This window comes from Streptomyces sp. A01 (assembly GCF_059026195.1).
The window spans coordinates 112,867-343,552 of sequence record NZ_JBWLKN010000003.1 but is presented as its reverse complement, the minus strand read 5'-3'; the positions used below and the strand labels follow the sequence as shown (position 1 = coordinate 343,552).

General features: G+C 71.8%; 178 protein-coding genes, 1 tRNA gene and 2 pseudogenes (1 of these 181 cut by a window edge). 102 read left to right on the top strand and 79 right to left on the bottom strand.

The window, feature by feature from the left end:
• On the bottom strand, positions 1-98 hold the beginning of the coding sequence (locus AC5P1B_RS05835) for a helix-turn-helix domain-containing protein (RefSeq protein WP_493885286.1). Its footprint begins 532 nt before the window's first position; 98 of the gene's 630 nt are visible here — the first part of the coding sequence; it begins with the start codon at positions 96-98; its stop codon lies beyond the left edge, outside the window.
• 162 nt (positions 99-260) lie between these two features.
• Here AC5P1B_RS05835 and AC5P1B_RS05830 point away from each other — a divergent pair, with 162 nt between their 5' ends.
• Positions 261-701: a ribonuclease gene (locus AC5P1B_RS05830; protein ID WP_493885284.1), complete on the top strand. Its 441-nt coding sequence runs from the start codon at positions 261-263 to the stop codon at positions 699-701.
• 114 nt (positions 702-815) lie between these two features.
• Here the strand turns inward: AC5P1B_RS05830 and AC5P1B_RS05825 are convergent, their stop codons facing one another.
• The 4 genes from AC5P1B_RS05825 to AC5P1B_RS05810 are packed head-to-tail and all read right to left on the bottom strand — an operon-like array spanning position 816 to position 5,455.
• On the bottom strand, positions 816-2,165 hold the full coding sequence (locus tag AC5P1B_RS05825) for a GH1 family beta-glucosidase (protein WP_493885282.1): 1,350 nt from the start codon (positions 2,163-2,165) through the stop codon (positions 816-818).
• A 26-nt stretch (positions 2,166-2,191) separates the two neighbouring features.
• On the bottom strand, positions 2,192-3,130 hold the full coding sequence (locus AC5P1B_RS05820) for a carbohydrate ABC transporter permease (RefSeq protein WP_493885280.1): 939 nt from the start codon (positions 3,128-3,130) through the stop codon (positions 2,192-2,194).
• Positions 3,123-4,124, bottom strand: a complete 1,002-nt coding sequence (locus AC5P1B_RS05815; protein WP_493885278.1) for a carbohydrate ABC transporter permease — start codon at positions 4,122-4,124, stop codon at positions 3,123-3,125. Before AC5P1B_RS05815 ends, AC5P1B_RS05820 begins: the two co-directional genes overlap by 8 nt.
• A gap of 11 nt (positions 4,125-4,135) precedes the next feature.
• Positions 4,136-5,455 carry an ABC transporter substrate-binding protein gene (locus AC5P1B_RS05810; RefSeq protein WP_493885276.1) on the bottom strand — a complete coding sequence of 440 codons (1,320 nt, stop codon included), beginning with the start codon at positions 5,453-5,455 and terminating at the stop codon, positions 4,136-4,138.
• A 138-nt stretch (positions 5,456-5,593) separates the two neighbouring features.
• Between AC5P1B_RS05810 and AC5P1B_RS05805 the strand changes: the two are divergent.
• From AC5P1B_RS05805 to AC5P1B_RS05735, 15 genes and pseudogenes are all read left to right on the top strand, one after another.
• Positions 5,594-6,067, top strand: a pseudogene (locus AC5P1B_RS05805) (MarR family transcriptional regulator); the annotation flags it as partial.
• Between the two features lie 537 nt (positions 6,068-6,604).
• Positions 6,605-7,342 (top strand): annotated as a pseudogene (locus AC5P1B_RS05800) (ROK family protein); the annotation flags it as partial.
• 99 nt (positions 7,343-7,441) lie between these two features.
• A complete protein-coding gene (locus AC5P1B_RS05795) occupies positions 7,442-8,425 on the top strand; it encodes a sugar kinase (RefSeq protein ID WP_493885275.1) in 984 nt (327 codons plus the stop codon).
• 453 nt (positions 8,426-8,878) lie between these two features.
• Complete coding sequence (locus tag AC5P1B_RS05790; protein WP_493885273.1) at positions 8,879-9,526, top strand: bifunctional 4-hydroxy-2-oxoglutarate aldolase/2-dehydro-3-deoxy-phosphogluconate aldolase; 648 nt, start codon at positions 8,879-8,881, stop codon at positions 9,524-9,526.
• Between the two features lie 257 nt (positions 9,527-9,783).
• Positions 9,784-10,626 carry a transporter substrate-binding domain-containing protein gene (locus AC5P1B_RS05785; protein WP_493885271.1) on the top strand — a complete coding sequence of 281 codons (843 nt, stop codon included), beginning with the start codon at positions 9,784-9,786 and terminating at the stop codon, positions 10,624-10,626.
• A 258-nt stretch (positions 10,627-10,884) separates the two neighbouring features.
• On the top strand, positions 10,885-11,604 hold the full coding sequence (locus tag AC5P1B_RS05780) for a GntR family transcriptional regulator (RefSeq protein WP_493885450.1): 720 nt from the start codon (positions 10,885-10,887) through the stop codon (positions 11,602-11,604).
• Between the two features lie 297 nt (positions 11,605-11,901).
• Positions 11,902-12,873, top strand: a complete 972-nt coding sequence (locus AC5P1B_RS05775; RefSeq protein ID WP_493885269.1) for a sugar ABC transporter substrate-binding protein — start codon at positions 11,902-11,904, stop codon at positions 12,871-12,873.
• Between the two features lie 98 nt (positions 12,874-12,971).
• The gene (locus tag AC5P1B_RS05770; RefSeq protein ID WP_493885268.1) at positions 12,972-13,982 is read left to right on the top strand and encodes a sugar ABC transporter substrate-binding protein; all 1,011 of its coding nucleotides are present in this window, start codon (positions 12,972-12,974) and stop codon (positions 13,980-13,982) included.
• Positions 13,979-15,034, top strand: a complete 1,056-nt coding sequence (locus tag AC5P1B_RS05765; protein WP_493885266.1) for an ABC transporter permease — start codon at positions 13,979-13,981, stop codon at positions 15,032-15,034. The genes AC5P1B_RS05770 and AC5P1B_RS05765 overlap by 4 nt, the downstream gene beginning before the upstream one ends.
• A gap of 107 nt (positions 15,035-15,141) precedes the next feature.
• Positions 15,142-16,014, top strand: a complete 873-nt coding sequence (locus tag AC5P1B_RS05760; RefSeq protein ID WP_493885448.1) for an ATP-binding cassette domain-containing protein — start codon at positions 15,142-15,144, stop codon at positions 16,012-16,014.
• A 467-nt stretch (positions 16,015-16,481) separates the two neighbouring features.
• Entirely contained in the window at positions 16,482-17,603 is a 1,122-nt protein-coding gene (locus tag AC5P1B_RS05755; protein WP_493885264.1) for an ROK family glucokinase, read from the top strand.
• Complete coding sequence (locus tag AC5P1B_RS05750) at positions 17,600-18,139, top strand: hypothetical protein (protein ID WP_493885262.1); 540 nt, start codon at positions 17,600-17,602, stop codon at positions 18,137-18,139. Before AC5P1B_RS05755 ends, AC5P1B_RS05750 begins: the two co-directional genes overlap by 4 nt.
• Before the next feature lie 229 nt (positions 18,140-18,368).
• A complete protein-coding gene (pcaDC, locus tag AC5P1B_RS05745; protein WP_493885260.1) occupies positions 18,369-19,667 on the top strand; it encodes a bifunctional 3-oxoadipate enol-lactonase/4-carboxymuconolactone decarboxylase PcaDC in 1,299 nt (432 codons plus the stop codon).
• A 93-nt stretch (positions 19,668-19,760) separates the two neighbouring features.
• A complete protein-coding gene (locus tag AC5P1B_RS05740) occupies positions 19,761-20,411 on the top strand; it encodes an MBL fold metallo-hydrolase (protein WP_493885258.1) in 651 nt (216 codons plus the stop codon).
• A 47-nt stretch (positions 20,412-20,458) separates the two neighbouring features.
• Positions 20,459-21,238 (top strand): exodeoxyribonuclease III, encoded by a 780-nt coding sequence (locus AC5P1B_RS05735; protein WP_493885256.1) that lies wholly within the window; start codon positions 20,459-20,461, stop codon positions 21,236-21,238.
• A 224-nt stretch (positions 21,239-21,462) separates the two neighbouring features.
• Here AC5P1B_RS05735 and AC5P1B_RS05730 read toward each other — a convergent pair whose 3' ends face one another.
• Positions 21,463-23,412, bottom strand: a complete 1,950-nt coding sequence (locus tag AC5P1B_RS05730; protein WP_493885254.1) for an SGNH/GDSL hydrolase family protein — start codon at positions 23,410-23,412, stop codon at positions 21,463-21,465.
• Positions 23,413-23,561: 149 nt separating this feature from the next.
• On the opposite strand from AC5P1B_RS05730, the gene AC5P1B_RS05725 reads away from it, so the two are divergent.
• Together AC5P1B_RS05725 and AC5P1B_RS05720 are read left to right on the top strand one after the other, a co-directional pair.
• On the top strand, positions 23,562-23,999 hold the full coding sequence (locus tag AC5P1B_RS05725) for a DUF6278 family protein (RefSeq protein ID WP_493885252.1): 438 nt from the start codon (positions 23,562-23,564) through the stop codon (positions 23,997-23,999).
• 381 nt (positions 24,000-24,380) lie between these two features.
• The gene (locus AC5P1B_RS05720) at positions 24,381-24,902 is read left to right on the top strand and encodes a hypothetical protein (protein ID WP_493885250.1); all 522 of its coding nucleotides are present in this window, start codon (positions 24,381-24,383) and stop codon (positions 24,900-24,902) included.
• Between the two features lie 138 nt (positions 24,903-25,040).
• Here the strand turns inward: AC5P1B_RS05720 and AC5P1B_RS05715 are convergent, their stop codons facing one another.
• Positions 25,041-25,790 (bottom strand): GntR family transcriptional regulator, encoded by a 750-nt coding sequence (locus AC5P1B_RS05715; protein ID WP_493885248.1) that lies wholly within the window; start codon positions 25,788-25,790, stop codon positions 25,041-25,043.
• A gap of 204 nt (positions 25,791-25,994) precedes the next feature.
• On the opposite strand from AC5P1B_RS05715, the gene AC5P1B_RS05710 reads away from it, so the two are divergent.
• From AC5P1B_RS05710 to AC5P1B_RS05690, 5 genes are all read left to right on the top strand, one after another.
• Positions 25,995-26,738: an amino acid ABC transporter ATP-binding protein gene (locus AC5P1B_RS05710; RefSeq protein ID WP_493885246.1), complete on the top strand. Its 744-nt coding sequence runs from the start codon at positions 25,995-25,997 to the stop codon at positions 26,736-26,738.
• A gap of 17 nt (positions 26,739-26,755) precedes the next feature.
• Positions 26,756-27,742, top strand: a complete 987-nt coding sequence (locus AC5P1B_RS05705) for a glutamate ABC transporter substrate-binding protein (RefSeq protein WP_493885244.1) — start codon at positions 26,756-26,758, stop codon at positions 27,740-27,742.
• Between the two features lie 16 nt (positions 27,743-27,758).
• Entirely contained in the window at positions 27,759-28,403 is a 645-nt protein-coding gene (locus AC5P1B_RS05700) for an amino acid ABC transporter permease (RefSeq protein WP_493885242.1), read from the top strand.
• Positions 28,400-29,269, top strand: coding sequence for an amino acid ABC transporter permease (locus AC5P1B_RS05695; RefSeq protein ID WP_493885240.1), 870 nt, complete (start codon positions 28,400-28,402; stop codon positions 29,267-29,269). Before AC5P1B_RS05700 ends, AC5P1B_RS05695 begins: the two co-directional genes overlap by 4 nt.
• A gap of 269 nt (positions 29,270-29,538) precedes the next feature.
• Positions 29,539-30,519: an erythromycin esterase family protein gene (locus tag AC5P1B_RS05690; RefSeq protein WP_493885238.1), complete on the top strand. Its 981-nt coding sequence runs from the start codon at positions 29,539-29,541 to the stop codon at positions 30,517-30,519.
• A 122-nt stretch (positions 30,520-30,641) separates the two neighbouring features.
• On the opposite strand, the gene AC5P1B_RS05685 is transcribed toward AC5P1B_RS05690, so the two are convergent.
• Entirely contained in the window at positions 30,642-31,367 is a 726-nt protein-coding gene (locus tag AC5P1B_RS05685; protein WP_493885236.1) for an XRE family transcriptional regulator, read from the bottom strand.
• 184 nt (positions 31,368-31,551) lie between these two features.
• Here AC5P1B_RS05685 and AC5P1B_RS05680 point away from each other — a divergent pair, with 184 nt between their 5' ends.
• Both AC5P1B_RS05680 and AC5P1B_RS05675 read left to right on the top strand, forming a co-directional pair.
• Positions 31,552-31,860, top strand: a complete 309-nt coding sequence (locus AC5P1B_RS05680) for a hypothetical protein (RefSeq protein WP_493885234.1) — start codon at positions 31,552-31,554, stop codon at positions 31,858-31,860.
• On the top strand, positions 31,857-32,108 hold the full coding sequence (locus AC5P1B_RS05675) for a DUF7848 domain-containing protein (RefSeq protein WP_493885232.1): 252 nt from the start codon (positions 31,857-31,859) through the stop codon (positions 32,106-32,108). Before AC5P1B_RS05680 ends, AC5P1B_RS05675 begins: the two co-directional genes overlap by 4 nt.
• A 152-nt stretch (positions 32,109-32,260) precedes the next feature.
• Here the strand turns inward: AC5P1B_RS05675 and AC5P1B_RS05670 are convergent, their stop codons facing one another.
• Both AC5P1B_RS05670 and AC5P1B_RS05665 read right to left on the bottom strand, forming a co-directional pair.
• On the bottom strand, positions 32,261-33,901 hold the full coding sequence (locus tag AC5P1B_RS05670) for an alpha/beta fold hydrolase (protein ID WP_493885230.1): 1,641 nt from the start codon (positions 33,899-33,901) through the stop codon (positions 32,261-32,263).
• Between the two features lie 266 nt (positions 33,902-34,167).
• Positions 34,168-34,938 (bottom strand): hypothetical protein, encoded by a 771-nt coding sequence (locus AC5P1B_RS05665; protein WP_493885446.1) that lies wholly within the window; start codon positions 34,936-34,938, stop codon positions 34,168-34,170.
• A gap of 538 nt (positions 34,939-35,476) precedes the next feature.
• Between AC5P1B_RS05665 and ggt the strand changes: the two genes are divergently transcribed.
• The 7 genes from ggt to AC5P1B_RS05630 all read left to right on the top strand — a co-directional run bounded on the left by ggt (position 35,477) and on the right by AC5P1B_RS05630 (position 46,460).
• Entirely contained in the window at positions 35,477-37,420 is a 1,944-nt protein-coding gene (gene ggt / locus AC5P1B_RS05660; protein WP_493885228.1) for a gamma-glutamyltransferase, read from the top strand.
• 261 nt (positions 37,421-37,681) lie between these two features.
• On the top strand, positions 37,682-39,319 hold the full coding sequence (locus AC5P1B_RS05655) for a hypothetical protein (protein ID WP_493885226.1): 1,638 nt from the start codon (positions 37,682-37,684) through the stop codon (positions 39,317-39,319).
• Between the two features lie 181 nt (positions 39,320-39,500).
• The gene (locus tag AC5P1B_RS05650) at positions 39,501-40,343 is read left to right on the top strand and encodes a nitrilase-related carbon-nitrogen hydrolase (protein WP_493885224.1); all 843 of its coding nucleotides are present in this window, start codon (positions 39,501-39,503) and stop codon (positions 40,341-40,343) included.
• Between the two features lie 155 nt (positions 40,344-40,498).
• Positions 40,499-41,821: an aspartate aminotransferase family protein gene (locus AC5P1B_RS05645; RefSeq protein ID WP_493885444.1), complete on the top strand. Its 1,323-nt coding sequence runs from the start codon at positions 40,499-40,501 to the stop codon at positions 41,819-41,821.
• Positions 41,818-43,227 (top strand): dihydropyrimidinase, encoded by a 1,410-nt coding sequence (gene hydA, locus AC5P1B_RS05640; RefSeq protein WP_493885222.1) that lies wholly within the window; start codon positions 41,818-41,820, stop codon positions 43,225-43,227. Before AC5P1B_RS05645 ends, hydA begins: the two co-directional genes overlap by 4 nt.
• 127 nt (positions 43,228-43,354) lie before the next feature.
• Complete coding sequence (locus AC5P1B_RS05635; protein WP_493885220.1) at positions 43,355-44,371, top strand: TIGR03842 family LLM class F420-dependent oxidoreductase; 1,017 nt, start codon at positions 43,355-43,357, stop codon at positions 44,369-44,371.
• A 268-nt stretch (positions 44,372-44,639) separates the two neighbouring features.
• Entirely contained in the window at positions 44,640-46,460 is a 1,821-nt protein-coding gene (locus tag AC5P1B_RS05630; protein ID WP_493885218.1) for a gamma-glutamyltransferase family protein, read from the top strand.
• Positions 46,461-46,517: 57 nt separating this feature from the next.
• Here the strand turns inward: AC5P1B_RS05630 and AC5P1B_RS05625 are convergent, their stop codons facing one another.
• From AC5P1B_RS05625 to AC5P1B_RS05615, 3 genes are read right to left on the bottom strand one after another with little or no spacing between them, the layout of a single operon-like run.
• The gene (locus tag AC5P1B_RS05625; RefSeq protein WP_493885216.1) at positions 46,518-47,198 is read right to left on the bottom strand and encodes a hypothetical protein; all 681 of its coding nucleotides are present in this window, start codon (positions 47,196-47,198) and stop codon (positions 46,518-46,520) included.
• 16 nt (positions 47,199-47,214) lie between these two features.
• Positions 47,215-49,527: a DUF6571 family protein gene (locus AC5P1B_RS05620; protein ID WP_493885214.1), complete on the bottom strand. Its 2,313-nt coding sequence runs from the start codon at positions 49,525-49,527 to the stop codon at positions 47,215-47,217.
• Between the two features lie 10 nt (positions 49,528-49,537).
• Positions 49,538-50,014, bottom strand: a complete 477-nt coding sequence (locus AC5P1B_RS05615; protein ID WP_493885212.1) for a hypothetical protein — start codon at positions 50,012-50,014, stop codon at positions 49,538-49,540.
• A gap of 280 nt (positions 50,015-50,294) precedes the next feature.
• On the opposite strand from AC5P1B_RS05615, the gene AC5P1B_RS05610 reads away from it, so the two are divergent.
• Entirely contained in the window at positions 50,295-51,122 is an 828-nt protein-coding gene (locus tag AC5P1B_RS05610) for an inositol monophosphatase family protein (protein WP_493885210.1), read from the top strand.
• A gap of 50 nt (positions 51,123-51,172) precedes the next feature.
• The gene (locus tag AC5P1B_RS05605) at positions 51,173-52,576 is read left to right on the top strand and encodes a phytoene desaturase family protein (protein WP_493885442.1); all 1,404 of its coding nucleotides are present in this window, start codon (positions 51,173-51,175) and stop codon (positions 52,574-52,576) included.
• On the opposite strand, the gene AC5P1B_RS05600 is transcribed toward AC5P1B_RS05605, so the two are convergent.
• The 3 genes from AC5P1B_RS05600 to AC5P1B_RS05590 all read right to left on the bottom strand — a co-directional run bounded on the left by AC5P1B_RS05600 (position 52,565) and on the right by AC5P1B_RS05590 (position 60,120).
• A complete protein-coding gene (locus AC5P1B_RS05600; protein ID WP_493885208.1) occupies positions 52,565-56,836 on the bottom strand; it encodes an SAV_2336 N-terminal domain-related protein in 4,272 nt (1,423 codons plus the stop codon). The genes AC5P1B_RS05605 and AC5P1B_RS05600 overlap by 12 nt on opposite strands.
• A 3-nt stretch (positions 56,837-56,839) precedes the next feature.
• The gene (locus AC5P1B_RS05595; RefSeq protein ID WP_493885206.1) at positions 56,840-57,811 is read right to left on the bottom strand and encodes an AAA family ATPase; all 972 of its coding nucleotides are present in this window, start codon (positions 57,809-57,811) and stop codon (positions 56,840-56,842) included.
• Between the two features lie 80 nt (positions 57,812-57,891).
• The gene (locus tag AC5P1B_RS05590) at positions 57,892-60,120 is read right to left on the bottom strand and encodes a VMAP-C domain-containing protein (RefSeq protein ID WP_493885204.1); all 2,229 of its coding nucleotides are present in this window, start codon (positions 60,118-60,120) and stop codon (positions 57,892-57,894) included.
• Positions 60,121-60,532: 412 nt separating this feature from the next.
• Here AC5P1B_RS05590 and AC5P1B_RS05585 point away from each other — a divergent pair, with 412 nt between their 5' ends.
• The 3 genes from AC5P1B_RS05585 to AC5P1B_RS05575 all read left to right on the top strand — a co-directional run bounded on the left by AC5P1B_RS05585 (position 60,533) and on the right by AC5P1B_RS05575 (position 63,642).
• Positions 60,533-61,423 carry a D-alanyl-D-alanine carboxypeptidase family protein gene (locus AC5P1B_RS05585; protein ID WP_493885202.1) on the top strand — a complete coding sequence of 297 codons (891 nt, stop codon included), beginning with the start codon at positions 60,533-60,535 and terminating at the stop codon, positions 61,421-61,423.
• A 154-nt stretch (positions 61,424-61,577) separates the two neighbouring features.
• Positions 61,578-63,047, top strand: coding sequence for an AlkA N-terminal domain-containing protein (locus AC5P1B_RS05580; protein WP_493885201.1), 1,470 nt, complete (start codon positions 61,578-61,580; stop codon positions 63,045-63,047).
• Positions 63,048-63,093: 46 nt separating this feature from the next.
• Positions 63,094-63,642 (top strand): methylated-DNA--[protein]-cysteine S-methyltransferase, encoded by a 549-nt coding sequence (locus AC5P1B_RS05575; protein ID WP_493885199.1) that lies wholly within the window; start codon positions 63,094-63,096, stop codon positions 63,640-63,642.
• 97 nt (positions 63,643-63,739) lie between these two features.
• On the opposite strand, the gene AC5P1B_RS05570 is transcribed toward AC5P1B_RS05575, so the two are convergent.
• Positions 63,740-65,464, bottom strand: a complete 1,725-nt coding sequence (locus AC5P1B_RS05570) for a BCCT family transporter (RefSeq protein WP_493885197.1) — start codon at positions 65,462-65,464, stop codon at positions 63,740-63,742.
• A 316-nt stretch (positions 65,465-65,780) separates the two neighbouring features.
• Here AC5P1B_RS05570 and AC5P1B_RS05565 point away from each other — a divergent pair, with 316 nt between their 5' ends.
• On the top strand, positions 65,781-66,902 hold the full coding sequence (locus AC5P1B_RS05565; RefSeq protein WP_493885440.1) for a glycerate kinase: 1,122 nt from the start codon (positions 65,781-65,783) through the stop codon (positions 66,900-66,902).
• Between the two features lie 466 nt (positions 66,903-67,368).
• Here AC5P1B_RS05565 and pssA read toward each other — a convergent pair whose 3' ends face one another.
• The 9 genes from pssA to AC5P1B_RS05520 all read right to left on the bottom strand — a co-directional run bounded on the left by pssA (position 67,369) and on the right by AC5P1B_RS05520 (position 78,496).
• Positions 67,369-68,229 carry a CDP-diacylglycerol--serine O-phosphatidyltransferase gene (gene pssA, locus AC5P1B_RS05560; RefSeq protein ID WP_493885195.1) on the bottom strand — a complete coding sequence of 287 codons (861 nt, stop codon included), beginning with the start codon at positions 68,227-68,229 and terminating at the stop codon, positions 67,369-67,371.
• Positions 68,216-68,863 (bottom strand): phosphatidylserine decarboxylase, encoded by a 648-nt coding sequence (locus AC5P1B_RS05555; RefSeq protein ID WP_493885193.1) that lies wholly within the window; start codon positions 68,861-68,863, stop codon positions 68,216-68,218. Before AC5P1B_RS05555 ends, pssA begins: the two co-directional genes overlap by 14 nt.
• Before the next feature lie 170 nt (positions 68,864-69,033).
• The gene (locus AC5P1B_RS05550; protein WP_493885191.1) at positions 69,034-70,248 is read right to left on the bottom strand and encodes an acyl-CoA dehydrogenase family protein; all 1,215 of its coding nucleotides are present in this window, start codon (positions 70,246-70,248) and stop codon (positions 69,034-69,036) included.
• Position 70,249: 1 nt separating this feature from the next.
• Positions 70,250-70,774, bottom strand: a complete 525-nt coding sequence (locus AC5P1B_RS05545; RefSeq protein WP_493885190.1) for a MaoC family dehydratase — start codon at positions 70,772-70,774, stop codon at positions 70,250-70,252.
• A gap of 90 nt (positions 70,775-70,864) precedes the next feature.
• Positions 70,865-71,830, bottom strand: a complete 966-nt coding sequence (locus AC5P1B_RS05540) for an HpcH/HpaI aldolase/citrate lyase family protein (RefSeq protein WP_493885189.1) — start codon at positions 71,828-71,830, stop codon at positions 70,865-70,867.
• Positions 71,827-73,884 carry a methylmalonyl-CoA mutase family protein gene (locus AC5P1B_RS05535; RefSeq protein WP_493885187.1) on the bottom strand — a complete coding sequence of 686 codons (2,058 nt, stop codon included), beginning with the start codon at positions 73,882-73,884 and terminating at the stop codon, positions 71,827-71,829. The genes AC5P1B_RS05540 and AC5P1B_RS05535 overlap by 4 nt, the downstream gene beginning before the upstream one ends.
• Before the next feature lie 13 nt (positions 73,885-73,897).
• Entirely contained in the window at positions 73,898-75,271 is a 1,374-nt protein-coding gene (gene ccrA / locus AC5P1B_RS05530; RefSeq protein ID WP_493885185.1) for a crotonyl-CoA carboxylase/reductase, read from the bottom strand.
• A gap of 410 nt (positions 75,272-75,681) precedes the next feature.
• Complete coding sequence (locus AC5P1B_RS05525; protein ID WP_493885183.1) at positions 75,682-76,521, bottom strand: TetR family transcriptional regulator; 840 nt, start codon at positions 76,519-76,521, stop codon at positions 75,682-75,684.
• Positions 76,522-76,693: 172 nt separating this feature from the next.
• Positions 76,694-78,496, bottom strand: coding sequence for a 3-hydroxyacyl-CoA dehydrogenase family protein (locus AC5P1B_RS05520; protein ID WP_493885182.1), 1,803 nt, complete (start codon positions 78,494-78,496; stop codon positions 76,694-76,696).
• 462 nt (positions 78,497-78,958) lie between these two features.
• On the opposite strand from AC5P1B_RS05520, the gene AC5P1B_RS05515 reads away from it, so the two are divergent.
• Entirely contained in the window at positions 78,959-79,618 is a 660-nt protein-coding gene (locus tag AC5P1B_RS05515) for a HEAT repeat domain-containing protein (RefSeq protein WP_493885180.1), read from the top strand.
• A 76-nt stretch (positions 79,619-79,694) separates the two neighbouring features.
• Here AC5P1B_RS05515 and AC5P1B_RS05510 read toward each other — a convergent pair whose 3' ends face one another.
• Both AC5P1B_RS05510 and AC5P1B_RS05505 read right to left on the bottom strand, forming a co-directional pair.
• Positions 79,695-80,237: a GNAT family N-acetyltransferase gene (locus tag AC5P1B_RS05510; protein WP_493885178.1), complete on the bottom strand. Its 543-nt coding sequence runs from the start codon at positions 80,235-80,237 to the stop codon at positions 79,695-79,697.
• 101 nt (positions 80,238-80,338) lie between these two features.
• A complete protein-coding gene (locus AC5P1B_RS05505; RefSeq protein ID WP_493885438.1) occupies positions 80,339-81,418 on the bottom strand; it encodes a DUF3533 domain-containing protein in 1,080 nt (359 codons plus the stop codon).
• Positions 81,419-81,672: 254 nt separating this feature from the next.
• On the opposite strand from AC5P1B_RS05505, the gene AC5P1B_RS05500 reads away from it, so the two are divergent.
• Positions 81,673-85,494, top strand: coding sequence for a DNA polymerase III subunit alpha (locus tag AC5P1B_RS05500; protein ID WP_493885176.1), 3,822 nt, complete (start codon positions 81,673-81,675; stop codon positions 85,492-85,494).
• Positions 85,491-86,681, top strand: coding sequence for a DNA polymerase Y family protein (locus AC5P1B_RS05495; protein WP_493885174.1), 1,191 nt, complete (start codon positions 85,491-85,493; stop codon positions 86,679-86,681). Before AC5P1B_RS05500 ends, AC5P1B_RS05495 begins: the two co-directional genes overlap by 4 nt.
• A gap of 429 nt (positions 86,682-87,110) precedes the next feature.
• Here AC5P1B_RS05495 and AC5P1B_RS05490 read toward each other — a convergent pair whose 3' ends face one another.
• The 4 genes from AC5P1B_RS05490 to AC5P1B_RS05475 all read right to left on the bottom strand — a co-directional run bounded on the left by AC5P1B_RS05490 (position 87,111) and on the right by AC5P1B_RS05475 (position 90,377).
• A complete protein-coding gene (locus AC5P1B_RS05490; RefSeq protein ID WP_493885172.1) occupies positions 87,111-87,302 on the bottom strand; it encodes a hypothetical protein in 192 nt (63 codons plus the stop codon).
• Positions 87,303-87,792: 490 nt separating this feature from the next.
• Positions 87,793-87,954: a hypothetical protein gene (locus AC5P1B_RS05485; protein ID WP_493885170.1), complete on the bottom strand. Its 162-nt coding sequence runs from the start codon at positions 87,952-87,954 to the stop codon at positions 87,793-87,795.
• A 305-nt stretch (positions 87,955-88,259) separates the two neighbouring features.
• Positions 88,260-89,468 (bottom strand): helix-turn-helix domain-containing protein, encoded by a 1,209-nt coding sequence (locus AC5P1B_RS05480; RefSeq protein ID WP_493885168.1) that lies wholly within the window; start codon positions 89,466-89,468, stop codon positions 88,260-88,262.
• 276 nt (positions 89,469-89,744) lie between these two features.
• Entirely contained in the window at positions 89,745-90,377 is a 633-nt protein-coding gene (locus AC5P1B_RS05475) for a DsbA family oxidoreductase (protein WP_493885166.1), read from the bottom strand.
• Positions 90,378-90,617: 240 nt separating this feature from the next.
• Here AC5P1B_RS05475 and AC5P1B_RS05470 point away from each other — a divergent pair, with 240 nt between their 5' ends.
• The 7 genes from AC5P1B_RS05470 to AC5P1B_RS05440 all read left to right on the top strand — a co-directional run bounded on the left by AC5P1B_RS05470 (position 90,618) and on the right by AC5P1B_RS05440 (position 100,674).
• On the top strand, positions 90,618-92,312 hold the full coding sequence (locus tag AC5P1B_RS05470; RefSeq protein WP_493885164.1) for a carboxyl transferase domain-containing protein: 1,695 nt from the start codon (positions 90,618-90,620) through the stop codon (positions 92,310-92,312).
• Positions 92,313-92,790: 478 nt separating this feature from the next.
• The gene (locus tag AC5P1B_RS05465; protein ID WP_493885436.1) at positions 92,791-94,014 is read left to right on the top strand and encodes an ATP-grasp domain-containing protein; all 1,224 of its coding nucleotides are present in this window, start codon (positions 92,791-92,793) and stop codon (positions 94,012-94,014) included.
• Positions 94,011-95,909 (top strand): IucA/IucC family protein, encoded by a 1,899-nt coding sequence (locus AC5P1B_RS05460; RefSeq protein WP_493885162.1) that lies wholly within the window; start codon positions 94,011-94,013, stop codon positions 95,907-95,909. The genes AC5P1B_RS05465 and AC5P1B_RS05460 overlap by 4 nt, the downstream gene beginning before the upstream one ends.
• A complete protein-coding gene (locus AC5P1B_RS05455; protein WP_493885160.1) occupies positions 95,910-97,706 on the top strand; it encodes an IucA/IucC family protein in 1,797 nt (598 codons plus the stop codon). It abuts the gene before it with no gap.
• Entirely contained in the window at positions 97,703-99,118 is a 1,416-nt protein-coding gene (locus AC5P1B_RS05450; RefSeq protein WP_493885158.1) for a type III PLP-dependent enzyme, read from the top strand. Before AC5P1B_RS05455 ends, AC5P1B_RS05450 begins: the two co-directional genes overlap by 4 nt.
• A 119-nt stretch (positions 99,119-99,237) precedes the next feature.
• A complete protein-coding gene (locus AC5P1B_RS05445) occupies positions 99,238-99,975 on the top strand; it encodes a VOC family protein (protein WP_493885156.1) in 738 nt (245 codons plus the stop codon).
• A gap of 198 nt (positions 99,976-100,173) precedes the next feature.
• Complete coding sequence (locus AC5P1B_RS05440) at positions 100,174-100,674, top strand: ribonuclease FAU-1 family protein (RefSeq protein ID WP_493885154.1); 501 nt, start codon at positions 100,174-100,176, stop codon at positions 100,672-100,674.
• Between the two features lie 92 nt (positions 100,675-100,766).
• On the opposite strand, the gene AC5P1B_RS05435 is transcribed toward AC5P1B_RS05440, so the two are convergent.
• Positions 100,767-101,441 (bottom strand): response regulator, encoded by a 675-nt coding sequence (locus tag AC5P1B_RS05435; RefSeq protein WP_493885152.1) that lies wholly within the window; start codon positions 101,439-101,441, stop codon positions 100,767-100,769.
• Between the two features lie 495 nt (positions 101,442-101,936).
• The gene (locus tag AC5P1B_RS05430; protein ID WP_493885150.1) at positions 101,937-102,866 is read right to left on the bottom strand and encodes a GNAT family N-acetyltransferase; all 930 of its coding nucleotides are present in this window, start codon (positions 102,864-102,866) and stop codon (positions 101,937-101,939) included.
• 220 nt (positions 102,867-103,086) lie between these two features.
• Between AC5P1B_RS05430 and asnB the strand changes: the two genes are divergently transcribed.
• Entirely contained in the window at positions 103,087-104,940 is a 1,854-nt protein-coding gene (gene asnB / locus AC5P1B_RS05425; protein WP_493885148.1) for an asparagine synthase (glutamine-hydrolyzing), read from the top strand.
• Between the two features lie 154 nt (positions 104,941-105,094).
• Entirely contained in the window at positions 105,095-105,472 is a 378-nt protein-coding gene (locus tag AC5P1B_RS05420) for a GntR family transcriptional regulator (protein ID WP_493885147.1), read from the top strand.
• A 95-nt stretch (positions 105,473-105,567) separates the two neighbouring features.
• Here the strand turns inward: AC5P1B_RS05420 and AC5P1B_RS05415 are convergent, their stop codons facing one another.
• On the bottom strand, positions 105,568-106,845 hold the full coding sequence (locus AC5P1B_RS05415; protein WP_493885145.1) for a DUF5925 domain-containing protein: 1,278 nt from the start codon (positions 106,843-106,845) through the stop codon (positions 105,568-105,570).
• Positions 106,846-106,988: 143 nt separating this feature from the next.
• On the opposite strand from AC5P1B_RS05415, the gene AC5P1B_RS05410 reads away from it, so the two are divergent.
• Positions 106,989-108,449 (top strand): GH39 family glycosyl hydrolase, encoded by a 1,461-nt coding sequence (locus tag AC5P1B_RS05410; protein WP_493885143.1) that lies wholly within the window; start codon positions 106,989-106,991, stop codon positions 108,447-108,449.
• A 105-nt stretch (positions 108,450-108,554) separates the two neighbouring features.
• On the opposite strand, the gene AC5P1B_RS05405 is transcribed toward AC5P1B_RS05410, so the two are convergent.
• The 6 genes from AC5P1B_RS05405 to AC5P1B_RS05380 form a co-directional block, all read right to left on the bottom strand.
• Positions 108,555-112,484 carry a lipopolysaccharide biosynthesis protein gene (locus AC5P1B_RS05405; protein ID WP_493885141.1) on the bottom strand — a complete coding sequence of 1,310 codons (3,930 nt, stop codon included), beginning with the start codon at positions 112,482-112,484 and terminating at the stop codon, positions 108,555-108,557.
• Positions 112,477-113,346, bottom strand: coding sequence for a polysaccharide deacetylase family protein (locus AC5P1B_RS05400; protein ID WP_493885139.1), 870 nt, complete (start codon positions 113,344-113,346; stop codon positions 112,477-112,479). The genes AC5P1B_RS05405 and AC5P1B_RS05400 overlap by 8 nt, the downstream gene beginning before the upstream one ends.
• The gene (locus AC5P1B_RS05395; RefSeq protein WP_493885137.1) at positions 113,343-114,575 is read right to left on the bottom strand and encodes a glycosyltransferase family 2 protein; all 1,233 of its coding nucleotides are present in this window, start codon (positions 114,573-114,575) and stop codon (positions 113,343-113,345) included. The genes AC5P1B_RS05400 and AC5P1B_RS05395 overlap by 4 nt, the downstream gene beginning before the upstream one ends.
• Positions 114,572-115,417 carry a glycosyltransferase family 2 protein gene (locus AC5P1B_RS05390; protein ID WP_493885135.1) on the bottom strand — a complete coding sequence of 282 codons (846 nt, stop codon included), beginning with the start codon at positions 115,415-115,417 and terminating at the stop codon, positions 114,572-114,574. The genes AC5P1B_RS05395 and AC5P1B_RS05390 overlap by 4 nt, the downstream gene beginning before the upstream one ends.
• A 485-nt stretch (positions 115,418-115,902) precedes the next feature.
• A complete protein-coding gene (locus AC5P1B_RS05385; RefSeq protein ID WP_493885133.1) occupies positions 115,903-116,997 on the bottom strand; it encodes a GNAT family N-acetyltransferase in 1,095 nt (364 codons plus the stop codon).
• Between the two features lie 3 nt (positions 116,998-117,000).
• Complete coding sequence (locus AC5P1B_RS05380; protein WP_493885131.1) at positions 117,001-117,525, bottom strand: hypothetical protein; 525 nt, start codon at positions 117,523-117,525, stop codon at positions 117,001-117,003.
• Between the two features lie 444 nt (positions 117,526-117,969).
• Here AC5P1B_RS05380 and AC5P1B_RS05375 point away from each other — a divergent pair, with 444 nt between their 5' ends.
• Positions 117,970-118,797, top strand: coding sequence for an SGNH/GDSL hydrolase family protein (locus AC5P1B_RS05375; protein WP_493885130.1), 828 nt, complete (start codon positions 117,970-117,972; stop codon positions 118,795-118,797).
• Here the strand turns inward: AC5P1B_RS05375 and AC5P1B_RS05370 are convergent.
• Entirely contained in the window at positions 118,767-120,614 is a 1,848-nt protein-coding gene (locus tag AC5P1B_RS05370; RefSeq protein ID WP_493885434.1) for a serine/threonine-protein kinase, read from the bottom strand. The genes AC5P1B_RS05375 and AC5P1B_RS05370 overlap by 31 nt on opposite strands.
• A 544-nt stretch (positions 120,615-121,158) precedes the next feature.
• Here AC5P1B_RS05370 and AC5P1B_RS05365 point away from each other — a divergent pair.
• Positions 121,159-121,422, top strand: coding sequence for a hypothetical protein (locus AC5P1B_RS05365; protein ID WP_493885128.1), 264 nt, complete (start codon positions 121,159-121,161; stop codon positions 121,420-121,422).
• Positions 121,423-121,683: 261 nt separating this feature from the next.
• Here the strand turns inward: AC5P1B_RS05365 and AC5P1B_RS05360 are convergent, their stop codons facing one another.
• The 3 genes from AC5P1B_RS05360 to hmgA form a co-directional block, all read right to left on the bottom strand.
• A complete protein-coding gene (locus AC5P1B_RS05360) occupies positions 121,684-122,931 on the bottom strand; it encodes a type ISP restriction/modification enzyme (protein ID WP_493885432.1) in 1,248 nt (415 codons plus the stop codon).
• 218 nt (positions 122,932-123,149) lie between these two features.
• Complete coding sequence (locus AC5P1B_RS05355) at positions 123,150-123,899, bottom strand: GntR family transcriptional regulator (protein ID WP_493885126.1); 750 nt, start codon at positions 123,897-123,899, stop codon at positions 123,150-123,152.
• Positions 123,900-123,917: 18 nt separating this feature from the next.
• Entirely contained in the window at positions 123,918-125,261 is a 1,344-nt protein-coding gene (hmgA, locus tag AC5P1B_RS05350; RefSeq protein ID WP_493885124.1) for a homogentisate 1,2-dioxygenase, read from the bottom strand.
• A gap of 145 nt (positions 125,262-125,406) precedes the next feature.
• Here hmgA and AC5P1B_RS05345 point away from each other — a divergent pair, with 145 nt between their 5' ends.
• From AC5P1B_RS05345 to AC5P1B_RS05310, 8 genes are all read left to right on the top strand, one after another.
• A complete protein-coding gene (locus AC5P1B_RS05345) occupies positions 125,407-127,632 on the top strand; it encodes a molybdopterin oxidoreductase family protein (protein ID WP_493885122.1) in 2,226 nt (741 codons plus the stop codon).
• Positions 127,633-127,751: 119 nt separating this feature from the next.
• Positions 127,752-129,269 (top strand): CitMHS family transporter, encoded by a 1,518-nt coding sequence (locus AC5P1B_RS05340; protein ID WP_493885120.1) that lies wholly within the window; start codon positions 127,752-127,754, stop codon positions 129,267-129,269.
• Positions 129,270-129,321: 52 nt separating this feature from the next.
• Positions 129,322-130,683, top strand: coding sequence for an MFS transporter (locus AC5P1B_RS05335; protein ID WP_493885118.1), 1,362 nt, complete (start codon positions 129,322-129,324; stop codon positions 130,681-130,683).
• Positions 130,684-130,800: 117 nt separating this feature from the next.
• A complete protein-coding gene (locus AC5P1B_RS05330) occupies positions 130,801-131,490 on the top strand; it encodes a hypothetical protein (protein ID WP_493885116.1) in 690 nt (229 codons plus the stop codon).
• A 22-nt stretch (positions 131,491-131,512) separates the two neighbouring features.
• Positions 131,513-132,223 carry a class F sortase gene (locus AC5P1B_RS05325; protein ID WP_493885114.1) on the top strand — a complete coding sequence of 237 codons (711 nt, stop codon included), beginning with the start codon at positions 131,513-131,515 and terminating at the stop codon, positions 132,221-132,223.
• 107 nt (positions 132,224-132,330) lie between these two features.
• Complete coding sequence (locus tag AC5P1B_RS05320; protein WP_493885112.1) at positions 132,331-133,749, top strand: aldehyde dehydrogenase family protein; 1,419 nt, start codon at positions 132,331-132,333, stop codon at positions 133,747-133,749.
• 326 nt (positions 133,750-134,075) lie between these two features.
• Positions 134,076-135,158 (top strand): Zn-dependent alcohol dehydrogenase, encoded by a 1,083-nt coding sequence (locus AC5P1B_RS05315; protein WP_493885110.1) that lies wholly within the window; start codon positions 134,076-134,078, stop codon positions 135,156-135,158.
• A 181-nt stretch (positions 135,159-135,339) separates the two neighbouring features.
• Complete coding sequence (locus AC5P1B_RS05310; protein ID WP_493885108.1) at positions 135,340-136,920, top strand: alpha/beta hydrolase; 1,581 nt, start codon at positions 135,340-135,342, stop codon at positions 136,918-136,920.
• A 69-nt stretch (positions 136,921-136,989) separates the two neighbouring features.
• On the opposite strand, the gene AC5P1B_RS05305 is transcribed toward AC5P1B_RS05310, so the two are convergent.
• Entirely contained in the window at positions 136,990-137,667 is a 678-nt protein-coding gene (locus AC5P1B_RS05305) for a TetR/AcrR family transcriptional regulator (protein ID WP_493885107.1), read from the bottom strand.
• A 74-nt stretch (positions 137,668-137,741) separates the two neighbouring features.
• On the opposite strand from AC5P1B_RS05305, the gene AC5P1B_RS05300 reads away from it, so the two are divergent.
• Both AC5P1B_RS05300 and AC5P1B_RS05295 read left to right on the top strand, forming a co-directional pair.
• Positions 137,742-138,896 (top strand): acyl-CoA dehydrogenase family protein, encoded by a 1,155-nt coding sequence (locus AC5P1B_RS05300; RefSeq protein WP_493885105.1) that lies wholly within the window; start codon positions 137,742-137,744, stop codon positions 138,894-138,896.
• 144 nt (positions 138,897-139,040) lie between these two features.
• A complete protein-coding gene (locus AC5P1B_RS05295) occupies positions 139,041-139,679 on the top strand; it encodes a TetR/AcrR family transcriptional regulator (protein WP_493885103.1) in 639 nt (212 codons plus the stop codon).
• Positions 139,680-139,789: 110 nt separating this feature from the next.
• On the opposite strand, the gene AC5P1B_RS05290 is transcribed toward AC5P1B_RS05295, so the two are convergent.
• Complete coding sequence (locus tag AC5P1B_RS05290) at positions 139,790-140,251, bottom strand: MaoC family dehydratase (RefSeq protein ID WP_493885101.1); 462 nt, start codon at positions 140,249-140,251, stop codon at positions 139,790-139,792.
• Between the two features lie 117 nt (positions 140,252-140,368).
• Positions 140,369-140,965 (bottom strand): hypothetical protein, encoded by a 597-nt coding sequence (locus tag AC5P1B_RS05285; RefSeq protein ID WP_493885099.1) that lies wholly within the window; start codon positions 140,963-140,965, stop codon positions 140,369-140,371.
• A 131-nt stretch (positions 140,966-141,096) separates the two neighbouring features.
• Between AC5P1B_RS05285 and AC5P1B_RS05280 the strand changes: the two genes are divergently transcribed.
• Entirely contained in the window at positions 141,097-143,934 is a 2,838-nt protein-coding gene (locus tag AC5P1B_RS05280) for a penicillin acylase family protein (RefSeq protein ID WP_493885097.1), read from the top strand.
• Between the two features lie 44 nt (positions 143,935-143,978).
• On the opposite strand, the gene AC5P1B_RS05275 is transcribed toward AC5P1B_RS05280, so the two are convergent.
• Both AC5P1B_RS05275 and AC5P1B_RS05270 read right to left on the bottom strand, forming a co-directional pair.
• Positions 143,979-144,380 (bottom strand): hypothetical protein, encoded by a 402-nt coding sequence (locus AC5P1B_RS05275; protein WP_493885096.1) that lies wholly within the window; start codon positions 144,378-144,380, stop codon positions 143,979-143,981.
• A 24-nt stretch (positions 144,381-144,404) separates the two neighbouring features.
• Entirely contained in the window at positions 144,405-144,974 is a 570-nt protein-coding gene (locus AC5P1B_RS05270) for a hypothetical protein (protein ID WP_493885094.1), read from the bottom strand.
• A 483-nt stretch (positions 144,975-145,457) separates the two neighbouring features.
• Between AC5P1B_RS05270 and AC5P1B_RS05265 the strand changes: the two genes are divergently transcribed.
• The 3 genes from AC5P1B_RS05265 to AC5P1B_RS05255 all read left to right on the top strand — a co-directional run bounded on the left by AC5P1B_RS05265 (position 145,458) and on the right by AC5P1B_RS05255 (position 148,594).
• Positions 145,458-146,213 (top strand): SDR family oxidoreductase, encoded by a 756-nt coding sequence (locus tag AC5P1B_RS05265; RefSeq protein ID WP_493885430.1) that lies wholly within the window; start codon positions 145,458-145,460, stop codon positions 146,211-146,213.
• Positions 146,214-146,282: 69 nt separating this feature from the next.
• Positions 146,283-147,932: a class I adenylate-forming enzyme family protein gene (locus AC5P1B_RS05260; protein WP_493885092.1), complete on the top strand. Its 1,650-nt coding sequence runs from the start codon at positions 146,283-146,285 to the stop codon at positions 147,930-147,932.
• Between the two features lie 68 nt (positions 147,933-148,000).
• Positions 148,001-148,594: a TetR/AcrR family transcriptional regulator gene (locus AC5P1B_RS05255; RefSeq protein WP_493885090.1), complete on the top strand. Its 594-nt coding sequence runs from the start codon at positions 148,001-148,003 to the stop codon at positions 148,592-148,594.
• Between the two features lie 217 nt (positions 148,595-148,811).
• Here the strand turns inward: AC5P1B_RS05255 and AC5P1B_RS05250 are convergent, their stop codons facing one another.
• Both AC5P1B_RS05250 and AC5P1B_RS05245 read right to left on the bottom strand, forming a co-directional pair.
• Complete coding sequence (locus AC5P1B_RS05250) at positions 148,812-150,026, bottom strand: acyl-CoA dehydrogenase family protein (RefSeq protein WP_493885428.1); 1,215 nt, start codon at positions 150,024-150,026, stop codon at positions 148,812-148,814.
• Between the two features lie 7 nt (positions 150,027-150,033).
• Entirely contained in the window at positions 150,034-151,059 is a 1,026-nt protein-coding gene (locus tag AC5P1B_RS05245; protein WP_493885088.1) for a phosphotransferase family protein, read from the bottom strand.
• A 198-nt stretch (positions 151,060-151,257) separates the two neighbouring features.
• On the opposite strand from AC5P1B_RS05245, the gene AC5P1B_RS05240 reads away from it, so the two are divergent.
• Positions 151,258-152,658 (top strand): enolase C-terminal domain-like protein, encoded by a 1,401-nt coding sequence (locus tag AC5P1B_RS05240; RefSeq protein ID WP_493885086.1) that lies wholly within the window; start codon positions 151,258-151,260, stop codon positions 152,656-152,658.
• A 109-nt stretch (positions 152,659-152,767) separates the two neighbouring features.
• On the opposite strand, the gene AC5P1B_RS05235 is transcribed toward AC5P1B_RS05240, so the two are convergent.
• Together AC5P1B_RS05235 and AC5P1B_RS05230 are read right to left on the bottom strand one after the other, a co-directional pair.
• Positions 152,768-153,715, bottom strand: a complete 948-nt coding sequence (locus tag AC5P1B_RS05235) for an MBL fold metallo-hydrolase (RefSeq protein WP_493885084.1) — start codon at positions 153,713-153,715, stop codon at positions 152,768-152,770.
• 164 nt (positions 153,716-153,879) lie between these two features.
• Complete coding sequence (locus AC5P1B_RS05230; protein WP_493885426.1) at positions 153,880-154,236, bottom strand: winged helix-turn-helix transcriptional regulator; 357 nt, start codon at positions 154,234-154,236, stop codon at positions 153,880-153,882.
• A gap of 192 nt (positions 154,237-154,428) precedes the next feature.
• Here AC5P1B_RS05230 and AC5P1B_RS05225 point away from each other — a divergent pair, with 192 nt between their 5' ends.
• On the top strand, positions 154,429-155,088 hold the full coding sequence (locus tag AC5P1B_RS05225) for an NADPH-dependent F420 reductase (RefSeq protein ID WP_493885083.1): 660 nt from the start codon (positions 154,429-154,431) through the stop codon (positions 155,086-155,088).
• Between the two features lie 210 nt (positions 155,089-155,298).
• On the opposite strand, the gene AC5P1B_RS05220 is transcribed toward AC5P1B_RS05225, so the two are convergent.
• The 3 genes from AC5P1B_RS05220 to AC5P1B_RS05210 form a co-directional block, all read right to left on the bottom strand.
• Complete coding sequence (locus AC5P1B_RS05220; RefSeq protein ID WP_493885425.1) at positions 155,299-155,622, bottom strand: DUF202 domain-containing protein; 324 nt, start codon at positions 155,620-155,622, stop codon at positions 155,299-155,301.
• Positions 155,610-156,047 carry a YidH family protein gene (locus AC5P1B_RS05215; RefSeq protein WP_493885081.1) on the bottom strand — a complete coding sequence of 146 codons (438 nt, stop codon included), beginning with the start codon at positions 156,045-156,047 and terminating at the stop codon, positions 155,610-155,612. Before AC5P1B_RS05215 ends, AC5P1B_RS05220 begins: the two co-directional genes overlap by 13 nt.
• A 130-nt stretch (positions 156,048-156,177) precedes the next feature.
• A complete protein-coding gene (locus tag AC5P1B_RS05210; RefSeq protein ID WP_493885079.1) occupies positions 156,178-156,720 on the bottom strand; it encodes an NUDIX hydrolase in 543 nt (180 codons plus the stop codon).
• A 199-nt stretch (positions 156,721-156,919) separates the two neighbouring features.
• Between AC5P1B_RS05210 and AC5P1B_RS05205 the strand changes: the two genes are divergently transcribed.
• From AC5P1B_RS05205 to AC5P1B_RS05190, 4 genes are all read left to right on the top strand, one after another.
• Positions 156,920-158,593: an FAD-binding dehydrogenase gene (locus AC5P1B_RS05205; RefSeq protein ID WP_493885077.1), complete on the top strand. Its 1,674-nt coding sequence runs from the start codon at positions 156,920-156,922 to the stop codon at positions 158,591-158,593.
• A 385-nt stretch (positions 158,594-158,978) separates the two neighbouring features.
• The gene (locus AC5P1B_RS05200; protein WP_493885075.1) at positions 158,979-159,920 is read left to right on the top strand and encodes a hypothetical protein; all 942 of its coding nucleotides are present in this window, start codon (positions 158,979-158,981) and stop codon (positions 159,918-159,920) included.
• 87 nt (positions 159,921-160,007) lie between these two features.
• On the top strand, positions 160,008-161,555 hold the full coding sequence (locus AC5P1B_RS05195) for an APC family permease (RefSeq protein WP_493885073.1): 1,548 nt from the start codon (positions 160,008-160,010) through the stop codon (positions 161,553-161,555).
• A 149-nt stretch (positions 161,556-161,704) separates the two neighbouring features.
• The gene (locus AC5P1B_RS05190; RefSeq protein ID WP_493885071.1) at positions 161,705-163,633 is read left to right on the top strand and encodes a primary-amine oxidase; all 1,929 of its coding nucleotides are present in this window, start codon (positions 161,705-161,707) and stop codon (positions 163,631-163,633) included.
• Positions 163,634-163,678: 45 nt separating this feature from the next.
• Here AC5P1B_RS05190 and AC5P1B_RS05185 read toward each other — a convergent pair whose 3' ends face one another.
• Complete coding sequence (locus AC5P1B_RS05185; RefSeq protein ID WP_493885069.1) at positions 163,679-164,107, bottom strand: (2Fe-2S) ferredoxin domain-containing protein; 429 nt, start codon at positions 164,105-164,107, stop codon at positions 163,679-163,681.
• 258 nt (positions 164,108-164,365) lie between these two features.
• Between AC5P1B_RS05185 and AC5P1B_RS05180 the strand changes: the two genes are divergently transcribed.
• The gene (locus AC5P1B_RS05180) at positions 164,366-165,364 is read left to right on the top strand and encodes a glycoside hydrolase family 6 protein (RefSeq protein WP_493885067.1); all 999 of its coding nucleotides are present in this window, start codon (positions 164,366-164,368) and stop codon (positions 165,362-165,364) included.
• 6 nt (positions 165,365-165,370) lie between these two features.
• On the opposite strand, the gene glxA is transcribed toward AC5P1B_RS05180, so the two are convergent.
• From glxA to AC5P1B_RS05145, 7 genes are all read right to left on the bottom strand, one after another.
• Complete coding sequence (glxA, locus tag AC5P1B_RS05175; RefSeq protein WP_493885065.1) at positions 165,371-167,347, bottom strand: radical copper oxidase GlxA; 1,977 nt, start codon at positions 167,345-167,347, stop codon at positions 165,371-165,373.
• Positions 167,335-169,332, bottom strand: coding sequence for a glycosyltransferase family 2 protein (locus AC5P1B_RS05170; RefSeq protein ID WP_493885063.1), 1,998 nt, complete (start codon positions 169,330-169,332; stop codon positions 167,335-167,337). Before AC5P1B_RS05170 ends, glxA begins: the two co-directional genes overlap by 13 nt.
• A gap of 425 nt (positions 169,333-169,757) precedes the next feature.
• A complete protein-coding gene (locus tag AC5P1B_RS05165; RefSeq protein WP_493885061.1) occupies positions 169,758-171,848 on the bottom strand; it encodes a GTP-binding protein in 2,091 nt (696 codons plus the stop codon).
• 190 nt (positions 171,849-172,038) lie between these two features.
• The gene (locus tag AC5P1B_RS05160) at positions 172,039-173,955 is read right to left on the bottom strand and encodes a DUF8823 domain-containing protein (RefSeq protein WP_493885059.1); all 1,917 of its coding nucleotides are present in this window, start codon (positions 173,953-173,955) and stop codon (positions 172,039-172,041) included.
• 317 nt (positions 173,956-174,272) lie between these two features.
• Positions 174,273-175,673, bottom strand: coding sequence for an FAD-dependent oxidoreductase (locus AC5P1B_RS05155; RefSeq protein WP_493885057.1), 1,401 nt, complete (start codon positions 175,671-175,673; stop codon positions 174,273-174,275).
• Positions 175,674-176,109: 436 nt separating this feature from the next.
• Complete coding sequence (locus tag AC5P1B_RS05150; protein WP_493885056.1) at positions 176,110-177,489, bottom strand: NsdA family TPR-like regulatory protein; 1,380 nt, start codon at positions 177,487-177,489, stop codon at positions 176,110-176,112.
• A gap of 537 nt (positions 177,490-178,026) precedes the next feature.
• Positions 178,027-178,114: transfer RNA gene (locus AC5P1B_RS05145), tRNA-Leu, on the bottom strand.
• Positions 178,115-178,344: 230 nt separating this feature from the next.
• On the opposite strand from AC5P1B_RS05145, the gene AC5P1B_RS05140 reads away from it, so the two are divergent.
• From AC5P1B_RS05140 to AC5P1B_RS05130, 3 genes are all read left to right on the top strand, one after another.
• Entirely contained in the window at positions 178,345-179,682 is a 1,338-nt protein-coding gene (locus AC5P1B_RS05140; RefSeq protein ID WP_493885054.1) for a M20/M25/M40 family metallo-hydrolase, read from the top strand.
• 163 nt (positions 179,683-179,845) lie between these two features.
• A complete protein-coding gene (chpH, locus tag AC5P1B_RS05135; protein WP_493885052.1) occupies positions 179,846-180,079 on the top strand; it encodes a chaplin ChpH in 234 nt (77 codons plus the stop codon).
• A 146-nt stretch (positions 180,080-180,225) separates the two neighbouring features.
• Positions 180,226-182,316: a chaplin gene (locus tag AC5P1B_RS05130; RefSeq protein ID WP_493885050.1), complete on the top strand. Its 2,091-nt coding sequence runs from the start codon at positions 180,226-180,228 to the stop codon at positions 182,314-182,316.
• Positions 182,317-182,519: 203 nt separating this feature from the next.
• Here the strand turns inward: AC5P1B_RS05130 and AC5P1B_RS05125 are convergent, their stop codons facing one another.
• Positions 182,520-182,708: a DUF5703 family protein gene (locus tag AC5P1B_RS05125; protein ID WP_493885048.1), complete on the bottom strand. Its 189-nt coding sequence runs from the start codon at positions 182,706-182,708 to the stop codon at positions 182,520-182,522.
• Between the two features lie 47 nt (positions 182,709-182,755).
• On the opposite strand from AC5P1B_RS05125, the gene AC5P1B_RS05120 reads away from it, so the two are divergent.
• Positions 182,756-183,439 carry a hypothetical protein gene (locus tag AC5P1B_RS05120; protein WP_493885047.1) on the top strand — a complete coding sequence of 228 codons (684 nt, stop codon included), beginning with the start codon at positions 182,756-182,758 and terminating at the stop codon, positions 183,437-183,439.
• Positions 183,440-183,654: 215 nt separating this feature from the next.
• On the opposite strand, the gene AC5P1B_RS05115 is transcribed toward AC5P1B_RS05120, so the two are convergent.
• Both AC5P1B_RS05115 and AC5P1B_RS05110 read right to left on the bottom strand, forming a co-directional pair.
• Positions 183,655-186,162, bottom strand: coding sequence for a helix-hairpin-helix domain-containing protein (locus AC5P1B_RS05115; protein ID WP_493885423.1), 2,508 nt, complete (start codon positions 186,160-186,162; stop codon positions 183,655-183,657).
• 581 nt (positions 186,163-186,743) lie between these two features.
• Positions 186,744-187,727: an aldo/keto reductase gene (locus AC5P1B_RS05110; protein ID WP_493885045.1), complete on the bottom strand. Its 984-nt coding sequence runs from the start codon at positions 187,725-187,727 to the stop codon at positions 186,744-186,746.
• Positions 187,728-187,854: 127 nt separating this feature from the next.
• Here AC5P1B_RS05110 and AC5P1B_RS05105 point away from each other — a divergent pair, with 127 nt between their 5' ends.
• Both AC5P1B_RS05105 and AC5P1B_RS05100 read left to right on the top strand, forming a co-directional pair.
• Positions 187,855-188,904, top strand: a complete 1,050-nt coding sequence (locus AC5P1B_RS05105; protein WP_493885043.1) for an LLM class F420-dependent oxidoreductase — start codon at positions 187,855-187,857, stop codon at positions 188,902-188,904.
• 480 nt (positions 188,905-189,384) lie between these two features.
• Positions 189,385-190,173, top strand: coding sequence for a ferritin-like domain-containing protein (locus AC5P1B_RS05100; RefSeq protein ID WP_493885041.1), 789 nt, complete (start codon positions 189,385-189,387; stop codon positions 190,171-190,173).
• A gap of 36 nt (positions 190,174-190,209) precedes the next feature.
• Here the strand turns inward: AC5P1B_RS05100 and corA are convergent, their stop codons facing one another.
• On the bottom strand, positions 190,210-191,202 hold the full coding sequence (corA, locus tag AC5P1B_RS05095; protein WP_493885421.1) for a magnesium/cobalt transporter CorA: 993 nt from the start codon (positions 191,200-191,202) through the stop codon (positions 190,210-190,212).
• An 87-nt stretch (positions 191,203-191,289) separates the two neighbouring features.
• Here corA and AC5P1B_RS05090 point away from each other — a divergent pair, with 87 nt between their 5' ends.
• The 4 genes from AC5P1B_RS05090 to mshC all read left to right on the top strand — a co-directional run bounded on the left by AC5P1B_RS05090 (position 191,290) and on the right by mshC (position 194,914).
• The gene (locus AC5P1B_RS05090; RefSeq protein ID WP_493885039.1) at positions 191,290-191,991 is read left to right on the top strand and encodes a histidine phosphatase family protein; all 702 of its coding nucleotides are present in this window, start codon (positions 191,290-191,292) and stop codon (positions 191,989-191,991) included.
• 123 nt (positions 191,992-192,114) lie between these two features.
• On the top strand, positions 192,115-192,705 hold the full coding sequence (locus AC5P1B_RS05085; RefSeq protein ID WP_493885037.1) for a DUF3090 domain-containing protein: 591 nt from the start codon (positions 192,115-192,117) through the stop codon (positions 192,703-192,705).
• Positions 192,669-193,589 (top strand): SCO1664 family protein, encoded by a 921-nt coding sequence (locus AC5P1B_RS05080; RefSeq protein WP_493885035.1) that lies wholly within the window; start codon positions 192,669-192,671, stop codon positions 193,587-193,589. Before AC5P1B_RS05085 ends, AC5P1B_RS05080 begins: the two co-directional genes overlap by 37 nt.
• 95 nt (positions 193,590-193,684) lie before the next feature.
• Positions 193,685-194,914 (top strand): cysteine--1-D-myo-inosityl 2-amino-2-deoxy-alpha-D-glucopyranoside ligase, encoded by a 1,230-nt coding sequence (mshC, locus tag AC5P1B_RS05075; RefSeq protein ID WP_493885033.1) that lies wholly within the window; start codon positions 193,685-193,687, stop codon positions 194,912-194,914.
• Between the two features lie 103 nt (positions 194,915-195,017).
• On the opposite strand, the gene AC5P1B_RS05070 is transcribed toward mshC, so the two are convergent.
• From AC5P1B_RS05070 to AC5P1B_RS05045, 6 genes are all read right to left on the bottom strand, one after another.
• Positions 195,018-196,262: a PAC2 family protein gene (locus AC5P1B_RS05070; RefSeq protein ID WP_493885031.1), complete on the bottom strand. Its 1,245-nt coding sequence runs from the start codon at positions 196,260-196,262 to the stop codon at positions 195,018-195,020.
• A gap of 128 nt (positions 196,263-196,390) precedes the next feature.
• On the bottom strand, positions 196,391-197,062 hold the full coding sequence (locus AC5P1B_RS05065) for a FadR/GntR family transcriptional regulator (RefSeq protein WP_493885029.1): 672 nt from the start codon (positions 197,060-197,062) through the stop codon (positions 196,391-196,393).
• Between the two features lie 321 nt (positions 197,063-197,383).
• A complete protein-coding gene (locus tag AC5P1B_RS05060) occupies positions 197,384-198,985 on the bottom strand; it encodes a glycerol-3-phosphate dehydrogenase/oxidase (protein ID WP_493885027.1) in 1,602 nt (533 codons plus the stop codon).
• A 2-nt stretch (positions 198,986-198,987) separates the two neighbouring features.
• Positions 198,988-200,547, bottom strand: coding sequence for a glycerol kinase GlpK (glpK, locus tag AC5P1B_RS05055; RefSeq protein ID WP_493885026.1), 1,560 nt, complete (start codon positions 200,545-200,547; stop codon positions 198,988-198,990).
• Between the two features lie 33 nt (positions 200,548-200,580).
• On the bottom strand, positions 200,581-201,378 hold the full coding sequence (locus AC5P1B_RS05050; protein ID WP_493885025.1) for an MIP/aquaporin family protein: 798 nt from the start codon (positions 201,376-201,378) through the stop codon (positions 200,581-200,583).
• Positions 201,379-201,641: 263 nt separating this feature from the next.
• The gene (locus tag AC5P1B_RS05045; protein WP_493885023.1) at positions 201,642-202,406 is read right to left on the bottom strand and encodes an IclR family transcriptional regulator; all 765 of its coding nucleotides are present in this window, start codon (positions 202,404-202,406) and stop codon (positions 201,642-201,644) included.
• Positions 202,407-202,638: 232 nt separating this feature from the next.
• Between AC5P1B_RS05045 and metH the strand changes: the two genes are divergently transcribed.
• The 4 genes from metH (at position 202,639) to AC5P1B_RS05025 (ending at position 211,081) form a co-directional block, all read left to right on the top strand.
• A complete protein-coding gene (gene metH, locus AC5P1B_RS05040) occupies positions 202,639-206,145 on the top strand; it encodes a methionine synthase (RefSeq protein WP_493885021.1) in 3,507 nt (1,168 codons plus the stop codon).
• A gap of 422 nt (positions 206,146-206,567) precedes the next feature.
• Positions 206,568-207,293 (top strand): HAD family hydrolase, encoded by a 726-nt coding sequence (locus tag AC5P1B_RS05035; RefSeq protein WP_493885019.1) that lies wholly within the window; start codon positions 206,568-206,570, stop codon positions 207,291-207,293.
• A gap of 526 nt (positions 207,294-207,819) precedes the next feature.
• Complete coding sequence (locus AC5P1B_RS05030; protein WP_493885017.1) at positions 207,820-209,424, top strand: ABC transporter substrate-binding protein; 1,605 nt, start codon at positions 207,820-207,822, stop codon at positions 209,422-209,424.
• A gap of 67 nt (positions 209,425-209,491) precedes the next feature.
• On the top strand, positions 209,492-211,081 hold the full coding sequence (locus tag AC5P1B_RS05025; protein WP_493885015.1) for an ABC transporter substrate-binding protein: 1,590 nt from the start codon (positions 209,492-209,494) through the stop codon (positions 211,079-211,081).
• Positions 211,082-211,350: 269 nt separating this feature from the next.
• Here AC5P1B_RS05025 and AC5P1B_RS05020 read toward each other — a convergent pair whose 3' ends face one another.
• Positions 211,351-212,022, bottom strand: coding sequence for a response regulator (locus tag AC5P1B_RS05020; RefSeq protein ID WP_493885013.1), 672 nt, complete (start codon positions 212,020-212,022; stop codon positions 211,351-211,353).
• A gap of 13 nt (positions 212,023-212,035) precedes the next feature.
• Positions 212,036-212,917: a RecB family exonuclease gene (locus AC5P1B_RS05015; protein ID WP_493885011.1), complete on the bottom strand. Its 882-nt coding sequence runs from the start codon at positions 212,915-212,917 to the stop codon at positions 212,036-212,038.
• Between the two features lie 275 nt (positions 212,918-213,192).
• Here AC5P1B_RS05015 and AC5P1B_RS05010 point away from each other — a divergent pair, with 275 nt between their 5' ends.
• The 3 genes from AC5P1B_RS05010 (at position 213,193) to AC5P1B_RS05000 (ending at position 216,412) form a co-directional block, all read left to right on the top strand.
• Positions 213,193-214,428: a site-2 protease family protein gene (locus tag AC5P1B_RS05010; RefSeq protein WP_493885009.1), complete on the top strand. Its 1,236-nt coding sequence runs from the start codon at positions 213,193-213,195 to the stop codon at positions 214,426-214,428.
• A gap of 156 nt (positions 214,429-214,584) precedes the next feature.
• Positions 214,585-215,514 (top strand): tRNA (adenine-N1)-methyltransferase, encoded by a 930-nt coding sequence (locus tag AC5P1B_RS05005; RefSeq protein ID WP_493885007.1) that lies wholly within the window; start codon positions 214,585-214,587, stop codon positions 215,512-215,514.
• Positions 215,515-215,812: 298 nt separating this feature from the next.
• On the top strand, positions 215,813-216,412 hold the full coding sequence (locus AC5P1B_RS05000) for a hypothetical protein (protein WP_493885419.1): 600 nt from the start codon (positions 215,813-215,815) through the stop codon (positions 216,410-216,412).
• A gap of 167 nt (positions 216,413-216,579) precedes the next feature.
• On the opposite strand, the gene AC5P1B_RS04995 is transcribed toward AC5P1B_RS05000, so the two are convergent.
• A complete protein-coding gene (locus AC5P1B_RS04995) occupies positions 216,580-216,918 on the bottom strand; it encodes a ferredoxin (RefSeq protein ID WP_493885005.1) in 339 nt (112 codons plus the stop codon).
• A 240-nt stretch (positions 216,919-217,158) separates the two neighbouring features.
• On the opposite strand from AC5P1B_RS04995, the gene arc reads away from it, so the two are divergent.
• The 6 genes from arc to prcA all read left to right on the top strand — a co-directional run bounded on the left by arc (position 217,159) and on the right by prcA (position 223,479).
• Positions 217,159-218,925, top strand: coding sequence for a proteasome ATPase (gene arc / locus AC5P1B_RS04990; RefSeq protein WP_493885003.1), 1,767 nt, complete (start codon positions 217,159-217,161; stop codon positions 218,923-218,925).
• Between the two features lie 275 nt (positions 218,926-219,200).
• Entirely contained in the window at positions 219,201-220,712 is a 1,512-nt protein-coding gene (gene dop, locus AC5P1B_RS04985; protein WP_493885001.1) for a depupylase/deamidase Dop, read from the top strand.
• A gap of 130 nt (positions 220,713-220,842) precedes the next feature.
• Positions 220,843-221,061, top strand: a complete 219-nt coding sequence (locus tag AC5P1B_RS04980; RefSeq protein ID WP_493885417.1) for a ubiquitin-like protein Pup — start codon at positions 220,843-220,845, stop codon at positions 221,059-221,061.
• 84 nt (positions 221,062-221,145) lie between these two features.
• The gene (locus tag AC5P1B_RS04975; RefSeq protein WP_493884999.1) at positions 221,146-221,658 is read left to right on the top strand and encodes an endonuclease VII domain-containing protein; all 513 of its coding nucleotides are present in this window, start codon (positions 221,146-221,148) and stop codon (positions 221,656-221,658) included.
• Positions 221,610-222,455: a proteasome subunit beta gene (gene prcB / locus AC5P1B_RS04970; protein ID WP_493884997.1), complete on the top strand. Its 846-nt coding sequence runs from the start codon at positions 221,610-221,612 to the stop codon at positions 222,453-222,455. The genes AC5P1B_RS04975 and prcB overlap by 49 nt, the downstream gene beginning before the upstream one ends.
• 55 nt (positions 222,456-222,510) lie before the next feature.
• Entirely contained in the window at positions 222,511-223,479 is a 969-nt protein-coding gene (gene prcA / locus AC5P1B_RS04965) for a proteasome subunit alpha (protein ID WP_493884995.1), read from the top strand.
• Positions 223,480-223,950: 471 nt separating this feature from the next.
• Here the strand turns inward: prcA and AC5P1B_RS04960 are convergent, their stop codons facing one another.
• Positions 223,951-225,009, bottom strand: coding sequence for a LacI family DNA-binding transcriptional regulator (locus AC5P1B_RS04960; protein ID WP_493885415.1), 1,059 nt, complete (start codon positions 225,007-225,009; stop codon positions 223,951-223,953).
• 303 nt (positions 225,010-225,312) lie between these two features.
• On the opposite strand from AC5P1B_RS04960, the gene AC5P1B_RS04955 reads away from it, so the two are divergent.
• The 5 genes from AC5P1B_RS04955 (at position 225,313) to AC5P1B_RS04935 (ending at position 230,682) form a co-directional block, all read left to right on the top strand.
• The gene (locus tag AC5P1B_RS04955; protein WP_493884993.1) at positions 225,313-226,584 is read left to right on the top strand and encodes an MFS transporter; all 1,272 of its coding nucleotides are present in this window, start codon (positions 225,313-225,315) and stop codon (positions 226,582-226,584) included.
• A gap of 9 nt (positions 226,585-226,593) precedes the next feature.
• Positions 226,594-227,955: a Pup--protein ligase gene (pafA, locus tag AC5P1B_RS04950; protein WP_493884991.1), complete on the top strand. Its 1,362-nt coding sequence runs from the start codon at positions 226,594-226,596 to the stop codon at positions 227,953-227,955.
• Between the two features lie 116 nt (positions 227,956-228,071).
• On the top strand, positions 228,072-229,070 hold the full coding sequence (locus tag AC5P1B_RS04945) for an FKBP-type peptidyl-prolyl cis-trans isomerase (protein ID WP_493884989.1): 999 nt from the start codon (positions 228,072-228,074) through the stop codon (positions 229,068-229,070).
• Positions 229,071-229,109: 39 nt separating this feature from the next.
• Positions 229,110-229,484, top strand: coding sequence for an FKBP-type peptidyl-prolyl cis-trans isomerase (locus tag AC5P1B_RS04940; protein WP_493884987.1), 375 nt, complete (start codon positions 229,110-229,112; stop codon positions 229,482-229,484).
• A gap of 172 nt (positions 229,485-229,656) precedes the next feature.
• Entirely contained in the window at positions 229,657-230,682 is a 1,026-nt protein-coding gene (locus AC5P1B_RS04935; RefSeq protein ID WP_493884986.1) for a helix-turn-helix transcriptional regulator, read from the top strand.
• The last annotated feature ends 4 nt before the right edge of the window (positions 230,683-230,686 follow it).

Sequence of the window (230,686 nt, the reverse complement as noted above, 5' to 3'; positions counted from 1 at the left end):
GCGGCCTCCAGCGTGAGTCCGCTGCGGCGCCGCAGGTCGCGCAGCCGGGGAGCGACGGTGGACAGCTCGCCTGCCGGTTCGTCGGGGAGCGTGGTCATGGTTCCGGTATAGGCCCCGCTGTGCCTGACAGGCAAAAGTTTTGCCTCTGGGGCAAAAACCTCGTCAGCCGGACAGGGTCTGCGTGAATCCTGTGAACTCCTGGGAAACATCCCCTTGTTGACGTTGACATGCCACTGTCTACGCGCGTCATGCTAGAGCGTATGAGAATTCCCCCACGGATCGCTCGGATCGGCGCCCTCGGCGCTCTCGCCTCGACCCTTCTCATCGGTGGACCCGCCGTAGCGGCCACCCCGGCCGCGCATACGGCCCCCGTCTCAGCGGCCTCTGTCTCGGCGGCCTCCGTATCCGTCGCCGCCGTCGGCGACATCTGCGCCTCGGAACTGCCGAAGGAAGCCCACGACACCCTGGACCTCATCGAGGCCGGTGGCCCCTACCCGTACCCGCAGGACGGCACCGTCTTCCAGAACCGCGAGGGTGTACTGCCTCAGCAGCAGGAGGGGTATTACCACGAGTACACGGTGAAGACGCCGGGCTCCGACGACCGCGGCGCCCGCCGCATCGTCACCGGGGACTCCGCCAAGGAGGACTACTACACCGCCGACCACTACGAGACCTTCGACCTCGTCGACTACGGCTGCTGACCCAGCCACGCGCGGACCAGCACCACAGAATCGAAGCGGCGGCCGGCCACCCCACCCCGGCCGCCGCTTCTCGTCCGCGTACCGCGCCCGGACGGCTTCCTCGCCGGTCGGCCGTCAGGCCGCCCGCTGGGCCTGGCGCTGGTGGGTGCGCACGATGTCCGCGTAGCGGTGGCCGCTGCCCTTGATGGTGCGTGCCTGGGTCGCGTAATCGACGTGGACGAGCCCGAAGCGCTTGTCGTAGCCGTACGCCCACTCGAAGTTGTCCAGCAGCGACCAGGCGAAGTACCCGGCGAGCGGGGCGCCGCGCTGGGCGGCGCGGGCGCAGGCGGCGAGGTGCTCCTCCAGGTAGCGGGTCCGCTCGGGGTCGTCGATGTGGCCGTCGGGGCCGACGGTGTCGCGGTAGGCGGAGCCGTTCTCGGTGACGTAGACGCGCCGCGCGCCGTACTCCTCCCGCAGCCGTACCAGCATCCGCTCAAGACCGTCCGCGTACACCTCCCAGCCCATGGCGGTGCACCGGGCACCGGGCGGGGTGACCTGCCGGGCGTGGGGGGCGGGACCCCGCGGATCGTCGGCGACGACGTTGCGGAAGTAGTAGTTGAGGCCGAGCCAGTCCAGCGGAGCGGCGATCGTCGCCAGGTCGCCGGGGCGTTCCGGCAGGTCCACGGCGTACAGCTCGCGCATGTCCGCCGGGTAGCCGCGGCCGTGCAGCGGGTCGAGCCACCAGCGGTTGGTGTGGCCGTCGCTGCGCAGGGCGGCGGCGATGTCGTCGTCGGTGGCGGGGTCGCAGGGGCCGAGGTTGTTGACGATGCCGACGCGGGCGCCCGGGGCCTGGGCCCGGATCGCCTGGGTGGCCAGGCCGTGACCGAGGTGCAGATGGAAGGAGGCGCGCACGGCGGCGGTGAGGTCGCTCAAGCCGGGCGCCATGGTGCCGTCGAGGTGGCCGATCCACGCCGAGCACAGCGGTTCGTTGAGGGTGATCCAGTCCGGCACCCGGTCGCCGAGCTTGGCCGCGACGACGGAGGCGTACGAGGCGAAGCGCTCGGCGGTCTCCCGCTCCGGCCAGCCGCCCCGGTCCTGGAGCGCCTGCGGCAGATCCCAGTGGTAGAGGGTGGCGAACGGGGTGATGCCCGCATCGAGCAGGCCGTCGACCAGCCGGTCGTAGAAGTCCAGCCCCGGCGCGTTGACCGGCCCTGAGCCGCCGGGGACGACCCGGGGCCAGGAGAGGGAGAACCGGTAGGCGGTGACGCCGAGTTGGCGCATCAGCGCGATGTCCTCGCGCCAGCGGTGGTAGTGGTCGCAGGCGGTGTCCCCCGTGTCGCCCGCGTGGGTGGCGCCGGGGGTGTGGCTGAAGGTGTCCCAGATGGAGGGCGCCCGGCCGTCGTCGGCGACGGCTCCCTCGATCTGGTAGGCGGAGGTGGCGACACCCCAGAGGAAGTCGGCGGGGAGCGAGTTCAGGTCGTTCACGCTGGTCACATCTGCCTTTCGGACGGTCACTTGACGGCGCCGGCGGTCAGTCCGGCCACGAGGTAGCGCTGGAGGAGCAGGAACCCGGCGACGACCGGCACGCTGACGACGAGCGAGGCGGCCATGACCTGGTTCCAGTAGACGTTGGTCTGGGTGGCGTAGCCCTGGAGCCCGACGGCGAGCGTCCGGGTGGTGTCGTTGGTCATGACGGAGGCGAACAGCACTTCGCCCCAGGCGGTCATGAACGCGTAGACGGAGACGGCGACGATGCCGGGCACGGCCGCCGGGACGACGACACGCAGCAGCGCGCCGAGCGGGCCGCAGCCGTCGACGAGCGCCGCCTCGTCGAGATCGCGGGGGATCGCGTCGAAGTAGCCGACGAGCATCCAGATGGAGAAGGGCAGCGAGAAGGTGAGGTAGGTCAGGATGAGCCCGCCGCGCGAGCCGTACAGGGCGATGCCCGTCGTGTTCCCGATGTTGACGAAGATCAGGAAGAGCGGCAGCAGGAAGAGGATGCCCGGGAACATCTGGGTGGACAGCACCGTGACCGTGAACAGGCGGCGGCCCCGGAAGCCGTAGCGGCTCACCGCGTACGCGGCGAAGACGGCCACCGTCACCGAGCACAGCGTCGCCGCGCCCGCGACGATCAGGGAGTTCACGAAGTAGCGGGCGAGGGGGACGGTGTCCCAGATATCGATGTACGGGCGGATGGTGAGGTTGTCCGGAATCCACTGGAAGGAGCCCTGCACGTCCTCCAGCGGCTTCAGCGAACTGCTCAGCATCACGTAGACGGGGGTGAGGGCGAAGACGGCCAGCAGGGTTAGCACGATCCGCCGGGTCCAGATGAAGGACGCCGGCGGCGCCGTGGGGGAGCGCCGCTTGACGGGGCGGGCGGGGAGGGCCGCGCCCGGTTCCGGCACCGGATCGGGCCCGGTGGGGGTACGCGTCTTGACGGCCTCAGACATCGGCGCTCTTCCTTCCCCGCGAGGTGATCAGCAGATATCCGGCCGTGACGACCAGCAGGAACAGCAGCAGGAGGACGGACATCGCCGCTCCGGCGCCGAAGTTCCAGGTCACGAACGACGACTGGTAGATGTGGATGGAGATCAGATCGGCGGCTTCCGGAGCCGACTCGCCGAACAGCACGTACGGCGTGTTGAAGTCGTTGAAGGTCCACAGGAACAGCACGAGCACCAGGACCTGGTTGACGGGCCGCAGCGCGGGCAGGGTGATCCGCCGGATCTGCTGCCAGATGCCCGCCCCGTCGAGCTGCGCCGCCTCGTAGCTCTCGCGCGGGATGTTCTGCGACGCCGCCATCAGGCACAGGAAGGCGAACGGCCACGAGCGCCAGACGGACACCACGACGAGCGCGATGAAGCTGTTGTCACCGATCAGCCAGAACGAGGGGCTGTCGGTCACCCCCAGCTGGTCGTGCAGCACGTGGTTCACCAGCCCGTTGTCCCGCTGGAACATGAACGACCAGGTGATGACGGCCGCGTAGACGGGCAGTGCGTACGGCACGAGGAAGACGGCACGCAGCAGGCCACGGCCGCGGAACCGCTCCTGCATCAGGATCGCCGCGGCCACGCCGAGCAGCCAGGACAGGCCGACGGCGAGCGTGGTGAAGGCGCACGTGACGACGAAGGAGTGGAGGAGCGCCTCGCCGACGGGGGCGTCGAAGTCGACCGCGACGCGGAAGTTCTCCAGCCCGGCCCAGGGCGCCGACGACCAGTCCCGGATGGAGAACTGCGTGAGCTCCTTGAAGCTCATCACGATACCGACGCCCATCGGGATGAGGTGGATGAGGAGTTCGAGGGCGAGGGCGGGCAGCAGCAGGAGATAGGGCAGCGCGGAGTGGCGCATTCGCGCGGGTACGCGCGCGCGTACCCGGCGGGGCGGTCGCGCGGGCTCCTCGCGCCCGGGCTCCGCGGGCGCGTCGCTTCCGGTGGTGACGGACATCGGGGACGCCCTCACTTCGGCATCTGCTGCTGGGCCTTGGCGAGGCGGTCCCTGACGCTGCCCTCGGTGACGGAGCGCCCTGCGGCGGCGTCGGCGAACAGCTCCTTCATGGCGGTGCCGACAAGGGTCTCGAACTGGCTCTCGTGGGGGACCTGGGGCAGCGGTGCGGCGCTCTGGGTGAGGGTGTCGCGCAGCACCGTCAGGTCGGGCGTGCCGAACGCCTTGTCCCGCTGCGCGGCCTTGACGGGGGGCAGCGAGCCGAACGCGGCGTTGAGGGTCCGCTGCTCCTCGGTGCTCGTCATGAAGTTCACGAACTTCAGGGCGCCGTCGCGGTTGTCGGTGTTCTTGAAGACGGCCAGATTGATGCCGGCGACCATGGAGTTGACGCCTTGGCCGCCGGTCGCGCTCTTGGTCCCGAGGGGGATGGGCGCCACGCCGTAGTCGCCGCTCTTCATGCCGTGCGACCGCAGCGTGGAGGCCGCCGCCTGCCACATCAGCATGGCCGACTTGCCGGTGGCGAAGTCCCGCAGCGACTGGTTCGCGGCGTACTCGGCGCCGCCGGGCGCGGCGATCTTGTCCTTGGCCATGAAGTCGATGTACCGCTTGACCGCCTTCACCGCTTGTGGGCTGTCGAAGTGCGGCTTGCCCGAGGCGTCGAAGAAGTCCGTGCCGTGCTGCTTGGCGAAGACGAACGCGTGGTGGGCGTTCTCCGCGAGGTTGGCGCCCTCGATGGCGAGCCCGTAACGGCCTTCGCCGGTGAGCTTCTTGCCCGTGGTGACGAGTTCGTCCCAGGTGGCCGGGGGCGTCGTGACACCGGCGTCCTTGAACCGCTGCTTGTGGTAGTAGAGGGCGTACGCGAGCGAGTACAGCGGCACGGCCGTCGGGGGCTCGCCCTTCGCGCCGGTGGCGGCCAGGGCCGAGGGCACGAACCGCTGGGCGCCGCCGGTCTTCTCCAGCGTGGCCTGGTCGAAGGGCATCAGGGCTCCGGTGGCCTGGAGCGAGGCGGACCAGGTGTTGCCGATGTTGAGGACGTCCGGGCCCTGCCCTGACGCGGTGGCGGCGAGAATCCGGTTGAGCAGGTCGGCCCAGGGGATGACTTCGAGCTTGACCTTGATGCCGGTCCGCTTCTCGAACTTCTTCAACTCGGGGCCGAGCACCGACTTGTCATGGCTGAGGCTGCTGCCCTGGTTGCTGGCCCAGTACGTCAGCGTCCTCGGGTTGTCGTTGCTGGCGCTGTCACTGGTCGCGGTGCCGCCGCCGCAGCCTGTCGCGGTCGCGGCGGTGAGTGCGGTGGCGATGGCGGCGGCTACGGCCGTTCGGATTCTGCGCATGATTGTGGCCCCTCTCCGGGGTTGCTCGTTCGGCCTCTGAACGACATCACGGCTAATCTCAGGCCGTGAGTTAAGTAGTGAGAGAAGTAGCCGTCAAGAGCGCGCGCGAGGGTAGGTTCGGGGCGGGAGGGAACCACCATGCGCGAAACACCTCGCCGCACCGTGCGCGACCTGCGGCGCTCCAACCGCTCGGCCGTGCTGCGGCACTTGTACTTCGAAGGCCCTTTGAGTCGACAGGAGTTGGGGCCGGCCACCGGACTGAGTTCGGGATCGGTCAGCAACGTCGTCGGCGAGCTGGTCGCCGACGGTCTGGTGGAGGAGGCCGGTTCGGTCGGCTCCGACGGCGGGCGGCCCCGCACGCTGCTGCGCGTCGCCCCGCGCAGCGCTCTGCTCATCGGCGTCGACGTGGGCGAGACCCGCGTCCGCGTCGAGCTGTTCGACCTCGCGCTCACCGAGCTGGCCCGCACCGAGCGGCCACTGTCCGACCACGGCCACGACGTCGCACACGTCGTCCGGCTGATTCTGGACGGCCTGACCGCGGTGCTCGCCGACGCGGGGGCGCCGGCCGCTGACGTGCTCGGCGTGGGCATCGGTGTGCCCGGCATCGTGGACGCGGGATCGGCCCCCGGACCCCGGCCGGGACCGCGGGGCGCTGTCGCGGGCGCCGCCCTGGCCGGGCCGGGCCCCGGTGTGTGGTCAGGGGCCGGTCCGGCGGCGGGCGGTACGGGCACGTCCGGCCCCGGCGGGTATCCGGGGTGGCGCGCCCGCGGCCCCGCCGTGCCTCACCCGGGCGCGGACGCTGACGGCACGTCAGGCGATGGGGCCCATGCGGGATCGGGCGGTGACGGGGAGCCGGGGACACACGACGGGAGGCGGGGCAGCGCGAACGCACAAAACGACGTTAACGCGGCGAAAGCGCCCAGCGGGGAAGGCTCGTGCGGTGGCGTGCGCCCATCTCGCGGCGGTGCCCCCTGGGACGTCACGGCGCGCCCGCCAACCGGCGTGCCTCCACGTGCTGGTGACGGTACGTATGACACCGGGACGGGGGGAGAGCGAGCCGACGGGTACGCGCCCCCAGGCGCGCGTACCCGCGAGGAGGCGGGCCCGTACGGCATGGCCGACGGGTACGGACCGGCCGGAGGTCACGGCGGCGCCGTGGTGCACGGGCAGGCGGTCGGCTGGGACGCGGTGCCCCTGGAGGCGCTGCTGCGCCGCTCCACGGACCTGCCGCTGTTCATCGACAACGGGGCCAAGACCCTCGGCCAGGCGGAGATGTGGTTCGGCGCCGGGCGCGGCGCCAGGAACGCCGTCGTCGCGCTGCTCGGCTCAGGTGTCGGCGCCTGCGTCGTCGTGGACGGTAGCCCTTACCGGGGTGCGACCAGCAGCGCGGGCGAATGGGGCCACACCACGGTGCGGGTCGGGGGCCGCCGCTGCCGCTGTGGCGCGCACGGCTGCCTGGAGGCGTACGTCGGGGCGGAGGCGCTGCTCGACCGGTGGCGCGAGGCGGGCGGCCGACCGCCGGACGGCGACGAGGAGTCCGCCGTGGTCGCGTTGCTCGACGCGGCGGCGCGGGACGACGAGACGGCGTCGGCGCTCCTGGCCGAGACGGTGGAATACCTCGGCGCGGGCATCGCGAATCTGGTCAACCTCTTCAATCCGGAACGGATCGTGCTCGGTGGCTGGGCGGGGCAGTTGCTGGGACCGACGCTGCTTCCGGCGGTACGGGCGGCGGCCGCCTCGTACGCCCTGGCGCACCCCTTCGAGCGCGCCACCATCGAACTTGGCCGCCTGGGCACCGACGCGGTCACCGTCGGAGCCGCCACGCTGCCCCTCGCGCGCTGGCTCGCCCGGGGCGGCGCACCGGCGCGCCGGGACGCGCCGGTGTGAAATCCGGCGGAACCGGAGGCGCCCCCGAGGGTTCGTATGTCAGTGCTAGCGGATAGCGTTTCGGTAGGAATACCTTTCGAGGAGGTTAAGGAGGCATCGGTGACAAACACCCCGGAGGCGGCGCTCGGCCCTGAGGTGGTCACGTGCGGCGAAGCCATGCTCCTCATGCTGGCGGAGCCGGGTGTTCCACTGGACCGGGCGACCCATTTCCGGCGTGCCGTCGCCGGGGCCGAGTCCAACGTCGCTGTGGGCCTCGCCCGGCTCGGTCACCGGGTGCGCTGGTTCGGCCGGGTCGGCGCCGACCCGGCGGGTGACACGGTGCTGCGCGAACTGCGGGCGGACGGTGTGGATGTCAGCCGGGTGGACGTGGACGAGCAGGCCCCCACCGGCCTGTTGCTGCGGGACAGCCATCCGGGCCGCGCGATATCGGTCCAGTACTACCGCGCGGGCTCGGCCGCCGCCCATCTCACAGCCGGGCACATCCGCCCCGACCTGCTCACGGACACCAGACTGCTGCATCTGTCGGGCATCACCCCGATGCTGTCATCGACCGCGGCGGCCGCCACCCAGCGGCTCGTCGAACTGGCCCGCGCGGCAGGGGCGGTGATCTCCTTCGACCCCAACATCCGGCACAAGCTGGGCGGTGCCGCCCAGTGGGCGCAGACGGTGGGGCCGCTGCTGACCGAGGCGGACCTGCTGTTCGCCGGGGAGGACGAGCTGGAGCTGCTGACCGCTCAGCCCGCCGACGAGGCCGCCGCCGAGCTGCTGACCGGGCGGGCGCAGGTCGTGGTGATCAAGCGGGCGGACCATTCGGCCACGGCCTTCACCGGCGACGGCCGCTGGGACCAGCCACCGTTCGCGGTCCCGGTCGCGGACCAGGTCGGCGCCGGTGACGCCTTCGCGGCGGGGTATCTTTCCGGCTGGCTGCGCGGAGTGCCGCCGCCACGCGCCCTCGCCGAGGCGGCGTGCGTGGCCGCGCTCGTCATCCAGTCCGCCACCGACACCGACGGCCTGCCCAGCCCGGCCGCGCGGGATCGGGCGCTGGCGGCCTACACCGAGGGGACCGAAGCCGTGCATCGCTGACCTCGGAGGCCGCGGACACCCGCGCCTGTGCTCGTCGCATGCCGGGGCACCGACACGCTTCGCGACATGCCCCTGGCAAGTCCGGCGCGTGAAAGGGCCACGTCGCGACCGGGCGGGCCGTGAGCGCGGCGGCGGCTCAGGACCGGGCACCCTCCTCACCACGCTGCCGCCAGCGGGATTCAAGCCCGGCACACGACGATGCGAGATCATCGCGAGACGACACACCGGCTCACGGTCCCCGCACCGACGCCGGGCCCCGTAGCGCACCACCCCGGGAACCCGCTTCACAGGTCCGTACGCCAGGCTTCAGACACACCGCAGGAGACCGCGCGCAGCACACCAGCACCACCTTGCGCACCTCGGACCCCTCACCATGAGACACCGCGAGACACCGCGAGTCCGGACCACCTGCCCAGACCACCTACCGCAAGCGAAGAAGGGCGGCGAACTGCCGTGTACCGCTGGGAGATCACCCAGGCCGCGCTCGAACAGCGGGTCTTCGCTGTCATCCGCAGCGACAGTTACGACCACGCCACGATCACGGCGGACACGCTGCTCTCAGCCGGGATCACCAGCCTGGAGATCTCACTGACCACCCCGTTCGCGCTGGAGGCCATCACCACTCTCACCCGGGAGGTCGGCGCCGACGCGGTGATCGGCGCGGGCACGGTGCTCGACGCGACGTCCGCGCGCATGGCCGTGGACGCGGGGGCGCAGTACCTGGTCTCCCCGAGCCTGGACGCCGCCGTCATCCGCACCGGCCACCGCTACGGTCTTCCCGTCTTCCCCGGCGTCGCCACCCCGACCGAGATGGTGCAGGCGATGGAGCTGGGCGCCGACGCGCTGAAGCTCTTCCCCGCGTCCGGCCATGGGCCCGGCTGGCTGCGTGATGTGCGCGCGGCCCTTCCGCAGGCGGCCCTGCTGCCCACGGGCGGGGTGACCCTGGCCGACGCCCCCGACTGGATCGCCGCAGGGGCGGTCGCCTGCGGCATCGGGGCGGCCCTCTCGCAGGGCGACCGGGACCTGGTGGCCAAGCGGGCGACCGACCTGCTGGCCCGGCTCGCGGACGCGGCCGCGCAGGGGTCCGGCGCCGAGGCCTAGCGGGGGCGGGCGGCGGGACCGGCGGCACGGGGCCGGCGGCCGGGACCGGTCGGCCCGTTCAGCGGCCGGGACCGCGCGCGTGCTGGTTCCGCTCACTGACTGGCCGCGCTCAGTGACTGACCCCGCTCACCGACTGATCCCGTTCGCCGGCCGGTCCCGCTGCCCGTCGTCTCAGCCGCTGACCGGCGGGTTCTCCCCGGGCGTCCCGTCTGCCACGCTGAGCACGCCGTGATCATGCGCCCGCCCGAGGAGTTGCCATGCGCCGTGCCGTCCCCCTGACCGCCCTCGCCGCCGTGCTCGCCGCCACAGTGGCGGGCTCCGCCCTCGCCGCCGGTCCCGCCGCCCCCGGAAAGGACGCGTCGCCGCAGGTCCGGGAGACCAAGCGGCCGCATGGCTCGCTGCTTGACGCCGTGCCACGCACGGGGCGGCTGCGGGTCTGCACGACCGGCGACTACCGGCCCTTCACCCATCTCGGCGAGAAGAGCGGCACGTACACGGGCATCGACATCGAGATGGCCGGTGACCTGGCGGAGAGCCTGGACGCCAAGCCCCGCTTCGTGCCCACGACCTGGGCGAAGCTTGTGGGCGACGTCGCCGCGGGGCGGTGCGATGTCGGCATGGGCGGGGTCTCCATCACCTTGCCCCGTGCCCGCGAGGTGTCCTTCAGCGAGCCGTACCTGACCGACGGCAAGACGCCCATCGTGCGCTGCGAGGACGAGTCCGCCTACCAGACGCTTGAGCAGATCGACCAGCCCACCACCCGCGTGGTCGTCAACCCGGGCGGCACCAACGAGCAGTTCGCCCGGGCCCACATCAAGCGGGCGCCCATCACCGTGCACCCGGACAACAAGACCATCTTCGACGAGATCATCGCGGGCCGCGCCGACGTGATGATGACGGACGCCAGCGAGACCCGCTACCAGGCCAAGATCCACCCTGAGCTGTGCGCGGTCCATCCCGACAAGCCGTTCTCCTTCTCGGAGAAGGCGTACGCCCTGCCGCGCGGCGACCAGGAGTTCAAGGAGTACGTCGACCAGTGGGTGCGTCTCGCCACCCACGACGGCACGTACCAGAAGTACGCGGACGCCTGGATGAAGTGACGCGGGCCCCGGACCCCGGGGTGACCGCTTCCCGTCGCTCATCGCCGAGTCGCCGAGTCGCCGAGTCGCCGGGGCGCGGGGCGAGACCTCAGGGGCCGGTGTCTCCCGGCTGATTCCGCCCGCTTCCGGATCAGTCTTTGTCCGGACAATCGGACTTCACGACTTCCCGTCATCATCAGGTCCGGATACGCTCGGCCCGTGGCAAAGCAAGCAGACTCCGCGGCCGCGTCGGGTTCCGCGGCCGCCCTTCAGTTCAGCATGGACCGTGGCAGCCCCGTTCCGCTGTACTTCCAGTTGTCTCAGCAGCTTGAGGCCGCGATCGAGCAGGGCAAGCTCGCGCCCGGCAGTCTCCTCGGCAACGAGATCGACCTCGCGGGGCGGCTCGGGCTGTCCCGGCCGACCGTGCGGCAGGCCATCCAGTCGCTGGTCGACAAGGGCCTGCTGGTCCGCCGTCGCGGCGTAGGCACCCAGGTCGTGCACAGTCAGGTCAAGCGCCCACTGGAGCTGAGCAGCCTCTACGACGACCTGGAGGCCGCCGGGCAGCGGCCCGCGACCCGGGTGCTGCGCCACACCGTCGAGCCGGCGTCCGCCCAGGTGGCCGCCGCGCTCGGGGTGCCGGAGGGCGCCGACGTGGTGCTGGTGGAGCGGTTGCGGCTGGCGCACGGCGAGCCCATGGCGTATCTGCGCAACCACCTTCCCGGCGGACTGCTGTCGCTGGACAGCGCGCGGCTTGAGGAGACCGGCCTGTACCGGCTGATGCGCGCGGCCGGGATCACGCTGCACAGCGCGCGGCAGGCCGTCGGCGCCCGCGCGGCGACCGCGGAGGAGGCGGAGCGGCTGGCGGAGCCGGAAGGCGCGCCGCTTCTGACGATGGAGCGGACTACCTTCGACGACACCGGACGGGCGGTCGAGTTCGGCTCGCACACCTACCGGGCCTCGCGCTACGCCTTTGAGTTCCAGCTGCTCGTACGTCCCTGACCTCGGATGATGACCCCTGGGCGGCCTGCCGTCCGGGGGTCTTTCCGTGTGCCCGCCGACACGGCTCTTCGTAAGAATGTTCTGACAAAGTATTGACGAGGTGCGGCGCGCGCCGTTAGAACTCCTCCAGCCGCAATCACGCGGCCCGGGAGGGAAGGCGGTTCCACCATGGCGCGTACCCGCAGACCTCGTAGCACCCGCACGGCAGCCCGTACGGCGCCCCGCGGCGTGCCCCGCGCGGCTCGTACGGGACGTACAGGTCGTACAGCTGGTACGACGCGTACAGCGCGTACGGCGGTGGTCCTCGCGGCGGGTGCCGCGCTGGCGCTCGCCGGGTGCAGCGACTCCGGCGGCAAGGGCGACGAGAACTCCTCCGGCGAGGCGAAGGGCGGCAGGGGCGTGAACACCCCGCGCCTCACCGTCGCCATGGTCAGCCACTCCGGCGAGGGCGACACCTTCTGGGACATCGTCCGCAACGGCGCAGAGCAGGCGGCGGCCAAGGACAACGTGAAGTTCCTCTACGCGGGCAACAAGGAGGGCGACGAGCAGGCGCAGCTCATCCAGACCTACATCGACCAGAAGGTCGACGGTCTGATCGTCACCCTCGCCAAGCCCGAGGCGGTCAAGGACAGCGTCGCCAAGGCCGTCAAGGCCGGGATACCGGTCGTGACGATCAATTCCGGCGGCCAGTTCTCCGGGGTCTACGGCGCGCTGAACCACATCGGGCAGGACGAGTCCGTCGCCGGTGAGGCGGTCGGCGAGGAGCTGGCCGAGCGTGGCAGGAAGAAGGCCCTGTGCGTCATCCACGAACAGGGCAACGTCTCCCTGGAGGACCGCTGCGCGGGTGTGCGGAAGGGCTTCAGCGGAGAGGTGAGCAACCTCAATGTCGAGGGGACCAACATGCCCGACGTCCTGTCCGCCCTTGAGGCCGAGCTCCAGTCCGACGACGCGATCGACGCCGTCGTCACGCTGGGCGCGCCGTTCGCCGACGCCGCCGTCAAGGCCAAGCGGCAGGCCGGCAGCGACGCCGAGGTCGACACCTTCGACCTCAACGCCGCCGTCGTGAAGCAGCTGGCGGCCGAGGACATCGGCTTCGCCGTCGACCAGCAGCCCTACCTCCAGGGATATCTCGCCGTCGACGAGATCTGGCTGTACAAGACCAACGCCAACGTGGTGGGCGGAGGCAAGCCGGTCCTCACCGGCCCTGCCATCGTCACCGGAAAGGACGTGCCGAAGCTGGAGAAGTACACCGCTCGCGGGACCCGCTGAACCCCCGCCGAGCAGCAGTGACGGATACTTGGGCGGCCGGCCCTGCCGATCGGTAAACCGGCCGCACCGTGACGATCAGTGAAGAAGGGCAAGTCCTCGTGGCAAGGGTTCGGACAGGGGTACGCGCGATGAGCGCCGTGCTGGCAGCGGTGGTCGGCGCGACCCTTGCGGGATGCAGCAGTACGGGCGGGAAGCGCGCCGAAGAGCGGGCGGCCCAGTCCGCACAGGGTCGCGCGGCGGTTGACACGCCGCGCTGGACCATCGCGATGGTCACTCACTCGGGCGATGGTGACACGTTCTGGGACATCGTCCGCAACGGCGCCGAGCAGGCCGCCGTCAAGGACAACATCAAATTGCTGTACGCACACAGTGACGAAGGGCAGCAGCAGAGCGAGCAGGTCCAGACGTACATCGACCAGAAGGTCGACGGCCTGATCGTCACGCTCGCGAAGCCCGACGCCATGAAGACCGTCGTCGCCAAGGCCAGGAAGGCCGGTATCCCGGTCATCACGGTCAACTCCGGATCGGAGGAGTCCAAGGCGTTCGGCGCCCTCAGCCACATCGGCCAGGACGAGTCCATCGCGGGTGAGGCGGTCGGCGAGGAGCTGAACAAGCGCGGCAAGAAGAAGGCCCTGTGTGTGCTGCACGAGCAGGGCAACGTGGGCCATGAGCAGCGCTGCGACGGCACCAAGAAGACCTTCGACGGCGAGCTGACGAACCTCTACGTCGAGGGCACCAACATGCCCGACGTGCTCTCCGCCATCGAGGCCAAGCTGCAGTCCGACGACGATATCGACTCCGTCGTCACGCTGGGCGCGCCGTTCGCCGACACCGCGGTCAAGGCCAAGGAGCAGGCGGGCAGCGACGCGGAGATCGACACCTTCGACCTGAACGAGAAGGTCGCCAAGGGTCTGCAGAGCGGCGACCTCGGCTTCGCCGTCGACCAGCAGCCCTACCTCCAGGGCTACGAGGCGGTGGACCTGCTGTGGCTGTACAAGTACAACGCGGACATGCTCGGCGGCGGCCAGCCGGTGCTCACCGGCCCGCAGATCGTCACGAAGGACGACGCCGGTGACCTCGCCGAATACACGAAGCGGGGGACGCGATGAGTACCTCGATAAAGGCCGACCCCGGCCTGGCCGTCATGGATGACCGGCTGCTGCACCAGTCGGTGCTGCGCCGCATGATGAGCCGCCCGGAGCTGGGCGCCGTGGTCGGCGCGGTCGCCGTGTTCGTCTTCTTCGCCGTCATCGCCGACAACTTCCTCCAGCTGTCGAGCCTGTCCACGGTCCTGTACGCGTCGTCGACCATCGGGATCATGGCGGTGCCGGTCGCGATGCTGATGATCGGCGGCGAGTTCGACCTCTCCACCGGTGTCGGCGTCACGACCTCCGCACTGGTCTCGTCGATGTTCAGCTACCAGATGACGGCCAACGTCTGGGTCGGTGTCGGGGTGTCGCTGCTGGTCAGCCTCGCCATCGGCTGCTTCAACGGCGTCGTTCTGGTCCGTACGGGACTGCCGAGCTTCATCATCACGCTCGCCACGTTCCTGATGCTCACCGGTATGAACCTCGGCTTCACCAAGGTGATCAGCGGCACGGTCTCCACCAAGACCATCGGCGACATGGAGGGCTTCGAGTCGGCCCGTAAGATCTTCGCCTCGCAGCTGACCATCGGCGACGTGAACCTCAAGGTCACCATCCTGTGGTGGATCGGCCTGGTCGCCGTCGCGACCTGGATTCTGCTGCGCACCAGGGCCGGGAACTGGATCTTCGCGTCCGGCGGCAACGCCGACGCGGCCCGCGCGGTGGGCGTCCCTGTGGCCCGTACGAAGATCGCCCTGTACATGGGCACCGGCTTCGGCGCCTGGGTGCTCGGGCAGCACCTGCTGTTCTCGTTCGACGTCGTGCAGTCCGGCGAGGGCGTGGGCAACGAGCTGCTGTACATCATCGCGGCCGTCATCGGCGGCTGTCTGATGACCGGCGGCTACGGCTCTGCCATCGGCGCCGCCGTCGGCGCCCTGATCTTCGGCATGACGAACAAGGGCATCGTGTACGCGCGGTGGGAGGCCGACTGGTTCAAGTTCTTCCTCGGCGCGATGCTGCTGCTGGCCACCCTGCTCAACGCGTGGGTGCGGAAGCGGGCGGAGGCGACCAAGTGAGCGAGCGGAACGACAAGGCGCAGGCAGAAAAGGCCCAGAACGACAAGGCCCAGAACGACAAGGTCCCGAGCGACAAGGTCCCGAGCGAGAGCGCGCGGGACGAGAGCATGCAGGACAGCCTGCGTGACGAGACGCCCGCCGGGGCCGCCGGAGCGGGCGCGGACACCGGGAAGGGGGACGCGCCGCTGGTCGAGCTGACCGACGTCAGTAAGTACTACGGCAACATCAAGGCCCTGGAAGGCGTCTCCCTTGAGGTGCGCGCCGGTGAGATCAGCTGTGTCCTCGGTGACAACGGTGCGGGCAAGTCCACCCTCATCAAGATCATCTCCGGGCTGCACCAGCACGACGCGGGCACCTTCCACATCGACGGTGACCCCATCCGGCTCGGCTCCCCCAGGGAGGCCCTCGACCGGGGGATCGCCACCGTCTACCAGGACCTCGCCGTGGTCCCTCTGATGCCGGTCTGGCGGAACTTCTTCCTGGGCTCGGAGCCGACCAAGGGGCGCGGCCCGCTGCGTCGCCTGGACACGGCGACCATGCGCAGGACGACCCGCGAAGAGCTGCTGCGCATGGGCATCGACCTGCGGGATGTGGACCAGCCCATCGGGACCCTGTCCGGCGGTGAGCGGCAGTGCGTGGCCATCGCGCGCGCCGTCTACTTCGGCGCCAAGGTCCTCGTCCTCGACGAGCCGACGGCCGCTCTCGGCGTCAAGCAGTCCGGCGTCGTCCTGAAGTACGTGGCCGCCGCCCGCGACGCCGGGCTCGGTGTGGTGCTCATCACCCACAACCCGCACCACGCCTATCTGGTCGGCGACCGCTTCGTCCTGCTCAAGCGGGGCAGCATGGCCGGCAGCCACGCCAAGGAGGAGATCACCCTGGACGAGCTGACCCGGCAGATGGCGGGCGGGAGCGAGCTGGAGGAACTGAGCCACGAGCTGGCGCGCGCCGCGACTCCCGTGCTGCCGGGGCCCACGGCGTAAGGGGCACGCGCGGGGGCGCCCGCGGGCCGCGTCCGGGGACCAGTTCCGCGGACCGCGACCGGGGGCGGCCCCGCGCGCGCGAGCACCGGGCGCAGGAGCATCCCGCGCGCCCCACGCCCGCGAGCACCGGCCTGGGGCGGGCCGAGCGCTCGTCCTCTCCGGCAGCCCGGGCGCGCTCGGCACGGGGCCCCCAGCCCCGCCCCGCATGGGCCGGCGGCGCCGGGCACCCGGTTCCGTACCGGCCGGTACGCCCGGGCCGGGCACCACCGCCATGCGCCGCATACCGCGAGTGAGGCACAATCGCCACGGCGGGCCACGTCCGCCACGTCCGATCCGCTCCGAGGCCGGTGGCCTCCCAAGACACCCGCAGGGACGACGACTCTTGCGAGCACGCACCCTCAGCGACCGAACCAACCGCGCGCCACGCGCGGCGGCGGCCGCCCCCGCACCGGCGAGACGGAGGGCTGATGAGCCTCTACCGTGAGCGAGTGCACCGGGGCTCGGCCCGAGCCACCGTGCTACGCACCGTCGGGACCCGCGAGCGCCGCTCGCACCTCACCGCGCCGCGCGTGCCGACCGTCGGGATCGACATCGGCGGGACCAAGGTCGCCGCGGGCGTCGTCGACGCCGATGGCAACATCCTGGAGCGCATCCGCACCGAGACGCCGGACAAGTCCAAGAGCCCCAAGGTCGTCGAGGACACCATCGTCGAACTCGTCCTCGACCTGTCCGACCGGCACGATGTCCACGCGGTGGGCATCGGCGCCGCGGGCTGGGTGGACGCCGACCGGTCCCGGGTGCTGTTCGCCCCGCACCTGGCCTGGCGCGACGAGCCGCTGCGGGACCGGATCGCCGGACGGCTGGCGGTGCCGGTCATGGTCGACAACGACGCCAACACCGCCGCCTGGGCGGAGTGGCGGTTCGGCGCGGGCCGCGGCGAGGACCATCTGGTGATGATCACGCTCGGTACCGGCATCGGCGGCGCTATCCTGGAGGACGGGCAGGTCAAGCGTGGTAAGTACGGCGTCGCCGGGGAGTTCGGGCATATGCAGGTCGTGCCTGGTGGGCACCGCTGCCCGTGCGGGAACCGCGGCTGCTGGGAGCAGTACAGCTCAGGCAACGCGCTGGTCCGCGAGGCCCGTGAGCTCGCGGCGGCCGACTCGCCGGTCGCCTACGGCATCATCGACCGCGTCGGCGGCAACATCTCCGAGATCACCGGCCCGCTCATCACCGAGCTGGCCCGCCAGGGCGACGCGATGTGCGTCGAACTCCTCCAGGACATCGGCCAGTGGCTCGGCGTCGGCATCGCCAACCTGGCCGCCGCGCTCGACCCGTCGTGCTTCGTCATCGGCGGCGGCGTCAGCGCCTCCGACGACCTGCTCATCGGCCCCGCCAGGGACGCCTTCCGGCGCAACCTCACCGGGCGGGGCTACCGGCCCGAGGCCAGGATCGTCAAAGCCCAGCTCGGCAACGAGGCGGGTCTCGTCGGCGCGGCCGACCTCTCCCGGCTCGTCGCCCGCCGTTTCCGCCGCGCCAACCGGCGCCGCGTGGAGCGGTACGAGCGCTACGCACAGGCGGGACGCCGATGAGTGACCACCCGGAGACCGAGGAGCGGCCCGAGCGCCGCCGCTGGCCGCGCGCCGTGGCCGTCTTCCTGCTGATCGCCATCCCCGCGGGGTACATGGTCATCTCCGCTCTGCAGAGCCGTGGCAGCGGCGAGGACAAGCAGGAGAACGCGGCGGCCGTCGGCCTCACCGAGGGCTGGCCGAGCAAGGTGCAGCGCCGCATCTACGACGTGCCGATCCCGCCCTGGTCGGCGAACGTGGCCTTCTACGAGACCAACTCGTGGAAGACGAGCCGGATGTACGCCCAGTTCATCACCTCCGCCGAGGGCCTGGACAAGTTCCTCGGCGAGGTCGGCAGCAGCCGCGCCGCGCTGAACGACGGCCGGATCACCATCGACGAGAAGCTGGCCGGGACGGTGGGCTGGAAGCTCGACGCGGACACCAAGTGGGCCGGGACGGTCGTCGACCAGAAGGACCCGGAGCCGGTGCTCGACATCACCGTGGACCTGGACAACCCCGCTCACCCAGAGGTGTACATCATCTCTACGGTGACGCCCTGACCCGCACCCGGTGCGTCTCCGGCGTCCGGCCACATCCCGGTAGGCGGCCGACGGGCGGCGGGTCTCTCCCGCCGCTCTCCCGCCGTCGCGCGGCCTCGCGGCGGAAGCGTGCGTTCCGCACGGTGAACCCGTGAAGCCCGGCCGGTGAAACCGTGAGGAATCTCTCCCCTGACTGACTGGCGCGTCACCTGTGGCACGCCGGGCCCCGCACGGCGGATAGCGTGAACGGGTGAGCGACACGAATACCCTTCAGCACCGGATCGACGGCCCCGAGGACGGGCCGGTACTCATCCTCGGCCCGTCGCTGGGCACCACGTGGCATATGTGGGATCGCCAGATTCCCGAGCTGAGCCGCCGCTGGCGGGTCCTGCGGTACGACCTGCCGGGCCACGGCGGGTCCCCCGCTCACCCCGCCTCAGCCATCAGCGACCTCACCGACCGCCTGGTGGCCACCCTCGACGAGCTCGGCATCGACCGGTTCGGCTACGCCGGCTGCTCCATCGGCGGCGCCATCGGAGCCGACCTGGCGCTGAGACATCCGCACCGCCTCGCCTCGCTGGCCCTTGTCTCCTCCTCGCCGCGCTACGGCACCGCCGACTCCTGGCGCCAGCGCGGCGTCGTCATCCGTACGAACGGGCTCGACCCGATCGCCCGCACCTCCCCGGAGCGCTGGTTCACCCAGAGCTTCGCCATGGCGCAGCCCGCCATCGTCGAGTGGGCCGTGCAGATGGTGCGTACGACCGACCCCGGCTGCTACATCGCCGCCTGCGAGGCGATGGCGGCGTTCGACATCCGCGGTCAGCTCGGCCACATCGGTGTGCCGACCCTCGTCCTCGTCGGCGCCGACGACGAGGTGACGCCGCCCGCCGACGCCCGCGTGCTCGTCGCGGGCATCCCCGACGCCCGGCTGGCGATGGTTCCCGGCACCTCCCACCTGACGCCCGTGGAGCAGCCCACCGCCGTCACCGATCTGCTCGTACGGCACTTCTCCAGTGCCGGGCAGGCCACCTTCCAGACGGGCATGGCCGCCATCACCGCCGCCGCCCCCAAGCCGGTGATCGCCGCGACGCCCCCGCCGCCTCCGCCGTCCGCACCGGTCCCCGAGCTGGCCCCGGCCGAACCACCCGCCGAGGCGCCGGCGGAGCAGCCGGGCAGCCGGGAACGCGGCATGAAGGTCCGCCGCGAGGTGCTGGGCGACGCGCACGTGGACGCCGCCGAGGCCGCCGTGGACGAGTTCACGGCTGACTTCCAGGACTTCATCACCCGCTACGCCTGGGGCGAGGTGTGGACGCGCCCCGCGCTGGACCGGCACACCCGCAGCGTGGTGACGCTCACCGCCCTCGTCGCCAGGGGCCATCTTGACGAGTTGGCCCTGCACACCCGCGCCGCCCTGCGCAACGGGCTGACGCCCGCCGAGATCAGGGAGGTGCTGATGCACACCGCCGTCTACTGCGGAGTGCCGGCGGCCAACTCCGCGTTCGCGGTCGCCCAGCGGGTCATCAAGGAGGAGACCCGCCCCGAGGAGTGAGCGGCGGGCCGGTGCGGCCCGTTCGCCCCGGCCGCGCGTAGCGTGGCCGCGTTGACGACGACTCAGGGAACTCAGGGAGAGGAGCGGTGTGTCATGCGGCTCACCAAGAAGGGTCACGCCTGCGTGCGGCTGGAGAAGGACGGGCGGCGGCTCGTCGTCGACCCCGGTGCCTTCAGCGAGGAGGACGCGGCGCTCGGCGCTGACGCGATCCTCATCACCCACGAGCACCCCGACCACTTCGACGAGGGTCGGCTGCGCACCGCGCTTGAGGCCAACCCGGCCGCCGAGGTGTGGACCCTACGCAGCGTCGCCGACCAGATCTCGGCCGCCTTCCCCGGCCGCGTACACACCGTCGGCGAGGGGGACGCGTTCAGCGCGGCGGGCTTCGCCATCGAGGTGCACGGCCAGCTGCACGCCGTGATCCACCCGGACATCCCGCGGATCACCAACGTCGGCTACGTGGTCGACGGCTCGGTCTTCCACCCCGGCGACGCGCTCACCGTCCCGGACCGCCCCGTCGAGACCCTGCTGCTGCCGGTGCACGCGCCGTGGAGCAAGGTCTCCGAGGTCATCGACTATCTGCGGGCCGTGCGCCCCACCCGCGCCATCGACGTGCACGACGGTCTGCTGACGGGGGTCGCCCGCCCCGTCTACGACCGGATGCTGGGCTCCGAGGGGCCCGGTGTGGGCGGCGCCGTCCACTCCCGGCTGGAGCCGGGGGAGAGCGTGGCGCTGGCCGGGTGACCCTGGCCGCGACCGTGGTTGTCAGTGGTGGGCGATAGGTTACGGACATGCGCATCGCGACCTGGAACGTCAACTCGATCACCGCCCGGCTGCCGAGGCTGCTGGCCTGGCTGGAGAGCAGCGGCACGGATGTGCTGTGCATCCAGGAGACCAAGTGCTCCGTCGAGCAGTTCCCGTACAACGAGCTGCGTGAGCTCGGATATGAAGCCGCGGTCAACGCGACCGGCCGGTGGAACGGGGTGGCGCTGCTGTCCCGCGTCGGCCTGACCGACGTGCGGACCGGCCTGCCCGGCGGCCCCGACTACGAGGGCGTCCAGGAGCCCAGGGCCGTCGCCGGCACCTGCGGCCCCGTGCGCCTCTGGTCGGTCTACGTGCCCAATGGCCGCGACATCGAGCACGGTCACTACGCGTACAAGCTGCGCTGGTTCGAGGCCCTCGGCGCGGCCGTCGCGGAGGACGCCGCGGGGCAGCGCCCGTTCGCCGTGCTCGGGGACTTCAACGTCGCCCCGACCGACGAGGACGTCTGGGACCCCTCGATGTTCGAGGGGGCGACGCATGTCACCCCCGCCGAGCGGGCGGCGCTGGCCGCGCTGCGCGAGGTGGGGCTGGCCGACGTGGTGCCCCGCCCGCTGAAGTACGACCACCCCTACACCTACTGGGACTACCGCCAGCTCTGCTTCCCGAAGAACAAGGGCATGCGGATCGACCTGGTCTACGGCAACGCCCCGTTCGCGAAGGCCGCCAGTGACGCCTATGTGGACCGCGAGGCGCGCAAGGGCAAGGGCGCCTCGGACCACGCGCCGGTCGTGGTCGACCTCGACGTCTAGCACGTCGCGGCAGCCCGGCCCGGCTTGCCCGCTCCGGGAGCCCGGGAGCGGGCAGGCTGTCAGGCCTGGGCGAGCAGCCCTGGCACAGCGCGGGGCATGCCCTGTCAGGGGCGCGGGGAACCGCGCGACCAGCCGCGACGCACCCGCACTCCGCGACGCACGGACAGGGGCTCCCCCCAACACGATCCGCCGGACACGGCCCGGCGGTCAGGGCCCGGCGGCCGTCAGGGGACCAGTCGGCGCAGGTCGATCGAGTCGCCGATGGCCCGCAGGCCCGCGTCGCCCGGGTGCAGATGGTCACCGCTGTCGTAGGCGGGCAGGATGCGCTGTGGCCGCGCCGGGTCACGGACGGCGGCGTCGAAGTCGAGGACCGCGTCGAAGACCCCGCCGTTGTCCCGGATGAAGGCGTTGACCGCCGTCCGCCGGGCCTCCACCGCCGGTGAGCAGTCGGAGAACCCCTCGCAGGGCGCGATGGTCGAGACGAGCACCCGCAGCCCGCGCGCGTGGGACCTCGCGGCGATGGCCCGCAGCCCGGTGATCACCTGTTTCGCCGTCGTACCCGAGCGGACGTCGTTGACGCCCTCGAAGACCACGACCGTGCGGGCCCCGGTCTGGGCGAGGACATCGCGGTCCAGCCGGTGCTGGGCGCTGACCCCGCCGGCGTCCGTGCTGACACCGTCGCCCGGGTAGCGGTCGGTGACGATCCGGTTCGCGGAGATGCCCTGGTTGAGCACCCCGTAGCGCGGCACACCCGCGGGCCGCCGGGCGAGCAGCCGCCGCGCCAGGACATCGGGCCAGCGCCGGTTCGCGTCGGGTGTGGACTTGGTGCCGTCGGTGATGGAGTCGCCCAGTGTCACCACCGAGCCGGGGCCGCCCGCGACGTCCACCCCGGTCAGGAAGGGCCAGGTGGTGAGCGTTCCCGTGTACGCGGCGCCACCGCGCTCCGCGGTCAGGTCGCCGCTTCCCGCAGCGCTCAGATACGACCGCTGGGTGGCCTGGGTGTGGACGGGGGCCGCGCTGACCCTGCCCGGCAGATGCAGGCTCACGAGCAGGTCGGCGCCCTGCGGGACGGTGAAGTTCACCGGGTCGCTGAGCGCCTGCGTGCCCGCGGGCACGCGCGTCCCTGCCCGCCCGCCGAACGTCAGCGGCACGGGGTCGCCGCTCGCCGCCGCTCCCTTGCCGCGCACGGCGACCGTGGCGTGCCCGATGGTCACCGGGGCCGCGGCGAACGTGTTCGCCAGCCGGATACGGGCCCTGGGCCCGCCCACGCTGGTGCGGACCACCAGCCGCAGCGTCTGGTCGCTCCACGGCCCGATCGAGGGGTAGCCGGACGTGCTCGCCGACCAGCTGCCGCTCCAGCCGCGCGCGGGCTGTCGCACCGTCACGGCGAAGACGTGGAGGTCGGCGTGGGCGCCCGGGTCCTTCGGCAGCTCCAGCGACGCGATGGCCTTCCCCCGCGCCACCGGAACCGTCACCGCGTACAGCCGTGTCTTGTGGGCGCTCTGGCCCGAGGGCGAGTTGAGGTGGGGCAGTGCCACGGCCTTGGTGGAGAGCGGGCCGCCGCGCCAGTCCGGCGCGGTGAGCCGGTAACCGCCGCGCGACCCGTCCTTGTAGCGGACGGTCCCGGTACCCGCGGCGCCGCCACCCGCACCGGTCGGGGAGCTGCCGGTGACCAGGAAGGTGAGGGCGTCGCCGCGCCCTCGGAGCGCCACCCGCTGGCCGTTGGCCCGAACATTGTCGGGTGCGCCGGGGGCGGTGCGCGGCCAGCGCAGCGTGGCCGCGTCGATGGACAGGGTGCGGCCGGGAGACCAGCCCGCCGCCGCCAGGTCCTGAGCGGAGAGCGAGTTGCCCGCCCCGTCGAGGTCGGCCGCGCCGGGGCGGGCGTCGTCGCTGATGCCCGCGTTGTCGAAAAGCCGTTCCAAGGGGAGCGGATTCCGCGCGGCCGGGCGCTCGGGGGCCGCGCGCTCAGCCGCCCCGCGGTCGGTGGCCGGGCGGCTGGTGGCCGCGCCACCGCTGACCGTACTGCCGCTGACCGGACGGTCCCTCGGGGCCGGTTGGGCGCTGAGCGCGGGCGTGGTGGTGAGGGCGAGGGCCAGAGCGGTACCGCTCGCCGCGGTCGTGACGGTGGGGGTCCACCGCCGCCGACCACCGTGCGGGCGTCTGTCACTGGTCATGTACGTCCCCTCTCGTAACCAACTGGCGATCCGACAGGTGCGGGATGAAGCCGCGAAGGCGGGCAGGTGGCGTTGAAACGACAATGCGCGCAAGAGCCTCGCCGCGCGCCTGTGGTGGGCCACCCGGGCTGGGTGCGACGCTGAGCGGTATGAACATCTCCTTCTTGGACTATTGGCGCAAGCGGCACAGCGCGACGAGCGGACGCAGACCACCGCTCGACGGGGAGGCCCAGGAGAGCATGACGGAGCTGCTTGCGGAGTGTGAACTGCTGCGTACACGCGCCGAGTCGGCGGGTGTGGAACTGGACGACTCGGCCTCGTCCCTGGAAGCGCTGGACCAACTGCTGCCCGGCTGGCGGGATGACCCAGAGGAGTTGCCCTGGCTCGGCAACGACGCCGGGCTGTATCTGGGGACGGTCATCGTGCGGAACGTGCCCGGCGCCGCGTGGCGGCTGTCGCCCGACAGCACCCCGGTGCTGGTGCTCGCCACCGGCCGCGAGATCGACGTGGTGGAGGCCGGTCAGACCTGGGCGGCCGAGGGAGCCCCCGAGCTGTCGCAGCTGTACGCGGAGGTCGCGGAGTCCTAGCGGGTGTCCGGCGGACCACGCGTACCCGGCACAGGGCTGCGCGCGGGGGGCCTCCCCGGCCATCAGGCCCAGGGGAAGCAGCCCCTGGCACAGCGCAGGGGTGTGCGCCCGGCCAGGGGCGCGGGGAACCGCGCGACCAGCCACGGCACTCCCGCACTCGGCGACGCACAGACAGCGACTCCCCCCGCTCCCCTCCGCACGGTCCGCCGGACACGGCCCAGCGGCGGTCACCGGACGTCCCGTCCCGCGCGGCGGACTCCCGCCCGCGCCACCGCGTCCGCGCGGTCTGACCGGTTCTCGCTCTTGGGGGAAGTGTGACGAACGTGAAGAATCCCCGACCGACGCACCATGCGGTTCTTGGCACCTCGGTGAGGAGAAACCTTGCGTTCGATCAGGATGGGTCTGGCTTGCGGTGCGGCCGTGCTGGCGGTGACCGCGGGGACCACGAGCCCTGCGGCGGCCGAGTCCACGGCGAACGGGAAGGCCATGACCTGGACGTTTCTCGCGGACGGCCCGAGCGGTACCGTCCGGGTGGGTGGCGGACCGCTGAGCGACCCGTACACGGGGGACACCCCGACGACCCAGTCGCTGCCCGTGCTGTGTATGACGGTGGACGGCAGCCCCGTCCCCGCGGGCATCACCCCCGACTTCTACGCGGGCTGGGCGCGCGGCACCGTAGCGGCGAGCAACCCGGTCCGGGGCGCGCGCCTGACCAGCCTCGCCGTCGCGGACGGCGTCTGCGCGAACACCTTCGGCCAGGGCTGGCGCATGGCCGAGTTCCATGACGGCAGGCACGGCCCCGACTTGGAGGCGTCGGGCGGGTGGAGCTACTGGGCCTACGGGGACGTGCCCGCGGGGGCCAGGTTCTGGACGCACATCAACGACCAGCCGGCCAACCCATGAAACTGAACTGAACCGGACTGACCGGACTGGACCGAGCTGAACTGGGCTGAGCCCGGTGCCGCCCCGCCCCACCCGGCGGGGCGGCGCCCTGTGTTCCTGTGGTGTCTCCGGCCGCGCGCGGGTCACGAGCCTGCCGCGTCAGCTCGTGAAGGCGATGCGGTAGGCGAGTCTCCAGCGGTCGGCGCGTACCACGATGTCGGACGTCTCCACCGGCCGGTCCTCGGCGTCGAAATGGGTGCGTTCCACGACGGTCACGCACTGGCCCGCCGTACAGCCCAGCGTCTCCGCCTCGGGTGAGGTGGCGGGCCGCGAGCCGACCAGTTCCTCCGCACGGACGACCTGGATGCCGATCGCGGCGAGCCTGCCGCGTACCCCTCGTTTGGCGTACGGGCCGCGCTCGGGGTAGACGACGTCCGTGCCCTCGGTGATGGCCAGCGGTTCCCAGCTGACGGCGAGTTGCAGCGGCTGCCGGTTCGCCAGGTACTCATAGCGGGTGCACAGCGCGCGGGTCTCGTCCGGCACGCCGAGCCGCCCGGCGATGTTCGGCGGCACCGTGCTGACGGTCGAGGAGGCTTCCCAGCTCACCGCCGTGTCGCCGACGGAGGAGAGCCGGGCCGCCAGCGGGGAGTCGACGGCGCCGGTGGAGCGCAGCAGGGAGCCGAGCGGGGCACGGTCGGCGACGTACACACCACGGCCGAACTGGCCTTCCGCGTATCCGGCGGCCTTGAGCACCCGTACGGCGCGGTCCACCGTCTGGTCGCTGGCCGCGTAGTCGCGTTTCAGCTCGGAGCGGGAGGGGATGCGCGCGCCGACAGGAAGGCCGCCGGTGTCGATCCGGTGCCGCAGGTCGTCGGCGATGCGCTGGTAGACGGGCCTGCTCTCGCCCATTGCGGGCTCCTTTCTGCCACCCGGGTGTACCACCGCCCGGGCTCGTTCCCACAACTCGCCCTCAGGCTAGGTACCCAGGCCCATTCTGCGTACCTAGGTCAAATGGCCTAAATGCCCTCTAGGTGCGTGTCGCCCATGAAGTCCCCTATGGGGGTGGATAGGTTGCGTTGACCGCGACACGGCTGAGAGTGGGGAGGGCTGCATATGGCCGTCGATCCGTTGATCGAACTGCGCGACGTCAACAAGTACTACGGGAAACTGCACGTCCTGCGGGACATCGATCTCACCGTTGGCCGGGGGGAGGTCGTGGTGGTCATCGGCCCCTCAGGCTCCGGCAAGTCGACGCTGTGCCGGACGATCAACCGGCTGGAGCCCGTCGAGTCCGGCACGATCACCCTCAACGGTCAGCCGCTGCCCGCCGAGGGCCGGGCGCTCGCCGGGCTCCGCGCCGAGGTCGGCATGGTCTTCCAGTCCTTCAACCTCTTCGCGCACAAGACCGTGCTCGCCAACGTGTCGCTCGCCCAGATCAAGGTACGCAAGCGGAAGAAGGACGAGGCCGACAAGCGCTCCCGGGAACTGCTCGACCGGGTCGGCCTCGCCTCGCAGGCCGACAAGTTCCCCACCCAGCTCTCCGGCGGCCAGCAGCAGCGCGTCGCCATCGCCCGCGCGCTCGCCATGGACCCCCAGGCACTCCTCTTCGACGAGCCCACCTCCGCACTCGACCCCGAGATGATCAACGAGGTGCTTGAGGTGATGCGCCAGCTCGCCCGCGACGGCATGACGATGGTCGTCGTCACCCATGAGATGGGCTTCGCGCGGTCCGCCGCCAACCGGGTGGTCTTCATGGCCGACGGCGCCATCGTCGAGGACCGCACCCCGGAGGAGTTCTTCAACGCGCCCGAGAGCGACCGTGCCAAGGACTTCCTGTCCAAGATCCTCAAGCACTGAGCGGGGCCAGCACGGACATGCGGACTCTCACCCCACCCCCCTGCCCCCGTACGCGCGCCGGTACGGACCGGAGCGCCGGCTCACGCGCGCGCGCCCGCGCGCGGCGCGCCATCGCCGCCCTCGCGCTCACCGCCCTCGCCCTGACCACCGCCGCCTGCGGCAAGGAGGGCAGCCCGCCGGTCAAGGGCCCGCAGCCCGGCGAACTGCCCCGCTACCGGGTAGCGAAAGACCCGGGCCTCACCGACTCCGCCACCTGGCGCAAGGCCAAGCGGCGCGGCCGCCTCGTCGTCGGGGCCAAGGAAGACCAGCCGTACATGGGGGAGAAGGACCCGGCCACCGGCCGCTACACCGGCTTCGACATCGAGATCGCGAAGATGATGGCCGCCTCCCTCGGCTTCGACCCGAAGCGCATCACGTTCAGGACGATCGCCTCCGCCAACCGCGAGACGGCCCTGCAGAACGGGCAGATCGACTACTACGTCGGCACGTACACCATCAACGACCTGCGCAAGCGGCAGGTCGGCTTCGCCGGGCCCTATTACGAGGCCGGGCAGTCGCTGCTGGTCCGCGACGACCAGGACGACATCCACGGCCCCGGCGACCTGGCCGGCAAGAAGGTCTGCTCGGCCGCCGGTTCCACACCGCTGCAACGCATCCAGTCCGACTACCCGAAGGCCGAGCCCGTCGCCTACGACACGTACTCGATCTGTGTGGACAACCTGCTCACCTTCCAGGTCGACGCGGTCACCACCGACGACGCGATCCTCCAGGGCTACGCGGCCAAGGTCCCCGACGAACTCAAGATCGTGGGCAAGCCGTTCTCCGAGGAGCCGTACGGCATCGGCGTCCCCAAGAAGGACAACGCGCTGCGGTTCGCCCTCGACGACGCCATCACGGCGCACCAGAAGAACGGCGACTGGCAGAAGGCGTACGACGCGACCCTCGGCCTGTCCGGCGTGCCCGCCCCCAGGAAACCCGCCGTCGACCGCTACCCGGCGAGCTGAGGAGAGGTACGCGCGCATGAACGTCCTCACCGACAACTTCTCCCTCTACGGCAAGGGCCTGCTCGGCACCGTGGAGCTGACGGTCTACGCCTCGCTGCTCGCCCTCGCGCTCGGCGTCCTCATGGCCGGGTTCCGGGTCGCCCCGGTCGGCTCGCTGCGGGTCTTCGGCACCGTATGGGTGACCGTCCTGCGCAACACCCCGCTGACCCTGCTCTTCTTCGCCGTGCTGCTCGGGCTGCCCCGCTTCGGCCTCGTTCTGCCGTTCACGACCTTCGCCGTCCTCGCGCTGGGCTGCTACACCTCGGCGTTCATCTGCGAGGCGGTGCGCTCGGGCATCAACACCGTGCCCGTCGGCCAGGGCGAGGCGGCACGCAGCCTGGGCATGTCCTTCGGGCAGACGCTCGGCACCGTCGTCATGCCGCAGGCGTTCCGCTCCGTGATCCCACCGGTCGGCTCCACCCTGATCGCGCTGGCCAAGAACTCCGCCATCGCCGGATCGTTCAGCGTCACCGAGCTGCTCGGCACCTACAAGAACCTCAACGAGCTGGGCTACAGCATCATCTGGTCCTTCGTCTGGATCGCCGTCGGCTACCTGATCGTGACCCTGACCATCAGCGCGCTGTTCAACGTGCTGGAGACGCGCTGTGGAGTCCCGCGATGACCGATACCGCCCTCTACGACATCCCCGGCCCGAAGACCCGCCGACGGCACCTCCTCTACGGCCTCGTCTCGACGGCCGTGCTCGCCGCCCTGGTCGGATGGTTCGTCTACCTCCTGATCGACACCGGCCAGTTCGAGGCCGAGAAGTGGCGGCCCTTCCAGTACAAGGGCATCCAGGAACTGCTGCTGCGCGGCCTCGGCAACACACTCAAGGCATTCGCCTATGCCGCGGTCCTCTCCCTCGCCCTCGGCGCGGTGCTCGCCGCCGGGCGGCTCTCCGACCACCGCCTGGTGCGCTGGCTCGCCACCTTGCTGGTGGAGTTCTTCCGTGCGATGCCCGTCCTGGTCATGATCTTCTTCGTCTTCGTCGCGCTGAAGGTCCAGGCACTGCCCGCGCTGGTCACCGGGCTGACGCTGTACAACGGCTCGGTGCTCGCCGAGATCTTCCGCGCGGGCGTCAACTCCGTGGACCGGGGCCAGCGCGAGGCGGCGTACTCGCTCGGCATGCGCAAGACGCAGGTCATGACGTACGTCCTGGTCCCCCAGGGCCTGCGCGCGATGCTGCCGACCATCATCAGCCAGTTGGTCGTCGCCCTGAAGGACACCTCACTCGGCTTCCTGATCACCTATGAGGAGTTCCTGCACGCGGGCAAACTCATCGCAGGGAACCTCGACTACGACCTGCCGTTCATCCCCGTGGTGCTGGTCATCTCGCCCATCTACATCGGCATGTGCATGCTGCTGTCGTGGTTCGCCAACTGGGTCTCCAAGCGCCAGCGCCGCAGCCCGAAGACCAAGGCCGCGGAGGTCGGCCCGGCCGAGCCCGGCACCCTCCTCCCGGGCGAGCACGGGGTACCGCCACGCTGAGGAGTTCCGGCCGGGCCGAGTGTCCGCCGCGCCGGGGGCGATACGCGTCGGCCGGGCCCCGGACGGGCGTGGCGTGCGCCGATGGCGGGCGAGCGCGTGCTTCACCCGTAGCGCGCGAGGATCACCAAGGGACGACCCCGCGCGGTGACGGCCGCTTGACCTCAACCCTGGTTCATCTCTGAGTCTGTGCGTACGGCGGCTGCTCCTGAGCCGCTGGCCGAGCCGGGCGGCGTCCCGGAACCGCTCATGCGTACGGGAGAGGCTCAGCCATGACCAACGCCGAGACAACCCAGTGGATCAGGGCGCGCGCCCACAGTCTGCCCACACTCGACCTCCGGGCTCCGCTGACCGACCTCCAGCCGCTGGCCGGCATCGTGGGCGACGCCAAGGTCGTGGCTGTCGGCGCGTCGAGCCGCAAGGCTCACGAGCTGTCCGCCGTCGCGCACCGGGTCGTCCGGCTGCTGGTCGAGGAACTGGGGTTCCGCTCACTCGCGTTGGAAGGAGACGACGCGTCAAAGGTCGGACTCGCCGAGTACATCAGGGCCGGGACGGGCGACCCACGGGACATGCTGGCCGACGCGCGGTCGTTCTGGCAGACCGAGGAGATCCTCGACATCGTCCAGTGGATGCGCTCCTACAATCTCGACCATCCGGACGACCCGGTCAGGTTCGCCGGCACCGGCACCGGCACCGGCCGTCGTCCCCGGACACGGGCCGAACAGCTCAACGGCCTGGCCGCCATCGAGCTGGGCCTGGCCGAGAACACGATCGGGTGGTACGAGGACACAGCGGACAAGATCGTCTACTGGGGCGGCATCGCCCACACCGCCAACGGCGACACACGGACCGTTTCCCCTTCCTCCCCGCCGCAGACCCACCGGAACGCGGGCAGCTACCTCCGCGAATACTTCGGCGCCGACTATGTGTCCATCGGCCTGACGTTCCACCACGGCACGGCCCCCTACCCCCTCCCCGCCCCGCCGACGGATTTCGCCGACGCGACGCTGGGAGGCGCCGGCCTGGACGCCTACCTGCTGGACCTGCACGCCGACGCACCGGACTCCGTACGGACCTGGCTCGGCAGCCCCACCAGGACGCGACTGATCGGCCCTGTCTACGACCCCGACGCCGACGCCGACCACCACATGTCCGGCGGCTCCCTCACCGACTGGTTCGACGCGGTCCTCCACACGCAGGAGGTGACACCGGTGCGCCTCCTGCGCGATTCCCGTCGCGAGGGGAACGGCTGAGCCCGGCGGAGGGAGAAGCGGCCGGAACTGACCGATGTGAAGATGGCTCGCGCGGCAACCGCGGCAGCGGCGCGCTGCGCGAGTTCGCGCCCGGAGCAGGGTCCTTCGGTGGGGGCGGCCAGCTATTCCGCGGCCCTGCCCCTGTCCCACAGCTCCTCGGCGTGCTCGCAGAAGCGATCGAACATTCCCCCGCTCTGGTGCCGCCGCAGATGCATCATGGGGGAGTCATGACCGACCCCTCGCGCGAGGTGGGGAGTCACCAGGGCGTCATCGTCGAAGCGGAACACGGAAAGCCCCACGTGGTTCGCGGCATCGGTGTCGTCGCTGAACCGTGCCTCAGCAGTTCCGTCGTCCAGCTTCTCCAGCTCGGAGAGCGTGATCCGGATACGCGTGGACACCGTCAATGCCGTGCTTTCGATCTCTTCCCTCTGCCGCGTGATCTCGCTGCCGGGCGAGCCCATGAGGAATCTGGCCTGGCACCCGGCGCTGGCCTTCTCGCGCAAGGTCCTGTGGAACTGCGGCTGTTGCGACCACAGAAAGTAGTTGGTGTATCCGGCGAACAGCAGGTCCCGCTTGGCTTGGTCGATGAGCCGTGCCCACACAGTGGACGGGCACGCCGACCGGTACGGGTACACCGAGACAATCTCGCGGTCGGGGCCGGTTTTCACGGCACTCCGCACGGCGTCGGGCCACAACATCTCTTGCTCAACCCCTAGCACCCGGCTGGCATCTTCGCAGTTGCGCGCATGCGGGACGAGGCCCGCGTCTGCGATCCATCGTTCCACCGTCTTCGTTGTCACCCCCACCCTGATGGCCAGTTGGCGAGCTGACAACTTCTTGTCGGCCATAGCACCGCGTAGGACCTGATTCAAGGTATCCCCCACCGACATCTGGGCTTTCTCGCACCGTAGCGCCAGATGGCCGGGACGTCTGCCGTTCGGGGTCGGAATGACCCGGTTGGGGGCCGATGGTTCGTACGTGGGGCGAGTGCCGACCCACAGAACAGACCGACCCTCCCGACGAGGTGAAGCTATGACGGACACAGCCGCCCCGAACCCGCCGGACGCAAAGCTGCACGCGCTGTTGAGCAGGGACCCCGCAAGCCATGACGCGGAAGCCGTACAGCTCGCCATGGGTGTGGAGATGCTGGGCCACGCCCGTGACGCGCTGGCCGACACGAAGACGTCGGCCGACGTACTGCGGTACGTATGCGCGCGATTGTCGGAATCGCTGGCTGACGCCTTGCGGGTCGCCGAGAGCCGGGGCGGCCGGTTGCCGATGCCGGAGACGGCGCAGCCCGATGCCAGCAGCCCGAGGTTTCCAGCGGGGGCGCTCGGATGAGCCGTAGCGTCGTGCGTTTTATCCAGCACACCATTCGCCAAGCCCCGGAGTCCGGTGTGACGTTCGAAGCGTTCTGCATGACGGTCGGCTGCCGCCGCGAGTCCGGTGGCCAGGAACGCCAGGAGGACGCTCAGGACTGGTGTCTGCGGCACGCTGGTCGTCATCCCGGACACGATCTGGTCCGGCGGGTGGCGACCGGCTATGCCCGCGTGATCCGCGACGGTGGCGGCGAGGAGACCCCGGCGTGATCCGCAGTGCCATGCGCCTGCGCCCTGCCGGTAAGTGTCCAGCGCTGCCCGTCGGCATGCGCTGATTCCGGCGGCCGGGGCCGGCCGATGCCGGCCGGAGCGACCCGCGGGCCACGGTGACGCCGTGGCCCGCGGGCTCGTCCCGGCGGGGCTCAGTCCGCCGCGCGGACCGGTACCGACAGGTAGGACGGGTCCTCCGCCGGAGAGGAGAACGTCAGCTTGGCGCCGCTCGGGTTGTGCTCGATGTAGAGCGGGTCCACGGTGTCCACGACCACGGCGAGCTTGTGTCCGGCCGGGACGTCGTACGCCGTGGAGAACAGCTCCAGGTCGACACCGAACGGCGTGCCCGGTGTCTTGTCGTGGAAGGTGACCGGTGCGTGGGTGACGAGCTTGCCGTGGCCGAGCGGGCCGACGTCGTAGAGGTAGGCGATCGCCGTGCCGCTGGACTTGGTGCTGGTCACCGTCGTGTGGAGGGTGGTCGTGCCGCGTACCCGCTGCGGCTTGGCGTACCGCTCGCTCTCCCAGACGGCGGCGAAGGAGCGGGGCAGCAGCGGGATCGACGCGGTCGGCGGCAGCTTGAGGAACTGGTCGAGCATGCTGGAGAGGAAGATCAGCCCGCCGTTGGCGCCGGAGTCGACATTCGCGCTGATCTTCTTGGTGCCGTTCAGCGCGATCCTGCGGTGGTCGCCCGGCACGGCCTTCCAGCTCTTGTAGCCCTCGTACGCGCCCGTCGAACGGGACTTGAGCTGTACGGGCCGCTCCCGGTCCACGCCGTTGTCCGCGCCCTTGAGGTAGTGGTCGAACCAGCGGTGGGTGCTGGTCCAGGTGTCGTTCGGCAGTCCCAGCAGGCCCAGGCCCTCGGCGGTGGCGTGGTCGCCGGGGCGGAACTCCAGGCGCTTGGGGCCGGTCAGCTTCTCGTAGAAGTCGGCGTACTGGTTGGGCGGGAAGAGGCTGTCGCCCCAGGCGTTGCCCATCATGATGGCGGCGCCATTGGCGTTGATCTTGTCGAGGTAGGTGGCGGGGGAGCGCTTCTTTCCCCACGCGAGCATCTCGTCTTCCTTGTCCAGGTTCGAGCCGAGGAAGTCCTTGAGGATGCCCTTGAGCTCGGGGCTGGGGCGGCCGGTGAGCGCGCCCGCCCCGCCGAGCATAAGACCGGCCTGCTGGTGCTGGGTGCGGCCGCTGTAGATGGAGTCGATCAGGTCGGCCCAGCCGCTGAGGGCGGCGACGGCCTTGATCCGCTTGTCGAAGGCGGAGGCCAGCAGGCTGATCCCGGCGCCGTAGGAGACTCCGGCCATGCCGACCTTGTCGGGGTCGGCCGGGGTGTTGGCCAGGGCCCAGTCGATGACCTTGGACGCGTCGGCTATGTCCTCGGGGCCCGCGGTCTCTATCTCGCCACCCGACTGCCAAAAGCCCCGGGAGTTGTAACTGACCACGACGTAACCGGCGTCGGCGAGCTTCTTCGCCTGTGCGACGTACTCGATCTGCGGCATGGCCCAGCTCGTCGGCAGGACGATCACGGGGAACCGCCGCGAGCTGTCGGTGGCGGCCGCAGCAGGTGTGACCACGTTCGCGGCGAGCTTGGTGCCGCCGTCGCCGGAGATGTCGACGAACCTGACGGTGGAACCGCCCGTCGCTGCCGCGCTCGTGGCGGCCTGGTCGGTGGGGGCGGCGCTCACCGCGGGGGCGGCGGCCAGGGCCGCGCTCGCGAGCACGGCGGCCGACACCGTACCGGCGGCCGTGGCCCGCAGGGCCGTTCTCGTACGGGCGGAGCGGGGGGTGGGGGCGAGTGTCATCTGTGGCTCCAGACATCCAGATCCCGGACTGCCCGGCACCAGAGGTGGAGCCGGGCAGCACAAAGTGACTGGAGAGTAAGCTCGCGTTCTTACCGCTGGTAACCCGTCGGTAGGTTACGGACGAGTAACGTCGCTGTACGTGCTGATGTCACTACGCGCGAGCCCGCGTACGCGGGGTGCCCGGCGGCCGTCGATCGTCGATCAATCGGATGTCGATCACCGGATATCGGTCAACGGGGGTGCGTTCGTCGCGGTCGCGGTCACGCTTAGAGGGTCTTTTCCGTGCCGCGCGCGGCACGGTGGCCCTTCGTCTCGGCCGGTACGACCGCCGTCTTCGAGACGTCGGCGACGACCTCCACCACATCGGGGCCGTACGCCTGCGAGTTGGTGACCTTCAGCAGCAGGCAGAACACGCCGTTCGCGCCGTGCTTGCGCGCCAGGCGCGCCCGATTGCGTACGAGGTGACGGACGGCTGCCCGGTGGGTCACGGGGCGCTGGCCGGCGGCGAGGAAGACCGGGCGGTCGCCCTCGCCCGCCGTCAGCCGGGCCAGCAGGACGTACTCCACCGCCCCGGGCTCCATCCGGTACGCCGTGCCGCCGATGGTGAACGTCGCCCGGTCCACGCCACTCTCGTCGCCCTGGTGGACCAGCACACCGGGCAGCAGGTTCGCCATATGCGCGGCGAGGCGGCGGTGCGTGACCGGATCGCCGACGCAGAACTCGGTGCGCGCCCCGAAGCCCTGCAGCCCCGTGTCGTGCGGGGCGACCTCGGCGTGCGCCCCGCAGTTCTCCACGATGGCCGACAGGCCGAGCAGCGCGAGCGCGTCGTGGCGCGGGATGCTCCACTGGGCGGCGGTGCTGTCCCGATGGGTGACCAGCACGCACTCCGACCCCTCGGGCAGGCCGAAGAAGGTCCGTTCCCGGGTGAGCCTCCGCCGCGCGCCCGCCGCGTGCGCGAGCCAGCCGAGGGCCAGGCCGACGATCAAGGCGGCGGCTGAGGCGATGAGATCGGCGGCCTCCGTGCCGCTCGGGCTCATGGCCAGACCAGCGGACGCCCAGCCTTGCGGAGTGTCAGTCATGGCCGCGCATCGTAGCCGCCGACCGGGTGTGTGTTCGAGGTGGGAGCGGGGCGGCCCGGTGACGTGGGGATGGCTTGTCCTGGTCGGCGGCTTATGGCCGGGGGCTGATCGCCCTACCGGTCCATCGGCCGGTGCGGTGGATGCATGTGGGCGAGGGGCGAGGGGCGAGGGGCGAGGGGCGGGGGACGGGCGGTGCGAGGGGAGCGTGTTGGTCCCCAGCCTGTCGGCGGCCGGGCCGCGCCCGGTCGGACTCGGTCGGCCTCGGTCGGGCCCGGTGGGGCGGGGCCCTCGGGCTCTCCCCAGTCGGCCACGGCGGGGCCCGGCAGCGGGCCCCTCGCGCGCCGCGCACCCTCTGCTTCGTGCGCCCCGCACCCCCGTTGGCCAGTGGCGGCCTCGCTCCCGCCATCCGGCGGCGTTGACTTGTCCGCGTACTGTCGCGCGTCACGTCGCGCGGGTTAGGCTCCGCCCGCTGCCGCCCCTGTGCTTGGAGGTAAGGATGGTCAACGCCGAAGTGTCACCCCCTTCGTCGGCTCCCACGGCGGGCTCCCCTGGCCCACTGCCGCCTCGCTCCCACCGCACCGGCACCCGCGCCCGCACCCGCGTACGCCGGTTGTCCGCGCTCGCGGCGACGGCCGCGCTCGTCGCCACCCTCGGCTCCGTACCGGCCGCGGCCGACCACGGCCCGGCGGACGGCACACGAGCCGCCGCCCGGGCCGGGAGCCCCGCCAAGACGCCGGTGGCCGTCGGCTACGGCGGCGCGGTCTCCAGCGTAGACGCCGACGCCTCGGCCGCCGGGATCGAGGTGCTGCGGCGCGGCGGCAACGCCGTCGACGCGGCGGTCGCCACGGCGGCGGCGCTCGGCGTCACCGAGCCGTACTCGGCCGGGGTCGGTGGCGGCGGCTACTTCGTCTACTACGACGCCAAACGGCAACGCGTCTCCACCCTCGACGGCAGGGAGGCCGCGCCCCGCAGCGCGGGCAGCGACCTCTTCCTGGCGGACGGCAAGCCCATCCCGTTCGACCAGGCGGTCACCAGCGGCCTCAGCGTCGGCACTCCTGGCACGCCCGCCACGTGGGACACCGCGCTGGACACCTGGGGCACCCGCTCCCTCACCCAGGTCCTGCGCCCCGCAGAACGCCTCGCCCGCGACGGCTTCACCGTGGACGCCACGTTCCGGCAGCAGACCGCCGCCAACGCGGAGCGGTTCGCCGACTTCCCCGCGAGCGCCGACCTCTTCCTGCCCGGCGGGAAGCCGCCCGAGGTCGGCAGCACCCTCACCAACCCCGACCTGGCCCGTACGTACGCGCTCCTCGGCAAGCGCGGCGTCGGCGCGCTCTACCGCGGCGAACTCGGCCGGGACATCGTCAAGACCGTACGCAAGCCCCCGGTGGCGCGGGGCGCCGACCGCGTGGTGCGGCCCGGCGACCTGACGGCCGCCGACCTGCGGGCGTACAAGGTCAGGGGACAGGCCCCGACGCGTACGGACTACCGGGGCCTGGACGTGTACAGCATGGCGCCGTCCTCCTCGGGCGGGACGACCGTGGGCGAGGCGCTCAACATCCTGGAGAGCAGGAAGCTGGGCGGCGGCGACCTCTCCCGGATGAGCGAGAGCCAGTACCTGCACCGCTACATCGAGGCCAGCCGGGTCGCGTTCGCCGACCGGGGCCGCTGGGTCGGCGACCCGGCGTTCGAGGACGTGCCGACACGCGGCCTGCTGTCGCAGCGCTTCGCTGACACGCGCGCCTGCCTCATCCGCGACGACGCGGTGCTCACCAGCCCCGTCGCACCCGGCGACCCGCGCCACCCGAAGCCCTGCGGCAGCGGCGGGGCCGCGGCCCCCACCCCGTACGAGGGGCGTGACACCACCCACCTCACCGTTGCCGACAAGTGGGGCAACGTCGTCGCCTACACCCTCACGATCGAGCAGACCGGCGGCAGCGGCATCACCGTTCCCGGGCGCGGCTTCCTGCTCAACAACGAACTCACCGACTTCTCCTTCGCGCCCGCCAGCCCCGCCGTGCACGACCCCAACCTGCCGGGCCCTGGCAAGCGTCCCCGGTCGTCGATGACGCCGACCATCGTGCTCGACGACGGCCGCCCGGTTCTCGCCCTCGGCTCACCAGGGGGTTCCACCATCATCACCACGGTGCTCCAGACCCTGGTCAACCACCTCGACCGTGGCATGCCGCTGGTGGACGCCATCGCCGCGCCCCGTGCCAGCCAGCGCAACGCGGCGACCACCGAAGCCGAACCCGCCCTCGTGAACAGCCCAGCGGGCGCGGAACTCCAGGCGCTCGGCCACTCCTTCAAGCAGAACCCGGAACTCGGCGCGGCGACGGCTGTCCAACGGCTCCCGGACGGCCGGTGGGTGGCCGCCGCTGAGACCGTACGGCGCGGCGGCGGGTCCGCCATGGTCGTACGCCCCGCACCCGGGTCGTAGCACCGCGCTGGGTGCCGCATCGGGCGCCGTGTCGGGCGTCGTATCGGCGTCATAGCGGTACGCACGGGGCCCGGGGTCGCCGTCCGGGCTCCGTGCTCCGTGCTCCGCCGCGTGCTCCGTTGGGTGACCAGCGCGCCGTGAGGAGCCCGAAAACCCCCCGTAGCGCGCGCGTCACCCCCGCTGTAACACGCCGGGTGTCGAATGCCTCTGAGGACAGGTCCGCGTCCGCGCCCACGGCCGAGCGGCGCGAAGGGGGAGCGAGTGTTGCGGCAGCGACTCGCGGTGCAGGTGGAGGAGTTCGCCCGGTTCCTGCGGGCGCTCGCCGCTGCCCTGGACGAGCGGAGCGGCTGGTACGGGGTCTTCCTCCAGCGCGATCCCCAGGGCCTCGCCGAGTGCCTTGACGGGCAGGAGATCCCCCCGTGGGACGTGGTCGAGGCGCTGCTGGGCGACTTCGCCGCGCGACGTGGCGAGGAGGCCGCGCGGGGCGCGACGCAACGGGCGCGGCGGCTGTACCGGGCCTCGGTCACCGCGTATGACACCCGCCCCGGCAGCCGCGCCGTACTCCAGGACCGGCTCATCGCGATGCTGGCCGAACGCCACCGCGCGGAGCTGCGGCAGCGCGAGCTGTCCGCAGCCGCCCGGCACGCGCTGGACGAAGCCATGGCGCGGAGTTACGCCGACCAGGCCGCCTGGGCCTGGGACGACTGGCAGCGGGCGAACGCGCGGTGCGACGAACTGCGTGCCCGGCTGGCGTCGGTACCGACCGGACCCGCCGACGGCCGGCGGACACCGGTCGGTGGCCCCCCACCAGCCGTCCCCGTACCCGCCCGTGCCGCATCCGGAGACGGGCCCGACCCCCATCCCGACACCGATCCCGACCCCGATCCCGATCCCGACCCCGACACCGATCCCGGAGCCGGCACCGCCGCCCGCGCCGGGACAGGGCCGGACGCCGAGAGCGCGCCGCACACCGGGTCGCCGCCTCGTGCTCCAGCCGCGCGCCGCCGGCCGCCCCGGCCGCGCGGTGCCCGCTTCGCGGGGCTGGAAGAGCCGGAAGAGGCCGAGCCGCAGCCGCCCCAGTCCGGTGCCACCGACGGGCCCTCGCCCACCGCCGCGCCCCCCGCGGAACAGCTCGCTCCGGCCCTCCCCGCACTGGGGCCACCCGGCCGCCCAGCGGCGTCAGCGCCGCGGGGCGCCCGCTTCGCCGGGGCCTACGCGACGTACGAGACGTCCGAAACGCACGGAGCCACCGAAGGCGCGGCGCGGGGCGCCGCGGCCGAGGCCGAACGGGCGGATGCCCGGCGCCAGGCCGACGCGGGCGCCGCGGCCGACGACCGGGCGGCCGACGACCGGGCGGCCGACGACCGGGCGGTCGGCGAGGCCGTCAGCCGTATCGCCATGCTGCGGCAAGCCCACCGCAGCGGTGAGGCGCACGCCGTGCTCTGCGAGAGCGCCGCCTGGCCCGCCGCGCGGCTGCCGCTGCTTGCCACCGCACTGGAGCAGCGCGGGCTGGGCGCCGACGTGTCGGCCCTGCTGTGGGAGGTCGCCTGCCTGCCGCCCGCCGCGTTCGCCGCGGCGGCCGACGCGCTCGCCGCCGCCGGACGCGACCGGGACTGCGAGCAATTACTGCGTCAGGGTGTCGCCAGGCCCGTCGCGGAGGTCGCGGACGCGGCGCTCGCCCTGTGCGGCACGGGCCGCCACCCGCTCGCCGTCACCCTGCTCGCCGCGATGACGCGGACCCGTACCAGCGCCGAGGTGGCACAGGCCGCTCAGGGCGCACCCGCGACGCTCGTCGAGCTGCTGCTCGACGCCGCACAGGAGGTCTCCCCGCACCACTACTACGACACCGCGCACGCACTGCGTATCGCGGGTGTCCCCGGCGTCCCCGACATCACCTGAGACATCACGTGGCAGCCGTATCACCTGACAGCCGCGGCACCTGACAGCCGCCGCGACGTGATCGACAGCGTCGCTCACCGACGATGGTCTTGCCACAGTCCGTGACGGGCCTTACGGTCGCATCCACACACGTGATCTACGCGTGTCGAGCCTGGCTGACGGCCCGACAAAGGAGCAGCTCATGGCCAATGTTGTACGCGCAGCGCTGGTGCAGGCGACCTGGACCGGCGACACCGAGTCGATGATCGCCAAACATGAGGAACACGCGCGCACGGCTGCCGCCCGGGGCGCGAAGGTGATCGGTTTCCAAGAGGTCTTCAACGCTCCGTACTTCTGCCAGGTGCAGGAGCCCGAGCACTACCGCTGGGCCGAGCCCGTGCCCGACGGGCCGACCGTCACCCGGATGCGGGAACTCGCCCGGGAGACGGGCATGGTGATCGTCGTCCCCGTCTTCGAGGTCGAGCAGTCCGGGTTCTACTACAACACCGCGGCCGTCATCGACGCCGACGGCAGCTACCTGGGGAAGTACCGCAAGCACCACATCCCGCAGGTGAAAGGCTTCTGGGAGAAGTACTACTTCAAGCCGGGCAACGCGGGCTGGCCCATCTTCGACACCGCCGTCGGCAAGGTCGGCGTCTACATCTGCTACGACCGGCACTTCCCCGAAGGCTGGCGTGCCCTCGGCCTCGGCGGCGCGCAGCTCGTCTACAACCCGTCAGCCACCTCACGCGGCCTCTCCGCCTACCTGTGGCAACTGGAGCAGCCGGCCGCCGCCGTCGCCAACGAGTACTTCGTCGCCGCGATCAACCGGGTGGGCGTCGAGGAGTACGGCGACAACGACTTCTACGGAACGTCCTACTTCGTCGACCCGCGCGGGCAGTTCGTCGGCGACGTCGCCAGCGACACCAAGGAAGAGCTGCTCGTCCGTGACCTCGACTTCGACCTGATCGACGAGGTGCGCCAGCAGTGGGCGTTCTACCGGGACCGCCGCCCCGACGCGTACGAAGGGCTGGTACAGCCGTGACCCGACAGCCCACCGTCCCGCCCGACCCCACTGACTCGTCACCCACCACCCGCCGGGGTGCCCCTACTCCCACCCACCTCGGCACCTCTTCTCCCACCCACCTCGGCACCTCTTCTCCCACCCACCTCGGCACCTCTTCTCCCACCCACCTCGCCCTGCATCACCGGCACCAGGCCGTCCTGCCCGACTGGCTCGCCCTCTACTACGACCAGCCGATCGAGATCACCCACGGCCAGGGCCGCCACGTATGGGACGCCGACGGCACGCGCTATCTCGACTTCTTCGGCGGCATCCTCACCACCATGACCGCCCACGCCCTGCCGGAGGTCACCAAGGCGGTCAGCGAACAAGCCGGCCGGATCGTGCACACCTCCACGCTCTATCTCAACCGCCCCATGGTGGAGCTGGCCGAGCGGATCGCCCAGCTGTCCGGCATCCCCGACGCCCGCGTCTTCTTCACCACCTCCGGCACCGAGGCCAACGACGCCGCGCTCCTGCTCGCCACCGTCAGCCGCGGCTCCCACCAAGTGCTGGCGATGCGCAACAGCTACCACGGCCGGTCCTTCTCCACCGTGGGCATCACCGGCAACCGCGCCTGGTCGCCGACCAGCCTGTCGCCGCTCCAGACGCTGTACGTACACGGCGGGGTGCGCGGCAGGGGCCCGTACGCGGAGCTGACGGACGACCGGTTCATCGAGGCGTGCGTCGCCGACCTGGAAGACCTGCTGGGCCAGGTCCACGGCCAGGTCGCCGCGCTCATCGCCGAACCGGTGCAGGGCGTCGGAGGGTTCACCTCGCCGCCGGACGGCCTGTACGCGGCGTTCCGTGAGGTCCTCGACCGGCACGGCATCCTGTGGATCAGCGATGAGGTGCAGACCGGCTGGGGCCGCACCGGGGACCACTTCTGGGGCTGGCAGGCGCACGCGCGCAACGGGCCGCCGGACATGCTCACCTTCGCCAAGGGCATCGGCAACGGCATGTCCATCGGCGGCGTCGTCGCCCGCGCCGAGGTCATGAACTGCCTCGACGCCAACTCCATCTCCACGTTCGGCGGCAGCCCCGTCACGATGGCCGCGGGCCTCGCCAACCTCGGCTACCTCCTCGAACACGACCTCCCCGGCAACGCCCGCCGGGTCGGCGGCCTGCTCATCGAGCGGCTGCGTGCGGTGTGCGCCGGAGCGGACTTCGTCCGCGAGGTGCGCGGCAGGGGCCTGATGATCGGCATCGAGGTAGTCAGGCCCGGCACCGCCGAGCCCTGGCCGGAGGCCGCTTCGGAGATCTTGGAGGCCGCGCGGGCGGGCGGCCTGCTGGTCGGCAAGGGCGGCGGGCACCACAGCAGCGTGCTGCGCGTCGCCCCGCCCCTCAGCCTGACCGTCTCCGAGGCCGAGGAGGGCGCGGAGATCTTCGCAGCGGCCCTGCACGCCGCGGCGTCCCGGTTGCGCGGCGACGCCATGACAGAAGGGAACCCCCTCACATGAGCAGCGCCGACCGTACGGTCATCCGGGGCGGACTCGTCATCACCGCCGCCGACGAAGTACACGCCGACGTCCTCATCGAGGACGGGCAGGTCGCCGCCCTCGCCGCGCCCGGCACCGCGTTCGCCGAGAGCTGGAGCGCGGCTCGTACCCTCGACGCGACGGGCAAGTACGTCATCCCCGGCGGCGTCGACGCGCACACCCACATGGAGTTCCCCTTCGGCGGGACCTTCTCCAGCGACACCTTCGCCTCCGGGACCACCGCCGCCGCCTGGGGCGGGACGACCACCATCGTCGACTTCGCCGTCCAGACCAAGGGCCACACCCTGCGCGAGGGACTGGACGCGTGGCACGCCAAGGCCCAGGGCAACTGCGCCATCGACTACGCGTTCCACATGATCCTCGCCGACGTCAACGAGGGCTCGCTGAAGGAGATGGACCTCCTGGTGGGGGAGGGCGTCACCTCGTTCAAGCTGTTCATGGCCTACCCCGGTGTGTTCTACAGCGACGACGGACAGATATTGCGCGCCATGCAGCGCGGCGCCGCCAACGGCGGGCTGGTCATGATGCACGCCGAGAACGGCATCGCCATCGACGTCCTCGTCGAGCAGGCCCTCGCCGAGGGCAGGACCGACCCGCGCTACCACGGTGAGGTCCGCAGGGCCCTGCTCGAAGCCGAGGCCACCCACCGGGCCATCGCGCTGGCCCGGGTCGCCGGATGCCTGCTGTACGTGGTGCACGTATCGGCGGAGGAGGCCGTCGCCGAGCTGGCGCAGGCCAGGGACAAGGGCCTGCCGGTGTTCGGCGAGACGTGCCCGCAGTATCTGTTCCTGTCCACCGACAACCTGGCCGAACCCGGGTTCGAGGGCGCGAAGTACGTGTGCAGCACGCCGTTGCGGCCGCGTGAGCACCAGGCGGCGCTGTGGCGCGGCCTGCGCACCGACGACCTCCAGGTCGTCTCCACCGACCACTGCCCGTTCTGCTTCGCCGGTCAGAAGGAGTTGGGGCGCGGCGACTTCTCGAAGATCCCCAACGGGATGCCGGGCGTGGAGCACCGGATGGACCTGCTGCACCAGGGCGTGATCGACGGGCGTATCCCCCGCCGCCGCTGGATCGACATCGCCTGCGCCACCCCGGCCCGGATGTTCGGTCTCTACCCGCGCAAGGGCACCATCGCCCCCGGCTCGGACGCGGACATCGTCATCTACGACCCGCGCGCGGGACAGGTCCTGTCCGCGCAGTCGCACCATATGAGCGTGGACTACTCGGCGTACGAGGGAAAGCGCGTCACCGGGCGGGCCGAGACCGTGCTCTCCCGTGGCGAAGTCATCCTCGACAAGCGCGAGTTCACCGGTCGCACCGGTCACGGCCAGTACGTGCCGCGCGGCATCTGCCAGTACGCGGACTGACCCGCACCACCACCGCGACCACCGCCCAGAGCACCACCGTCAGCAGCGCCACCCGCCCGGCCCGCCGCCTGCGCGGCGGCGCCCGGCGGGCCGCACACGGAAACGCAGCTCACACCAGGAGGGTGACGTGGACTTTGGTCTCGTCTTGCAGCCCGATCCGCCCGCCTCACAGCTCATCAGCCTGATGCGGCGCGCCGAGCGCAACGGCTTCCGCCACGGCTGGACGTTCGACTCCACCGTGCTGTGGCAGGAGCCCTTCGTCATCTACAGCCGCATCCTCGAACACACCGAGCGGCTCATCGTCGGCCCCATGGTGACCAACCCCGGCACCCGCACCTGGGAGGTCACCGCCTCCACCTTCGCCACCCTCAACGACATGTACGGCAACCGCACCGTGTGCGGCATCGGCCGGGGCGACTCGGCCATGCGCGTCGCAGGCCGCACCCCCAACACCCTGGCCCGCCTCGGCGCGTGCATGGACGTCGTCCGCGACCTCGCCGAGGGCCGGGAGGCGGTCGTCGGCGACACGACGCTGCGCTTCCCGTGGGTACGGGACGGCAAGCTGCCCGTCTGGATGGCGGCGTACGGCCCCAAGGCGCTCGCCCTCGCCGGGCAGAAGGCCGACGGGTTCATCCTGCAACTGGCCGACCCGTTCCTGACCGAATGGATGATCAAGGCGGTCCGCACGGCCGCCGCCGAGGCGGGGCGCGACCCGGACGCGGTCAAGATCTGCGTCGCCGCGCCCGCCTACCTGTGCGACGACACCCCCGAGGCGATGGCACACGCGCGCGAGCAGTGCCGCTGGTTCGGCGGCATGGTCGGCAACCATGTCGCCGACCTGGTCGCCCGCTACGGCGAGAACTCGGGCCTGGTGCCCGAAGCCCTCACCGCGTACATCAAACAGCGCGAGGGCTACGACTACGCGCACCACGGCCGAGCCGGAAACCCCGACACCGGCTTCGTCCCCGACGAGATCGTCGACCGCTTCTGCCTGCTGGGCCCGCCGCGCGCGCAGGTGGCCAAGCTGAAGGCGCTGCGCGAGCTGGGCGTGGACCAGTTCGCCCTCTACGCCATGCACGACGCGAAAGAGCAGGTGATCGACGGTTACGGCGAGGAGGTCATCCCGGCAGTCCTCGACCTCTAGGCGCCTGCCAGGTCGTTCGGTCCGCGGAGCTCGCCGCGCTGGTCACCTTCCTGCTCTCCCGGTCACGTCCACGTCATCAACGGAGCGGACTACCGTGTGGACGGCGGGGCGATCAAGACTGGTCCGAGCGGCGACCAGCAGAACAGACCCGGGCGGACCCCGGGACCAGGACCTGAGGAGAGCGGCGGAGGAGGCCCCGCCGTCGGCGGCGACCGCGACGGCGCGGGCCGGCGGCCCCTGCCGCCGCCCCAGTGAGGAGACACCTTCCGTGTTCACCACCAGGCCCACCCTCCAAGGCACCTTCGGCATGGTGTCCTCCACCCACTGGCTGGCCTCCCAGTCCGCGATGGCGGTCCTGGAGGACGGCGGCAACGCCTACGACGCGGCCGTCGCCGCCGCCTTCGTCCTCCACGTGGTCGAACCCCACCTCAACGGTCCCGCGGGCGAGGCGCCCATCATCCTCGCCCCGGCGGGCGGTCCGGTACGGGTCCTCTGCGGCCAGGGACCGGCCCCCGCGGGCGCCAGCGCCGCGCACTACCGCGATCTCGGTCTCGACCTCGTCCCCGGCACCGGGCCGCTCGCCGCCGCGGTCCCCGGCGCCTTCGACGCGTGGCTGCTGCTCCTGCGCGACCACGGGACCGCCTCGCTGCCCACCGTCCTGCGGTACGCCATCGGCTACGCCGAACACGGCCACCCGCCCGTCGAACGCCTCGGCGAGACCGTCGAAACGGTCCGCGCGCTCTTCGAGAGCGAGTGGACCACGTCGGCCGAGGTCTACCTGCCCGGCGGGAAGGCGCCCGCGCCCGGCACCCTGTTCACCAACCAGGCCCTCGCCGCCACCTGGCGGCGCCTCCTCGCCGGGGCCGAGGCGGCCGGTGGTGACCGCGAGGCCCGGATCGACGCCGCCCGCCGCATCTGGCGGGAGGGGTTCATCACCGAAGCACTGGCCGACTTCGCCGCCCGCCCCACCATGGACACCACCGGCGAACGCCACGCCGGCACCCTGACCGGCGACGACATGGCCACCTTCACCGCGACATACGAGACACCCGCCAGCTACGACTGGAACGGCTGGACCGTCTGCAAACCCGGCGGCTGGTCCCAGGGCCCCGCCTTCCTGCAACAGGTCGCCTTGCTCCCCCAGGACCCCGCCGACCTGCGCTACGGAACTCCCGACTACCTCCACACCCTCATCGAGGGCAGCAAGCTCGCCTTCGCCGACCGTGAGGCCTGGTACGGCGACGCCGAAGGCCCCGAGGCCGTACCGCTGAAGACCCTCCTCAGCGACGACTACAACGCCGCCCGCCGCGACCTGATCGGCGAAGAGGCATCGCGTGAGCTGCGCCCCGGCTGCCCAGACGGCCGAACGCCCCGGCTTCCCGCGCACGCCCTCGCCGTCGCGCGCGGGCAACGCGCCGCCGAAGGGCCCCTGACCGGTCTGGCAGCGGGCGTCGGCGAGCCGACCGTCACGGCGGACGGCACCACCAGGGGCGACACCTGCCACCTCGACGTCGTCGACCGCTGGGGCAACATGATCTCCGCGACACCGAGCGGCGGATGGCTCCAGTCCAACCCCGTCGTCCCCTCGCTGGGCTTCCCGCTCGGCACCCGGCTCCAGATGACGTGGCTCGACGAGGGACTACCGAACTCGCTCACCCCCGGCCGCCGCCCCCGCACCACCCTCTCGCCCTCCCTGGCGCTGCGCGACGGCGTGCCCGTGCTGGCCTTCGGCACACCAGGCGGCGACCAGCAGGACCAGTGGCAGCTCCACTTCTTCCTCGCGGTGGCGCTCCGCGAGGACGTACGCGGCGGCCTCGACCTCCAAGGCGCGATCGACGCCCCCAACTGGCACCAGGAAGGGTTCCCCTCGTCGTTCTACCCGCGCGGCATGCGCCCGGGAGGCGTCACCGTCGAATCGCGCTTCGGCACGGAGACGATCGAAGCCCTCCGCCGCCGGGGCCACGACGTACTCACCGGCGGCCCCTGGTCGGAGGGCCGCCTCACCGCCGTGGCCCGCGACCCACACACGGGCGTGCTGGCGGCGGGGGCGAACCCGCGCGGCGCCCAGGGGTACGCGGTCGGCCGCTGAGCGGCTGGGCCGCACCCAGGGACGCGAAAACTCTGAGTGGGTCGGTCTGAGTGGGTCTCAGTGTGTTTTCTCCACCGGGCGTACGGGCTTCGCGGGAATGGGGTGGTTCGTGCAGCCCAGATCGTCGGCGAACTTGTAGGTGATTTGGCGCAGGATCTCCATGCGCGACTGGTGCCGACTGTTTTGTGGGTCGGTGAACGTATCTGACAGAGAAGCGTTCACCAGCAGCTTTTCTGATTTCGCTCTCAATGTGCCACTGAGCACACATTTGAAGCGAATGTCGGCGGCCGCCTCGTCCGCATAACTGGACACCCCGATGGGGAAGTAGGACCTCTTTTCCGTCGATGGCTGTGGTTCGTCTTCATCGTGCACTTCCTTGTCGTCCCATTGGATGAGAGGTTTGATGCTGTGCGCTGAATTACCCTGCTGGGGGCGAATGGCACACAACGAATGGATGTAGTTAGGCCAATAGTAGGACCGATCAGATTTCTGTAGAGCCCTCCTCATCTCCTTCGCCAGGTCGGTGGGATCTTTTAAAATGGTAGACCTGAACTCATTCTTTTCTGTCACGTCTTTGAGTGCGGCGAGAAATGCTCTATCCGGTGTGACGCCGCAGAGCTCTGCGTTGCTCTTCTGTACTGCCTTTCCGTCCTTCGAGCAGCTCGTCAGGGAGAGCGCGGCGGCAATAGTAAGTATGCAGCACAGAAGACTTTTTGGATTATGGGGTTGGGCTCTCATATGGTTCCCCATTCTGTTATTCACCAGTCTCATATCCGCGATCCCTCGCGTCTGTCTTTCCGTTATTATAGGCGGTTATGGACGTACTTTTCAGTGCGCTATAGATGATTCTTTCGTCGAAATCGCGAGTCACGTCGTCAGCTTGCGTATATGTGAGCGCTGTTGACAGGATATAATCTTCGCCCAGGGCAAAATAGGCATCTATCGCCGGTTGGGGATCGTTGTTATCCTTTTTGGCTTCGATTGCCCTATCTGCCGCTTCTTCGAGCTCCTGACCGGTTACCGTATTAATCATTTCACCTGCTGTCTCGGCAATCCATGGCACTGCTATCACCGTCAGTGCACTGGCAGTGACGGGCGGGTTTGCTGTTGCCACGACGGCACCCACAGTCGCACTCACTCCAAATTCGATCCACGCATTCCTCTTCGCTAGTTGCTTTTCCATATCGCCCGCATCGCTATCCGCATCATCTCTGATCTGGCTCGCCCGGGCGGTGTCCAGCATTCCTGTTGCTTGCGCAGAGGTGCGCGCGATATCCGATGCGTCGGTGTAATCAACCCCGTCCCTACCACGAGTAGGAGGGTGCTCCAGAATGAGTGCCGCAGCATACCCCTGCTGAGCAGCTGTCATGATTTTATGGGACTGCTCGTCAGTCCCCAGTACTCCCAGAAAACTGAGCGCCTCTCCGTGTGTGATATCCAGGCGATTCGCATAAGCTGCGGTGAACGGTGATTCATGTGGGGTCTCGCCGTCTTTCGATTTATCGCCAGCGTCCCAAACTGCATTGTCCAGATCGTCAAGATAGCTAGCTCCCATGCGGCCGAGGCTGGACCCCATACCCGACTGTTCTCTGATGAGCTCGTCATCTTCGATATAGCTATCAATCACCTTCTTCATGATGCTTGCCGTATCTTCGTCGCGCCTTTCCTGCGCGGCGTCGGGACTGACCTTCTCGTCGCGCGCGTAGCCGGTTGTAGCAGACTCAAGTGCGTGCCCCAGGGATGTGTACCCCACGGTGTCGCCACGGCCGCTTTCGCTGGCGCCGTCGTATGGCCAGTCGCGCTCCGACGTAAAGTACTTAACCGGCTCTACGAGGTCTTTCTTGTCTCCGGCTGCTACGTCGATCTTGCTGCCGAAGTAGTCAGTGGAAGCGTCTGGGTTATGGCCAAGGGCCTCAAGGAAACCGGTCATGGGGTCGGTTCCGTAATCGCGTTTGCTGCCGAAGTTGAGGTGGTATCTGTCGCCGCTCATATCGACCCAGAGCTTTTTGACGCCTCCTTGCTTGTCTCCTTGCGTGTGTTCGAAAGAAAGAAGCGAGCGCCCGTATTTGTTCAGGAAATCGCCGTCAAACTCGCCCTTCCTCATCAGGTTGCTCATGATCTGGAACTTGTAAGGGGCCGCCGGGCTTGTGCTGTCGCCGAGGCGTTCTCCGCCCTGCTTGATCATGTCCTCCTTCCAGCGCTCCATCGCGGGAGTGTCGGAATGAGAGGCGCTGGCCAGGGTGAGACTGAGGTTGTCCTGGACGTCGGCCAGGAGATCGGCTCGCTCGCCCTGCGGAATTTTGTTGGGTTCGGGGGACGCGACTTCGAGCCAGAACCTGAGCGTTCCCTCGGGGCCGAGTGTGGTGGCAAGCGTCTCCGAGAATCGAGGATTATCCTTGTTGGCTTCGAAGAGCTTGTTCGCCTGCGAGAGCTCCGCGTCGCTGATGTCTTCGCCTTTTTTGAAGAGTTGGGCGACTTTCTCCGCGTCCCTCTCTCCCTTGGCGGATCTGGCGTTGGACGCAGAAATGAGGTGGTCGTACTTTGTCGTGCTGAACCGGTTCTCGCTCTTGCTGAGGCTGGCGAGCGCCCACGCTGCCTCGCTGTCGGCCTGAGCGGCCTGGTCGAGCAGGGATTCAATGCGCTTGACCGTGGAATCAATTTCCTTCTGGAGCTTCTCGGTCATTTCCGGTGTGTCACCGGACTTGCCGGGTTTCGCTGAAACAACCCCCTTCGAGCTGATGCTGAGCCCTTTGGCGGGGATCTCCGCTACCAGGTCGTGCAGGGCGCTTTTCGCGATCTTGAAGGCGTCATGTGAATCACGGAGGATGTTCCGGATGCTCGTGGCCTCGGTAACGGCGTCACGGAACTGGGAAACCGTCTTCGCGACGAACGGCTTGGTCACGGCCGCGTTCTCGCCCACCCACGCCTCGGTTTTCGACTTCGCCAGCATGCCCTTCTCGGCGGTGTCTGCCAGGGTCTTGAGTTTGGAGATGGTCTCCGTCCAGTCCGTGACCGCCTGGCTCAGTCGGCCAAGGCGAAGGTGGTAGAGGTCTTCGTAGGACGGCATGGGGCTCTCCTCACTGGTAGTACTTGTTGATCTGGGACACCGTGGGGACCTTGCCGTCGCTACCGAGCATCGCGTGGACGATGTCGGCGTCATCCTTCGCGTGCGACTTGGATGAGAAGTCCAAGTGGTTGGAGATATAGGCGCAGGCTTCCTGCAAAATGCTGAGTTTTCGCTGCCATGCGGTCTCCGTGTCCCGCAGGGCGGAGCCCGTGGCGAAGTCGTCGGCGGTGAGATCAATGGTGGCCTGGAGAGTGGTGAGCTGCGCGTGGCCGCCGTCGGTCATGATTCTGTCGTAGAGCAGAAATGCCTCATGCCCGATTTTTCCGAGATCGTCGCTTCGTACGCTCAAATCCGGCGCGGTTGCTTTGCCGCCGCTGGGCAGGCCACGGCCGCCCGTGCCGTCGTCTGCCTCGTTCAGCCGCATGTGGGTGTCCTGCTCCCTCGCGGCGTCCGCGTGGAGCTTGGCCCACTCCTCGTCGAATGTCATGGTCCCCCCTGATTCCCGCTGAGTGGCAACTGGACAGCTGTTGTCTCGTCAACTACCTGAGGAATTTGGCCATATGACCGCCACGTACCTTATAGCGCGCGGCAAAAGGCTCTCGATGGCCACTGCGCTGAGTAAGGGGGAGGTCCGGTCCGGGCCCGTTCGGCGCGCTCCGGTCGGGGTGCCGCGCACAAGCCGTTCACCTGGCCGTTCACCATGCGTCTACTCGTGCGACGCGAGCCGTGCCCGTAACCCGTGGTTCGATGGAGGCATGATCGAAGCAATGAGCACGGGGGATTGGGCCCAGCACGAGGCGGCAGTGGAGGAGGCGATCCGCAAGGCGGCCGCCGCGGAGATCGTGCCGAGGTTCCGGCAGCTGGCCGACCACGAGATCGTGCAGAAGAACGGGCCGCACGACCTCGTCACCGTCGCCGACCGGCTCGCCGAGGAGCACCTGACCGCCTCGCTCACGACGCTGCTGCCCGGTTCCGTCGTCGTCGGCGAGGAAGCCGTGCACGCCGATCCCGGCATCCTCGCCGCGCTCGGCGGTGACGCACCGGTGTGGATTGTCGACCCCGTCGACGGCACTCGGCAGTTCGTGCACGGCGACCCGGGGTTCGCCACCCTGGTCACCCTGGCGCAGCACGGGGAGCTGCTCGCCTCCTGGACGTACGCGCCGGCGCTTGAGCTGATGGCCGTGGCCCGCAAGGACGGCGGCGCCACGCTGAACGGCGACGTACTCCGGTGCGGTTCCCCCACTCCCGGCAAGGACCTCGAAGTCGCCATTTCGCACTTCGACTTCACCACGGACGCGCAGAAGCACGTGCTGTCCGGGCTGGCGACGGAAGGGGTCGCGCCCCGGCCCTGCGGTTCGGCGGGTCTGGAATACCTGAGCGTCGCCCGAGGTCAGCTCGACGCCATCGCCTTCTCCTGGGAGAACGCCTGGGACCACGCCGCCGGGCTGCTGCTCGTCGCCGAGGCGGGCGGGGCCAGTGCGACGCTCTCCGGGGAGTCCTTCCGGATCGCCGGGGGCAACGCGCTGCCGTTCACCGCGGCGCGGGACGCGGCGACCGCTCGGCATATCCTGAGCTTGCTGACCACGGTCAGCTGAAATCCGCATCCGGAGGCGACCTCAAAGGCGAGGAGGCCCAAGTGCCGTCCATGCTCGACGCGGTGGTGGTGGGGGCGGGGCCGAACGGCCTGACAGCCGCCGTTGAGCTGGCCCGCCGCGGCCACGCGGTGCAGGTGTTCGAGGCCAGGGAGTCGCCAGGCGGCGGGGCCCGCACCGAGGAGCTGACACTGCCCGGGTTCCGGCACGACCCGTGTGCCGCCGCGCATCCGCTGGGCGCGGGCTCACCCGCGTTCAACGCCATGCCGCTGGCCCGGCACGGCCTGGAGTGGGTGCACCCGGAGCTGCCCATGGCCCATCCCTTCCCCGACGGTACGGCGGCGGTCCTCGCCCGCTCCGTCGGCGAGACCGCGATGTCCCTCGGGGCGAGCGACGCGGGCGCGTACCGGCGCCTCGTCGCGCCCTTCGTCGGCCGCTGGGACACCCTCGCCGCCGACTTCCTGCGCACCCCGTGGGCGGGTATGCCACGCGACCCGGCGGGCTGGGTGCGGTTCGGGACGCTCGCCATCCAGCCCGCCGCCCTCCTCGCCAGGCGCTTCCGCGAGGAGAAGGCGCGCGGCATGCTCGCCGGTCTCGCCGCCCACGCCGTCGCCCCGGTGGGCGGCATCGCGACCGGCGGCCTCGCCATGATGTTCGCCCTCGCCGCGCACGCGGTCGGCTGGCCCGTGGCGCGGGGCGGCTCCCAGGCCATCTCCGACGCCCTCGTCTCGTATCTGCGCACCCTCGGCGGCGAAGTCCACACGGACTACGAGGTCAAGCGACTCGACGACCTCCCGCCCGCCCGCGCGTACCTCTTCGACACCTCCCCGACGGCGCTCGCCCGCATCGCCGGTCTCGGCAACGCCTATCGCGACTACCGCTACGGCCCCGGCGTCTTCAAGATCGACTACGCGCTGGACGGGCCCGTGCCCTGGACGGCGGGGGAGGCCCGGCGCGCGGGCACCGTCCACATCGGCCCGACCTACGGGGAGATCGAGGGCGCCCTGCGCGCCGCCGTCGACGGAAGGGCCCCTGACGTCCCGTTCCTGATCACCACCCAGCCCAGCCTCATCGACAGCACGCGCGCGCCCGCGGGCAAGCACACGTTCTGGGCCTACGCGCATGTGCCGCACGGGTGGGACGGAGACGCCACGGACGCCATCGAGCGCCAGGTGGAGCGCTTCGCGCCGGGCTTCCGCGACCTGGTCCTCGCCCGCGCCACGGCGGGACCGCCCGAACTCGCCGCGCGGAACGCCAACTACATCGGCGGCGACATCGCCTGCGGGGCGTTCGCCGGTCTCCAGACGGTGCTGCGCCCCAAGCTGGCCCGCGTGCCGTACGCGACGGCCCACCCGGCGGTCTTCCTCTGCTCCTCGGCGACCCCGCCGGGGCCCGGCGTGCACGGCATGTCAGGGCACCACGCGGCGCGAGCGGCGTGGCGGCGGCTACGGGGCTGAGCGCTCGCCGGGCGGCCCGGGGAAGCGCTCGGCGACCCTGGAGGCCAGGTCGATATAGGCGTTGAGGGTCCTGGGGGCCAGTTTCGTCAGGTCGATCTCGGTGCCGTAGGCGAGGTGCTGGTCGTAGGGGATCGTGACGACGTTCCGGTGCGGCGTCGCCGTGTTCGGCTCGGACCGGGTGGAGGTGCGTACGTACGAGCTGTCGGACAGGCCCCCCTGGAGGACGGCGATGCTGCCCGCAGCCAGGTCGTGCAGGCCCTGGCGGCGGAGCATGTCGTGCATGCCGGCCAGCTCGGTGTGGCCGGTCGTCGACAGGGGGCAGACGATGACCAGCTGATCGACGAGGTCCCCCAGCTCGGCGAGATAGCGCAGCCCGCCTGGGGCGTACGCGCTGGGGGCGGTCAGGCTGATCGCGTAATGCTCACTGAGCACGCCCATCAGCCGCCGGAAATCAGCGTTGCCGAGGGGCTCGCCGGTCCGGTGCCTGCCCTGGGTCAGCACCTCAAGACCGGACAGGGCACGGGAGGTGCAGCGGCGTACGGCTCCGTGATCACGGGCGGACGGCGGCAGCTCCAGCACGTCGCGCAGTCCCGCGTGGGTCTCCTCGGGTACGCGGAGGGCGGCGGTGCCGCCCGCCCGGTCGGCGTCGACCGCGATGATCCGGTCCGGGCGCGCGGCCGCGAACACGGAGCCGAGCGTGAGCAGCGTGGAGATGGCGTTGACGCCGGGACCGGACCGGACCACGACGACGCGATGGCAGCGGGCCAGGGGAGAGCGGATCGACTGGAACTGATGCTCGGACTCGATCGCCCGTCCGGCGGGTGGCAGCGGGCCGGGACGGGGCGGAGCCGGTGCGACGCCGGTCTCTTCCCGCTCGGGCGGGAGGACGCCTGGCGGCGCCGGGGAGCCGCCGTCGCGCGCCGGCGCCGACCCGTAGCGCCCGACCTCGTAGGGCCCGACCTCGTACGCCCCGCTGTCCGTCGCCTCCTCGACGCACCGCGCGATGACGTCGGCGACCGCGCGTGCGGTCGGCCTGTCCTCCGGCCGGGGCGCCAGGCAGGCCAGCGTGATCTCCCGGACGGGTTCCCAGACGGGGTCCTGCCACCGGCGCGGCCCCGCCCTTCGCTCTTCGGCACCGGTACGGGACGGCCCTGCCGGCGCGGGCTGCCGCCAGTCGCCGAGTGCCAGCAGGATCTGGCCGAGGTCGTGCACGTTGCCCGAGTCCTCGGCGGCGGCCCCCGAGGCCGGCGCGGGCTCACCGTCGATCACGGCCGAGGTCCAGCCCACCAGCTTCACCGTGCTCCCGGCGAGCAGCACCGTGTCCGTGCTCAGATTTCCGTGGGCCATCCCTTTCAGCGAGCACAGGCTGACGGCCTCGGCGACCTGCCGGCCGACGGTGGCGGCGTGGAGCGCGCTCCACTCGACGCCGGAGCCGTCGGAGAGCAGGGGGGACAGCGAGCGGGCCAGCGAGCCGTCGGCATCGAGGAACAGCGCGCTGGCGACCCACGGTGGTTCGTCGTCGAGCCCCGCGCCGAGCAGCTTCGGCGCGTAGCGGCCGCCCATCCGGCGCAGCGCCTCCGCTTCCGTACGCAGCGTTCCGCGCAGCTGGTCAGCGGGCCTGTGGGGCCGCGAGAAACGTGGGCGCGGCTGGGTGCGGAGGACGGCGTAGGAGTCCTTCCGGTCGCCGCCCAGGTAGACGGACGAGCTGATGCCGTCGCCGACGCGGCCGAGCAGGGTGTACGGGCCGAGCCCGCGCGGGTCGTCGCCCGACAGCGGAATCCAGCCGTGCCGGGGGAAGCGGCCCGGATCGTGAACGGGGCGTACCTCCGGGACCGCCGAGCCCGGGGCGAGGGCGGGAACGGGACCGGATGCGGCCGCCGGCGCGGGCGGCTCGGTGGGCATCTGGACAGGGGAGATCTGGTCGTCGAGGGGCCGGGGATCGGGCGTCCGGGCGAGCCCGGCGCCGCAGTGGCCGCAGAACAAGGCGTTCGGCAGCGTGGGCTGGGAGCAGTTCCCGCAGTCGCGGACGGGGGCCCGCGCGCCGGAAGCGGGCCACACGCCCCTACCGCACACCTCGCACCACTCGGTGTTGTCGTCCTCGTTGTCGCCGCCACCGCTGGACGGTTCACCGCAGAACGGGCAGTACAACCAGAGCGGCCGCTCGTCGGCCTCTGTCTCGGCCTCTGCCGCGGCCTCGGCTTCGGTGTCCGGCGGGGGGCCGGCCGCGAGGGGCGCGAGCGACCGCGGCCGCGTGGGCGGTGGCGGCGCGGGCGGCGGTGCTACGGGGCCGCCGCGGCGTACGTCCGGCGGGGCCGGGGCGCCGAACCGGGCCGCCAGCCGGGGACCGACCTCGGCGAAGGCGGGCGAACCACCCGGTGCGGTGTCCACTCCGCGCGGGTGCGCCAGCCAGGCGGGGAAGTCCGGCGAACGGCCCGCGAGTTCGCCCAGCAGACGGCCGATGTGCCGCCCCGTGTCCAGGAGTTCGGGCGCGGGCACGGTGTCGAGCAGCACTTCGACGGCCGCCTGGGTGAAGTCGAAGACGCGGTGCTGCGGCGGCAGGCCACTGCTCGGCGGCTGCCCGCCGGGCTCCGCGTCGGCCGGTCGCAGCAGCCCGCCGAGGAACACCTCGGCGAGATGCGCGGTGTCGGCGCGCCAGGGCACGGCGGCCTGCACCAGGCGCATCACCGGCACGGACACCGGCGCGATGGCGGCGAGATGGGCGGCGAGCCGGTACGCCTCGGGGGAAGCGGCGTCCCGGAAGTGCTGCACCCGGCGGACGCTGTCGGGGTCCCGCTCGCCCGCCGGTGCCGCGCCGGTCGCGGCGGGCACCCTGCCGGGGCCCTGGCCGACCGGGCCGGGCGGCCGCAGCAGCGGCAGGGACGCGGTGCCACCCGGGGAGGCGAGCAGCCGGGCCCAGGCGGCGACCGGCGCCGCCGCCGGTTCGAGGACCGGCACCGGAACGCCGTCGAACGCCGAGAGCGCGGCGGGCAGCACCGGGTCGGCCACCGCCCAGCCGGTGTTGGCCGCGCCGCGCTGCCGTGTCGTCACCTCCCACCGGTCGGCCCGGATACCGGAGCCGTCCCACAGCCGGGGCGGCAGGGCGTGCACGATGGCGGTGGGGCCGCACCGCGCCCACCGCAGCACCGCGTCGTGCTTGCGGCCGTCCCGCCAGCCCGGCCCCATCCCGTCGCTCAGTACGAGGACGAGGGTCTGCCCGGAAGGGTCGCTCAGCGCCCCGGTGGGCAGGGTCGGCGCCGCCGGGTCGAAGGGCCGCCCGCGCAGCGCGGACACCGCCGAGGCGCCGTCCGCGTGCAGCCCGTAGGTGCGTACGACGCGGAAGGCGCCCAGCCGCTGGGCGAGCGTGCGCAGTTCCGTCGCCAGCCGCTGCCACAGCAGCATCGACATGCCGTCGTCGATGACGAGCGCGAGGTCGAGCCAGCGTTCGCGCGCGGGCCTGAGCGCCACATCGGGCACCCCGGTCTCGGCGAGCGCCATGACGGTCGCCTCGACATCGAACTCCCAGCTGGACGCGGACAGCCGCTGCTGCTTGAGCGGGCGCATCGCCCGGCTGACCCGCAACTCGCCGCGCAGCGCCTTTCCTTCGGGGACTCGCAGCGGCAGCGCGGCGCTGGAGCGCGACTCCGGCACCACGCCCGCGGGCGCGGGCGTGGCGTACAGGCCGCTGAGGCCGCCCTCCTGGGCCGGGCCGGCCTGCTGGGGCGGCGCGGTGGAGGCCGGGGCGGGCACCTCGTCGGGTCGGGACAGACCGGTGCCGGTCGGGGGCGGCAGGTCCCGCGCGGAGTCGGCGGGGGCCGGTGCGCGCAGTGGCCGCGTCAGCGCCCGGACGAGCGGAGCGGCAGCCTCCGTCGGCATCCGGCGGGCCAGCCACAGGGCGTCGAGCAGTTCGTGCTGGGACAGTTCCACACCGCAGTCCGCGAGGACACTGAGGAACGCGGCGGCTCCGTGGCCCACACCGCCGCCCTCCCCGGCCCGGGCGGTGGCCGCCGCTGTACCGGCGTCGTCAGCGCCCTCCGTCCGGGCCTCGTCTCCGGTTCCGCTATCGGCGGGGGAGTCCCCGCCCGCGCCGCCCGCCGGGTCCGGGCCGGGGCCCGTGGCGTGTTCGTCCAGCCCGTAGTCGGGGTGCGAGAGCAGGGGCTCCGTCAGCTCCGGAAGCCGCTTCGGCCCGGGCCCGCGCGCGTCAGGGAGCCCCGGGCGCGGGTCACGCGCGTCAGAGCCGCCGCCACCGCCGCCCCGTGTCATGCCTCAGACCGCCCCGCCCAGCCGGTGCAGCACGGCGTCGAGCAGACCCTCCGCGTCCAGATCGACGCCGCCCGCGCGCAGGAACACCGCGTTGAGCAGCTGGTCGGTGGCGAGTTCGCCCGGCGCGCGCCGCCGCAGGAACGACTGGAGCAGGTCGTCCACGTCCAGCAGGGAACCCTCGCCAAGATGGGCGGTGACGATCGCCCGCAGCCGCTCCTCGTCCGGCGCGGGCAGTTCAAGCCGTACGCAGCGGCGCAGAAAAGCGGGCGGGAAGTCCCGTTCGCCGTTGCTGGTGATGACCACGACGGGGAACTCCCGGCACCGCACCTGGCCTCTGACCACCGTGGTCCGTTCGTCGAGCCGCGCCGTCAGGACCTCCACCTCGCGCTGTTCCTCGGGCAGCCGGGCGAGTTCGGGAATCTCGAACTCGCCTTCCTCGAAGACGGTGAGCAGGTCGTTGGGCAGGTCCACATCGCCCTTGTCGAGTTCGTCGACGAGCAGCACCCGCGGCCGGTCGGGGGCGGTGAGCGCGGTGCCGAGCGGACCGAGCCGTACGAAGCCGCCGATGGGCGGCTCCGGCTCGGCCCGGTCCCGGCGCAGCGTCGCCTCCCGCAGCCGGCCGATCGCGTCGTAGCGGTAGAGGGCGTCCTGCACGGTGGACCGGCTGTTGACCGGCCAGCGCAGCACCTCGCCGAGGTCGAGCTCGTACGCGATGGCCCGCGCCAGGGACGACTTTCCGGTCCCGGGCTGGCCGGTGACCAGCAGCGGACGGCGCAGGTGCAGTGCGGCGTTCACGACGTCCGCGTGCTTGCGCTCGATCAAGTACGGCGGGGCGGCGCCCGCACCGCCCGGTGGCACCGGCGCGCCGCGCGCCGCCGCCGCGCCACCGAAGCGCCGCCACGGCGGGGGCGGCGGCAGCGGCAGGGCGCGCCGTTCGCCGTCGCCGCGGAACAGCCGCCAGTTCTCATCCGTCATCGGGCTGTCTCCACTCGCTGGACTCGCTGGACTCGTCGGGCGCATCGGGTCGGGGACCTTTCGTACCTCGCTCACGGGCATCACACCGGCCTGGTCGGGTCGGCCAGTTCCAGGCGCGGTGGCGGGCGGTCGGCGTCCGCCCACGCCAGAACGGGGCGGCCCGCGAACGTCGTGGGCTGACGGAGTGTCTGCGCGCGGTACACGCGCACCCGCTCGGGCAGCTGGCGCACCGGGGCCTCAAGCTCCCGCCTCGCGTCCGCCGGGACCGGCTGTTCGTCCCGGTACCACAGCACCACCGGTACGCCCATCGCCAGGCACACCTGCACGATCTCGGTACGGAGCGGCGACGGCACGTCCTCCAGGGCGACCCGGGCCGCGTCCGGCTGGGCCAGCAGCAGCCCGTACACCTCCGTCGTGCCCCCCGTGGAGCGGTCCACGCGCACGGTCTCCCCGCCGTCCAGCCGCTCCCAGCGGTGCTGCCACGCCGCCGCGTACCGCGAGTCCCTGTGCACGAGCTCGGGGCAGTTGACGACGAGCGGGTACTCGGCGCCCAGGACGCCGCGCAGCAGCCCGGCGGGGCCGGGGCACTCCCACTCGTCCACGGGGAGGTCCAGCGCGTCGCGGCTGACGAGGATCTCGATGACGGGGCGGCAGCGCCCCGGGCGCGACCGGTGCAGCGGCCCCAGTACGGCCAGGATCTCGTCGGCCGCCTCCACCGCGTCTCGCGGCCGTTCGGCGTCCTCGGAGACCTGCCGCGGCCCCTCGCCCTCGTCGCACCACATCCGCATCAGGTACCGTTCGCCGCCGTCGCCGCCCCGGTGTGCGGCGAGCGACACCAGCACGCGCGGCGGTGGCGGCGAGGTGAGCTGTTGCCGGGCCCACTGGTGGGCGTCCGCCCGGCGTTCCTTGAGCGCCGACTCGTGGATGCCGAGCCTGCCCGCGACCGTCTCGCACCACCCGCGCAGCTCGGCCTGCCGCTCCGCCGGGCAGACGGCGGCCAGGTACTCCACGACGCGCAGCAGCCCGGGGACGGCCGACGTGCCGCCGGGCACCGGGTGGCTGTCGCCGGGCAGTTCCTCCAGGTGCCTGACCAGGGCGCTGATCCCGGCCGGGCTGTCGGGTGCCGTGCGGTCGCCCAGTGCGGCGTCGCCCTTGGGCGCCAGTGGTACCCCGGCCATCGGCAGCGCGGCCCGGGCCGCGGACGGCAGCCAGGCCAGCGTCTGAGGGGTCAGCCGCGTCAGCGCCGCGCACACGTCCTCCAGTTCATCCGGCGTGAGCAGCCGGGGCACGCGCGACAGCCGCCCCTTGGCGAGGAGTTCGGCCACGGCGCCCGGGTCCACCGGGGACAGCAGCTCGGTGAGCGCGGCGAGCGCGCGCTCCTCGGTGAGCAGCAGCTCGGTGACGTCGTCGGGGGAGGGAACCACGTCCTCCGCCCGCTGGGCTTGCCGGGCGCGTCCGCAGCGGGTGAGGACCGTACGCGCGTAGTCGCCGCGCCGGTCCGGGTCCGGCAAGGCCCGCGCGACGGCCTTGGAGAGTTCTCTGTGGGCCGGGTCGTCCAGCGTGCGGCGTCCGGCGCCGGGGCCTTCGTGTCCGTCCACGCCGGTCAGCAACCGCCCGGCGCCCACCCGGTCGAGATCGGCTTGAACGCGCTGCCAGGGGATGCCCCAGCCCCGGCGGGCGACGTGGTGCGGGGAGTACGCGAGGGGCAGGCCGGTCGCCGGGTGGCACGGCGGGCCCAGCGCCCCCGCGACAAGGCCGACCACGGCGCCCTCGCGAGCCGACCACAGGGGGCCGCCGCTGTAGCCGCCGTCGATGTCGGCCCCGGTCATGGACTCACCGTCGACGTAACCGACGCGGTCGTCACACGAGGCCACCCGCACCCTGGCGAGAGTGGCCCGGTGCCCGCCGCAGTGCCAGGCGTGCACGGACTGCCCCGCGGCCATCGCCCGCCACCTCGGCGGGGACACCTCGCCGGGCAGCCCCTCGGTCAGTTCCAGCACGGCCAGGTCGCCGTCCCAGTCCGGCGCTCCGGTCCCGCACGCGGCGCCGGGCGGTATCCACACCAGCAGCCGTGCCAGGCGCTCATGGGCTCCGTCAGGGCCATGGACCCGGACCGGGAACGGCTCCGTACCCGGGTGCGCCGTCGTCGCCTGGGCCTCGGCGCGTGCGGTGTTGACGACATGGGCGCACGTCACGAAGCGGTGTTCCGGCAGCAGCACGCCGGAGCCGACGGACCGCCGGTCGGCGCGGCTCAGCACCGACACCAGGGCGGGCCGCTCCTGTGCCACGGGAGTGTGGAGCCATCCCATGCTCACACCACGCGCGCGGGCCGCCACGCGCGAGCGCCCGCGCCGGGGCGTACGGCAGGGTCCTGGCGACGACGCGCGGCGGGGTATCCGGAACGGTCAGGGCTCGTCGGGCTCTCGGCATAGCGCGTCACCCTCCTATGATGCCGACCTCACCGGCACCGGTCTCCCGGTTTGGCCTGATGACCACGGTTCACCAGCCGCGCGTGAGGCGCCGACGGGGCGGCCTGGGAGCATTTCTGACGATGCGTGAACCGATGCGGCCCGGGTCGCGGAGGCGCGGTCGGCGGGGACGAGGATGCCGGAACCTGAAAAAGCTGCCGCCGCGCGTACATCCATTGGGCCGTCTCATGCGTCTTACGGGCAAGCGGCATTGCTATGTGTCCGCACGCCAGGGTTATTGGGAGTATTTGTCTTGAAAAACGGGATTAAGGGCATTCATGGCGTGTCCGCGGTGGCCGTCACCGCGGGAGCCGTCCTGGCGGCCGGGGCGTTCACCGCTCCGGCGCAGGCCGCCACGCCGAAGACGCCTTCGATCGTCGCCAAGGGCGGCTTCGTGATGAACAACGGCACGGGGAAGACCCTCTTCACCAAGGCCGCAGACACCCGTCGTTCCACCGGGTCCACCACCAAGATCATGACGGCCCGGGTGGTGCTCGCGCAGAAGAACCTCAACCTGAATTCCAAGGTGACGGTTCAGAAGGCGTACAGCGACTACATCGTCAAGAACACCGCCTCGTCGGCCCGGCTGATCGTCGGCGACAAGGTCACCGTGCGCCAGCTGCTGTACGGGCTGATGCTCCCGTCCGGCTGCGACGCGGCGTACGCGCTGGCTGACAAGTTCGGCCACGGCTCCACCCGGGCCGCGCGCGTGAAGTCGTTCATCGGCAAGATGAACGCCACCGCCAAGGACCTGAAGCTGAAGAACACGCACTTCGACTCGTTCGACGGCATCGGGAACGGCGCGAACTACTCGACGCCGCGTGACCTGACGAAGCTCGCCAGCAGCGCGATGAAGTACTCCACCTTCCGTACGGTCGTGAAGACGAAGTCGACCAAGCAGAAGGTCACGACGAAGAGCGGTGGCTACCGCTACATGTCGTGGAGCAACAGCAACAACCTGCTCGGCAGCTACTCGGGCACCATCGGTGTCAAGACCGGCTCGGGTCCGGAGGCCAAGTACTGCCTGGTCTTCGCCGCCACCCGGAACGGCAAGACGGTCATCGGTACGGTCCTGACCTCCTCCTCGTCGGCCAACCGCACGGCGGACGCGAAGAAGCTCATGGACTACGGCTTCAAGAAGTAACCAGCCGCTACCGGGCGTGGGGGCCCGCGCGCGATCAGCCAGTCGCGCGCGGGCCCCTTCGTCATGCCGCCGCCGCTCAGGTTCCTCCCCGTGCCCGGAGGGCCATGTCGGATTCTCGCGAGCCGCAGGGCCGGTCAGCGGCGATGCTGGGTCCATGCACACCCACTTCGACCGGTGCGTACGAGCGGTCCACTCCAAGGACGCCCGCTTCGACGGCTGGTTCTTCACCGCCGTCCTGACCACCCGCATCTACTGCCGCCCCAGCTGCCCCGTGGTGCCGCCCAAGGTCGAGAACATGTCCTTCTACCCCAGCGCGGCCGCCGCCCAGCAGGCCGGATTCCGCGCCTGCAAACGCTGCCGCCCCGACGCCAGCCCCGGGTCGCCGCAGTGGAACGAGCGCGCCGACCTCGTGGCCCGGGCCATGCGGCTCATCGCGGACGGGGTCGTGGACCGCGAGGGTGTGCCCGGCCTCGCCGCCCACCTCGGCTACAGCACCCGCCAGGTGGAGCGGCAGCTCCTGGCCGAACTGGGCGCCGGGCCGCTCGCCCTGGCCCGCGCCCAGCGCGCGCAGACCGCCAGACTGCTCATCGAGACCAGCGAACTCCCCATGGCCGATGTCGCTTTCGCCGCCGGATTCGCCAGCATCCGCACCTTCAACGAGACCGTACGCGAGGTCTTCGCGCTGTCCCCGACCGAGCTGCGCGGCCGCACCCGGCACGGCGACCCCTGCGCCGCCCCCGGCGTGCTCAGCCTCCGGCTCCCGTTCCGCGCGCCCCTGTGTCCGGACAACCTCTTCGGGCACCTCGCCGCGACCGCCGTCCCCGGCGTGGAGGAGTGGCGCGACGGCGCGTACCGGCGCACCCTCGCCCTCCCGTACGGGCACGGCATCGTCACCCTCAGCCCCAGGCCCGACCACATCGACTGCCGGCTCTCCCTCACCGACCTGCGCGACCTGGCGGGGGCGATCAGCCGGTGCCGCCGCATGCTGGACCTCGACGCCGACCCGGTCGCCATCGACGAGCTCCTGTCCGCCGACGAGGACCTGGCGCCGCTGGTGCGCAAGGCGCCCGGCCGCCGGGTGCCGCGCACGGTGGACGCCGAGGAGTTCGCCGTACGGGCCGTCCTCGGCCAGCAGGTGTCCACCGCCGCCGCCCGCACCCACGCGGGACGGCTCGTCCTCGCCCACGGCGAACCGGTCGACGATCCCGGCGGCGGCCTCACCCATCTCTTCCCCGGCACGGCCGCGCTCGCCGGTCACGACCCGGAGGCGCTCGCCATGCCCCGCACCCGGCGCGTCACCCTGGGCGGGCTGATCGCCGCGCTCGCCGGGGGCGGCATCGCCCTCGGGGCGGGCAGCGACTGGGAGCGGGCCCGCGCCCAGCTGACCGCCCTGCCCGGGGTCGGGCCGTGGACCGTGGAGGCCATCGCGATGCGCGCGCTCGGCGACCCGGACGCCTTCCTCCCCACCGACCTCGGAGTCCGCCGCGCCGCCGCGGGACTCGGGCTGCCTGCGACCCCGGGGGCGCTCACCCGGCACAGCGCGCGCTGGCGGCCGTGGCGCGCCTACGCGGTGCAGTACCTGTGGGCCACCGACGACCACCCCATCAACCTGCTGCCCGCCTGACCAGTCCCGCACGCCTCGCCGGCCGCCGCCCACCAGGAGAACCGCCATGCCCGTACGCGTACACACCGTGATCGACAGCCCTTGCGGCCCCCTCACCCTGGTCGCCACCGACGAGGCACTCTCCGGTGTCTACATGACCAACCAGCGGCACCGCCCGCCCCAGGAGACGTTCGGCGACCGGGACGAGACCCCCTTCGCCGAAGCCGTCAGGCAGCTGACCGAGTACTTCACCGGCGACCGGACCGACTTCGACCTGCCACTCCAGCTGTCCGGCACGCCGTTCCAGCGCCGCGTCTGGCAGGAGCTGTGCGCCATCCCGTACGGCGAGACCCTCTCCTACGGGCAGCTGGCCGACCGCCTCGGCCAGCCGACCGCCGCCCGCGCCGTGGGCCTGGCCAACGGGAAGAACCCGGCCGGCATCATCGTGCCGTGCCACCGCGTCATCGGCGCCTCCGGCAGCCTGACCGGCTACGGCGGCGGGCTCAGCCGCAAGCGGGACCTCCTCGACTTCGAGCGGGGACTGATCGGCTGCGCTGACGGAGCCTTCGAGCGGCGCGCGCCCGCGGGGGGCGGGCAGGAGGAGCGGCTGTTCTGAAAGGCTCTGGTCCGCGAAGGCTCCAGCTCTCAAAGGCTCCGAAAAGCCGCACGGCTGCCGCGCCGGACGCCTGGTTCTCAGGAGTGACGCCTGCTTCTCAGGAGTCCGGCGTGCCCGGGCCTTCCCGGTCGCCGTCCTTGCGCGCCTCGGCGACCCGGCGCAGCCGGGGATGGCGGGTGCCGGTCCGCTCGGTGAGGGCGTCCCCGACCATGGCCCGTACGGCGTCCCGCAGGCCGTGCAGCGCGTGCTGCCTGGCCGGGCCCGCGCCCGGGTCCTCCCGCAGCTCACGCAGCAGCGACCAGCACAGGGTCAGCATCACCAGCGCGAAGGGCAGCGCGACCAGGATCGTCGCCGTCTTCAGGGCGTCGAGGCCGCCGGCGACCAGCAGCACGGCGGCGACCGCGGCCATCAGGATGCCCCAGGAGACGACCAGCCAGGTGCGGGGGTGCAGCGACCCACGGCTGGTCAGCGAGCCCATGACGAGGGAGGCGGAGTCGGCGCTGGTGATGAAGTACGTCATGACCAGCGCCATCGCCAGCCACGAGGTGACCGTCCCCAGCGGCAGGGCGTCCAGCATGCCGAACATCGAGGCCTCCGCCCCGTCCTTGACCGTCCCCGCGAGGTCGGCGGCGCCCGTGGAGTCCAGCCGGATGGCGCTGCCGCCCAGCACGCAGAACCAGATCGTCGTCGCGCCACTGGGCACCAGCAGCACCCCGATGAGGAATTCCCTGATCGTCCGCCCCCGGGAGATGCGGGCGATGAAGGTGCCCACGAACGGCGCCCAGGACAGCCACCACGCCCAGTAGAAGATGGTCCAGGTGCCCAGCCAGTCCTGGTCGGTGAAGGCGCCCGTGCTCGACGCCATCGGCAGCAGGTCGTCGAGGTAGCCGCCGAGGCTCGCCGGGATGCTGTCCAGCACGTACACGGTCGGCCCGACGACGAACACGAACAGCATCAGCGCCGCCGCCAGCACGATGTTGAGGGTGCTCAGCCACTTGACGCCCTTGTGCAGCCCGGAGAAGGCGGAGACCACGAAGGCGGCGGACAGTGACACGATGATCACCAGCTGGAGGGTCTTGGAGTTGTCCAGCTCCGTGGTGATCCGCAGGCCCTCGGCGACCTGGAGCGCGCCCAGGCCGAGGCTTGTGGCGGTGCCGAAGACCGTCGCGAACACGGCGAGCAGGTCGATCACCTGGCCCTGCCAGGCGTCGGCGCGGCGTTCGCCGATGAGCGGCACGAAGGCGGAGCTGAGGCGGTTGCCCCGGCCCTTGCGGAAGACGGCGTAGGCGAGGGCGAGCCCGGCGATGCCGTAGATGGCCCACGGGTGCAGCGTCCAGTGGAAGAACGAGTACTCCAGCGCGGTGCGGGCGGCGCCGCCGCTGCCCGCCGGGTCGCCGCTCGAAGGGGGCGGGGAGACGTAGTGCTGCAGCGGCTCGCCCACCCCGTAGAACATCAGGCCGATGCCCATCCCGGCGCTGAACATCATCGCGATCCACGCGAGGTTGCCGAACTCAGGCTCCGCGTCGTCCTGGCCGAGCCTGATCTGGCCGAACCGGCTGGCGGCGATGAACAGGCACAGGACCAGGAACACGTCGGCGGCGACCACGAACAGCCAGCCGAAGTTGCCGAGCACCCAGGCCAGAGCCGAGTCCGAGGCGTCGGCGAAGGAGTCCTTGCCGAGCGCCGCCCACCCCACGGCCGCGAGCACGACGAGCACTCCGATGGTGACGACCGCGCTGTCAGGCGGCGGGTCATGAGCGGTGAGCGCGGGAGAAGGGGACTCGGGCGTCGGGTCGGTCTGCTCGGCGGGCGGGGTACTCATGACGCCCCACTATGGTGCGGAAAACTGCGCTTTGTCGGCTAGCCGCGCCGTGTCCCGGCGACTGTGGCCCATGGGCAGCGCCGCCACCCTGCGGATAGGGTCGCAGCGGCGCGACTGCCTGTGCGAAAGCAAGGCCCGGAGAGCAAGGGGAAGCATGATGGCGGACGCCGCGAGGACGAAGACGGCGACGGAGCCGGCGGCAGCGAAGGGGAACGGCCCGGACGGCCGGGAGCGGGCGGCGGTGGGGACGGCTGGCGTCGAGGAGCGCACGGCCGCGCGCGCTCCCGTCCGTACGGGCGGGAGCGCGATCCGCAGCGTGCTGGTCGCCGCTGACAAGTTCAAGGGCTCGCTGACGGCCGCCCAGGTCGCCGAGCACGTGATGGCGGGCCTCCGCGCGGCGGCGCCCGGCGTGCGCGTGGAGTCGGTGCCGGTCGCCGACGGCGGCGACGGCACGGTCGACGCCGCCGTCGAGGCCGGGTTCGAGCGCCGTGAGGCGCGCGTGACGGGGCCGCTCGGCGACCCCGTCACCGCCTCGTACGCGCTGCGCGGGACGACCGCCGTGGTGGAGATGGCCGAGGCGTCGGGGCTGCGGCACCTGCCCGAGGGCGTCTTCGCGCCGCTCACGGCCACCACGTACGGCACCGGCGAGCTGCTGCGCGCGGCCCTCGACGCGGGCGCCCGCACGATCGTCTTCGGGGTCGGCGGCAGCGCCACGACCGACGGCGGCGCCGGGATGCTCGCCGCGCTCGGCGCCCGCTTCCTGGACGCGGCGGGGCAGCGGGTCCCATCCGGCGGCGGGCCGCTGCGCGGACTCGCCAGCGCGGACCTTACGGAGCTCGACGCGCGGCTCACCGACACCGTCATCACGCTCGCCAGCGATGTCGACAACCCGCTGACCGGGCCCAAGGGCGCCCCGGCGGTCTACGGCCCGCAGAAGGGCGCCGACGAGGCGGACGTGGCGGCGCTGGACGCGGCCCTCGCGCACTACGCGGGCGTCCTGGAGCAGGCCGTGGGGCCGCGCGCCGCCGAGCTCGCCCTCGCGCCCGGCGCGGGCGCCGCCGGTGGCATCGGCTACGGGGCGCTGGTGGCGCTCGGTGCGGACTTCCGCCCCGGCATCGACGTCATGCTCGACGTCCTGGGCTTCGCGCCCGCGCTGGCGCGCGCGGACCTGGTGATCACCGGAGAGGGCTCCCTGGACGAGCAGACCCTGCACGGGAAGGCTCCGGCGGGCGTGGCCGCGGCGGCCAGGGCGGAGGGCGTCGAGGTGGTCGCCGTCTGCGGACGGCTGGCGCTGTCGTCGGGCGTCCTGGGGCGGGCGGGGATTCGCCGTGCGTACGCTCTCACCGAGCTGGAGCCCGATCCGGCGCGCTGTATGGCGGAGGCGGGGCCGCTTCTTGAGCGGGTGGCTGGGCGCATCGCTGAGGACTTTCTGAGCTGACCCCTGTCGGGTCAGGCCCCGTTTTCCCGGGCCGGGGGGCCGGGGCCCGGGGCTGAGCCAGGGCGGGGGGCGTGGAGGCGGGGGCGGGGGCGGGATGCCGTCCCGGCCTCCGGCGGCTCCTCGATCGCCGGAGGGGCTCGATGTGGGCTGATGCTGCCCTCAAGCGCCGGACGGGCTTGGTCGGGCTACGGGTGCCCTCAAGCGCCGGACGGGCTTGTTTTGGGCTGACCCTTGTTCTCAAGCGCCGGACGGGCTTGGTTGGGCTGGGGGTGTCCTCAAGCGCCGGGCAAGCTTCGTTTCAGGCTGTCGTCAAGCGCCGGACGGGCTTGGAATGAGCTGCCGTCGGGCTACGGGTGTCCTCACGCGCCGGACGGGCTGGGAAATGACGGGCGCGTGCCCTCACGCTGCAGGGCCCGAGCGGTGAGCTCGGGCCCTGCGGCGTGAAGCGGGTGATCGCGGCGGAAGGTCAGGGCAACTGCGTCGCCCGTGCCTCGCGCCGGTTGTCGCGGAAGGTGTTGACCCTGCGGGCCGTCGCGAAGAGCGGAATGACCGCCCCGAGCACCACCTGGAGCGCGCAGCCGGTCTGGAGCAGCAGCTCGCCGCCGGGGGCCTCGAAGGCCCATGCGCCCAGCAGGCCCATGCTCAGGACGATCCAGCCCAGCATGGCGAGCGCGAGGCGCCCGCGCGGCTTCGGGTATTCCACGCGGCTCACCATCAGCCAGGCGACGCCCACGATGGCCATCAGTGTCGGGATGAACGGCAGCTCAAGCAGGACCACGGAGATCACGGTCAGCGCCCCGAAGGGGCTTGGCATGCCCTGGAAGACGCCGTCCCGCAGTGTCACGCACGAGAATCTCGCGAGTCTCAGGACCACCGCCAGGAGCACCACGATCGCCGCCACCGCCGAAACCCGCTGATGCGCGTCGTCGGCGACCATTCCCCACACCACGACGAAGTAGGCGGGCGCGAGGCCGAAGCTGATGAGGTCGGAGAGGTTGTCCAGCTCCGCGCCCATCGCCGAGCTGCGCAGCTTGCGTGCCACGAGCCCGTCGAAGAGGTCGAAGACCGAGGCGAGCAGCATGAGCATGACCGCGGTGGCGGCGCTGTGCCGTGCCATGCCGCCGTCCTCGTTGCCCGTCAGATGCGGGATGAGGACGCCGGTGGTCGTGAAGTACACGGCCATGAAGCCGCAGGTGGCGTTGCCGAGGGTGAGCGTGTCCGCTATCGACAGCCGCGTTGACAGCGGCATGTCGTCGGTATCGTCCGCGCTCTCGTCGGCTTCGGGGACCCAGGCGCCCGCCTGGGTGTCCGGATCAATCACGGTCAAGGCGGGTCACCCCCGCGGTGGTGGTCTCGCCGACCTCGACCGCGACCTCGACACCTTCCGGCAGGTAGATGTCGACCCGCGAACCGAACCTGATCAGACCGATCCGGTCGCCCTGCTCGACCTTGGTGCTCTGCGGCACGTACGGCACGATGCGTCGGGCGACGGCGCCGGCGATCTGCACCATCTCGATGTCACCGAGCTCGGTGTCGAAGTGCCAGACGACGCGCTCGTTGTTCTCGCTTTCCTTGTTGAAAGCGGGAACGTATCCGCCGGGAATGTGCTTGACGGAGGTCACCGTGCCCGCGAGTGGAGCGCGGTTCACGTGGACGTTCAGCGGGCTCATGAAGATCGCGACCCGGGTGCGTCCGTCCTTCCACGGCATGATGCTCTGCACCACGCCGTCGGCGGGAGAGATGACCCGGCCCTGTGCGATCTCGCGCTCCGGGTCGCGGAAGAACCACAGCATGCCCGCCGCGAGCGCGGTGGCGGGCACGGCAGCGGCGGCCCAACGCCCCGAGCGGCGGGAACAGGCCAGGCTGACGACCGCCGTGGCAACGGTCGGGACGAGCCACGGCGACGCTCCGCGCGCGAGGCGTACGCGGCCGCGAGGTGCAGAGGAATAGCTGTGGGGCATGAATGACCTTCGTAGCGGAGGATGCCGCTTAGCGAAAAAGGGGACGGCGGCTTTCCGGGGATGGTATCGGTTGCGAGCGGCAACTGGGCAAGCGCCAGCGTCAGTCGGTGGCCGAAGACCCGAGACGGGCTGTGACCTAGTTCTCGAAAAAACCACCCCGAAACGGACAATTACCCCTGGATTCGGTACTCCTCCAACAGGCGACGACCGATGATCATTTTCTGGATCTCGGCGGTACCTTCACCAATGAGGAGCATCGGGGCCTCGCGGTAGAGGCGCTCGATCTCGTATTCCTTGGAGAAGCCGTAGCCGCCATGGATGCGGAAGGCGTCCTCCACGACCTCTTTGCAGTATTCCGAGGCCAGGTACTTGGCCATTCCCGCTTCGAGGTCGTTGCGCTGCCCGGAGTCCTTCTTACGGGCCGCGTTCACCATCATCGCATGGGCGGCTTCGACCTTGGTTGCCATTTCTGCCAGTTTGAACTGAATCGCCTGATGCTGGGCGATCGGCTTGCCGAACGTATGCCGCTGCTGCGCGTAGGAAACGCCCAGCTCAAAGGCGCGCTGCGCGACTCCGCAGCCACGGGCGGCGACATTGACGCGGCCGACCTCGACGCCGTCCATCATGTGGTAGAAACCGCGTCCTGTGGCGCCGCCGAGCACGCGATCGGCCGGAATGCGCAGTCCGTCCATGATCATCTCGGTGGTGTCGACACCCTTGTAGCCCATCTTGTCGATCTTGCCGGGGATGGTCAGTCCGGGCTGGACCTCGCCGAATCCCGGCTCCTTCTCGATCAGGAAGGTCGTCATCGACCGGTGCGGCTTGGCGTTCGCCTCCTCGGGGGAGAGGCCCTCGTCCGTCCGGCAGAGCACCGCGACGAGCGAGGACGTGCCGCCGTTCGTCAGCCACATCTTCTGGCCTGTCAGTACGTAGTCATCGCCGTCCCGCACACCCTTGGACGTGATCGAAGACACATCGGAGCCCAGCGCCGGCTCCGACATCGAGAACGCGCCGCGCGTCTCGCCCGCGGCCATCCGGGGCAGGAAGTAGTCCTTCTGCTCCTGGGTGCCGTGCTGCTTGAGCATGTACGCCACGATGAAATGCGTGTTGATGATGCCGGACACGCTCATCCAGCCGCGGGCGATCTCCTCCACGCACAGCGCGTAGGTGAGCAGGGACTCACCCAGCCCCCCGTACTCCTCCGGGATCATCAGCCCGAAGACGCCGAGTTCTTTGAGGCCCTCCACGATCTGCGCCGGGTACTCGTCGCGGTGTTCCAGCCCGGTCGCGACCGGCAGGATCTCCTTGTCGACAAAGTCCCTTACGGTGGAGAGGATTTCCCGCTGGACATCGCTGAGACCCTCGGTCTGTGCGAGACGGCTCATCTCACTTCTCCTGCTTCTTGACGGGGGCCTTCAGCTCGGGGCGGCCCGGCTGTTCGCCGCCGCGCTCCTTGATGTAAGCCTCATTGGGCACCATCACCTTGCGCCGGAAGACGCAGACGAGCGTGCCGTCCTGCTTGTAACCCTTGGTCTCGACATGGACGATGCCGCGGTCCGTCTTGGACTTCGACGGGGTCTTGTCGAGCACCGTCGTCTCGCCGTACAGCGTGTCGCCGTGGAAGGTCGGCGCGACATGCCGCAGCGACTCGATCTCCAGGTTGGCGATGGCCTTGCCCGAGACGTCCGGTACGGACATGCCCAGCAGCAGCGAGTAGATGTAGTTGCCGACGACAACGTTCTTGCCGAAGTCGGTGGTCTGCTCGGCGTAGTTCGCGTCCATGTGCAGCGGGTGGTGGTTCATCGTGAGCAGACAGAAGAGGTGGTCGTCATACTCGGTGACGGTCTTGCCGGGCCAGTGCTTGTACACGTCGCCGACGGTGAACTCTTCATAAGTGCGGCCGAACTGCATGGGGAAACCCTCTCTCCGAGGTGCTGACCAGGCCCCTCCGCGGGGGCCTGGGAGGGGGAGGCGGCGTCGGGAACGACCCGCCGGCCGCCGTCAGGCGGACGGCGCTTCGAACTTCGACGTACGGGTCATCCCGGCGGCGCGGCCCTTGCCCGCGATCACCAGCGCCATCTTCCGGCTGGCCTCATCGATCATCTCGTCGCCGAGCATCGCCGAGCCCTTCTTGCCGCCCTCCTCGGAGGTGCACCAGTCGTACGCGTCGAGAATCAGCTCGGCGTGGTCGTAGTCCTCCTGCGAGGGCGAGAACACCTCGTTGGCGGCCTCCACCTGGCCCGGGTGCAGCACCCACTTGCCGTCGAAGCCCAGCGCGGCGGCGCGGCCGGCGACCTCGCGGTACCCGTCGACGTTCTTGATCTGGAGGTACGGGCCGTCGATGGCCTGGAGGTCGTGGGTGCGGGCCGCCATCAGGATGCGCATCAGGATGTAGTGGTACGCGTCCGCCGGGTACCCGGGCGGCTGCTCGCCGACCACCAGGGACTTCATGTTGATGGAGGCCATGAAGTCGGCCGGGCCGAAGATGATGGTCTCAAGGCGCGGGGAGGCGGCGGCGATGGCGTCGACGTTCACCAGGCCCTTGGCGTTCTCGATCTGCGCCTCGATGCCGATGCGCCCCTGCTCGAAGCCCATCGTCTTCTCGATCTGGGTGAGCAGCAGGTCGAGCGCCACGACCTGCTGCGCGTCCTGCACCTTCGGCAGCATGATGCAGTCGAGGTTGGGGCCCGCGCCCTCGACCACGGTGATGACGTCGCGGTAGGTCCACTGCGTCGTCCAGTCGTTGACGCGTACGACCGTGGTCTTGCCGGTCCAGTCGCCGTTGTTGAGCGCGTCGACGATGGTGTGCCGGGCGCCTTCCTTGGCCAGCGGAGCGCACGCGTCCTCCAGGTCGAGGAAGACCTGGTCGGCCGGGAGGCCCTGCGCCTTCTCCAGGAAGCGCGGGTTGCTGCCGGGCACGGCGAGGCAGGAACGGCGCGGGCGCAGACGGTTGACGGGCGTGCTCATGCGGTGGCCTCCAACGGGGCGAGCTTGTTCGCTTTGCGGATCTCATCGACGATACGGCCGATGATCTCGGTGATGCCGAAGTCCTTGGGCGTGAAGACCGCGGCGACTCCGGCCGCGCGGAGCGCGGCGGCGTCCGCGGACGGGATGATCCCGCCGACGATCACCGGCATGGCCGGGCCTTCCGGGCCGCCGGGCCCGGCAGGGGTACCGACGCCGTGGTCGCGCAGCCTGGCCAGCACGTCCGGTACCAGCTCGGCGTGCGAGCCGGACAGGATGGACAGGCCGACGCAGTGGACATCTTCGGCGATGGCCGCCGAGACGATCTGCTCGGGGGTGAGCCTGATGCCCTGGTAGACGACCTCGAAGCCGGCGTCCCTGGCCCGTACGGCGATCTGCTCGGCGCCGTTGCTGTGCCCGTCGAGACCGGGCTTGCCGACCAGCAGCCGCAGCTTGCCGCTGCCGAGGTCGGCGGCGGTCTTGGCGGCCTTGTCGCGGACGGCGGCGAGGGTGCTGCCCGGCTCGGCGGCGACGGCGACCGGCGCGCTGCTGACGCCCGTGGGGGCGCGGAACTCGCCGAACACGTCGCGCAGCGCCCAGGACCACTCGCCGGTCGTCACGCCCGCGCGGACGCACTCCAGGGTCGGGCCCATCAGGTTGACCGTCCCGGCCGCCGCGGCCTTCAGGGCGGACAGCGACTCCTGCGCCCGCGCCTCGTCACGGTTGTCGCGCCAGCGGTGCAGCGCGGCCACCACCCGTGCCTCGTTCTCCGGGTCGACGGTCATGATGGCGGTGTCGAGATCGGCGGTGAGCGGGTTCGGCTCGGTCGTCTCGTAGCAGTTGACGCCGACGATCTTCTCCTCGCCCGCCTCGATCCGCGCCCGCCGTTCGGCGTGCGAGGAGACCAGCTGGGACTTGAGGTAGCCGGACTCGACGGCGGCCATCGCGCCGCCCATCTCCTGGATGCGGTCGATCTCGGTCAGGGACTCGGCGGTGAGGGCTTCCACCTTGTCCTCGATCACCTGCGATCCGGCGAAGATGTCCTCGTATTCGAGCAGGTCGCTCTCGTGCGCGAGGACCTGCTGGATGCGCAGCGACCACTGCTGGTCCCACGGCCGGGGCAGGCCGAGGGCCTCGTTCCAGGCGGGGAGCTGCACGGCGCGGGCCCGGGCGTCCTTGGAGAGGGTGACCGCGAGCATCTCCAGCACGATGCGCTGGACGTTGTTCTCCGGCTGCGCCTCGGTCAGGCCGAGCGAGTTGACCTGGACGCCGTAGCGGAAGCGGCGCTGCTTGACGTTCTCGATGCCGTACCGCTCGCGGGTGACCTTGTCCCAGATGCGGCCGAAGGCGCGCATCTTGCACATCTCCTCGATGAAGCGGACGCCCGCGTTCACGAAGAACGAGATGCGGGCGACCACATCGCCGAACTGCTCGGGCGGCACCTGCCCGGCGTCGCGTACGGCGTCGAGGACGGCGATGGCCGTGCTCATCGCGTACGCGATCTCCTGCACCGGGGTCGCCCCGGCCTCCTGGAGGTGGTAGCTGCAGATGTTGATCGGGTTCCACTTGGGCACGTTGGCCACCGTGTACGCGATCATGTCGGTGGTCAGCCGGAGCGAGGGGACCGGCGGGAAGACATGCGTCCCGCGGGAGAGGTACTCCTTGACGATGTCGTTCTGCGTCGTCCCCTGGAGCCCGCGGATGGCCTCCTTGCCGAGCCCCTGCTCCTCCGCCACCACCTGGTACATGGCCAGCAGCCACATGGCGGTGGCGTTGATGGTCATGGAGGTGTTCATCTGCTCCAGCGGGATGTCCTTGAACAGCCGCCGCATGTCCCCCAGATGGGAGACGGGGACCCCGACCCGGCCGACCTCGCCGCGGGCGAGGATGTGGTCGGGGTCGTAACCGGTCTGGGTCGGCAGGTCGAACGCGACCGACAGACCGGTCTGGCCCTTGGCGAGGTTACGCCGGTACAGCTCGTTGGACGCCTCGGCGGTGGAGTGCCCGGCGTAGGTCCGCATCAGCCACGGACGATCCTTTTTGCCGCGCTCAGACATGTAGGTGTGTACCTCAGATGTTCCGACGGGATTGGCTGGCGCGCTCCGCTGGCGTGTCACGGAACAGGTTGATGGCGTCGATGTGCTTCGCGCGCAGTTCCTCGTCGCGCACGCCGAGGCCCTCTTCCGGGGACAGCGCCAGCACGCCGACCTTGCCCTGGTGGAGGTTGCGGTGCACGTCGTACGCGGCCTGCCCGGTCTCTTCCAGGGTGTAGGTCTTCGACAGCGTGGGATGGATCTTGCCCTTGGCGATCAGCCGGTTGGCCTCCCACGCTTCGCGGTAGTTGGCGAAGTGCGAGCCGACGATCTTCTTGAGCGACATCCACAGGTAGCGGTTGTCGTATTCGTGGTTGTACCCGGAAGTGGAGGCACATGTGACGATCGTTCCGCCCTTGCGGGTCACGTACACACTCGCGCCGAAGGTCTCGCGGCCCGGGTGCTCGAAGACGATGTCCACGTCCTCGCCGCCGGTCAGTTCGCGGATGCGCTTGCCGAACCGCTTCCACTCGCGGGGGTCCTGGTGGTGCTCGTCCTTCCAGAACTTGTAGCCCTCGGCGTTGCGGTCGATGATCGCCTCGGCGCCCATCGCACGGCAGATGTCCGCCTTCTGGTCGCTGGAGACGACGCAGATGGGGTTGGCTCCGCCCGCGAGCGCGAACTGCGTGGCGTAACTGCCGAGCCCGCCGCTGGCGCCCCAGATCAGGACGTTGTCGCCCTGCTTCATTCCGGCGCCGTTGCGGGAGACCAGCTGCCGGTAGGCGGTGGAGTTCACCAGTCCGGGAGCGGCGGCCTCCTCCCAGCTCAGGTGCCCGGGCTTGGGCATCAGCTGGTTGGACTTGACCAGGGCGATCTCGGCGAGCCCGCCGAAGTTGGTCTCGAAGCCCCAGATCCGCTGCTCGGGGTCGAGCATCGTGTCGTTGTGGCCGTCGGCCGACTCCAGCTCCACGGACAGACAGTGCGCCACGACCTCGTCACCGGGGCGCCAGGCGTTCACGCCCGGTCCGGTGCGCAGCACGACGCCGGACAGGTCGGAGCCGATGACGTGGTACGGCAGGTCGTGCCGCTTGGCGAGCGGGGAGATTTTCCCGTACCGCTCAAGGAAGCTGAAGGTCGAGACGGGCTCGAAGATCGAGGTCCAGACGGAGTTGTAGTTCACCGAGCTGGCCATCACGGCGACGAGTGCCTCGCCGGGGCCGAGTTCGGGGATGGCCACCTCGTCCAGGTGGAGCGACTTGCGAGGGTCCTTGTCCCGGCTGGCGAGACCGTCGAACATCTCGGCCTCGTCCTTGTGCACGGTCACCGCGCGGTAGGAGGACGGGAGCGGCAGAGCCGCGAAGTCCGCGGACGTGGTGTCCGGGGCGAGGATCGCGTCCAGGATTTCGTTCACTTGGGGCCTCCGGCGAAGCGTTGAGGGACGCTTGAGGGAACGCTGGGGTCTTGGCGGGGTGCGGTGCCGTCGGTTCGGCGGTGCTTTTGTGGCTGCCTTTTCGGCGATACGTCGTTCCGTTTCGCTCCACCCTCGCTTGTGGCGAGAGCCGCGCGGCGAAACGACGCGGGGTGCCTGTGACGCAGGCGTCCGGGCGCGCAAAGTGTTTTGCGGGGACAGCCGACGCACGACGAGATGTCTGCGCGCCGGCCGCCCGGACATCTTCAAGGTATGGCACCGCGTGCCACTCGGCAAGACACTGGGTGCCAGCAATTCCTCTCAGTTGTCATATGGAGTGCACGCATGAGCAACAACGGCCGCCCTGGAAGGGGCGGCCGTCGCTGTGCGTGTGTGGTTGTGTTCGATAGCGATCAGTTCTGGTGAAGCGCCTTCTCTATCGCCCGCATGATATCTCCCAGTGGAGCGTCCGTCCGGGCCACCGTCACCAGCACCTCGTTGTCCACCGTCGTCGTGGCGGCCACCGGCCGATCGGACGCCGGCCGGTACGCCCCGAAGCCGGTCCCGAAGGTCTTCCGCACGATCGCGAAAGCATGGTCGAGCTGTGCTTCCACATCGCCCTGTCCTTCGGCCCGCAGCCACCGCCGCAGCACGTGGTTGTGCGCCGTCACCACAGCGGAGGCGGCGACCTCGGCGAGCAGCGGGTCGTCGTCGCCGTCGCGGTGCGCCGTCTCATCGAAGTGACCCAGCAGATAACGGGTGAACAGTCGCTCGTAACGGGCCACCGAGGCGATCTCCGCCTCCCTGAGGGTGGGCACCTCGCGGGTCAGCCGGTAGCGCGCGACGGACACCGTGGGATCGGCCGCGTACATCCGCATGACTTCTTTGATGCCCCGGCAGACCGTGTCCAGGGGGTGCTCGTGGGCCGGAGCGGCCTCAAGGACCGCCTCGGCGCGCACCAGGGTGTCGTCGTGATCGGGGAAGATCGCCTCTTCCTTGGAGCGGAAGTGCCGGAAGAAGGTCCGGCGGGCGACCCCGGCCCGGGCGGCGATCTCATCGACCGTCGTCGCCTCGTAACCCTTCGCCGCGAACAAGTCCATGGCGGCCGTCGCCAGTTTCCGGCGCATGGTCAGCCGCTGGGCGGCGGCGCGGCGGCTGCTGGCGCTCTCGGCACCGTCAGGTGCCTTGCCGGTGGACGACGCTTGCGTACGGGCGGGCTTTACGGGCTGGGCCATATGTGGAACGTACTGCATTTTTTCCGGGGTTACTCCTGAACCCCGGCCTCTGGAGCCCGCGCGGGGCAGGCCGCTCCACGGTTCGAGCAGCCCACCCCAGCCTCTTTCGGTCTCCGGCCGGTCCGCACCCCGGTCCGGCTCCCGGCCGCGCGTGCCCTCAGCGGGCCCCCGGCCTGCCGCGCCCCCGGCCTCAGGCCCTCGCATACTCGCGGAAGCCGCGACCGGTTTTCCGGCCCAGGCAGCCTGCCGCGACCAGGTGCTCAAGCAGCGGCGCGGGCGCGAGGCCCGGGTCGCGGAACGCACGGTGCAGGACCTTCTCGATGGCCAGGGACACATCGAGCCCGACCACGTCGAGGAGTTCGAAGGGGCCCATCGGGTAGCCGCCGCCGAGCTTCATCGCCGCGTCGATGTCGTCGAGGGTGGCGTAGTGCTCCTGCACCATCTTCACGGCGTTGTTGAGGTACGGGAACAGCAGCGCGTTGACGATGAAACCGGCCCGGTCCCCGCAGTCCACCGGGTGCTTGCGGACCGTGGCGCACACGGCCCGGACGGTGGCGTGCGCGGCGTCGGAGGTGAGCACCGTGCGCACCACCTCCACCAGCTTCATCGCCGGGGCCGGGTTGAAGAAGTGCATGCCGATGACGTCCTGCGGCCGGGTGGTCGCCCGGGCGCAGGAGATGACCGGCAGCGAGGAGGTCGTGGTCGCGAGCACGGCGCCCGGCTTGCAGACCTTGTCCAGGGTCTGGAAGAGCTGCTGCTTGACCTCCAGGTCCTCGGCCACCGCCTCCACCGCCAGATCGACGTCGGCGAAGGCGTCCAGCGACCCGGCCGGAGTGATCCTGGCCAGCGCCTCGTCCCGCGCCCGCTCCGTCAGCCTGCCCTTGTCGACGGACCGGGCGAGGGACTTGACGATCTGCGCCTTGGCCTTCTCCGCCTTCTCCAGGCTGCGCGCGGCGAGCACGACGGTGTAGCCGGACTTGGCGAACACCTCGGCGATGCCGCTCGCCATGGTGCCCGAGCCCGCCACGCCCACGGAGCTGACCGGCACCGCCGCCGCGGCCTCGGCGGCCTCGGCGGGCGTCTCCGCGTCCGGCACCACCGTTTCGCCGCCCGGCTCGTCGTACGTGTAGAAGCCGCGGCCCGCCTTGCGGCCGGTCAGCCCGGCCTCGCTGAGCTGGCCCAGGATCGGGGCGGGCGCGTGCAGCCGGTCGTGCGAGGCCGCGTACATCGCCTCAAGGACGGTGCGGGCGGTGTCCACGCCGATCAGGTCGAGCAGTGCCAGCGGGCCCATCGGCAGTCCGCAGCCCAGCCGCATCGCCGCGTCGATGTCCTCCCGGGTCGCGTACTTCGACTCGTACATCGCCGCGGCCTGGTTGAGGTAGCCGAACAGCAGCCCGTCGGCGACGAAGCCGGGCCGGTCGCCGACCGAGACGGGCTCCTTGCCGAGCTCCTTCGCGAGCGCGGTGACCGCGTCGACGGCCGCCGGGGACGTCAGCACCGAGGAGACGACCTCCACCAGCTTCATGGCGGGCGCGGGGTTGAAGAAGTGGAGGCCGAGGACGCGTTCGGGGTGGGCGGAGTCGGCCGCGAGCCGGGTCACCGACAGGGCGTTGGTGCCGGTCGCCAGGATGGTGCCGGGCCGCACGATGGTGTCGAGCGCGGTGAACACCTCGTGCTTGGTGGCGTAGTCCTCCGGCACGACCTCGATCACCAGGTCCGCGTCCGCGGCGGCGCGCAGATCGGAGAAGACGCGGAAGCGGGCGAGGATGTCCTGGCGTTCCTGCTCGGTGATCCGAGTACGGCGCACGGCGCGGGCGGTGGACGCCTCAAGCGCCGTGACGGCCTGCTTGGCCGAGCTGTCGGAGAGGTCGATACCGATGACCTCGCGGCCCGCGCGAGCCAGGACCTCGGCGATGCCGGTACCCATGGTGCCGAGGCCGACGACGGCGACCGTGCTGAGGGGGGAGGGATCAGGGGTGGACGAATGGCCCATCGCGAGACTCCAGGGAGTGTTCCCCGCCAATGAATGCGGGGAGAAGTGACGACTGAGGAGTTGCGTGCTCCGTGGCGGGCAACTCTGCCCGTAGGGACCCGCAAGGAGTGAGCGGCGACGGCCCTGTCCCGGGGCCGCGCCGAACACACAAAGTGCCGAACCGACTTCACTCTTGGCGGCTGCGTCACCAGGCCGCCCGAGCAGGGGTACTGCTCGTGGTCCGGAGCTTAACTCGCGAGTAACCAAGAACGCCAGGGTCCGTTCTCGCCATGGCGGGGTGGCGCGGGTCACAGTGTCCGTGTGGCGCGGCGCGGACGGCTGGCGACGGGACGATGAGCGGATCGCGACACGGCGGCGCGGCGCGTGCGCGGGAGCGGGCGGGCGCGGCGGGGCCGGGCAAGGGCTGTGGCGGCAGCAGCCGGGACGGCAAGGGGCAAGGTCTAGGTCAAGGGGAGGCGGGAGATGGAAGAAGAACTCCGCGAACTGGCGGTCAGGGTACGGGCGGCACTGACGACATCGGCCGAGTACACCGCGTACGAGAATCTTCTCGCTCTCGTACGCAAGAACACTCCGGTCGCGCGCGAGGAGCTGGCCCGCGTCTTGGTGGCGCCCGGCCAGCCGCTGTGGGCCAGAGAGACCGCGGCCTTCGCCCTGGGCTGGGCGGGCGACCGGCGGGCCTTCGAGCCGCTCGTCATGCTCCTGAACTACCGGGACCCGGCGCACTGCGCGACCGCGGCCCGTGCCCTTGCCCGCCTCGGTGACCCGCGCACCGCCCGCGCGGCGGCGGTCCTCGCGACCAATCCGCTGCGCACCGCGTACGCGCTCCACCCCATACGGCTGCTCGTCGAGCTGCGCGCCCCCGAGTCGGTGCCCGCGCTGGTCACCACCTTGAAGCGGCTGCTGGCCGGGCGCGACCACTACTGGCCGATCGCGCGCGCGTGCGTGGTGGGTCTGGGCACGCTGGGTGACCGGCGGGCGGTCCCGCTGCTGGTGGCCGCCCGGGAGCACGAGCGGCTGCGGGCCGACGCGGACGCGGCGCTCGCGCTCCTGGCCAGCCCGCAGGGCGCGGGCGGCGGCACGCGCCGGGGCGGGACGCGGCCCCAGCCCAGGCCCAGACCGTAGGGCGGGGATGTTGCCCCAGGGCGGCCGGATCTCCCGGGGCGGGGCGGCCGGGAGCCGCCGCGGCCGCCGGGGCCCGCTAGCAGAGCTCTCTGACGTAGCGGATCTCCGGTACGTCGACGCCCTCGACCTTGTACGACTCCTCGCCGCCGTCCGGGGTGAAGCCCGCGCGCTCGTAGAACCGCTCGGCGCGGGTGTTGCCCCGTACGACCCACAGCCGGACCCGGGGGAACCCGCGCTCGGTGATCCGCCGCAGGGTCTCCGCCAGCAGCACCTGCCCGATGCCCGCGCCGATGCGCTCCGGCTGGACGTAGATCGCGTACAACTCGGCGTCCCCGGTGGGCAGATCCTGGTCGCGGTACGGGCCGACACAGGCCCAGCCCACGACGTCGGTGTCCGCCGGGCCGCCGCCGGGCCTGTGCTCCTCGGCGACCAGGTTGATGACATCGCCGAGTCCTCTGGCGAAGAACTCCCGCCGCCGCTCGGCGTCTTCGCTCACACTCATGCCGTCCAGGTACGACTGGGGCATCAGCCCGGTGTACGCGGCCTGCCAGCCACGCACCCGCACGGCGGCGACGGCGTCGATATCGGCCTCGGTCATCTCCCGTACCTGAACGTCCATGGCGGGCACTGTAGGTGACGACGCGGAGGCGGTGAACTCGATAACGCGGCAGTGGGCCCGTAGGGGTTGACGAGGCCGGGCATCAGGGGATGAGACCCGCCTCAGCCGCTGGGCGCGTGGCTGTTCCTCCCGTGGCTTTCCTTCGCGTGGCCGTCCTTCGCGTGGCTGTTCTTGCGGAGTGAGGCGAGGACGAGGGTGACGGCGGTGCCGACGACCGCCCAGGCGGACAGCACCAGCAGCGGGCCCGTGACCGCGTTGCCGTGGAAGTACGCGATCGAGCGCGCCGTCCAGGTGCCCGCGCCCGGTGGCAGGGCGGGGCCGATGGCCTGCCAGAAGCCCGGCAGCAGCGGGTAGGGATAGGCGCCGCCCGCGCTGGGGTTGCCGAGGACGACGACGATCAGGATCGCCAGCCCGATGCCGACGACGCCCGCGAGCCCCTGACAGGCCAGCGTGGTCGCCCCGACGGCGAAGACCACCAGCGCGCCGAGACCCCACAGCCCGGGGAGGCTGCCGGGCAGCGCGTCGAGGACGGGGCCGACGATGACCGCGCCACCGAGACCGGCGAGGACCGAGTAGACGGCGAGCGTGCCGAGCCTGAGCACGGCGCGCCGCCCGTTCGCGGGCCTGGCGCCCGCGCTGATCGCGAGGATCGCCGCACACAGATAGCCGCCCACACACCAGCCGACCACCAGATAGAACGAGGACAGCCCCCGGCCGTCGCCCCGGTGCGCCGGGGCGACGTCCTCGGTCCGCACGGTCCGCTTGTCGGCCTTCTCGGCCGCTCTGACGACCTGCTCGACGGCCTGGGAGAGCGAGGCGCCCGCGCCGCTCGCGACGAGCAGCCGGTCGGTGCTGCCGCGCGGGTCGACGATCAGGGCGGCGTCGATGTCCCGGTGCTCGATCTGCCGGACGGCCTTCGCCTCGCCGGCGACGGCGCGCGGGTCGAGCGGGTCGCCCGGCAGCGCGTCGAGCTTGGCCAGCACCTGGCGGCTGACCTTTTCCGGGGCGACGACGGCGATCGCCACATGGTCGGGTTTCGGACGGTGAAAGGCGCCGACATACGAGGTGATGAAGGCGAGCTGGAGCACCAGCACGCCGAGCACGAGCAGCGCGGCCCGCGTCGTCACCGCGTTCTTCAGCTCGTCGCCGAAGGTCTGGGGAGTGTCGCCGCTGGTCGCCATCATTCGCCGCTCCTCGCCATCTCACCTGGGCATTCATCCCCCACATGGTGGGGGAGAAGATGCCGGGCCGCAGGCGGCGAAGGGCCGATCGGATGACAGGGCCCGCAGTGGCGGAGGCGGGGAGGAGGGACGTGAGGGGGTCGAAAACATCGTTCGTACGAGTGTTCGATGGGAGGGTATGGTGAGAGAAGGGGGTGGCGAAAAAGCGTCGGTAGGCCGGCGGACCAGGTCAGCGAATGAGGAGGTGCGCGCGAATGCCGGGGTTCACGCACCTGCACGTCGCGTCGGGGTTCTCGATGCGGTACGGCGCCTCCCATCCGGAACGGCTGGCCGAGCGGGCCGCCGAGCGGGGCATGGACGCGCTCGCGCTGACCGACCGCGACAGCCTCGCCGGGGCGGTCCGGTTCGCCAAGGCGACCGCGGCCGCCGGGGTGCGGCCACTGTTCGGCGTGGACCTGGCCGTGCGCACCGAGTCCCCTGAGCCGGGGCGCACGGCCAGACGGCGCGCGCCGGTACGGGGCGGCGCCTTCATCGACGAGTCCGCGTCCCGCGCGGTCTTCCTCGCCCGGGACGGCGCGGCGGGCTGGGCCGCGCTGTGCGGGCTGGTCTCCGCCGCCCACGCGGGCGGCGCCGGGCGTCCCCTGCTGGCCTGGGAGGACCTGGTGGCCGTGGCCGACAGCGTGCCGGGGGCGCTCGCGCCGCTGACCGTGCTGCTCGGCCCCGGCTCCGATACCGGCCGCGCCCTGGCGGCGGGCCGCCCCGACCGGGCCGCCCGGCTCCTCGGCCCGTGGCGCGAGCTGTTCGGCGACGCGCTGCGCCTTGAGGCCGTCTGGCACGGCGGCCCCGCCGCGCCGCCGACCGGCCCAGGCTCGGGGCCCGGATCGCTGCGGCTCGCCGCCCGCACCGTCGGCTTCGCCGCCGACCAGGGCGTACGCCCCGTACTGAGCAACGCCGTCCGCTACGCCGACCCGGGGCAGGGGCAGGTCGCCGACGTGCTGGACGCCGCCCGCAGACTCGTGCCCATCGAGACCCGGGCCCCGGAGAAGCTGGACAGCGGCGAACGCTGGCTCAAGGGCACCGCCGACATGGCGGGGGTCGCGGAACGGGTCGTGGAGGCGGCCGGATTCCGGCGGGAGACCGCGCACCGGCTGCTGGCCCAGACCAAGGACACGGCCGCCGCCTGCCACGTCGACCCCGAGGACGACCTGGGGCTCGGCAGCGTCCACTTCCCCGAGCCGCGGCTGGTCGGAGCGGCCACCCGCACCGCCGACCGGGTCCTGCGCTCGCGCTGCGCCGCCGCCATGGTGCGAAGCCGCTACGACGGCGACCCGGCCCGCTGGGAGCGCCTTGAGGCCGAGCTGCGCACCATCGAACGGCTCGGTTACGCCTCGTACTTCCTCACCGTCGCCCAGGTCGTCGACGACACCCGCGCGCTCGGCGTACGGGTCGCCGCGCGCGGCTCCGGCGCCGGGTCGTTCGTCAACCACCTGCTCGGCATCGCGCACGCCGACCCCGTCGCCCACGGCCTGCTGATGGAGCGCTTCCTGTCCGAGCGGCGGGCCGTGCTGCCCGACATCGACATCGACGTGGAGTCGGCCCGCCGCCTCGACGTCTACCGCGCGATCTTCGACCGCTTCGGCGCCGACCGGGTCGCGACCGTCGCGATGCCCGAGACCTACCGGGTGCGGCACGCCGTACGGGACGTGGGCGCCGCGCTCGGCATGGACCCGGCCGAGGTGGACAAGCTCGCCAAGTCCTTCCCGCACATCCGCGCGCGCGACGCCCGCGCGGCCCTCGCCGAGCTTCCCGAACTGCGCGGAGCCGCCGCTCGGATGGGCGACAGGGACCAGCTGTGGGACCTGGTCGAGGCGCTGGACGGGCTGCCGCGCGGAATCGCCATGCACCCCTGCGGGGTGCTGCTCTCCGACGCCTCGCTGCGCGCCCGTACCCCGGTGGTGACCAGCGCGGGCACCGGGGCCGGGGTCGGCGGCATGCGCGCGGCCATGAGCGGGGCCACGCCGGACGGGAGCAGCGGCGCGGGCGGCCCGGGGGGCGGCGGCCCCGGCGGTGTGAGCGCTGCCGGCGGCGCGGGCTTCGCGATGTCCCAGTTCGACAAGGACGACGTGGAGGAGCTGGGGCTGCTCAAGCTCGACGTCCTCGGAGTGCGCCTCCAGTCGGCGATGGCCCACGCGACGAGGGAGGTCGCCCGGCTCACCGGGCGGCGGCTGGACCTGGACGACCCCGCGCAGGTGCCCCCGGACGACCCGGCGACATACGAGCTGATCCGGTCCACCGAGACGCTGGGCTGCTTCCAGATCGAGTCGCCCGGCCAGCGGGACCTGGTCGGGCGACTCCAGCCCGCCACTTTTCACGACCTCGTAGTCGACATATCGCTTTTTCGTCCCGGCCCGGTGTCCGCCGACATGGTGCGCCCCTTCATCGAGGCGCGGCACGGGCGCACTCCGCCGCACTACCCGCACCCGGACCTGGAGGAGGCGCTGCGCGAGACGTACGGCGTCGTCGTCTTCCACGAGCAGATCATCGAGATCGTACGGATCATGACCGGCTGTGACCGGGCGCTGGCCGACGAGGCGCGGCGCGCGCTGTCGAACCCGGAGCGGCAGGCGCGGGTCCGGGCGTGGTTCACCCGGGAGACGGCCGCCCGGGGGTACGAGCCGCAGGTGGTGGCGCGCACCTGGGAGATCGTCGAGGCGTTCGGCTCGTACGGCTTCTGCAAGGCGCACGCCGTCGCCTTCGCCGTGCCGACGTACCAGTCCGCCTGGCTCAAGGCCCACCACCCGGCCGCTTTCTACGCCGGGCTGCTCACCCACGACCCCGGCATGTACCCCAAGCGGCTGCTGCTCGCCGACGCGCGACGGCGTGGAGTGCCGATCCTGCCGCTGGACGTGAACCGGTCGGCCGCCGCCTACCGGATCGAACTGGTGTCTGATGATGGCGGCGGGGCTGAGGCTGGGCCCGCGACCGGGACGGGGCCCGCGACCGGGGCGGGGGACGGGACCGGGCGCCTTGGTATCCGGCTCGCGCTGGGTGAGGTGCACGGCATCAGCGAGGCCGAGACGGAGCGCGTCACGGCGGGACAGCCGTACTCCTCGCTTCAGGACCTGTGGCGGCGCGCCCGCCCCGGGCGGCCGGTCATGGAACGGCTCGCCCAGGTCGGCGCCCTGGACCCGTTCGGCGTGAACCGCCGCGATCTGCTGCTGCACATCGCCGAACTGCACCGGCAGCAGCGCGGACCACGGGGCGGCGCCCACACGAGGCAGCTTCCGCTGGGCGCGGGCGACGACGGCGGCGCGGCCGAACCGGCCGCCCCCACCGGGCTCCCCGACCTCGACGCGGGCGAACGCCTCGGCGCCGAACTCGACGTCCTCAGCATGGACGTGTCCCGGCATCTCATGGACGACCACCGCGAGTTCCTGGAGGAGCTGGGCGTGGTCCCCGCGGACCGGCTGCGGACGGTGCGGCACGGGGACACGGTGCTCGTCGCCGGGGCCAAGGCCGCGACCCAGACCCCGCCGATCCGCTCCGGCCGCCGGGTCATCTTCACCACCGTGGACGACGGCACGGGGCTGGTCGACTGCGCCTTCTTCGGCGACCCGCCGGAGGACGCCGGGGAACGGGGCCGGTCGGCCCCGTCCAGCCACACGGCGTGCGCGTACACGGTCTTCCACTCCTGGCTGCTGCTGATCCGGGGAGTGGTGCACCGGCGTGGGCCGCGCGGCTTCAGCGTCGTCGGCGCCGAGGCGTGGGACCTCGCCGAACTGGCCGCGCTCCGCCGTGAGGGCGGCCTCGAAGCGGTCGCCGCCCGCCTCGCCGACCGGGGCGCCCCCGGCACGGAGCCCGCGGGGGCGGACGACGGCACGGCGCCGGAGACGGAGCCGGCGGGACAGGACAGGACGGAGCCCGACCCCGCGGCCGCGGGCCCGGCGGGCGGGCGCACCATCCGGCTGTCCAACGACTACACCATGAACGCCTGGGCCGACCTCCAGCCCGCGGGCGCGGGCACCGCCGCCACCGGCCGGAAGCTGTGGCACGCGAGCCCGGGGAGCGCGGGATGAAGCGCGGCACGCGGTGGGAGGAAGCGCCCGGCCCGGCCCGCACAGAGGCGGCCGACGCGGGCGCGGTGGCAGACGTGGCCGAGGCGGCCGACGCGGCCGTGGTGGCAGACGTAACCGAGGTGGCAGAAGTGGCCGAGGGCGTCCCGCGGACCGGGCCGGGGCCCGTGCTGTTCGTGCGGTTCCACGCCGCCGGGGGAGAGCCCTTGGGGGAGGACGCGTACGCGGGAGTGCTCGCGCTGCTCGCCGAGCTGACGCCCGTCGTCCAGGCGCTGCCGCCCGACGCCGCGCTCGCGAACGTACGGGGCGCGCTGCGTTACTTCGGCCGGAACGCCGCCGAGCTGGCGGGCATCGTACGCGTCAGAGCGCTGGCCCGGCACGGCGTGGACTGCACCGTGGGAGTCGCCGCCAACCCCCTCCTCGCGCGGATGGCCGCGGCGGAACACGCCACGGAGCACGCGGCGGCGGGCGGTTCGCCAGGGGACCGGCGGGGCGCGGTGCGCACGGTGCCCGACGACCCGGCCGCCGTCGCCGCCTTCCTCGCCGGGAAACCGGCCGCCGCCCTGGACGGCGTCGGCCCGGCCACGGCCCGCACCCTGGGCTCGTACGGGCTCAGCGACGTGGCCCAGGTCGCGGCGGCACCACCCGGCACCCTGCAGCGCATTCTGGGCGTGACGGCGGGCCGCGCCCTGTACGAACGGGCCCACGGCATCGACCGGATGCCCGTCACACCGAACGCCCTCGCCCGCTCCATCGCCGCCGAGCACCGGTTCGCCGGTGACGAGCTGGACGCCGCGCACCGGCGGCGCGCGCTGCTCGCCCTCGCCGATGAACTCGGCTCCCGGCTGCGGCTGGACGGGCAGGTCGCCCGCGCGCTGACGCTGACCGTCCGCTACGCCGACCGCTCCGTCACCACCAGGAGCCGGGCGCTGCCGGAGCCGACCGCGCACACCCCGGCCCTGACCTTCCTCGCGTACGCGCTGCATGAGGCGCTGGCGCTGGAGCGGGCCAGGGTGCGGTCTGTGGCGTTGCGCGCCGAGGACCTGACCGCGGCCGAACACGCCTCCCGGCAGCTCACCTTCGACCCCTGCGACGACAAGGCCCGGCGGATCGAGGCCGTCACGGACCGGGCCCGCGCCCGCTTCGGCGAACGCGCGGCCAGGCCCGCCGGGGTGCTGGGCGTCGCCTGAGGGGCGGTCGTGACCGCCGTGCCCGGCGCGGCGTCCCGGCAGGCAGCGTCCCGCGGGCCGAGCCCCGCAGGCAGCGGAACGGCGGGCCGTGGCACGGCGTGGGCGACCGGCCCGAGGCCAGGGAGTCGCGCTCGGCACCAAAGCCCGCGCCCCGACATACTGCTGCTCAGCGCGGACGCGCCGGGCGTGCCGCTGGCTGATCTCGTACGGTGAGGGCCGCAGGCGGCACGGGAACGATGGCCGCCTACGGCCCATGGGGGTGCCGCACCGCGGATGCCCGGCGCGGGTACCGCCTGGCGGTCAGCTGCTCGCGGTGTGACTGCTGTCCACGGAGCAGATCCACATGATCCCTCTGCCGTCCGGCACGGCCTGCATGGTCCCAGGGCATCCGTGCACGATGCATGGCATGGCGTGTTTCCCTTCGTCGGCCTAACTGTGGATGTAGTAGCCGCAATGAGGGTTCTGGCACGTCCAGAGAATGAGCTTTCCTTCAGGCTCGCCGATCAGGTAGGCCCCGCACTGGCGGGGGCATCCCACGGTGGGCGGCATGCCGACGCCGCCCTGGACGGTCGTCCAGTATGTGCGTCGCTGCGGCTGGTGGGGCTGGGTCTGCTCTGCCATGCCTGCGAGTGTAGGAGGGGAGGCGTCTGGGCCGCAGGCGCCCGGCCGGACGGCGGCCGGTGCCCAGTGCTCCCTGGTTTGCGGGGGTCGCTCTGTGCGGGGGCGGTACGCGATCTGAAAGCAGGGGTCGTCTCGGGGGCGTTCGCTGACGGGCACGACGTCCCGCACGATGACGCACCCACGGCAGGCGTACACCGTGCTGCCTCGGCCCGAAACCGAGTGCACGACCGCCACAGGGACGAGCGGGTTGTCCTCGGTCCCGGCGGCGCCGTGGAAGTGGCACAACGGCTGGCCGCTCACCGCTCCCGCCTCGGTTTCGGCTCGGCCTGCCCGGGGCGATCGGTAGGCGGCCGGGTGGCGGGGGTGAGGTGGTGCTGGGCTAGGCAGGTGGGGCAGGCGTACACCGGGTGGTCGGCCCCGGAGGTCCGGGCCACATACCGCACGCGGACGGCGTCGTCGCACTCGCCCTGGTGCCAGCTGCACCAGCCGGTCACGATGCGGGCCCGTCGAGCGCGGCGCTGATCGCGGTGGCCAGTGCGTCGATGTCGGTGAGGAGCTTGGTTCGGGTGGGCTTGACGCGCCACCAGAGCAGGCTCTCGCGGTCGATGCCGGGGACGAACAGGAACGAGCCGTCGTCGCCGCTGACCTCCACTCCGGCGGGCGGCTGGTAGTCCTTCGCCGTGCCGCGCTTGATCAGCCAGTACAGGCGGCGGTCGGTGTCGTCCTGCGACGAGGGGCACGCCCACGGCGTGCCAGCCGTGCCTGCCCACCACCAGCCAGTTCACGCCGGTGCCCGGCGGAATCCACGTCAGGGGTGGGACCGAGGATCGGGCGTTCGTCGGCATGGTCTGCTCCAGCCGTAGGCGACGTGATGACAGTCACATCGTGCCGACGAAGCAAGCCCCCGGCGTCCGCTCGTTGCGGACACCAGAGGCTTGACGGTGGGTGATATTTCGACTACACGCCGCTCCACTGGGCGTACGCGCGCAGCTGCCCAGATGCCCGCGCCCGCGCCCGCGCCCGAAGCAGCGTTGCCACCGTCTCCCGGGTGGTCGGGTGATACCGCGTCTGCTGAGGTGTCACCGCACGGGCTTCGCACAGAGACGCCAGCGCCTCGTCCGGGCGCGCCATCAGCGCCTGCGACCGTGCCCGGTCCACCAGGAACTGACCAGCTCGAAGCGGCGAGTACCCCTCCGGCGGATGTACGTCCGCCGCACGCTCCAACGCCAACCCGTGCTCGTCCCGGTCACCGGCCGCAGCGACGCCGTGCTGGCCGACGTTCGTCGGACCGAACACCATCCCGTAGTGGTTCGTTTCACCAAGGTCGCGGGCGAGACCCTGCGCTTCCTCCAGCCACGTATCGGAATCATCGCCGCGTCCCGCCAAGGCGTACAGCTGAACTACCTTCAGCATCAGGCCACCGCGCACCGCGCGAGTGGGTGCTGACCCGTCGTCGTCCAGGTCGGCCAACGCGCGGCTCACCAGGCGCAGGCCCATCTCGATCGCTGGCCCGTTGGCGGACAACTGCGCACGCTTCAGCCGCTCGACGGACACCTGGCGCGGGTCACCCGACAGCAGTGCGGCGGAAGCCATCCGGGCGAGCGCCAGCCGCGCGAGGTCGAGATACCCGAGTTTGTACGCAACGCTGAACCCGCCCAGCGCCACCTCGGATTGCAGCCAACTCGCGCGCTCCCGCTCAGCGCCGGGGCTGGCGTTGAGTACCGCGTACGACAGTTCCGCCAGCGAACCGGGCAGCATGCGCGCCAGCTCTCCGAAGCGGCCTTCCGAGCGCAGGCGGTACACGCGCCGCACAGTGGCCTCGATCTCCGCCAGGGGGCGCGGCGGCGGTACGTCGCCGTCCGGTGGGATGTCCCAGTCGTCCAGCGCGTTGGACAGAGGGGCGATCAGCTGATCGAGTTGGTCTTTGCGTAGCTGCTCGATGTAGGGCTGACCGTGGATAACGGGCACTGAGACGTTGAGTGCCTTGGCGACAGCGGCGATGACTTGTTCGCTGGGGTGTCGTTGACCGCGTTCGACGTCTGACAGCATCGACTTGGAGACGTGCGCTCGGTGGGCGAGGTCCCGTAGGGAGTAGTCGCGTAGGGCGCGCAATTCGTGGATGCGCGCTCCAACGCCCCTCGGGTGCCCGTGGCTGGCGTGTGCCATTATGGGCTCCGTTCTGACTTAGACACTCGGAACGGTACTCCCGGCTTCTGGCAGGGAGCGAAGATCGGCCCTCACCAACGCGCGGTGGGGGCCATCGTCGTGCTGACGGCACATAGCAAATCGCCCCCTCGCCGCCCGGGAATGTGATGGCCGGGGGCGGCGACTGAGCCCGGGCCGCCGTCCGTTATCCGTGCGTCGCGGACCGCGGGTGTGTCGTGGCTGGTCGAGCGGTTCCCCGCGCCCCTGGCGGGGCACACCCCGCGCTAGGCCAAGGTCCTAACCGACCGGTTGCCTCAGCAGCTCCAGCAGGGTGTCGACGGACGGCGCGCCCAGCGGCGCGGCCTGCCCGCCGACGATGAAGGTGGGTGAGCCGCGTACGCCGCGCTCGCGCGCCTGGTCCCGGTCGGCGAGCACACCACCCGCGTACGCGTCGCTGTCCAGCACCGACCACACCTCCGCGACGTCGAGCCCCACCTCACGGGCCAGCGCGGCCAGCACGACGTGGTCGGCCACGTCGATGTTCTCGGTGAGGGAGCCGAGCAGCAACCGCTCCATCATGGCGTCGGCGCGGCCGTGTTCGGTGGCGAGATGGAGCAGGCGGTGCGCGTCGAAGGAATTCGTCGGCGGGGTCGTGTCGAGGTGGAGCTCCAGGCCCTCCTGCTGCCCCAGGTAGCCGATCATCTCGAACTGCCGCAGCGCCGCCCGGCGGTTCTCGTACACGCCGTACTCGACCAGCAGCTCCGCGATCGGCTTCCCCGAGAACCGGGGACCGCCCGGGTCGAGCTCCAGACTCCGCCACACGACGTCGACTTCGGCGCGCCGGTCGAAGCGATTCAGCGCCTGTTCCAGCCGCCGCTTGCCGATATAGCCCCAGGGGCAGAGCACGTCCGCCCAGACTTCCACCCGCACCGGAAACCCTCCGCTCCGACAGTGGTGCCTCATGGGCCTGCCCCCGCACCACGTGAATGACGATGCAACGTAAACCAGGCTTGAAGTCAAGTCCGCTGCGCGGACATCTTCCGGCCCCCACGGTGTGAGAGACGCGAGCCTGCCGCACGACGTTGACCGGCCGTGACACCGAAAATGCGAGGGAGGCGGCCGGAGGCGGGGCGCGGGGACGGCGGTGGTGGGGCGTGGCAAGGTGAGCGCATGACTGGAACGAGCCCCCGCCCGACCGTCGACCAGCTGATCGGGACCGTCGTCGATCCGGGCAGCTGGTGCCGCTGGGACGAGCCGGTGACCGTGACGACGACCGACCCGGCCTACCTCGCCGACCTGGAGCGGGCACGCGGGCGCACCGGCCTGGACGAGTCCGTCATCACCGGTGAGGGCCGGATCAGCGGCCGCCGCGTGGCGGTCGTCGGCTGCGAGTTCGGCTTCCTGGCCGGGTCGATCGGTGTCGCGGCGGGGGAGCGGCTGGTACGGGCCGTGGAACGGGCCACGGCGGAGCGGCTGCCCCTGCTGGCCGCGCCCGCCTCCGGCGGCACCCGGATGCAGGAGGGCACCATCGCCTTCCTCCAGATGGTCAAGGTCACCGCGGCCATCACCGACCACAAGGCGGCCGGGCTGCCCTACCTCGTGCATCTGCGGCATCCGACGACGGGTGGCGTTCTCGCCTCCTGGGGATCACTCGGCCACGTCACCTCCGCCGAACCCGGCGCGCTCATCGGGTTCCTCGGCCCGCGCGTCCACGAGGCGCTGTACGGGCAGGAGTTCCCCGCGGGCGTCCAGGTCGCCGAGAACCTCCTCGCGCACGGGCTCGTCGACGCGGTCCTCACCGCGCGCCAGCTGCCCCAGGTGGCGGCGCGGGCGCTGGCCGTGCTGTGTGACGACGCGGCACCGCCCGGCCCCGACGGCGCCCCGCCGCCGACCGCCGGGCCGCCGACCGCCGGTCCTGAGCCGGGCTCCGAGCCGGAGCGGGAGCCGGACCCCGGCCCCGCCTCCGGCCCCGCTTCCGACTCCGCCGTCGCCACGCGCGGCACCGCCGACTCCATCCGGCGCTCGCGCCGCGCCGGACGACCCGGTGTCAGGGCCCTGTTGCGGGTCGCGGCCGAGGACGTCACCCCGCTCAGCGGTACGGGCGCGGGTGAGCACGACCCCGGAATGCTCCTCGCGCTGGCCAGGGTCGGCGGCACCCCGTGCGTGGTCCTCGGCCACGACCGGGGTGAGCCCCGCGCCCCGCACGGAGCCGCGAGCGCCGACGCCACCGGCGGCCCGGACGAGACCGGGCAGGGGCAGCCCCTCGGCCCGGCCGGGCTGCGCACCGCCCGGCGCGGCATGCGGATGGCCGCCGAACTCGGGCTGCCCCTGCTGACCGTCGTGGACACGGCGGGGGCCGCGCTGACCAGGGAGGCCGAGGAAGGCGGGCTCGCGGGCGAGATCGCCCGCTGCCTGGCCGATCTGGTGACGCTGCCCGCACCGACGCTGTGCCTGCTGCTCGGGCAGGGCGCGGGCGGCGGGGCGCTGGCCCTGCTGCCCGCCGACCGGGTGCTGGCGGCCCGGCACGCGTGGCTGTCGCCCCTGCCGCCCGAAGGGGCGTCAGCCATCCTGTACCGGACGACGGAGCGGGCCTACGAGGTCGCCGCACGGCAAGGCGTACGCTCCGCCGACCTGCGCGCGGCCGGGATCGTGGACCGCGTCGTGGAGGAGGCTCCCCCTCCGGTGCCAGGACCACCGGCGGGGGAGCCCGTCCGGGAGCCGGACGCGGCCGACGACCCGCAGGCGTTCCTGACCCGCCTCGGCATGGTCCTCGGGGCCGAACTCGCCGCGCTGCGCGCCCGCGATCCGGCGGAACGGCTCGCCGCGCGCCGGGCCAGGCACCGGGGCATGGGCCTGCCGCGCTGAGCCCGGCGCCCCCCACGGGTCCGGCGGACGGGGCCACGGCGGAGCCATGAGCCCCCGCCGCACCGCCGTAGCGCCGTACCGCCGCGTCGCCCTGCCCCGGGAGGCGAGCCACCGGACCGCACACGAGCCGCTTCGCATGGGCGTGAGCCGCCCGTACGGGCATCAGCCGCCCTCTACGGGCACAGGCGGCCCGTCCCCGCACGGTGCCCCCGCACGGCAGCCCCGTACGGCAGCCGTACGGGCCAGTCGTGCGGATGGCGCGTGCGGCCGGGCGCGCGTGGTGTGGGGCGCACGCCCGGGGTATGGAGGACGGCAGGGGCGCGTAAGGAGGTGGAACGCGGTCGGGCGCGGCCCGAATTGACAGGCTTAGGTAAACCTAACCTACTGTCTGACCGAGCGAAAACGATCTCGTCGCTGCCCCGTCCGGAGGAGCGCCGTGAACCCCGCTCTCTCCTCCCCCGAAAGGCCCCTACTCCCCGTGCGGCTCCATCTCCTCGCCGTCAACCCCACCGACTCCGTCACCGAGGGGTTCCTCCCCGCGGCCGCCCGGCTCGGGCTGGCCGTCACCGTGGTCACCGACCAGCCCGCCGAGCACGAACGGGCCTACGCCGCGTACGCCGGGACCGGCGGCGCCCTGCCCGCGCTGGACTTCCTGCCCTGCGACGTAGCCGACTTCCGCGCCGTCATCAGCGCCGTCGCGGCCAGCGGCAGCCCCGACGCGGTGTTCAGCAACAGCGACCACCTCCAGGCGCAGACCGCGCTGGCCGCCGACTTCTTCGGGCTGCCCGGCAAGGACTGGCGGGCCGCGCTGCGGACGAAGAACAAGGCGCAGCTGCGGCGCGCCCTGACCGGGGCGGGCCTCGACACCGTCTGGTCGTACGAACTCGGCCCCGCGCAGGACCCCGCGGAGGTCGTCGGCGCCGCCCGGCCGCCGTATCCCTGTGTGGTCAAGCCGCGCGAGGGCGTGGCCAGCGAGGACGTCGTACTGGTCGCGGGGGAGGCCGAACTCCTCGCTCGGTGTGCGGAGATACGGGCCCGGCGGCCCGGGGCCGCGCTGGTGATCGAGGAGTTCCTGGACGGGCCGCTGCACACGCTGGAGACCCTGGGGGACGGCCGTGCCGTGCACGCCCTCGCCGCCTTCCGCACCGAGCTGTCACCGCAGCCGCACTTCATCGAGGAGCGGCTGCGGCTGCTGCCGGAGGTGCCGCAGCCGCACACCGACCGGGTGCTGGCACAACTGGACGCGCTGGGCGTGGGGTTCGGCGCCTGCCACACGGAGTACGTGACGCAGGGGGACCGGGCCAGGATCATCGAGGTCAACTACCGGGCGATAGGCGACCAGTGCGATCTGGTCCTCGCCGAGGTGCTGGGCGTCCCGCTGTTCGAGCTCATCCTCCGTACGCACCTCGGGGAGCCGCTGCCCGGCGCGCTCGGCGCCAGGACCGGCGGCCGGGCGCGCATGGAGTACGTCAGCGCGGACCGCGCCGGGACGCTCGTCGCCGCCCCCGGGCCGAGCGAGACGGAGCGCGACGGCGTGCGGCTGGTGTACCGGCCGCTGCGCGAGGTCGGCACGCGCCGCCCGCTGCACCACACCAACCGGGACTTCCTCGGGGTGCTGCGCGCGACCGGCGCCGACCAGCGGGCGGTCGATGGGGCCGTGGCGGGCTTCCTCGCCGCGCACCGCTGGGAGATCCGGCCATGACGGGCGCGAGCGCCGCTGGCGGCGCGACCCCGGGCGGTCCTGACGCGCTGGAGGGCCGCCTCCTCGCGCGGGTGCTCAGCACCCTCCTCCGCGAGGACGCGTACGGGCTGCGCTCCGGCGCGCGCGCCGTCCACCGGTCCGGCGGGGACCGGCTGCGGCTCGCCCTGCCGGGCGGCCCCGTGCTGCTGCCCGTGGAAGCCGACGGGTTCCAGTGCGAGGTCCGCGTCAGCCGCCCCGTGCTGGAGACCGCGAACGGCACCCTCGCCGGGCTGCGGCCCGTCCTCGGCCGCCTGCGGAGCGCGGTCGCGGCGGAGGACCTGGCCGGGTTCGACGCCTTCGCCGCCGAGTGCGCCCAGGAACTGGCCACGCTGCGGCTGCACGAGGAGACCAGGCCGGGCGTCGTGGAGGAGTTGGCCGCGACGTACGGGCCCAGGCCCGGCGGGCGGTGGGCGGGGATGGGCGGCTCCGTCGCGTACGACACCCTCGCAGCCCACCGTGACCATCCCCTGTATCCCACGGCCCGCACCAGGCCCGGCATCGACGCGGCCGGGCTGCGCGCGTACGCTCCCGAGTTCCATCCCCGCTTCTCGACGCGGTGGGTCGCCCTGCCGAGCGAGACGGTGCGGCATGGCGACGGGCCGCTCCCCGCCTGGTGGCCGTCGCCCGCCGAGCTGGGGCTGACCGGGCTCGACGCGAGCCATCTGGCGCTGCCCGTCCATCCGCTGACGGTGGGCCCCCAGCTCAGCGAGGCGCTCGGGGCCGCGCGCTTCGACGGCCGCGGCCACCTCGCCCCCTGGCCGTGGCTGCGGGTCAGGCCGACCCTGTCGGCGCGTACCGTCGCCGTCTCCGACGACCCCGCCGTCCACCTCAAGCTGCCGCTGGCCACGGCGACCCTCGGGCTGCGCAACCGGCGCACCATCAAGCCGGGCACGCTGATCGACGGCGCCGCCGGGCAGCGGCTGATCGCGGCGGTGACCGCCCGCGAACCCCGGTTCGCCGGGAGCGTGCTGCTCGCCGACGAGCGCACCCACCTCGACGCCGGGCACGAGCTGCTGGCCACCCTCGTACGCCGCTACCCGGACGGACTCGGCGCGGCCCAGGTGGTGCCGGTGGCCGCGCTCCTGGCCCGCGCGCCGGACGGCACCCTGGTGGCCGACGTGCTCGCCGACCGCTTCTACGGCGGCGACCTCATGGCGTTCCTCGACGCCTACCTGACGCTGCTGTTCGACTGGCATACGACGCTCTTCGGATACGGCATCGCGCTCGAAGCCCACCAGCAGAACACGTCCGTCGTCCTGGACGAGGCCGGGGGCCGCACCAGGCTGCGGCTGCTCCTCAAGGACCACGACGGGCCCAGGCTGCACGCGGCCCGCCTCGCCGACCGGCTCACCGCCCACGCCCACGCCGCCGCCCAACCGGCCCCGGCCACCGCGGCCTTCGCGCGCGCCCCCGCGCGTGCGCGCGTCACCGGGCGGGGGCCCGCGCCCGTCCCCGCGCCCGCCTGCGCCACGGACCTCGCCGCCGCCTTCGACGACCGCAGGATCGTGGTCGACGGCGACGGTCCGGTCGCCGACGTCTTCACCACCATCGCCGTACACCTGTGTGCCGGGGCGCTCGCCTTCGAGCTGGCCCGTCTCGGACGCGCCCAGGGCGATGTGCTGCTGAGCCTGCTGCGCGACCGGCTCGCCGAAGCCATCGACCGCCTCGACGGCGTGCCCGGCGCGCCCGGACCCGTGCTGCGCGCGCGAGTCCTCGACGCGGCGCGGCTGCCCGTCAAGGCGATGGTCACCGCGGGCACTCTGCTCACCAAGGAGCGCTCGGGTGCCGCCGACATCAACAAGCACTACGTCAGCGGCCCCAACTACCTGCCGCGTACCTCACGCTGGAGCCCTTGAATGCCACCCACCCTGCCCCGTCTCGCCGCACCGGCCATCGCCTCCGCCGATGACGTGGTGGCCCACACCCTCCTCAACTGCCTACTCAGAGAGATGTCAGGCCCAGAGCGCCACACCGCGGTCACCGATGGCCACTTACAGCTGCGTATGCCGCTCAGCGGCGTGCAGCTCCGCGTCCGGCTGCGCCGCACCTCGCTGATCGGCGCGCACCGGTTCGCCGGGCCGGTCGCGGAGCGGCGCGGTTCCGGCTGGGCCGAGCTGTCCTGGCGGGGGCTCGCGGCCCGCGTCGACCGGGAGCTGCGGCTGCGTACCGGAGTGGCCAACGACGAGTTCATCGAGCAGGTCGGCCTCAGCCACGCGGGGGTGAGCGCCGCCCTGCGGCACTCGGCGGACCACGAAGGACCGCCGCACACCACACCAGGACCCCCGGGCACAGCAGGACATCCGGGCGACGGCGGCGGGCCCGGCGACCCCTACCTCGTCTCGGAGCAGTCCCTCCTGTTCGGCCACCGCTTCCACCCCACGCCCAAGGCCCGCACCGGCAGCGCCGAGGGATGGCGGCGGTACGCGCCGGAGACGGGTGCCCGCTTCCCGCTGCACCACCTCGCCGTGCGGCGCGACCTCGTACGGCAGGACAGCGTGTCCGCCAAGGCCATCGCCGCCCTCGACCGGCAGCGGGCGGTGCCCGAGGGGTATCTGCCGCTGCCCGCGCACCCCTGGCAGTACGCGATGCTGCGCGACCACCCCGCGCTGCGGGCCGCCGTCGCCCGCGCCGACGTGCTCGACCTGGGGCCGGGCGGGGCGTGCTTCACGCCGACCGCGTCAGTCCGCACGCTCTACGACGGCCGGGACTTCCTGAAGTTCAGCCTCAACATCCGGATCACCAACTGCCTGCGCAAGAACGCCGAGTACGAACTGGCGGGCGCGGTGGCGCTGACCCGGCTGCTCGAACCGGTGGCGCGCGACCTCAGCGCCCGCTTCCCCGGCTGCGATCTGCTGCGCGAGCCCGCGTACCGCACGCTCGCCCTCGGCACCGGTGACGCGCGCGCCGACCGCGAACTCGCCGAGGGGTTCGGCGTCATCGTGCGCGAAGGGCTCGCCGACCGGCTCTCCCCGGGCGTCACCGGGCTGCTCGCCGCCGCGGTCGCCGACGAGTACCCGACGAGTGCGGCACAGGTCGGGCGGCTGCTCGACGGCGCCGGGCCGCGGTCGGCACTGGCCTGGTGGGAGGCGTACCTCGCGCTGCTCGTACCGCCCGTGCTGGCCGCCTACTTCGACCACGGCGTGGTACTTGAGCCCCACCTGCAGAACGTCGTCGTCGGCGTCGACGGCTCCGGCCGGCCGCGGCAGGTGCTCTTCCGCGACCTGGAGGGCACCAAGCTGCTGGCCGCCCGGCACCGTGTGGCGCTCGCCGCGCTGCCCGCCGACGTGGCGGGGCCCATGACGTACGACGCGCGGCGCGGCTGGGACCGCGTCGTCTACTGTCTGCTCGTCAACCACCTCGCCGAACTCCTGGCCGCCCTCGCCGACCTCCACCCCGACCTGGAGCCCGCCCTGTGGTCCGCGGTACGCCGGACGCTGCGCGCACGGTGCGCGGCGCACGGGCACCCGCCCGCGCTGCGCGCCCTGGTCGCCGGTGCCTCGCTGCCCGCCAAGGCCAACCTCCTCACCCGCTGGGGCCGCAGGGCCGACCGGGACGCGGGATATGTCCGTATCGGCTCGCCGCTGGGCTCGGAAGTGCTGTCCGAGGCCGCCCGCGAGGCCGCCGCCACCCCTCTGCCCTGGAGCGCCCGATGATCCCCGGCGAACACCGACCCCCGGCCCCGGCCACCGGCCTGGTCAGCCCGCGCGTCCTGGCTCACGCGCGGCACCTGGGCGCGGACGACGTGCCCGCCTACGTCTACGACCTCGACCTGCTCGACGCGCACGCCGAGTCCGTACGTGCCGCGCTGCCGCCGGACGTCGAGCTGTACTACGCGGCCAAGGCCAACCCGGCCCCGCAGATCCTGCGTTCACTCGCCGCGCACGTCACCGGCTACGAGGTGGCCTCCGGCGGCGAGCTGGCCCATGTCAGCGCCGCCGTACCCGGCGCGCCGCTCGCCTTCGGCGGCCCCGGCAAGACCGAGGCGGAGCTGCGCCGGGCGCTCGACCTGGGAGTCGACCGCTTCCACGTGGAGAGCGAACACGAGCTGCGGCTGCTGGGCGAGCTGGCCGGCGCCCGGCCGGACGGACGCCCGGTCGAGGTGCTGCTGCGCGTCAACCTGCCCTCGGACACCGGCCCCGAGGCCGACCCGAGCTCCGGCGAGGAGATATCCGAGACAGCGAACGGCGGGACCACCGGGAGCGCTGGGACCACCGGGAGTGGTTCCGGTGGTGACGGCGCCCCAGGCGCCCCAGGCTCCCCAGGCGCGTGGGACCGTGCCGCGCTGACCATGGGCGGGCGGCCGAGCCCGTTCGGGCTTGATCCTGAGCGGGTCAGGCGCTGTCTGCCGCTGCTGGCGCGGTGGGGAGGCGGCGGCGGAGGCCCTGAGCCGGGGCGCGGGCTGCGGCTGCGCGGCGTCCACGCCCACCTGGCCAGTGGCCTCAGCGCGCGGGAACAACTGGCCACGGCCGAGCGGATCGTGGGCTGGGCGCGCGAGCTGGCCGCCCACGCCGGGCCCCGGCTCGCCGGGCAGCTCACCGAGGTCGATGTGGGCGGCGGCATGGCGGTCGACTACGGCAGCCCGCACGACCGCTTCGACTGGGCCGCCTACGGGCACGGGCTGCGCGCACTCGCCCACCGCTTCCCGGAGTTCACTCTGCGCGTTGAACCCGGCCGGGCGCTGACCGCGTACTGCGGCTGGTACGTCACCGAGGTGCTTGACGTGAAGCACAGCCACGGCGAGGCGTTCGCCGTGGTCCGCGGTGGCACACACCATCTGCGCACTCCCGCCACCAAGGGCCACGACCAGCCCTTCGAGGTGCTGCCCGTCCAGCGGTGGCGGCACCCGTGGCCGCGCCCGGGGACGCACGGGGAGCGGGTCACCCTCACCGGGCAGCTGTGCACGCCCAAGGACGTACTGGCCGCCAGGGTGCCGGTCGCGCGGCTGCGGGCGGGGGACAGGGTGGCGTTCGCGCTCGCGGGGGCGTACGCCTGGAACATCTCGCACCACGACTTCCTGATGCACCCCCGTCCGGGCTTCCACTACCTGGGCAGCTCCCCGTACTGACCGGGTCCCGCGCGCCGCGCCCGACGGCACCGGCGCCCGCTTGCCTCCCGCTGCCGTGCCGGGGGCAGCGGGGCGGAACTCGCACACCGGTCCGATGGGGGGCGCCTAGGGTAGGTGGCATGACGCTGCAACTTGTTCAGGTGAACTTCAAGGCCCGGGACGACTCGGCGCTCGGCCAGTTCTGGGCGGAGGCGCTCGGCTGGGGTGCTTCCAGCGAAGGGCCCGGCGTCACCAACCTGGAACCCGTGGGCTTCGACTGGCCGGACCCGTCCGCCGTCTGCATCGATCTCGTCCGCGTCCCGGACCCGGAGACGGTCAAGTACCGCGTGCACATCGAGCTCGCCACCACCTCCGACGCCCATCAGGCGGAGTTGGTCGCACGTCTGAAGGATCTCGGTGCGACGCCCGCCGATGGGGACCAGGGCGACTCGCCGTGGACGGTGATGGCCGACCCGGAAGGCAACGTGTTCAGCGTCCTGGAGCCCCGGGAGCTCTACCGGGACACCGGGCCGATAGCCGCCGTGGTCGTCGACTGCGCCGACCCACGGGCCATGGTCCGGTTCTGGGGCGAGGCGATCGACTGGACCGTCCACGAGCTGACCGACGACCGCGCCCTGCTGCGCTCCGTCAAGGGCGTCGGGCCGTACCTGGAGTTCCGCCGCACACCCGACGACGAGGCCGTGCAGAACCGCGTCCATCTCGACGTGATGTCCGACCCCGTCGAGGATCAGGCGAGGGAGGTCGCCCGGCTCGAAGACCTCGGCGCGATACGGGCCGACGTGGGTCAGGGTGACGTCTCCTGGGTCGTCCTGGCCGATCCGGCGGGCAACGAGTTCTGCGTCCTCGGCCGGGGCTGACGCGAAACTCCGTCCGCGCCCCCATGGCGGTGCGGCAGTGCGCGGCGCCGGGCCCCGCCCTCCCCGGCCGCCGACTCACCACAGTCTGACTGACCCGCACACACGGCGGGAGGGCCCGAAAACCGGTGGTCGAGGCGGCAGGTCAGGGGGCAGTGTCAAGCTGCGGCAGAGCACGACGGCACAGGAGATGAGGGCTTCATGACGGGCACGCTGGTCGCGGGCGAAGAGGTGACGGTCACGCTGGTCAAGGAGCCGCGGCCCGCTGTGAGCTACCCGGCGGTGGTGGTCGGTGACGACGGCACGCACGCGGTGGTACGCGCCCCCTGGGCGGGCGCGGCGGTGCGCGACTTCGGCTTCGTGCGCTTCGAGCGGGGCGATGTGTTCACCGAGCACTACTGGCGTGACCGCTGGTTCGCGGTCAAGGAGGTGCGCGACGCGTCCGGCCGGGTCAAGGGCTGGTACTGCGACGTGACCCGCCCGGCGCGGGTGGCGGGGGGCTCGGTCGTCGTCCGGGATCTTGAGCTCGACCTGTGGCTGTCGGCGGACGGCGGCACCGTGCTCAGGCTCGACGAGGACGAGTTCGCCGAGAGCGGGCTCGCCGAGCATGACCCGGTCGCCGCCGACCGGGCCCGGGCCGCGCTGGACGAGCTGGAGCTGCTCGCCAGGAGCGGCGGCTTCGCCGACCTGCTCGCCCGGTAGGAACGTCCCTGGCAGGGCAAGGCCCTGCCTCGCCCCTTGAGCGCCCCCGTACGCCCTCCGCCGCCCCTGGTCCCCCTCGGGGGCCGCGGAGGTCAGGCTGTCCAGCGGTAGCGGCGCTCAGGGCGTCCCGTACCGCCGTACCGGAGGGTGATCTCGGCCCGCCCCGTGTCGGCGAAGTACTCAAGGTAGCGGCGGGCGCTGACGCGAGACAGCGCGCCCGCCGCCGCGCACTCGGACGCGGACAGCCCGTCGCGGTGCTGCCGCAGCACCCGCTCCACCAGCTCGGCGGTGTGCGCCGCCAGCCCCTTGGGCAGCTCGCGGGAGCCCGGTGGCCGCGTCCCGAATATCTGGTCGACGTCCTCCTGGCTCGCCTCGTCCAGGATGTCGAGCCGACTCCGCAGGGCGCCGATGTGCCGCAACTGCTCCTGGAGCGCGCTCTGGTGGAACGGTTTGATCAGGTAGTACAGCGCGCCCGACCGCAGCGCCGTGCGGATCGTGTGCGCGTCGCGGGCCGCCGTGATGAACAGGGCGTCGACATGGTGCCGCGGATCGCGGGCCCGTAGCTCGCGCAGCACGCTGAGCCCGTCCAGATCCGGTAGATAGACATCCAGCAGGACGAGATCCGGCCGCAGCAGCTCCGCCGCGCGCAGCGCCTCGGCGCCGGTGTGCGCGACCCCGGCCACGGTGAAGCCCTCCGTGGCGGCGACACAGCGGCTGTGCAGTCTGGCGACCATGAAGTCGTCGTCCACGACCAGCACTCTGGTCATCGACGCTCCCCTCGGTAGTGCGACCCGCCCCGTCGGGCGTGAACTCAACGACCACAACGTCTTTTAATACCGGAAGAGAGACAACGTGGTAAGCCACGGGCAATATGTGGGCCACGTCACAGGTTCTCGCGCCGCCAGTGTGAGCGCCCGGGGCGCTTCCCGCATTGCTGTTCACTGCCCTGTCCACTGCCTGTTCACCGCCCTGCTCCTGCCACCTGCCCCGCCTCACCGGGCCTCCTCGCAGAACCCTCTCCAGCCTCCCCAAGGCGCGCCCCGGTCCTCCCTCCGAGGCTCTTACCTCCCCCCTCCCGGCCCCAACCGGGCCCCCTCGGCCGAGGCGTCCCCACCGTCCCGGTCGTGCCACTCCGCCCTGGCGCGTTTCCCTGCCTTCCCCTCCGCGCGCCAGGGCGGACTTTTCCTGTCGCCCTCCGGGCGCGCGGAGGGTTCCGGCCCGCGCCTCCCGCCCGGCGGCCACGCGGCCCGGGCGGCCGGGCGTCAGCCGATCGCCTTGAAGGCCCGCCGCTCGCCCTGCGCGGGCTCGTAGCCGAACCACTTGTTGATGGCGAGCATCGGCGCGTTCTCCGTGTCGTTCCCGGTGAACGCCTGGGTGTAGCCCGCGGCCCGCGCCTGGTGCAGCGAGACGGTCTTCGCCAGCTTGGCCAGGCCCCGGCCGCGGTAGGCGCGGCGGGTCCCGGTCATGGCCGTCTGGTAGCGGTCGCGGCGGTCGGTGTGGACGACGGTGTACGCGGCGACGGCGCCGTCCACGGTGACCACGGTGGACAGCTCGCGATCGAGGCAGGGGTCCTCCCAGTACATGGCGCGCCAGTCGGCGAAGTCCACTGTGGCGCCACTGAGGTCGCCCGGCTCGTCGCCCGTGGTCTCCACGTCCGCCTCGTAGAACTCCCGCAGCCGGTCGGCGAAGTCGGCGGCACATCGCAGTTCCACCCCGGCCGGGAGACCGGCCGGGTCGGGCAGGGGCGGCAGCGCGGTCCGCGCGAGGTCGAGGCGCTGGAAGACGGAGCCGCGGCTGAGCTGGTAGCCGTGCCGGGCGGCGAAGGCCAGGGGGCGCGGTTCGTCCATCGCCCAGACGTACACCGTCGTGGCGCCCTCGGCGGCCAGGTACCGCTCGGCTTCGGCCAGCATCGCCGATCCCACCCCGCGGCCGCGCTCCTCGGGACGCACGGTCGGGTTGGTGAAGGACTGGCCCGGCTGGTCGCTGTCGAACGCGACGCCGGTGTGCGCGCAGCCGACGACCCGCCCGTCCAGCTCACCCACCAGCAGCCGGTGTCGCTGGTCGGCGGGGGCGCGCGCGACCCGCCAGGCCACGGCCTCCGGCGTGGTGATCATGAACGGCACCGAGACCCTGCGCAGTTCGGACACGGCTTCGGCGTCGGAGGGGAGGAAATCGCGCACGGTCACAGTCATGGGGCCGCACGTTACGCGCTGGCGAAACGGGCCGCCCGTGAATTACGCCCCGGCTTGGGTGGGCACTCCCCCGAAGTTAGATGGCGTATACATCTAAATAGGCGTACGCTGATCAGCGCGGCCCATCGCACCACGGGCAGCCGGTGGGCCGCACCGACGGGGGCAGAGCCGAGCCCCGGATGAAGCCCGGGGCGGCCTTACCGAAGGAGGTACCGCCACCATGTGCGGAATCACCGGATGGATCTCGTACGACCGCGATCTGAACCACGAGCGCGACACCCTCGACGCCATGACGCGGACCATGGAATGCCGCGGCCCCGACGCCGCCGGAGTCTGGCTGGACACCCACGCCGCGCTGGGCCACCGGCGACTCGCCGTCATCGACCTGCCGGGTGGCGCCCAGCCCATGGCCGTCACCCGCGACGGCAGGACCCTGCTGGTCACCACCTACAGCGGCGAGGTCTACAACTACCGCGAACTGCGCGAGGAGCTGGCCGGGCGCGGCCACAGCTTCCACACCGACAGCGACACCGAGGTCGTCCTGCACGCCTACCTCGAATGGGGCGAGGCGTTCACCGAGCGCCTGAACGGCATGTACGCCTTCGCCCTGTGGGACCCGCGCGCGCGTGAACTGCTCCTCGTCCGCGACCGGATGGGCGTCAAGCCGCTCTACTACTACCCGACGGCCGACGGAGTCCTCTTCGGCTCCGAGCCGAAGGCGATCCTCGCCCACCCCGCCGTCCGCCCCGTCGTGGACGCCGAAGGGCTCGCCGAACTCATCTCCTTCACCAAGACCCCGGGCCACGCCGTCTACCGCGGCATGCACGAGGTGCGCCCCGGGCACACCGTCCGGGTGCGCCCGGAAGGACTCACCACCCGGCGCTACTGGGCGCTGGAGGCCGACGACCACACCGACGACCTGGACACCACCATCGGCCGGGTGCGCGGACTCCTCGACGACATCGTCACCCGGCAGCTCATCGCCGACGTCCCGCTGTGCACCCTGCTCTCGGGCGGCCTGGACTCCTCGGTCATCACCGCGCTCGCCGCGCGGGGCCTCGCCGCGGGCGGCGGTGGCCCCGTGCGGTCCTTCGCTGTCGACTTCACCGGCCACGCCGAGCACTTCAGGGCCAACGAACTGCGTCCCACCGCCGACGGCCCGTACGCGCACGCGCTCGCCGAGCACGTCGGTGCCGACCACCGCGACATCGTGCTCGACACCGCGGCACTCCTCGACCCGGCCCACCGGGCCAGGGTGCTCGCCGCCCGCGACCTGCCGAACGGCTTCGGCGAGGGCGACACCTCGCTCTATCTGCTGTTCAAGGCGATCCGCGAGCAGTCCACCGTCGCCCTGTCCGGGGAGTCGGCGGATGAGGTCTTCGGCGGCTACCGGTGGTTCCACGACCCCGAGGCAGTACAAGCCGACACCTTCCCGTGGATGTTCGAGGACCTGGCCGCCGGCTTCTCCGGCGGCGCGGGCGGCGGCCGCGCCGCACTCCTGGAACCCGGTCTGCTCGGCAAGCTCGACCTGCCCGGCTACCAGGACGCCCGCTACCGCGAAGCACTCGCCGAAGTGCCGTACAGGGATGGCGATACGGGTCTCGAACGGCGCATGCGCGAGATCAGCTACCTGCATCTGACCCGGTTCGTGCAGATACTCCTGGACCGCAAGGACCGCGCGAGCATGGCCGTCGGGCTCGAAGTGCGGGTCCCGTTCTGCGACCACCGGCTGGTCTCCTACGTCTTCAACACCCCCTGGGCCATGAAGACCTTCGACGGCCGGGAGAAGTCCCTGCTCAGGGCCGCCACCAAGGACGTGCTCCCGGAGTCCGTCGCCAACCGGGTCAAGAGCCCCTACCCCTCCGTCGCCGACCCCCGCTACGGCACCGCGCTGCGCGAGGAACTGCGGCAGCTGCGGGCCGACCCCGCCGCCCCTGTCCGGCCGCTGCTCGACGAGGGAGTGCTGACCGAGGCGCTGGCCGACCCCGACGGCCGGCGGTTCCGGCCGAGTACGGAACTGGCCCTCGGCCTCGACGCCTGGCTGCGCCGCTACGGGACGGCACTCGAACTCTGAGGCGAGCGGCCCCCGCGCGACTCGGGCCGCAACCGGCGAAGGCGGGGGCCCGGGCTGCTCCGCCGGACAGTCGGCCGCCGTGCCGCGCGGCGGCCGCTGTCCGGGGCTCGCCACAATGGGGGACGACAATCCCGCCCCGTCAGGAGTACACCCCGTGGCCTTGCGCATCACCGTCGAGCCGGACACCGCCACCGCGCCGTTCGAGCAGGTACGCACCCAAGTCGCCGAGCAGGCCAGGAGCGGCGCCCTGCCGGTCGGCTACAAGCTGCCCACGGTGCGCGGCCTCGCGGAGGATCTCGGCCTCGCCGCGAACACGGTGGCCAAGGCCTACCGCGCCCTCGAAGCGGACGGAGTGATCGAGACCCGCGGCAGGCACGGCTCGTTCATCGCCGCCGCCGGGGACGCGGCCCAGCGCGAACTGGCGGCGGCCGCGCAGACATACGCCCGCCGGGCCCGCCACCTGGGCCTCGACGAGGCGGCGGCGCACGCCGCCGTGAAGGACGCCCTGCGCGCCGCCTACACCGGCCCCTGACGGGCGCCGGTCCCCGGGGAGCCGGTGCGGGCGGGGGCGGCCCGCGAGAGCCCCGTACACGCCGCGCACGGGGCTACGGACACGCGCGCACGGGGCTACAGATACAGGCCCGCGTCCGCGCCCTGGGCCTGGGAAGGCACCGAGGCGGGGCTGGTGCCCCGGCGCAGGGCGAACAGCTCGGCGAGCGTCGCCCCTTCGCGGCCCACGCCCTCCTCGGTGCCGAGCCAGTTCACCGCCTCCTTGCGCGTCAGCAAGCCCACCTCGATCCTGGCCAGGCACCGCCCGGGGCGCACCACCGCCGGGTGCAGCCGCTCCAGGTCCTCGTTCGTGGTGACCCCGACCAGCACATTGCGGCCCTGGCCGAGCAGCCCGTCGGTGAGGTTCAGCAGCCGGGACAGCGCCTGGCCCGCCGTGTGCCTGGCCTCGCCGCGGATCAGCTCGTCGCAGTCCTCCAGCAGCAGCAGCCGCCAGCGGCTCTTCGCCGTGCCCTCGTCCTCACCGATCGCGATGTCCATCAGATACCCGACATCGTTGAACAGCCGCTCGGGGTCGAGCACGCAGTCCACCTGGCACCAGTCACGCCACGAGCGGGCCAGCGTGCGCAGCGCGGACGTCTTCCCCGTGCCGGGCGGGCCGTGCAACAGCAGCAGCCGCCCGGCGATGTCATCCGGGGTGACCTTCATCAGCTGGTCCATGGCCTCGGAGACCGGCGCCGTGTAGTTGCCGCGGATCTCCGGCCAGGTGCCCGCCGAGATCTGCCGCGTGGTGCGGTACGGGCCGCGCCGGGGCGAGACGTACCAGAAGCCCATCGTGACGTTCTCCGGCTGCGGCTCCGGTTCGTCCTCGGCGTCGTCGACCGCCTGCCGCAGCACCTTCTCGGCCAGCTCCTCCGAGACCCCCGTCACGGTGACGTCGGCGCCCCTGTTCCAGCGCGAGACCAGCACCGTCCAGCCGTCGCCCTCGGCGAGCGTGGCGCTGCGGTCGTCGTCACGGGCCGAGCGCAGCACCCGGGCACCGGACGGCAGCAGGGTCAGGCCGGACTTGACGCGGTCCACGGAGTGACTGCGGGCGTACGGCTGCTCGCCGTTGGCGAAGCGCCCCAGGAAGAGCGCGTCCACGATGTCGGCCGGGGAGTCGCTGTCATCGACATGCAGCCGGATCGGCAGCGTCCGCTCGGTGGGTGTGGCGGACGGCTCCGCGGCGTCACCCGCGGGACCGGCCGGTGCCGCGGCGCCCGCCGCCTTCCGCGGACCGCCTGCCTTCGGCGCTCTCGCCGCACGGGCGGAACTCGCCGCCTTCTTCGGCTTCGCTGACGTCGGGGGGCTGGTCGGCAGGGTCTGCCTCCGGGGATCGTGCTGGCGGTCGGCGCACATGCCGCCATGATCCGTCACTGAGAGCCCGCGCGCACGGAATTACGCGATACCGGCCGCGCCCCGGAGCGCGCACCGCCCCTGTTGTCCAGCTGTTCCCGCGCACGCCGTCAGAGGGGGGTTGCGGGGTGGATAGTCTTGCCGTCATGGGACGCCACGATGGGGACGGCGCGGGAAAATCACGGGTGGGACGGTGGTGGCTCACCGCGCTGCTCGGCATCGCCCTGGCCACCCTGGTGCTGCTGCTCTCACTGTCCGCCGGGCTTCCCGGCGGTGGCGGTGCGGCGGACGGTGACCGCGACAGCGACACCACCAGCGACACCACCAGCCCGCGCCCCCACCCCCACCCCGGCGTCTATGGCACCCCGGGCCTTCCGGACCGGAGTCCGTCGGTGCGGCCGGGCTGGGGATTCACCCACACCCAGTACAGCGCCGACCACGGCGCGGCCGGTTCCCTGCGGGCCGCCGACCGGCTGCTCTCCGCGCGGCCCATGCCGCAGAACCAGCACATCATGGGCTGGGGCGCGACCAACCCGGAGCCCTCGCCCGACCGCTACGACTTCACCGAACTCGACCGGCGCGTCCAGCTGATGCGCGACACGGGGGCCACCCCCGTCCTGACCCTGTGCTGCGCCCCCGACTGGATGAAGGGCGGCGAGGCGGGCCGCACCGACTGGGCACAGGAGCGGCTGGAGACGGCGCCGGAGCCCGCGCACTTCGACGACTTCGCCCAGCTCGCCGCCACGGTCGCCCGGCGCTACCCGGACGTGCGGCACTTCATCGTGTGGAACGAGCTCAAGGGCTTCTTCGACGACGGCAAGCGGCGCTGGGACTACGAGGGCTACACCGACCTGTACAACAAGGTGTACCGGGCGCTGAAGAAGGTCGACGAGGACATCAAGGTCGGCGGCCCTTACGTGGTCATGGACAGCGACCCGCCAGGGGACTCGCCCCACGCGTCCTCCTTGAGCGGCCGGTGGGGGACGGCGGACCAGCGGTCCCTCGACGTGGTGGAGTACTGGCACAAGAACAAGGCGGGCGCCGAATTCGTCGTCGTGGACGGCGCCAGCTACACGCGCGAGGGGGACCGGCTGCTCCCCGACGAATTCGGCGCCACGGAGAAGTTCGCCGACGTCACCCACTGGCTGCGCCGGACGACCGGGCTGCCCGTGTGGTGGGCCGAGTGGTACGCCGAGCCGCCGGACTCCGGCGACGAGCGCGACGGCTGGAGCGAGCCGCACCGCACCGCCGTCCAGGCGACCGCCATGAGCAGGCTCGCCGAAGGCGGCGCGTCCTCGGCCTTCTACTGGAACCCGCAGGGGAAAGGCGCCTCCTGCCCGGGCTGCCTGTGGCGCAGCACCGAACTGGACGACGGGGGCAGGGAACTGCCGATGATGCGGCTGCTGACCCGGTTCTCCCGGGAGTTCCCGCCCGGCACCCGCTACGAGCGCGTCACCATCGCCGACGACGACCGGCCCCACGTGCGCGTCCTCGCCGACCGCGACGCCGTCCTGGTCGTCAACACGCGGGCGCGCCCGATCGACGCGAAGATCGACGGCCGGTCCTTCGACATGAAGGCGTACGAGGTGCGCTGGCTCAAGCGCTGAGCGAGCGGGCAGAGCCGGGCGGGGCGGCGGGGCGGGGACCGTACGGCGCCCGCCCCGCACCCACCCCTGACGCTCGTATCCCCGCCCTGACCGCCCGGTGGCAGGTCAGGCCAGGGTCACGAACCGCTGCACCAGCACGGCGAGCACCACGATCAGCAGGGGCAGCGCGAACCAGAACGAGCCCTGCATCCAGCGCAGCCGCCGCACGCTCGGCGGCACCGCCACCCGGGTCACCTCGCGCGCGGCCAGCAGCAGGATCACGGCGAGCGCGGCGAGCCCGCCGACCACCGACCACGGCGTCCACGTCACCCGGGGGCCGGCCGGTCCCGGATCGGCTTTGGCCACGGCGCCCGGCGGCTGCCGCCTCAGCTCATACACCGCCGCGTCCTCGTTGGAGACCACCCGGCGCAGCTCGGACCGCCCGTCGAGCGAACGGCGCAGCCGCTCCTGCCAGGTGTCCGGGTAGCCCGCGTTGTACGTGAGGTAGACCGACTGGCCGCGGTTGACCACCAGATAGGACCGCGGGCCCGCCGTCCGCAGCGCGGAGACCAGCGGGTCCACCCGGGCCGGGTCCAGCGGGGCGAGGGTCGGCTCGTAGCTCACCCGCTCCATGTCCCTCGCGCCCCAGGGCAGCGCCGGGGTGACGCTGCCCACCGGGTCCTCGGTCATCCACAGCACCCGCGTCGTGGGCTTGTCGTGCGCGTAGACGTACTCCATCGCCGCGACCTCGCCGGGCCTGACCCGCTCGAACGGCTCGTTGCCCCAACGGGCCACGAGGAAGCCGAAGATCAGCACGAGCCCCGCCAGCAGCGCGGCGTATGGGCCCAGCCCCCGGCGCGCCGCTGACACCTTCGGGAAGAGGGCGAGGGCGGCCAGCGCGCAGGCGCCGGGCAGCGCGAACATGAACACGCGCAGCGCCATCTCGCCACCGTAGGACTGCATGCCGAAGCCGAGGAACGGCACGAAGGTGAGGACGAGCAGCGACCGTTCGGTGAACCCGGCGGCGCGCCGCCGCAGCACACCCCAGCAGGCGAACGCCAGCACACCGCCCGCCAGCGCGACCCGCGTGTACAGCACCAGCTTGTGGACGCTGCTGCCGCCCTCGATGCGCCCCGAGACGGACGAGGAGACGTTGCCGCCGACCCCGCCGACGCCGCCGAACAGCTCATCGAAGTGGCCCGACCAGTACGGCTCGGCAAGGAAACCGATCCACACCAGCGCCATGACCCCGCACAGCAGCGGCAGCCCGCGCAGCGTGGACCGGCCGCTGAGCACCAGCGCGCTCGCCACTCCCAGCATGACGAACGGGGTGAGCTGGTGCGCGGCGACCGAGGCGGCGAACAGGGCGAGCAGCAGGCACAGCAGCGCCGTACGGGGCGCACGCCCCACCTGGTCGACCTCGCTCTCGCCCGGCCACAGCTTGCCGCGCAGCGCCCGCGGCTCCCTGAACCAGACCAGCAGGACCGCCGCGAAGGCCAGGTAGAACAGGAAGGTGAAGCCCTGCGGGGAGAAGTAGTCCTGCCCGACCCAGCCGCAGAGCGCGAACAGCCAGACAGCCGTCCACTTGGCGCGCCAGCTCGCCCGCATCGCCCGGGTGAGGACCATGAGGGGCGCGAGGTAGAGGAGCTGGACGACCAGCGGCCACCAGCGCAGCAGCCCGGTGAGGTCCTCGGCCCCGCACGCCTGCGCCAGGAACTGCGCACCGGCGAAGAATCCCGGCCAGCTCCACCGCGCGTCGAGATCCGGCGCCGCCTCCCCGGTGCGGCCGATGTAGTCAAGGAACCCCAGATGCTGCCACGCGGTGGCGAACCTGGGCTCCGACTCCAGCACGGCGGGCACCGCGTGCAGCGACACCACCGTCGCCAGCAGCGTCACGGTGAGCAGCGCGCGCGGGGGAGTGCGCTGCCACAGCCCCGTAGCGAAGGTCACCACCAGCAGCGCCGTGCCCAGCAGGGTCGGCAGCGGCAGGACGGAGATGAGCCCGAGGCCGCCCATGGCGTCCAGGTCGGTGTCGTCCATGCCGGTCAGCGGCAGCCAGAACAAGGCGAGCGCGAGCGAGAGCAGCGGCCATCCGGCGCGGGCCACGGCCCGGTCGTACGGCGTCGGGGGCGGCGCCGCGGACGCCCCGGGGGCGGTCGCGACGGGAGGGCGGGCGCCGGGCCCTTGGCCGCCCGGCGTGTCCGCGTCCGGTCTGTTCGCGTCCCGCGTGTCTCCGCCCGGCCTGTTTCCGTCCGGCCTGTTTCCGTCCGGCGCGTTCCCGCTGGGAAGGGCGGGGTCGCGGGGCGGGGCGGGGGAGACCTCCGGTACGGGGAGGCGGCCCTCGCGCGCCACCGAGCTGTGCGTGGACGCGTGGTCGGCCACTGAGATCTCGGCCGGGGCCGGGGCCCGCTCGGCCACCGGGAGGCGGGTCGGAGCGCGGAACTCGCCGACCGGTGACCGCCGCACGTCCGGACGCCGTTCCGGATGGTCGAAGTCCATCCTCGCGCCGAGCGGCAGCGTCTCGTCGTCCAGGGCGGCCCGCAGCGCCCACCCGGGGCCGTGCCGGTCGTGGCGCCGCTCGCCCACCGCCCGGCGGGCGTCGCCGCCGGTGCCCGCCGGCGCGCCAGGCACCGGCCGCACCCGGTCCTGACCGGCGGCGAGGTCGCCGAGGTCGCCGAAGTCGCCGTCCGGGGCCGCCTCGCCTGACGGACGCGCGCCGACGGGCTCACCCGGAGGCCGCCGCACCACCGCGGACAGTTTGACGGCGGCGATCGCGGCGATCAGCGCGAGGCTGGAGACCTCGGCCACCCCCGCGCCGGTAAGTCCCATACGGGGCAGCAGGACCAGGGTCAGGCCGAGGACCAGCAGGCACAACAGGCCCTGGAGATAGGCGAGTCCGGAGGTCCGGCTCTGCGCGCGCAGCACCGCGAAATAGACCTCGATGATGACGCGCAGCGCCGCTCCGACCGCGAACCACCGCAGCAGCGGAGTGGCCTCCTCCGCGTAGCCACGGCCGAACACGCCCAGGATGTACGGGGCGAGGACGAACATGGTCAGACAGACCGGGATCATGATCCGTGCCATCCGGCGCAGCGCCGCCCGGCAGTTCGCCGCCAGCCGCGCCGGATCGTGCGCGCCCTCCACGGTCAGCGAGGCGCCCATGTTGATGGCGAGCAGGTTCATCGTGCCGCTGATGGTTGTGGTGATGTAGAAGTACGCGTTGTCCGTCGAGCTGACCTGCGACGCGACGATCACCGGTACGAGGTAGACCACGGCGAGGGAGAAGAGGGAGCCGGTGTAGTCCCCGGCGAGGAAACGGCCCAGCTCACGGCTCGTGGGCGGGTGCGCCTTGTCCTGGGTGGCCTTGATGTGCCGGGGGATGAGCCGCCGGAACACCAGCCACCCCAGCGGCAGCACCGACACGGCGATGGCCGCCACCCACGACACGAACACCCCGGCGGTGGGAATCGCCGCGGCGAACGCGATCAGCAGCACCAGCTTCACCGCCGAGAACACGGTGTTGCCCACCGGCACCCAGAAGGCCCGGCGCAGTCCGGTCAGTACCCCGTCCTGCAGGGTGAGCAGCGACCAGGCGACCACGGCGACGACGAAGCCCATGCCGTGCACGGGCCCGTGCAGGAAGCGGTACGAGGGGCCCCACAGGTCGAGCGTGAGGAGGAAGAACCCGGCGGCGACGGCGACGAACGCCGAACTCGCCGCGTACGTACGGAAAACCAGGTGACCCGTCGCCCGCCCCGCCACCGGGATGAACCTGGCCAGCGCTCCCGTCAGGGTCAGCGCCGCGAGCCCGGCGAGGAGCTTCATGGCGGCGATGGCCGCCGAGCTCTGGCCGACCGCGTCCTCCGAGTAGTAACGGGCGGCGGCCAGCCAGAAACCCAGCCCGAGCACAGCGGAGATGCCCGTATTGATCATCAGCGCGTAAGCGTTGCGGAACAGCGGGCTGCCGCCCCCGCCCCGCCCGCCCAGCCGCATTCCGCGGCCGGGCGGGCGTTCGTCCTTCTGCTGCTCGGACCGGGTGGTGGTGGTCTCAGACACGGTCCGCGGTCACCTTCCCCGCTGAGCACACCCGCACGGCCCGCCGGACGCGGCGTACCACGGCGTACCCCTTCGTGAGTGCTCGGTCTCCGGCGAAGACGCGGCCGACCGCCTGACCGGTGATCAGCCGCCCGAAATCCCCGATGGTGGTGGAACGGCGCACCGTCACCCGCTCCAGCGCGTAGGGACCCTGACCGCGCGCGGCGAGCGAGTTGCCCACCGCCAGGGACACCGTGAACCCGGCCCGCCGCACCACCCCGCGCACCCGGCGGCTGGAGTAGCCGTACGGGTAGGCGAAGGAGACCGGCGCGCGGCCGAGCTCCAAGGCGATGATCTCCCGGCAGCGCTCCACTTCGAACGACAGCCGGTCGTCGTCGAGTTGGTCGAGCTGGGGGTGGGTGTGGCTGTGCCCGCCGATCTCCACTCCCGCCGCGGCCAGCGCGCGTACCTGGTCCCAGTCCAGCGGGCTGTCGAGTGCGCCTCCGGTGTCATAGGCGCCACGCACCCAGCCCGTGGAGACGAACACGGTCGCCGCGAAGCCGTGCTCGGTGAGCAGGGGGAGGGCGTGCCGGTACGTGCCCTCGTATCCGTCGTCGAAGGTGATCAGCACCGGGGACGGCGGGAGCGCGGCGCCCTCCCGCCAGGCCGCGGCCAGCCGTTCGGTGGTCACCGGGGTGAAGCCGCGTGCGCGGAGCAGCTCCATCTGCTGCGCGAACGCGTAAGGAGTGACAGAGAGCGCGTACGCCAAATGGGAAGGGGCGTCGGCGATGGCGTGGTACATCAGGATCGGCACCCGCTCGCTCCCCGCTCCCGTGCGGCCCCGGTCGGCACAGCCAGGGCCGGGGACGCGCGCCCTGTTCATGCCGGATCACCCCCTGGCGCGCTGACCGGCGCCGGCGGCACCGCCACCGGACCGCTCGGCGCGTCCCGGGCCGCCGCGCCGTCCGCCGTGGCGCCGTTCGCCGCGGGCGTGCGGATGTCCGCTGCCGCCGGAGCGCGCACCGGCGCGGCCCCGATGGGCGGTGGCACGGTGAACCTCGCGGTGCCCCGGCGGGCGCGTACGCTCCCCACCGCGTACCCCCCGGCCGCGGCCAGCGCCCCCGTGACGATCGCGCCCGCCCGGCCCGCGCCGCCCGGCCTGCCGAGCAGTGCGTCCCGCAGGCCGCGCGCCACCCCGGCGGGCAGTACCCGCGTGGTGTAGCGGCGCTCCGTGGCGAGACCGGCCCGCGCCCCGACGCTGCGGGCCACCAGGGCCTTGGACAGCCCCTCGGCGTAGGAACGGGTGCGGAAGTAGCCGAACCGCTCGCGGGCCGCGGGCACCCGATGGTGGATGACCGCCCGGTCGTCGATCAGCAGCACCGCGTCCGGTCTGCCGCGGGTGAGACGGATGCACAGTTCCGTCTCCTCGCAGCCGAGTGGCCGCTTGTCGCCGTCCCTGCCGATTCCGGTGGCGAAGCCCCCGGCGATGTCGAAGACCTCCCGCCGGAAGGAGGCGTTGCCGCCCAGGACGTTGCGCACCCGGACCCGGCCCGGCGGCAGACCCTCATACGTGCAGCCGACGACCCAGTCGAACTCGCGCGGAAACCACGGCGGCCTGCGGGACGCCCACAGCGGCAGCGTCCGGCCGCCGACCGCGAGCACCGCGGGGTCCGCGTAGCCTTCGGCGAAGTAGCGCAGCCACTGGCGGTCGGCGACCGCGTCGTCGTCGAGGAAGGCGATCACCTCGCCCGCCGCGACGGCGATGCCCGTGTTCCGTCCGGCGGACAGCCCGCGAGGGCCCGCGTTGGCGAGTACGCGCACCGCGACGACCGGCCGCTGCCCGCCGCGGTCACCTGGGTGCTCCCCGGCACGGATGTCGGCGGGGCCGCCCGTATCCGCGGGGTCGTCCGTGCCGCCGAGTCCGTCCGGGCCGTAGTGCTCCTGGAAGCGGCGGAGAAGTGGTTCGTTGTGGTCGATCACCAGGAGTACCTCGTAGGCGCTCCTGGCCTGGCGGCGCACCGAGGCCACCGAGGCGAGCGTGTCGCTCCAGCGGGCCTCGGTGTACGCGCAGATCACCACCGAGACGCGGGGCGCCTCAGCCGCGAGGCTCAAGAGACCTCCCCGCGGTTCGCGCCCAGTGCGATGGCGGGGCGGCGGCGGTGCCTTTTGTCGCCCTGCTCGCGCAGGATGACCCGCAGCACGCGCAGCCCGTCGCGGACGGCCCGCAGGTTGCTGACGCCGTGGATGCGTTCGTACTCGTGGCTGGGGATCTCCTGGACCCGCAGCCGGGCCTTGACGACCCGGATGTTCATCAGGGTCTCGACCTCGAAACCCGCGCAGTCCAGAGAGATCTCATCCAGGCAGCGGGTCCAGAAGGCGTTGTAGCCGTAGCAGAGATCGGTGTAGCGGGCGCCGAACTTCTGGTTGACGAAAGAGGTGAGGAGCCGGTTGCCGAGCTTGCGGATGGGCGTCATGTCGTCGGTGCCGCCGCCGTTGGCGAAGCGGGAGCCCTTGGCGAAGTCGGCGCCGGAGACCAGGGCCGAGACATAGCTGACGATCTCGGCGCCGTCGGCTGAGCCGTCCGCGTCGACCATCACGATGATCTCGCCGGTGCATGCGGCGAAACCGCTGATCAGCGCGTCGCCCTTGCCCTTGCCGCGCTGCCGGACGACCTTCACTTCCGGACACAGCTCACGGGCCACGGCGATGGTGTCGTCGGTCGAGTCGCCATCGACCAGGACGACCTCGTGTATCCAGTCGGGCAGGGTCTTGAAGACGTACGGAAGGTTCTCCGCCTCGTTCATGGCGGGGATGACCACACTCACCGGTGGCGTGATGGCGAGGTGGGAGGAGATGGGCCGGTAATGACCGCCGGCGTGTTCCGTTGAGCCGTTCGAGGACGGCGTGGTTAACGGGCCTTCGCCCGGCGTGGCCGGGCGCAGCACTGAGCTCATGAGTCTGGTTTCCCTCTCGTCCGGTGGACCGCCCCCACGGAGGTCCGTTGGTGTATCCGGTTCGAAAGGGGGGTTCTCACCCCGACCATGACGGCATGGGTCGCCGTTCCAACAGGGTGAGCTGGCATAACGTTCTGGCCTCGCGGCACGCGACTCGGCGTCTGTTCGGCGCCGGGCACGGCACCCCCCTACCGCACCCCGCTTCAGGCCCCATCGCGACGCTTGAGCCCTCCCCTAGAGCCGCCTTGCATGAGGGGCCGATGCGGGGGGATGTACGACGGTATTGATAATTGAGACTGTATGACAAGCCCTTGAGCGGTGAATCCTCCTTTGGTGTTTTTGGCCACGGATGTGCGAAGCCTTTGTGGAGCAGGTTGTTCTCCAGGTCCGGCCTCCGCACCGGCCCGGGCCCGGAATTGCCTCCTGTCCCGCCGCCCCGGTGTTCGAACGCCGGGAAGGCGGGAAGGCGGAATCGGTAAACCGGCTCAGTCCCGCTGACGGAGCCGGCCGAGGTTCTTGAGCAATTGGTCGGCGGGCTGGAAGAGCTGGGGCCGGGACACCACCGCGTCGCGCAGCGCCCGCACCGGCGCCCGGTACGCCTGGTGGCCCAGCGCGATCGGATGGCGGCGGGTCACCCAGCCCTCTGACACCGCCAGTTCGCGGGTCTTCAGGGAGTCCTTGTACTGCTTGTCGCCCCGCCCGAGATCGATATAGGCGAGCTGGTCGGCGGCCGCTCCCTCGGCCATCCGCAGATGCGTCACCAGACCGGGTGAGTACTTGCCGAAGGCCGGATCGTACGCCGGAAACCAGCAGCAGAGCACGCGTTCCGAACGCAATCCGAAATGCGCGGCGACCGGCCGCCCACCCGCGTAGAGAACGGAGAGCAGTCCCGTACACGAGGATTCCCTGGTGTGGAAGAGCTGCTCCACGAGGCGGGTGATCCACGTATGGGCGAACCGGTCGCTGCGCCCGGTTCTTCGGTACTGCGCGGACTTCCACTCCATCAGCGTGCGCAACACGGCAGGATCGCGTTCGTCGTGGACGTAGCGGACCTCACCGGCCTCCCGGGCGAGCCTGCGCTGCTTGTACAGCGTGCCGCGCAGGAAGCTCGGCGACTGGGCGCGGAGCGCGGCGAGGTAGGCCGGGTACCCCTGCTCGACATCGACCACGGGCGAGGGGTACGTGCGGCGGGTGCCGGGGTCGAAGGGCTTCTGGCTCTCCACCAGGTGGTCGAACTCCCACACCGACAGCCGGCACGCCCGCAGCAGCTCGCGCGCGTCCCACTGGAACCCCGGCCTGTGCACCAGGCCCTGGGCGTCGGAGACCCCGAGGCCGATCGCACGGCCGACTCCCAGCGCGCCGCGCTGGAAGGGGAAGAACGCCGCGGGGACGCCCTCCTCGCGGACCACGGCGATCCGCACCCCCCGGCGGCACCGGCCGAGGGCCAGCGCGAACTCGGGGGACAGGAAGGGGTTGGCGAGCTGCGGGGAGCCCAGCACGTGGGCCTGTGACTGCATGGCGCGCCAGGCCGCCTGGTCGGCGGCCGTCAGGTCGCCGGGGCGGTACACACTGATGTCCACGTCTTATGCCCGACTTCTCGTCATATGGCGCCGGAAGCGCCGTGCGTATGTCAGCAGGAAGAGGAGGAGGCTCAGCGCGCCGACGGCGACGATGCCGCCGCGCACGGTCCACAGCTGCAAGGCGAGCATGACCTGGGCCACCAGTACGTCGATGGCCACCGCCGCGGCCACGGCGAGCACCGGCCGGCTGAGCGGATCGACACCGCGCAACGCGGCGCCCACGGCGGACGCGGGCGCGACGATGAGGAAGAACAGCGTGAAGGGCGCGCGCAGCGGCGAGTCGATGTCGGCGAACGCCAGCGCCGCGCCGACCCCTCCGATGCCGAGCGCCGCCCCCGCGGCCAGTGAGACGGAATCGCCTGACGGCCACCTCTTCTTGCTCTTCTTGCTGCTCTTCTCGTGGTGGTTATCGCCCGAGTTGTTCTCGTCCGTGTTGGTTCCATCAGTGATGCTCTGCATTGGCGACTTTGCCCCCCGAAGCGCCGGATGCCAGGCTTTAATGTCGCGCAGTGTGAGGATGCCCGTCAAGATGCTCCAAGCATGACAACAAGCCATATGGTCCGGCCAGTTGTCTCGCCCGCGAGGCACGCGGCGCGCCGCCTGGGGGAGTCCGGCGCGGGGGTATCGGGGCGGTCTCGCGGGCGTCGCCGGGCGGGCTCGCGCCGGGGCTCGGCGCGCCACCGGGGGTCGCGTCGCCGGTCAGGGGCGTGCGGTGCGTGAGAGGTACGGAGCCGACCGCGCCGGGCGCCCGGTCGGCGGCGACTACCGCTCAAAGCGCTGTCAGGCAAGCCTTCTGACGTCATGACATATTCATGTCACTTGACCGCAATTCGGGGGTGCGGCGGGGTAGAACCCTTTGGCATGGACATCTCCGTTGGTCTTCGTCGGCTCCCTGGGCACGTCGGCGCCACGCCCGCCACGCGGAGGCGTCCGGTCCGTCCCCCACGTCAGAGATCCTGCTAAAGGAGACTCATGAAACTGACCCGGTTCGCGTCCGCCGCGTCCGCGGCCCTGCTCACCGCCGCGCTCGCACTCACCGGCGCCGGTGCCGCCCACTCGGCCGAGAAGTCCGCCCAGACCGCTGAAAACACAGCCGCACCCGCGTATGTAGCGCTCGGTGACTCCTACTCCTCCGGCGTGGGAGCGGGTGACTACGACGGGGCGAGCGGCGACTGCAAGCGCAGCAACCGTGCTTACCCCAAGCTCTGGGCGGCCAAGAACGCACCGTCAAGCTTCCACTTCACCGCGTGTTCCGGCGCCCGGACGGGTGATGTCCTCGCAGGCCAGCTCGGCCCGGTGAACAGCGGCACCGGACTGGTCAGCATCACCGTCGGCGGCAACGACGCGGGCTTCGCCGACGTCATGACCACCTGTGTGCTCCAGTCCGAGAGCGCGTGCGTGAACCGGGTCAACACCGCCCGCGGCTACGTCGAGAGCACCCTCCCCGGCAAGCTCGACCAGGTCTACTCGGCGATCGAGAGCAAGGCGCCCTCCGCCCGCGTCGTCGTCCTCGGCTACCCGCGCTTCTACAAGCTGGGCGGCAGCTGCGTGGCGGGCCTCACCGAGAAGGAGCGGTCGGCCATCAACAACGCCGCCGACCTGCTCAACTCCGTCACCGCCAAGCGCGCCGCCGACCACGGCTTCGCGTTCGGCGATGTCAGCGGGCCTTTCACCGGCCACGAGATCTGCTCAGGCGCCTCGTGGCTGCACAGCGTGACCTTCCCGGTCGGTGACTCCTACCACCCGACGGCCGCCGGCCAGTCAGGTGGTTACCTGCCGACCTTCGCCTCGGCCGTGTAGGCCGCCGGGGCCGCCGACGCCGTACCGGTGGTCTGCTGAGAAGGCGCCTCCTCGCACGTGACCGTGAAAGCGATGTGCGAGGAGGTCGCCGCCTTCGGGCTCTTGACCTCGACGCCGATGGTGTCGTGACGGGTGGCGTCCGGCTCGTACAGCAGCTCGGTGTGGTTGACCTGCGCCGAACCGCTCCCCACATCGACGGTCTTCCAGCCGGGGTCCGAGATGTTGCCGCTGCCGGTCACCCAGCGGTAGGTGACCCGCGCCGGGGCCGGTGAGACCGTGAGGGTGGCCGAGAAACGCGGCGCCTGATCGGTGGGCGCCGGGCACGGTCCCGTATAGCTGCCGCGGACCGCGTGCACGGTGACCGTGACCGTGTACGGCTTCGGACGGTCGGTCGGCGGCCGTGTTGTGACGTGGCCGCTGCCGCCCCCGTCGGTCTTCCCGGCGGTCTTGCCGTATCCGCTCGTCGCGTCCGAGCCGCCGCTGTCCGTCCCGCCGCTGTCGCTGCCCGCGCTGCTGGCGCCCCCGGAGGCGGTGCCGCCGCCGTCCGACCCTGTGCCCGCCGACGAGGCCGCGCCCGCGTCGCCCGCCGAGCCGCCGCCGCTGTCACCGCTCCCGGCGTCCCCGCCACCGCTCCGCTCGCCGCTCGACGCCGAGCCCGCGCCGTCCTTGCTGCCGTCGTCCAGCAGCGCCCATGCCACCCCGCCCGCCGTCAGCGCGGCCAGCAGCACCCCGGCCGCCACGGCCAGGGCCACACGCCGTGAGCGGCCCACGCCCGGGGCGCCGGCCGGGACGCCGGCCGCAGCGCCAGCCGCAGCGCCGGGCGGAGCCGCGGCCGTACGGCTGGCTGCGCCGGAGACGTGGGTCGGCGCGCCGAACGTGCCGCGGGGCGGGCTGACCTGGCTGCCCGTCGCCGTCGGCCAGGCCGTGACGGTGGGCGCGTAACCCACCGGCGGGCCGGGTGCCGGGCCGACCCGTGGCGCGTCGCCGGTCGCGACCCGTCGCAGCGCGCTCTCGGCCACATCCGCCGTGATCCGCGCGTCAGGGTCCTTGCGCAGCAGCCCCTCCAGTACGGGAGTGAGCGCGCCGGCCCTGCGCGGCGGCGGCAGCGGGTCGTCCACGATGGAGCGCAGGGTGCTGAGCGGGGTGTCGGCCCGGAACGGCGAGTGGTGCTCGACGGCGGCGTACAGCGTCACGCCCAGCGACCACAGGTCGGACGCCGGGCCCGGTGGCCGTCCCAGCGCGCGCTCGGGCGCGAGGAACTCCGGTGAACCGACGAGCTCCCCGGTCAGTGTCAGCGCGGAACTGCCCTCGACCACGGCGATCCCGAAGTCCGTGAGGACCACCCGGCCGCTTCCCGCACCCCGCCCGTTCCCTTCGGCGAGCAGCACGTTGCCCGGCTTCACGTCGCGGTGCAGCACCCCGGCCGCGTGCGCCGCCCGCAGCGCGGCGACCACCTCGGCACCCACGCCCGCCGCCCGCTGCGGTGACATGGGGCCGTCCGCCGCCAGGGCGTCCGCCAGCGAACGGCCGCGGACCAGCTCCATCACGATCCACGGGTGCCCGCCCTCCATCGCCACGTCATAGACCGTCACGACATTGGGATGCGAGATACGGGCCGCCGCCCGGCCCTCCCGCTCCAGCCGGGCGTACAGCTGCGCCACCTCATGGCCCGGCAGCTGGTCCGGGGCGCGCACCTCCTTGATGGCGACCTCGCGGCCGAGCACGTCGTCATGGGCCCGCCAGACGACGCCCATGCCGCCCCGGCCGAGCTCGGACTGCAGCAGATAGCGGCCGGCCACCCGGCGGGTGCCTGCCATGGTCGGCTCGTGGCCGCCATGGGCACCGCCGTGGGAAGAGCGGGCGCCAGGGCCCTCACCACGGGGAGGCTCGCCGCCAGGGTCCGCACCACCAAGACGCTCGCTCATGGACGGGCCCCCTCCCGTATCGAGCAATTCGGCGTAAATCTAACGCAACTCAGGCCGTACGCGGCCCTCTTGGGCGGAGATCCACCCTCTTGTGGTGTCTGGCAGGGGTCTTGTACCGGAACGGCTACGTCCCGCGCGGCACGACCACCTCCGCTGGAAGCGGGGCCGCACCCGGACGCGGGCCCGGTGAGAGCCTGGGGCGCGACCTCACGCGGTGTACTCGGGCGTGGCGACCGTCCGGTGCGGGGGGCGCGCACGGCGCGAGAACGGGGCCGGGAGTGCGTCGGAGCGCGGTGCAGGGCACGCCACGAGTGGATACGTCTGTCAACGTCCTTGACGGCGCTGTGAATCCGAGGTGTGGGATGCGCGGGTGACGGCGGGGGGAGGTAGGGTTACTCTGCCCGGGGCGGGTGCCCTCGTACGGGTGGGGAGTGTCATGGAGCAGATAGCAATGCGAAGCAGGCCACGGGTGCCTGCGATCAACTGTGGGAGTGGTGCGTCCAGTGCGCGCCTCGACCGCCATCTTTCGGTGCTCGGCGGCCCTGCCGTGTCGCACCGCGAGGCGGAGGGCGCCACAGTACTGATGCAGGAACTGACGGCGCGTGACCACACGCGCACGAAGACGAGCCGGGGCGCAAAGGTCTCGCTGTTCGCGCCGCTCCGGCGGCTGCGACGTTCGCTGTTCGGCAGCCACGGCTGACCCGAGCGCGCTCAGCAGGAGAGTTCCCTACCCCGCTTCGTTCCCGCTCGAACCGGTCCGGCCTGGCACCGCCAGGCCGGACCGGCGCCCATACCGACCCGGCGCGGTCGGTCCGGCCCGCTCCAGCCGGTCCGTCGCCCGGTCCGGGTCTCTCGTCCAGTGGCCCGTAGCGCTTGTTCCGCCCGCTTCACCGGCGGGCCCGCACCCGCCCCGCTCCCGCGCCGTTCCCGCTCTCGTGCGGCATTCTCGCGCCGTACCCACTCACAGCAACGCGTACTGTCCGTCCGGCCCCTCTTCATGGTGGTCGAGCACCGACGCGGGCCGGCGCGCGGCCCCGGGCACCGGCAGCACCCCGGCCTCGCCCAGTTCCGCGACGCTGATCAGCGGTTCCTCGGCCAGCCGCCGCATGAGATGCCGCTCGGCTTCCCGCAGTTCGGCCAGCAGCGTCAGCACTGTGATGAGCTCCAGCAGGTCGGTGGTCCACTCCTGACGCCAGCCCGCGGCGCCGACCGCTTCCAGCGTGCCGGGTGCCGCCGGTGCGGTGCGGCGCTCGAACCAGCTGTCCAGCACCCGCGCCCCCGCCGTGTGGAACTCCCACGCGGCAGGGTCCACCGGCGATATCCGGCCGTTCCCGAGGCACAGTGTCCGCTCCTCGGCGTCGTAGGTCAGCGCGTCGGGCAGCGGGTCCGTGGTGACGGCGGCCCGTACGTAGGGGCGCCGCCCGCCGGGCAGCCGGGGGCGCTCGCCGGGCGGCGCGGCACCGGCCGCCGCGCCCGGCGCGGGCGGGGCAGCGCAGCGCGCCCCCCGGGTGTGCAGCCACACCCGGCGGCGGCCCAGCGCGACGCCCGCCTCCCACACCTCGGGTGAGGCCGTCAGCGGGATGACGGGGTGGCCTTCGGGGGAGCGCCGCGCGGCGGCGGCCGTCCAGGCCAGCACGCCCTCGGCGGTGACGGGGCGGCCCAGGCGCCGGGTGAGATGGCCGATGAGCCCCGGGGCGAGGTTCGGCTCGCGGCCGCCGGGGCGGCGGTAGAGCGGGCGCACGCGTCCTGGGCGGCCCGCGGGGGAGTGGCCGTCGGGCAGCAGGGCGGCGTAGGCGAGCGCGGCCCCGGAACCGGCCGCGCTCCGGTCGCCCGCGCGTGCCGCCTCCCTCGCCGGTTCGAGGAGGTGGATCTGCTGGTCGTCGGCGACGCGCCACAGCTCGGGCCTGGCCGCGTCGATGAGCCGGTGATCGGGGATCAGCCACAGCTGGTCGAAGGGGCCGTGCGCGATCCGTACGGGTTGCGGGCACCGGCCTGTCTCGCGCGCGAACCGGGCGGTGGACCCGGTCTGCCCCGGCAGCTGGGAGACGGCGGTACGCGGCGTACGGGAGCGGGTGGGCCGGAACAGGGCCTCGCGCGCGGCCTCGCCGTCGGCGCGCAGGAGGGCGTCCCAGCGGGCGGTCAGCGCGGTGGGGTCGGGGGCCGCCACCCAGCCGCGCCCCAGCCGCAGCGGGGCCACGGACCACGGCATCACCGCGTCGAGGGGCGGCGCCTGCGCCCAGGCGGCGTCGGCGTCCGAGGCCGGGCTGCCGTGCGGGGCCCGGCTGGTGTGCGGGCGGCCTGCCGGTCCCTGGGCCTGTGTCGCCGTCACGCGGACGTCCTCCCCCAACCGTTCATGCGCCGACCCCATCGTACCCACGCCGGGCGGGCTCATTCGGGTCGGTGCCCGGGTTCGGGGCGGTGCTCGGCTCAGTGCGCGTCCAGCGTGACGGTGAAGGAGAACCGGTCGCCCCGGTAGCGGATGCGCGCGACGTCCACGACCTGGCCGCTGTCGTCGTAGGTGACGCCCGTGTAGTGCAGGATCGGGCTGAGCAGCGGCACCTTGAGCAGCCGGGCGGTCTCCGGGTCGGCGAGCCGCGCCTCGACGGTGTCCGTGATGCGGCTGATCGCCACGCCCACCACGTCCCGCAGCACCTTGGTCATCGGCCACCGGGTCAGGTCGGCCAGGTCGATGGCCTCGGCGATGTCGGGGCGGATCAGGTTGTGGGCCCAGTTGGTGGGCTCGCCGCCCTCCTCGTCGCAGCGCAGCCGCCGGTACGCCATCGCCTCGGGGAGGTCGGGGAAGTACTCGGCGAGGTCCGCCGGTACGGGTTCGGGGCCGTGGCCCAGCAGCGTGGTGTGCTCCCCGGACTGCTGGGCCACGATCGCGTCGACCGAGCCGAGCAGCCGCACCGGGGCGCCGCGCCGCGCGTTCGGTTCGATGAACGTGCCGCGCCGCCGGTGCCGGCTGATCAGCCCCTCCGTCTCCAGCTCCTTGAGCGCCTGCCGCATGGTGAGGACGCTGACGCCGTAGTGCTCGGCGAGGCGGTCCTCGGTCGGCAGCCGCAGGGGTTCGTGCGGGCGGCGGCCGAGTATGGAGGCGCGCAGCGACTGCGAGACCTGATACCAGAGCGGCAGCTTGCGGTTCAGGGCGAGCGAGTCGGGAGCGAAGGTCGTCACGAGGGCTCCGTCCTACTCCTACGACCGGAAATGGCGCTCCAGACCCTGCCATACCTCGTCGTACCGCTGTTGCAGGTGGTCGGCGTTCATCGCCTGCGGGGTGGCCGTGACCGGCCAGCGGGTCTCGAACATGAAGGCCAGACCGTCGTCGATCTTGTGCGGCTTCAGCTCGGCCGCGCTGGCCGCCTCGAAGGTCTCCCGGTCGGGGCCGTGCGCCGACATCATGTTGTGCAGCGAGCCGCCGCCCGGCACGAAGCCGCCCTTGCCCGCGGTCTTCGCGTCGTACGCGCCCTCGATCAGGCCCATGTACTCGCTCATCACATTGCGGTGGAAGTACGGCGGCCGGAAGGTGTCCTCGCCGACCAGCCAGCGCGGCGCGAAGACGACGAAGTCGACGCCCGCGAGCCCGGGGGTGTCGGAGGGCGAGGTCAGCACGGTGAAGATCGAGGGGTCCGGGTGGTCGTAGCTGATGGAGCCGATCACATTGAACCGGTGCAGGTCGTAGACGTACGGGACGTGGTTGCCGTGCCAGGCGACGACGTCGAGCGGCGAGTGGTCGTAGGTCGCGGCCCACAGGTTGCCGCAGAACTTGTTGACCACCTCGACGGAGCTCTCACGGTCCTCGTAGGCGGCGACCGGGGCGCGGAAGTCACGGGGGTTCGCGAGCCCGTTGGCGCCGATCGGGCCGAGGTCGGGCAGGGTGAAGGGCTGGCCGTAGTTCTCGCAGACGTAGCCCCGGGCCGTCCCGTCCAGCAGCTCGACCCGGAACCGTACGCCGCGTGGGATGAGCGCGACCTCCCCCGGCTCGGCGCGCAGCAGCCCGAACTCGGTGCGCAGCAGCAGCCCGCCGCGCTCGGGGACGATCAGGAGCTCGCCGTCGGCGTCGCTGAACACCCGGCTCTCCATGGACGTGTTGGCGGCGTAGAGGTGGATGGCCATGCCGGTGCGCTGGGTGGCGTCGCCGTTGCCGCCGAGGGTCCACAGGCCGCTGAGGAAGTCGATGCCCGCCGGGGGCTCGGGGAGCGGGTCCCAGCGCAGCCGGTTCGGGTCGGGGGCGCAACTCTCGGGGCCGGTGAACGGAGCGCCGCGCAGGGCGCCGTTGCCGATGCGGGTGAACGGCGGGTGCGCGGCGGACGGGCGGACGCGGTAGAGCCACGAGCGGCGGTTGTGCTGTCTGGGCTCGGTGAAGGCGGAGCCGCTGAGCTGCTCGGCGTAGAGTCCCAGCGGCGCGCGCTGGGGCGAGTTGCGGCCGTGCGGCAGCGCGCCGGGCACGGCTTCGCTGCTGTGTTCGTTGCCGAAGCCGTGGCTGTACGTCAGCCCCTCGGCGGTCTTCCTCGCCTGCTCGTTGCCCGTGCCGCTCATCGCGTGCTCCCACCATCGAAGAATTCCTATAGAAGACCATAGGAATGAAGGCGGGTGAACGTCAATGCGCCGAACCGTCCCCTCAGCGCATACCGGCCGGTATGGTCGTGGCGAAACGCGTCGCAGCCGTCCCCGGGAGGGACCGATGAGCCATACCGCTCTGCGTATATGCCCGTTGTGCGAAGCCACGTGCGGGCTGACGCTCGACATCGAGGACGACCGGGTCACAGCGGCGCGCGGCGACCGCGACGACGTGTTCAGCAAGGGGTTCAGCTGCCCCAAGGGTGTCTCCTTCGGCGCCGTCGACGCCGACCCCGACCGGCTCACCAGCCCCCTGGTCCGCAAGGACGGGCGCCTGGTGGAGACCGGCTGGGACGAGGCGTTCGCCGCCGTCGCCGAAGGGCTGGCGCCGCTGCTCGCCGCGCACGGACCGCAGTCCGTGGCCGTCGTCCTCGGCAACCCCAATGTGCACACCATGGCGGGCGCGCTCTACCCGCCCGTGCTGCTCGCCACGCTGGGCAGCCGCAACCTGTTCACGGCGAGCACGCTGGACCAGATGCCCAAGCACGTCTCCAGCGGGCTGATGTACGGGGACGCGCTGGCCATCCCGGTGCCCGACCTCGACCGCACCGACCACCTGCTGATCATCGGCGCCAACCCGGCCGAGTCCAACGGCAGCCTGTGCACCGCGCCCGACTTCCCCCGGCGGCTGAAGGACCTGCGGCGGCGCGGCGGGCACGTCACGGTGATCGACCCGCGCCGGACCCGCACCGCGCGGCTGGCCGACCGGCACGTGCCCATCAGGCCCGGCGGGGACGCGGCGCTGCTGCTCGCCATGGTGCAGGTGCTGTTCGCCGAGGACCTGGTGGACCCCGGAGCGCTCGGCGCGCACCTGACCGGCGTCGACGACGTCGGGCGGCTGGCCGCCGAGTTCACCCCCGAGGCGGTGGAGCACGCGTGCGACGTGCCCGCCGAGGACATCCGTACCCTCGCCCGCGAGCTGGCCGCCGCGCCCCGGGCCGCTGTCTACGGCAGGATCGGCGGCAGCACCGTCGAGTTCGGCACCCTCACCAACTGGCTCGTCGACGTGCTGAACGCGCTGACCGGCAACCTCGACCGGCCCGGCGGCGCGATGTTCCCGCTCGCCGCCACCGCCAGGGCCCCGCGCCCGCCGCGCCCCGGGAAGGGCTTCGCCCTCGGCCGCTGGCACAGCCGGGTCAGCGGCCACCCCGAAGCCAAGGGCGAACTGCCCTCCGTAGCGCTGGCCGAGGAGATCGAGACCCCGGGCGACGACCAGGTCAGGGCGGTGATCTCGATCGCCGCCAACCCGGTGCTCTCCGCCCCGAACGGCGACCGGCTCGACCGGGCACTGACCGGCCTTGACTTCATGGTCAGCGTCGACCCGTACCTCAATGAGACCTCCCGGCACGCCCACGTCGTCCTGCCGCCGCCCCCGCCCAGCCGCACCGCCCACTTCGACTTCGCCTTCAACACCTTCGCCGTACGCAACCAGATCCGCTACTCCCGGCCCGTGCTCCCGCTGCGGCCCGGCGAGCTGGACGAGTGCGAGATCCTGGCCCGGCTGGTGCTGTGCGTCAGCGGTCAGGCAGCCGCCGACCCCGGCGGCGTGGACAGCCTGGTCATCGGCCAGACGCTGGCCAAGGCCGTGGCCGACACCGGCTCCCCGGTGCACGGCCAGGACCCCACGGCGCTGGCCGCCCGGCTCACCGGCGAGACCGGCTGGGAGCGGCGCCTTGACCTGATGCTGCGACTCGGCCCGTACGGTGACGGCTTCGGCGCCGTGGACGGCGGGCTGACCCTTCAGGCCGTGCTCGACACACCGCACGGCATCGACCTCGGCCCGCTGCGGCCGCGCGTCCCCGAGCTGCTGCGCACCCGCAGCGGCACCGTCGAGCTGTGCCCCGCGCCGATCGCCGCCGACGTGCCCCGGCTGCGCCGCGCGCTCACCCCGCGCCCCGCCGAGCTGCTCCTCGTCGGCCGCCGCCATCTGCGCTCCAACAACAGCTGGCTGCACAACGTCCCCGTGCTCATCGGCGGCACCAACCGCTGCACCCTCCAGGTGCACCCGGAGGACGCGGCACGCCTCGGCCTCGTCGACGGAAGCCCGGCCCGCGTCAAGGGTGACGGCGGCGAGCTGGAGGTGCCCGTGGAGGTGACGGACACCGTCAGGCCCGGCGTGGTGAGCCTGCCGCACGGCTGGGGACACTCCAGGCCCGGCACCAGGCTGTCCGTCGCCACCGTCGCTCCCGGCGTCAACGTCAACCAGCTCAACGACGGCTCCCGGCTCGACCCGCTCTCCGGCACCGCCGTGCTCTCCGGTTTCCCCGTGCACCTCGCACCCCTCAGTTGACCTGGGGTTTTGCGCGTATTGCTCGCGTGTCAAGGTCTTGTTAACGCAAAGTTGACGCGCCTAACGTCACCTCGACCGCCACCCCGGCGGCGTTCGAAGGCGAACGTGAGGTGCCCTCCATGCTGACAGTCCTCGGATTTGTCATGATCGCCACCTTCCTGGTGCTGATCATGATGAAGAAGATGTCCCCCTTGGCAGCGCTGGTGCTCATCCCCGCGTTGTTCTGCGTCCTGGTGGGCCAGGGTGCCAAGCTCGGCGATTACGTCCTTGCCGGAATCGGCGACCTGGCGCCCACCGCCGCCATGCTCATGTTCGCCATCATCTACTTCGGGGTGATGATCGACGTCGGGCTCTTCGACCCGATCGTCCGGCTCATCCTGCGGTTCTGCAAGGCTGACCCGGTGCGGATCGTCGTCGGCACCGCCGTCCTCGCCGCGATCGTCTCCCTCGACGGCGACGGCTCCACGACCTTCATGATCACGGTCTCGGCGATGCTGCCGCTCTACCGCCGTCTGAAGATGAGCGTCCTCGTCATGACCTGTGTCGCGGCGACCGCCAACGGCGTGATGAACACCGTCCCCTGGGGCGGCCCCACCGCCCGCGCGGCCACCGCGCTCAAGCTCGACGCGGGCGACATCTTCATACCGATGATCCCCGCCCTCGCCGTCGGGCTGCTCTTCGTCTTCTCCTTCGCGTACGTCCTCGGCAGGCGCGAGCGCAAGCGGCTCGGCGTGCTGTCACTCGACGAGCTTGGCGAGCCGGGTGCCGTCGTGGCGCGGGGAACGGAGACGGCGACCGAGCAGGTGCTGGTGACGGCCGGCGGCCCCGGAGTCCCCGGCGGCCGGGTGCGGCTCACGAAGACGGCAGGCGTGGCGACGGCAGGCACAGCGATGCCGGGCGCGGCGGGCGGCGGAACGGACGCCGACGCGCCCACCGGCGGGACTGGCGGAACCGGCGGGAACGGGGAGACGAGTGACGGCGCCGCCGACGGCGACCCGCAGACCCTCGACCCGCACCGTGCCACGCTGCGCCCGAAGCTCTACTGGTTCAACGCCGCGCTGACCGTCGCCCTGCTCACGCTGCTGATCCTGCAGACCCTGCCGATCCCGGTGCTGTTCCTGCTCGGCGCCGCCATCGCGCTGACGGTCAATTTCCCGCACATGCCCGACCAGCGGGCCCGCATCGCCGCCCACTCGGAGAACGTCCTCAACGTCTCCGGCATGGTCTTCGCCGCCGCCGTCTTCACCGGCGTGCTCACCGGCACGGGCATGGTCGAGCACATGGCCCGCTGGCTCGTCGACGGCATCCCCGACAGCATGGGCCCCCACATGGGCCTGGTGACCGGCGTGCTGAGCATCCCGCTCACGTACTTCATGTCCAACGACGGTTTCTACTTCGGCATCGTGCCGATCCTCGCCGAGGCGGGCGCCGCGCACGGTGTGTCCTCCACGGAGATCGCCCGCGCCTCCCTCGTCGGCCAGTCCCTGCACATGTCCAGCCCGCTGGTGCCCGCCGTCTACGTCTTGATCGGCATGGCCAAGGTGGAGTTCGGCGACCACACCCGGTTCACCGTGAAGTGGGCCGCGCTCACCGCGCTGGTCGTGCTCGGCGCCGGACTGCTGTTCGGCATCATCTGACGGATTCGGGATCATCTGAGAGACGGGGTCAAGAGACGGGATCAGCCGAGACATGACGCCGATCGCGCCCGGCAGGGGCTGGCTGCTGCGCCTGGTCATCGCCTTCGCCTTCGCGCAGGGGGCGGTGAGCATGGCGCGGCCCGCCGTCTCCTACCGGGCGCTCGCGCTCGGTGCCGACGCCCGCGCCGTGGGAGTCATCGCCGGGGTGTACGCGCTGCTGCCGCTGTTCGCCGCCATACCGCTGGGCCGCCGTACCGACCACGGCCGGTGCGCCCCGCTGCTGCCGTTGGGCGTGCTGCTCATCGCGGGCGGCTGCGGGCTGAGCGGCCGGGCCTCCTCGCTCACAGGGATGGCGCTGTGGAGCGGGGTGATGGGCCTGGGCCACCTGGTCTTCGTCATCGGGGCGCAGTCCATCGTGGCCCGGCAGAGCGCCCCGGAGGAACGGGACCGCGACTTCGGCCACTTCACCATCGGCGCCTCGCTCGGCCAGCTCGTCGGCCCCGTCGCGGCCGGGCTGCTGGTCTCCGCCGAGGGCGGCGCGCTGGCCCGTACGAGCGCTGCCGCGCTGCTGGTGTCGGCCGCCGTGGCCGCCTGCTCGTTCGCCGGGCTCTGGCGGATCGAACACAGGCCCGGAGCGTCAGCGCGAGCGAGGGGGACCGGGAACGGAGCCGGGGAAGGAGCCGGGAAGCAGACCGGGACAGGCTCCGGGAAGGGTGCCGACCGCGTGCCGGTGCTGGGCATTCTGCGCACCCGGGGTGTCACCTCCGGGATCTTCATCAGCCTTGCCGTGCTGTCCGCCACCGACATCCTCACCGCCTACCTGCCGGTGCTCGGTGAGCACCGGGGCATCACCCCCGCCGCCATCGGCGTACTGCTGAGCCTGCGGGCGGCGGCCACCATCGCCTGCCGACTGGTGATGACCCCGATGATCCGGGTGCTGGGCCGTACGGCGTTGATGGCCGTGAGCTGCCTGTGCGCGGCGCTGCTGTGCGCGGGCATCGCCCTGCCGATGCCCGCGTGGGCACTGGGCGTCGTCCTGGCCGCGCTCGGCTTCGCGCTCGGCGTCGGCCAGCCGCTGTCGATGAGCACGGTGGTGCGGGCAGCGCCCGACGCGGCGCGCAGCACGGCGCTCGCGCTGCGGCTCACCGGCAACCGGCTCGGCCAGGTCGCCGCCCCGGCCGCCGCCGGGGGACTGGCCGGGGTCGCGGGCACGGCGGCGCCCTTCGTGATGCTGGGGGTGCTGCTGCTGGGCTCGGCCGGGGTCGCCGCGCGCGGGTTGCGGCGTCCCCCGGATGGCGGCGGCGGTGACGCGTCGGCCGGGTCGGGAGCGGCGGGTCCACGGGGGCGGAGGCGTTCGTCGCGGCGTACGCGGGCGGCACGAATGGCCCTGTCCGGAGCGGGCGGTGTGGGCTAACCGGGCGATAAATGGGGGGTTTAGGGCGTTTCGCCGTTTCTTCTCGCTGAAAACGTGACACGTAGTCAGGCGATCGACGATTTGTATGACTATCGTCCCGGCTTGAAGGAGCCCCGCGTGACCATCTCAACCACTCGACGCGCCCTCGGCGCCCGTACGGCGGCCGCGGCCGTCGCCACCCTCTCCATCACCGGCGCCACCCTCCTGGCGGCGCCCGCCGCTCTCGCCGCTACCGGCGACAACGGAGACGTAAAGATCCACAACGTCGGCACCGCCCCCAGTGACACCCGCGACGAACTCAGCGTCTGCGAGTTCTACCTGGCCGGTCTCAACTTCGAGTCCGTCCCGCAGGTCACCTGGCAGATCGCCCCGCTCCCGGTCAGCACCAACGGGCCCAGCCTCGGCGGAGCCCTCACACTCGCCAACGGCATCGGCCAGACGAAGGAGTACACACTCCCGACCGGGCAGTACAAGCTCACCTGGAACTTCGTGGGGCAGACAGGCGCCCCGAAGGAGAAGGTGTTCAAGGTCGACTGCCCCGCGAACAGCAACGGCAACAACAACAGCAACACAGGCAACAACAGCAGTAACAGCAGTAACAGCAGTAACAGCAACAGCAGCAAGGAGGCGCCCAAGCAGACCAAGGACAAGCCGGTCGGCGCGGTCGCCGCAGGCGGCGGCGGCACTGCCGACACCGGCGGCTCGGAAGTGGGCGGCGTCAGTACGGCGCTGGCCGCGGGCGCGGTCGGAGCGGCCGGGCTGATCTTCGTCCGGCGGGCCCGTCGACGCACCGATGACGCGGCATAGGTTCCGTCCTCCGCGCAGACGCATGAGTCGTGTCCGCCGTCGCCGTCTCTCGGTGACGGTGGGCACGGCCTTGTCGCTGGTGGTGGGCGGTGTCTGGGTGCTGAACGACGCGCCCTCCGGGCCGCCCACCGTCGCTGCCGCCGCCGGAGCGGAGGTCCCCGACGCCACGCCCGAACCGGACGCCGAACCCGTCGTGGAGAGCACGGGCACGGCGCAACCCCCGCCCGTCGCGGACGGTTCCATCCCGCCGCGGGTGCCGCGCGCCCCGCTGCCGCGTTCGCGGGCGAGTGCCGTCGTCATCCCCGCCCTCGCCCTCCAGGCGCCGGTCATGGGGCTCGGTCTCGACTCACGCGGCGAACTCGGCACACCGCCGATGGACAAACCCCAGGTAGCGGGCTGGTTCGAGCGGGGCCCCGCCCCCGGGGAGCGCGGCACGGCCATCGTCATCGGCCACCGCGACACCCGCTCCGGGCCCGCCGTCTTCGCCAACCTGGGGTCGCTGCGGCGCGGCGACGTCGTCAGCGTCACGCGCCAGGACGGCAACTCGGCCGTGTTCACCGTCGACGCCGTCCGTACGTACAAGAAGTCGGACTTTCCCAGCGAGAAGGTCTACGGCAACACCGGCCGCTCCGAACTCCGGCTGCTGACCTGCGGCGGGGTATACGACCAGCAGACCGGCTACACCTCCAACATCGTCGTTTTCTCCCACCTCACGGACGTCAGGGGGGCGTGAGGGGCCCGCCACGTGACCCAGGGCACCCCCCACCCTCTGGCGTGCGAAAACTACCGTCGCTAGTTTGGTCGCGTACGGGGGCGGCAGCTGCGTGGGAGGGCAACGACGTGAAGTCGCATGACGGGATGTACATCGACGGCGGCTGGCGGCCCGCGTCAGGCAACGACACGATCGAGGTCGTCAACCCGGCGGACGAACGGGTCATCGGCAGGGTGCCCGCCGGCACCGCCCTCGACGTGGACGCGGCCGTCCAGGCGGCGCGCGCCGCCTTCCCCGGCTGGGCCGCGACCCCGCCCGCGCGCCGCGCCGCCCGTCTTGGCGCGCTGCGCGCGGCCCTCGCCGCCCGCCGTGACGAGATCGCCGAGACCGTGACGGCCGAGCTGGGGGCCACCCTGGGCTTCGCGCAGGCCGTCCACGCCGACCTGCCCATCGCTGTCGCGGGCGGCTACGCCGAGCTGGCGGTGGCCTACCCCTTCCAGGAGCAGGTGGGCAACTCCACGGTGCTGCACGAGCCGGTGGGTGTCGTCGGTGCCATCACGCCCTGGAACTACCCGCTGCACCAGATCGTCGCCAAGGTCGCCCCGGCGCTCGCCGCGGGCTGCACCGTCGTCCTCAAGCCCGCCGAGGACACGCCCCTGGTCGCCCAGCTCTTCGCCGAGGCCGTCGCCGCCGCGGAGCTGCCGCCGGGTGTCTTCAACCTGGTCACCGGGCTCGGCCCGGTCGCTGGTCAGGCGCTCGCCGAACACCCCGGCGTCGACCTGGTGTCGTTCACCGGGTCCACCGCCGTGGGCCGGAAGATCGGCGCCATCGCGGGCTCCGCCGTCAAGCGCGTCGCCCTCGAACTCGGCGGCAAGTCCGCCAACGTCATCCTGCCGGGAGCGGACCTGACGAAGGCCGTCAAGGTGGGCGTGGCCAACGTCTTCGCGAACTCCGGGCAGACGTGCAGCGCGTGGACCCGCATGCTCGTCCACACCGACCAGTACGACAAGGCGGTGGAACTGGCCGCCGCGGCCGCCGCGAAGTACACCCCGGGCGACCCGCACGATCCGGACAGCCGCCTCGGCCCGGTCGTCAACGCCACCCAGCGGGACCGGGTGCGCGGCTACATCGAGCGCGGCATCGCCGAAGGGGCCCGCGTCGTGGTCGGCGGCCCGGGGGCGCCGGAGGGCAGGGACACCGGCTACTACGTCAGGCCGACCGTGTTCGCCGACGTCACCGCGGAGATGGCCATCGCCCAGGAGGAGATCTTCGGCCCCGTCCTGTCGATCCTGGAGTACGCGGACGAGGACGACGCCCTGCGGATCGCCAACGGCACCGTCTACGGGCTCGCCGGTGCCGTCTGGTCGGCGGACGAGGCCCAGGCGGTCGCGTTCGCCCGCCGCATGGAGACCGGTCAGGTGGACATCAACGGCGGCCGGTTCAACCCGCTCGCCCCGTTCGGCGGCTACAAGCAGTCCGGCGTGGGGCGCGAGCTGGGCACCCACGGCCTCGCCGAGTATCTGCAGACCAAGTCGCTCCAGTTCTGAGGCCGGGCCCGGGCGGGCCACCTCGCGAGCGCCCGCCCGCCCGGGCCAGGGCCGCACGGTGCCGGACTGTGCCGGCCGGGCTGTGCCGTGCCGGGGAGCCCTGACCAGCCGGGCCCGGTAGTGCCGCTGGCGGCCACGGCCGTCGGCACCGGGGCCCGGCGCGGCGCCGTGCTCATCCGGCCTTATCGCGCCTTCCGTACCGCCCGCGCCTCCCGTATCGTCCGCCGTCCGTTCGTGTCGCTCCCCGGCCCCCACCCGGGACATCGGCCACGACGGACGGGATGTCCCCCCAGTCGCCCCTAGTGCCCTGCGCCCAAGGAGAATCCGTGGTCCGCGCCGCCGTACTCACCGCTGTCAACGCCCCGCTGGAGATCGCCGAGATCGAGCTCCCCGCGCCGGGCCCCGGTCACGTCAGAGTCAGGCTCGCCGCCGCCGGGGTGTGCCACTCCGACCTGTCGCTGTCCAACGGCACGCTCCGCCAGCCCGCGCCCGCCGTGCTCGGCCACGAGGGGGCGGGCACCGTCAGCGCGGTGGGCGAGGGGGTGACGAGCGTGGACACCGGCGACCGTGTCGTCCTGAACTGGGCCCCTTCCTGCGGCGACTGCCACTTCTGCGCCCTGGACGAGCCCTGGCTGTGCGCCCACGCGGGCGCCGCGGCCGACACCCCGTACGCCACGCTCGCCGCCGACGGCACCGCCCTCTACCCGGGGCTCGGCACGGCGGCCTTCGCCGAGGAGACCATCGTCCCCGCGCACGCGGTGCTGCCCGTGCCCCACGGCATCCCGCTCACCGACGCGGCGCTGCTCGGCTGCGCCGTCCTCACCGGCTACGGAGCGGTCACCCACGCCGCCCGGGTCGTCGAGGGTGAGTCGGTCGCCGTCTACGGCGCCGGGGGAGTGGGCCTCGCCGTCCTCCAGGCAGCGCGAATAGCGGGCGCGGGGCCCATCATCGCCGTCGATGTCTCCCCGGAGAAGGAGGAGCTGGCCCGTGCGGCCGGGGCGACCGAGTTCCTGATCGCCGCCGACGACACCGCCAAGCGGGTACGCAAGCTCACCGGCGGCTACGGCGCGGATGTCGCCATCGAGTGCGTGGGCCGCGCCGACACCATCCGTACGGCCTGGTCCTCCACCCGCCGTGGCGGCCGCACCACCGTCGTCGGTATCGGCGGCCAGGATCAGCAGGTGACCTTCTCCGCCCTGGAGCTCTTCTACTTCGGCCGTACCCTCTCCGGTTGCGTCTACGGCAACAGCGACCCGGCCCGCGACCTCCCGGTGATCGCCGAGCACGTCCGCGCCGGACGGCTCGACCTGGGCTCGATGGTCACCGAACGCATCGGCCTTGACGGCATCCCCGCCGCCTTCGAGGCGATGCTCGCAGGCCGGGGCGGCCGGGCCCTGATCGTCTTCTGACAGCGGCGTCGGGACCGCGCCACGGCTCTCTCCTGGCGGCGGCTCCCCCGGTGACCGCCCGCCGTGGTCCTCCGTCCCAGGAGACCATGTCCGGGCGGCGCCGCCACTGGTGCTGACCCCCGTGCCGACGCGGGGGTCAGCCGCAGTGATTCCGGCCCAACCGGCCCTCTAGCGTGCGGACATGACCGCATTCAGCAAACCGGTGGCGGGCATGGCCCTGGCCGCCGCGTTCGTCACCGTGCCCACGGCCGTCGCACCGGCCGCGGCGACCACCACCGGCGCCCGGGCCGCCGCACCCCCGGCGTCCTCCCCCTCGGACGGACTCGGCCGGTTCTACGGCCAGCGTCCGGACTGGAAGAGCTGTGTGCTCGGCCCGGCGGACGAGACCGGCAAGGAACTGGAGAAGGCGGGCGCCCGGTGCGCGGACGTCACCGTCCCCCTGGACTACACCCGCCCCGGCGGCCCGACGATCACCGTCGCGATCTCCCGCGTCAAGGCCACCGACACCGCCCACCGCGTCGGCCCCCTCCTGCTCAACGGCGGCGGACCCGGCGGCCCTTCGCTCGGCGACCCGCCCGGCATCCTGAAGGCGATGAAGGACACCGGGCGGCGCTACGACGTCATCGGCATGGACCCGCGTTTCGTCGGCCGCAGCACTCCGCTGGACTGCGGCTGGCCGACCGGCACCTCGCTGACCGGGGCCGGGCTGACGCGGGCGGGCTTCGACCGGCAGATCACGCACCAGAAGGGTCTGGCCGAGCGCTGCCGTGAGCGGAACGGGGCCGTGCTGCCGCATGTCACCACCCGGAACACCGCCCGCGACATGGACGTCATCAGGGGCGCCCTGCGGGAGCGGAAGATCTCCTACCTGGGCTACTCGTACGGCACGTACCTCGGCACCGCGTACACCCAGATGTTCCCCGGCCGCTATGAGCGCGTCGTGCTCGACGGCGCGGTCGATCCGCGCGCGTACTCGCCCCGGCTGCTGAGGGGCGCGCAGGAAGCGGGCGACCAGGCGCTCGCGGCCTGGGCGGCCTGGACGGCGCGGCGCCACGGCACGTACGGCCTGGGGAAGACCGGGCCGAGGGTGCTGGCCACCGTCGAGCGGACCGTGCGCGCGGCCGCCGGGCGGCCCCTCGTCGTCGGCGCGGGCCACGACGCGTACCGGGTGGACGACGGGACCGTGCAGCTGGTCGCCTTCGCCGGTGTCGCCGACGACCGGGACGGGGCCAGGCACTCCCTGGCGGGGCAGCTCTCCGTGCTGGCGAAGGCCGCCGCCGGTCAGCACGTCGAGCCGACGCCCGATCTGAAGGAGGTGCTTGACCTCGGTCTGACCGGGAAGGGCTCGCACTACGGCAGTGTGCAGACCGCGATCCTGTGCGGCGACGTCGCCGCCCCGCGCGACCCCGAGGTGTACTGGCGCGACCTGGAGAACAGCCGCGCCAAGCACCCGCTGACCGGCCCGATGGCGAACAACGTCAACGCCTGCGCCTTTTGGCCCGGGGCGCCGCGCGAGAACCCCGTCGCGGTCAGTCACGACACGCCCGCCCTGATCGTGGCCGCCACCGGTGATCCCCGCACCCCGTACAAGGGCAGCGAGGCCCTGCACGGCATGCTGCCCAGCTCGCGGCTGCTGACCGTCAAGGGAGCCAATCACCATGGCCTGTACGGGGAGTACGGCAACGCATGCGTCGACGCGCGGGTCAACTCCTACCTGCGCGGTGGGAAGCTGCCGGACAAGGACGTGACCTGCGCGAAGTAGCGCGGCCGGGGCGGCCAGGGGAGGCGGCGCGGCGGTGCCGGCTCGTGGCCCGGGACGCCTCCCGGCGGGTCAGCGCAGCCGCTCGAACTGCAGCGACAGCCCCTCCACCAGCGCCGTCAGGCCCGTCTCGAACGCGCCCTGGTCCACCTGTTGCTGATGCTCGGCCAGCAGGTGGGCCCGGCCGAGGTGCGGGTAGTCGGCCGGGTCGTAGGCGCCGGCGTCGTCGACGAAGCCGCGGGCGAACGAGCCGAGCGCCGACCCCGCGACGAAGTACCGCATCAAGGCGCCGACACGCGTGGCGTGCGCGGGCGGCCAGCCCGCCCCGACCATCGCGCCGAACACCGCGTCGGCCATCCGCAGCCCGGCCGGACGGCGGCCGGGGCCCTGGGCGAGGAACGGCACGATGTTCGGGTGCGCGGTGAGCGCCGCCCGGTAGGAACGCGCCCACTCAAGGAGCGCCGTCCGCCAGTCCGCGCCCTCCGCGGTGCCCCCTTCGGCGTCCCCGGCACCGGCGCCGAAGTCCGCGTCGAACATCGACACATCGACCTGGGCGACGACCGTGTCGGCGACGGCGTCCAGGATCTCGCCCTTGGTCGTGAAGTGGTTGTACAGCGACGGCCCGCTGACTCCCAGCTCGGCGGCGAGCCGCCGGGTGGAGACCGCCTGCAAGCCCTCGGCGTCGACGAGGCAGAGGGCAGCCGCGACGATCCGGTCGCGGCTGAGCAGGGGCTTGCGGGGACGGGCCATGCGGCACATAGTAGAGCCCGTCGCGCTAAAACTAGCGCTGGTAATTTTACGGTCATCTGATCGCGGGAGGCGTCGTGGACCTGGAGCTCACCGAGGAGCAGGCCGCGGTCCAGCGGCTCGCCAAGGACTTCACCGATCGCGAGATCGCGCCGAACGCCGTCGCCTGGGACCGGGCCGAGAGCGTGGACCGCGCCGTGGTCAAGAAGCTCGGCGCCCTCGGTTTCCTCGGCCTCACCGTCCCGGAGGAGTACGGCGGCTCCGGCGGCGACCACCTCTCCTACGTCCTGGTCACCGAGGAGCTGGGGCGCGGCGACTCGGCGGTGCGCGGCATCATGTCCGTCTCGCTCGGCCTCGTCGCCAAGTCCATCGCCACCTGGGGAAGCGAGGAGCACAAGCACGCGTGGCTGCCCCGGCTGTGCTCCGGCGAGGCCGTCGGCTGCTTCGGCCTGACCGAGCCGGGCACCGGCTCCGACGCCGCCAACCTCACCACCCGCGCGGTACGCGACGGCGACGGGTTCGTTCTCGACGGCACGAAGATGTTCATCACCAACGGCACCTGGGCGGATGTGGTGCTCCTGTTCGCCCGCATCGGGGACGGACCCGGCCACAAGGGCATCAGCGCCTTCCTGGTTCCCACCGCCGCGCCCGGCCTGTCCCGGCGCGAGATCCACGGCAAGCTCGGGCTGCGCGGGCAGGCCACCGCCGAGCTGGTGCTGGACGGCGTGCGGGTGCCCGCCTCAGCGATGATCGGCCCCGAGGGCAAGGGCTTCTCGGTCGCCATGTCCGCGCTCGCCAAGGGCCGGATGTCGGTCGCCGCGGGCTGTGTCGGCATCGCGCAGGCGTGCCTGGACGCGGCGGTGGCGTACGCGGGCGAGCGCGAGCAGTTCGGGGGCAAGACCATCGCGCACCACCAGCTCGTCCAGGAACTCCTCGCCGACATCGCCGTGGACGTCGACGCGGCCAGGCTGCTGACCTGGCGGGTCGCCGACCGCATCGAGCGCGGGCTGCCCTTCGCCACGGAGTCCTCCGTCGCCAAGCTGTTCGCCAGCGAGGCCGCGGTACGGTGCGCCAACAACGCCCTCCAGGTCTTCGGCGGCTACGGCTACATCGACGAGTACCCGGCGGGCAAGCTGCTGCGCGACGCCCGGGTGATGACGTTGTACGAGGGCACGAGCCAGATCCACAAGCTGCTGATCGGCCGCGCGCTCACCGGCGTCTCGGCCTTCTGACCCGCCGCCCGGCCCTTCGGACGCGCCCGCGCCCCTCGACGGCCGGACCGCGCCACTGACCCTAAGCGCCTGCTCAGCCGCACGGTATGGTGTTCCCTCCCGGCGGCGGAGGGTCCGCGGCGGGCAGGCGGAGCGAGGCGGTCCATGGGTGCGGAGGAGCGGCAGCCCGCAGCGGTGAAGGTGTCCGAGGAGCCGTGGTCCGACGTCGCTCCGGACGCCGCCCGGCGGCTGGTGGTCGCCGCCGTCCAGGCGTTCGCCGAGCGCGGCTACCACGCCACCACCACCCGGGACATCGCGGGCCGCGCGGGCATGAGCCCCGCCGCGCTGTACATCCACTACAAGACCAAGGAAGAGCTGCTCTACCGGATCAGCCACGTCGGGCACCAGCTCGCCCTGGAGCTCCTTGAGCGCCCCGCCCGCGCCACGGGCAGCCCCGCGAGCCGACTGGCCGACGCCGTCCGGTCGTTCGTCCGCTGGCACGCCGAGCACCACACCACCGCGCGCGTCGTCCAGTACGAACTGGACGCGCTGGCCGCCGACCACCGCGCCGAGATCGTCACCATGCGCCGGGCCACCGACGCCGCCGTACGGTCGATCATCGAGGACGGCGTACGCGCCGGGGACTTCGACGTCCCCGACGTCCCCGGCACGACGCTCGCCGTCCTGTCCCTGTGCATCGATGTGGCCCGCTGGTTCAGCAGCGAGGGCCGCCGCACACCGGACGAGGTGGGCACGCTGTACGCGGGGCTGGTCCTGCGCATGGTCGGCGCACCACCGGAGTAGGCCGGGGCCCGGCGGACCCGGGAGCGCGGGACCCGCCCCGGCCGGGGCGGGCCCGCGCCGCGCCCGCCCCCGTGGCCCTCACGGACAGCCCCTCCGCACCGTTCGTACCGTCACAGGTAGAAGCGGCTCACCGACTCCGCCACGCACACCGGCCGTTCGCCGCCCTCGCGTTCGATGGTGACCGTCGTCGTCAGCTGGACGCCGTCCTTGACCTCGGTCACGTCCGCGATGCGCGCCGAGGCGCGCAGGCGCGAGCCGACCGGGACCGTGGCGGGGAAACGCACCTTGTTCACGCCGTAGTTGACGCCCATGCGTACGCCTTCCACACGCAGCAGCCGCTGGACGAACGCGGGCAGCAGCGACAGCGTGAGGTAGCCGTGCGCGATGGTGGAGCCGAACGGCCCGGCGGCCGCCTTTTCGGGGTCCACGTGAATCCACTGGTGGTCCCCGGTCGCCTCGGCGAACAGGTCGATGCGCTTCTGGTCTATCTCCAGCCAGTCGCTGGGGCCGAATTCCGCGCCGATCGCCGTCCGCAGTTCGTCGAGTGAGGTGAAGATCCGGGGCTCTGCCATGTCCGTGCCTCCCGCTGTGCCGATGGAAAAGCGCCAGCACTCAGCACGGAACCAGCCCCGCACCCCGTACGCGGAATACTAAGCGCTTGCTCAGCATGCTGACCGGGAGGTCGGCTGTCAACGCACCCCGGCCAACACGGGCGCCCGGACCGTGGAGCCCAGCCGCGGCACCACGATCCCGCAGCTCGCGCAGACCGGGCCGCGTTCCCAGGTGCGGTCGGCGCGGCCTCGCCACATGAGCCGCTCCTGACCGCAGACAGGGCAGCCGAGGCCGGGCCTCCTCCCCGGGTCGGCCTCCATGGCGGCGATGACCTGGCGCAGCACCTGGGCCAGCGGTGCGCTGGGGTGCGTCTCCGGGTCGGCGCACCGGACGATCTCGCAGCCGCCCCAGGTGAGGCGGTGCCAGTCGTCGACGGCGCCCGGCTGGCGCACCCCGTCGCGTTTCTCACGCCTGCGCCGGGCGGCGAACTCCGCCTCGTAGCCGAGCCACACCTCCCGCGCCTCCTCCAGTTCCTCCAGCGCGGCTACCAGCAGCTCCGGGTCCGGGTGCCGGTCTCCCGGCCGCATCCCGGTGCGGACACACAGGTGGTGCCAGGTCGCCCGGTGCCCGTACGGGGCGAACCGTTCGAGGCATTTGCGGAGCGAAGTGCGCCGCAGCGCCACGCTGTTGTGCGGATCACGTACCTGTTGCGCGAGTGCTCTGAAACCGGCCAAGGCATCCCACCTCCGACAGTGCGGACCAGATCCGATGCCCCATGGACGTGGCTCGCCGTGTTCTGGACCCATCTTCCAGGTTTGTCGTCCCCGGAGTACTCTCCGCCGCGTTGCCCCCCGGAGGAGCAGGTATGCGTCGACGCATCGGCACGCTCACCACTTCCCGTACGTTTCGGACAACTGTCGCCACGGCGCTGCTGGCGCTCGGCGCCACCCTGCTGGCCCCACCGCCCCCGAGCGCGCGGGCCGCCGGACCGGATGCCCCGCCGCCCCCGGTCACCGACTTCTGCCAGGGCGGCTGTGCGGACATCCTGCCGCCCGGCCAGAACGGCAACGCCACACTCGCCGAGATCCTCGCCCACCGCGTTCTGGGCACGCACCCGGCGCACAGCACCGACCAGCTCGGCCGTTATGACGGCCTCGTCGGCGGCTACCCCTCGCTCACCGATGACAAACTGACCGACTTCTTCAATGACGCGTCCTTCGGGGTCCCCGCGGGCCAGGTGGCCTCCCGGATAGCGCCGCGCCCGGACGTCACCATCACCCGGGACAAGAAGACCGGGGTCCCGCACATCAAGGGAACCACCCGTGAGGGCACAGAGTTCGGCGCCGGGTACGCGGCCGGGCAGGACCGGCTGTGGCTCATGGACCTGTTCCGGCACATCGGGCGCGGCGACCTCACCCCGTTCGCGGGCGGCGCGCTCGCCAACCAGGGACTGGAGCAGGACTTCTTCCGGCAGGCCCCGTACACGGAGGACGATCTCCAGCGCCAGATCGACCGGATCGCCGCCACCGAGGGGGAGCGCGGCAGGCAGGCGATGGCCGACGCCCAGGCGTATGTGGACGGCATCAACGCGTACCGCGTGAAGGCCAAGAGAGGCCGGTACTTCCCCGGTGAGTACGTCCTGACGGGGCACGTCGACGCGATCACCAACGCCGGGGAGATCAAGCCGTTCAAGCTCACCGACCTCATCGCGCTGGCGTCGGTGGTCGGCGCGCTGTTCGGCAACGGCGGAGGCGGCGAGGTGCGGTCGGCGGTGTCGCTGCTCGCCGCGCAGCAGCGGTACGGAGTGGCCGAGGGCACCCGCGTGTGGGAGTCCTTCCGAGAGCGGGACGACCCGGAGGCCGTGCTGACCGTGCACGACGGCAGCCGCTTCCCGTACGCGGGCAGACCGGACCATCCGCGCGGCACCGCCCTGCCCGACGCGGGAACGGTGACCCCCGAACAGCTCGTCCACGACCGTACGGGCGGCGCCGCGCGCCCCGCGAAGGACCCGGTGAAGGCCACGGGACAGCTGAGGAAGCTGCGCGGCATCCACGACGACGGGGTGCTCCCCGCCGGTCTGCCGCGCGAGAAGCGCGGCATGTCCAACGCCCTGGTCGTCTCCGGCGAGCACACCGCCAGCGGCCACCCCGTCGCCGTCTTCGGCCCGCAGACCGGCTACTTCGCTCCGCAGCTGCTGATGCTCCAGGAGCTCCAGGGGCCCGGCATCAGCGCCAGGGGCGCGTCCTTCGCTGGCATCGGGATGTACGTGCAGCTCGGGCGCGGCCAGGACTACGCCTGGAGCGCGACCTCGGCCGGGCAGGACATCACCGACACCTACGCCGTGGAGCTGTGCTCCCCGGATGGCACGGCGCCCCGCCCGGACGCGACGCACTACCGGTACCGGGGGGAGTGCGTCGCCATGGAGAAGATCGAGCGCCGCAACGCCTGGAAGCCGTCCCTCGCCGATTCGAGCGCCGCGGGGTCGTACCGGATGCAGGTCTTCCGCACGCGCTACGGGACGGTGACGCACCGCGCGACGGTACGCGGCGAACCCGTCGCCTACACCGCGCTGCGCTCCACCTACCGGCATGAGGCCGACTCCATCATCGGTTTCCAGCTGCTGAACGACCCCGGCTACGTGCGGGACGCGAAGACCTTCCAGAGCGCGGCCCGGCACATCGGCTACACCTTCAACTGGTTCTACGCCGACTCCCGGCAGACCGCGTACTACAACAGCGGCCTGAATCCGGTGCGCGCCCCCGGCGTCGATCCCTCGCTGCCCGTCGCGGCCCAACCCGCCTACGAATGGCGGGACTTCGACCCCGCCGCCAACACCGCCGCGTACACTCCGCCCGAGCAGCACCCGCAGTCCGTCGACCAGGACTACTACATCAGCTGGAACAACCGGCAGGCGAAGGAGTACGGCGCCGCCGGGTTCGGCAACGGCTCCGTGCACCGGGGCGACCTCCTCGACCGCCGGGTGCGCGCACTGGTAGAGCGGGGAGGGGTGACCCGGGCGGACCTGACCCGCGCCATGGCCGAGGCGGGCCTCACCGACCTGCGCGGCGAGGCCCTGCTGCCCGAGCTGCTGAAGGTGGTCCGCGGCGCGCCCGTCACCGATCCGGAACTCGCCACCGCCGTCGGGAAACTGGAGTCCTGGCGCGCGGCGGGCTCCCAGCGCCGCGAGAGCGCCCCCGGATCGCGCCGCTACGCGCACGCCGACGCGATCCGGCTGCTGGACGCCTGGTGGCCGCTGCTGGTCGAGGGCGCGTTCAAGCCCGGCCTCGGCGACGGCCTGTACGACGCGCTCCGCGCCGGCGTCCCGGTGGACGAGCCGCCCTCCGCGCGGCACGGGGCGACCGGCGGGCACGCCGGGTCCGCGTTCCTCAGCGGCTGGTGGAGCTACGCCGACAAGGACCTGCGCGCGCTGCTCGGGGAGGACGTGCGGGGCGGGCTCGCGAGACCGTACTGCGGTGGCGGCGATCTCGCGGCCTGCCGGGACACGCTCCTGAGCACGCTGAAGCGGGCGGCAGGCGTCCCGGCGGCCGAGGTCTACCCCGGCGACGCCGACTGCGCGGCGGGCGACCAGTGGTGTGCGGACGCCCTCATCCACCGGCCGGTAGGCGGGCTCACGCACGACACCGTCCACTGGCAGAACCGGCCGACGTACCAGCAGGTGGTGGAGTTCCGCTCGCACCGCTGAGCGCGCGTCGCCAGATCACTTCCGCCTACGGGGTGCCCGGCGGATCACGCGTGTCCGGCCTCTGGCACAGCGCGGGGGTGTGCCCCGTCAGGGGCGCGGGGAACCGCGCGACCAACCACGACGCACCCGCGGTCCGCGACGTGCGGGCAGGGGCTCCCCCAGCATGATCGGCCGGAGACGGCCTGGCCGAGCCGTGTGCCGGGAGCCGCCGAGCCGGGCAGGCCGGGGACGGGCTGGAAGAACCGGCCGTACAAGCGCGTCGCCATCGACCGGTCGTCGCTCCAGCCGTGCGCGGACACCACCAGATCGGTGGTGTCCGCGCGGCGGAGCTGTTCTTGGAGCTGGAGCCGCTGACCTGGGGCCGCGTCCCCGTCCGCGTCGTAGGTCAGTTCCCCGTACGGTTCCACGCTCACGCCCGACCGGGCGGGCGTCCGGCCGTACGCCATACGTACGGCCTTGAGCCTTTCCGCTCAGCCCTGGGCTTTACGCTCGCGGCCATAACGGCCCACCGGAGGCAGCCAACAGAGAATGACGGCGACGAGGCTGCCGATAATGGCGACAAAGCTGGCCGCCGTCACGGAATCCGGCTCGTAATCACCCACGATAAGGAAATGCGTGACGACGGAGGCGAGGGCCGCGATGGTGATGAGGACGCGCGCCCAGGTCGCGGCCTTGCGGGCGCACAGGGTGGCTATCAGCGCGAAGAGTGCGAAGAACACCACCATGCCCGCACGGGCGGTGAGGGTGTCCTGCCGGTCGCTGATCAGCTCCTCCCACATGGGCCCGGTGAGGGACTTGAAGTCCGCCGAGGTGAAGCCCGAGGGGAGGCCGAGGACGTCCGGGTGCTCGTCGATCACGTCCTTGACGTTGTCCTCGGCGAGATCCTTGCCACCGGCGAAGACCAGGACAGAACCGATCAGCCCGGCCAGGGCCGACACGGCGGAGGTGAGCAGCAGGGCGAGCACGAGGCCCGGCCTTTTCGCGGCGGAAGGGGCCTGCCGGTGGCCGCCGAGGGGAGGGGCGACCTGGGAATGACTCACGTGCTTGTTTCTCCTTGTTGAATAAGGCGCAGCCCGCTGGGGAAGCGGGTCGCGGGTCAATAGGGGTGCGACAGCGCAGAAGTTTTCCACGACCCGGGCCGATTCAACCAGGATTTCCGGAACAAATCCCTAGATAATTCCTGCTGAACCCGGGATCAGTTTCTTCCCGGATATTCTCGCGGCGCGAATACGGGAACGGCGCGGCAGCGGTATGCGGCGGTGATACGCGGCAGCGCGGGCGTACCCGCCCGTGGGCCGGCCGCTCGGCTGGGCGTCCGGGAACGGTGAGGCGAGCGGGGGGCGGGGCGCCGCGGCCATGGGCGGCGGGGGAGCCGGAAGCCCGCACCGTTCCCGCCCTTCCGCCCGCACATACCGACCGGTTAGTCTGCCCGGGCAGTGCCCAGCGGACCGTGCCCAGCCGGCGTCGGGCACGGGCGAACGGGCGTCACCGGCCGGACCGAGGGAGAGACAGACGTGGACAGCATGCGGGACGCGGGAGTTGTCGTGACCGGCGCGGGCGGCGGCATCGGCGCGGCACTCGCCCGGGGCTTCGCCGCCCGGGGCGCCCGGGTCGTGATCAACGACATCGACGCGGGCAAGGCGAAGGCCGTCGCCGACGAGATCGGCGGCACCGCCCTCCCGGGTGACGCCTCCGGCGTCGTCCCGGCGGCCCGCGAAGCGCTGGGCGGCACCATCGACGTCTACTGCGCCAACGCGGGCGTGGCCCCCACCGGTGGCCCCGAGGCCGATGAGAGCCTGTGGGCCGCCGCCTGGGACGTGAATGTCATGGCACACGTCCGTGCGGCCCGTGAGCTGCTGCCCGACTGGCTGGAGCGCGGCGAGGGCCGCTTCGTCTCCACCGTCTCCGCCGCCGGGCTGCTCACCATGGTCGGCTCCGCCCCGTACAGCGTCTCCAAGCACGGCGCGTACGCCTTCGCGGAATGGCTGTCGGCCACCTACCGGCACCGGGGAGTCCACGTCCACGCGATCTGCCCGCAGGGCGTGCGCACCGACATGCTGACGTCCACCGGTCCCACCGGCGACCTGGTCCTCGCGCCGACCGCCATCGAGCCCGCACAGGTCGCCGAGGCGCTCTTCGAGGGAATCGGCGAGGGCCGCTTCCTGATCCTGCCGCACCCCGAGGTGGCCGGCTACTACGCCGCCCGCGCCACCACCCCCGACCGCTGGCTCGCCGGCGTCAACCACCTCCAGCAGAAGGTCGAGCGGCTCACGGACTGAGCGCGCGGACCCTCCCTGAGCCACCCCCCGCGCCCACGACACCTGGACGACCCAAGAGGAGCCGCGCCCATGACCTCGTACCAGGACCAGCCCTGGCTGGCACAGCTCAACGAAGCGCAGCGCGCACCCATCGAGCCCCGGCCGAGCGTGCTCCACGCCTTCCGGGACGCGGTCGGCGCCGCCCCCGACCGCGTCGCGCTCGCCTACTTCGACGGGCGGCTGAGCTACCGGGAGGTGGACCAGCTGTCCGACGCGCTCGCCGGGCACCTCGCCGAGCGCGGCTTCCGCCCCGGCGACCGGCTCGCGATGCTGCTCCAGAACACCCCGCACTTCGTCCTCACCCTGCTCGCGACCTGGAAGGCGGGCGGCGTCGCGGTGCCCGTCAACCCGATGTACAAGGCGGGCGAGTGCGCGCACATCCTGGCCGACGCCGAGGTCACCGCACTGGTGTGCTCCGACCGGGCCTGGGAGGACTACCTGCGGGAGACGGCCGCCGCCTCACCCGTACGGATCGTGCTCACCACCGGCGAGGCGGACTTCCAGACCCGCGACGACGCGCGCGTGCTCCCCACCGCGCGCGGCCCCGTCCCCGAGGACACCACCGACCTGCTCGCCGCCGCGCGCGGCGGCGCCACGCCACCGGCGGTTCCCGCCCTGGCCCCGGGGGACACCGCCCTCATCTGCTACACCTCGGGCACCAGCGGGGCCCCCAAGGGCGCCACCAACACCCACGGCAACATGGCCTACAACGCCGAGCGGCAGCGCACCGGGCACGGCCTGCCGGACGGGTCCGCGTACTTCACGCTGGCCCCGCTGTTCCACATCACCGGACTCGTCTGCGAGCTGGCGAGCTGCTTCGCCGCCGCGGGAACGCTGGTCCTCGCCTACCGCTTTGAGGCGGGCACCGTCCTGGACGCCTTCGCCGAGCACCGCCCCGCGTACACCGTCGGCCCGGCCACCGCGTTCATGGCGCTCATGGCCCACCCCGAGGCGACCCGCGATCACTTCGCCTCCTTCCGGATCATCTCCTCGGGTGGTGCGCCGCTGCCGCCCGCGCTGGTGGAGACCTTCCAGCAGCGCCTGGGCCCGTATCTGCACAACGGCTACGGACTCACCGAGTGCACCGCGCCGTGCGCCAGCGTCCCACCGGGCCGCACGGCCCCCGTGGACCCGGCCTCCGGCACCCTCGCCGTGGGCGTACCCGGCCCCGACACCGTCGTGCGCGTCCTGGACGAGGAGGGAGCGGAGGTCCCCTTCGGCGAACCGGGCGAGATCGCCGTACGCGGCCCGATGGTCGTCCCCGGCTACTGGCGCAGGCCCGAGGAGAGCGCGGCGGCCCTCCCCGCAGGGGAGCTGCGCACCGGCGACATCGGCTTCATGGACGAAGACGGCTGGCTGTACGTCGTGGACCGCAAGAAGGACATGATCAACGCGTCCGGTTTCAAGGTCTGGCCGCGCGAGGTCGAGGACGTGCTGTACACCCACCCGGCGGTGCGCGAAGCGGCCGTCGTCGGCGTGCCGCACGCCTATCGTGGCGAGTCGGTGAAGGCGTACGTCAGCCTGCGGCCGGGCAGCGACACGCCGTCCGCCGAGCTCGTCGCCTACTGCGAAGAGCGTCTCGCCGCGTACAAATACCCCCGTGAGGTGGAGATCCTGCCGGAACTGCCCAAGACGGCGAGTGGGAAGATCCTCCGGCGGGAACTGCGCACCAGGGCGTAGCGCGCCGTCCCAGGCGGGCGGGGCGCGCGGCGACGGCGAACGGAACGAACGAGGGGCAGGTGGCGGGGATGGCCAAAGCGACGGACGGCGGCGCGAGACCAGTGCCCGAGCGGCTCCTGGAGGCCGCGACCCGGCTGTTCGCCGAGCGCGGCTACGACCGCACCTCGGTACAGGAGATCGTGGAGGCGGCGGGCGTCACCAAGGGCGCGCTCTACCACTACTTCGGCTCGAAGGACGACCTGCTGCACGAGGTGTACGGGCGGGTGCTCCGCCTCCAGCAGGAGCGCCTCGACGCGCTCGCCGACGCCGACGCGCCCGTCGAGCGGCGGCTGTGGGACGCCGCCGCCGACGTGGTCGTCACCACCATCGAGAACCTGGACGACACGAAGATCTTCTTCCGCTCGATGCACCAGCTCAGCCCCGAGAAGAACAAGCAGGTCAGGGCCGAACGGCGGCGCTACCACGAACGGTTCCGCGCCCTGATCGAGGAGGGCCAGCGGGCGGGCGTCTTCAGTGACGCCACCCCCGCCGACCTGGTCGTGGACTACCACTTCGGGTCCGTCCACCACCTGGGTACCTGGTACCGCCCGGACGGCCCGTTGGACGCCCACCAGCTCGCCGCCCACCTGGCGGATCTGCTGCTGCGCGCGCTGCGGCCATAGGGGGCGGGCGGTCACCGCGCGGCCGCCGCAGCGGTCCGCTGGTGCGACGGCACTCCGGGACCGTCCGCGCCGACGGGCCGTTCCCGGGCGCACCCCGGCCGGCTGAGGTCAGGCGATCCGGGCGGTCGTGCCAGTGCTCCGCTCTCCTCTTACCGCGCCGCGCGCGGTGTTCCCCGAGCCGACGGGACGCGCCCACCGGCTCGGGGAACTCACCGCGTCAGCGGTACTTCTTCAACTCCCGCCGCGCCAGCGACCTCTGGTGGACCTCGTCGGGCCCGTCGGCGAGCCGCAGGGTGCGCGCGGCCGCCCACAGCTCCGCGAGCGGGAAGTCCTGCCCGACGCCGCCGCCGCCGTGCAGCTGCACCGCCTGGTCGATGATGCCGGCGACCGTACGCGGCGTGGCGATCTTGATGGCCTGGATCTCGGTGTGCGCGCCCCGGTTGCCGACCGTGTCCATCAGCCAGGCGGTCTTCAGCACCAGCAGCCGCAGCTGCTCGACGCTCACGCGCGCGTCCGCGATCCACGCGTGGATCAGGCTCTGCTCGGCCAGCGGCTTGCCGAACGCCGTACGGTCCAGCGCCCGGCGGCACATCAGCTCGATGGCGCGTTCGGCCATGCCGATCAGCCGCATGCAGTGGTGGATACGGCCGGGGCCAAGACGGGCCTGGGCGATGGCGAAGCCGCCGCCCTCCTCGCCGATGAGGTTGCCGACCGGCACCCGCGCCTCGTCGAAGACGACCTCGGCGTGGCCGCCGTGGTCGTGGTCCTCGTAGCCGTACACCCGCATCGCGCGGCGCACCTCGACGCCCGGGGTGTCGCGCGGCACGAGCACCATCGACTGCTGGCGGCGGACGTCGGCGCCCTCCGGGTCCGTCTTGCCCATCACGATGAAGATCTTGCAGTCGGGGTTCATCGCCCCGGAGATGTACCACTTGCGGCCCGTGACGACGTAGTCGTCACCGTCCCGCTCGATCCGGGTCTCGATGTTCGTCGCGTCGGACGAGGCCACGTCCGGCTCGGTCATCGCGAACGCGGACCGGATCTCGCCCGCGAGCAGCGGCTCAAGCCAGCGCTCGCGCTGCTCGTCGGAGCCGAAGTCGGTCAGCACCTCCATGTTGCCGGTGTCGGGCGCCGCGCAGTTCAGCGCGGTGGGCGCGAGGTGCGGGCTGCGCCCGGTGATCTCGGCGAGCGGCGCGTACTGGGCATTGGTCAGCCCCGCCCCGTACCGGGGGTCCGGCAGGAACAGGTTCCACAGGCCCCGCTTGCGGGCCTCCGCCTTGAGCTCGTCCACCACGGGCGGCACGACCCAGGGGTCCTGCTGCGCCGCGCGCTGCTCGTCGGCGACGGCCTCGGCCGGATAGACGTGCTCGTCCATGAAGGCGAGCAGCTTCTCCCGAAGCTCTTCGGTGCGGGCGTCGTACGCGAAGTCCATGGCTGCCTCAGCTCTCGTCAAGGGTGGTGAGACCGTTCTCGATGAGCAGCGGCACCAGGCCGCCGATGCGGTCGAAGCCCTCACCGACGGTCTGCCCGAGTGTGTAGCGGTAGTGGATGCCCTCCGCGATGACCGCGAGCTTGAAGTACGCGAAGGCGGTGTACCAGGCGATGTGCCCGGTGTCGCGCCCCGACCTGGCGGCGTACCGCTCGATCAGCTCGGCGGTCTCCGGGTGGCCGGGGGCGCCCCGCGTGGTGGTGATGGGGGAGTCGGCGAGCTGCGGCTGCTCGCTGTACATCACCAGCAGCCCGAGGTCGGTGAGCGGGTCGCCGAGGGTGGACATCTCCCAGTCGAGGACAGCCTTGATGCTGTCGTCCTCGCCGACCAGCACGTTGTCCAGGCGGTAGTCGCCGTGCACGACGGTGGCGGCGGGGGACGGCGGCAGGGCGCCCGTCAGCGCCTCGTGCAGCGCGTCGATGCCGGGCAGCTCCCGGTTCCGCGACGCGGCGAGCTGCTTGCCCCAGCGGCGCAGCTGGCGCTCAAGGAACCCCTCGGGCCTGCCGAAGTCCGCGAGACCGGCGGCGACGGGATCGACCGCGTGGAGATCGACGAGGGTGTCGACCAGGCTGAGGACCAGGGCGCGGGTGCGCTCGGGGCCCAGCTTCGACAGCTGCTCGGCGGTGCGGTACGGGGTGCCCTCGACGAACTCCATGACGTAGAACGGCGAACCGGTCACCGACTCGTCCTCGCACAGCACCAGCGGCTCGGGGACCGGCACGGCGGTCGGGTGCAGCGCGCTGATCACCCGGAACTCGCGGCTCATGTCGTGCGCGGTCGCCAGCACGTGCCCGAGCGGCGGCCGCCGCACGACCCAGCGGGAGGTGCCGTCGGAGACCGCGTACGTCAGGTTGGACCGGCCTCCCTCGATGAGCTCGGCGCTCAGCGGCCCGCCCACCTGCCCTGGCCGCTCGCGATCGAGGTACGCGCGCAGCCCTGCCAGGTCGAGACCTGGGGGCGGATTGCCAGCGCTCATCGAGTCTTCCTCCACGGGTGGGATCGGATGGAACAAGTCCGGGACAGCCCGGGGCAGACCGGAACAGTCCGGGGACAGCTCGGGGCAGGCCGGGGACAGCCCGGGGACCCGACTCATGATGCCGACCAGTCGGTATGGAGTCCAGTGAATCCGTCGACCTTCTCGCATCATGACCGTAATTCTGAATACAGTTCATATATGAGTCCTCGTGAGGGTATCCCTTCGCCGGCTGACGCCGCGCCCGGTCTGGTGATCGACCACGTCCGCCTGACCCCGGTCCTGATCGCCGATCCACCGCTGCTCAACACCCAGGGCGTGCACCAGCCCCGCACTCCCAGACTGATCATCGAGGTCGTCACGCGCGGCGGGGTGACCGGTGTGGGCGAGACGTACGGCGACACCGCGTATCTGGCGCTGGCGCGCCCGCTGGCCGAGGCGCTGCCTGGCCGCCGGGTCACGGACATGAACGCACTTTTCTCTCTGGCGGGCGGCTCCGGCGACCGGGCTTCCCGCGTCGGCGGCGGTCCCGCCTCCGGGTTCGCCCCTGGTCCGGACGCGGAGGGCCCAGGCAGGGACAGCCCGGAGGCGGAAGGCGGGGTGGACGCGGGCGGGCTGCGCGGCGTGCGCACCGCCGACAAGCTGCGGCTGTCCGTCGTCTCCGGCTTCGAGGTGGCTTGCCTGGACGCGCTCGGAAAGGCCCTCGGGCTGCCTGTGCACGCGCTGCTCGGCGGCAAGGTGCGCGACCACGTCGAGTACAGCGCCTACCTCTTCTACCGCTGGGCCCGCCACCCCGGCTCCGGCGCCCCGGTGGACGACTGGGGGGCGGCCCTCGACCCGGCGGGGATCGTCGCCCAGGCGCGGCGCTTCGCTGCCGACTACGGCTTCCGCTCCTTCAAGCTCAAGGGCGGCGTCTTCCCGCCGGAGGAGGAGACAGCGGCGATACGCGCGCTGGCCGGGGCGTTCCCCGGCCGGCCGCTGCGGCTCGACCCCAACGGCGCGTGGTCGGTGCCGACGTCCCTGCGGGTCGCCGACGAGCTCAGGGACGTCCTGGAGTACCTGGAGGACCCCACGAGCGGCACGGCGGGGATGGCCGAGGTCGCCGCGCGGGCCGGGCTGCCGCTCGCCACGAACATGTGCGTCACGACCTTTCCCGAGATCCGCGAGGCGTTCACCCGCGACGCCGTCCAGGTGGTGCTCGCGGACCACCACTACTGGGGCGGTCCGCGCAACACCCGCGAACTCGCCGCCATCTGCGACACCTTCGGCGTCGGCCTGTCCATGCACTCCAACACCCACCTCGGCGTCAGCCTCGCCGCCATGACCCACGTCGCCGCCACCGTTCCCCACCTCGACTACGCCTGCGACACCCACTATCCCTGGCAGACCGAGGACGTGATCACCGAGCGCCACGTCTTCCACGACGGGCGGCTGGCCGTCTCCGAAGGACCCGGCCTCGGCGTCACCCTCGACCGCGCCGCGCTCGCCGCCTGCCACCAGCGCTGGCTCGACGACGACGGCGCCCTGCGCGACCGCGACGACGCCAGGGCGATGCGCGCGGCGGACCCCGCGTGGGTCACCCCGGCTGTGCCGCGCTGGTGACGCGCGGCTCGCAGGCGCCGGTGGTTGCCCCGCGATCACCCGGTGCCGTTCCCCCGCGCGCGGAGGCGCCTGGGCTCCAGCGGGCCCCTCCGTGCGCGCGCCGTCGCCGTCAGGCGTGGCAGGCCACCGGCTGCCCGCCGTTCATCATGGTCATCTCCGCGAACGACGCGGCCGCGTCGATCGGCGAGCCCGGCGGCAGGCCGTCCAGTTCCGCGTACGCGCGGCGCAGGTTGGCGACCAGCCGCTCGCTCTCCCGCAGCGCGGCGAACTCGCCCAGGTCGGCGCCGCGAGCCAGCTCAAGCGGCGTACGGCCCTCCTTGTGGCCTTGCGCGGCCAGTTCGCCGACGTATCGCAGGTAGCGCTCCACCGTGTCGTACACGCCGGGGTCGGTGACCCTCCCGTGGCCGGGCACGACCGTCTCCGCGTCCAGCGCGCGCAGCCGCGCGACCGCGTCCAGCGAGCCGCTGAGCGAGCCCATCAGGACGAAGGGGGTGCCGCCGTGGAAGACGAGGTCGCCGGTGTAGACGACGCGTTGCTGCGGCAGCCAGACGATGGTGTCCCCGGTGGTGTGGGAGACCCCCGGGTGGATCAGCTGCACCTCGGTGTCCCCGACATGCAGGGTGAGGGTGTCGGTGTACGTGACGCTGGGCGCGGTGACCTCTATGTCGCCGAAGTCGACATGGGGCCATATCGCGTGCAGCTGGAGGCCGTTGGCCAGCGCTTCGCGGCGGCAGGCGACATGCCCGATCACCGTCGCCTCGGGCAGGAACACCCCGTTGCCGTAGGTGTGGTCGCCGTGATGGTGGGTGTTGACGACCACGCGGGGCTGCGGGGCGCCGCTGGCGAGCACCGCCTCGCGTAACGCGCGGGCGCGGCGCTCGGTGGCCGCTGTGTCGATCATCAACGTGGTGCGCCCGTCACTGACGAACCCCGCGTTGTTCAGGCACCAGCCGCCGTCCGGCTGGACGTAGGCGTGCGCTCCCGAGGCGAGTTGGGTGGCGTATGGCTGGCTGACCGCCGTCCTGGCGGCGTTCGGCCTGGAGCTGGTACTGGACATGTGCCCTCCCCGGAGACCTGCTGTATCGGCGCGCTCAGCGTCGCAGCCGGGCACCGCCTCCGGAAGAGGCTCCCCGGGGGCACGCCCCGTGGGCCCTCCCCGTACGCACCCCCGCGCCGCCACGCGAGCACAGGCCTGCGGGCACCTCTGCTACGAGTACACGTCTACGAGCACGCCTCGCCGCGCTCGTCGTCGCGCGCCTGCGCCGCCAGCACCGCGTCGGCGTTCTCGAAGGCCCAGACGCTCAGCGCCTCGATGGGCCCGAGCAGGCTCTCACCGAGCTCCGTCAGGGCGTACTCCACCCGGGGCGGAGCCTCCGCGTACCGGCGGTGGCCGACCAGCCCGTCGCGTTCCAGCCGCCGCAACGTGTCGTGGAGCACCTTGGCGCTGATCCCGCCGATCGCCGCCCGCAGTTCCTTCGGCCGCCGGGGGCCGGAGCGCAGGGCGAAGACCACGACGGAGGTCCAGGTGTTGGCCAGCAGCTCGAAGCCGAGCCTGGCGCGGCAGTCGGCGATGAACATGTCGTCCGACCTGCCGGTCTGTGCCTGCTGTGGTGTCGTCACCTGTTCCTCCTATCGCATCCGTTGGGTACCTCGGGGTGTCCGACGGACTTCCTAGAGTCTGCCAGCAGGAGAGACCGCTGACGTCATCCCGCGTACGGCCGTGCTGAACAGGCCGCCACGGGGTTGACGGTGGAACGAAGGAGACCGCTGATGCGGATCGGAGTGCTGGGTGCGGGGAACATGGCGGAGGGACTGGCCACGCAGTGGGTGCGGGCGGGCCACGAGGTGCTGATCGGCGGTCGCGACGAGGCCAGGGCGGCGGCGCTCGCGGCACGGATCGGGTCAGGGGCGCGGTCGGGAAGCCTGCGCGAGGCGGCGGAGTACGGGCCTGTGGTGCTGCTGGCGGTGCTCTACGGCGGGGCGGCCGAGGCGCTGAAGAACGCGGGCGCCGACGAGGGCGCGCTGCGGGGCCGGGTGCTGATCGACTGCACCAACGCGATGGACATGGAGGGCGCGAAGCTGCTGCTGGACGGCGGCACCAGTGCGGCCGAGCGGATAGCGGACGTCGCGGGAGGTGCCCGGGTGGTGAAGGGGTTCAACCTCTTCCCCGACTTCGTGTGGCGGATGACGCCACCGGCCGCCGCGGACGGTCCGCTGGCGGTGCCGCTGTGCGGGGACGACGCGGACGCGGTGGAGACCGTCAGCGGCCTCGTACGCGACATCGGCTGTGTGCCGCTGCCCGCCGGGGAGCTGGCCAGGGCCCGATACCTGGAGGCCACCCTCGCGTTCGTCATCGGACTGTGGCAGCGGGGCCTGGAGCCGCGTGCGGCGATCCTGCCGCTGGCGGCCATGGCGGCGCAGACGGATTAGGGAGTATCCGGCGGATCACGCATGCCCAGCGTCGGGACCGCGCATGGGCCTCCCCGGCCGTCAGGTCCACCCTGGCCCAGCGAAGCGGTGCGCCCCGTCAGGGGCGCGGGGAACTGCGCGACCAGCCACCATGCACCCGCACTCCGCGACGCACGGACAGGGGGCTCCGCCCCCCGCACGACCCGCCGGACACGGCATAGGCGGCGCGGGTCAGCGCAGTATCGCCGCGCCCAGCGCCGCCAGGGCGACCGTGCAGCCGGCCGCGGCCACGGCCGCCCGCGGGGACAGGGCGGGCGGCCGGGGCGCGTTCATGGCCTGGATGCGGCGCTGCGCCGCCGCCAGGAAGGCCAGCCAGACCAGGCAGATCAGTGCCATGGCGAGCAGCGCGGCCGGACGCGGGCCGCCGTGCAGGACCTGCCGCCCGGCCAGTACGCCCACGACCGCGCAGGTCAGTGTCGTACGCCGCCACGCCATCCGGGTCCGCTCCGGTTGCAGGCCCGGATCGCGCGTCGGCGTCCCCACTAGCCCGCCCAGTCGAAGGCCACGACGAGCACCATCAGTACGGAGATCACGCCGACACCGAGCCCCAGCAGGCTGGGGAAGCGCGACACCGGCAGATCCTCGCTGCGCCGCATGGCCCGCTCGCAGCGAATCCAGTGGTTGACCGCGCGCAGCGCGCACAAGGCGCCGCCCACCAGCAGCGCCAGTGCCAGCGGGGTGCGCAGTGGCCGGTCGGCGTCCGGGAGGAACTGGTCCACCGCGAAGCCACCACCCACCAGCGCCAGCGCGGTGCGCAGCCAGGCGAGGAAGGTGCGCTCGTTGGCGAGCGAGAAGCGGTAGTCGGGGGTCTCGCCTTCGGCGCGCAGCCGGGCCGGGGTGAACCAGAGCCTGGCCCCGGCGCGCAGCGCGCCGAGGCGGCCTGGGTGCTCGGGGCGGTCAGGGCGATCAGGGCTGGTCATGACGGGCGGGCGGGATCGCTCATGACCAAGAGCCTAACGGCGCGGCCACCGCGGGGTCGGTCGCCACCGCCGTGACCGGGCACCGCCGCCTCCGCGCCCCGGCCACGCCCCGGCCACGGCGGTCGCGCGGCTACGCGGGCGGGGTGTCCGCGCCGCGCCACCACTCCAGCAGCCGCTGGTACGCCTCGGCGCCGTCCGGCACCCACTCCCACGTGGTGAGCCGCCGCGCCAGCTCCTCCTCCGGCAGGAAGGCGTGCCAGGCGACCTCCTCGGGCTGCGGGCTGACCGGCAGGTCGCAGCGCACCTCGTAGACGCGGCACCACCAGGACTGGCCGGGCCGCTCGTAGAGGAAGGAGAACAGCGGCACCGGCGCGGGCAGCCCGCTGACGCCCAGCTCCTCCTCCGCCTCGCGCAGCGCGGCGGCGTCGTACGCCTCGCCCGCGCCGACCACGCCGCCGACGAACATGTCGTACAGGGAGGGGAAGACGAGTTTCCCGGCGGTGCGCCGGTGCACGAAGACGCGCCCGTCCGCGTCTTTCGCGAGGATGAACACGCAGCGGTGCCTCAACCCGCGCGCGTACACCTCGCCGCGGCGCGCCTGCCCCACCACCTCGTCCCGCTCGTCCACGATGTCCAGCACTTCGTCCGCCGGCCTGGGCGCGTCGTCAGCCATCCGGCCATCCAACCAGCAGAACACCCCGTTCAGACGGTTGACGGCGTACCGGCAGGTAACGAGGATCGGGCGCAGAGCACGACGCCGCCGCCCGGCCCCGTGGCCGGGCGCGGCGGCACGGACAGCGGCACACGGCCGTCCGGCGGCGGGCGCCGCCACCGGCCCGGCGTCGACGGCGGGCCCGACGAAGAGGGAAACCATGGCGTACGACGCGGATGTGATCGTGGTCGGGGCGGGCCTCGCCGGCCTCGCCGCGACCGCCGAGCTGGTCGACGCGGGCCGCAAGGTGATCCTGCTCGACCAGGAGCCCGAGGCGTCGCTGGGCGGCCAGGCGCACTGGTCCTTCGGCGGGCTGTTCCTCGTCGGCTCCCCCGAGCAGCGGCGGCTGCGCATCCGCGACAGCCACGAGCTCGCCTGGCAGGACTGGCTGGGCACCGCCGGGTTCGACCGGCCCGAGGACCGCTGGCCGCGCCGGTGGGCCGAGGCGTACGTGGACTTCGCCGCGGGCGAGAAGCGGCCCTGGCTGCACGCCCAGGGAGTGCGGTTCTTCCCCGTCGTCGGCTGGGCCGAGCGCGGCGGCTACGACGCGAACGGCCACGGCAACTCCGTCCCCCGCTTCCACGTCACCTGGGGCACGGGGCCCGGCCTCGTCGCCCCGTTCGAGCGCCGGGTGCGGGCCGGGATGGCCCGGGGCCTGGTCCGGGCGCTGTTCCGGCACCGTGTCACCGGCCTGTCCCGCGGCGCGGGCACCGTGGACACCGTCAGCGGCGAGATCCTCGCGCCGAGCGGGGCCGAGCGCGGCACCCCGAGCAGCCGCGAGGTCACCGGCGCCTTCGAGCTGCGCGCGCAGGCGGTGATCGTGACCTCGGGTGGCATCGGGGGCAACCACGACCTGGTGCGCCGCAACTGGCCCGAGCGGCTGGGGACCCCGCCCGCGCGCATGCTCTCCGGGGTGCCCGCGCACGTGGACGGCGAGCTGCTGGCCGTCACCGAGCAGGCCGGTGCCCGGCTCATCAACCGCGACCGGATGTGGCACTACACCGAGGGCGTCGGCAACTGGGACCCCATCTGGCCGCGCCACGGCATCCGCATCCTGTCCGGTCCCTCACCGCTGTGGGTGGACGCGCTCGGCAAGCGGCTGCCGGTGCCGCTCTTCCCCGGCTTCGACACCCTCGGCACGCTCGAACACATCATGCGGACCGGCTACGACTACACCTGGTTCCTCCTCACCAGGAAGATCATCGAGAAGGAGTTCACGCTCTCGGGATCGGAGCAGAACCCCGACCTGACGGCCAAGAGCGTCCGCGACGTGCTGGCCAGGGCGCGCGGCGGGGCGCCGGGCCCGGTCCAGGCGTTCATGGACCACGGCGAGGACTTCATCGTCGAGCGTTCGCTGACCGGGCTCGTACGCCGCATGAACGCGCTCACCGAGGCCGAGCCCACGCACAAGGCCGGCCACATCGACGAGGACGAGCTGCGCCGCGAGATCACCGCACGCGACCGCGAACTGGCCAACACCTTCACCAAGGACCTCCAGATCACCGCCATGCGCGGGACGCGCAACTACCTCGGCGACCGGCTCATCCGCACCACCGCCCCCCACCGCATGCTCGACCCCAAGGCGGGCCCGCTGATCGCCGTGCGGCTGAGCATCCTCACCCGCAAGACCCTCGGCGGCCTGGAGACCGACCTGTCCTCGCGGGTGCTGGCCGAGGACGGGGAACCGCTGCCCGGCCTGTACGCGGCGGGGGAGGCCGCGGGGTTCGGCGGCGGAGGCATGCACGGCTACCGCTCGCTGGAGGGGACCTTCCTCGGCGGCTGCCTGTTCTCCGGACGCACCGCGGGCCGGGCCGCCGCCAAGGCCGTCGGCTGAACCTTGTCCGATAGCCGGCGGCTGACTGGCCAGAACCGCGCCCAGCGCCGCATGGCGGGCCAATTCGCCGACTCCTTGGAACAGTTGACGCCTGGTCACGTCCTGATCCTCCGCGGTCCACGATCCGTGACCGCGAACCCTGTTCGTGCGCGCTAACACCGTTAGCACGTAGAAACGGCTAATACCGCCAGGACACAAGGGAGTTACGGATGGTGGGGGCCGCTGCCGGGCCTTGACGCGGACCAGTGACTACCGGTTTGCTGTCCGTGATCATTCGCCGTCGGCGGCGCTGGCAACCGGGGCCACCGATGGGGGCCCGGCAAACCCCGCGCGGGCAGACGCCGCCGCGGGCTGGAGGTGACAGCGTCGTGGAGGAACTTCCCGGATGACGCCTCCTCCACCCCCGCTTGGCCGCCCGTGGCGTAAGGACCGACTGGCGCTCGACCCCGCCCTCGACGACGAGCCGCTGGCCGCCGCGCGCAACGCGCTCGCCCAGGGCCGCTGGGGCAAGGCCCGCGCCCTGCTCGCCGAGACCGGCCCCGACTGGGACCGGCGCGGACACCGCATGGTCGTCCTCGCCGAGGGCCCGGCCAGTTCATCGTGGGCGAGCGACTGGCAGCTGGCCGAGCCGGACAGCGCCGACGCCGCCGTACTGCTCGCCTGCGCCACCGCGTTCCAGTCGATACGGGGCAAGGTCGCCCCCCAGGCGGCACGGGCCGTGGCGCTCGCCGCGGCCCGTATGGCCCCGGCCGACCCCACGCCCTGGCTCGCCCAGCTCATCCTCGCCCGCCGCCGTGGCACCTCCGACGACCAGGTGCGCGCCTTCGACCAGGTACGCGCCCGGCACGCCGAACACCACCACGCCCACCACCTGATGGCCGCGTGTCTGGCCGAGCACGACGAAGACCCGTCAGGGGACCCGCTGCACCAGGTCTACGACTTCGCCGCCTGGGCCGCCGAACAGGCCCCCGCCGACTCCCCGCTGGCCATCCTGCCGGTCATCGCCCACGCCGAGCGCTACCGGGTCCTGGCCGCGGCGGGCCGTGAGCCGAGCGACCCCGCCGCCTCCCGCCACTGGGCGACCCGGCGGGCCCAGCAGGTCCTCAAGGCCGCGTTCGACTGGTGGCTGGAATGGGAGGCCGAGGAACACCCGCGCCGCATGATCGACCTCAACTTCCTCGCCCACGCGAAGATCCAGGAAGGGCGGATGGCCGAGGCCACCGCCCTGATCAACAGGATCGGCCCGTACGTGACCGAGGCGCCCTGGTCCTACCCGGACCGGGACCCGCGGAAGACCTTCCGCGCGCTGAGCCGCACCGTCCTGTGAACCCCCACGCGGCGGGAACTCCCCCAAGGCCCACCGCAGCCCCACCGCACCCCCCGTCACCGTCCCCCAGGAAGGACCGCGCAGCCCATGCTGACGGACCGTACGAGCCAGATCAGTACCTTCAAAGGCGAAGACCGGGCGCTGAGAGCCGACCGGATCGGATCGGCGGGCCTGACGGTCTCCGTCATCGCCGCCGCCGGACCGCTGCTCTCCTCGTCCTCCATCATCGTCACCGGATACGCGGTGATCGGCCTGGTCGGGCAGCCGCTCATCTTCGTCATCATCGGCGTCACGCTCGTCCTGTTCACCGTGGCGTACGCCGAGATGAGCCGCCATGTGCACAACGCGGGCGCCTTCTACGCGTACATCACCCGGGGGCTCGGGAGCACGGCGGGCACCGCGGCGGCGTTCGTCGCCCTCGTCGCCTACAGCATCCTGCAGTTCGCCCTCTACGGACTCTTCGGCTTCCAGCTCTCCTACATGCTCGACCGGTACGCCGGACTCGACGTGAAGTGGTGGGTGTCGGCGCTGCTGGGACTCGCGGTCATCACCGCGCTCGGCGTCCGGAAGATCGACCTCAGTACCAAGTTCCTCGCGGTCGCCCTGTTCCTTGAGATAGGCATCATCGTCGTCTGCGACATCGTCTTCGTCTCCGACGCGGGACCGCAGGGCGTGACCTTCGAGGCACTCAACCCCGACACGCTCAGCAGCGCCGGAGTGGGCACCGCGCTGTGCTTCGCCGTCGCCGCCTTCGCGGGCTTCGAGTCGGCGCCCGTCTACGCCGAGGAGACACAGCACCCGCAGGCGTCCGTGGGCCGCGCGGTCTTCGTGGCGGTCGGCATCACCGCGACGATCTACGCGCTGACCGCCTGGGCGATGAGCGTCGCCGCCGGGCCCGGCCACATCGTCGGCGCCTCCCGGGAGATGGGCCCCGGGCTGCTGGCCGCCCTCGGTGAGGACCGGCTGGGCTCCACCTTCGGCCACGTCATCGACTACTTCCTGCTGTCGGGCATCTTCGCCACCATGCTGAGCTTCCACAACACCGTCGCCCGCTACTTCTTCGCCATGGGCCGCGAGGGCCTGCTGCCGCGCGCCGTCGGACGGACGTCCAAGAGCAGCGGCGCCCCCGCGATCGGCTCCCTGCTCCAGAGCGGGATCTCCCTCGTCGCCGTCCTCGCCTTCGCCCTCACCGACCGCGACCCGGTCAACGAGATGCTGGCCTGGTGCTCCAACGTCGGCTCCATCGGCCTGCTGATGCTGATGTCCACCACCTCGGTCGCGATCATCGTCTTCTTCTGGCGGCGCGGCGTCGCACGGGCCCAGGCATGGCGGCTGGCCTGCGCGGCGGTCGCCACGGTCGTCCTGGTGTGGATTCTGGCGAAGTGCGTCCGGCAGTTCGACGTCCTCCTCCCGCCGGGCACCTCGCAGACGCTGACCTGGCTGCTGCCGTCCGTCATGTTCGCCGTCGCGGCACTCGGCGTCGTCTACGGGCTGGTACTGCGCGCACGCCGACCCGAGCTGCACGCCCGGATCGGCCTCGGCAACGAGGCGTTCCGGCTGGAGAACGCCGCGGTCGCCCAGTCGGCCAAGTCGGCCCCTCCGGCCTCCCAGCCGTCGAGCGGCGCCTCCGGCTGACCGCGCGGGGACCCGCGCGGAAGCCGGCCCCGGCGGCCTCGGACACTGGTCGGGTCCGGTCCCGTGGTTCCGGGTCCCGGCCCGTCAGGTCCCGTCCGGCGCGTGTGCTTCCGCGTCCGGACCCGCCCCCGTCCGAGAGAGGCACCGCCATGACTTGTTGCCACCCCCGTCCCGCGGCAGCGAACCCCCACCCCCTCGATCCGCTGACGGCGGACGAGTACGCCGCGGCCCGGCGCGTCCTCGAAGAAGCGGGCAAGGTGAGCGAGACGACCCGCTTCCCGCTCGTCCTCCTCGACGAACCCGACCGGCACACCGTCGCCTCGCACCGCCCCGGCGACCCGGTGGTACGCCGCGTACGGGTCACCCTCCTCGACTCCGCCGACGGCGCCGCCGGTGAAGCCCTGATAGATCTCACCGCCGGGACGCTGCTCTCCTGCCGGTCGCTGGACACCGCCACGGAGGGCCACCCGCCGGTCCTCCTCGGCGAGTTCGAGCTCGCCGACGAGATCGTCAAGGCCGACCCCGGGTGGCGCAAGGCGATGGCCGACCGGGGCGTCACCGACCCGGAGCTCGCCATCGCGGCGCCCATGGGAGCGGGCGACCTGCCGCTCGCCCGGGAGAGCGGCAGCCGTGTCATGCGCGCCCTGACCTTCATGCGGTGCGACGAGACGGACAGCCCCTGGGCCCACCCGGTGGCCGGTCTCGTCGCCGATGTGGACCTCATCGAGCGGCGCGTCGTACGGCTCACCGACACCGGCGCCGTGCCGATACCGGCCGAGTGCGGCCGCTACGACGCGGCGGCCACCGGGCCCGCCCGCACCGACCTGCGCCCGCTGGAGATAACCCAGCCGGACGGCCCGTCCTTCTCCCTGGACGGGCCCCTGCTGACCTGGCAGAACTGGTCGTTCCGGGTGGACTTCAACGCCCGCGAGGGGCTGGTCCTGCACCAGATCACCCACCGCGACGGCGACCGCGAACGGCCCGTCCTGCACCGCGCATCCCTCGCCGAGATGGCCGTCGTCTACGGCGAGGCCGAGGAGACCCGCAACTGGGTGTACTTCCTCGACGCGGGCGAATACCTGCTGGGCCGCAACGCCAACGCCCTGAAGCTGGGCTGCGACTGCCTGGGCGAGATCCGCTACCTCGACGCCGTACTCCACGACGACCTGGGCCACCCGCAGACGCTGCCCAACGCGATATGCATACACGAGGAGGACTACGGCCTCCTGTGGAAACACACCGACATCTTCAACGGCAACGCCGCAGAGAGCCGCCGTTCACGCCGCCTGGTCATCTCCTACATCGCGACGGTCGGCAACTACGACTACGGCTTCTACTGGTACTTCTACCAGGACGGCACCATCGCCTTCGAGGCCAAGTCCACCGGCGTCGTGCAGACATCGGCCGCCGTCCCGGGCGAGGTCTCCCCGCACGCCACCGAGATCGCGCCCGGCTTGCTCGCCCCGTACCACCAGCACTTCTTCTGCGCCCGGCTGGACGTGGCCGTCGACGGGCCCGACAACACGGTCGAAGAGCTGGACGTCGTCCCGGTCCCGCCCGGCCCGGACAACCCCAACGGCAACGCCTTCACCGTACGGGCCACGCCGATCGCCACCGGCGCCGACGGCGGACGCCTGGCCGACCCCCTGGCGGGCCGCCGCTGGCGCGTCACCAACCCCGGCTCCCGCAACCGCATGGGCCAGCCGGTCGCCTACACCCTCACCCCGCAGCCCGGCCCGACGCTGCTGGCGCAGCCGGACGCGTCGGCGGCCCGGCGGGTGGCGTTCGCGACCAGGCACCTGTGGGTCACCCGGCACCGGCCCGAGCGCCGCTACCCGGACGGCGACTACCCGAACCAGCAGCTGGGCGGGGCGGGACTGCCGGAGTGGACCGCGCGGGACGCGGCCCGCTCGCTGGAGAACACCAGCCTCACGCTGTGGCATGTCTTCGGCCCGACGCACCTGCCCCGGCTGGAGGACTGGCCCGTCATGCCCGTCGACCACACCGGTTTCTCGCTGAAGCCCACCGGCTTCTTCGACCGGAACCCCGCGCTCGACCTGCCGGCCGAAGGCGCCTGACAGCCTCGCGCCGCGCCCTGCCCCCGCGCCGGAGGCGGTCGGCTGTCAGTCGTCGAGGGCTTCCCGGACCCGCCGGGAGACCGTGAACGCGTACAGGTCGAGCACGCCCGGCGGCTCGGCGATGCCCGGGCCGCCGTCGCGTATCCAGGTCGCGATGTCAGCGAGCGCGTCGTCGTCGTTGACGAGCCCGAGCCACACCGGCCGCCCGCCCGCCGCCCGGCCCGTCGCCGACGGCTGGACGACCATCACATTGGCCTGGTCGCACACGTCCAGGCACTCCGAGGCCCGCACGGCGGCGGCCGGGCCGAGGGCCGTCCTCAGGCGGGCGATCTGACCGGCGTGATCGACCCCGGGCACCTTGCGGGGGTCGCCGCAGCAGCAGCCACGACAGACGGTGACCTTGCAGGTCACGGCGGTGTTCCCGGACGGCTGGCGGCGGGCGGCTGAGGCGGTGCGACCGGTGTTCGAGCTCATCCGGCCGATCATACGCAGCCCGGAGAACCCCCGGGGTGCGAGACGCCTCACCCCGGCCGGCGGCCGCCGTGGCGGGCGGGCCAGGGCGGCCGCCGGACGCGCGCCGGGTCACCCGCTTGGGTTATTTCCGCTGCATCCCTCAGCCCCGCACGCTGCCGATATCCCCCCATAGTTCGCTTCATCGGGAGAGTCTGCTGATATCCCGTCATGCCCCGCACTCGTGCCCGGCATGCCCCTTCAGCGAACAAGGGACCACCGATGCGCAAGAACCCCCCTCTCCTGTCCTTGCCGTGGCGTGCCGCCTCCGTCGGGTGGCTGCCGGTGCTGGCTCTCGTGCTGGGCGGCTGCCTGCCGTTCGGCGGGTCGCCGCGTGCCGACACCGCGTCGCTCTGGCGAAATCCGGACACCGCCGCTGCCCGCCAGGTGCGGGCCTGGGAAGCACACGGCCGCACGGACGACGCGCGGCTGCTGCGCGCCATCGCGGACCAGCCGACCTCGGAGTGGATCAGCGAGGAACCGAAGGAACGGGCGCGGCGCTTCACCGAGGCCGCCGCCAAGACCGGCCGCATCCCGGTACTCGTGGGCTACCACATCCCGTACCGCGACTGCGGCAACCACTCGAAGGGCGGCGCGCCCGGCGCCCTCGCCTACCGGGACTGGGCCGAGGAACTGGCGGCCGGGATCGGCGACCGCAAGGCGCTCGTCATCCTGGAGCCGGACGCGGTGGCGCAGGTCGTGGACGGCTGCGTGCGGCCGCAGCTGCGGGAGGAGCGCATGGACCTGCTGCGGTCCGCGGTCATCACGCTGTCCTCGCTGCCGAACACCAAGGTCTACCTCGACGCGGGCAACGCGGGCTGGGTGCCGGACCCCAAGCGGCTGGTCGACCCGCTGCGGAGCAGCGGCGTCGAGTACGCCGACGGCTTCGCGCTGAACGTGTCCAACTTCCACACCACGTCCGACACCACCGCCTACGGGCACCGCCTGGCGAAGGCGCTCGGCGGTTCCCACTTCGTCATCGATACCAGCCGCAACGGCAACGGCCCGGCGGGCAAGGGCGGAAAGGAGGACACGTGGTGCAACCCGCCGGGCCGTGCGCTGGGGGAGCGGCCGACCATCTCCACCGGCGTGGAGGGAGTGGACGCGTACCTGTGGATCAAGCGGCCCGGGGAGTCCGACGGCACCTGCCGGGGCGGTCCTCCCGCGGGCCGCTGGTGGCCCGAGTACGCGCTCGATCTGGCCCGCGCGAGCGCGCACTGACCGGCGTCAGGGCAGGTGCACCCACTTCGCCTTGGAGGGGGTGCCCCTGCCGTCGGTGACGAAGAGCATGTACCAGCCGGGCGGCGTCAGGGCCCGGTCCTCGGGCACCGACACGGTCACCGCGCCGCGCTCGCGCTTGACGCCGAGCTGGATCGAACGCTGCTCGACGTCCGTGCTGTGGGTGACCGCGCTGGGCCGCATGAGCTTGGCGGCGCTCACGCGGCCGGGGTGCCCGGTGCGGAAGGTCGCCGAGGCGCCGCGCCGCAGCTTCGTCGGCCCGGCGCCGAGCGTCGGCCGGTCCTTCGCGTACATGTAGGGCGGGCTGTAGATCTCCACCCGCCGTTCGAAGGTGCCGGGCTGGGTGTTGGCCTTGTCGGCGTACAGCGGGTCCGAGCCGAAGGTGGCCACCCGCCCGTCCGGCAGCAGCAGCGCGGAGGAGTGGTAGTTGCGGCCCACCACGGGGTCGGCGACGGACTTGAAGGAGTTGGTGCGCGGGGAGTAGATCTGCGCTTTGTGGACGTCGCTGTCGCCCTTGCCCCGGTAGTCGGAGGAGCCGCCGGTGGTGAAGACCGTGTCGTCGGGCAGGATCACGCTCGACAGGTAGCGGGTGCCCTGCGGCAGCTTGGGGCCCTTCACGTAGCGGCGCGGCTCCTTCTTCAGGTCGACCACGGCCGTACGGGGGGTGGACTTGCTCGACTCGCCGACGCCGCCCCCGCCGAGGATCATCACCTTCTGGTCCTGGGCGGGCGGCAGCAGCACGGAGGCGGAGGTCTCCGTCTGGTCCTGGTCGGTCAGTCCCCTGACGGGCTCGAACGTGTTGCGGCGCAGGTCCCACATGCCGGGTGTGCGGCCCTTGGTGGCCGGGCCGTAACCGGCGTTGGAACCGGAGTAGAAGAGCTTGCCGCCCTTGGTGAGGAACAGCGCGGGGTAGGTGGGGAAGTAGCGCTTCGGGGCCTTGGACCACTTCTTCGTCTTCGGGTCGTACACCTCGTTGACGCCGTTGATGATCTGCCCCACGTCGTCAAGCCCGGACACGGCGAGCACCCGCCCGTCCTGGAGCGTGACCAGCGTGGGGTACCAGCGGCTCTCATCCATGGGGTCGACCGGGATGTAGCGCTCGGCCTTCGGATCGAACTCGTACGCCCCGTTGATGCCCTGGTAATCCTGCTTGTCCATCGTCATGGCCTGCCCGAGGCCGTACACATTGCGCTTCGTGCGTCCCTTCAGCCCGCCGATGGAGAACTGGGCGGGCTTCTCGCGTACGGCGCTGCGGCCCTTCTTGACCGCCTCCACGAAGACCCGGGTCTCGCTGGCGGTGACCACAACCTTGCCGGCCTTGCCGTCCTTTCCCTTCCCCTTCTTTCCGCCCTTGTTCTTCTTCGTGTCCTTCTTTACGGTCTTCTTCTCCGCGGCGTCGACCTTGAACGCGCGGGTCGCCCGGTAGGTCTGGCCATCGGGGGCGTGGAAGAGGGTGCCCTTCGGGAAGGAGCGTGAGCGGTCGGGGTCCTCGTTCTTCACGAGCATCGGCCCGGCGGCCCGTTCGACCTCGCCTTCGAGCACCTCGTAGCGCGCGGTGCCCCCGGCCACCAGCATGCGGCCCCCGGGGAGCTGCGAGTGCCCGCCGCAGAACAGGTCCTCGGGCGTCGGGATGAGCTTGAAGGTGTCCTTCGCCGGGTCCCACAGCAGCGTGTCGAACGTCCCGGCCTCGAACCGCTTCCTGTCGTTGCCGGAACCGGCGATCAGCAGCACCTTGCCGCTGCGCAGCAGCGCCGCGTGGATGGCCCTCACCCGGTACTTGTCGGGCACCGACAGCAGGGCCCAGTGCCCGTGGTGGGCCTTGTAACCGGGTTGGTTGATCTTGTAGGCGTGGTAGGTCCGCTCGGCGTAGCTGACCGCGGCCGGGGCGTTGAGCCCGGCGAGTACGAACATCGCGGTCGCCCCGACCGCGGCCGTACGGGTCCGGGGAGACATCAGGTGGCGCACAGCGAATCCTTCTCTGCGGGGGTGGCACTCTCGGCGGTGTCGGCGTCGGCGTCGGCGTCGGCGGTACTGGCGTCATCGGCGGTGCCGGCAGGGCTTGCGGCATGTGCGGTGTTCGCGGTGCTTGGCGTGCTGTCACTGGTCTCCGCCGCGTCCGACAGGTCGGGGCTCGCGCCGCCGACGGCGCGGGTGGTCATGCCGCCGGGGGAGCTGTCGGCCCGGGCAGCCGGCAGGGCGGCGGTGGGCCTGCGCGCCGCCCGCCGCTCGCGCAGCAGCCCGGCGTACCAGATGGCCGGGGTCGACAGGCACAGCAGCACAGCGAGCAACGCCCAGGTCCGCATGGCAACGTGGCTGTGCCCGAGGAAGAACGAGGCGATCAGCGCGCCGCTGAAGAGGACCGCCCACAGCAGGTGGATACGGAAGGTGGCCAGCCGGTCGGGGCTGGACGAGTCGCCCTTGGGCGTCACCACGAACCGGCTCTTGCGCCGCAGCACCGCGTCGCACAGCGACTTGGCGTAGATCGGCGCGGAGACGGCCGACAGCGCCATACCGGCGGTGCCGGACGATCCGCGGGGTTCGTGCGGGCTGACGTTGTGCCGCCGGTTCCAGATGTACAGCCCGATCTGCAGGGCCGCCGCGTCGCTGTAGAGCATCATCCAGATCTCGGAGGAGATCTGGATGCCGGAGGCCCCGAGCCCGAGGAAGAGCACGCAGGAGAGGGCGGAGAGCATCCAGTTGAGCGCGGACATGGGGTAGAACGTGACCATCAGCGAGTAGTTGAGGAGCTTTCCCGGCGACAGCGTCGGGATGCCCCGCCAGTACTGCTTGAGGACCGTCTCGTAGGTGCCCCGGCTCCACCGCAGCTGCTGGGTGAAGAAGTCCGTCCAGGCGGTGGGCCCCTCACCGACGGCCAGCACGTCCGGCGTGTACACCGAGCGCCACTTGTTGCCCGTCTCCGGGTTGCGGGTGCGGTGCAGTTCGAAACCGGTGGCCATGTCCTCGGTGATGGAGTCGTACAGACCGCCGATGCTCTTCAGCGCGCTGACGCGCACCGCGTTGTTGGTGCCGACGAACATCGCGCCGTCGTAGGCGTTTCCCGCCCGCTGGATGAGCGCGTGGAAGAGGAACTGCTGGCTCTCGGCGGCCTTCGTGACGGGCGAGTCGTAATTCCCGTAGACCTGCGGCCCGACGACGAATGCGACGTCCGGGTCGCGGAAGTAACCGAGCATCCGCTCCAGGAAGTTGGGAAGCGGCACATGGTCGGTATCGACACACGCCATGAATTCGTACGCGTCGCCGTGCGCGTCCAGCCACGAGTTGTAGTTGCCGTGCTTTGTTTTGGCCCGGAAAGCGCCCGTCGGCTGATTCCACTTCGGCACTCCCTTGCGGGAGAAATGCCGCACACCAAGACGGGCGCACAACTCCTTGACCTCGGCGTCGTCGCCCTCGTCGAGCAGCCATACGTCGACGACTCCGTCGTGCCTGAGCTGGGTCGCCGCCTTCAGCGTGGCCCGCACCATCTCCACCGGTTCCTTGCCGGGTACGAAGCTGGTGAGGAACGCCACCTTGGTGCCCGGCAGCTCCCGCACCGGGACCGGGTCGCGGGCCACGAGCGTGGCGTGGGCGTTGGAGATGACCGTGAACAGCCGGAACACCTCGATCAGCCCGATCGAGACCAGCATCGTGGTGTCCGCCGCCGTCTCCCAGGCGGACACGTACTGCCGGTGCACCCAGTGCTCGGGTCGCAGCAGCCAGAACAGCAGGATCGCCGACACGGTGGGAGCGGCGCACAGCAGCAGGGCGGCCCGCACCCGGTGCCGCTCCTGCGCCAGCAGACTGCGGTACCGCACCCGGTAGGGGCCTTCGGACGGCGCGTCCGTCAACGGCCCCGCCAACTGGCTGTAGCGGTCGTAGTCATAGCGGTCAGAGGCATTAATGGGCGCGGGGGAATCCCCGCTGCATGAAGTGGTATGGCTGGGCGCAGCCATCGCGGCCTCCCGCAGAATAAACCATGGCGTTCTTCCGGTGGCGACAACCCCATTGGCTCATTTATGGGTTCATCGGCCAAAAGGGAAGGTAGCAACGGTTCGCTCCGGATTGGCTAAGGTCGGATTATCGGCGTGCCGCGTCGGCGGCATGCCGAATGAGTGAATATTCGGAATTCACTCTGCTGGCCTATCCGTGCGCGTCCCGCGTGAAATCCGTTCTGCTTTCTGCCATGGTTTGGGCTCTTTGGCCCCGCGGTGGGCTCCGGCACCGCCCGGAGCCCGCGCCGGTGACCACCGCCGGGGCGGCCCGGCCGCTGGGAAGTCCTGCGGGGAGCTGTGCGTGCCATGAGGACTTCAGCCGTACGCCGCGGTGGGCCGGGCCCTCCTGCCCGGCCCGGCCCGCCGCCCCGTCCGCTGCTCCCCGGCTATCGCTCGATGCCGCGCAGGGTGAGGTGGCGCAGATACTCCGCCCGGTCAAGGGGGTTGCCGTCCGACCGGTCCTGGCGGGGGAACGGCCCCGTCACCGGTCGGTCGCCGGACGGGCGCGACCACCACAGCCCCTCGCCACCGGTGAGGCCCGGCAGCCGACGCTGGAACCGGTGCACATGACGGGCGGGCATCCCCCCGCGCAGCCACCACCCGCCCGACGCCTGCTGGCCCGACGCCTGGCCCGAGGCCTGTCCCGGCGTGGCCTGGACGGGCGATGACTCCGTGATCTCCGCGCCCAGCGCGGCCAGCACGGCAAGGGCCGCACTCAGCTGCTCCTGTGGCAGTTCGAGCTCGAAGCCCTGGTACGGCTCGTACACCTGAGTGCCCGCGGCGCGCAGGGCACGCATGAGGACCAGCGGCGCGAGGTCGCGGAAGTCGGCGGCGGTGCTGATCACGCTGTCGAAGCCGCTGCGGGTCAGCGTGACGGCGCAGTCGGTCACCGGCCAGCCGTACAGCCCCTGCGCCAGGGTGTCGCGCACCGCGCTCTCGATCGCCCGGTGGAAGGCCAGCGGCAGCGAGCCGAGTTCCACCTCCAGCTCGTAGCCGATCCCGGAACCCGGGGCTCCGGCTTCCACGCGCAGACCGATGGTGGCCCAGAAGTCGTGGCCACCATGGCGGTCCATCCCCTCGTACGCCTCCCCGCGCCCCCTGGGCCGCTCGGCGTGTCTGACGCGGGACGGTTCGAACGTCGCCTCGACGCCGAAGTCGCGGCTGAGCGTCTCCGCGATGACCTCCTTCTGGACCTCCCCGTACAGCAGCACGGCCGTCCCCCTGCCCGGTACCGTGCGCGCCCCGATCAGCGGGTCCTGCTCGGCGAGGGCGGTCAGGGCGGCGTGCAGCCGCGGGCCCAGCTCCGGGCGCGCGGGCACGACGACCGACTCCAGGCTCGGCGGGGTGAAGTGCCGCTCGCCACCGGTCTCCGCGTACGGGCCGATCCGGTCGCCGACGCGCGCACCGGCCAGCCCCCACACCCGGGCGATGCTCCCCGCGCCGACCTCCCGCGCCGGCGGCCGCGCGGACGGTGCACCGGGGTCGCCGCCGTGCGCGCCGGGCTCGTCAGCGGGCAGCCGCGCCGGGCGGATCACCTCCAGGGCGGTGATCCGGCCGGGCTGCTCACTGCCGCCACCGCCGGATTCCGGCCGGTGCAGGGTGAGCTTCTGCCCACGGCGTACGTTCCCCGAACGCATTCGCAGGTAGCACACCTTCTCCCCGGCGGGACCGCGTTCGATGGCGAAGACCGTGCCACGGGCGATGCCGTCATCGGTGGCCCCCGGCGCGGGAAGCAGCCGCACGAGGCCGTCGACCAGTGCCCCGACCCCCTGCCCCGTCAGCGCGGACCCGAAGAACAGCGGATGCAGCAGGCCCGCGCGGGTCTGCGCGGCGAGCGCGTCGCGCAGTGCGTCCGGGGACGGCGCCTGGCCGTCGACCAGCCGCTCCAGCAGCGCGTCGTCATGTTCGGCGAGCACCTCGGCCACGTGTCCGGCGAAGGCGGCGGACTCCGGCGAGTGCGGGGTGACCCGGGCCTCGGGGGTTCCGGTCCCGTGCACCGCGTTCATGGCGATGATGTGCGGCGACAGCTTGCGGCGGATGTCCGCGAGCAGCGCGTTGTCGCGGGCGCCCGCGCGGTCGGTCTTGTTGACGAAGACCAGGGTCGGCAGGCGCAGCGCGCGGAGTGTCTTCATCAGGACGCGGGTCTGTGCCTGCACGCCTTCCACGGCGGACAGCACGAGAACCGCCCCGTCGAGCACGCCGAGCGCCCGCTCCACCTCGGCGATGAAGTCCGAGTGGCCCGGTGTGTCGATGACGTTGACCTGGCGCCCGTCCACCATGAACGGGGCGACGGCCGAGCGCACGGTGATGCCGCGCTGCCGTTCGATGTCGCCGGTGTCGGTCTGGGTGCTTCCGGCGTCCACGCTGCCGAGCCGGTCAATGCTGCCCGCGTCGAACAGCAGCCGCTCGGTCAGGCTCGTCTTGCCCGCGTCAACGTGGGCCAGGATGCCGATATTCAGGGTGTGCGGAGTGGTCATGAGTGGCGAAGTCCTCGGAAACGCTCGTCAGAACGGGGCACTGGGAGAGTCCGAAGGCTTGGCGCATCTCATCTGCTCCTGAAGGTCGACATCGTGAGCGGCCGCAGTCTGCCACCCGCCCCGCACGCCCGCACCTCATTTTTCGGCGCCTGACTCCACTACGCCGCTCCTGGGCCACGGCGCCACTGGGCTACTCCGCCAGCTCGTCGGGGCAGGCCGTGCCGCGCGGCAGCTTGTAGCGGGCGGCGACGTGGTACGTACCGGCTCGCGGCGCGTGCAGCATCGTCCAGTCGTCCTGCGGCTGGCCCTCAGGCGCCTCCCGGACCTCCTTGGTCAGGCAGCCGTCGAGGTTCACGGCGGGGGCGCCGTCCTCGCCCTTCTTCGGCGCCTCGATGTTCCTGCCGTCGCCGTTTATCAGGCCGAGCCAGGGCGAGTACGGGATGCGGATGAGGACCGGCCCAGGGGAGTCCACGTCGATGGTCAGCTCTTCGGCCGCGGCCCGCGTGACCGTCGCGGGCCGGTCCGCCACCGGCGTCGGGTCCTTGACGCGGTAGAGCTTCCAGTTGGCGTCGGACCACACCTTCTCCAGGTACGGCAGCCCGGACAGCACCAGCTCGGCCTCCGCCTCGCCCGCCCCGTCCAGCCGGTCCTTGGGCAGCACCACGTAGTGCACGGCCCAACGCCCCAGCCACGCGCGGTAGCTGGCGGGGGCGAGCGTGTCGTCGTAGAAGAGCGGGTTGCGGCCCTTGTCGGCTTGCCGGTTCCAGCCGCGCGCCAGGTTGAAGTGCGGGGCGATGGCGGACGCCTCGCGATGGCTGCGCGTCGGGACGACCTCCACCCGGCCGCGGTCAGCGCCCGCCTGGTCCAGCTGCTCAAGCAGCGGGTCCAGCTCGCGGGCCCAGGACTCGGAGGGCGTGGTCTTGATGACGTCGGCGGCCGACTGCGAGCCCTGCCCGATGGCCACCACCGCGATGGCGAGGGTCAGCGCCGCCCACTTCCGGCTGAACGCCCGCTTGACGGCCAGGCGGGAGATCTTGACCGTGGGCACGGCGGCGAGCAGCACCACGCCGCCGAAGAGCATGCCGAAGCGGGTGATGTTGGAGCCGATCTGTGAGGGGATCAGCCAGACGAGCACGACGGCGAGCGCGTAGAGAAGGGCGGCGACCCGGACCGTACGCCACTGCTTCGGCGCGAAAGCGAACACGGCGACGCCGCTCAGGAACGGCACGATCGTCGACGTCGCCTCCATCGGCATCGTCCCCGAGAACGGGAACAGCCAGGACGACAGCCCGACGACGAGCGCCGGGGTGACGCCGAGGGCGTACGCGGCGGGCCGCCGTCCGGTCAGCCACAGCGCGGCCGCCACGATGCCCACGTACAGCCCGGCGACCGGGCTCGACGCGGTCGCCAGCGCCGACAGCGACGCGGCCAGCCCGGCCCGCGCCAGCCGGTGCGTCCAGCGGCGCGAGCGCCACTTCCGCGGCCAGGCGAAGATCACGGCGACGGCCGCGAGCCCGAACAGCATGCCGAGCCCGAACGTCACCCGGCCCGACACCGCGTTGCAGGTCAGCGCCACCGCCCCGTACAGGGCGGGCAGCAGCGGACGCCGGACGCGGTGGCTCCGTACGAGCAGCAGTGCCAGCAGCCCCGCCGACAGCGTCCCGACGAGGACCATCGTCGTGCGAACGCCGAGCACCGCCATCAGATAAGGGGAGATGACGCTGTACGAGACGGGGTGCATGCCGCCGAACCAGGCGAGGTTGTACGCCGAGCCCGGATGCTCCAGCGCGAATTCCGCCCACGCGTCCTGAGCGGCCAGGTCCCCACCGCTGTTCGCGATCACCAGCACCCACAGCAGATGCAGGACGGCGGCCAGGCCGAGCGCGGCGGGCACCGGGCGCCCCATGGCGCGCGCCCACCGGCGCCACCCCCCGCTCCTGCCGGCCTCGTCCACCGGGTCCACAGGGTCCGCCGGGCCCTCTGCCCGCGTGGCGTGGGGCGGCGAGGTCAGTGGTGCCGGTACCAGTGGTGTCGGCGTCAGTGGTGCCGGCGCGGCGGTCTCCCCGCCCCTGTTGTCGTTGGCCAGGGCCGGGTCGTCGGTGGTCACTGCGGCTCTCCCCAGTCTTCCCCGGGTCTTTCCTGGGGCGTCACGCGAACCCGGTCCCCCCGGGGCTCCGCCACAGCGATCCGGGCCAAGGCGGTCCTCGACGCTAGCACAGCGCGTAGGGCGGGTAACTGGCAGGTGACACCCCATCGTTGGCCCCGGCGCCGAGCTGCCTCGGGCGCCAGGTCGTGCCCCTGACAGCGTACCCGCGCCGCCGCGCGCGGCGCGGGTGTATTCCGGTCGCCGGCACCGCCGTTGGCGCCGCCTGGGGCGCAGCGCGCGGCACGGCGGCGCACGCGCGCGCTGGTCTCACGCGCCTGTCACGCCCGGTGCCGCGAGAGGAGTTCGCGTTCCCGTACGGTCAACGGCGGGCTGGTGAGAGCGGCCCGGCCCGGGCCCCGCAGGCTGTGGAACAGCATGCCCGGCCGCACCAGCCGGGACAGCGGCGCCGACAGGGTGAAGGTGTCCGCCAGGACGGCGTTGACCGCCGGGCGGGTCGCGGAGACGGCGGTGAGGCGGTCCATGTAGCGCCGCAGCAGCCAGTCGGCCGGGCTCGGCCTGGCACCCACCACCGTGGGGCAGAAGATGTCCTGTCCGGTGGCCATCGTCCACGGGTCCTTGACCGCGTTGGCCAGGGCCCGTTGGACGTAACGCGAGACAGAGCCGGAGAGCCCGTGCCGCACAAGACCGGCCCGCAGCGTGGCGGCGGCCCTCGCGGCGGCGGACATGCCGTGGCCGTAGATCGGGTTGAACGCCGCCAACGCGTCCCCGACCACGACGAGCCCCCTCGGCCAGTGGGGCAGATCCTCGTAGTAGCGCCTGCGATTGGACGTGGAGCGGGTGCCGTGAAGGGCGCCCACCGGTTCGGCGACCGCGATGATGTCGCCGATGAGCGGGTGGCGCAGGCCGCGGGCGAACGTGATGAAACCCTCCAGGTCCTTCGGCGGCTCGTTCCCCCGGACACCGGACAGGGTGACGGCCCACTTGCCGTCCTCGATGGGCAGGATCACACCCGACTGGCCGGGCTTGGGGTCAAGGGGATGGTCGAGGACGTTGATCGCGGGGAAGCCGCGCTCGGTGCCGGGCAGCGCCCGGAAGATCTGTGTGGCGTAGGCGAGTCCGGTTTCGATGATCTGCTCCCGCACCGCGGGCAGGCCGAGACCGGTGAGCCAGGAGGCGGACTTCGAGCCGCGCCCCGTGGCGTCGACCACGAGATCCGCCTCCACGGTGCCGGACTCCTGGCTTCCACGGTCCCGGACGCGGACCCCGGTCACCCGCTTCGCGGTCCCTTCCAGCCCCTCGACGTGCATGTTGTCGCGCAGGGTGACACCCGTGCGCGCGAGGGCCGCCTCCCGCACCGTCCAGTCCAGCAGCGGACGTCCACAGGTGACGATGAACTGGACCCCCGGCTCGCGCCGGACCCAGCCCCTGGCCGTGCTCGTCACCACGTCGGCGGGCACGGTGAGGCGGTGCGCCCCGGCGGCCAGCAGCCGGTCCAGGGCACCTGGCAACAGGGTGTCGATGATGCGGGCCCCGTGGGCCAGCAGCATGTGCGTGTGCACGTCCTGCGGCACGCCCTTGCGGGAGGCGGGACCGGCCGGTAGCCGGTCGCGGTCCAGGATCGTGACGCGGTCCGCGTGGCCGGCCAGTGCGCTGGCGGCCAGCATGCCCGCGAGCCCGCCGCCCAAGACCACCGCGTGGGTGGAGCGTGAAGTCGTCATGGTTGCCGTCCCGTCGGTGGAGAGGTCGCTCGCCTGGCGGCCGCCAGCGCGTAGCCGGACACGTCCAGCCCGGCCGACCGGGCTGCTACCGGACCGCACGGCCGCTCTCGGGCACGTGCGCCGCGCACCGTTCACGTTCTACGCCGGGCGAATCGCCCCTCGGGGCCCGTGCCCGCACATCGTGCGCATCACCAGAGAAGCAGCGGAAAAGGGGCGCCGGAAAGGCGTAAGTGAGTGCCTTGCTGCTGCTTCTTCTGTCACTGCGCTCTGCCGCCGCGTGCCGCCACCATGCTGTGCCACCACGCTCGTTGACCCCGCTCGTCGACCCCCGCTCGTTCACCGTGTGCGTTCGCCATGGCTGAAGCGCTGACCGCTGGGCGGCGTGGCGTGGTGCGACGTGATGTGACGAGACGGGTCGCGGGGGAGCGGGTGTCGTTCATCCGGCGCCCGTCCGCGACAGCAGGTCGCGCACGGCCGGGAGATGGCTGTGGTCCGCCAGCGCCGACCTGAGGCACCCGAACGCCGCGCGTGCCATGCGTGACGGCGTCTCGGTGAGCAGCGAAGCCACCCGGTCCGCGCAGCGAACGGCCGCTTCCACGTCGCCGAGGGCGAGATGGGCCTGGCCTGCCGACGTGAGGCTGTACGCGGCCTCGCGAGACGGCGTCGCCGTGTCGCCGTCCGCCCCGCCGAGCACGGGGTCCAGCCAGGCCAGCGCCTTGGCCGGCTGGCCGAGCTTTATGGCGCTGGTGCCCGCCATCAAGGCCAGCTGGTCTTCGACGAGCCAGTCGGTGAAGTCGGGGTCGTCGTCGTGGGGGCCGGACACATAGGCGGTGAACGCCGCGTCGGTGTAGCGGTCGAACAGCGCGGCCTGCCCCAGGCGTGCGTGGGCGGTGGACCTGGTGGAAGCGAGCAGGGCGGTGACCCGCGGGCTGGGACGCGACCGCCGAACGGCGGCCGCGGCGGCGTCGAGCAGGGCCAGGGCGTTGCGGGGATCTGCGTACTCGTACTGCTGCTTAGCCAGCAACGTCAGTACGTACGAGGCGAGTTGGGTGTCATCGGCGGTGACGGCCGCCCGCAGCGCGGTCACGTAGCAGGACTGTGCCCTGGCCTGGTCGCCGCCGTCGAAGGCGAGCCAGCCGCAGAAGGCGGCGGCGTTGCCGGCCGCCGCGTAGAGGGACGAGGCGGTACGTCCACCGCACCGGGCCTCGCGGCAGATGAGGGCGAGCAGTTCGAGGTCCGCTTCGGCGAACGGGCGGGCGATGTGCGCGCCGAAGTCCACATACAGCCGCCGCGTCGCGAGATGGCGCTGCTCCAGGGCGTGCAGGGCGGCCATGCCGATCTGCCGGAGGCCGCGCGTGGGCAAGGAGGCGGGAGCGGCCGTCGCGTCGCTCCAGGAGGCGATGAGTTCGGCGGTCTCCGCGCGGCCGGAGAGGATGAGGAACTCCTGCCGCGTGTGGGGCGCGGCCGCGCCGGCGACGCTGGCCAGGGCCTTGAGTGTCTCGTCGATCGACCAGGGAGCCGACAGGAGCGCCGAGTGGCCCGTCGCCAGGTAGAGCCAGTTCGGCCAGGTCCGGCGCAGGACCTCTTCTTTGGGGACGCCATGGATGCGGGCCATGGCGAACTGCGCCGATAACTCGGGGACGATCCGGCCCGACTCCCACCGTGAGACTTTCTCCCGCCGCGCGGCCACGCGGCCCAGGCCGAGCTCGGCGTGTGTCTCGGCGACGAGGCGGGCGTAACTGGAGTGCGTGTGCCCGGCCTCTTTTCGCAGGAGGGCGAGGGGGTGGCAGATCGAGTCGGGAGATGCGTGCGACACCGTGCGTCCTCCTTGTAGCCGGGACCTTTGACGGCCGGACCGTGGGAGAAGGGACATACGAAGACGGATCGGGCGGAGACGATCTGCGGCGCCGAAGCGGAGGGAGGCGGGGAGAGGGATCGATCGGAAAAGCGGGACTACGGAGACCGAACGGCCGGAGGCAGGGCCGTGTCCGTACGTACACGATCAATTACCCTGAGCATATGCCGTCCTCACCAGCCAGGTCATGGTGGAACAGGGGAAGCACGCAGTAGGCACGCACCCCACCCGCACCCCCTAATGACCACTAGCGGCACGGCCTTCGCCGAAAGGCGGGGCGGCGCGTTGCGGGCGCGGTACCTGACGCCCGGGACCGTCACTTCCGCGCCGCACACCGGCGATAACGCGGCTGCCGGCCAGGCGACCGGGCGACCAGGCGGCCGGGCGGGCCGGAGGAGAGAACGGGGATGCGCGGGCCCGTTGGTCAGGTGGCTGGTCACGCACAGCCCGCAGGTGCTCCAGAAACGCAGAAGACCCCTGATCAACAGGGGTCTCAGCTGGTGTCCGAGGGGGGACTTGAACCCCCACGCCCGATAAAGGGCACTAGCACCTCAAGCTAGCGCGTCTGCCATTCCGCCACCCGGACCAGGTGTCCGCCGGTCGGCCCGTGGCCGTTCCGACGTGGAAAACCATAGCAAACATCCGGACGTGCTCGATCACATGGCCGGACGCCGCGGGACTGTGACGGGCGCATGGCGGCGGCATGGCCGCCTTGGGTCGCGCGGGCGGGCGCGGGAGGATGGGGGAGGACCCGTCGCGGGCGGTGTGCCCTGCGGGGCGGTCGCGCGCGGCTTGTGAGAACGATGAGGAGGCAGCGTGAGCGAGTCGAACCCGGCCGCGACCGGTTCCCAGGCCGTCACTGGCGAGGATGAGGTCGTCGACCTGTGCCGGGACCTGATCCGCATCGACACCAGTAACTACGGTGACCACTCCGGCCCCGGTGAGCGCGCCGCCGCCGAGTACGTGGCCGAGAAGCTCGCCGAGGTGGGGCTCGAACCGCGGATCTTCGAGTCGCACAGGGGCAGGGCATCAACGGTCGCGCGGATCGAGGGCGAGGACCCCTCACGCCCGGCGCTCCTCATCCACGGGCACACCGACGTCGTGCCGGCCAACGCCGACGACTGGACGCACGACCCGTTCTCGGGGGAGATCGCCGACGGCTGTGTCTGGGGGCGGGGCGCGGTCGACATGAAGGACATGGACGCGATGACGCTCGCTGTCGTCCGGGACCGGTTGCGCAGCGGGCGCAAGCCTCCGCGTGACGTCGTACTGGCCTTCCTCGCCGACGAGGAGGCGGGTGGCACGTACGGCGCCCGCTACCTCGTCGACAACCACCCGGGGCTGTTCGAAGGCGTCAACGAGGCGATCAGCGAGGTCGGCGGCTTCTCGCTCACCGTCAACGAGAACCTGCGGCTCTACCTCGTGGAGACCGCCCAGAAGGGCATGCACTGGATGAAGCTCACCGTGGACGGCACAGCCGGTCACGGGTCAATGATCCACAACGACAACGCGATCACCGAGCTGTGCGAGGCGGTCGGCAGGCTGGGGCGCCACCAGTTCCCGGTGCGCGTGACCAAGACCGTACGGTCCTTCCTCGACGAGCTCTCCGACGCGCTCGGTACCCCGCTCGACCCGGAGGACATGGACGCCACTCTGGCCAAGCTCGGCAGTCTGGCGAAGATCATCGGTGCCACGCTGCGGAACACCGCCAACCCGACCATGCTCGGTTCCGGTTACAAGGTCAACGTCATTCCCGGGCAGGCGACCGCGCACGTGGACGGCCGCTTCCTGCCCGGCTTCGAGGAGGAGTTCCTGGCCGACCTCGACCGCGTTCTCGGTCCGCGCGTCAAGCGCGAGGACGTCCACGCGGACAAGGCGCTGGAGACCACCTTCGACGGGGCGCTGGTCGACGCCATGCAGACCGCTCTGCGGGCGGAGGACCCCATCGCCCGTGCCGTGCCGTACTGCTTGTCGGCCGGCACGGACGCCAAGTCCTTCGACGACCTCGGCATCCGGGGCTTCGGCTTCGCACCACTGAAGCTGCCGCCGGAGCTGGACTTCGCCGGAATGTTCCACGGCGTCGACGAGCGAGTGCCGGTGGACGGACTGAAGTTCGGCGTACGAGTGCTGGACCGGTTCCTCGACGCGTGCTGAGCAGGGTGGGCAGTGCGCGAGGGCGTCCCGGACACCACCAGGGGGACACGCGGGGCGTTAGCTGAGAAGAGTGAACGCCGCGCTTGACGCATTGCTCGAACACTTCCCCTTCGTTACAGGAGTGCGGTCCGCGGCTGGACCGCACTGCCAACAAGGAGGAAGCATGATCAAGAAGGTCGTCGCTGTTGCGGCTGCCACTGGTGGCCTGGTACTCGCTGGTGCGGGTATCGCCACCGCTGACGCTGGTGCTCAGGGCGCCGCTGTGGGCTCTCCCGGCGTGCTGTCCGGCAACAACGTTCAGGTGCCGGTTCACGTGCCGGTGAACGTGTGCGGCAACACGGTCAATGTGATCGGGCTTCTGAACCCGGCTATGGGCAACGCTTGCGGCATCAAGTGACGTTGTTCCTTTCTCCCTTAGGGGTGTAAGACCCGGGCGGCTCCGGGAGTGCGCGCCATGCACTCCGGGGCCGCCCGGTTGCTTGGCGCGCGGGCATGTCGCGCTCACGCGTGTTTTCGGACGGCACAAGTCAGGGGAACGAATCTATGCGACCGGTCGCGAAGAAGGGCCTGCTCACCATGGCCGCCGCCAGCGGCGTACTCGCCGTGACCAGCGGCTACGCCCACGCGGATTCGGCTGCCAGCGGTGACGCCAGAAACTCACCGGGCTTCCTGTCCGGCAACAATGTGCAGATTCCGGTGAACGTGCCGGTCAACGCCTGCGGCAACAGCGTGAGTGCCGTCGGGGCACTCAACCCGGTGATGGGCAACCGCTGTGTCCAGGATGACGGCGACGAGGCGGGCGACGCCGGCAGTAAGGCGCGCGACGCCGGTGGTAAGGCGGGCGACGCCGGTGGCAACGCGGGCGACGCCGGCGGTGAGCCACACGGCACCGGCGGCGAGGCCGGGCACGCGGGCAGTGGACACCCGGGCGGTGACCACCGCGCGGCCCCGCACCGCAAGCCGCCTGTCGGCCCCGGCACCTGGGCGCGGGCCCAGGCCGGCGCCTATGGCTCGCCGGGGGTCGGCTCGGGGAACAACATCGGGGCTCCGGTCGACATGCCGACGAACTCCTGCGGCAACAGCCAAAACGGCGCCGGCGTGCTCAACCCCACCATGGGCAACGCCTGCGGCGACCTCCCCGACATGCCGCACGACCCGGCATCCGCTGCCCTCCGCCGCCCGGCCGCTCCGCAGGCGCAGGCGGCCACGCAGCGGCCCGAGGCTCCGCGGAAGCGGGGCATGCCCGTGCGGTGGACGGCGACGGAGCGGGGTGTGGCGCTTGAGCCACTGCTGGTCCCGCCCCGGTGGAATGCTCCGCCGCAGCACGAGGCCGCCCCCAAGCACGAGGCTGCGCCGCAGCGGGAGGCCGCGCCGAAGCATGCGGCGGCTCCGAAGCACGAGGTCGCGCCGACGAAGGCGATCTTGGAGCAGCGGGATGCGGCGGCGAAGGCTAAGACGGCGCCGGAGCGGGAGGCTCCGCAGCAGCGTCGTGCGACGTCGAAGGAGCTCCCCCGGCCAGAGCGTGTGGCGCCGCCGCGGAAGGAGGCTCAGCCTCCGCAGGCTGCGGCTCCCCAGAGCGAGACCGCCCCGAAGCGCGAGGCTGCCCCGAAGCGGGAAGCCGCGCCGACGCAGGCGACCGCGCCGAAGCATGCGGCGGCCCCGAAGCGCGAGGTCGCCCCGAAGCAGGAGGCCGCACCCAAGCGCGAGGCCTCGCAGCAACGGGACGCGACGCCGAACCCGGAGGCTGCCCCGAAGCGGGAGTCCGCCCCCAAGCACGAGGCCGCACCCAAGCACGAGCCTGCCCCGAAGCAGGAAGCCGCGCCGAAGGAGGAGGCCCCGCAGCAGCACGAGGCTGCCCCCAAGCGCGTGGCTGCTCCGAAGCACGAGGGTGCTCCGAAGCACGAAGCCCCGCAGCAGCACGAGGTCGCCCCGAAGCGGGAGGCCGCACCGAAGCACGAGACCCCGCAGCAACGGGACGTGGCGTCGGAGCGGGAGGCTCCGAACCAGCGCCGTGCGACGTCGGAGGAGCCGCCTCGGCCGGAGCGTGTGGCGCCGCCGCGGAAGGAGGCTCAGCCTCGGCATGCTGTGGCTCCCCAGCGCGAGGCCGCCCCGAAGCGCGAGTCGGCCCCGCAGCAGGAGACCGCCCCCAAGCACGAGGCTGCGCCCAAGCACGAGGCTGCGTCGGCGCGCGAGAACGCCCCCCAGCGCGAGGCCGCTCCGCAGCGCGACATTGCTTCAGCGCTTGGGGCTTCGCCGCGGCGTGCGGCCGCCCCGGGGCGTGATGTCTCGCCGAACCGGGAGACGCTGGCACACCGCGGCGCGGCCTCGAAGCACGACGAGGTCGTGTCCGATCGCGGTGGGGCGCCGTCGCGGATGGAGACCGCCACGGAGCGTGGCGGCCAGATCGGCGAGTACGGGGCCGCGGCGCATGACGGCTCCTCGCCCTCACTGAACGCGGACGCCGAACGCACCGGTGATGGGCACAACAGCGCTGACGGAGTCGGCACTGGACGAGCCGCCGCGGAACAACTGGCTCAAACCGGCGGGGGCGGAGCGTTCACCGCTGTGCTTCCGACGAGCGCCGGACTGCTGCTCGCCGGAACAGTGCTCTACCGCAGGTCACGCGTGGGATAGCGGCGTCAGGACCGCCGTGCGCCCCCCCGAGCGGGCCACGCGCTGCCGAGAGCCGTGCGGCAGCGCGTGGAACCGGCTCCGGGCATGGCAGATCCCCACGGGCACGTCAGGTCAGGATGGGCAGGCACATGGGCAGGCACGGAGAATGGCCGGTAAACCCGGTAAACGGTGTGGGCCCCGGCTTCGTGGAGGCCCACACCGTTTCACCATGTAGCGCGCAGCTGCCGGATGATCCGGCGGCGCAACCGCACCTTGCGGCTGCCGTCAGGGTTGAGCCGCAGGCGGTCCAACTCCCAGTGTCCGTACTCGGCATGGTCGGTCAGTAAGCGTGTCGTCGCCTTCCGGGAGAGGCCCCGAGGAACGTACACGTCACAGAATTCGTATTCCGGCATCGCATCTATTGTGCGGGAACGGCCCTGGTGCGGATAGCGTCTGCACTATGTCTGATGCTGCGCAGCCATCCGCTGCCGAGGTACGCGCCGCCGCCGAAGCGGTCAAGGTCGCGCTGGACCGCCACCTCGACGCTGTCGAGCGGCGGGCCGGAGGGGACGACCCGGCCGTCTACGCCGCGTTCAACGAACTGGCCGCGGCTGCCGAGACCTACGATGAACTGCTCTATGACGCGTACGACGAAGTAACGCCTTTCGAGATCCCCGGCGACGACGACTTGCCCGCATACGACGGGCCGGAGGAGCCGAGCGCGCTCAGCGTGCTGATTCGCAGGGATTACGCGGTGGCGGAGCCGCACCGGTTGCTCTCCCAGGCGCAGCGGATCGCTGATCTCGACCCGGACGTGATCTCCGCGAACGGCCTGCCGGGCAACGGTGCCGCCGCCGCGGCCGTCGGCAGCAGCGTCCACGCCGCCCTCGGGGTGCTGTTCGGCGAGTACGAGCCCGACGAGATCGCCTCCCGCCACAAGGAATTCGGGCTGGAGGAAGGCGACTCCACGCTGTGGGTCGCGGCGGCCGACGAGCCCGCCGAGCCGGGGGAGTGGCTGGCGGCCCCCTTCGACCACGCTGACCCGCAGCGGGTTGTGTGCCGGTTCGACGTCAGCGCCGTCTTCGATGAGGAGGCCGACGACGTGGACGAGGACGACCTGGAAATCCTCGGCCCCGAGAACTGACCGTCCGGCGAGCTTCGACCGCTCCGTCCGGCGGACCCCGACCGCTGCCCAAGCGACCGGGCCGCGCCTCGGCCGCATCCCGGTCCGCCTGGCGGACCGCTCGGCGGACCCTGGCCGTCCGAGCCCCTCGGCCGTGGGCACCGCTCAGCCCACGGCCGGCATCGCGCGTCAGCTCACCCGGTCACCGAGCTCGCCCGGTCATCCAGCTCACCGGTTCATCCGGCGACGGGGTGCTGGGCCCGCAGGAGTGACCGCAGGCGCGTCGTGCGCTCCTTGGCTGGGACCTCGGTGACCGCGTGGGCGAGGGCCTGGCCCGCCCCGTGGACCACGGAGAGGTGCTGCTCGCCCCGGCTGAACGCGGTGTAGATCCAGGCCCGGGTCAGCACCGGGCCCGCGTCACCCGGCAGCACGACGACGGCGGCCGGCCAGCGGCTCCCGGCCGCCTGGTGGGCCGTGACCGCCCAGCCGTGCCGCACGGAGTCACTCACCCGCGCTCGGGGGACGACCAGTTCCTCGCCGCCGCAGTCCAGTCGCAGGCCCTCGGGGACAGCGGAGACGACTGTGCCGATCACCGTCCGGCCAGGGGCCGCGCCGAAGGCGACCCGGTCGCCGGGGTCGAAGCCGCCGAACCGGCCGGGGCCCGGGTTCAGCCGCTCCTTGAGCGCGGCGTTCAGCGCGCGTGTCCCGACAACACCGCCATGGCCGGGGGTGATCACCTGAGTGTCCGTTGTGGGAACGCCGATCGCCCGTGGCACCGAGTCCGCGACCAGCTGGACCGTGCGGTGCACTGCCTCGCCCGCGTCCCGCACAGGCACGATGACGACCTCCTTGCCGGGTGCTTCCACCTGGTTGAGCTCGCCGACGCTGATGCCGGAGACGAGTTCGCCGATCGGGCCGGAGTCCGGCGTACGGGAAACGACGTGCGGGCAGGCGCGGGCGGCTACCAGGTCGGCGAAGACCCGGCCGGGCCCCGCCGACCACAGCACACCCGGGTCGCCGCTCAGCGTGAGACGGCTGCCGTCGGGCAGCGATTCGACGAGCATGGCCGCTGTCTCGACATCGAGCTGCGACCCGTCCAGAACGGCGATGACATCCAGCGCCAGCGCGCCTTCCTCGTCCCGACCCGGCCCCTCGGCGCCCGACAGGAGCCCTGCGACCGTCACGGCCAGCGTCTCAGGGAGTCCGTGTGCACCGAACGCGGCGGCCAGCCGCCGACGCCCGTCGGCGCTGTGCGCGGCGGCGCAGGCCCGCAGCCCCTGGGCGTGCGCGGCGGCGACCAGGGCCACGGGTTCGGCGCGGGCCGCGTCACCGCCGCTGTGGGCGACGACCCCGCTCCCGGCGGCGGCGCGGAACAGCCCGGCGGCGGACGGCGACGGCGCCGCCTCGGCGGCTGCCTCCCAGCTCTCCGGCCCCGTGGCGGTTTCTTGCTGGTCAGGGCTGGGGACGGCGTGCGGATCGAAGGTGTTGATCAGCCGGGCGAGACCATCGGCCAGGCTCTCCTCCGCCAGCGCGTACCGATCGAGCCCGAGCAGCAGCCGGACCGGCTGCTCGTCCTCCTCCTCCCCGTCCGCGGGGACGGGCGCCGCCCCAGGGGTTTCCAGGGCGTCCTGGAAGACGAGCACCCCACCGTCCGCGACCGCGTCGCGCAGCGCCTGGTCCGGGTCGGGCACGGACTGCTTGGCGAGCGCGGCCAGCAGGGTCGAGGTCTCCAGCGCCGTATGGCCTTCGAGCGCCGCGCGCTCCAGCAACCAGCTGACGAGCGCCCGTGAGCGCCGCTCGTCGCTCGGGCCGCACTCCGGGCCCAGCAGGGCCCGCGCGAACCCGTCCGCGTGCTCCGGGCACACCCCGGGCACGCCGAGGAGCTGCCACGGGTCCTCGCGCAGCGCGTCGGCGGCCCGCTCACCGAGGGTCTGAAGGACCGGGACCGCCAGGTGCTCGGGGGCCCCGCCCGCCGCGAGCACCCGGCGCACCCCGGGCAGTCCCAACTCTTCCGGCGCCTCATCGACAGCCGTACGCCCGGCCGTCGTCCCCGCGTACGGAGAGCCGCCGCCACCCATGTCACCGTGCCCCAGGTCGCCAGGCCGCGCGTTGCCGGGCCGCGCCTCGTCGGGTCGTACGTCTCCGGGGGCGGCGCTCGGTCCGGCGCCGGAACCGGTGCCCGCGCCGACCGTGGGCGGGTGTGTCCTGGCGGTGTCCCCGGCCGCTCCGGCCGAGCCGTCGTGCCCGCTCCCGGAGCTCCGGTCAGACTCGGCCGAAGGGTCCGGCACTGAGTGGCCGGGCGGGGTGGGCCGGGCCGACGGACCGGCAGCGGTGGCTCGCTGGTGCGTGGCGTCACCGTCTCGGCCGGGCTGTTGCTGCGCCGCAGGGCCCCGCGCCGCCACGGCACCGCTCGCGTCACGGCCTGCGCCCGTCGCGCCCGGTGCGGCAGGGCGAGCCGGGGCGGCTCTGCGCGACGACTCGTTGAAGAACGAGGCCGCCGGGGCTTCACCCTTCTCCACCGCGCGCACCGCGGCGGCCAGCGCCTCGGCAGCGGGAGACCGTTTCTTACCGCTCTCGGCCTGACCGTCCTCGCTCCGACCGTCCTGGCTCCGACCGCCCGCGCTCGGACCGTCCTCGTCCCGACCGCCCGCGTCGCGACCGCTGCGGGCATGACCGCTCGTGGGCTGGTCGGCGGGTGCGGTGGGCTCATCGGACGCCCCCGGCTGACCGTCCGCCGCCTCCATCCCCGCCGCCGTCCCGGTGCCCGCCTCTGTTTCCGCCTCCACCGCTGTTTCCGCCTCCGGCTCTGTTTCCGCCTCTTCCGCTTCCGCCGCTGTCGCCGTCCCCGCGGCGGGGACTGAGCCGGCGACTGCCCCGCCCTCGGGCTCGGGCGCCGTCACCCCGGTCTCGGCCCCGGCCGCCATCGCCTCGCCGCCCGATGGCACACCGGCCTCGTCGGAGGCCGACCCGGGAGAGTCCGCCCCACCGGCAGCAGCCCCAGCAGAATCCTCCCCACCGGCACCAGCCACCTCACCAGCACCCGCGCCACTAGCACCCGCGCCACTAGCACCCGCGCCACTAGCACCCGCGCCACTAGCACCCGCGCCACCAGCACCCGCGCCACTAGCACCCGCGCCACTAGCACCCGCGCCACCAGCACCCGCGCCACCAGCGCCCGCCCCCTCCGGCGCCCCCGCGGCGCCGGCGGCCTCCGACGCCCCCGCGGCGCCGGCGGGTTCGGTGGAGGGCCGGGCAGCCGACGAGGTGGCGGGCGTGGACTCCTCCTCGGGGGCGGAGGTGGTCTCGCCGACGAGGCGGTCGGAACTCACAACGTGCTCCAGTCGTGATCGGGATAGTGGTGCACCGGCGCCGACACATCGTCGAGCGCTTGGCGGATCTCGTCAGGAAGCGTAAGCGCCTCCACCGACAGAGCCGCTCTGAGCTGCTGCGCGTTGCGCGCGCCGATGATGGGGGCGGTCACTCCCGGGCGGTCGCGGACCCAGGCGAGCGCCACGTGCAGTGCCGTGGTCGAGAGCCCGTCGGCGGCCGTGGCGACCGCGTCCACGACCCGGCTCGCCGCGTCATCGAGGTACGGGGCGACGAAGGGCGCCAGATGTTCCGAAGCGCCGCGCGAGTCCGCGGGGGTGGCGTGCCGGTACTTACCCGTCAGTACGCCCCGGCCGAGCGGAGAAGAAGGCAGTAAGCCGATGCCCAAGTCGAGAGCCGCCGGCAGCACTTCGCGTTCGATACCGCGCTGGAGCAGGGAGTACTCCATCTGGGTGCTGGCCAGCCGGGTGCGCACGCCCGGGGCCGCCAGTTGCCAGGTGGCGGCCTTCGCCAGCTGCCAGCCGCAGAAGTTCGAGACGCCCGCATAGCGCGCGCGGCCGCTGCTGACCGCGATGTCGAGCGCCTGAAGCGTCTCGTCGAGCGGGGTGAACGCGTCGAACGCGTGCACCTGCCACAGGTCCACGTAGTCCGTGCCGAGCCGCTCCAGCGAGGCGTCCAGCGCTGCGAGGAGATGCCCGCGTGAGCAGTCGAAGCGCCGGTCGGGGTCCGGCACGCTGCCTGCCTTCGTGGCGATCAGGAGGTCCCTGCGGGGAACGAGGCCGTCGATGAGCTGGCCCAGCAGATACTCGGCGCTGCCGTCGGCGTACACGTCGGCCGTGTCGACGAGGGTGCCTCCCGCGTCCCAGAAGGTCTTCAGCTGGTCGGCCGCGTCGTGTTCATCAGTGTCCCGCCCCCAGGTCAACGTACCGAGCCCGATTCTGGATACCCGCAGCCCCGTGCGGCCTAGGTGCCTCTGCTCCATGAACGTCGACACTACTGGCCGTACTCCGACCCGTCCTCGCCTGTGGATAACGCAACACTGACGCCTGCGGGGTATCCGCGCTACAGTCCCGGGAACAGCGACGTTACCGATCGGTAAGGGGTACGGGATGCGGCTAGGAATCAACCTCGGCTACTGGGGCGCCGGGATGGACGCGGACAACCTCGCGGTCGCCCAGGAGGCGGACCGGCTGGGCTATTCCGTCTGCTGGGCGGCGGAGGCGTACGGCTCCGACGCGCCGACCGTCCTGTCCTGGGTCGCCGCCCAGACCGAGCGGATCGATGTCGGCGCGGGCATCTTCCAGATTCCGGCACGTACCCCGGCGATGACCGCCATGACCGCCGCCACCCTCGACACGCTCTCCGGCGGCCGGTTCCGCCTCGGGCTCGGGGTGTCGGGCCCGCAGGTCTCCGAGGGCTGGTACGGCGTGAAGTTCGACAAGCCGCTCGCCCGCACCCGCGAGTACGTGGAGATCATCCGCAAGGCCATGGCGCGGGAGCCGCTCAGCCACGAGGGTGAGCACTGGACGCTGCCGCTCCCCGGTGGCCCCGGCAAGGCGCTCAAGCTGACCGTGCACCCGGTGCGTGAGCACATCCCGCTGTACATCGCCGCGATCGGTCCCAAGAACCTGGAGCAGACCGGCGAGATCGCCGACGGGGTGCTCCTGGTCCTCTTCGCGCCCGAGAGCGCCGAGGAGACCACCCTCGGCGCGCTGCGCGCCGGACGCGAGAAGGCGGGCAAGGAGCTCGCGGGCTTCGACGTGGTGCCCACCGTGCCGTTCGCCGTCGGCGACGACGTCGAGGCGCTGGCCGACCAGTTCCGCCCGTACACCGCGCTCTACGTCGGCGGCATGGGCAGCGCCAAGCAGAACTTCTACAACAAGCTCGCGCAGCGCATGGGCTACGAGAAGGCGGCCGCCGAGATCCAGGAGAAGTACCTCGCCGGTGACAAGAAGGGCGCCGCCGCGGCCGTGCCCCACGATCTGATCGACGCCACCGCGCTCGTCGGCCCCGTGGACCGGATCTCCGACCGGATGAGGGCGTACGCGGAGGCCGGAGTCACCACGCTGTCCCTCGCGCCCGCCGGGTTCACCCTCGACGAGCGGATCGCGGGCCTGCGGGCGGGCGTGGAGGCGATGGAGCGCGCCGGGCTGGCCTGACGCCGATCCTCGTACGGAGCCACGATCCTCGTACGGAGCCGCTGATCCGCTGTACGGAGTCGCTGTTCTCCGTCCGCGGCCGCCCGTATCTCCGTACGGGCGGCTGTTCCCTCTGCGGGGGTCTTTGCGGGGCGGCCGCCCTCACCTCTGGAGCCGCCGCCCCGAGTGGCGAGCCGCCGTCCGCGAGTACGGCGGCTCCGGCCACGTCTCGTACGGCGCTGGTGCCGCGTCCCGCACAGCATGGCGGGCGCGGCGGCCGCTTCGAGGAGGACTGCGGCCGTGGTGGGGGCTCGGGGGTCTTCCCCGCCACGGCCGTCACTGAGCACAACGCCTCGCCAGCGGCCTGGTTACGCCCCCGGGGCGTCCGCCGGCATCCCTCGTTTGGAGGAGTTCGTCGGCTGGCTGTTGCTCTGTGCGGCGTACGGTAATTGACTTGTTCTTCACGGATGTGTCGTGTGCCGCTCACGGAGGTAAACCGTCATGCTCTCGGCGCGCAGCGTTTTCCAGGAGATCCTCGACAACGACGACTCGTTCCAGCTGTTCTGTTCGATCGCGGCCAGCGGGGAGTCCCAGGGGGGCTGGGAGAACGGGCGCATCGCGGCGCTCGTTCCCCCGAGCCGGCGCGGGATGGCGGCGAAGATCACCAGGCATGGCGCCGACGAGGACAAGCACGGTCGGATCTTCCGTGCGCTGCTGCGCAAGCGCGGGCTGGAGGAGACCGGCGTCCCTCCGGAGACCGACTACACGATGCTGCTGGAGAACCAGGGCATCGGCCTGGCCCACGACAAGCTCCGCCGCGACGAGCCGCTGACCGAGCGGGACATCATCGTCTATCTGGCGCACAGCAGGGTCACCGAGCAGCGCGCCGCCGAGCAGATGCGGCTGCTGCGCAAGCACTTCGACGACCACCCGGAGCTGGGCCGCGCCGTCCGGATGATCTCCCACGACGAGGACAACCACCTCGCCTACTGCCATGAGGAACTGCTGCGGCTCGCCTCGGAGGGGCACGGCCAGATGATCCAGCGGCTGCTGAGGGAGAGCGCCCAGGCGGAGATCCGGGTGTACCGCGATGTGAGCCTCGCCGTGATGGCCCACATGGGGCGCCTCCTCGGCTGGCCGAAGGCGAAGGGGGCGCTGCTCGCCGCCGGAATCCACGCCGTGTACGCGTACGAGGCGCTGGGCGGCTGGCGCCGCATGGTCTCGCTGCGGACGCCGGAGCGGCGCGACGCGCTGGGCGGGTCTGCCGGAGCCGCCCCCGAGTTCGCGTAGTCCGCGCGGGGTCTCCAGTCGCCCCGCGGCCGCGGTTCAGAGCCAGCCGCGCCGTTTGAAGAGCCGGTGCAGCACGAAGATCGCGACGACCATCAGCAGTACGGCGGCCGGGTAGCCCCACACCTGCCGCAGCTCCGGCATGTGGTCGAAGTTCATTCCGTACACCCCGGCGATCATGGTGGGCACGGCGATCATGGCCGCCCACGCGGAGATCTTGCGCATGTCGTCGTTCTGCCGGACGCCCATCTGCGCCAGATGCGCCGAGAGGATGTCCGACAGCAACCGGTCGAGGCTGTCCACATGCTCGTTGGTGCGGGTCAGGTGGTCGCTGACATCGCGGAAGAAGGGCTGCGAGTCGCTGTCGACGAACGGCACACCCGCGCCGGCCAGCCGCGCCATCGGCTCCGTCAGCGGGCCCGTGGCGCGGCGGAACTCCAGCACCTTGCGCTTGAACGCGTAGATCCGGCCGGCCGACGACGAGAAGGAGCCGTCGTCCGGGGTGAAGACGTCGGTCTCCAGGGCGTCGAGATCGACGTGCAGGGCGTCGGCGACCTCCAGATAGTGGTCCACCACGGCGTCACTGACCGCGTACATCACGGCCGTCGGCCCGTGCTTGAGCACCTCCGGGCTCTGCTCAAGCCGTCCGCGCACGGAGCCGAGCGGGTTGGCCTCGCCGTGCCGCACGGTGACCACGAAGCAGTCGCCGACGAAGATCATCAGTTCCCCCGTGGTGACGCCGGCGGTCTCCTCCACGTACTGGATGGGCTTGAGGACCAGGAACAGCGAGTCGTCGTACACCTCAAGCTTGGGCCTTTGGTGGGCGCGCAGCGCGTCCTCCACTGCCAGCGGATGCAGCCCGAACTCGCTGGTGACGCGGTCGAACTCGTCTTGCGTCGGTTCGTACAGGCCAATCCACAGAAAGGATTCGCCTTCGGTCCGCGCCTGCTGGAGCGCGTCGGAGATGTCGGCGGGGCCCTCCGTCCGGCGCCCGTCGCGGTACACGGCACAGTCCACGATCACGCCGGGAATTCTTCCCCTCCTGACGCTTCCATGCATCGCCAGCGCCGTTTCGTACGCCCCGTCGGCGCCGGAGCGCGGGGTCGTACGCTGGCAGGCATGCCCACGCTGATCCTCATCCGCCACGGCCGGTCCACCGCCAACACCGCGGGAGTCCTCGCCGGATGGTCGCCCGGAGTCACCCTCGACGAGCGCGGCACCGCCCAGGCCGACGCGCTCCCCGGGCGCCTGGAGTCGCTGCCGCTCGCGGCCGCCGTCTCCAGCCCGCTGCCGCGCTGCCAGGAGACGCTGGCCCCGCTGCTCGCCGCGAGGCCGGGTCTCAGCTCGCACACCGACGAGCGCATCGGCGAGTGCCACTACGGCGACTGGACGGGCCGCAAGCTCGCCGAGCTGTCCGGCGATCCGCTGATGGAGACCGTGCAGCGGCATCCGTCGGCGGCGGTGTTCCCCGGCGCGGCGGGCGAGTCGATGCGCGCCATGCAGGCGCGCGCGGTGGACGCGGTGCGGGACTGGAACGCGCGCGTCGAGGCCGAGCACGGCGACGACGCCGCGTACGTGATGTGCTCGCACGGCGACATCATCAAGTCGGTCGTCGCCGACGCGCTCGGCATGCACCTCGACCTGTTCCAGCGGATCTCCGTGGAGCCCTGCTCGATCACCGCCATCCGCTACACCCGCCTGCGCCCCTTCCTGCTGCGCCTGGGAGACACCGGTGACCTCGCCGGCCTCGGCCCGCGCGAGAGTGCGGTCGAGGGCTGCTCCGGGGACGCGGCGGTGGGGGGTGGCGCGGGAGCACCGTGATCGCCACGCGCAGTAGGGTGGTGGCGCGACTGAGGCCACCGTCTCAGCGCGGAGCCAGCGGAGTCGGCGGTCGATTCCGCCGGTGCCAGCCGTCGAAGCCGTCGATACAAATGGAGCAGGACGTTGTCCCGTCAGGTGTTCCTCTATGACCCGCCGGACCGTTTTGTCGCCGGTACGGTCGGGCTGCCTGGCCGCCGTACTTTCTTCCTGCAAGCGTCCGCAGCCGGCCGCACCACCAGCGTCGCCTTGGAAAAGGCGCAGGTCGAGGCCCTGGCGGAGCGGATCGATGAGCTGCTTGACGAGGTGGTGCGACGCACCGGGGGCAACGCCCCGGTGCCCGCCGTGGCCCCCTCGGAGCTGTCGGACACCGCACCGCTGGACGTGCCCGTCGAGGAGGAGTTCCGGGTCGGCACCATGGCGCTGGCCTGGGACGGCGATGACCAGCGGATGGTGGTGGAGGCACAGGCGCTCGTCGAGCTCGACGCCGACACCGACGAGGACCTGGCCGAGGCCGAGGAACGGCTGCTGCAGGACGACGTCAACGGCCCGCCGATGCTCCGGGTGCGGCTGACCGGGACCATGGCGCGGGCGTTCGCCAAGCGCGCGCTCGAAGTCGTCAACGCCGGCCGCCCGCCGTGCCCGCTGTGCAGTCTGCCGCTCGACCCGGAGGGACACGTATGTCCGCGCCAGAACGGATACCGCAGGGGGGCCTGACGCCGCCCGCGTCGGCCGCGTCCGCACCGTCCCCTTCCGTGCCGTCCCCCGCGGGTCCGTTCGCCGTGCCGTCCCCCGCCGTGCCGCCGTACGAGCTGCTGGCGTCGGGCGAGCTGACGGTGCGCGGCCGGGTGACGGAGGCGTCCAACGCCGTGCTGTACTGCACGGTCACGGGCGCGGGCCGGTCCCTCGCCTGTGTGTACAAGCCGGTGGCGGGGGAGCGGCCGCTGTGGGACTTCCCCGACGGCGACCTCGCCCGGCGGGAGGTCGCCGCGTACGAGGTCTCCGAGGCCACCGGGTGGGGGCTGATCCCGCCGACGGTGCTGCGTGAGGGACCGTACGGCGAGGGGATGTGCCAGCTGTGGGTGGAGACGCCGGACGGTGACAGCGACCACCCGGGGCCGCAGCTGCTGGCACTGGTCGAGGGCGGGGAGCCGGGGCTCGGCTGGAAGGCCGTGGGGTACGTCGAGGTCGGTGAGGGCCGTACCGCGCTGCTGGTGCACTCCGACGACGAGCGGCTGCGCAGGCTCGCCGTGCTGGACGCGGTCATCAACAACGCCGACCGCAAGGGCGGGCACCTGCTGCCCACCGCCGACGGGCAGCTGTTCGCGATCGACCACGGGGTGACCTTCCACGCGGAGGACAAGCTGCGCACCCTGCTGTGGGGATGGGCGGGCGAGCCGCTGACGGACGAGGCGACCACCGTGCTCCAGCGACTTTCGGCCGACTTGGCCGACAACGGCCCGCTCGCCGCCCGCTTGGCGGAACTCATCACGACGGCCGAGACCGATGCCCTGCGCGGTCGGGTAGCCGATCTTCTACGGACCGGCCGGCACCCGGAGCCCAGCGGGCAGTGGCCCGCGATCCCCTGGCCCCCGGTCTGACCAGCATGGAGCGGGCGGGCGCGCAAGAGTGCCTATCGCGCCAAGAGAGCGGGTCCGGTTCGTAGCCGGATGCCGCGTCCGGTTACGCTCATGTCATGTATGCCTGGCCCGCTTCTGAGGTTCCCGCCCTGCCCGGCAAGGGCCGCGACCTCCGGATTCACGACACAGCGACCGGAGGGCCGATCACCCTCGACCCCGGTCCCGTCGCCCGCCTCTACGTCTGCGGCATCACTCCGTACGACGCTACCCATATGGGTCACGCGGCGACTTACAACGCGTTCGACCTCGTCCAGCGCGTGTGGCTCGACACCGAGCGGCAGGTGCATTACGTCCAGAACGTCACGGACATCGATGACCCACTGCTGGCGCGGGCCACCGAGAACGGCGACGACTGGACCGCGCTCGCCGAACGGGAGACCGCGCTCTTCCGCGAGGACATGACCGCGCTGCGGATGCTTCCGCCCCAGCAGTACATAGGCGCCGTCGAGTCGATACCCGACATCGTGCCGCTGGTGGAGCGGCTGCGGGACGCGGGCGCCGCCTATGAGCTGGAGGGGGACATCTACTTCTCGGTGGAGTCCGACCCAGACTTCGGCGGGGTCTCGGGCTACGACGCCGAGGTGATGCGGCGGCTGTCCGCCGAGCGCGGCGGCGACCCGGAGCGCCCCGGCAAGAAGAACCCGCTCGACCCGATGCTGTGGACGGCCGCCCGCGAGGGCGAGCCGAGCTGGGACGGCGCCTCCCTCGGCCGCGGCAGGCCCGGCTGGCACATCGAGTGTGTGGCCATCGCCCTGAAGTACCTGGGCATGGGCTTCGACGTGCAGGGCGGCGGCTCCGACCTGGCCTTCCCGCACCACGAGATGGGCGCCTCGCACGCCCAGGCGCTCACCGGGGAACGCCCCTTCGCCAAGACGTACGTCCACGCGGGCATGGTCGGCCTCAATGGCGCGAAAATGTCCAAGTCCAAGGGCAATCTCGTCTTCGTCTCCACGCTGCGCCGCGAGGGCGTGGACCCGGCGGCCATCAGGCTCTCCCTGCTGGCGCACCACTACCGCGCCGACTGGGAGTGGACGGACGACGTGCTGCGCGAGGCGCGGGAGCGTCTCGCACGCTGGCGCGCGGCCGTCTCCCGGCCTGACGGGCCGACGGCGGACGCGGTGGTCGAGGAGATCAGGGAAGCGCTGGCCGACGACCTCGACGCCCCGGCGGCGCTGGCCGCTGTGGACCGCTGGGCCGCCCGCCAGGCGGCCGAGGGAGGCACGGACGAGGGGGCGCCCGGCGTGGTCTCGCGCGCCGTCGACGCGCTTCTCGGCGTCGCCCTCTGAGCGGCTGAGCCGCCCGCTCCGCCCCGTCCCTCCACCGGCTGCCGAAAGCGGCAGGGCGCCCCCCTCGGGGAGCGCCCTGCCGCTTTCGTCCTGACCGGTTCAGTTACCCGTTCTCGTCACGCCCGTCACCCTTGCCGCCGTCGCCCTTGCCGCCGTCGGCCTCGCCGGAGGGCTCGGATTCGCCGGAGCCGGAGCCGGAGCCGGAGCCCGCGCTCGGGCCCGAGTCGGCTTCGCCCGCGCCGTCCGGTTCCCTGGTGCCCCTGGAACTCCTCGGCTCCTTCGGCGCCTTAGGCTCCCTGGGCTCCTTCGGGTCGGCAGCCGGGCCACCGTCATCGGAGGAGTCGGCGGCGCCGGAGGAGCGCGGAGCGTCCGCCGGGTCCTCCTTCGGGGCCGGTCTCGCCGGGCGCGTACGGCCGCTGCTCGCGTCCCGCAGGTACGAGCCGCCCTCCCGGTCCCGCCCGTCCGCGACGCCGCCCGTCTCGGTCGCGTGGCCGCCGGGCCCTGGATGCCCGTCACGGCGGCGCAGATACCGCTCGAACTCGCGGGCGATGGCCTCGCCCGTGGCCTCCGGCAGCTCGGCCGTGTCACGGGCCTCTTCCAGCGACTGCACGTACTCGGCCACTTCGGAGTCCTCGGCCGCCAGCTGGTCCACGCCCAGCTGCCAGGCGCGCGCGTCCTCCGGCAGTTCGCCGAGCGGGATACGCAGTCCGATCAGATCCTCAAGGCGGTTCAGCAGCGCCAGGGTCGCCTTCGGGTTCGGCGGCTGGGAGACGTAGTGCGGCACCGCCGCCCACAGGCTCACCGCCGGGACCCCCGCGTGCGTGCACGACTCCTGGAGGATGCCGACGATGCCGGTCGGCCCCTCGTAGCGGGACTCCTCAAGATCCAGGCTGCGGGCCAGGTCAGGGTCCGAGGTGACGCCGCTGACCGGCACCGGCCGCGTGTGCGGGGTGTCACCGAGCAGCGCCCCGAGGACGACGACCATCTCCACACCCAGCTCGTGCGCGAAGCCCAGGATCTCGTTGCAGAACGAGCGCCAGCGCATGCTCGGTTCGATGCCCCGTACCAGGACGAGGTCGCGTGGCTTGTCGCCGCCGGTCCGCACCACCGAAAGCCGGGTGGTCGGCCAGGTGACCTTGCGGACACCGCCGTCCAGCCAGACGGTGGGCCGGTTGACCTGGAAGTCGTAGTAGTCCTCGGCGTCGAGCGCCGCGAAGACCTCGCCCTTCCATTCCCGGTCCAAGTGCCCGACTGCGGTGGAGGCGGCGTCTCCCGCGTCGTTCCAGCCCTCGAAGGCACAGATCATGACCGGGTCGATCAGCTCGGGGACCCCCTCAAGCTCGATCACCCAGCGCCTCCTTCCGACCGGGGCGGTCGGGAGTGACCCCCGCCGGTTGCAGTTCCATTTGCGTGCGCCCCAAGCCTACGGGTTCCACCAGCTCCGGCCGCAGCCCTTGTGGGCTCATAGCGTTTAGCTCATAGCGTGGAGCGGAGCCACTGCTCGACGCTCGCGATGTGCACGGTCGACCAGGAGCGGGCCGCCTCCGCGTCCCTGGCGCGCAGCGCCTCGACGATCGCCCGGTGCTCGCGCAGCGTCCGGCTGACCGCGTCCTTCTGTGTGAGGCCCCGCCAGATCCGGGCCCGGTTCGTCGAGCCCGAGAGTCCGTCAAGCAGTGAGCACAGGACGGAGTTCCCGGCGGCCCGCACGATCGTCCGGTGGAACTCCACGTCGCTGGCGACCAGTTCCTCCACGGAAGGCTGCTCCCCGAGGGCGTCCAACTGCTCCGTGAGGACGTCCAGTTCACTGTCGCTGATGCGGGAGCAGGCGAGCGCGGTGGCGGCCGGTTCGAGGATGCGGCGGACCGCGAAGAACTCCAGCACCGTGTCGTCGCGGTGGAAGTCCACGACGAAGCTGAGGGCTTCCAGCAGCAGTTGCGGGTCGAGGCTGGTCACATACGTGCCGTCGCCCTGCCGTACGTCGAGGATGCGGATCAGGGACAGGGCGCGCACGGCCTCGCGCAGCGAGTTGCGGGACAGTCCGAGTTCGGTGGCGAGTTCACTCTCCTTGGGGAGCCGGTCGCCCGGCCGCAGCGCGCCGGAAACGATCATTCCCTTGATCTTCTCGATCGCCTCGTCGGTGACCGCCACGGTGGACCTCCCGAAAACATCCTACGTATGAAGGTCATTATGGGGTCCGCCGCCCACCCTGGCCGGTCCGGAAGGCCGCCCAGTCCTCGCCGACCGCCGCGGAGTCCACGTGACCCCGCCGAGGCGCCCCCTCGGACGGCCCGGCGCCACGGGGTGAGCAAGGCGCCCTCGTACGGGAAACAGAGAAGCCCCCGTGCGGCGAGACTGGGGAAAAGAAACGAAGAAGCGAAGAAACGGATGAGGGGAGAGACCCCGGCCGGAGTCTCTCCCCTCATGTCACGTCGCGCTCACGCGGCCCGCCGGGCCGCGTGAGTCCCGGCCTCAGCCGCGCAGCATGTCCTCGACCCTCGCGCGGACCTCGGCGGTGTCCAGGCCGCGGACGGTGAGCGTGGTGCGGCGGCGCAGCACGTCGTCGACCGTCTCGGCCCACTCGTGGTCGCGGGCGTAGACGACCTGCGCCCAGATCTCCGGTCCTTCGGGGTGGATGCGCTCGCCGAGCGCCGGGTCCTCGTCCACCAGGCGGGCGATCTCGAAGGAGAGCGAGCCGTAGTGGGTGGCGAGCTGCCGGGCGGTGAGCGGGTCCATCCGCACGCCGGGCTCGCGGTCCACGAGCAGCCGGTGCGCGACCGCGTTCGGGTTGGCGATGCCGGGCAGCGGCACCCGGCGGGGCAGCTGCGAGAGCGGCTCCATATCCGCCGTGAGCGGCCCGCCGGGGAGCTTGGCCAGCTTCTGCATGACCATGCGGCCGATGTGCCGGTACGTCGTCCACTTGCCGCCCGCGACGGACAGCATGCCGCCGGTGCCCTCGGTGACGACGGTCTCCCGCTTGGCCGACTCGGTGCCGCCAGGGCCGCCGGGCAGCACGCGCAGACCCGCGTAGGCGTAGTTGATCAGGTCGCGCGACAGGTGCTCGTCGCGGACGGAGTACGCCGCCTCCTCCAGGATCTGGTCGATGTCGGCGTCGGTGGCGCGCACGTCCGCCGGGTCGCCCTCGTACACCTCGTCGGTGGTGCCGAGGAGCAGCTGGTCCTCCCACGGCAGGGCGAAGGTGATGCGGTACTTGTCGACCGGGGTCGACATGGCGGCTTTCCACGGCGCCTTCCGCTTGAGCACGACGTGCGCGCCCTTGGAGAGCCGGATGCTCGGCGCCGAGGCCTTGTCCTCCATGGTGCGCAGGTGGTCCACCCACGGCCCGGTGGCGTTGAGGACGATGCGGGCGTCCACCCCGAACTCGTCGCCGTCGAGGCGGTCCTTCAGCTCCGCGCCCGTGACGCGGCCGTCGGTGAAGCGCAGACCGCGCACCTCGGCGTGGTTGAGCACGACGGCGCCGGACTCGACCGCGGCGCGCACGGTCATGACGGCGACCCGGGAGTCGTTCATCTGGTGGTCGCCGAAGTACGCGACGGCCTTGAGGTTCTCCGTGCGCAGCGCCGGGATGTCGGCCACGGCCTTGGACCGGGGGATGATCCGGCCGACGCCGTCGCCGAAGGCGGACAGCGCGGAGTAGGCGAAGACACCGGCGCCGAGCTTGGCGGCGCCGTGCGGGCCGCCCTTGTAGATAGGCAGGTAGAAGCTGAGCGGGTTGACCAGGTGCGGGGCGACGTCCTTGGCCAGCACCCGCCGCTCGTGGTGGTTCTCGGCGACGAGCTTGACCGAGCCGGTCTGCAAGTAGCGCAAACCGCCGTGGACGAGCTTGGACGACGCGGAGGAGGTGGCGCCGGCGAAGTCACCGGCGTCCACCATGGCGACCCGCAGTCCGGACTGCGCGGCGTGCCAGGCCACCGAGGTGCCCAGAATGCCGCCGCCGATCACCAGGAGGTCGTACGTCGCGCTGGACAGCCGGTCCCGGGTTTCGGCGCGGTCCTGGTGGGGACCGGCAGCCGGGCGCGTCCCGGTGTCGGGGACGCTCTGCAGGGTGCTCATGTTTACTCCTCGTCTTCGATCCAGCCCATGGACCGCTCGACGGCCTTGAGCCAGTTCTTGTACTCGCGGTCGCGAACGTCCGCTTCCATACGGGGTGTCCACTCGGCGGCGCGGCGCCAGTTGGCACGCAGCGCGTCGGTGTCGGGCCAGAAGCCGACGGCGATGCCGGCGGCGTAGGCGGCGCCGAGTGCGGTGGTCTCGGCGACCATCGGGCGCACCACGGGTGCGTCGAGGAAGTCCGAGAGGGTCTGCATCAGCAGGTTGTTGGAGGTCATTCCGCCGTCGACCTTGAGCGCGGTCAGTTCGACGCCCGAGTCCTTCGTCATGGCGTCGACGATCTCGCGGGTCTGCCAGGCGGTGGCCTCAAGTACGGCACGGGCGATGTGCGCCTTGGTGACGTACCGGGTGAGTCCGGCGATGACGCCGCGCGCGTCATCGCGCCAGTACGGGGCGAACAGGCCGGAGAAGGCGGGCACGAAGTAGGCGCCGCCGTTGTCGTCCACGGAGCTGGCGAGCGTCTCGATCTCGGCGGCGCTCTTGATCAGGCCCATCTGGTCGCGCATCCACTGCACGAGCGACCCGGTGACGGCGATCGAGCCCTCAAGGGCGTAGACCGGGGCCTGGTCGCCGATGCGGTAACCGACCGTCGTCAACAGGCCGTTGTAGGAGTTGACGGGCGCGTCACCGGTGTTCATCAGCAGGAAGGTGCCGGTGCCGTACGTCGACTTGGCCTCGCCCTTGTCGAAGCAGGTCTGGCCGAACAGCGCGGCCTGCTGGTCGCCCAGCGCGGACGCCACGGGCACCCCGGCGAGGGCGCCGCCGGACGCGTTGCCGTAGACCTCGGCGGAGGAGCGGATCTGCGGCAGGACGGCTGCCGGGATCTCCATCGAGGCGAGGATGCGCTCGTCCCAGTCCAGGGTCTGGAGGTTCATCAGCATGGTGCGGGAGGCGTTGGTGACGTCGGTGACGTGCACGCCTCCGTTGGGGCCGCCGGTGAGGTTCCAGATGACCCAGGAGTCCATGGTGCCGAAGAGGATCTCGCCCGCCTCGGCACGCTCGCGCAGGCCCTCGACGTTGTCGAGCAGCCAGCGGATCTTCGGGCCCGCGAAGTACGAGGCGAGCGGGAGGCCGGTCTCGCGGCGGAAGCGGTCGGCGCCGACGTTGCGGCCGAGTTCCCGGCACAGGGCGTCGGTGCGGGTGTCCTGCCAGACCAGCGCGTTGTGCACCGGCTCGCCCGTGGCCTTGTCCCACAGCAGCGTGGTCTCACGCTGGTTGGTGATGCCGATGGCCTTGACGTCGGCGGAGGTGATCTCGGCCTTGTCGATGGCGGCGGCGACGACCTCCTGGACGTTGGTCCAGATCTCGGCCGCGTCGTGCTCGACCCACCCGGGCTTGGGGAAGATCTGCTCGTGTTCCTTCTGGTCGACGGCGACGATCCGGCCGTCTCTGTCGAAGACGATGCAGCGGCTTGACGTGGTGCCCTGGTCGATCGCGGCGATGAACGGGCCGTGGCCGTGGGAAGAGGCGCCGGGCCCTGAGGTGAAGTCCTGGGTGTCGGTCATGATGTGCGGCTCCTGCTGTGAGTCGGTGGGGGCTTAGGCGAAGGCGAGTTCGTAGAGTCCGCCGGCCAGGGCGCCGCCTATGAGCGGGCCCGCGACGGGAATCCAGGCGTAGCCCCAGTCGGACCCGCCCTTGTTGGGCAGCGGCAGCAGGGCGTGCACGATACGCGGGCCGAGGTCGCGCACCGGGTTGATGGCGTAGCCGGTCGGGCCGCCGAGGGAGAGTCCGAGGCCGACCACGACCAGCGCGGTCATCAGCACACCGGTGCCGGAGACGCCCAGGCCCGGGGTGAGGCCCTGGGTGAGGATGGCCAGCACGAGCACGGTGGTGGCGATGATCTCGGTGGCCAGGTTCTGTACGGCGTTGCGGATCTCCGGGCCGGTCGAGAAGATGCCGAGCACGGGTCCGGCGGCGGGAGCGGCGGCCTTGTCGACCATGCCCTCGTCACCGGTGGTGGCCTTCACGATCTCAGGGTCGGTCAGATGGGCCTGGAATTGGCCGTAGTAGGTGACCCACACGAGCAGCGCGCCGATCATCGCGCCGAGCAGCTGCGAGGCCAGGTAGAGCGGTACGTCGCCCCACTCGGTGCCGCCCTTGCCGCCCTTGATGGCGAGACCTATGGTCACCGCCGGGTTGAGGTGGGCGCCGGAGACACCGGCGGAGATGTACGCGCCTGTCAGGACGGCGAAACCCCACCCGAAGGTGATGGCGAGCCAGCCCGCGTTGAGCGCCTTTGACCGCTTGAGCGTGACGGCGGCGCAGACGCCACCGCCCAGCAGGATCAGAACGGCGGTACCGATGGTCTCGCCGATGAAGATGTCGGAGCTGGACACCCGCGACTCCTTTGTCCTTCGTCCAGGGGAAGGCGAACCCCGGGTCCCTCCGGGGTTCGCGCCCTCCGAGAGGGCGTTGATCGGCCCGCGGCAGAGACCACCATAGCGAATATTGTCGTTAGGTGTTCGACAATGCCGACCGATGCACGGCAGTTTTCTTCACTGCAAAGAGCGCGTCAAGAGTTCTGTGACTGAAAACTTGCAGGTAACTGGCTGGGAACAGGTGGGGTCGTTACGGATCGGGGCGGCGGCTCGCGCCCGGCTCAGAAGCGGCCGGCGCCCAGGTCGCGGGAGACTCCCCGCGCGCAGTCCCGTACGGCGGCCACCAGCTCCGAACGTAGCGCGCCGTCCGCGCACACCCGCTCCACCGCGCCGGTGACGCCCACGGCGCCCACCGGCATGCGGCGCCGGTCGTGGATCGGCGCGGCCACCGAGCCCACACCCTCCCAGGTCTCCTCCACGTCGGCCGCCCAGCCACGCGCCCGGGTCAGGTCGAGCACGTCCTCGAACTCGGCGGTCCCCGTCACCGTGCGCGGCGTGAACGCGGTGCGCTCGCCCTCGGTGGCCTCGGTGTGCGCCACCGGGTCGTACGCGGAGATCACCTTGCCCAGCGCGGTGCTGTGCAGCGGGTGCATGGCCCCCACCTCAAGGACCTGCCGGCTGTCGTCGGGCCTGAAGACGTGGTGCACGATCAGTACGCCCTGCTGGTGCAGCACCCCCAGATAGACGCTCTCGCCGCTGGAGCGGGCCAGGTCGTCGGCCCACACCAGGGCGCGGGCGCGCAGCTCGTGGACGTCCAGATAGCTGTTGCCGAGACGCAGCAGCTCGGCGCCCAGCTGATAGCGGCCCGAGGCGGGGTCCTGCTCGACGAATCCCTCCTGCTGGAGGGTGCGCAGGATGCCGTGCGCCGTACCCTTGGCCAAATCGAGCGAGGACGCGATGTCGGACAGGCCCAGGCGTCGCTCGCCGCCCGCCAGCAGACGGAGCATCGCCGCCGCGCGCTCCAGCGACTGGATGTTCCTTGCCATCGCGCTGCCTCCTTATGTGGTTCGACAATGCTGAACACTATCGGCCCATGCCGACCCTGGGGTACCGGAACGGCATCCCTGAACGATCAAGATCACAGTGGTTTCGCTCTGCTCGGCGTCCCGCCAAGTGGGACATCCGCCACTCGCTCACCACCGGCAGCTACGCTGGCCGAGTGCGCCGTCCACCGGAAGGCGCAAAGCCGACAGCCGTCGCATCCCAGGGAGCTCATCCATGGCCTCGCATACGTCATCGTCCATCCAGACCGACCGAGTCGACGCCCTGCGCGAGGCGCTCTCCACCCGGGTGGTGGTCGCGGACGGTGCGATGGGCACGATGCTTCAGGCGCAGGACCCCAGCCTCGACGACTTCGAGCAGCTCGAAGGCTGCAACGAGATCCTCAACGTCACCCGCCCCGACATCGTCCGCGCCGTGCACCAGGAGTACTTCGCCGTCGGCGTGGACTGCGTGGAGACCAACACCTTCGGCGCCAACCTCGCGGCTCTGGGCGAATACGACATCGCGGACCGTATCTTCGAGCTCTCCGAATCGGGCGCCCGCATCGCCCGGGAGGTCGCCGACGAGTTCGCCGCCGACGGCCGCCCCCGCTGGGTGCTCGGGTCCATCGGCCCCGGCACCAAGCTCCCCACCCTCGGCCACGCTCCCTACGCGGCACTGCGCGACGCCTACCAGCAAAACGCCGCCGGACTCATCGCGGGCGGCGCCGACGCCCTGCTCGTCGAGACGACCCAGGACCTGCTGCAGACCAAGGCCTCCGTGATCGGCGTCAAGCGGGCGCTGGCCGAGACGGGCACCGACCTGCCGCTGCTGGTCCAGGTCACCGTCGAGACCACCGGCACCATGCTGCTCGGCTCCGAGATCGGCGCCGCGCTCACCGCGCTGGAACCCCTCGGCATCGACATGATCGGCCTCAACTGCGCCACCGGCCCCGCCGAGATGAGCGAGCACCTGCGCTATCTGGCCCGGCACGCCCGTACCCGCGTCTCGGCGATGCCCAACGCCGGACTGCCCGTCCTCGGCAAGAACGGCGCGCACTACCCGCTCAGCCCCGGCGAGCTGGCCGACGCGCACGAGGTGTTCGTCCGCGAATACGGGCTCTCGCTGGTCGGCGGCTGCTGCGGCACCACCCCCGAGCACCTGCGGCAGGTCGTCGAGCGGGTCAGGGACATGACCCTCACCGAGCGCGACCCGCGCCCCGAGCCCGGCGCCGCCTCCCTCTACCAGACCGTCCCCTTCCGCCAGGACACCTCCTACCTCGCCATCGGCGAGCGGACGAACGCCAACGGGTCCAAGAAGTTCCGCGAGGCCATGCTGGAAGGCCGCTGGGACGACTGCGTGGAGATGGCACGCGACCAGATCCGCGAGGGCGCGCACCTGCTCGACCTGTGCGTTGACTACGTCGGCCGCGACGGCGTCGCCGACATGAAGGAACTGGCGGGCCGCTTCGCGACCGCGTCCACCCTCCCGCTCGTCCTGGACTCCACCGAGGTCGACGTCCTGCGCGCCGGGCTGGAGAAGCTGGGCGGCCGCGCGGTGATCAACTCGGTCAACTACGAGGACGGCGACGGCCCCGACTCCCGGTTCGCCAAGGTCACCGCCCTGGCCGCCGAGCACGGCGCCGCGCTGATGGCGCTGACCATCGACGAGGAGGGCCAGGCGCGCACGGCGGACAACAAGGTCGCCATCGCCGAGCGGCTCATCAACGACCTCACCACCAACTGGGGCATCCACGAGTCGGACATCCTCATCGACTGCCTGACGTTCACCATCTGCACCGGGCAGGAGGAGTCCCGCAAGGACGGCATCAACACCATCGAAGCCATCCGGGAACTCAAGCGCCGCCGCCCGGACGTGCAGACCACGCTGGGCCTGTCCAACGTCTCCTTCGGCCTCAACCCCGCCGCACGCATCGTCCTCAACTCCGTCTTCCTCGACGAATGCGTCAAGGCGGGCCTGGACTCCGCCATCGTCCACGCCTCCAAGATCCTGCCCATCGCGCGGCTGGACCCGGAGCACGTCAAGGTCGCCCACGACCTGGTCTACGACCGCCGCTCCGAGGGCTACGACCCGCTGCACCGGCTCATGGAGCTCTTCGAGGGCGTCAACACCAAGTCGATGAAGGCGGGCAAGGCCGAGGAACTGATGGCGCTGCCGCTGGACGAGCGGCTCCAGCGCCGCATCATCGACGGCGAGAAGAACGGCCTGACCGCCGACCTGGACGAGGCCCTGACCAGCCGGCCGGCCCTGGCCATCGTCAACGACACGCTCCTTGAGGGCATGAAGGTGGTCGGCGAGCTGTTCGGCTCCGGCCAGATGCAGCTGCCGTTCGTCCTCCAGTCCGCCGAGGTCATGAAGACGGCGGTGGCCCACCTGGAGCCGCACATGGAGAAGACCGACGCGGATGGCAAGGGCACCATCGTGCTCGCCACCGTGCGCGGCGACGTCCACGACATCGGCAAGAACCTGGTCGACATCATCCTGTCCAACAACGGCTACAACGTCGTCAACCTGGGCATCAAGCAGCCGGTCTCGGCGATCCTTGAGGCGGCCGAGGAGCACCGGGCCGACGTGATCGGGATGTCAGGACTGCTGGTGAAGTCCACCGTGATCATGAAGGAGAACCTGCAGGAGCTGAACCAGCGCAAGATGGCGGCGGACTACCCCGTCATCCTCGGCGGCGCGGCGCTCACCCGGGCGTACGTGGAGCAGGACCTGCACGAGATCTACGAGGGCGAGGTCCGCTACGCCCGTGACGCCTTCGAGGGCCTGCGCCTGATGGACGCCCTCATCGCGGTCAAGCGCGGCGTCCCCGGCGCCGCCCTGCCCGAGCTGCGCCAGCGCCGCGTCGCCAAGCGCGCGGTGGAGGTCGTCGAGCCGGAGCCGGAGGAGGGGCCCGTACGTTCCGACGTGGCCACCGACAACCCGGTCCCCGAGCCGCCGTTCTGGAGCACCCGCGTCGTCAAGGGCATCCAGCTGGTGGACTACGCGTCCTGGCTGGACGAGGGCGCCCTGTTCAAGGGGCAGTGGGGGCTCAAGCAGGCCCGCACCGGCGAAGGACCCACCTATGAGGAACTGGTCGAGACCGAGGGGCGGCCGCGCCTGCGCGGCTGGCTGGACAAGCTGCTCACCGAGAACCTGCTGGAGGCGGCCGTCGTCTACGGCTACTTCCCGTGTGTCTCCAAGGGCGACGACCTGGTCCTGCTGCACGAGGACGGCACCGAGCGGACCCGCTTCACCTTCCCCCGCCAGCGCCGCGGCCGCAGGCTCTGCCTCGCCGACTTCTTCCGCCCGGAGGAGTCGGGGGAGCGGGACGTGGTCGGGCTCCAGGTCGTCACCGTCGGCTCGCGGATCGGCGAGGCCACGGCCAAGCTGTTCGCCGCCGACTCCTACCGCGACTACCTGGAGCTGCACGGCCTGTCCGTGCAGCTGGCCGAGGCGCTGGCCGAGTACTGGCACGCGCGGGTCCGCTCCGAACTCGGCTTCGCGGGAGAGGACCCGGAGGCCGTCGAGGACATGTTCGACCTGAAGTACCGGGGCGCCCGCTTCTCGCTCGGCTACGGCGCCTGCCCGGACCTGGAGGACCGCGCGAAGATCGCGAACCTGCTGGAGCCGGAGCGCATCGGTGTCGAGCTGTCCGAGGAGTTCCAGCTCCACCCGGAGCAGTCCACGGACGCGATCGTGATCCACCACCCGCAGGCCAAGTACTTCAACGCGCGCTAGCGGTCGCCCGGCATGGGGCCGCGCAGGGTCTGCCCCGTCAGGGGCGCGGGGAACTGCGCGACCAGCCACGACGCACCCGCGGTCCGCGACGCACGGACAGGGGCTTGCCCAGCACGATCCGCCGGACCCGGCCTGTCCGCACCGGCCTGTCCGCACCGGCAGGAGCGCCCGCCGCTCCTGCCGGCCGCACGGGTCCACCCGGCCCCGGCCCCCGCCCAGCGCGGTGGGTGGGGGGGCCGCCCCGCTCCTCCCCGCCGGATATCCCAGCGCGCGTCCGGCCCTCGCGCCGTACACTTGTCGGTCCGGTAGCAGCCGGTTGTCCTCCTGTTCGCGGAGGGTGACCGGCTCCTGTGCCCCGTGGGGACTTTTCCGTCCCGCGGGGCCCGCCCCGCGAGGGGCTTTCCCGTTACGGAGGTGCACGGATGACCAGCAGCATCCCCGCTGTCGACACCCGCCTGGCCCAGGGCCCCGCCCCTGCGCGGACCCTCACCGGTGCCGCGGCCCTCCAGGGTGTCCTGCTCGACATGGACGGCACCCTGGTGGACACCGAGGGCATGTGGTGGGCGGCGGAAGTCGCGATCTTCGCCGAGCTCGGGCATGTGCTGGACGACGAGCACCGGGAGGTCGTCGTCGGCGGCCCGATGACCCGCAGCGCCTCCTACCTCATCGACGTCACGGGCGCCGACATCGCCCTCGCCGAGCTGACCACACAGCTGAACACGCGGTTCACCGAGCTGATCTCGACCAGTGTGCCGATGCTGCCGGGCGCCCGGCAGCTGCTCACCGAGCTCGCCGCGCACGGCATCCCGACCGCTCTCGTCTCGGCCTCCCACCGGCGGGTCATCGACCGGATACTGAGCTCGATCGGCGGCGAGCACTTCGCGCTGACCGTCGCGGGCGATGAGGTCGAGCGGACCAAGCCGCACCCTGACCCGTATCTGCTCGCGGCCGCCGGGCTCGGCGCGCACCCGAGCCGGTGTGTGGTCATCGAGGACACCGTGACCGGAGTGGCGTCAGCGGAGGCGGCGGGCTGCCCCGTCATCGCGGTGCCCTCGGTGGTGCCCATCGAGCCCGCGGCGGGACGCACGGTCGTCCGCTCGCTGGAGGATGTCGATCTCGCATTCCTGCGCACACTGATCACGTCTTAGCGATCACGTATTGCCGATCGTTTCGCCGCGATCGGTCGGGCGCCTTCACGCTGTGCGCGGAAGACATAGCTGGCCGTGCCAAGCGTCGTGATCACAGAAATTGATCACGGCGCGCACGCGGAGTACGCGGGTACGCGCGCAGTGAATAACCCTGATCATTTCTTGAGCGGCAAACAAGCCGTGTACATGGCAATGCCCTCACGTCGCCGCGCGCACTCCAGCGTGATTTATGTCACCGGTGCGCCCGTCGACAGGCGGGGACTCTCTGTGCTGCCTGACCGATTCGGTCGATTTCGGCCAGGCCCATGTGTCCTGATTGGCGACCTCTCGTACGAAACGTTCTAGCGGGTGCATATCTCCCCGCCGGTGCCCGTTATAGCGTCGAGATATCGCCTCAACTCCGTTGCGTTCCAGTAATGCTGGCGTCGCCTACTAATGTCTCCCCGAGCACATCTGCGCAACCCCCGCGGCCCGCATCCCGAACAACGGGATGGCCGTGGGATCGATGGTAGGGAGACCCCCGAGAATGAACCGCAAGACGATGGCGCTACCCGCGTTGGCGGGCCTGCTGACTTCCGTTCTCGCCGGTTGCGGGAGCACGGACGGTGCGGGCGCGAGCGGCGGCTCCATCGTTGTCGGGAGCACGGACCGGATCGAGGCGACGAAGGCGGCCCCAGCGCCGCTCGACCCCGCCCAGGCATACGACATCGGAGCGTGGGGCGTGATGCACAACGTCTTCCAGACCCTGATGCGCATGCCGCGCTCCGGCAACCAGCCCGTTCCCGACGCCGCCAGCGAATGCGGCTTCCAGGACAAGCAGAGCGAGCAGTTCCGCTGCACGCTCCGCGATGGCCTGAAGTTCTCCAACGGGCACGCGCTCACCTCCGAAGACGTCGTCTTCTCGTTCCACCGCGCGCTGGCGATCAAGTACGAGAACGGCCCGCAGTCGCTGCTGAGCAACATCGACAAGGTCGAGGCGCCCAGCGACAAGGAGGTCGTCTTCCACCTCAAGGCCCCCGACGCGACGTTCCCCTACAAGGTAGCCACCCCCGCCGCCGCCCTCCTCGACAGCGAGGAGTACGACGGCAAGAAGCTCAAGGCGGGCTTCGAGGCCGTCGGCTCCGGGCCGTACACGGTGCGCAACGAGGCCAAGGGCCAGCGGCTCTCCAGGGCCGTGTTCACCAAGAACGCGCACTACGAGGGCGACCTCGAACCGCACAGCGACAAGGTCGTCATGCGCTTCTACGACACCTCAAAGGATCTGGGCAAAGCGCTCACCAAGGGCGACATCGGCACCCTGAACCGCTCCCTGACCCCCGAGCAGATCGACGAACTGCGCACCGCCGGCGACAAGGACATCAAGCTCACCGAGTCCTCCGGGCAGGAAATCCGCTACCTCGCCTTCAACACCGACGAGCCGTCGGTGCGCAGCAAGGCGGTACGGCAGGCCATGGCCCAGCTCGTCGACCGGCAGGAGCTGGTGCGCGACGTGTACAAGCGCGCGGGATCACCGCTGTACTCCCTGGTGCCGTCGGGCGCCTCCGCGCACACCAACTCGTTCTACAACACCTATGGCGAGCCGGACGTCGCCAAGGCCCGCCGCATCCTGCGCGAAGGCGACATCACCACCCCGGTCAAGCTGACCCTGGGCTACGCCTCCGACCACTACGGTCCGGCGAGCACCAAGGAGTTCAAGACGCTGCGGCGGCAGCTCAACGCCAGCGGGCTCTTCGACGTGAAGATCAAGGACGTGCCGTGGTCCGCGTACCGTCCGGCCGCGGCCAAGGGCGAGTACGCCGCGTACGGAATGGGCTGGTACCCGGACTTCCCGGACCCCGACAACTACATCGCGCCGTTCTTCGGCGCGGACAACTTCCTCAACTCCCCCTACCGCAACTCCACGATCGAGAAGATCCTCGTTCCGCGTACCCAGCAGCAGGACCAGCGCGCCCTGACGGTCAAGGACTTCCAGCGGGCGCAGGACATCGTCGCCGACGAGGTGCCGGTGCTGCCGCTGTGGCAGGGGAAGCAGTATGTCGTCACCCGCGACAACATCACCGGAGCCGAATGGGCGGTCGACGCCTCAGGCAAGCTCCGGCTGTGGGAACTGGGCCAAGGCGTCGATGGCTGACCCCCACCCGTGCCGGCGACGTCACCGTCAGGGCGGAACATCCGAAGAAACTGTGAGGTAGGCGTACGTGAGGAAACGTGTCCAGTGGCTGGTGGCCCCGGTTGGTGCGGGGCTCGTCGCCGCTCTGCTGGCGGGGTGCGGCTCGGAGGACGGCGCGGGCGGCGGCACCGGTGAGCGTGTGGTCATGGGAATGTCGGACCGGGTGCTCTCCACCGACCCGGCCGCCGGTTACGACCCGGGCTCGTGGCTGCTGTTCAACAACGTCTTCCAGTCGCTGCTCAGCTTCCCGAAGGGCGGCACCATACCGCGGCCGGAGGCTGCCAAGACCTGCGGCTTCAAGGACGGCGAGAGCAAGGTCTTCGGTTGCACGTTGCAAAACGGGCTTGAGTTCAGCAACGGGAACAAGCTGACGTCGAAGGACGTGGCGTTCTCCTTCGAGCGCACCCTGAAGATCGACCACAAGGAGGGCCCCGCCATCCTGTTCTCCTCGATCAAGAAGATCGAGACCCCGGACGAGCGGACGGTCATCTTCCGGCTGAAGAACCCCGACGCCACCTTCCCGCAGAAGATCGCCTCCGGCGCCGGTTCCATCGTGGACCACCGCGAGTACCCGAAGAACAAGCTGCGGACGGACAACCAGGCGATCGGCTCCGGCGTGTACCGGCTGGACTCCTTCGACAAGAAGCAGGCGAAGTTCTCCGTCAACGGCGGATACAAGGGCCCCGCCGACGTCCGCAACTCCGGCATGACGATGAAGTTCTTCAACGGAGACCAGCCCGGACTCGCCACCGCCGTACGCGAGGGTGACGTCGACCTCGCCTACCGCGGCCTGGAGACGCAGACCGTCGCCGAGATCGAGGCGAGCGCGGGCGGCGACAACAAGCTCCAGGTCACCGAGGGCACCGGCGCCGAGGTCCAGCACCTGGTCTTCAACATGCGCGACCCGGTGGCGGGCAAGCTGGGCGTGCGCAAGGCCGTCGCGTACCTCATCGACCGGAACGCGCTGGTCCGGGACGTCTACCAGCGCACGGCCGAGCCGCTGTACTCCATCGTCCCGGCCGGTATCACCGGTCACAAGACGCCGTTCTACGACCTGTACGGCGACCGGCCGCAGCGTGCCAAGGCCCAGGCGGCCCTGCGCGCGTCCGGTGTGGACGACAAGGTCAAGCTGACCCTGTGGGCCACCCCGATCCGCTACGGTCCGGGCACGGGCCCGGCGCTGCGTCTGATCGCCAAGCAGCTCAACGCCAGCGGCCTGTTCGAGGCCGACGTGAAGAGCGCGGACTTCGACAAGTACGAGAAGGGCATCGCGAGCGGCGACTACGGCGTCTACGTGAAGGGCTGGGTGCCGGACTATCCGGACCCCGACAACTTCACCGCGCCGTTCTTCGGTGAGGGCAACGTCCTCGGGAACCACTACGACGCCCGCGAGATCACCACGAAGCTGCTGCCGCCCACCGCCGCCGAGGCCAGCAGGTCGGCCACCGTGGACGACTTCGCGCGCATCCAGAAGAAGGTCGCGGAGGACCTGCCGGTCATCCCGCTGTGGCAGGGCAAGCAGTACGCCGTGGCGCGCGACAACATCTCCGGCCTGCAGTGGACCCTCGACTCATCCACGGTCTTCCGCTTCTGGGAGATCAGCAAGTCCGGCGACTGACGACACGGCAGCCGCCCCTCGGCGCGGCACCCCGGCCCCCGGCCCCGCCCACCGCACCAGCGCGGTGGGCGGGGCCGGGGCGGTCCAGGCGCCGTAACGGACCCGGAGCCGTAGGTCCTCCACGAGCGCAGCGTGCGGGGAACCTCCGGATACGAGCTGTGGAAACGGCATGCGAGCCGCGGGAACGGCAAAGCGGGGCGGACCGGTCATCCGGCATCCGCCCCGCTGACGTATCCCCGCGGCTGACGTACCAGCGCGCTACCGGCAGGTCACTGCGCGCCGGGACGGACCAGCCCGCTCTCGTACGCGTAGACCGCGGCCTGCACCCGGTCCCGCAGGCCCAGCTTGGTCAGCACATGCCCGACATGCGTCTTGACCGTCGTCTCACTCACGAACAGGTCAGCGGCGATCTCCGCGTTCGACAGCCCCCGCGCGACGAGCTTGAGGACCTCCACCTCGCGCTCGGTCAGCGTGTGCAGCGTGTCGGAGACCGGCTCCTCACCGGAGGGCAGATGCCCGGCGTACTTGTCGAGCAGCCGCCGCGTGATGCTCGGGGCCAGCATGGCCTCGCCCGCCGCGACCACCCGGATCGCCTGCACCAGCTCATCGGCGGGCGCGTCCTTCAGCAGAAAGCCACTGGCCCCGGCGCGCAGCGCCTCCACCACATATTCGTCGAGATCGAACGTGGTGAGCACCAGCACCTTCGCCGGGCCGTCCCGGCCGGGCCCCGTGATCTGCCTGGTCGCCTCGACGCCGTCCATCCGGGGCATCCGGATGTCCATCAGCACCACGTCGGGCTGAAGCGCCCGCACCTGGTCCAGGGCCTGCAACCCGTCCCCGGCCTCACCGACGACCGCGAGATCCTGCTCGGCCTCCAGGATCATCCGGAAACCGGTACGCAGCAGCGGCTGGTCATCGACGAGCAGGACGCGGATCGCCACGGGAACTCCTTCGTTAGACCTGCCCCATTCTGCCCTGGCCCTCCGGTCCCGACCGCGCCGGGATGACCTCCAGGGGGTACGGCGGGGGAGTCCCCCCGAATTCCGGGCAGACCGCCTGGTGGTCACACCAGCCACACAGCTTCGTCGGCCGCGGGCGCCACACGCCGCTCTCGGTCGCTTCCCTGATGGCGTCCCACAGCGCGAGCAGCTTGCGCTCCACGCCCTCCAGCTCCGCCGCCTCCGGGTCGTACGTCAGCACATCACCACTGCCGAGATACACCAGCTGCAGCCGCCGCGGCACCACCCCGCGCAGCCGCCACAGCACCAGGGCGTAGAACTTCATCTGGAACAGCGCGTCGCCCTGGAACTGCGGCGGCGGGGCCTTGCCCGTCTTGTAGTCGACCACCCGCACCTCACCCGTCGGGGCGACGTCCACCCGGTCGATGTAGCCGCGCAGCGTCAGCCCCGAGTCCAGCACCGTCTCCACATACAGCTCGCGCTCGGCGGGCTCGAGGCGCACCGGGTCCTCCAGCGTGAACCAGCGCTCGACCAGCTGCTCAGCCTCCCGCAGCCAGCCCGCCAGCCGCTCGGCGTCCGCGCTGCCGTCCTCCCGCGCGAACAACCCGGCCAGCTCCGGCTTGGCGGCGAGCAGCCGCTCCCACTCACCGGGCACCATCGCCCGCGCCCGCGGCGCCGTACGGTCCAGCGCCGGAGCGTCGAAAAGGCGCTCCAGCACCGCGTGCACCACCGTGCCCCTGGTCGCCGCGGGACTCGGCTTCTCCGGGAGCTTGTCGATCACGCGAAAGCGGTACAGCAGCGGACACCGCATGAAGTCGGCGGCGCGCGACGGCGACAGGGCGGCCGGCCGCTCCGCCTTCTTGGTGGTGGTTCCCATGCCGAAGACCCTACGGCCCCCCACTGACACTCCCGCCATCGCGAGCCGGACAAAGCCCCGAAGACGTGCGGGGGAAGCCGAGCCCACCCCGCGGCCGAGGCACCCCGCACAGCGGCGGCGGAACGTGGCGCGAAGAGCCCCCGAAGGGGCCCAGGAGGGAGCCGAGGCGGGGTCCGGCGAGGCCGGACGCATACCATCGACGGCAGACCACCTCACACTGCATGATCGTGGGACCGCGGCAGGCGGTGCGGGGGACGTGACAACGAGAGGACACCGTGGAAAACAGCGGGCAGCGGAAGGCCGGCAGTGGGGGGCCGGACCGCCCGACCGAGCCCGGGGGCCGCAAACCCGAGCGCCCCAAGGAGTCCGGCGGAGGCTTCCTCATGGGCCGGCCCTTCGGCGTCCCGGTATACGTCGCGCCCAGCTGGTTCCTGGTGGCCGCCCTCATCACCTGGGTCTTCGGCGGTCAGCTCGACCGCGTCCTGCCCGAGCTCGGCAACGCGCGCTATCTCGTCTCGCTGTTCTTCGCCATCGCCTTCTACGCCTCCGTGCTCATCCACGAGCTGGCCCACACCGTCGCCGCACTGCGCTTCAAACTCCCCGTACGCCGCATCCAGTTGCAGTTCTTCGGCGGCGTCTCGGAGATCGAGAAGGAGTCGGAGACCCCCGGCCGCGAGTTCGTCCTCGCCTTCGTGGGCCCCTTGCTCTCGCTCGTCCTCGCCGGGCTGTTCTACCTCGGCATGCTGACCGTCGAACCAGGCACCGTGCCCGGTGTGCTGCTCGCCGGGCTGATGATCTCCAACCTCATCGTCGCCGCCTTCAACCTGCTGCCCGGCCTGCCGCTGGACGGCGGCCGGATGCTGCGCGCCGTCATCTGGAAGATCAGCGGCAAGCCGATGACCGGCACGGTCGCCGCCGCCTGGACCGGCCGCGCGCTGGCCGTCGCCGTCCTCATCGGCCTGCCGCTGCTCACCCACACCGGCGGCTTCGGTGACTCCGAGGGCTTCGGCAGCGTCGACTCGCTCACCGACGCGCTGCTCGCCGCCATCCTCGCCGCGATCATCTGGACCGGCGCGGGCAACAGCCTGCGCGTGGCCCGGCTCCGCGAACGCCTCCCGGATCTGCGCGCCCGCACCCTCACCCGGCGCGCCGTCCCCGTCGCGGCCGACACTCCCGTCTCCGAGGCCCTGCGCCGCGCGAACGAGGCGGGAGCCCGCGCGCTGGTCGTCGTCAACAGCGACGGCGAACCGACAGCCGTCGTCCGCGAGGCCGCCATCGTCGGCATTCCCGAGCACCGCCGCCCCTGGGTCGCCGTCAGCGGCCTCGCCCAGGACATCAAGGCGGGCATGCGGGTCTCCGCCGAGCTCGCCGGTGAGCAGCTGCTCGACACCCTGCGTGCCACCCCGGCCACGGAGTACCTCGTCGTGGAGGAGACCGGACAGATCTACGGGGTGCTGTCCACGGCGGACGTCGAGCGCGCCTTCGTCGCCGCGATGGCCCGGCCCTTCTGAACCCTGCCTGCGCCTGCCTCTGCCTGCCCGCACCTGCCTGAGGGGTTGCCCGCACCTGCCCGTGCCTGCCCCGAAGGGCCCCATCCGAGACGGGCCTCCGGCAGCCCCGGAGGCGGTCTGGTCCGGGTGCGCGCGCCGGACCGGTAGGCTGGTCACATGTCCGAACCGACCGGTGCCGCCCGCCGTCGCGGGCCCTTCCAAGTCGGGGACCAGGTCCAGCTCACCGACCCCAAGGGACGCCACTACACCTTCACGCTCGAAGCCGGGAAGAGCTTCCACACCCACAAGGGTGCCTTCCCGCACGACGAGCTGATCGGTGCTCCCGAGGGCAGTGTTGTCCGTACCACCGGGAACGTCGCCTACCTCGCGCTGCGCCCGCTGCTCCCCGACTATGTCCTGTCCATGCCGCGCGGAGCCGCCGTGGTCTACCCCAAGGACGCGGGGCAGATTTTGGCGATGGCCGACATCTTCCCCGGCGCCCGGGTCGTCGAGGCGGGCGTCGGCTCCGGCTCGCTGAGCAGCTTCCTGCTGCGCGCCATCGGCGACCAGGGCATGCTGCACTCCTACGAGCGCCGCGCCGACTTCGCCGAGATCGCCACCCAGAACGTCGAGCGCTACTTCGGTGCCCCGCACCCCGCCTGGCAGCTCACCGTCGGCGACCTCCAGGACAACCTCTCCGACACCGACGTCGACCGGGTCATCCTCGACATGCTCGCCCCGTGGGAGTGCCTGGAGGCCGTCTCCAAGGCACTGGTCCCCGGCGGCATCGTGTGCGCCTACGTCGCCACCACCACCCAGCTCGCCCGCACGGTCGAGGCGATCAGGGAGCACGGCACCTTCAACGAGCCGTCGGCATGGGAGACCATGGTCCGCACCTGGCACGTCGAGGGCCTGGCCGTCCGCCCCGACCACCGGATGATCGGCCACACCGGCTTCCTCCTGACCGCCCGCCGCCTCGCCGACGGCGTCGAGCCGCCGCTGCGCCGCCGCCGCCCCGCCAAGGGCGCGTACGGCGACGACTACACAGGCCCGGGCAGCACCAGCGGTGGCGCGTCCGCCGCCGAGCGCCCGGGGGACCGAGGCTGACCAACACCGCGGACCCGCCCCGGCTTCAGCCGGGGCGCGGCGGTGGTGGCGGTCCGCCCAGCACGAACGACACGGCGCCGCCGACGACTTCCCCTCACGGGAACCGTCGGCGGCGCCGTGTCGTTGGGCGAAGTGACCTGTCTCGTACCCGGCTGTTCCGGTCGTGTGTGAGGTATGACACCATGCTGGCCCATCCCCCGACGCCACAGCTCTCACAGGAGTTATCCGCGTGCAGCCCCCGGCAGGCTCTGCGTCCACCCCTCCTCCCAGCGCCGCGCCCGACCCGCCCGACCAGGCGGTGTCCGCCTCGCCCTCCCGTCCGGGACTCCCGCATACGCGCTCCCGCTGGACCCACTGGATCGCCACGGCCGCCGCGCTCGCCGCCGTGGTGGCGGGCTCGGCCGCGCTCCAGCCCCCGGACGCCACCGCCACAACAAGCCCCGTGTCGGCTCCCGGGTCCCGCCCTGTGACCGCGCCCGACGCGCGCGCCGCCGACTACCCGATGGACTGCGGGCGGGCCGCGGTGGACGTCGTACGGCAGGTCTCGGGCGACCTCGACGGCGACGGACGGCCGGAGACGGTCGCCGTCGTGCGCTGCCACTCAGGGACCGGGACCCCGCCCAGCGGCATCTTCGTACTGGCGCCGGCGGGCAACCCGGCGGGCAACCCAGCGGGGAAGAGCACGAAGCCGCGCGTGGTGAGCACCTTCCTGGAGCCCGAGGAGGGCATGAGCGTCCAGAAGTTCACGCTCAGCGACGGAACAGTTTCAGCCACTCTCTCGGGATACTCGTCGGACCAGGTGCCGCGCTGCTGTCCCGACCGGCAGCGGGACGTCAACTGGCGCTGGGAGGGTGGGAAGTTCGTGCTCAAGGCGCTGCCCGCGCCCGGCAGCGTATGAGTCCCGGCAGCGGCGCCTGAGCCGGGGCGGGCCGTCGCACGGCCGCCGGGGGGACGGTCCACGGCCACACGCCGCGGGGTCCTTCCCGCCGGATACCCCGACCGGGCCGAGCGCTGCGCGGCGCCGGTGTTACGCGGAGTTACCTGCCCGGCGTCGCAGGCCGGGGTTTATCCGGCGTCCGGGCCGTAGACCTCGACTTTGTCCGACACCCGTCGGACATGGATGCAGTCCCCGGGGCATTCCTTGGCCGAGTCCCTGACGTCGACCAGCAGCGGCAGCGGCACCGGAGCGGTCGCCCCGGGCGTGGCCAGAAGCTCCGCCTCCTCACCCGGCGGAGTGGGCTCTTTCACATAGGCGAGGCCATCGATGTCGAGCTCGAAGACGTCCGGCGCGTACTGGGCGCAGATGCCGTCACCGGTACACAGATCCTGGTCGATCCACACCTCAAGAGCCTCGGATTCGGCGGCCGTCGTCTCGTTGCCGGAGACCTTGTCGTGCACGGTCATTTCGCCTGCCGTTCCTGCGTGTGTGAACCAATTGAAGCCAGCCCTGACGGGTGTTGACCGTCTCGACGATACAACCGCCCGCTTTCCGATGTTGTTGGGTGGGTATTCCTCTGGCGTGAGGACGTGCGCAAGGGTGAAGATCGGACACACCCCGAACGGTTTGTGATCTAGGGGTTTCAACCTGCACCGGCCCAGGTAGGGTCAGGAAGCGTCCAGCTCCCCTTGGAGGAGGTGAGGACCGTGGCAGCCCACGACGACGACATCAACCGCGGCATCCGGCCCGGGCGGGGGTCTGAGGACCCAGCCGGCCAGGTTGCCTATCTAGAGCAGGAAATCGCCGTCCTGCGACGCAAGCTCGCCGACTCTCCGCGTCACACGAGGATTCTCGAAGAGCGGATCGTCGAGTTGCAGACCAACCTGGCGGGCGTGTCCGCTCAGAATGAGCGGCTCGCCAGCACACTCCGTGAGGCCCGTGACCAGATCGTGGCCCTCAAGGAGGAAGTCGACCGGCTGGCACAGCCACCGGCTGGCTTCGGTGTCTTTCTGCAGTCAAACGAGGACGGCACAGCGGACATCTTCACCGGAGGCAGAAAACTCCGTGTGAATGTCAGCCCGAGCGTCGACCTTGAAGAGCTGCGGCGTGGCCAGGAGGTCATGCTCAACGAAGCTCTCAACGTGGTCGAAGCGATGGAGTTTGAGCGCGCGGGGGACATCGTCACCCTCAAGGAGATCCTTGAGGACGGCGAGCGGGCCCTGGTGATCGGACACACCGACGAAGAGCGCGTGGTGCGGCTCGCCGAGCCGCTCCTTGACATCAACATCCGGGCCGGCGACGCCCTGCTGCTCGACTCCCGATCCGGCTACGTCTACGAGGTCATCCCGAAGAGCGAGGTCGAAGAACTCGTCCTCGAAGAGGTCCCGGACATCGACTACACAAAGATCGGCGGTCTGGGCAACCAGATCGAGCTGATCCGCGACGCGGTCGAGCTCCCCTACCTCTACCCCGACCTCTTCAAGGAGCATGAACTGCGGCCGCCCAAGGGCGTCCTGTTGTACGGCCCGCCCGGCTGCGGCAAAACACTCATCGCCAAGGCCGTCGCCAACTCCCTTGCCAAGAAGGTCGCCGAGGTGACCGGCAAGCCGGCGGGCAAGAGCTTCTTCCTCAATATCAAGGGCCCCGAGCTGCTCAACAAGTACGTCGGTGAGACCGAGCGGCACATCCGCCTGGTCTTCCAGCGGGCCCGGGAGAAGGCGAGCGAGGGCACCCCCGTCATCGTCTTCTTCGACGAGATGGACTCCCTCTTCCGCACCCGTGGATCAGGTGTCAGCTCGGACGTGGAGAACACCATCGTCCCGCAGCTGCTCTCCGAGATCGACGGTGTGGAGGGCCTGGAGAACGTCATCGTCATCGGCGCCTCCAACCGCGAGGACATGATCGACCCCGCGATCCTGCGCCCCGGCCGCCTCGATGTGAAGATCAAGATCGAGCGTCCGGACGCCGAAGCGGCCAAGGACATCTTCTCGAAGTACCTGACACCGACGCTGCCCGTGCACACCGACGACCTGGCCGAGCACGCCGGGTCCCGGGAGGCGGCGTTCGGCGGAATGATCCAGTCGGTCGTCGAGCAGATGTACGCGGAATCCGAGGAGAACCGCTTCTTGGAGGTCACCTACGCCAATGGTGACAAGGAAGTCCTGTATTTCAAGGACTTCAACTCCGGAGCGATGATCCAGAACATCGTGGACCGGGCGAAGAAGATGGCCATCAAGGACTTCCTCGACCACAGCCAAAAGGGTCTCCGCGTCTCCCACCTGCTCGCCGCCTGCGTGGACGAGTTCAAGGAGAACGAGGACCTGCCGAACACCACCAACCCGGACGACTGGGCCCGGATCTCCGGCAAGAAGGGCGAGCGGATTGTGTTCATCCGCACACTCGTCACCGGCAAGCAGGGCGCGGACACCGGACGCTCCATCGACACGGTGGCGAATACCGGTCAGTACCTGTAACAGCGCGCTCCGGCTGCGAATGTCCTTCCACTCCCGCCCTTCGCGGGAGACCCTGGGGGCATTCGCAGCCGGACGCGTTTTTCACCGATTGATTCCGGCCGAAGACGGACTGGAGCAATGACTGTAATGATCTCCCCACGGCCGCGAAGCCGCTCTAGGCTCATCGGTACCGCAGCGCGCCGATGTGGGGGATCGGGGACCGCACACGGACGAGAAGCGCAGCGGTACTTGAGCGCCGCCCCCACCGGGGCGCGCCGCCGGGCAAGGAGGGCCGCATGACCGTACGGCGAGTAATGGGAATCGAGACGGAGTACGGGATCTCCGTCCCCGGCCACCCGAACGCCAATGCCATGCTCACCTCATCCCAGATCGTCAACGCCTACGCGGCGGCGATGCACCGGGCGCGCCGCGCCCGCTGGGACTTCGAGGAGGAGAACCCGCTGCGGGATGCCCGCGGCTTCGACCTCGCCCGCGAGTCAGCGGACTCCAGCCAGCTCACGGACGAGGACATCGGCCTGGCCAACGTCATCCTCACCAATGGCGCGCGGCTGTACGTCGACCACGCGCACCCGGAGTACAGCTCGCCGGAGGTCACCAATCCCCGGGACGCCGTGCTGTGGGACAAGGCGGGTGAGCGGATCATGGCCGAGGCCGCCGAACGCGCCGCGCAACTGCCCGGCGCGCAGCCGATCCACCTGTACAAGAACAACACCGACAACAAGGGCGCCTCCTACGGCACCCACGAGAACTACCTGATGAAGCGGGCGACGCCGTTCTCCGACATCGTCCGCCACCTCACCCCGTTCTTCGTCTCCCGGCAGGTCGTCACGGGCGCCGGCCGGGTCGGCATCGGGCAGGACGGCCACGACCACGGCTTCCAGCTCAGTCAGCGCGCCGACTACTTCGAGGTCGAGGTGGGCCTGGAGACCACCCTCAAGCGCCCCATCATCAACACACGCGACGAGCCGCACTCCGACGCGGAGAAGTACCGGCGGCTGCACGTGATCATCGGAGACGCCAACCTCTCCGAGATCTCGACCTACCTCAAGCTCGGCACCACAGCGCTGGTCCTCTCCATGATCGAGGACAGCTTCATCGCCGCGGACTTCGCCGTCGACCAGCCCGTACGCACCCTGCACCAGGTCTCCCACGACCCGACGCTGAAGCAGCCGATCACGCTGCGCAGCGGCCGGACACTCACCGCTGTCCAGCTCCAGATGGAGTACTTCGAGCTGGCCCGCAAATATGTCGAGGACCGCTACGGCTCGGACGCCGACGAGCAGACCAAGGACGTCCTGGTCCGCTGGGAGGACGTGCTGAACCGCCTGGAGCGTGATCCAATGAGCCTGTCGGGCGAGCTGGACTGGGTGGCCAAGCGTGAGCTGCTTGAGGGCTACCGGCGCCGCGACAGCCTGGACTGGGACGCGGCGCGGCTGCACCTGGTGGACCTCCAGTACGCGGACGTACGGCCGGACAAGGGCCTGTACAACCGGCTGGCGGCCCGCGGCAAGATGCAGCGGCTCCTGGACGAGCCGGCGGTCGAGCGGGCCGAGAACAAGCCGCCGGAGGACACCCGGGCCTACTTCCGCGGCCGCTGCCTGGAGCAGTACGCCGACGACGTGGCCGCGGCGTCCTGGGACTCGGTCATCTTCGACCTGCCGGGCCGCGACTCCTTGCAGCGCGTGCCCACACTGGAGCCGCTGCGCGGCACCCGTAACCACGTGAAGGAGCTGCTGGACCGCTGCCGCACGGCCGAGGAACTGGTCCGGGTGCTGTCAGGTGGGTGAGCGGGTCTGAGAGCCCGTCGATCAGGGAATCATCGAGGTGGTTCCCGAACGTTGTAGCAAGTCCAGGCTCGATGCCGAGCCTGGCTTGTAAGGTCTGATCTTGTACGTCGAACCGAGCGGGGTGAGGGATATGGCGACCAAAGACACCGACGGTGGACAGCAGAAGGCGACGCGTTCCAAGGAGGAGGTCGAGGAGCAGGCCGAGGACGCGCAGGCTTCTGAGGACCTCAAGGAACGGCAGGAGAAGCTCTCCGACGACGTGGACTCGGTGCTGGACGAGATCGACGACGTCTTGGAAGAGAATGCTGAGGATTTCGTGAGGTCATTTGTTCAAAAGGGTGGACAGTAGTCCAGATACGTGAACGATACTGTGAAGCGTTGCTCTCGATGCCGCCGAGTCCTGCCACGCGGGGCGTTTTCAGGCAACAAGTCCATGGGAGATGGCCTCCAGGCGTATTGCCGGGAATGCTGCGCGGAGTACTACCGGCAGCGCCAGGAGGCCAATGGGCGGAGAGTGCGGGTCAGGGTTCTCGTGCCGGCCGGACACAAGCGTTGCCCGGGGTGTGAGGAGATCAAGCCTCATGATCAATGGGAACGCAACAGATCTTCGTCGGATGGCTGGGCGAGTTACTGTCGCGAGTGCCGCACCCAGCGAAACCGCGAATCGTACTTCCAGCGCAAGTACGGCTTGAGCTTGGCTGAGTTGGAGAGCTTGGTCGAGCAGCAGGGCCGAGTCTGTGTGATCTGTTTAGCCGCCCCCGCCGAGCATGTGGATCACTGCCATGAGACGGGTAGGGTCCGTGGCGTACTGTGCTTCAACTGTAATTCGGCCATCGGCAAGTTAGGGGATGCCCCCGACACAGTGCGCCGAGCTGCCGCATATCTGGAAGGAAACGCGTGGAAGCCAACACTCGTAGCACCGGGCGTCTACCAGCTGCCTTCCTGACGCCTGGCTCGTCCTCGTTCATGGATTTCCTCGGCGAGCACTCGCCGCAGCTGCTGCCGGGCAACCGGCCGTTGCCGCCGGTGCAGGGCGCCGTCGAGGCGCCGCACGGCACGACGATCGTCGCGGCGACGTTCCCCGGCGGCGTGGTGCTCGCCGGTGACCGCCGGGCGACGATGGGCAACGTCATCGCGCAGCGCGACATCGAGAAGGTCTTCCCGGCCGATGAGTACTCGGCCGTCGGCATCGCCGGCACGGCCGGTCTTGCCGTGGAAATGGTCAAGCTGTTCCAGCTGGAGCTGGAGCACTTCGAGAAGGTCGAGGGCGTCCAGCTCTCCCTGGAGGGCAAGGCCAACCGGCTCTCCACAATGATCCGGGGCAACCTCGGCATGGCGATGCAGGGCCTCGCCGTGGTGCCGCTGTTCACCGGCTGGGACGTCGACCGCGAGAAGGGGCGCATCTTCTCGTACGACATCACCGGTGGGCGTTCGGAGGAGCACGGCTTCGCCTCGACCGGGTCGGGTTCGGTCTTCGCCCGGGGCTCGCTGAAGAAGCTCTACCGCGACGACCTGACGGAGCATCAGGCTGCGACCGCCGTCGTGCAGGCGCTCTACGACGCGGCGGACGACGATTCGGCGACCGGCGGGCCCGACCTCGCCCGGCGGATCTACCCCATCGTCACGGTCATCACGGACGAGGGCTTCCGGCGGCTGACCGATGCCGAGATGTCCGAGATCGCCCGCGCCATCCACGAGCGGCGGCTCGAAGAGCCGGACGGCCCGCGGGCCGCGCTCCTCTGACGGCACGGAAGATCCGTCAATGCACCCGCCACTGACAGAAAGGGACGGATAGCCGGTGTCGACGCCGTTTTATGTCTCACCCCAGCAGGCCATGGCCGACCGCGCCGAGTATGCCCGCAAGGGCATCGCGCGCGGCCGCAGCGTCGTCGTGCTCCAGTACACCGACGGCATCGTCTTCGTCGCCGAGAACCCGTCCCGGGCGCTGCACAAAGTCAGCGAGATCTACGACCGGATCGCCTTCGCGGCTGTCGGCAAATACAACGAGTTCGAGAACCTGCGCATCGGCGGGGTCCGCTACGCCGATCTGCGCGGCTACACCTACCACCGCGAGGACGTGACGGCCCGCGGCCTCGCCAACGTCTACGCGCAGACCCTGGGCACCATCTTCTCCAGCAACGCCGAGAAGCCGTACGAGGTCGAGCTGATCGTCGCCGAGGTCGGGGCCGGTCCCGAGGACGACCAGATCTACCGGCTTCCCCATGACGGCTCGATCGTGGACGAGCACGGCTCGGTCGCGGTCGGCGGCAACTCCGATTCGATCGGCACCTATCTCGACCAGCGGCACCGGGACGGCATGACGCTCGGCGAGGCGCTCAAGCTCGCTGTGGACTCCCTGTCCCGGGACAACAACGGCGGAGAGCGCAGCCTCACCGCCGAGCAGCTTGAGGTCGCGGTCCTCGACCGGACGCGGCCGCAGCAGCGGAAGTTCAAGCGGGTGCTGGGCCGTCAGCTCACCCGGCTGCTTGAGGCGGACGGGGCTGTGACGGATGTCGCCCTGGACGGCGACGACGACGAAGCCGAGAACGCCTCCGGCGAGTCGTCCGGCACGGAGTCGGGCGCCGACACCGGGTCGGCCGAGCCGAAGTCCTCCGGCGGGAAGTCGTCCGGCACGAAGTCAGCCGGTACGAAGCCATCCGGTACGAAGCCCTCCGGCGCGAAGCCCTCCGGCAAGGGCGACGCGGCCCCGGCCCCGGCCGAGAAGTCCCCGGAAGCCACCGAGGACTCCACGGAGGACGAGAAGTAGGCCACGGCGCCCAGCGCGCCGCAGCATGGTGCGCCCCGGCAAGCGGACTTCCGCCTGCCGGGGCGCCGCCGTGTGACCTGCCCGCCAGGCCAGGGGAAGCAGCCCTGGCATAACGGAGGGGTGTGCCCCCGTCAGGGGCGCGGGGAACTGCGCGATCAGCTACGACGCACCCGCAGTGTGCGAGGCACGGACAGGGGCTCCCCTTCTCCAGCGCGTTCCGCCGGACCCGGCCGCCAGGCCGGGGGGAGGCCCATGGGCAGCCCTGGCACAGCGGGGGGGGGAGGTGCCCCGTCAGGGGCGCGGGGAACCGCGCGATCAGCTACGACGTGCCCGCGGTGTGCGACGCACGGACAGGGGCTCCCCCTCTCGAGCCCGTTCCGCCGGACACGGCCAGGGCACGTTCCGCCGCCGCACGGCCCAGCGCGCCGCCGCAGACCCGGCCGCCAGGCCCCCACCCAGGCGAGCCCGCCGTCAGGTGGTGGAGGCGCCGCCGGGTGGCGATGACTCGGCAGGCGGGGCTGTGGAGCCGCGCGTGACCAGTTCGACCGGCAGGGTCGTCAGCTCCGCCACGTCGCCGTCGAGCACTGTCATCAACGCGCGCATGCCCGCGGCGCCCACGTCCTCCGCGGGCAGCCGCACCGTCGTCAGCTCCGGCTCGACCGCCGTGGCCAACGCGAGGTCGTCGAAGCCGGTCACCGACACGTCCTGCGGCACCCGCAGCCCCAGCCGCCGCGCCGCCTTGCACGCCCCCGCGGCCAGGATGTCGTCGTCGCAGATCAGGGCCGACGGCCGGGGCCCGGGGCGGGTCAGGGCCCGCTGCGCGGCCCGTAGCCCGTCGGTCACGCTCATGGCGGCGGGCTCGGTGTGCACGGAGATCCCCGCCGCGCCGCCCAGCGTCTCGGCCACCGCCGCGGCGCGCACGTGGAAGGTCCAGGAGTCCACGGCGGAGGCGATGTGGGTGAACCTGCGGTGCCCGAGGGCGAGCAGGTGGCGTGTCAGCTCGCGCATGCCCGCGGTGATGTCCACGTTCACGGTCGCCGTGGCCCTGGTCCGGTCCGGATCGCTGTCCAGCATGACCAGCGGCAGTTCGCCGTCGCGCAGATCGGTCAGGGCCTCCGACGCCATGGAGGAGGCGATCACTCCGTCCAGTGCGGCACGCGCCGAGCTGAAGGGGTCGCGGGCCTGCCCGGTCCCTTCCGGGGACGGGTAGAGCACGACGCCCACGCCGTGGGCGGCGGCGACCTCGGCGGCGCCCGCGTAGACCCGGGCGAAGAACTCGTTGGTCAGGGCGGGAACGACGAGCAGCGCGGTCCTGGTCCGCCCGAGGCGCAGGCTGCGGGCGGCGAGGTTCGGGCGGTAGCCGAGGCCGCGCGCCGCCGCCCGGACGGCTTCGGCCGTCCGGGGCGATACCCGGCCGCGCCACTTGTCCCCGAGCACGAGCGAGACGGTGGCCTGCGACACGCCCGCGGCGCGCGCCACATCACGGCTCGTGGGCCGGGCGCCGCCGACCGGGCCGGGAGCGGCGGCCACGCCCTCGGAGCGGTCGAGCGCGGCGGCAGTCGCCGCGTCGCCGGGGCCGGGCGCGGCCGCGGGGCCCGGCGTCCGCCCGGGGCCGGGGGAGTGGGGAGAGCTGGCCGTGCCTGTCACCGCTGTCCGTTTCTGTCGCGTTGTGTCGCGCCTGGCCGGGCCCGGCTTCGGCGTGTGCTCGGGGGCCGGGCCGTCACCGAATCGAGTAGACCCGCTGACAGCTGCCATGGTACGTATAACCCCAGGAGTTATACGTAACACTCGGGCGCGGCATGACGCGGCGTGCCGACTAGAGAGGAGTGGACGATGGCCGCTGGCTATGCCGAGCTGCTGCGGACCCGGCACGCGGCGCGGTTGCTCGCCGGCACGCTCGTAGGCCGTCTGCCCAACGCGACGGCGGCGCTCGCCATCGTGCTCTTCACCCGGTCCGAGGGCGGCAGCTACACCCTCGCCGGGGTGCTGTCCGCCGTCTACGGTGTGGGCACCGCCGTCGGGCAGCCGCTTCTCGGCAGGGCCGTGGACCTTTTCGGGCAGCCGCGTGTCATGTTCCCCTCGGCGGTGCTCTCCGCACTCGGCATGGGGCTGTTCACCGTCGTCGGCCTCGACCCCCTGCCCGTGGCGTACGCGGCGATGCTGATAGCCGGGGTCTGCACGCCGCCGCTGGAGGGCGGCCTGCGGGCGCTGTGGCCGAGCGTGCTGGGGCGGGAGGACCGGGTACACGCCGCCTACGCGCTGGACGCCGTGGCGCAGGAGCTGATGTTCTCGGTCGGGCCGCTGATGGTGACGCTGCTCGTCGCCGCCTGGTCGGAGACGGCCGCGTTGCTGGTCATCAACGTCCTCGGCGTCGTGGGCGCGCTGTCCGTGGTGGTCTCCGCGCCGTCCCGTAAGTGGCGGTCGGCGCCGCGCGAGGCGCACTGGCTGGGCGCGCTGCGCTCGCCGGGGCTCCTCGTCCTGATCAGTTCGTTCTTCTTCGTCGGGCTGGCGCTGGGCTCGATCGCGGTGGGCGCCGTCGCGTACGCGGACGACCACGGTGGCGGCATGGTCTCCAGCTATCTGCTCTCCTCGCTGGGTGTGGGCGCGCTGGTCGGCGGCGTGGCCTATGGCGCGCGGGTGTGGCCGGGCGAGCCCGAGGGGCGGCTTCGGCTGCTGGTGGCGGCGCTCGCGCTGGGCTATGTGCCACTGGTCCTGGTGCCCGGCGTGGTGCTGATGACGGTGTTCGCCGGGGTGGCCGGGGTGTTCCTGGCCCCGGCGCTCGCCTGCGCCTTCGTGGTCGTGGACCGGCATGCTCCGCGCGGCACGGTGACCGAGGCGTTCTCCTGGCTCGTGACGACGTTCGGGGTGGGCGCGGCGGTCGGCACGGCCGTCGCCGGGCCCACGATCGAACTGGGTGGGGTCGCCGCGGGTTTCGCCACCCCCGGGGCCGCCGGAGTGGCCGCGCTGCTGGTGCTGCTGGCCTTCCGGCACGTCCTCGCTGGTGACACGGCACAGGCTGATGGTCCAACAGCCAACGAAGCGGGGGCGGAAAATGATCGAAACGGTACCGTCGAACCCGGTTTCAGAGCAGGGCATCAGGCGTAATGTTCAGTCATGGACCGCCGCATTTTCGGGCTGGAGAACGAGTACGGCGTCACGTGCACGTTCAGGGGACAGCGCCGACTGTCACCTGACGAAGTGGCGCGCTACCTCTTCCGCCGTGTCGTTTCCTGGGGCCGCAGCAGTAACGTCTTCCTGCGAAATGGCGCCCGCCTCTACCTCGACGTGGGATCGCACCCGGAATACGCAACACCCGAGTGCGACAACGTGACCGAGCTGGTCACCCACGACAAGGCCGGTGAGCGCATCCTTGAGGGCCTGCTCGTCGACGCCGAACGCCGCCTGCATGAGGAGGGAATCGCGGGCGACGTCTATCTCTTCAAGAACAACACCGACTCGGCGGGCAACTCCTACGGTTGTCATGAGAACTACCTCGTGGCCCGTCACGGGGAGTTCTCCCGGCTAGCGGACATTCTCATCCCCTTCCTCGTCACCCGGCAGCTGCTGTGTGGCGCGGGCAAGGTGCTCCAGACCCCTCGTGGAGCGGTGTACTGCGTCAGTCAGCGCGCCGAGCACATCTGGGAGGGGGTCAGCTCAGCCACGACCCGCTCGCGTCCCATCATCAACACCAGGGACGAGCCGCACGCCGACGCCGAGCGCTACCGCAGGCTCCACGTCATCGTCGGCGACTCCAACATGTCCGAGACCACGATGCTGCTGAAGGTCGGCGCGACGGACCTGGTGCTGCGGATGATCGAGGCGGGCACGGTGATGCGCGACCTGACCCTGGAGAACCCGATCCGGGCGATCCGCGAGGTCAGCCACGACATCACGGGCCAGCGCAAGGTGCGTCTGGCCAGTGGCCGGGAGGCGTCCGCTCTCGAAGTCCAGCAGGAGTACTACGAGAAGGCCGTGGACTTCTGCGAGCGGCGCGGCATCCGTACGGGGACCGTCGAGAAGGTCCTTGAGCTGTGGGGCCGCACGCTCGAAGCCATCCGTACGGAGGACCTCGACCGCATCGGCACCGAGATCGACTGGGTCATGAAATACCAGCTCATCGAGCGCTACCGGGCGAAGAACAACATCACCATGTCGCATCCGCGAGTCGCTCAGATAGACCTCGCGTATCACGACATCCACCGCCGCAGGGGTCTGTATTACCTGCTGGAGCGGAAGGGGCAAGCCGCAAGGATCTGCAACGATTTGAAGATCTTCGAGGGCAAGTCCGTTCCGCCGCAGACCACTCGCGCCCGGTTGCGCGGCGATTTCATTCGGCGCGCCCAGGAACAGCGCCGCGATTTCACCGTCGACTGGGTACATCTCAAGCTCAACGACCAGGCGCAGCGCACCGTGCTGTGCAAGGACCCGTTCCGGTCTGTGGACGACCGGGTGGAGAAGCTGATCGCCGGAATGTGAGCACGCGCGCCGCAGCGGCGCGCCGCCGGGCCCCGTACGTTCCTCGTGCGGGGCCCTTGGCACGTCGTAGAGTGACGCCCATTGCCCACCGCCAGATCGACTGAACGAGGAATTCCGTGCGCCGACGCTCTGTACTCCTTGCCGTGCCCGCCGGCCTGCTCACGCTCGCGGGCTGTGGAGACGACGAGAACAACAAGAAGGACAAGGCCGATACGGCCGACGGTTCCAAGACCCCGTCGGAGCAGCCGAAGCCCACGGGCAAGATCGTGGCGGGACCGCTGCCCGACATCACCAAGGGCACGAAGTTCGGCGAGAAGCCCGCCATGGCCAAGGGCTCAGGGAAGCCGTCGTCCGACCTCGCGGTCAAGACGGTCATTCCCGGTCGCGGGGTGACCGTGGCCAAGGGCGATTTCCTCCAGGTGAACTACCTCGGGCAGAAGTGGCACACGGGCAAGGTCTTCGACAACTCCTACGACCAGAAGAAGCCCGTGGTCTTCCCTATCGGGATCGGCAAGGTCATCCCCGGCTGGGACCAGGCTCTGGTCGGCAAGAAGGTGGACAGCCGGGTGCAGGTGGCGGTCCCGCCGGCGTTGGGCTACGGCAAGAAGGGCACGCCCGACGGCACGATCAAGGGCACCGACACCATGGTGTTCGTCGTCGACATCGTCGGTGCGTACAACGGCAAGAGCTCCGCGCAGGGCAAGACGGTGGCGCAGGACGACGCGGACCTGCCGAAGGTGGGCACCGCGACCGACGGCAAGGCCCCCTCCGTGAAGGTGCCCGAGGGCAAGGCGCCGACGAAGCTCGTGTCGAACTACGTCATCGAGGGTGACGGCCCCGAGGTCAAGGCGTCGGACTCGGTGCTCGTGCAGTACAAGGGTGTGCTGTGGGACGGCGGCAAGGAGTTCGACTCCAGCTACTCCCGCCAGGAGCCCGCCCAGTTCTCGCTCCAGCAGGTCGTCCAGGGCTGGTCGCAGGGCCTGACCGGGAAGAAGGCCGGCAGCCGGGTGCTGATCGTGGTCCCGCCGAAGCTGGGCTACAAGGACAAGAAGCAGAAGGATATCCCGGCCAACTCCACGCTGGTCTTCTCCGTCGACATCCTGGCGGTTCTGTAAGACTGTCCCGGTTGCACATCGTGAGCAAGGAGTTTTTTCGTGAGCATCGACAAGCCTGAGGTCGACTTCCCCGGCGGCGAGCCGCCGACTGACCTTCAGGTCAGGGACATCTGGGAGGGCGATGGCGCTGTCGCGAAGGCCGGTGACTTCGTCAAGGTCCACTACGTGGGCGTGGCGTTCAGCACCGGTGAGGAGTTCGACGCGAGCTGGAACCGCGGCACCCCGCTGGAGTTCCAGCTGGGCGCCGGCCAGGTCATCGCCGGCTGGGACCAGGGCGTGCAGGGCATGAAGGTCGGCGGCCGTCGCGAGCTGGTCATCCCCGCGAACCTGGCGTACGGCGACCGGGGCGCCGGTGGCGGCGCGATCGCCCCCGGCGAGTCGCTGATCTTCGTCTGCGACCTGATGGCCGTCTGACACAGCTGAGCCGCCAGGCCCGTCGGAGCTGAGCCGTCACAGGCGTCGCGGACGGGCCCGCGAGGGTCCGTGCCCGGGTATACCGCCCGGGCACGGACCCTCGGCTTTTGCCCGCGCTCCCGGTAGCGGTACGGTCACCGTCGTAAGAGCTGTCCCCTGAGAAGAGGCGTCGATGGCGATTGCCAAGGCCGAGCGGCTGATGAATTTGGCCTTGTGCCTGCTGGGGACCCGGCGCCCGCTGACGAAACGGGAGTTGCGAGCCTCCATTGAGGCGTACCTGGAAGCTGACGCGACCGGCAGCGACGAGGCCGTGAACCGGATGTTCGAGCGGGACAAGGACGACCTGCGCGAGCTGGGCCTGGTCATCGAGACGGTCGACGGCATCGACGGTGAGCAGGGTTATCTGGCCCGCCGCGACAGTAACCGGCTGCCGCCGATCACGCTCGACGCGGAGGAGGCCGCCGCGCTCGGTCTCGCCGCGAAGGTGTGGCAGCAGGCGCGGCTGGCGGGCGCGGCCAGCGGCGCGTTGCAGAAGCTGCGCGCGGCGGGGATGCCGCTCGCCGAGGAGCCGTACGAGACGATGGCGCACAGCGCGCTGGAACCCCGCATCCCGGCGCACGAGGCCGCTTTCGAGCCGCTGATGCTGGCCTGCCGCGACCGCCGCCCGGTCGTCTTCGACTACCGGAAGGCGAACTCGGCGCGTCCCGAGCGCCGCCAGGTCGAGCCGTGGACGCTGGAGTGCTGGCGCGGCCACTGGTATCTCGCCGGGTGGGACCGGGACCGGGCGGCGGAGCGGGTCTTCCGGCTGTCCCGGATCAGCGGCAAGGTCCGCTCCCGGACCGGGGCCTTCACCGCGGAGGTGCCCGACCACGTCACGGTGCGCGAGACCGTGGAGAGCTGGGCGGGGGAGACGGCGACGGGGACCGCCCGGATCAGGCTGCGCGCCGGGCACGGCTATCCGCTGCGCGCCAAGGCGATCAGCGTGCGGCCGGTGCCCCCCGAGCCCGCGCTGACGGCCGGTGCCGCCGCGAGTGGCGCGGAGACCGGGCAGGACGAGGGATGGGACGAACTGGAGATCCCGTACGGGCACGGGCTCGACGCCTGGCTGGTGGAGCTCGGACCCGAAGTGGTGGTCCTGGAACCCGCTGAGCTGCGGGCCGATGTGGTGGACCGGCTGCGCGCCGTGGCCAAGGGCTGAGAGG

Bases quoted from the DNA above. Each gene is read 5' to 3' on its own strand.
- AC5P1B_RS05830 (WP_493885284.1), top strand. From the start codon at position 261: ATGAGAATTCCCCCACGGATCGCTCGGATCGGCGCCCTCGGCGCTCTC.
- AC5P1B_RS05820 (WP_493885280.1), bottom strand. From the start codon at position 3,130: ATGTCTGAGGCCGTCAAGACGCGTACCCCCACCGGGCCCGATCCGGTG.
- AC5P1B_RS05815 (WP_493885278.1), bottom strand. From the start codon at position 4,124: ATGTCCGTCACCACCGGAAGCGACGCGCCCGCGGAGCCCGGGCGCGAG.
- AC5P1B_RS05810 (WP_493885276.1), bottom strand. From the start codon at position 5,455: ATGCGCAGAATCCGAACGGCCGTAGCCGCCGCCATCGCCACCGCACTC.
- AC5P1B_RS05785 (WP_493885271.1), top strand. From the start codon at position 9,784: ATGCGCCGTGCCGTCCCCCTGACCGCCCTCGCCGCCGTGCTCGCCGCC.
- AC5P1B_RS05780 (WP_493885450.1), top strand. From the start codon at position 10,885: ATGGACCGTGGCAGCCCCGTTCCGCTGTACTTCCAGTTGTCTCAGCAG.
- AC5P1B_RS05765 (WP_493885266.1), top strand. From the start codon at position 13,979: ATGAGTACCTCGATAAAGGCCGACCCCGGCCTGGCCGTCATGGATGAC.
- AC5P1B_RS05760 (WP_493885448.1), top strand. From the start codon at position 15,142: ATGCAGGACAGCCTGCGTGACGAGACGCCCGCCGGGGCCGCCGGAGCG.
- AC5P1B_RS05755 (WP_493885264.1), top strand. From the start codon at position 16,482: ATGAGCCTCTACCGTGAGCGAGTGCACCGGGGCTCGGCCCGAGCCACC.
- AC5P1B_RS05750 (WP_493885262.1), top strand. From the start codon at position 17,600: ATGAGTGACCACCCGGAGACCGAGGAGCGGCCCGAGCGCCGCCGCTGG.
- AC5P1B_RS05740 (WP_493885258.1), top strand. From the start codon at position 19,761: ATGCGGCTCACCAAGAAGGGTCACGCCTGCGTGCGGCTGGAGAAGGAC.
- AC5P1B_RS05735 (WP_493885256.1), top strand. From the start codon at position 20,459: ATGCGCATCGCGACCTGGAACGTCAACTCGATCACCGCCCGGCTGCCG.
- AC5P1B_RS05730 (WP_493885254.1), bottom strand. From the start codon at position 23,412: ATGACCAGTGACAGACGCCCGCACGGTGGTCGGCGGCGGTGGACCCCC.
- AC5P1B_RS05725 (WP_493885252.1), top strand. From the start codon at position 23,562: ATGAACATCTCCTTCTTGGACTATTGGCGCAAGCGGCACAGCGCGACG.
- AC5P1B_RS05715 (WP_493885248.1), bottom strand. From the start codon at position 25,790: ATGGGCGAGAGCAGGCCCGTCTACCAGCGCATCGCCGACGACCTGCGG.
- AC5P1B_RS05710 (WP_493885246.1), top strand. From the start codon at position 25,995: ATGGCCGTCGATCCGTTGATCGAACTGCGCGACGTCAACAAGTACTAC.
- AC5P1B_RS05705 (WP_493885244.1), top strand. From the start codon at position 26,756: ATGCGGACTCTCACCCCACCCCCCTGCCCCCGTACGCGCGCCGGTACG.
- AC5P1B_RS05700 (WP_493885242.1), top strand. From the start codon at position 27,759: ATGAACGTCCTCACCGACAACTTCTCCCTCTACGGCAAGGGCCTGCTC.
- AC5P1B_RS05695 (WP_493885240.1), top strand. From the start codon at position 28,400: ATGACCGATACCGCCCTCTACGACATCCCCGGCCCGAAGACCCGCCGA.
- AC5P1B_RS05690 (WP_493885238.1), top strand. From the start codon at position 29,539: ATGACCAACGCCGAGACAACCCAGTGGATCAGGGCGCGCGCCCACAGT.
- AC5P1B_RS05685 (WP_493885236.1), bottom strand. From the start codon at position 31,367: ATGGCCGACAAGAAGTTGTCAGCTCGCCAACTGGCCATCAGGGTGGGG.
- AC5P1B_RS05680 (WP_493885234.1), top strand. From the start codon at position 31,552: ATGACGGACACAGCCGCCCCGAACCCGCCGGACGCAAAGCTGCACGCG.
- AC5P1B_RS05675 (WP_493885232.1), top strand. From the start codon at position 31,857: ATGAGCCGTAGCGTCGTGCGTTTTATCCAGCACACCATTCGCCAAGCC.
- AC5P1B_RS05670 (WP_493885230.1), bottom strand. From the start codon at position 33,901: ATGACACTCGCCCCCACCCCCCGCTCCGCCCGTACGAGAACGGCCCTG.
- AC5P1B_RS05665 (WP_493885446.1), bottom strand. From the start codon at position 34,938: ATGAGCCCGAGCGGCACGGAGGCCGCCGATCTCATCGCCTCAGCCGCC.
- ggt (WP_493885228.1), top strand. From the start codon at position 35,477: ATGGTCAACGCCGAAGTGTCACCCCCTTCGTCGGCTCCCACGGCGGGC.
- AC5P1B_RS05650 (WP_493885224.1), top strand. From the start codon at position 39,501: ATGGCCAATGTTGTACGCGCAGCGCTGGTGCAGGCGACCTGGACCGGC.
- hydA (WP_493885222.1), top strand. From the start codon at position 41,818: ATGAGCAGCGCCGACCGTACGGTCATCCGGGGCGGACTCGTCATCACC.
- AC5P1B_RS05625 (WP_493885216.1), bottom strand. From the start codon at position 47,198: ATGAGAGCCCAACCCCATAATCCAAAAAGTCTTCTGTGCTGCATACTT.
- AC5P1B_RS05620 (WP_493885214.1), bottom strand. From the start codon at position 49,527: ATGCCGTCCTACGAAGACCTCTACCACCTTCGCCTTGGCCGACTGAGC.
- AC5P1B_RS05615 (WP_493885212.1), bottom strand. From the start codon at position 50,014: ATGACATTCGACGAGGAGTGGGCCAAGCTCCACGCGGACGCCGCGAGG.
- AC5P1B_RS05610 (WP_493885210.1), top strand. From the start codon at position 50,295: ATGAGCACGGGGGATTGGGCCCAGCACGAGGCGGCAGTGGAGGAGGCG.
- AC5P1B_RS05605 (WP_493885442.1), top strand. From the start codon at position 51,173: ATGCTCGACGCGGTGGTGGTGGGGGCGGGGCCGAACGGCCTGACAGCC.
- AC5P1B_RS05600 (WP_493885208.1), bottom strand. From the start codon at position 56,836: ATGACACGGGGCGGCGGTGGCGGCGGCTCTGACGCGCGTGACCCGCGC.
- AC5P1B_RS05595 (WP_493885206.1), bottom strand. From the start codon at position 57,811: ATGACGGATGAGAACTGGCGGCTGTTCCGCGGCGACGGCGAACGGCGC.
- AC5P1B_RS05590 (WP_493885204.1), bottom strand. From the start codon at position 60,120: ATGGGATGGCTCCACACTCCCGTGGCACAGGAGCGGCCCGCCCTGGTG.
- AC5P1B_RS05580 (WP_493885201.1), top strand. From the start codon at position 61,578: ATGCACACCCACTTCGACCGGTGCGTACGAGCGGTCCACTCCAAGGAC.
- AC5P1B_RS05575 (WP_493885199.1), top strand. From the start codon at position 63,094: ATGCCCGTACGCGTACACACCGTGATCGACAGCCCTTGCGGCCCCCTC.
- AC5P1B_RS05570 (WP_493885197.1), bottom strand. From the start codon at position 65,464: ATGAGTACCCCGCCCGCCGAGCAGACCGACCCGACGCCCGAGTCCCCT.
- AC5P1B_RS05555 (WP_493885193.1), bottom strand. From the start codon at position 68,863: ATGCCCCACAGCTATTCCTCTGCACCTCGCGGCCGCGTACGCCTCGCG.
- AC5P1B_RS05550 (WP_493885191.1), bottom strand. From the start codon at position 70,248: ATGAGCCGTCTCGCACAGACCGAGGGTCTCAGCGATGTCCAGCGGGAA.
- AC5P1B_RS05545 (WP_493885190.1), bottom strand. From the start codon at position 70,774: ATGCAGTTCGGCCGCACTTATGAAGAGTTCACCGTCGGCGACGTGTAC.
- AC5P1B_RS05540 (WP_493885189.1), bottom strand. From the start codon at position 71,830: ATGAGCACGCCCGTCAACCGTCTGCGCCCGCGCCGTTCCTGCCTCGCC.
- AC5P1B_RS05535 (WP_493885187.1), bottom strand. From the start codon at position 73,884: ATGTCTGAGCGCGGCAAAAAGGATCGTCCGTGGCTGATGCGGACCTAC.
- AC5P1B_RS05525 (WP_493885183.1), bottom strand. From the start codon at position 76,521: ATGCAGTACGTTCCACATATGGCCCAGCCCGTAAAGCCCGCCCGTACG.
- AC5P1B_RS05520 (WP_493885182.1), bottom strand. From the start codon at position 78,496: ATGGGCCATTCGTCCACCCCTGATCCCTCCCCCCTCAGCACGGTCGCC.
- AC5P1B_RS05515 (WP_493885180.1), top strand. From the start codon at position 78,959: ATGGAAGAAGAACTCCGCGAACTGGCGGTCAGGGTACGGGCGGCACTG.
- AC5P1B_RS05510 (WP_493885178.1), bottom strand. From the start codon at position 80,237: ATGGACGTTCAGGTACGGGAGATGACCGAGGCCGATATCGACGCCGTC.
- AC5P1B_RS05505 (WP_493885438.1), bottom strand. From the start codon at position 81,418: ATGGCGACCAGCGGCGACACTCCCCAGACCTTCGGCGACGAGCTGAAG.
- AC5P1B_RS05500 (WP_493885176.1), top strand. From the start codon at position 81,673: ATGCCGGGGTTCACGCACCTGCACGTCGCGTCGGGGTTCTCGATGCGG.
- AC5P1B_RS05495 (WP_493885174.1), top strand. From the start codon at position 85,491: ATGAAGCGCGGCACGCGGTGGGAGGAAGCGCCCGGCCCGGCCCGCACA.
- AC5P1B_RS05490 (WP_493885172.1), bottom strand. From the start codon at position 87,302: ATGGCAGAGCAGACCCAGCCCCACCAGCCGCAGCGACGCACATACTGG.
- AC5P1B_RS05480 (WP_493885168.1), bottom strand. From the start codon at position 89,468: ATGGCACACGCCAGCCACGGGCACCCGAGGGGCGTTGGAGCGCGCATC.
- AC5P1B_RS05470 (WP_493885164.1), top strand. From the start codon at position 90,618: ATGACTGGAACGAGCCCCCGCCCGACCGTCGACCAGCTGATCGGGACC.
- AC5P1B_RS05460 (WP_493885162.1), top strand. From the start codon at position 94,011: ATGACGGGCGCGAGCGCCGCTGGCGGCGCGACCCCGGGCGGTCCTGAC.
- AC5P1B_RS05455 (WP_493885160.1), top strand. From the start codon at position 95,910: ATGCCACCCACCCTGCCCCGTCTCGCCGCACCGGCCATCGCCTCCGCC.
- AC5P1B_RS05450 (WP_493885158.1), top strand. From the start codon at position 97,703: ATGATCCCCGGCGAACACCGACCCCCGGCCCCGGCCACCGGCCTGGTC.
- AC5P1B_RS05445 (WP_493885156.1), top strand. From the start codon at position 99,238: ATGACGCTGCAACTTGTTCAGGTGAACTTCAAGGCCCGGGACGACTCG.
- AC5P1B_RS05440 (WP_493885154.1), top strand. From the start codon at position 100,174: ATGACGGGCACGCTGGTCGCGGGCGAAGAGGTGACGGTCACGCTGGTC.
- AC5P1B_RS05435 (WP_493885152.1), bottom strand. From the start codon at position 101,441: ATGACCAGAGTGCTGGTCGTGGACGACGACTTCATGGTCGCCAGACTG.
- AC5P1B_RS05430 (WP_493885150.1), bottom strand. From the start codon at position 102,866: ATGACTGTGACCGTGCGCGATTTCCTCCCCTCCGACGCCGAAGCCGTG.
- asnB (WP_493885148.1), top strand. From the start codon at position 103,087: ATGTGCGGAATCACCGGATGGATCTCGTACGACCGCGATCTGAACCAC.
- AC5P1B_RS05415 (WP_493885145.1), bottom strand. From the start codon at position 106,845: ATGTGCGCCGACCGCCAGCACGATCCCCGGAGGCAGACCCTGCCGACC.
- AC5P1B_RS05410 (WP_493885143.1), top strand. From the start codon at position 106,989: ATGGGACGCCACGATGGGGACGGCGCGGGAAAATCACGGGTGGGACGG.
- AC5P1B_RS05400 (WP_493885139.1), bottom strand. From the start codon at position 113,346: ATGAACAGGGCGCGCGTCCCCGGCCCTGGCTGTGCCGACCGGGGCCGC.
- AC5P1B_RS05390 (WP_493885135.1), bottom strand. From the start codon at position 115,417: ATGAGCTCAGTGCTGCGCCCGGCCACGCCGGGCGAAGGCCCGTTAACC.
- AC5P1B_RS05375 (WP_493885130.1), top strand. From the start codon at position 117,970: ATGAAACTGACCCGGTTCGCGTCCGCCGCGTCCGCGGCCCTGCTCACC.
- AC5P1B_RS05370 (WP_493885434.1), bottom strand. From the start codon at position 120,614: ATGGCAGGCACCCGCCGGGTGGCCGGCCGCTATCTGCTGCAGTCCGAG.
- AC5P1B_RS05365 (WP_493885128.1), top strand. From the start codon at position 121,159: ATGGAGCAGATAGCAATGCGAAGCAGGCCACGGGTGCCTGCGATCAAC.
- AC5P1B_RS05360 (WP_493885432.1), bottom strand. From the start codon at position 122,931: ATGCCGTGGTCCGTGGCCCCGCTGCGGCTGGGGCGCGGCTGGGTGGCG.
- hmgA (WP_493885124.1), bottom strand. From the start codon at position 125,261: ATGAGCGGCACGGGCAACGAGCAGGCGAGGAAGACCGCCGAGGGGCTG.
- AC5P1B_RS05345 (WP_493885122.1), top strand. From the start codon at position 125,407: ATGAGCCATACCGCTCTGCGTATATGCCCGTTGTGCGAAGCCACGTGC.
- AC5P1B_RS05340 (WP_493885120.1), top strand. From the start codon at position 127,752: ATGCTGACAGTCCTCGGATTTGTCATGATCGCCACCTTCCTGGTGCTG.
- AC5P1B_RS05335 (WP_493885118.1), top strand. From the start codon at position 129,322: ATGACGCCGATCGCGCCCGGCAGGGGCTGGCTGCTGCGCCTGGTCATC.
- AC5P1B_RS05325 (WP_493885114.1), top strand. From the start codon at position 131,513: ATGAGTCGTGTCCGCCGTCGCCGTCTCTCGGTGACGGTGGGCACGGCC.
- AC5P1B_RS05310 (WP_493885108.1), top strand. From the start codon at position 135,340: ATGACCGCATTCAGCAAACCGGTGGCGGGCATGGCCCTGGCCGCCGCG.
- AC5P1B_RS05305 (WP_493885107.1), bottom strand. From the start codon at position 137,667: ATGGCCCGTCCCCGCAAGCCCCTGCTCAGCCGCGACCGGATCGTCGCG.
- AC5P1B_RS05295 (WP_493885103.1), top strand. From the start codon at position 139,041: ATGGGTGCGGAGGAGCGGCAGCCCGCAGCGGTGAAGGTGTCCGAGGAG.
- AC5P1B_RS05290 (WP_493885101.1), bottom strand. From the start codon at position 140,251: ATGGCAGAGCCCCGGATCTTCACCTCACTCGACGAACTGCGGACGGCG.
- AC5P1B_RS05280 (WP_493885097.1), top strand. From the start codon at position 141,097: ATGCGTCGACGCATCGGCACGCTCACCACTTCCCGTACGTTTCGGACA.
- AC5P1B_RS05275 (WP_493885096.1), bottom strand. From the start codon at position 144,380: ATGGCGTACGGCCGGACGCCCGCCCGGTCGGGCGTGAGCGTGGAACCG.
- AC5P1B_RS05265 (WP_493885430.1), top strand. From the start codon at position 145,458: ATGCGGGACGCGGGAGTTGTCGTGACCGGCGCGGGCGGCGGCATCGGC.
- AC5P1B_RS05260 (WP_493885092.1), top strand. From the start codon at position 146,283: ATGACCTCGTACCAGGACCAGCCCTGGCTGGCACAGCTCAACGAAGCG.
- AC5P1B_RS05255 (WP_493885090.1), top strand. From the start codon at position 148,001: ATGGCCAAAGCGACGGACGGCGGCGCGAGACCAGTGCCCGAGCGGCTC.
- AC5P1B_RS05250 (WP_493885428.1), bottom strand. From the start codon at position 150,026: ATGGACTTCGCGTACGACGCCCGCACCGAAGAGCTTCGGGAGAAGCTG.
- AC5P1B_RS05245 (WP_493885088.1), bottom strand. From the start codon at position 151,059: ATGAGCGCTGGCAATCCGCCCCCAGGTCTCGACCTGGCAGGGCTGCGC.
- AC5P1B_RS05240 (WP_493885086.1), top strand. From the start codon at position 151,258: ATGAGTCCTCGTGAGGGTATCCCTTCGCCGGCTGACGCCGCGCCCGGT.
- AC5P1B_RS05235 (WP_493885084.1), bottom strand. From the start codon at position 153,715: ATGTCCAGTACCAGCTCCAGGCCGAACGCCGCCAGGACGGCGGTCAGC.
- AC5P1B_RS05230 (WP_493885426.1), bottom strand. From the start codon at position 154,236: ATGTTCATCGCCGACTGCCGCGCCAGGCTCGGCTTCGAGCTGCTGGCC.
- AC5P1B_RS05225 (WP_493885083.1), top strand. From the start codon at position 154,429: ATGCGGATCGGAGTGCTGGGTGCGGGGAACATGGCGGAGGGACTGGCC.
- AC5P1B_RS05215 (WP_493885081.1), bottom strand. From the start codon at position 156,047: ATGACCAGCCCTGATCGCCCTGACCGCCCCGAGCACCCAGGCCGCCTC.
- AC5P1B_RS05210 (WP_493885079.1), bottom strand. From the start codon at position 156,720: ATGGCTGACGACGCGCCCAGGCCGGCGGACGAAGTGCTGGACATCGTG.
- AC5P1B_RS05205 (WP_493885077.1), top strand. From the start codon at position 156,920: ATGGCGTACGACGCGGATGTGATCGTGGTCGGGGCGGGCCTCGCCGGC.
- AC5P1B_RS05200 (WP_493885075.1), top strand. From the start codon at position 158,979: ATGACGCCTCCTCCACCCCCGCTTGGCCGCCCGTGGCGTAAGGACCGA.
- AC5P1B_RS05195 (WP_493885073.1), top strand. From the start codon at position 160,008: ATGCTGACGGACCGTACGAGCCAGATCAGTACCTTCAAAGGCGAAGAC.
- AC5P1B_RS05190 (WP_493885071.1), top strand. From the start codon at position 161,705: ATGACTTGTTGCCACCCCCGTCCCGCGGCAGCGAACCCCCACCCCCTC.
- AC5P1B_RS05185 (WP_493885069.1), bottom strand. From the start codon at position 164,107: ATGAGCTCGAACACCGGTCGCACCGCCTCAGCCGCCCGCCGCCAGCCG.
- AC5P1B_RS05180 (WP_493885067.1), top strand. From the start codon at position 164,366: ATGCGCAAGAACCCCCCTCTCCTGTCCTTGCCGTGGCGTGCCGCCTCC.
- AC5P1B_RS05170 (WP_493885063.1), bottom strand. From the start codon at position 169,332: ATGGCTGCGCCCAGCCATACCACTTCATGCAGCGGGGATTCCCCCGCG.
- AC5P1B_RS05165 (WP_493885061.1), bottom strand. From the start codon at position 171,848: ATGACCACTCCGCACACCCTGAATATCGGCATCCTGGCCCACGTTGAC.
- AC5P1B_RS05155 (WP_493885057.1), bottom strand. From the start codon at position 175,673: ATGACGACTTCACGCTCCACCCACGCGGTGGTCTTGGGCGGCGGGCTC.
- chpH (WP_493885052.1), top strand. From the start codon at position 179,846: ATGATCAAGAAGGTCGTCGCTGTTGCGGCTGCCACTGGTGGCCTGGTA.
- AC5P1B_RS05130 (WP_493885050.1), top strand. From the start codon at position 180,226: ATGCGACCGGTCGCGAAGAAGGGCCTGCTCACCATGGCCGCCGCCAGC.
- AC5P1B_RS05125 (WP_493885048.1), bottom strand. From the start codon at position 182,708: ATGCCGGAATACGAATTCTGTGACGTGTACGTTCCTCGGGGCCTCTCC.
- AC5P1B_RS05120 (WP_493885047.1), top strand. From the start codon at position 182,756: ATGTCTGATGCTGCGCAGCCATCCGCTGCCGAGGTACGCGCCGCCGCC.
- AC5P1B_RS05115 (WP_493885423.1), bottom strand. From the start codon at position 186,162: ATGGAGGCGGCGGACGGTCAGCCGGGGGCGTCCGATGAGCCCACCGCA.
- AC5P1B_RS05110 (WP_493885045.1), bottom strand. From the start codon at position 187,727: ATGGAGCAGAGGCACCTAGGCCGCACGGGGCTGCGGGTATCCAGAATC.
- AC5P1B_RS05105 (WP_493885043.1), top strand. From the start codon at position 187,855: ATGCGGCTAGGAATCAACCTCGGCTACTGGGGCGCCGGGATGGACGCG.
- AC5P1B_RS05100 (WP_493885041.1), top strand. From the start codon at position 189,385: ATGCTCTCGGCGCGCAGCGTTTTCCAGGAGATCCTCGACAACGACGAC.
- AC5P1B_RS05090 (WP_493885039.1), top strand. From the start codon at position 191,290: ATGCCCACGCTGATCCTCATCCGCCACGGCCGGTCCACCGCCAACACC.
- AC5P1B_RS05080 (WP_493885035.1), top strand. From the start codon at position 192,669: ATGTCCGCGCCAGAACGGATACCGCAGGGGGGCCTGACGCCGCCCGCG.
- mshC (WP_493885033.1), top strand. From the start codon at position 193,685: ATGTATGCCTGGCCCGCTTCTGAGGTTCCCGCCCTGCCCGGCAAGGGC.
- AC5P1B_RS05060 (WP_493885027.1), bottom strand. From the start codon at position 198,985: ATGAGCACCCTGCAGAGCGTCCCCGACACCGGGACGCGCCCGGCTGCC.
- glpK (WP_493885026.1), bottom strand. From the start codon at position 200,547: ATGACCGACACCCAGGACTTCACCTCAGGGCCCGGCGCCTCTTCCCAC.
- AC5P1B_RS05045 (WP_493885023.1), bottom strand. From the start codon at position 202,406: ATGGCAAGGAACATCCAGTCGCTGGAGCGCGCGGCGGCGATGCTCCGT.
- metH (WP_493885021.1), top strand. From the start codon at position 202,639: ATGGCCTCGCATACGTCATCGTCCATCCAGACCGACCGAGTCGACGCC.
- AC5P1B_RS05035 (WP_493885019.1), top strand. From the start codon at position 206,568: ATGACCAGCAGCATCCCCGCTGTCGACACCCGCCTGGCCCAGGGCCCC.
- AC5P1B_RS05030 (WP_493885017.1), top strand. From the start codon at position 207,820: ATGAACCGCAAGACGATGGCGCTACCCGCGTTGGCGGGCCTGCTGACT.
- AC5P1B_RS05015 (WP_493885011.1), bottom strand. From the start codon at position 212,917: ATGGGAACCACCACCAAGAAGGCGGAGCGGCCGGCCGCCCTGTCGCCG.
- AC5P1B_RS05005 (WP_493885007.1), top strand. From the start codon at position 214,585: ATGTCCGAACCGACCGGTGCCGCCCGCCGTCGCGGGCCCTTCCAAGTC.
- AC5P1B_RS04995 (WP_493885005.1), bottom strand. From the start codon at position 216,918: ATGACCGTGCACGACAAGGTCTCCGGCAACGAGACGACGGCCGCCGAA.
- dop (WP_493885001.1), top strand. From the start codon at position 219,201: ATGACCGTACGGCGAGTAATGGGAATCGAGACGGAGTACGGGATCTCC.
- AC5P1B_RS04980 (WP_493885417.1), top strand. From the start codon at position 220,843: ATGGCGACCAAAGACACCGACGGTGGACAGCAGAAGGCGACGCGTTCC.
- AC5P1B_RS04975 (WP_493884999.1), top strand. From the start codon at position 221,146: ATGGGAGATGGCCTCCAGGCGTATTGCCGGGAATGCTGCGCGGAGTAC.
- AC5P1B_RS04955 (WP_493884993.1), top strand. From the start codon at position 225,313: ATGGCCGCTGGCTATGCCGAGCTGCTGCGGACCCGGCACGCGGCGCGG.
- pafA (WP_493884991.1), top strand. From the start codon at position 226,594: ATGGACCGCCGCATTTTCGGGCTGGAGAACGAGTACGGCGTCACGTGC.
- AC5P1B_RS04935 (WP_493884986.1), top strand. From the start codon at position 229,657: ATGGCGATTGCCAAGGCCGAGCGGCTGATGAATTTGGCCTTGTGCCTG.